The following is a 228,046-nucleotide window of genomic DNA, read 5'->3' on the forward strand; positions in this document are numbered from 1 at the left end:
ACGATGCGGATTCTCGTCGTCGGGATGTCCGGCCACGTCGGCACCTCCGCCGCGGCCGCACTCGGGGAACGTCACGACATCGTCGGGGTGAGCAGATCGACCGACCCCGCCGTCGACCTCCTCGATCCGGCGAGCATCACCGCCGCGTTCCGACGATTGGGCCGTTTCGACGCGGTCGTGTCCGCATTCGGCGCCGCACCCTTCGCGCCCGCACCACAGCTCACGGCCGACGATCTCACGGCCGCGTTCGAGGGCAAGGTGCTGAGCCAGTTGAACCTCGTCCACCTCGGTCTGGACGCGGTGACGGACGGGGGATCGTTCACGCTCACCACGGGCATCCTCGCGCGTGAGCCCGTGCCGGGCGGCGCCGCGGCCGCGATGGCGAACGGTGCCGTCGAATCGTACGTGCGGACCGCGGCGCGCGAGCTTCCCCGTGGCATCCGGATCAACGCCGTGAGCCCGTCGGTCCTCGCCTCCGCCCCGGAGTACTTCGACGCCTTCCGCGGGTTCGCCCCCGTGTCCGACGAGCGAGTGGGGCTCGCGTTCGTGCGATCGGTCGAGGGCATCGAGACCGGGCGGACGTACCCGGTCGACTAGACCGGGTGGTGCGATCACGCGTGGATCGTCGTCAGTGCCCGCTCGGGCGAACCGACACTCGTGGGGGAGACGGACGTCCCGCCCGGAACGGCCAGTGGACCTCCCGGGTGCGGGCGGAGGGACTCGAACCCTCACGCTCGTGAGCACAGGAACCTAAATCCTGCGTGTCTGCCAATTCCACCACGCCCGCGCGACGCTCAGTCTATTGGCGTGACGGCGGGCGGCGTCACACGCCGGTGACGCCGAACAGGGCACCGATCGTGTAGGTGACGGCGAGCGCGAGCACGCCACCGAACACGATGCGCACGATGGCCTTCCCCTTCGCGCTGCCGCCGAGCCACGCGCTCAGCCAGCCCGTGATGACGAGCGCGACGACGACGGCGGCGAACGTCGCCGCGATACGCCAGTCGAGCGGCGTGAGCAGGATCGCGAGCAGCGGGATGAGCCCGCCGACCGTGAACGAGAGCGCCGACGCCGCGGCCGCCTGCCAGGGGTTCACGAGATCGTGCTGATCGAGGTGCAGCTCGGCCGACAGATGGGCGCCGAGCGCATCGTGCGCCGTGAGCTCCTTCGCGACGAGCTCGGCGGTCTCGCGGCTGAGACCGCGCGACTGGTAGATGCCGGTCAGCTCCTCGAGCTCCTCCTCCGGCATGTCCCGCAGCTCGGCGCGCTCGAGTGCGATCATCGAGCGTTCGGAATCCCGCTGGGTCGACACCGACACGTACTCGCCGAGCGCCATCGAGATCGCGCCCGCCGCGAGCGAGGCGATGCCCGCGATGAGCACCGGGCTCGACTCCGACGTCGCCGCCGCGACCCCGACGACGAGGGCAGAGACCGAGACGATCCCGTCGTTCGAGCCCAGGACGCCCGCGCGCAACCAATTGAGTCGCGAGGAGTTGCCCTCCTGGTGCGGTTCGCCGGGATGGGGCGTCGGAGACGGAATCGTGGACATGGTCCGAGCAAAGCACTCCGGACGGGACGCGTCCAGTTAGGGGAGGCTCCCCGAACCGCGCGGCCGGCGCACGGTCCGCGCCGCCCGGTCCGTGCCGCCCCGGGACCGCGCTCGCGGCGGTGGGAAGCCGCGGACCGACTACGCTGGAACGATCATGATCAACCTCGACATCCAGGCCGACATCGCAGCGCTGCGCTCCACGTTCGCCGACATCAGCGACGTGCTCGACCCGGCCGCCCTCGCCGAGCGCGTCACCGACCTCGAGCAGCGCGCCTCGGCACCCGACCTCTGGGACGACCCCGAGCAGGCACAGAAGGTGACGAGCGCACTCAGCCACGCGCAGGCCGACCTCAAGCGCCTCGAAGCGGTCGAACAGCGGCTCGACGATCTCGAGGTGCTCGCGGAGCTCGCCGTCGAGGGCGACGACCAGGAGTCCGCCGACGAGGCGCGGGCGGAGCTCGCCGCGATCACGAAGGTCATCGGCGATCTCGAGGTCCAGACGCTCCTCGACGGCGAGTTCGACCCGCGTCCCGCCGTCATCACGATCCGCGCGGGCGCAGGCGGCGACGACGCGACCGACTTCGCCGAGATGCTGCTGCGCATGTACGTGCGATGGGCGGAGCAGCACGGCCACGCGCTCACCGTCATGGACACGAGCTACGCCGACCACGGCGTGAAGTCCGCCACGATCCAGATCGACGCGCCGTACGCGTTCGGCACGCTCTCGATCGAGGCGGGGACGCACCGCCTCGTGCGCATGAGCCCGTTCAACTCCGCGGGCAGCCGCGAGACGAGCTTCGCGGCGGTCGAGGTCGTGCCGCTCATCGAGCAGACCGAAGAGATCGAGATCCCCGAGAACGACATCCGCGTCGACGTGTTCCGCTCGTCGGGCCCCGGCGGGCAGTCCGTCAACACGACCGACTCCGCCGTCCGCATCACCCACCTCCCGACGGGAACGGTCGTGTCGATGCAGAACGAGAAGTCGCAGATCCAGAACCGCGCCGCCGCCCTCCGCGTGCTGCAGTCCCGACTGCTGCTGCTGAAGCGCGAGGAGGAGAACGCGAAGAAGAAGGAGCTGGCGGGCAACATCACCGCGAGCTGGGGCGACCAGATGCGCTCCTACGTGCTCGCGCCGTACAAGATGGTGAAGGACCTGCGCAGCGAGCACGAGTCCTCGAACCCGGACCGCGTCTTCGACGGCGACCTCGACCCCTTCATCAACGCCGGGATCCGCTGGCGCAAGAAGCAGACGACCGAATCCTGATCGGCCGCCAGGCGGGTTCGACCCGCTGGCGCGTCGCACCGTCGATTCGGGTCACCCGGTGCCTACCCTTGGAGCGCCATGATCAGATTCGACAGCGTCTCCAAGGTCTTCCCGGGTAGCGACCACCCGGCGGTCAGCGACCTCACGTTCGAGATCCTGCGCGGGGAGTTCGTCTTCCTCGTGGGCCCGTCGGGATCTGGCAAGTCCAGCGTCCTGCGTCTCATCCTCCTCGAGGACCTCCCGACCGACGGGCAGGTGCACGTCCTCGGACAGGACCTCCGCCGCATCTCCAGCCGAAAGGTGCCGTACTACCGGCGCGACATCGGCATGGTGTTCCAGGACTTCCGCCTCCTGCAGGGCAAGACCGTCGCCGAGAACGTCGCCTACGCACTCCAGGTGCTCGGGAAGTCGCGCGCCCTCATCGGCGAGGCCGTTCCCGACGTGCTCGAGACCGTCGGTCTCGACGGCATGGGCGACCGCTTCCCGCACGAGCTCTCCGGCGGTGAGCAGCAGCGCGTCGCGATCGCCCGCGCCGTCGTGAACAAGCCCGAGATTCTGCTCGCCGACGAACCGACGGGCAACCTCGACCCCGAGACGAGCCGCGGCATCATGAAGCTCCTCAAGCGCATCAACGCGAACGGCACGACCATCGTCATGGCGACGCACGACGTCTCCATTGTCGACGAGGAGAAGCGCCGCGTCATCCAACTCGACGACGGCCGGATCACGCGAGACGAGTCGGGCGGCGTGTACCGTCCGGCCGTGCTCGAACTCGAGGAGCCCGCGGAGGATCTCACGCTCGCCGAGCTCGACGAGGGGCCGAGCACGATCGCCGACGCCATGGCGCGGCGGGTCGGCGCACGCGACGCGGCCGGCGACCTCGAGAACGAGGTCGATGCGCCCACCGTCGAGGTCCCGAAGCAGCGGAAGGGGCGGAACAAGTGATGCGCCTCGTCCTCGGCGAGATGTGGCAGGGCCTGCGGCGCAACGCCAGCATGGTCGTCTCCGTCGTCCTCGTCACCTTCGTCTCGCTCACCTTCGTGGGCGCCGCGATCCTGCTCCAGATGCAGATCGGCGCCATGAAGTCGTACTGGTTCGATCGTGCCCAGGTCGAGGTGAACCTCTGCACGAGCGTCTCCGAGAGCGCGAACTGCGCGGGTGGCATCGCGACGCCCGAACAGAAGCTCGCGGTCGAGCAGGCGCTGCAGGGCGCGACGCTCGCGCCCTACGTCAAGGAAGTGACCTTCGAGAGCCAGGACCAGGCGTACGCGACCTTCCTCGAGCAGTTCAAGGGCGACCCCATCGTGGAGTTCGTGAAGCCCGAGTACCTGAACGAGAAGTTCTGGATCAACATGCCCGACCCCTCGCAGTCCGACGTGCTCATCGAGTCGCTCTCGGGCATGCCCGGCGTCGAGTCCGTGCGTGACCAACGGCAGTACCTCGAGGGCATCTTCAGCGCACTCAACGCCGCGAGCCTCACGGCGGTGGGCATCGCCGGGATCATGCTCGTCGCGGCCGCGTTGCTCGTCGCGACCACGATCCGGCTGTCGGCGTTCAGTCGTCGCCGAGAGCTCGGCATCATGCGACTCGTGGGCGCCTCGAACCGGTTCATCCAGGCACCCTTCGTGCTCGAGGGGGTGGTCGCGGCACTCATCGGCGGGGTCCTCGCCTCGCTCGCGCTCGTGGGCGTGGCGCAGTTCTTCGTGCAGGGATATCTCGCGCCACAGATGCCGTTCACCTCGCTCGTCGGGGTCGCGGACGCGCTCGTCGTCGCACCGATCCTGCTCGTGCTCGCTGCGCTCATCGCGGCGATCTCGGCGTCGATCGCGATCAGGCGGTACCTGCGCGTCTGACGCCGGCGTTCGCAGCGGTGTAGGCTGAACCGTTCTGCGATCGACGGAAGGAGACGTCATGCCGAAGGAACAGGGCCAGAAGGTCGTCGCGTCGAATCGCAAGGCGCGACACGACTACCTGATCGAGGACACCTACGAGGCGGGCATCGTGCTCTCCGGTACCGAGGTGAAGTCGCTCCGTCAGGGGCGCGCGTCGCTCGTCGACGGGTACGCCTACGTCGATCGCGGCGAGGCCTGGCTCGACAACGTGCACATCCCGGAGTACACGGAGGGGACGTGGAACAACCACGCGCCGCGCCGCAAGCGCAAGCTCCTGCTCCACCGGGACGAGATCCGCAAGCTCGCGCAGGTGACGAAGGAGGGCGGCTACACGCTCGTGCCGCTCTCGCTCTACTTCAACGACGGCCGCGCGAAGGTCGAACTCGCCGTCGCGAAGGGCAAGCGCGAGTACGACAAGCGTCATGCGCTCCGCGAGCGGCAGGACCGCCGCGAGGCGGATCGTGCGGTCGCGTCCCGCAAGTACCTGGGGGAGTGACCGCGCGTCGCCGTGCCGGACCGTGACGTTCGGTGGGGCACGCCGATACGACCACGGGGGCGGACCGAACGGTCCGCCCCCGTCGTCGTATCGCTCGGCTCAGCGCAGTGCCGAGACGGCGTCGGTGATCGTGGCCTCGTGGGCCGAGAGGAGCTTCTTGATGCTTCGCATCTGCCAGCCGGCGCCGGAGTCGCCCGCCGTGTCTGCGTCGACGGCCGTCCATGCGTCGCGCACGGCGGCGTCCGCCGCGTCCCACGAGCTGTACGCAGCCGACATCGCATCCGAGTAGGCGGGCATCATCTTGCCCGGCGCGGTCGGCAGCGGCTCGGATCGGGCCTGGTCGGCACCGCCCTGGAACGCCCCCGCCGTCGCCGTGAACGAACTCGCGTAGGCCTCGCACACCGACTGGAGATCGTCGAGGAAGCAGGAGTCCGTCGCGAGTGCCGAGACGTCGTTGAAGTAGGCCACGTAGGTGGTCTGGATCGCGTCGGCGTGCGCCGCGCGCGCGGCGTCGTTCGTCCAGTCGGGGCAGCCGATCGAGCTGTTGCAGACCGCGCTGAGCGATCCGAACGTCATGGTGCCACCGTTCGGGATCGTGAGCGACGCGAGGTAGACGTCCGCATAGTTGTTGCCGAGTTCGTTGTACTCGGAATTGAACAGCGGGTAGTTCTGGCAGAACTGCGTCAGTGCGGCGATCGCGGCCGCACCGTTGCTCGTGAGTTCCGCCGCCGCCTCGCGCTTGGGGGCGAGCGCATCGCTCGCGGACTTCGCCTCGTTGTACTTGGCCGACGCGTCGGCGCCGTCCTCGACGGCCAGCTCGGGGACGGGTGTCGCGAGCAGCGTGTCGAGCGTCGAGGACGCCTTCGTCACGTTCGCGCACTGGTCGGTGAAGGCGTTCATCGATGAGGCGTTCTGTGCGAAGAACTCGGCGTTCTCGCCGAGGGTGTCGGTGATGACGACACCGTCGAGCGTGTCGAGCGCGTCACTCGTCCAGACGCCCTCGTAGGCGGTCACCGCCGCGTTGAACTCGTCCGCGAGGCGGTCCCCCTTGGCCACGTTCGACAGGTGGATGCCGACGGGGATACCGATGGCGGCGAGCAGGACGATGACGAGTCCGATGCTGCCGCCGACCAGGAAGCCCTTCTTCTTGTACCAGGGCTTGTTGGCGTCCGCGTTGCTCGCGGTTCCGTACGGCTGGTGCGGCCCGCCGGGACCGCCCGGGCCGGCCGGCTGCTGTTGCCAGTTGTTGTCGTAGCCGGCCGCCGCGCCCGACGCGGCAGCTCCGGCCGTGGCGAACTGCGTCGTCGCCGGATCGGCCTGGCCGTAGCCGGACTGCGAGGCGTCCTGACCGTACGCCTGCTGACCGGGCGCTGCAGCCTGGCCGTAGCCGTCCTGCGCGAACCCGCCGCCCTGGCCGTAGCCATCCTGCTGGCCGTCGCCGCCCTGTTGGCCGTAGCCATCCTGCTGCCCGTAGCCGCCCTGCTGGCCGTAGTCGCCGTGCTGGCCGGACGGATCGCCGTAGGCCGAGGTCGCCCCGGTCTCGCCGGCTCCGTGCGCCGCGGCAGCACCGAAGCCGCCCGCAGCGTACGCGTCGGTCGGGGCGTCGTCACCGCTCCCGGACGGCGCACCGGTGCCGGTGTCGCCGGACGTCGGCGTGCCGAACGCGCTGCCGTCGTGCGAGCCGAACGCCTGGGTGGGCGCGTCGTTCGGTGTCGTCGAGTCGCCGGCACCGAACGACCCGTACGCGCGGGTCGCATCGTCGGCACCGGTGTCGCCGAACGATCCGTATCCCTTGCTCGAAGTGTCGGATCCCGTGTCGCCGAACGAGCCGTACGCGTCCGAACCGGGGGCCTGGGAGGTCGTTCCGTGGTCGTCCGCTCCGGGGGTCGACGCGCCGAAGCCGCCGTAGCCGTTCGACCCGTCGGACTGACCCGTCGACGAGGACCCCGTGGATGCGGAAGCGTCACCGTACGAGCCGGGAGCGCCCGTGCCGGCGTCCGCGCCGGAGGGTGACTGCCACGACGGGGTGTCGTTCTGCCAGGAGGGGGTGTCGGTGCCGGCGTCGGGGGCGCCGCTCTGCCAGGAGGGGGTGCCGGTGCCGGTGTCGGGGGCGCCGCTCTGCCAGGACGGGGTGTCGGCTGCGGCGTCCGTGGTCGGGGGTGACTGCCAGGACGGGGTGTCGTTCTGCCAGGACGGCGTCTCCTGTGAGGACGCGCCCGAGGCATCGGAGGCCGCGGCGCCCCACGACGACGAGGCGGCGCCCGAGTCGTTCGACGGTGCGCCCCATGACGGTGCCGCATCGCCGGAATCCGCCTGCGCGCCCCATGACGGTGTCGCATCGCCGGAGTCCGCCTGCGCGCCCCACGAGGGGAGATCGGCGTTCGACGAGCCGCTGCCCCATGAGGGCAGGTCGGGGGAGGACGAATCGGAACCGGTGCTCCGGCTCGGTGCGGCGTCCCCGACGACCGGCTGCTGCCGTGTCGGCGTGTCGCTCGCCGAACCCCAGCTCGGGGCGTCGGAACCGGCGTGACCGTCGGTCGGGGGCTCCCAGGTGGGGCTGTCCTGGGGTGGGGAGTCAGCTGCGCCGTCGGTCCGGCCGTCCTGTGGCGGACGCGACCACGGAGTATCGTCCTGCCCGAAGTCCTTGTCGCTCATGGTGTCAGCGTAGTGCGGACGGTCCTGAAAGGTCCTCCCCGTGACGAGGAACCTTGTCCGGCCTCCGTCAGCTTCCGGGACGATTTCGCATCGAACCCGGGGTTGGCATCGTTGCCGGAGGGCGTTCCGTGCGGTAGACTGGTCGATCGCCGTACCGGAATGGTGCGGCGGACAATTCCACAGCGTCATGTCGTGGAACGCAGGCGGCCCTCGGGCCGCACACGGGGATGATCGGTTTCGACATTGCTGTGCTTCTGCGTGAAGCGGGCCGAGGATGCGGGGTTATCTCGTTAACGCCCTCCGCAAAACACAGGTGCCAATGCTAAGCGCACCGACTTCGCTCTCGCTGCCTAAGCGAGCCCGATAGTCCGTCGGCCCGGGGTCGCTCTCGCCCCGGTCACCGGCGTCATTTCGAGAGCTTGCCGCGCCGCTGCGTCTCAGGGCGGCGCGGGACACGAACTGGGACTGGGCCCGTCGGCCAGAGCGCCTGACCTTATGACCGGGGCCGAGCAGAACGAAAGCCAGGCTGCGCCCGGAGAAGCCGCGGATTTGCAGCAGTGGACGGGGGTTCGATTCCCCCCATCTCCACGATGCCCACGACATGACGAAGGCCCCGCCTCCCCGGTGAATCACCGGGGAGGCGGGGCCTTTTCGCGTTCGCGTCGTCGACGGCAGGTGCGCCGTGCCCACGGCGTGGCCACCGACTCGGGGTGCCACGACGCCGAGCGGTACGGTCCCGCACGTCGTGCGGCCCACCGTCGACCCTCGCGTTCGTCGGCGGCGACGGCTCCTAGAGTTGAGCCATGACCACCCACGCGCTCGCCGACGAGGCGCGCTGCGCGTGCGGGAGCGGTGACGAGTACGGATCCTGTTGCGGTCCCCTCCACGCCGGACGGCGAGCGGCAGCCACGGCCGTGCAGTTGATGCGCTCGCGCTACACCGCCTTCGTCGTCGGCGACGTGGGCTACCTCCGGCGCACGTGGCACCCGCGCACGAGACCCGGTGCGCTCGAGCTCGGATCGGCGATCAGGTGGCTTCGACTCGACATCCTCGACACGGTGGCGGGCGGCCCGTTCGACAATCGCGGCGAGGTCGAGTTCCGTGCGATCCACCGTGACGGCGACGGACGGCACGTGCTCCACGAGCGCAGCCGGTTCGTCCGCGAGAACCGTCGATGGAGCTACGTCGACGGGGACATCCGAAGCTGAACGGCCTCGCCAGGGTCGGCGCCGCCCCGTGGTGACACCGACCCGACGCACGACCGCGGAGGCTCAGAACAGCCGTTCGCTCGCGATCTTCGCCCCAGCGACGAGCGACTCGAGTTTCGCGAACGCGATCGACGGGTGGAGCCGACCACCCAGGCCGCAATCCGTCGACGGGACGACGTTCTCGCGTCCCACGAGCGACGCGAACTGCTCGATGCGGTCCGCGACGAGCTCGGGGTGCTCCACGACGTTCGTCGAGTGCGACACGACACCGGGGACGATGCGCTTGCCCTCCGGAAGGGGGTGATCGCGCCACAGCTTCCACTCGTGCGCGTGCCGCACGTTCGCGGCCTCGAAGGAGTAGGCGCCGGCGTCGATCGTGAGCATGAGGTCGATGAGGTACCGGAACTCGAGATCCGTCGTGTGCGGGCCGTGCCACGAGCCCCAGCACAGATGGAACCGCACCTGCTCGGTGGGGATCCCGCGGAGGGCGTAGTTGAGGGCCTCCACGCGGAGGGTCGTGAACGCGAGGTAGTCCTCCACGGTCGGCTCCGGGTTCACCTGGTCCCAGCTCTCGGCGATCGAGGGGTCGTCGATCTGCACGGTGAGGCCCGCGCCGGTGATCGCGAGGTACTCCTCGCGCATCGCCTCGGCACACGCGTAGACGAGCTCCTCGTCGCTCGCGTAGTAGTCGTTCGAGACGCGCGCGGCCGAGCCCGGCGAGAGCGAGGCCAGGAACCCCTCGCCGCCACCGTGTGCGGCGAGCGCGGCCTGGAGGTTCGCGATGTCCGTCGCGGCGGCATCCTGACCCGTGTAGTGCAACGGGCCCGTGATCTTCGGCTGCGTCGTCGGCGTGCGATGGGCGAGGACGCCCGAACTCGGATCCTCGTACGCGTCGCGGAAGCGCTCGCGGTCGCGACGGTCGGAGAAGCTCGTGAGCACGACGTTCCCGGGTGAGGAGCGCTTCTGCTCGGTCGATGCCCAGCGGTCCTCCGTCGACGGCGTGAGGCCACCGAGGCGTGAGAACGAGTAGTTCCACCATGCGCCGTAGTCCACGGCCGAGGGCATGATGTGGCCGTACTCCCCGTCGTTCACGATGTCGACGCCGATGTCGCGCTGCGTACCGACGATGTCGTCGACGAAGCCCGGCAGGGCCGACTTCAACTCGTCCCATTCGATCTCACCGTCCTGGTAGCGGCGGTTCTGCTCGATGAGTTCGGGGGAGCGGGGCAGCGAGCCCACGTGAGTGGTCCGGAATCGGCCGGTTTCGTCGGTGGTCATGAAGGGTCCTTCGTGTCGGCGGCCGAACCAGTATCGCGCACCGGTGGCCGCTACGTCGCCGCCAGGTGCACGCCTGCGCCGCGCGCCGACATGCAGCGGGATCGAGGACACGCCGAGTAGGCTCGCGCGAGGGGAGGGGGCGCGGACATGGCGGGAGGAACGCGCGAGCCGGGCTCCGGCGTCCTCGAGCGCGCGGGGCGGATCCTGTCGGCGTTCTCGGACCGCGAACCGGCGCTCAGCGTGAGCGGCATCGCGTCACGGACCGGTCTCCCTCGGTCCACCGTGCATCGCATCGCGAGCGAGCTCGTCGCCGTCGGCTACCTCCGGCGGGGCACGGACGGGTACGAGATCGGCACGCGTCTCTTCGAGATCGGTGTCCTGGCGGCCCCCGTCCGCCGACTCGCGGAGGCCGCGGCGGCGGCGATGCGACACCTCAGCGACCTCGTCGGCGGCGCCACTGTTCGGCTCCACGTGCTGAGCGACGAGGACCCCGCCCGGGCCGCCGCGCTCCTCGTGCAACGGCTGCCCGGCAGCGGCGGGGCGAGTGATCGGCCGCGCGTCGGCGGGCGGTCCTCCCTCGTTGCGACGTCGGAGGGTCGGGCGCTGCTCATCGGGCAGGACGACGCGTGGCTGTACGCGTTCGCCCGACGGAGCGGAGCCGTGACCGGCGACGACGGGGCGCTCGATCCCGCCGAGCTGCGGCTGACCGTGGCGGGTGATCGCGAGCGCGGTCACTCGATCGCCGCGAATCCCGACACCCCGGATCGGCTGACGCTCGCGGTGCCGATTCGACGTGCGGCCGATCTTCCGCAGGCCGCGCTCGGCGTCGACGTGCTGAACCACGAGAGCGCGCGGCGTGCGTTGCCCGTGCTGCGAGCGACGGGCCAGACGATCCGTGAGGCCGTCACGGCGTCGTCGTGAGCCGCGGAGCCCTCAGCGGCGGGAGTCCTTCGCGCTGCCGGTCGTCGCGTAGCCGTCCACCGGCGTCAACGTGCAGAGGATCTCGCGATCGTTCAGGCTCTCCCACGACCGCTGGGTCGGTGAGATCCACGAGATCGTGAACATCGACTGCGCGTGCGTGGTTCCCACGTAGCTCGTGAACGAGTCGAGGCACGACGTGGTGGCGAACATGTCCACCTCGTCGTCACCGGGGTACGTGGACTCACCGGGCATCGAGTAGGAGGCGTACGCCTCGTATAGGTGCGGCGGGTCGCAGCTCACGTAGAGCAGCGCCGCGGACTCGTCGACGTTCAGGTCGAAGCAATCGCCGGGCTTGAGATTGAAGAAGTCCGTCGGCGTCCCCACTTCGGCGGGCGTCGGTGTCGGCGTCGTCGCGATCGGCTCCTCGGTGACGGTCGGCAGCGGATCGAGCGTCGGCTCGGAGGCCGCGAGGATCGTCGTGACGAGCGTGCAGCCGCTGAGCAGGGCCATCGACGCGAGCGCGGTGGTGCACACCATGACGACGCGACGGAACTTCGATGGGCGCACGAGGGCCTCCTGGGGGTGGAACGGGCGGGAGCTTCAGGCTCCGACGCGCTCATCGTATTGGGGTGCGACGCCGACGTCATCCCACCCCATGATGAGTCTTCGCAATGACGCTTCGCGTCGGACGCCGAGCACGGAACCCGCGCTCCCGTCCGGGTGTCACGACGCCTTCGCGGAACCGCCCTTCGGCTGACCGTCGAGCGGCATCGCGACACACACGATGCTGCGGTCCCCGGCCGCCCACGTCTCGGACGTCGGGCCGAGGAACAGGGAGGCGTAGCTCGCGCCGGAACCGACCGGGGTGCCCGAGAACGTGACGAACTGCGCATCGCACACGGCGCCCGCCCGGGTCGCGATCGCCTCGTCGCCCGGGAACTCGTCGCCGGTCACGTCCTCGGCCCAGAACGCCTCGTACAGGTGGGGCGGTGTGCAATCGGCGTAGACGAAGGCGGTCGTGAACGCCTCGTCCGCATCGAAGCAGTCACCGACCGCGACATCCGTCATCGGCTTCGTGGTCGGTTCGGAGGAGGTCCCGCACGCGGTCAGCAGCCCGACACCGGCGAGGAGTGCGAGCGCACAGCCGACGCGCCTGGTCGAAGTGCGCATGTTCGTCCTCCAGTCGTGGCCGTCTCGACCCGGCCTCCGACATCGTAGCCGTCGGCTCAGGCGCCGGAGTCGCGTGCGGAGCCGGTCGTCGGTTGGCCGTTGAGCGGGAACAGGATGCAGACGAGTTCGCGGTCGTCGAGCGCGTTCCACGTCGACTCCGACGGCCCGATGTACGAGAAGTCGAACGCCGATCGGTGGGAGTCACCGCCCGTGAACGACTCGAAGGCCGTCCGGCACTGCGTCTTCGCGATCGTCGTGAGCTCGTCGACACCCGGGTACTCGCCGTCGGCGAGCTCGTGCTCGGCGTAGGCCTCGTAGGTGTGGGGGGTGTCGCACGAGGAGTACTCGAGTGCCTGCCCGTCGGGAGCGGACGGGGGGACGTCGAAGCAGTCGCCGACCGAGATGGCCACGAGGTTCACGGGCTTCCCCGACTCGGGCGAGATCGGCGTCGAGGGGCGAGGTTCGCCGCCCGGCGCGCACCCGACGAGGACGAGCATCGACGCGGCGGCGACCGCGAGCGCGGCGAGTCCGGATCGAGCCGTTGCAGCCACGATGCTCCTCATCCGTCGGTCGTCACCCGTCCGGCTCAGGATACCGTCCACGCCCGGGGCGTTCGCGAACGACGCCACCGGCCGGGCCTCCCGGCCGCCCGGGGGACCGCCGATGGGTAGGCTTGGCGGGTTCCGGAGCGATCCCCGGCGAAGGCTCGAAAGGTGTCATGACGTCAACTCCAGCATCGATCGGCGGCTCGAAGGACACCCGGTGGCCGGCGTTCGCCGTGTGCACGGCGGTCGCGGTCCTGACGATCCTCGACCTCGCGAAGGTCAACGTCACCCTCGCCCCGATCTCGCACACGCTCGGCACCGGCGCGACCGAGACCCAGCTCATCGTGGCCGGATACGTGCTCGCGTTCGGTATCGCACTCGTTCCTGCCGGTCGGCTCGGCGACGTGTGGAACCGCAAGGCGCTGTTCGAGATCGGTCTCGCCGTCTTCACCGGCGCGAGCCTCCTGTGCGCGCTCGCCCCGGTCAAGGAGGTGCTCGTCGGTGCTCGGCTGCTGCAGGGGCTCGCGGCGGGCATCCTCATGCCGCAGGTGCTCGGCCTCGTGCAGCAGCTGTTCCAGGGAGCTGAGCGCGGGCGCGCGTTCGGCATCTTCGGTGCGTCCATCGGGCTCGGCACGGCGTTCGGGCCGACGGTGGGCGGGTTGCTCATCGGCACGCTCGGGGAGGAGCTCGGATGGCGCTGGACATTCGGCATGAACGTGCCGCTCGCGCTCATCCTGCTCGTGCTCGCGCTCCGGCTGCTCCCCGCCGCGCAGCCGCGTTCGGCGGGGACGCAGCTCGATCTCGTCGGCGTCGGGCTCCTCGCGTCGACGGTCCTGCTCGTCATGCTCCCCTTCGTGTTAACCACGGGGCGCTCCGACGACGTCCCCGCGAGGTGGTTCCTGCTCATCGGGGCGGCGATCACCGGGGCCGCGTTCGTCGCGTGGGAGCGGCGGTATGCCCGCGTCGGCAAGACGCCCGTCATCGATTTCGCCCTGTTCCGCACATCCTCGTACCGGTACGGCGTCCTCATCACGACGTGCTTCTTCATGGCCATGCCCGCCGTGTTCCTCGTCATCACGCTCTTCCTCATGCAGGGACAGGGCCATCCGGCGCTCGTCGCCGGCCTCGTGTCCGTGCCCTACGCCCTCGTCTCGGCCGTGTCGGCCGCCGTCCTCGGGCGCTACACGCACCGCTTCGCGCCGCAGCTCGTCGTCGCGGGCGTCGGCACGTACCTCGTGGGGATCGCGGGCGTCCTCGTGGTGGCGGGTTTCGCGGACCCCGAGCACGCGCCGCTCCTCGTCGCGGCGGTCTTCGCGATCTCGGGCGCGGGCGCGGGCGCCGTGATGGGCGCGAACCAGATGCGGACGCTCGTCGACGTCCCGCTCTCGGAGGCGGGGGTCGCCGGCTCGTTCCAGCAGGTCGGGCAGCGCCTCGGGAACGCCGTGGGCGTCGCGGTCACGACCTCGACGTTCTTCGCCGGGATCGCCGCTGCCGGGGGCGAGGGAGTCGCCGATCTCGAGTCCTACCGACACACGATGACGCTCTGCATGACGATTCTGCTCGGTGTCGTCGGCGTGACGCTGATCCTGGCGATCGTGGATCTCGTCGGTGCGCGACGCCGTGGCCGGACGTCCCCGGCGGAGCCGCCCGCGCGCTAGGCGTGGCCGCCCGGCAGGACGAGCAGCGCCTGCTCGATGCGGCCGAAGGGGCCACGCTCGTCGTGCATGGTCGACGAGGTGAGGCCCGTGCCGCTCGGACCGAAGGTCTGGAGCGTGTCGAGACCGAGCCACGCGCCGACCGGGTCGCGGAAGAGGTGCAGCTGCAGGTCCACGTTCGGGAACGTGACCGGACCGTCGGACGGCGTCGAACGCGGGGCGATGCCGTTCGCGACGTCCGCGAGGGCGAGGATGCGCGCGAGCTGCGAGGTCGGGGTGCCCTCGATGATCGGGAGCGTGCCGCGGAGCCAGACGCGCGCGGAACCCGGCACGCGCCCGGGGAGCGTACGCGCCTCGATGGATTGCACGTACCCGTCGGGCCACTCGTCGAACGCGAGCGGTTCGGCGTGCGCGGGGCCCGGCATGGGCGCGACGGGCGTTCCCGCGACCGAGCTCGTGTCGGCGACCGCGAGCCGCCACGCCCGCGCGACGATGCTCGTGCGTCCGCGAGTCCGGAGCGTCGTCTCGACGAGCTCGATGCGACGCCCCGGGCGGATCACGTGCGTCGCGAGCTCGACGTCGCCCATGTGGATCGTGCCCAGGATGTCGAGGGAGATCCGCGCGATCCGCTTCGCCGGATCCGTCCGTGCGTGTTCGACGAGCGCCTCGACGACGAGCCCCGTCGCCGCCGCCATGTGCTGCTCGTCCGGCGTCCACGCGCCGCGCGCGGACGGCGTGGATTCGTAGGTGCCCGGCCCCGTCCGTCGATAGCACGCCTCGTCCACGGCACGTCCTCCTCGTCGACCCACGCCGGTGTGTGTCGACATCCTCGCAGACGCCCCGTCGATGCGCACGGCATCGGGCCGGGCCGTCGCGCTCCTGCACCGGGGCCGTGCGGACGGTCGCGGCCGGGACCCGGGGCGACGTGCTTCAATGGCCTCGCCGTGGGCACGACGACGGTCCGCGACAGGCGCCGACGGCGCGGGACGGAGCGATGATGCGAATCGACGGGCGTTCGGCGATCGTGACGGGAGGCGCGTCCGGTCTCGGCCTCGCGACCGTCCGGCGACTCATGACGGACGGCGCATCGGTGGTGATCGTCGACCTGCCGGGGTCGCGCGGCGCCGAGGTCGCGACGGAACTCGGCGAGCGCGTCCGGTTCGCGCCCGGGGACGTCCGGAGCGAGACCGACGTCGCGCAGGCACTCGATGTCGCCGAATCGCTCGCCCCCCTCGCCGTCGCCGTCAACTGCGCGGGGGTCGCCGACGCCGCGCGCGTCGTGGGACGTGGTGGGCCGTTCCCGCTCGACACGTTCCGGCGCGTCGTCGACATCAACCTCGTCGGGACGTTCAACGTGCTCCGGCTCGCCGCCGCCCGCATGGCCGCGCACGACGACGCGGACGCGACCGAGCGGGGCGTCATCGTCGACACGGCGTCGGTCGCGGCGTTCGACGGTCAGATCGGCCAGGCCGCCTACGCGGCGTCGAAGGGAGGGGTCGCGGCCATGACCCTCCCGATCGCGCGGGACCTCGCGTCCGCGCGCATCCGCGTCGTGACGATCGCGCCGGGGCTCTTCCGGACGCCCATGTTCGAGGGGCTCGACCCGAAGGCCGTCGCCTCGCTCGAGTCGCAGACGCCCCACCCCGCGCGGCTCGGCCACCCCGAGGAGTACGCCGACCTCGTCGCGCACATCGTCGCGAACCCCATGCTCAACGGCGAGGTGATCCGGCTCGACGGCGCGATCAGGATGGCGCCGCGCTGAGCGGGATCGGCACGACGGGGCATCAGGCGCGCAGTGGCGGCCCCGGACGCTTCGCGACGATCGCGAGCACCTCGTCGTGCAGTTCACCGTTCGTCGCGAGCGCCGAACCGTGCCACGGTCCCTCCTCGCCCGCGAGGCTCGTGAACCGGCCACCGGCCTCGCGGACGACGGGCTCGAGCGCCGCCATGTCGTACGGCTTGAGGTCGTACTCGCCGGCGATGTCGATCGCCCCCTCCGCGACGAGCACGTACGACCAGAACTCGCCGACGGCGCGCGAGCGCGCGACGCGGCGGCTGAGGTCGATGAGGGGGTCGAGCCTGCCCGCCTCGTCCCAGCCCTTGAGACTGTTGTAACTGATCGTCGCGTCCTCGAGGCGCTGCACCCCCGAGACCTGGATGCGACGGTCCGTCGCGGTGTTCGAGTCGCTCAGATCGTCGTCGATGTACGCGCCGTGGCCCGTTGCGCCCCACCAGCGGCGGTTGAGGGCCGGTGCGCTCACGACGCCGACCTCGGGCACCCCGTCGATCACGAGCCCGATGAGCGTCGCCCAGATGGGCACGCCGCGCATGTAGTTCGCGGTGCCGTCGATCGGGTCGATGATCCACTGCCGACGGCTCGTACCCTGCGTGCCGTACTCCTCGCCGTAGATCGAATCGCTCGGCCGGGCGTCCGCGAGCCGCTCGCGGATCGCGCGCTCGACCGCCCGGTCGGCGTCGGTGACGTGCGTGCGGTCTTCCTTGAGGGAGACGTCGAAGTCGTGCGAACGGAACCGGGGCATCGAGATCGCATCGGCGATGTCGGCGAGCTCACGCGCGAGCCGCAGATCGGACGAGATGGGGTGCAGGATTTCGGTGGCCACGCCACGAGCCTAGACCGCGTCGCTGATCAGGGGTTCGCGGCGCGCTCGCCGGGCTCGTCGGCCGCGTCCATCGAGTCGAAGAGCCGGCGGAGCGATTCGAGCCGCGCGAGCGAGGGCCCGGTGAGGCGCCCGTCCGCCGCGGCCGCATCGAGTTCGCAATCGGGCGCACCGCGGCGGTGGGTGCAGCCGCGCGGACACTCCTCGGCGATCGCGTCGAGGTCGGGGAATCCGCGCAGGACGTGGTCGGCGTCGACGTGCCCGAGGCCGAACGACCGCACACCGGGGGTGTCGATGATCCAGCCCGTCCGTCCGTCGTCGTCGACGACGCGCAGCATGAGGCTCGACGAGGACGTGTGCCGACCGCGACCCGTCACCTCGTTGACGTGACCCGTCTGTCGCTCGGCGCTCGGGACGAGCGCGTTGACGAGCGTCGACTTCCCGACGCCGGAGTGCCCGACCATGACGGTCACGTGTCCGGCCAGCGCGCGCCGCAGTGCGGTCAGCGGCGGTGCATCGCTGCGGGACTCGAAGACGCGGACGCCGAGCGGTTCGACGAGCGCGCGCATCGCGTCCGCCGGCTCGAGGTCGGTCTTCGTCAGCACGATCATCGGCTCGATACCCGCGTCGTACGCGGCGACGAGGTACCGGTCGATGAGCCGCGGTCGTGGCTCGGGACGCGTCGTCGCGGCGACGACGAGCATGCGGTCGGCGTTGGCGACGATGCTCCGCTCCACCTGATCGCTGTCGTCGGCACTCCGCCGGAGCAGCGTCGAGCGATCCGCGACCCGGACGATCCGCGCGAGCGTCCCCGCGTCGCCGGACGTGTCGCCGACGAGCTCGACGCGGTCGCCCGTGATGATCGAACCTCGGGGCAGTTCACGGGCACGCGTCGCCGTGGCGATGCGCTCGTCGTCGCTGTCCTCGCCGACGAGGACCGTCGAACGCCCCCGGTCGATCGTCAGGACGAGTCCCGGCACGGCATCGGCGTGGTCGGGCCGGTGCTTGCTGCGGGGCCGGTTGGCGCGCGGGTTCGGGCGGACGCGGACATCCTCCTCGTCCCAGTCGCCGTAGTCGTCGTAGGCGTCGACACGTCGAGAAGTCACGCGAGGACCGTCACACGCCGAAGTCCGCGAGGCTGATCGTCCCGGGCTCGTCGGGCTCCTCGCCGCCGGGACGGAGCAGTTCCGCCCAGAGCTCGGGGAACTGGGGGAGCGTCTTGCCCGTCGAGCCGATGTCGTCGATCGTCACGCCGTCGACCGCGAGCCCGACGATCGCACCCGACGTGGCCATGCGGTGGTCCTCGTAGGCGGACCACTCGGCGCCGTGCAGCTCGCCGGGGACGATCTCGAGGCCGTCGTCGAACTCGGTGACCTCCGCCCCGACCTTCGTGAGTTCGGTCGCGAGTGCCGCCAGCCGGTCGGTCTCGTGGCCGCGCAGGTGCCCGATGCCCGTCAGCCGGCTCGGTGTCGAGCACAGGGCGCACAGCGCGGCGAGGTTCGGGGCGAGCTCGCCCGCCTCGCCGAGGTCGAGGTCGATACCGCGCACCTCGTGGCCCTCGACGATGCCGCGCTCGACCGAGCAGACGAGCGCACCGTCGTCGGTCCGTTCGAACGTCGCCCCGAAGCGTTCGAGGATCGGCACGAGCTGCGCACCGACCTGCGTCGTGCGCTCCGGCCAGTCCTCGATGGACACACTGCCGCCGGCGACGATCGCGGCGACGAGGAACGGCTCGGCGTTCGACAGATCGGGCTCGATCGTGATCTCGGCGCCCGCGATCGGCGACGCGGGCACGTGCCACGTCCGCTCGTCGACGCGCTCCGCCGCCACGCCGCGCCCCTGCAGGGCCTCGAGGGTCATGTCGATGTGCGGGACGCTCGGCAGGTGCTCGCCCGTGTGCCGCACCGTGAGCCCCCTGCGGAACCGCGGTGCGGAGAGCAGGAGACCCGAGACGAACTGGCTCGACGCCGACGCGTCGATGCGCACCTTGCCGCCCTGCACACGACCGGTCCCGTAGAGGGAGAACGGGAGCCGGCCGCGATGGTCGTCACGGACGTCGACGCCGAGCGCGGTGAGCGCCTCGACGGTCGTGCCCATCGGTCGCCGCCGGGCGGACTCGTCGCCGTCGAACGCGACGGGACCGAGCGCGAGCGCGGCGAGGGGCGGCACGAAGCGCATGACCGTCCCCGCGAGCCCGCAGTCGATCGAGACGCCGCCCGTGAGCGTCCCCGGGACGATCTCGAGATCGTCACCGAATCGGCCACCCTCGTCGAGGTGGTCGGACGTCGTCCCCAATTGCGTGAGCGCGGTCACCATGAGGTCGGTGTCGCGGGCGTGGAGCGGGCGCCGCAGGATCGACGCCTCGCGCGCGAGTGCCGAGAGCACGAGCTCCCTGTTCGTCCGGCTCTTCGAACCGGGAATGCGCAGGCGCGCCTCGACGGGCCCGTCGGCGCGAGGCGCGGGCCAGGGCCCGTCGTCGAGGACGAGCGGTTCGGAGGCCGCGTCCTCGCGATACACGTCGAAGCGCGGGCCGGAATAATCGAAGATCTCCATCGGTTCCCAAGACTAGCGGGAGACGGCTCGGCCGAGCCGGATGGGAGCGACGGATGCAGCGCACGAACGTGCTCGAACGGCGGCCGCTCGGTGTCGACGAACTACACTCGGTCGCGATGACCGACGAGAGCGACTTCGCGGACGAGTCGACCGCGAGCGACGCCGAACCGAGCGACGCCGAACTGACCGCCCTGTTCGAGGAACAGGCGCTACCCTTCCTCGACCCGCTCTACGCGGCCGCGATGCGGATGACCCGCAATCCCGCCGACGCGCAGGACCTCGTGCAGGAGACGTTCGTGAAGGCCTACGCGGCGTTCCGGAGCTTCACGCAGGGGACCAACCTGAAGGCGTGGCTGTACCGCATCCTCACGAACCTCTACATCAACCAGTACCGGAAGAAGAAGCGCGAGCCGTTCACGAACCCGCTCGAGGAGCTCGAGGACTGGCAGCTGGGCAGTGCGGAGTCGACGACGTCGCACTCGCGGTCCAACCGCTCGGCCGAGGCCGAGGCGCTCGAGCGCATGCCCGACTCGACCGTGAAGGAGGCGCTCCAGTCCCTGCCGGACGACTTCCGGATGGCGGTGCTCCTCGCCGATGTCGAGGGCTTCGCGTACAAGGAGATCGCCGAGATCATGCACACGCCCGTCGGCACGGTCATGAGTCGGCTCCACCGGGGCAGACGCCTGTTGCGCGAGAAGCTCGGCGACTACGCGCGGGAGCAGGGCATCCTGCCGCCCGAGGCGGTCGGCAGCGAGACGACGACGAAAACGACGAAACGGGAACGGGGGAGGACGTCATGAGCGGTTGCGGATGCGACGACGCCTTGCGCCTGCTGGAGGAGTACCTGCACAACGAACTCTGCTCGGCGGATGCGGCCGATATCCGCGAGCACGTCCGGACGTGCGCGACGTGCCGCGAGGAGTTGCTCGTGAACACGAACCTCATGAGTGCGCTCCGCCGCTCGTGTCGTGAGCGTGCGCCCGAGCAGGTCCGCACGCAGGTCATCGTCGCCCTCCGGGCGAGCTACCGCGCCCACGGCTGACGCTCGACGGGCCCGGTGGCGTCGACGCGCGACCGGCTCCGACGACGAGGGGGACCCACCGTCGGTGGGTTCCCCTTCCGCGTGTCCGCGGTGCGATGTCGCCTACGAGCCGAGGACGCGACCGATCAGATCGGCCTGCTGGCGGGTGTGCGCCTTCATGTTGCCGACCGACGGCGCCGAGGCCTCCGGACGCGATGCGACCGAGATCGTCCGGTTCTCGAGGTACGGTGCGAGGTGCGAGCGGATGAACGGCCAGGCGCCCTGGTTCTCCGGCTCGTCCTGCGCCCACACGATCTCGGCGTTCGGGTACTCCCGCAACACCGCGTTGATCTCCTCGACCGGGACGGGGTAGTACCGCTCGACGCGCACGAGGGCGATCGACGTGTCCTGCCGCTTCTCCAGCTCGGCCGCGAGCTCGTAGGACAGCTTGCCGCTCAGCAGCACGACGCGCTTGACCGCGGCGCGGTCGAGCGATCGGGCATCGTCGATGACCGGCTCGAACGTGCCGTTCGTGAACTCGTCGAGCGGCGAGACCGCGCTCCGGAGTCGCAGCATCGACTTGGGCGTGAACACGATGAGCGGCTTGCGCGGCCGCGCGTAGGCCTGCTCGCGGAGCAGGTGGAAGTAGCTCGCCGGCGTGGACGGCTGCGAGACGGTCATGTTGTTCTCCGCCGCGAGCGACAGGAACCGCTCGATACGCGCGGACGAGTGGTCCGGGCCCTGGCCCTCGTAGCCGTGGGGGAGCAGCAGCACGACGCTCGAACGCTGGTTCCACTTCTGCTCCGAGGAGGAGATGAACTCGTCGATGATGGTCTGCGCGCCGTTCGCGAAGTCGCCGAACTGCGCCTCCCACAGGACGAGCGAGTCGGGCCGCTCGACCGAGTAGCCGTACTCGAAGCCGAGCACCGCGTACTCGCTCAGGAACGAGTCGTAGATGGACAGGCGCGCCTGGTCGTCGCTCAGGTTCGACAGCGGGATCCAGAGCTGGCCGTTGGCGCGGTCGTGGAAGACCGCGTTGCGCTGCGTGAACGTGCCACGGCGCGAGTCCTGCCCCGTGAAGCGGACGGGCGTGCCCTCCATGAGGAGCGAGCCGAGGGCGAGCAGTTCGGCGTACGCCCAGTCGACGTTGCCGCTGCGGCTCATCTCGGCGCGCTTCTGCAGCACGGCCTTGAGCTTCGAGTGCACCGTGAAGCCCTCGGGCGGGTTCGCGTGCGCCTCGCCGATCGTCGAGAGCACGCTCTGCGGGACGGCCGACGGCCGCGGCGCGATCTGCTCGTCCGACTCGCGCGACCCGACGCCACCGAGCTCGGCCGCCGTGATCGGCGTCGACTCGGTCTGCGCCTGGTGCGTCTCCGCGAAGGCACGTTCGAGGCGGTCGTGGAAGTCGCGCTGCGCCTGGTCGAACTCCTCCTGCGTGATGTCGCCGCGACCGACGAGCGCCTCGGAGTAGAGCTTGCGCACCGAGCGCTTCGCCTCGATCAGGTTGTACATGATCGGCTGCGTCATCGACGGGTCGTCGCCCTCGTTGTGGCCGCGTCGGCGGTACGAGATGAGGTCGATGACGATGTCGCTGTGGAAGCGCTGGCGGTAGGCGAACGCGAGCTCCGCGACGTGGGCCACGGCCTCGGGGTCGTCGCCGTTCACGTGCAGGATCGGCGCCTGGATCGCCTTCGCGACGTCGGTCGAGTACATCGACGAGCGACCGTCGCGCGGCGTCGTCGTGAAGCCGACCTGGTTGTTGATGTTGACGTGGATCGTGCCGCCCGTCTTGTAGGCGCGCAGCTCCGACATCTGCATGACCTCGTACACGATGCCCTGGCCCGACATCGCCGCATCGCCGTGGATGAGGATCGGCAGGACCGCGTCGCGGCCGTCGTCGGTGCGGTCGAGCTTGCCGCGCACGATGCCCTCGAGCACGCCGTTCACGGCCTCGAGGTGCGAGGGGTTCGCCGCGAGGTAGACGGGGATCGTCGCGCCCGACGCGGCCGTGAACTCACCCTCGATACCGAGGTGGTACTTCACGTCGCCCGAGCCGCGCTTCGCGGATGCCGCGCCGACGCCCTCGAACTCGCGGAAGATCTGGCCGTAGGTCTTGCCCGCGATGTTCGTGAGCACGTTGAGGCGACCGCGGTGGGCCATGCCGATCGCGACCTCGTCGAGCTCCTCCTCGGCCGCGCCCTGGATGATCGTGTCGAGCAGCGAGATGACCGACTCCGAGCCCTCGAGCGAGAAGCGCTTCTGGCCGACGTACTTCGTCTGCAGGAACGTCTCGAACGCCTCGGCCTCGTTGAGCTTGTTGAGGATGCGCATCTGCTCCTCGTGCGTCGGCTTCTGGTACGGGTGCTCGAGCTGGTCCTGGAACCACTCGCGCTGCTCGGGATCCGGCAGGTGCATGTACTCGATACCGATCGTGCGGCAGTACGAGTCGCGCAGGATGCCGAGGATGTCGCGCAGCTTCATCATGCGCTTGTTGCCGCCGAAGCCGGCCGCGACGAACTCGCGCTCGAGGTCCCAGAACGTGAGGCCGTGGCTCTCGATCTCGAGGTCGGGGTGCGTGCGCTGCACGTATTCGAGCGGGTCGATGTCGGCCATCATGTGGCCGCGGACGCGGTACATGTTGATGAGCTGGTGGACGCGCGCCGTCTTGTTGAGGTGCGCGGCGAGGTCGACGTGGATGTCCTGCGACCACACGACGGGCTTGTAGGGGATCCGCAGTGCCGCGAAGATCTCCTCGTAGAAGTCGTGCCCGCCCGTGAGGTGCTCGGCGACGAGCTTCAGGAACTCGCCCGAACCGGCGCCCTGGATGACGCGGTGGTCGTACGTCGACGAGAGCGTGAGGCGCTTCGAGACGGCCATTTCGTTGACCGACTCCTGCGACATGCCCTGGAACGGCGCGGGGTAGTCGAGGGCGCCGGCGCCGATGATCGCGCCCTGGCCCTTGACGAGGCGCGGCACCGACATGAGCGTGCCGATGCCGCCTGGGTTCGTGAGCGAGATCGTCGCGCCCGCATAGTCCTCGGCGGTGAGCTTGTTCGAACGCCCGCGCTTGATGAGGTCCTCGTACGCCGCGAGGTACTCGCTGAAGTCGAGCTCCTCCGCCTGCTTGATGCTCGGGACGACGAGCAGCCGCGTGCCGTCGGGCTTCGGCACGTCGATCGCGATGCCGAGGTTGATGTGGGCGGGCTGCACGGCCGACGGCTTGCCGTCGACGATGTCGTAGTACACGTTCTGCGACGGGAACTTCGACAGCGCGCGCACGAGCGCCCACCCGATGAGGTGCGTGAACGAGACCTTGCCGCCGCGCGTGCGACGGAGGTGGTTGTTGATCACGATGCGGTTGTCGATCATGAGCTTCGCGGGGATCTCGCGGTAGCTCGTCGCCGTGGGGACCTCGAGCGAGAGGTCCATGTTCTTCGCGATCGCCTTCGCCGGGCCGCGCAGTGGAACGACTTCGTCCGCACGCGCCGGCGCCTTCGCCTTCGGAGCGGCGGGGGCGTCCGCCGGGATGGGCTTTGGCTTCGGGGCCTCGGCGGTCGTCTTCGACTGCACCGACTTGGCGGGCTGGGCCGGACCCTTCGCCGCGTCCGCGGCGGCCGTGCCCGCGGCCTTCGCCGCAGATGCCCCAGCAGGCGTCGTCGCCCCGCCGTTCGCGGGCTTCGTCGTGGCATCGCTCGTGGGCGTCGTCGCCCGCGTCGTGCCCGACTCGTTCGCCGCGAGCTGCTTGCCGTACTGCTCGAGGGTGGGCCACCAGGCCTCGTCGACCGAGGCGCGGTCCTGACTGAACTTCTCGTACATCTCCTCGACGAGCCAGTCGTTGGCTCCGAAGTCGGAGTGATTTCCGCTGTCTGCCGCCCCGGTCGTATTGTTCGACACTGCCGAATCGCCGCCTAACCTTCGTCTCCGCGCCTTCGCGCGATCGCGCCCGAAATGAGCCGTACTTCCGGGGCAATAGCCTAACGTCAAAACGCGACGCGACGGGCCACGACGGCGCGTGACAGGTGCCCCGTAGGCTGGGCGGCATGCAGTTCATCGAACGGCCCCCGGCGCACGAGCTCACCTACTCGGACGTCTTCCTCGTCCCCTCGCGCTCCGACGTCGGGTCGCGGCTCGCCGTGCGCCTCGACTCGGGCGACGGCACCGGAATGCGGGTGCCGATCGTCGCATCCAACATGAACGCCGTCACGGGCCCGCGCCTCGCCGCGTCACTCGCCCGTCGGGGCGGTCTCGCGGTCCTGCCGCAGGACCTCGATGCCGAGGCCGCGATCGATGCGGTGGGGTGGGTCAAGTCGCAGGACCCGCTGTGGGACACGCCGTTCGAGGCCACGGCGGCCACGACCGTCGACGAGCTCGGCGAGCTCGTGCCGCCCGTCGAGGGCTTCGGCGTCGTGGTGCGTGACGCCGAGGGCGAACCGCTCGGCGTCGTCGAACTGTCCGACCTCGCGCGGATTCCCGGGGACGCGGTGCTCGGTGACCTCGTGCGCCCCGGCGGCGCGGTCGTCGAGGTCACCGACGGCCTGGACGGCCGCGGCGCGTTCGACGCACTCCAGGAGCTCGGCACCGGCTTCGCCCGCGTCGAACGGGAGGGCGTCCTCGTCGGCACGATCAGCGAGCGCGGTGCGCTCCGCGCCACGATCGACCCGGCGAACGTCGACGCGAGCGGGCGCCTCGCGGTCGCGGCGGCGATCGGCGTCTCGGGCGACCCCGTCGAGCGGGCCCGCCGCCTCGTCGAGGCGGGGGCGGACGTGCTCGTGCTCGACACGGCGCACGGCCACCAATCGGCGATGCTCCGGGCGCTCGAGCGCGTCCGGGAGGCCGAGCTCGGTGTGCCGCTCGTGGCCGGCAACGTCGTCACGGCATCCGGTACGCGGGACCTCGTGGCCGCGGGTGCCACCGTCGCGAAGGTCGGCGTCGGTCCGGGCGCGATGTGCACGACGCGCATGATGACGGCCGTCGGCCGCCCGCAGTTCTCGGCCGTGCTCGAGACCGCCGAGACCGCGCAGGCACTCGGCGCACACGTGTGGGCGGACGGCGGTGTGCGCTACCCGCGCGACGTCGCGCTCGCGCTCGCCGCGGGTGCGTCGGCGGTCATGATCGGGTCCTGGTTCGCGGGTACCGTCGAGGCGCCCGGCGTCGTGCGACACGACGAGCAGGGGCGGCGGTACAAGGAGTCGTTCGGCATGGCCTCGACGAAGGCCGTACGCGGACGGTTCGGCAGACTCGACGCATACGAGCTCGCGCGCAAGGCCCTGTTCGCCGAGGGCATCTCCTCGTCGAGCATCCTCATCGACCCGCTGCGGCCGAGCGTCGAGGACCTGCTCGACATGATTACGTCGGGCGTGCGCTCGTCGTTCACCTATGCCGGCGCGGCCGATCTCCGGCAGTTCCGGGACCGCGCGAAGGTCGGCGTGCAGTCCGCCGCAGGTTACGAGGAGGGCAAGGCCCTCCCGGTCTCCTGGTGACCGGGACCGGGCTCCCGCGCGGGGCCGGGCTCCTATACTCGACGGCAATGGATGATGACCGTCGTCACGTCGGCAGGAATCGGGGTCACGCCCGATGAACGAATGGGTGCTGCTCGCCATCGGTGTCGCCCTCACGCTCGGGACGGGCGTGTTCGTCGCGAGCGAGTTCACGCTCGTCAACCTCGATCGCAACGAGCTGGAGTCCCGTCGCGACCGCGGTGAGAAGGGCCTCGGGCCCATCATCGCGGCACTCCGGCACACCTCGACGCAACTCTCGGGTGCGCAGCTCGGCATCACGCTCACGACGCTCCTCACGGGTTACACGATGGAGCCGGCCGTCACGAAGCTCCTCGGCGGACTCTTCCTGGCCCTCGGGGTGCCCGAGGACTGGGTCTCCGTCGTCGGCGCCGTCGTCGCGATGGTCTTCGCGACGCTCCTGTCGATGCTCGTCGGCGAGCTCATCCCCAAGAACCTCGCGCTCGCGCTGCCCGTCGAGGTCGCGAAGATCGTCGTGCCCGTCCAGCGCGCGTTCACGACCGTGTTCCGGCTCCCCGTGCGTGCACTCAACGGAAGCGCGAACGCCCTCATCCGCTCGATGGGCATCGAGCCGAAGGAGGAGCTCTCGGGCGCCCGCACGGCGGAGGAGCTCTCGAGCCTCGTCCGGCGCTCGGCCATCGCGGGCGTGCTCGAGGACGACCGGGCCGCGCTGCTCAGCCGCACGCTCCGGTTTTCCGCGCACACCGCCGACGACGTCATGACGCCACGGCCGCGCGTCGACGCGGTCGGCGTCGAGCGCCCTGTCCAGGACGTCATCGACCTCGCGCGCTCGACGGGTCACTCGAGGTTCCCCGTCATCGACGACGGCATCGACGACGTCGTGGGTCTCGTGCACGTCAAGAGCGCCGTCGCCGTCCCACTCGACCGACGCGGGGTCGTGCCCGTCGGCGCGATCAAGCAGGACGCGCTGCTCGTCCCCGAGACGATCGGGCTCGACGCGCTGCTCGGCGAACTGCGTGGCGGCGGGTTCCAGATGGCGGTCGTGCTCGACGAGTACGGCGGGACGGCCGGCGTCGCGACCCTCGAGGACCTCGTCGAGGAGATCGTCGGCGAGCTCGTCGACGAGCACGACCGGACGCAGGTCGAGCAGCCGAGCCGCACGGGCCGCATCGAGTTCGACGGCCTGCTGCGCCCGGACGAACTGCGCGAGCGCTACAACATCGCGATCGACGAGGACGGCCCCTACGAGACCGTCGGCGGGTACGTCATGGCGCGGCTCGCACGCATCCCGAAGGTCGGCGACCGCGTGCCGACCGAGACGGGGGAGCTCGAGGTCGTGCGGATGGACGGACTCCGCGTGGAACGCGTGCGCTTCTGGCCGGGTGAGGACTACGAGCCCCGCGAGGAGCTGTTCGCTCGACTCGACGGGTCGCGCAGGCAACATCCGGGTCGCGACGACCGGGACGGAGGACGACGTGGCTGACTCCTGGACGGGCCTCGCCTGGCTCGTGGTCCTGCTCGCGGGCAACGCGTTCTTCGTCGGCGCCGAGTTCGCGGTCATCTCCGCGCGACGCTCACAGATCGAACCGCGCGCCGACGCGGGCAGCGCGGCCGCGAAGACGACGCTCTACGCGATGGAGCACGCGACCCTCATGCTCGCGACGAGCCAGCTCGGCATCACCGTGTGCTCGCTGCTCATCCTCAACGTGTCCGAGCCCGCGCTGCACCATCTGCTCGAGATCCCGCTCGCGCTCACGGGGCTCTCCGTCGGCGCGATCTCGACGATCGCGTTCGTGATCGCGCTCGTCGTCGTGTCGTACCTGCACGTCGTGCTGGGGGAGATGGTGCCGAAGAACATCTCGTTCTCGGTCCCGGACCGGGCTGCGCTCCTGCTCGCGCCCCCGCTCGTGTTCTTCTCCCGCGTGTTCCGCCCGATCATCGCGTTCCTCAACGGCACGGCGAACCTCGCGGTCCGGGCGCTCGGTGTCGAACCGAAGGACGAGGCGACGAGCGCCTACACCTTCGACGAGGTCGCGGGGATCGTCGCGCAGTCGAAACGCGAGGGCGTGCTGCACGACGAGACGGGGGCGCTCACGAACGCGTTCGAGTTCACGGCCAAGACCGTGCGCGAGGTCGCCGTCCCGCGCGACCGCATCCGGACGCTGCCCGACGGCGCGACACCCGCCGACCTCCAGCAGGCGGTCGCGACGTGGGGCTACTCGCGATACCTCGTGAACGGGCCGAGCGGCGAACCCATCGGCTACGTCCACCTCAAGGACGTGCTCGATCTCGTCGGCGACGACTACGACCGCCCCATCCCGGCCGACCGGATCCGGCCCATCATGACGTTCTACGCGGGCACCGACCTCGAGGACGCGCTCACGGGCATGCGACGCGCGCGCGTGCACCTCGCCCGCGCCCTCGACATGGACGGCGAACCCGTCGGCGTCCTGTTCCTGGAGGACATCATCGAGGAACTCGTCGGCGAGATCCGTGACGCGACGCAGCGGCAGGCCCGCGCATGAGCCCCGCCACGTCGTTCGGGCTGTCCGAGGCGGCCGCGTGCGTGTTCGCGCCGCGCCCCGACGACCACAAGTACCGGCGCGGGCTCGTCGAGCTGCGCACGGGATCGCTCGCGTACCCGGGCGCGGCCGTGCTCGGCGCCGAGGCGGCCGCACGCGGCGGCGCGGGGTTCGTGCGCTACGCGGGTCCGCACGCCGTCGCCTCACGAGTCCTCGATCGCCGCCCCGAGACCGTCTGCGCGAGCGGCGGGCACGATGCCGACGTCGTCGTCGCGGGCTCCGGCGTCGAGGACCCGGGCGATCCGCGGCTCGTCGACGCCGTCCGCCGTGCCCGCGGGGGTTCGGCGACCGTGCTCGACGCGACGGCCCTGCAGGCCGTCCCGACCGAGGACCCGGCCGTGCCGGGCGCCGTCCTCACCCCGCACGCGGGCGAGCTCGCGCAACTCGCGACCCGGCTTGTGGGCCGCCGCATCCGCGTGCGCGACGTCGAGGGCGATCCGGAGGGGATCGCCGCCGAGGTCGCGCGAGCGACCGGCGCGGTCGTCGTGGCGAAGGGACACCGCACGATCGTCGCGTCCCCCGACACCCTCGCCGTGGTCGTCGCGCCGACCTCGTGGCTCGCCGTGGCCGGCACCGGCGACGTGCTCGCGGGACTCGTGGGGGCGCTCGGAGCGACGGCCGCGCATCGCGACCCCGTTCCGCCGCTCGCCGAACTGGCGGCGGCCGCGGCCTGGCTGCACGGGCGCGCCGGGGCACTCGCCGCCGCGCGCGTCCTCGACCCGGCCGCGCCGGCCGACGACGTGCTCGACGACGTGAGCCGTGCGCACCGGCCCGTCGGCGGGCCGGTGACGGCCCTCGACGTCGCGGACGCGCTCTCCGGCGTCATCGCGGCGGTGCTCGCGCGATGACGGGCCCGTCGAGGGCGAGCGCGCCGGGCATCCACGTCGCAGTGTGGACGCAGATCGTGCTGATCTGGCTCACTGCCCTCGGTGTCCACGTGCTCCACCGCGTCGTCAACCTGACCTCCGCGTCCAATCCGTACGGTGACGTCCTCGCCGTCTATCCCGACTGGATGGCGCGCATGGACGCGGGCACCGTCCCCGGGATCGACGAACCCTTCGTCTACCCGCTCCTCGCCCTCGTGCCCATGCGGGCGGCCGATCTCATCGCCCACGGCCTCGGCGGTCGCGAGCACTACGGGCTCGCGTGGCTCGTCGTCGTCGGCGTCGCGAACGCGATCGTCCTCACGGTCCTGACGCTCGTCCGCCCCAGCGGGCCGAGCGGCGGTGTCCGTCGCCTCGCCGCCTGGTGGTGGCTCGCGTTCACGCTCCTCCTCGGCCCGATCGCGCTCGGACGCATCGACGCGATCGTCGTCCCGTTCGTCGTCGTCGGACTCCTCGCGCTGCGACGCTCGCCCGGCGTGGCGGGTGCACTCCTCACGATCGGGGCGTGGATCAAGGTCTGGCCGGCGGCGGCGTTCCTCGCCGTCGTCGCGGTCGCGGATCGAGCGCGAGTGCGCGCGATCGTCGGCGCCGCGGTCGTGTGCGTCCTCGTCGTGGGTGGCGCGGTGCTTGCGGGCGGATGGCCCGCCGTGCTCTCGTTCGTCACGCAGCAGACGGGGCGCGGACTGCAGATCGAGTCGATCGTCGCCGCGCCCGTCATGCTCGCCGACGCGTTCGGCGTGGGCGGCTACCGGGTCGCGTACGACACCGACATCAAGACGTTCCAGATCACGGGGCCCCTCACGGCCGAGCTGTCGGCGCTCGGTTCGGCGCTCATGGCGGCCGTGGTCGTCCTGTTCGTCGTGCTCGGTGTCATGGCCCGGCGCTCCGGCGCGAGTGCCGCCCGGGTGCTCCCGCCGCTCGTGTTCGGCCTCGTCCTCGCGCTCATCGTGACGAACAAGGTCGGCTCGCCGCAGTTCGCGACGTGGATCGGCGCCGTCGTCGCGGTCCTCATCGTGTGGGACGCGAAACGTGCGTTCGTTCCCGCGGTCGGCGGCCTGTTCGTCGCAGGCCTCACACAGATCGTCTATCCGTGGGGCTACGACGGCGTCACGGGCGGATCCCCGTTCCTCGTGCTCGTCCTCGTGGCCCGCAACGTGCTGTACGTCGTGCTCCTCGTGTGGAGCGCCCGCGAACTGGGCCGCCTGCGTCAGCGCGCGAGGAGCGAGCGGATCGCGTCACCAACGTGATGGATCTCGAGCAGGAACCCGTCGTGACCGAACGGTGAGGAGATCACGAGCGCCTCGTCGCGCGTGAAACTGTTACGGATCCCCGCCGCGATGCGGTGCTGCGACGAGACGGGGAACAGCGAGTCCGAGTCGATCCCGACGACGAGCGTCTCCGCCTCGACGAGATCGAGTGCGCGCTCCACGCCACCCCGACCGAGCCCCACGTTATGGGAGTTCATCGCCTGCGTGAGCGTGATGTAGCTGTTCGCGTCGAAGCGCCGGGTGAACCGGTTGCCGTGGAAGTCGAGGTACGACTCGACGGCGTACCGTCCGCCGTCCTCACCCGGCGCGAGGCTCGACTGCCAGGAACGACCGAAGCGGTCGTCGAGCTCCGTCTGCGAGCGGTAGCCGAGCATCGCGAGGCGACGCGCGAGGGCGAGTCCGCGGTGCGGACCGAACCCGGCCGGCTCGTCGTAGTAGCGGCCACCGTGGAACCACGGATCGAGGCGGATCGCGTCGGCCTGCAGCGTGTTCTGCGCGATCGTCTGTGCGTCGAGGAGTGCGGGCGCGCTCAGGACGACGAGCTTCGCGACGCGCTGCGGGTGCATGATCGAGAACTCGAGCGCGTGCATGCCGCCCATCGAGCCGCCGATGACCGCCGCGAAGCGCTCGATGCCGAGGTGATCGGCGAGGAGGGCCTGGGCACGGACCTGATCGCGCACCGTCGTGTGCGGGAAGTCGGCGCCGTACTCCTCACCGCGGTCGTCGAGGCTCGCCGGCCCCGTCGAGCCCTGGCACCCGCCGAGCATGTTGGGGGCGACGATGAAGTAGCGGTCGGTGTCCAGCGGGAGCCCGGGGCCGATGAGTCCCGGCCACCAACCCACCGTCGAGTGGCCGGCACCCGCCGCGCCCTCGACGTGCGAGTCACCCGTGAGCGCGTGGAGGACGAGGACGGCGTTCGACGCGTCCGCGTTCAACTCACCCCAGCTCTCGTACGCGATGCGAAGGAGCGGCACCTGTCCGCCGTGCTCGAAGTCGAACGAACCCAGCCACGCGAAGCGGCGGTCCCCGACGGGCTCCCCGTCGCGCCACGCGCCCGTCACCGGCGGGCGCAACGACGCAGCACGCAGCTCGTCCGAGCGGATCGGGCCGAGGCGCGGTGAGTCGTCGTGATCTGACCAGTGCATGACCCCTCGAGCCTAGAGGACGCACGACACCACCCCGGACCGACGGCGCCGGTATGACGCCGAACGGGGCGTCACATGACGTGACGCCCCGTTCGAGCCCGATCCGCCGGCGTCAGGCGAAGACCTTCGCGAACGCCTGATCGAGGTCGCCGATGATGTCGTCGACGTGCTCGAGCCCGATCGACAGGCGAACGAGCCCCGGGGTGATCCCGCCGCTCAGGAGCTGTTCGGGCGTCAACTGCGAGTGCGTCGTCGATGCGGGGTGCGAGATGAGCGAACGCACGTCACCGATGTTCACGAGGTGGCTGAACAGCGCGACCGACTCGATGAGGCGCCGCCCCGCGTCGACGCCACCCTTGAGCTCGAACGACAGGATCGCGCCTGCCCCGAGCGGCGCGTAGTGGTTCGCGAGCTCGTGCCACGGGCTCGACGGGAGGCCGGCGTAGTTGACCGACGCGACGCGTTCGTTCGACTCGAGCCACTCGGCGACGCGCTTCGCGTTCTGGACGTGGCGCTCGACCCGCAGGCTGAGGGTCTCGACGCCCTGGAGGATCTGCCACGCGCTCGCGGGGGCGATCGAGGGGCCGATGTCACGCAGGAGCTGCACGCGGGCCTTGAGGTGGAACGCGTTCGCATCGCCGAGCGCGGTCGTGTAGCTGAGCCCGTCGTAGCTCGGGTCCGGCTCCGTGAGGCCCGGGAAGCGGTCGACGTGCTGCGACCACGGGAACGTGCCACCGTCGACGATGACGCCCCCGACGACGGCGCCGTGGCCGCCGAGGTACTTCGTGGCCGAGTGCACGACGATGTCAGCACCGTGCTCGATGGGACGGATGAGGTACGGCGTCGCGACCGTGTTGTCGACGACGAGGGGCACGCCGACGTCGTGCGCGACGGCGGCGACGGGCTCGATGTCGAGGATGTTGACGGCGGGGTTGCCGATCGTCTCGGCGAAGAACAGCTTCGTGTTGGGGCGCGCGGCGGCGCGCCACGCCTCGGGATCGTTCTGGTCCTCGATGAACGTCGTCTCGATGCCGAGCTTCGCGAGCGTGTACTTGAACAGGTTGTAGGTGCCGCCGTAGATCGACGTCGAGGAGACGATGTGATCGCCCGCGCCCGCGATGTTCAGGACGGCGAACGTCTCGGCTGACTGCCCCGAGGCGAGCGCGAGCGCACCGGAGCCTCCCTCGAGCGAGGCGAGCCGGGCCTCGAGCACCGCGGTCGTCGGGTTCGTGATGCGCGTGTAGATGTTGCCGGGCTGTGCGAGCGAGAACAGATCTGCCGCGTGCTGTGCACTGTCGAACACGAAGGAGGTCGTCTGGTAGATGGGCGTGACGACCGCGTTCGTGGTCGGGTCCGGGGCGGCCCCCGCGTGGATCTGGCGGGTTTCGAAGTGTTGCGTCATCGAGGGGTGCTCCTGCACGTCGCTGGGTGGTTGCGACGCAAGTATCCCGAGGTACCGTCCGGCGGGCAACCGGCGTCGTCGCGCACGGTCACGCGCGGCGGCGACGGGGTGGTGTGCGTGGCAGCATGGAGACATGAATGCGCAGACGACGGACGATGCGGTGACGGAGCGGACGACGCGGCGGGCGGTGGTCACGGGGGCGTCGAGCGGCATCGGCGAGGCGACCGCGCGCGAGCTGCGCCGTCGCGGCTGGGAGGTCGTCGCGACGGCGCGTCGCGCGGACCGGCTCGACGCGCTCGCCGCCGAGACGGGGGTCGAGCCGGTCGTCGCCGACCTGACGTCACCCGACGACGTCGCGCGGCTCACGGCGCGCGTCGCCGAGATCGGGCCCGTCCAGGCGCTCGTGAACGTGGCGGGCGGTGCGCTCGGCGTCGAGAGCGTCGAGCAGGGCTCCGAGGACGACTGGCGGCGCATGTTCGAGACGAACGTGCTCGCGACGAAGGACGTCATCGCGACGCTCCTGCCGCTCCTGCGTGAGGGGGCGAGCGCCGACGCGAACGGTTTCGTGCACGCCGACATCGTGACGGTCACATCGACGGCCGCCTCGGTTCGCTACGAGGGCGGCGCCGGCTACTCCGCCGCGAAGGCCGCCGAGGCCGCGCTCGTCGACGTGCTGCGCCTCGAACTCGCGGGCGAACCGATCCGCGTCACCGACATCGCGCCCGGCCTCGTCCACACGCCCGAGTTCTCGAAGGTGCGGCTGCGTGGCGATGCCGACGCGGCGGAGCGGATCTACGAGGACGTCGACCATCCCCTCGTCGCGGGCGACATCGCCCTCGTCATCGCGGGCACGCTCGAGCTGCCGGGCCACGTGAACCTCGACAAGATCGTCGTCCGCCCGATCGCGCAGGCGGCGCACTACAAGCTCGTCCGCGGCCCGCTCGAGGTCCGCGGACCGGGGGAGCGGTCGTGAGCCTGCTGCTCGCGGGCGGTGGCCTCGGACCGGGGACGCGCGAGGCGCTCGACCGCTTCGTGCGCTCCGCACGCGAACGCGCCGAGCGCGCACCGCAGCTCGTCGTCCTCGCCGACGGCGACCCGACCGCCGAGCTCGTCGGGGTGCTCGAGCGCGCGGGCGCGGGCCGCGTCGACGTGTACGCCGCGCCGGGCCCGGAGGTGCCCGAGGCCACCTCGGACGCGGCGCGCGAGGCCCTCCTGCGCGCCGACGGCGTGTTGCTCGTGGGCACGAGCGCCGTGCCCCTCCTCGGCCTCGTCCGCGAGGCCGTCGTCGACCTGCGCCGCCTCGTGAGCGAGGAGGTGCCGTTCGTGGGCATCGCGGCGGGAGCGGCCGTGGCGGGCCAGTCCGCCGTGCTCGGCGGCACCGTGCTGGACGGCGTCCGGCTCGCGCCGAGCGCTGCCGACGAGCCCGCCGAGGTGGCCGTCGTCGCCGGACTCGGCCTCGTCGACGTCACGATCGATACGGGCGGTGCGGCCGCGGGGCTCCTCGGCCGCGTGCTCGCGCTCGTCGAGTCCGGCACCGTCGACCGCGCGCTCGTGATCGACGAGGACACCGTGCTCGCCGTCGCCGACGGGTCGCTCGACGTGTTCGGAACGGGCAGCGTCTGGCAGGCACGCCTCGCGGACAACGGCGAGGTCGTCGTGTCGAGTGCCCACCACGGCATCGAGTCGTGAGCGCCGGACGGAGCCTTCGCGAACTCGCGGCCGACGGGTCGATCGACGAGGGCTGGGCACGCGCGCTCGAGCCCGTCCAGGGTGAGCTGAAGGCGCTCGGCGACATGCTCCGCGAGGAGGTCGCCTCGGGGCGCGGCTACCTGCCGGCGGGGAACCTCGTGTTGCGCGCGTTCGAGCGCCCGCTCGCGGACGTGCGCGTGCTCGTCGTGGGGCAGGACCCGTACCCGACCCCCGGCCACCCGATCGGCCTCTCGTTCGCGACCGCCCGCGACGTGCGCCCCATCCCGCGCAGTCTGCAGAACATCTACCGCGAACTGCACGACGACCTCGGCATCCCGCCCGCCGCGCACGGCGATCTGACGCGGTGGAGCGATCAGGGCGTGCTGCTCCTGAACCGCGTCCTCACGGTCGCCCCGGGCACGCCCGCCTCGCACCGTGGCCGGGGCTGGGAGCGGGTGACCGAGTGCGCGATCCGCGCGCTCGCGGACCGCGGCGGCCCGCTCGTCGCGATCCTGTGGGGACGGGACGCGCAGAACCTCGCGCCGATCCTGCCCGGCGTGCCGATCATCGCCACGCCGCACCCGAGCCCGCTGTCCGCCTCGCGCGGGTTCTTCGGCTCGCGGCCGTTCTCGCGCGTGAACGACGCGCTCGAGGCACAGGGCGCACCGCCCATCGACTGGCGCGTGGACGCCGGGACGGGCGCGGACGACGAGGAGGGACGGTCATGACCGAACTGCACGAACGTTCGGCGGTCGAACTGCGGCGATTGCTCGCCCGGGGCGAGCTGACGGCGAGCGAGCTCACGCGACACGGCCTCGACCGTCTCGAGCGCGCGAACGGGCGACTGCGCGCCTTCACGACCATCACGCGCGACCGGGCACTGGAACGCGCCGCGCGACTCGACGCGGAGCGGGCGGCGGGCGATCCGTCCGGGGGTGACGAACTCGCGGCGCCCCTGTGGGGGCTGCCGTTCGGCGACAAGGATCTCGTCGCGCGGGCGGGCGTGCCGACGAGCTACGGCTCGGTGCCGTTCGTCGATGTCGTCGCCGACCACGACGACCTCCTCGTGACGACGATGGACGCCGCGGGCGGCGTGTCGCTCGGCAAGACGAACTGCCCGGAGTTCGGGTTCCCCAGCTACACGGAGAACCGGATCGGGCCTCCCGCACGCAATCCGTGGGACGAACGGCTCGGGCCCGGCGGCTCCTCGGGCGGCGCGGCCGTCGCGGTCGCGGCGGGACTCCTGCCGTTCGCCCCGGGGTCCGACGGCGGCGGTTCGATCCGCATCCCCGCCGCCGCGTGCGGTCTCGTCGGGCTCAAGCCATCACGCGGTCGCGTGCCGGGCGGCTCCGGCGTCGGCGCGCTCGCGGGTCTTCCCGTGGCGGGGCCGATCGCGCGCTCGGTCGCCGACACGGCGCTCCTGCTGGACGGCATGATCGGACCGCGCGACGCGACGTGGCCCCACACGCTCCGGGCACCGGGAGCTGAGGCGAGCTACCTGGCGGCGCTCGAACGCACGGCGAGGACGGACACGCTGCGCATCGCCGTCTCGACGTGGTCACCCTGGGCGCCGTGGACCCCGATCGACGTCGACGACGCGAGCCTCGCGGCGCTCGACGACACGGCGCGACTGCTCGAACGCCTCGGGCACCGGGTGGAGCGTATCGGCGGCGTCGACGACATCGGTTACGCCGAGGCGTTCCGCGCCGTGTGGCAGGGCGGCGCGGCGGCGCTGCCCGTCGACGACGAGACGCTCGAACGGGTGGAGCCGCTCACGAGGTGGCTCGTCGGTGTCGGCCGCGCGCTCCCGGCGGGGGCGCTCGCGGGCGCACTGGGCGCGCTCGCGGCGTTCGAGTCACGCGTGGTCGAGGCGTACTCGGGGTTCGACGCCGTCCTCACGCCCGCGCTCGCGATGTCACCGCGGCCGCTCGGCTGGTACGACGAGGCCGACGGCGAACGCAACTTCGAGCAGCAGGTGCGCTACACGCCGTTCACCTCGTACGTGAACGTGAGCGGGCTGCCCGCGATCTCGATGCCCGTCGCGGCGGACCCGCTGCCCGTCGGGGTCCAGGCGATCGGCCGGCCGGGCGACGAGATCGGCCTGCTCCGCCTCGCCGCGATCCTCGAGCGCGAGCTGGAGTGGCAGAACCGCCGTGCACCGGGCTGGGCCTGACCCCGGATTCCGGGTGGTTTTCGGGGTTCCGGGTGCCCCGGAACCCCGAAAACCACCCGGAACGCCGTTGGAGGCGCGGACGGGGCGCGGGCTTGGGCCGGTCAGGTCGTTGTCGGGGGCGTCGGGGGAGTGGGGCGGCGGCGCTTGATGTAGCCGCCGTCCTCCAGACCGGCCTCGATCTCGAAGCGGTTGCGGAGCGGGTCGAGGCCCGCGGCCCAGTAGAGCACGGGGAAGAGGAAGCCGTAGCGTCGCCACTGGCGAACGTGGACGCGCTCGTGGCGGAACGTGCGCTCGCCCACGACGTCGCGCGTCAGATAGACGCGACCGACGCACGTGCCACCGCGTCGGAACGCCCATTTCGGCAGGCCGCGGCAGACGATGAGCCCGTCGTGGACCTCGACGCGCCCGGTCGAGAGGGGGAACCCGATGGCGAGGCCGACGAGGGTCGCGACGAACGCCCCGAGCCTCGAGAGCGGGGAGTCGAGGAACACCCGTTCCAGCAGTTGACGCACTGTCGTCTCCTCACGTGCGGACGCGACGATTCTAGTGTCGCCCGGACTCGGCGAGCTCACAGCGACCGGTCCTAACGTGACCGAGCCGGTCGGCGGAACGAGCCGCCCACGATCGGAAGACCGGTGGGATCGAGGTGTGCATGAGGTACGCGATCAACGGCTCCGCCCGCGGCGACGAACGACGGGCCACGCGAACCATCGACGGCTGAGGCCGTCACACCCGACGCGGCGGATATCGGCGAACGCCGTTCCCCGCCGCGCAACGACTGAGGATCGACGGCTCGGCGTCGCACGCAGGTGCGCGACGCCGAGCCGCTTCGATGTCGGCGGCCGATCGGCGATCGCCGCGAACGACGATGCCGATGCGATCAGCGGCCGTCGTCGATCGCCGGTCGCGACGCGCCACCCTGCTTGAGGGCCGCCAGGCGCGCCTCGACCTCGGTGAGCTGGCCCAGGTCCTCGAGCTGGTTGAACTGGGCGTCGATGCTCGAGGCGGCCAGTTCCTGCTGACCGCGCGCGAGCGCCTCCTGCCGGCGCACCTTGTCCTCGAAACGGCCGAGGTCGCTCGTCGGGTCGAGCACGTTGATCGACTGCAGGGCGTTGTTGACCTGCACCTGCGCATCGGCCGTCTTCGCACGGGCCGCGAGCTCGTTCCGCTTCGACGTGAGCTGCTGCAGCTTGAGCTTCATGTTGTCGAGGCCCGACTTGAGCTTCTCGACGATCTCCGTCTGGGAGGTGATCTGCGGCTCGGCGGCGCGCGCCTCGTTCTCCGCGTCGAGCTGGCGGGAGATCGCGACCTTCGCGAGGTTGTCGAACTTGTCGGCGTCGACCGTGTTCCCCGCCGAGCGGAACTCGTCGGCCTTCGCACTCGCCGCGAGCGCCTTGCCGCCCCACTCCTGGGCCGCACGGAGGTCCTCGCGGTGGTCGTCCTCCAGCATGCGGAGGTTGCCGATCGTCTGGGCGATGGCCGACTCGGCCTCGCGGATGTTGCTCGAGAAGTCGCGGATGAGCTGGTCGATCATCTTCTCGGGGTCTTCGGCCTGATCGATGAGCGCGTTGATGTTCGCTCGCAGCAGCTGGCTGATGCGACCGAAGATGGACTGCTTGTCGGACATTGATGCTCCTTCGTGGGGTTGGTCGGTGGGCATGTCGTGGACGGTCGGCGGTCGTGGTGGCGGGGCTCGTCGGCGACCGGGCTCGGCGGTGTGGGGGATCAGCGGCGGCGGCCGCCGCCCGAGGAGCGGAACCCGCCGGAGCTGCGTGAGCCGCCGGAGGACCGGAATCCGCTCGACGAGCGGAACCCGCCGCCGGAGGCGCGGAACCCACCGCTCGAGCGCGACCTGGAGCCGCCCGACGAACTGAAGCCGCCGCCGCGGCTCGATCCGCCGCTGCCGAGGATGCCACCGATGAGGCCGCCGATGAATGCGTCGGACGAGCCGTTGCTGCCGGCGCCCCAGGTGGAACCGCCACCGTTCCACGTGCTGCCGCCGTAGTAGTTGCGCTCGGCCTGGTCCGCCTCACGGCGCGCCTCGTCGGTCGCTGCGCTCGAGTAGCGGATCGCGGCACCGGTCGCTTCGAGGGCCGCGTCCGGATCGGTGGCCGCGAGCGTGCCGGCACGGGCGAGTTCGGTCTCGGCCTGCTGGAGTCGCGATCGTGCGTTCACCCCGACCACGCCGCGGTGGGAGGAGATGTAGTCGGCGCAGGCGCGGATCTGGGCACGGGCAGTCTGCGTGTCCCGTTCGAGGCGTCGTCGGACGCCGTCGATCCGGACGGCCTCCTCGGTCGTCGAGCGGACGGCCTCGTCGATCGTGCGATTCGCCTCGCGGAGCCGAGCGAGCGTCGCGAGCGGGTCCGGCGGTGCCTGCCCCTCGGCCTCGGCGGTGGCGACGACGTCCTGCGCGAGTCGCACGGCGTCGGCGTTCCGCTGTGCGAGTTCGGGGCGCAGCGGGCTCCCGCCGGACGCCTCGATGCGGGCGATGTCGGCGCGCAGCTCGGTGATCTCCGAGCGTATGCTCGTCGAGGCCGTGTTCAGGTCGTCTCGCATCGCTTCGATGCTGCCGAGCAGCGTGGCCGTCTGAGCGAGCGCCTCCTGCGCGTCGCCGATGTCGACGGCCGCGTGTCCCCGCTTGCCGGTTCGGAGCGCTTCCTGGGCGTGCTGTGCCTCGTCGACCGTGAGTTGCAGGAGCCCGCGCGCCTGTCTGACGGCATCATCGATCGTCGTCAGGGCGGTCGGTGCGTAGCGCTCCCGGAGGGCCGAGAGGGACGTCTCGGCGGCGTCGATCTGTGCGCTCAGTCGCTCGGCCTCTCCCGTCACCTGGCGCAGCAGTTCGGGTGCGTTGCGCTCCATGTCGCGCAGCTTCTCGAAGGTCTGGGCCTCGGCCGCGATGCGTTCGCCCGCGCTCTTCGTCAGACCGAGGATCTCGCGGTTCCACGCGAGTTTCTCCTCTTCGGTGTCCTCGACGTGGTCGAGCAGTTTGCCCTGGAACCCGAAGGCGGCCTGGACGCGAAGTTTCGCGTCCTCGAGCGCCGCGCGGTACTGCGTCACCGCGTCGGCCCCGAACTGTGCCTCGGCGAAGAGCACCTCCTGCTCGGAGGTCTTGATGAGGTCATCGGCCTGCACGAGGCTCGCGGCCGCCTGTGACGCGAGTTCCTCGAGGTTGCGCCGTCGCGCGGCGACGCCCGCGTTGCGCGCCGTCCGGGTACGCACGGCACGCACGACGAGCCACGTCCCGATTCCGAGGACGACGACGGCGACGATCACGAGCAGACCGATGACGGCCACCGGGGCGCCGGTGTCGGACGAGCTTCCGCCGTTCGTGCCGCTCGTCTGCTGGGTCGTGCCGCCGGATGCTCCGGTGAGCGCTCGCTCGAGCCCCGCGACCGCGGACTGCGCCGCACCGGCGACGTCACCGTCGTCGAGCCGGGGGATGTACTCGCGTTCGATCGCCGAGAACTGCTGGTCGCTCAGCCCGACCTCCTCGGTCGCATTGAGCCCGGTCTCGAGGTCGGACATGCCGACGTACATGATGATGTCGGACGAGGTGAGCGCGTTCCGTTCGGCGACCGCCGTCGCCCAGTCGAATCCGTCGCTCGGGCTCTCGAATCGGTCGACGACGACGATGTAGAGCGTGACGCCCGTCTCGCCCCGCAGCGCCTCGATCGATGTCTCGAGGTCGGTGCGCTCGCTCGACGAGATCGAGCCGGTCTCGTCGGTGACGACGCCGTCCACCGTCACGGGCGTCGCGGCATGGGCCGCGGGCACGACGGTGAAGCCGAGCAGGACGAGCACGCCGAACATCATCGTCAGCAAGGTCCTTCGCACCGGCACTCCTCGTCGTCGGGGTTCGCGCGGCCGACCGAACGGCCGCTCGTCCACGGTAGTCATGCCGGATGAACGGCGTCGACAGACCATCGGAGGAGATGTCGTTCACCGGATGGCGGTGGTGGCGAAACGCGCGATGTCTAAACTGTGCGATCGGACCGGAGCCACCGGTCCGCGCCGGACGGGTTCGACCGAGCCGTCCGCGAGTCGATGGCGGCGGGTGCCGTCGGAGAGGGGTTGCCGGATATGCGCAGCGAGGACATCACGAACGCCGCGTTCGGCGTGGATCGGTTCTCGAACGGGTACGACATGGCCGAGGTCGACGAGTTCCTGGCGGCCGTCGCGCTGGACGTCGACGCATTGGACGGGGCCCCGGACCGACGCGCCGCACGTCGTTGGATCGTGGAGACGGTGCGCGGGGCGCGGTTCGCACCGACGCGCTACCACGACGGGTACCTGCAGTCCGAGGTCGATGCGTTGCTCGATCGCATCGCGATCGCCTTCGACGACGACGAGCTCGAACAGCCGACGGTGACGGGGCGACTCACGGCGACCGAGGCGGCCGACATCCGCTTCGGGGAGGTCGTCCGTGCACCCGGGTACGACATGCGCGAGGTGGACACGTATCTCGTGCACGTCGTGGACGCGCTCACCGAACTCGAGTCGGGTGTCGTGGCCGACGTTCCCGACGTCCTGCGGGCGGAGGCCGTGCGGGAGGTGCGGTTCACCGGTACCTCGCACCGGCCCGGGTACGCCGCGGCCGAGGTCGACGCGTTCCTGAGCCGGCTCGCGGACGCATTCGTCCCGAGCGAGGGCTGATACCGACCCGTCCGCGCCCCGTGTCGACGGTGACACGCGAGCGCGGCCGGTGGTGGTCAACGGGTGGTCCGTCGGACTGCTAGCATGGCTCTCCGATGCCTCCGTAGCTCAGTGGATAGAGCGCCGGTTTCCGGTACCGTAGGTCGCAGGTTCGACTCCTGTCGGGGGCACCCAGTGTTCGAAGTTTGAACATGCGACACCGTGATCAGCGGTGTCGCATGTTTGGGCCAGGCCGGTGTAGGCGCCGGGGTTCTTCGCTCGGTTGCGTGCCTGGGTGTGGACGACCGGGTCGAGGAGCATGTTGAAGGGCTGCGCGTTGTGCGCGCGGACCTCGCCGTCTTCGTCGATGTAGACCTTGGTGAAGAACGCCTGGTTGCGCAGGCGTCTGGTGTGGTCGTCGCCTCGTTCGTAGACCGATGCGACGTCGCCGAGCAGACCCAGTGCGTCGTCCAAGTGCGCTTTGGCGTCGGCGTAGTCGCCGTGGTGTGCGGTGATGCGGTACCCGATCTGTTCCAGCTCGGCCCGAATGCGGTCCTGCTCGAGTTTGAGGACGTCGAGTGGGACGGCGTCGGCGAGGTGAGCGCGCAGCAGCTTGGTCTGCTCTGCTTCCAGCGTGCTTCGCCGCGTGGTTAGCTCAGTCAGCTCGGTCTCAGCGCGGGTTAGGAGCTGGTCGAAGTCCTGCGTGAGCATCGCATGCAGATCCTCGCGCGGGTCTGCTGCATGGATAGGTGACAGGTTGTAGTCACGCCGCCAGTGCGACGGTCGTGTTCATGATGGTCTCGAACTCGATGGGCGTCAAACGGCCCAGGCGGGCTTGACGGCGTCGGCGGTGGTAGGTCCGCTCGATCCAGGTCACTATCGCGATCCGCAGCTGTTCGCGTGTGGTCCAGGAGCGGCGGTCGAGGACGTTCCTTCTGCAGCAACGCGAAGAAGCTATCCATCGCGGCGTTGTCTCCGCTGGAGCCGACTTTGCCCATGGACCCGACCATGCGGTGGCGGGCCAGAGCGCGGAGCATCTTCCTGCTTCGGAATTGAGATCCCCTGTCCGAATGGACCACGCAGCCGGCGACGTCGCCGCGCACCTGGACGGCGTTCTCGAGCGCCTGAACGGCCAGCCGCGACTTCATCCGCGAGTCGATCGAGTATCCGACGATCCGGCCGGAGTAGACGTCCTTGATCGCGCAGAGGTAGAGCTTGCCCTCCACGGTCTTGTGCTCGGTGATGTCCGTCAGCCAGAGCTGGTTCGGCGCGTCCGCGGCGAACACATGCCGGGTCCGACCGTCCTCATCGACCACGGCGCAGAGGTCGTCGTGAACCGGCGGGCCGGGCCGGCGGCTCCTACCCCGCTTGGGCTTGCCGAACGCGCTGAACCACCCGTTCATGGAGGCGATCCGCCATGCGGTCCGATCCGACATCGCCTCGCCGGCGTCGCGTGCCTCGTCCGCGAGGAGCCGATGCCCGAACTCGGGGTCCTCGCGATGCGCGTCGAACAGCGCGTTCGCGCGATACGCCTCCACCACCTCGCTTTCAGTGATGGGGTCGGCCAGCCACCGGTAGTAGGGCTGGCGGGAGAGCTTGAGAACCCGACACGTCACCACGACGGGGATCCCGTCAGCGTCGAGCTCCGTCACGAGCGGGTAGAACCTTTTCCCGGCAGGTTCGCCTGCGACAGATACGCCGCCGCCCGCCGAAGAACCTCGTTCTCCTGCTCGAGCAACCGGTTCCGCTTCTTCAGCTCCCGGATCTCGACCGCCTCGGACCGCGACTGGCCGGGCTTCGCGCCCTCGTCGATGTCGGCGCGACGCAACCACTTCTGCAGCGTCATCGGGTGGACCCCGAAGTCTTTCGCGATCTGCTCGATCGTCACTCCGGGCTCGCGGTTGCGCGCGACGCGCACGACGTCGTCACGGAACTCGGTGGGATAGGGCTTTGGCACGATGCCATCCTTCCAGGCCATCCCCTCGGGCAAGCCAGATCAGATGTCACCTACCCATGCAGCAGTCCCCCTCGCGCCTTACGCGGCTCATCTTGATCCGGGATGTGGCTGTCACCGACACCAGGGGTGCTGAGCCGACCTCCGCCCACGATCACATTGCGCAGATGTTCTCAGGTCCGCTTCGCTGGTCATCTTCCAGTCACGAGACGGCATCATCATGCCCCCGGCTCTCCGCGAACACTTGCTCAAGGCGAGCGAACTCGTCCTGATCGTAGGCAGGCCCACTGTTTGTTGCGAACACGGTCGTGTCCCACAGCCGGTGGCCGTCAGGCCGCGGTGTGAGCAGGACACCAACCGACCATGGATAGTCGGGCCCAGCGGTGTTAGATGCCTGAAGGAATCCCTGCCGCCGAAGGAGCAGCCAAGTCTCGTACAGCTGCCGGTGATAACCGGTGAATTGGGAATACACACTGAACGCCAGGTGGAGTCGGGGGCTTGACCCCTGATCTTGGACACGCTGATTCCAACACGATGCTGGGGAAGCGAGAATCTGAGGGATGGCAAGGAAGAACTACACGGACGAGTTCCGGCAGCGTGCGGTGGATTTGTACGAGTCCACGCCGGGCGCGACGCTGAAAGCGATCGCGGCCGATTTGGGGATCTCCCGTGGTGCGTTGAAGGAATGGGTCGACAAGCTCGGATCCGGGACCGCTGCGGCCGGTTCGGTGTCGCCGCCGGTGTCGGTGCGGTCGGAGTCGCAGGCGGCGAGGATCATCCGGTTGGAAGCCGAGTTAGCGGTCTCGAGAGCGGAGCAGGTCAAGCTCGAGACGGAGCGGGACATCCTCCGTCAGGCGGCGAAGTATTTCGCTGCGGAGACGAACTGGTGAACCGCTTCCAGTTCGTCGAGGACCACAAGGACGCCTACGGCGTGAAGCGGTTGTGTGAGGTCATCGAGATCGCCCGGTCCTCGTTCTACGCGTGGCTGGCCGCAGCCCCGGGACGGGCCGCGCGAGCCGCGGACGACGCCCGGTTGGCGGCACGGATCCGGGTGCTGCAGGACCCCGCGCAGGGTGGGGACCGCGCCTACGGGGCACCGAGGATCACTGCCGACCTCAACGACGGCGTCCCCGCCGCCGGGCGGGTGAATCATAAGCGGGTCGCTCGGGTGATGCGGGAACACGCGCTCGCGGGGATCCGACTGCGCCGCCGGGTGAAGACCACGATCCCGGACCAGTCCGGACGGAAGTTCCCCGACCTGATCGGGCGGGACTTCAGCACCGGGGAGCCGAACCGCAGGTATGTCGGCGATATCACCTACCTCCCCATCGCGGACGGCAGCAACCTGTATCTGGCGACCTGCATCGACCTCGGGTCGCGCAAGCTCGCCGGCTGGCAGGTCGCCGACCACATGCGCACCGAACTCGTCGAAGGCGCTCTCCGCGGCGCGCACCGCGACCGCGGATCGCTGGCCGGCGCAGTGTTCCACAGCGACCACGGCTCGGTCTACGCGTCGAAAGCCTACGCAGCACTCTGCGAGCAGCTCAAGGTGACCCAGTCCATGGGCGCGGTGGGCACGAGCGCCGACAACTCGCTGGCCGAGAGCTTCAACGCCGCGCTCAAACGCGAGCTCCTCCAAGGCGCGTCGGCGTTCCCCGATCAAGCCACCGCCTACCGGGCCGTGTTCCGGTGGACGAACCGATACAACACGCGCCGACGCCACTCCGCGATCGGCCAGATCACCCCGAACAGCTACGAGAACACCTACGCGGCCGCGAGATCAGCTACCCTCACGGAAGCGGCATAACCGAAATGACACCGTGTCCACGATCCGGGGTCAAGGCCCTCGGCCGTGGTCAAGGAACACGACACGATGTTGCGCGCGCAGAGTATCGGCGGGAGCCAGAGCACAGTGGTCGATGCGCCGCAGCAGCGTCCGACCAAGTTCAGCTCGGTGGGTGGCGGCGACCTGGTCGATCAGCGCCAGCACCTCGACTCGAATCTGCTCGTCGCCGGTGAAGTCGGTGGCCGCGACGTCTTCCAGAATCCGATGGAACACGTCGTGCCCGACCTCGTCACTGGTATCGACTGGCTCGCGAGGCAACCTCGGCTCACTGATCTGCCAGAAGTCGCCGATGCCGACCATCCATGGTTCGATACGCTCCGGCTCCGCGCGGGCATCCCTATCCGCGAGGTCGAAGTATCGACTGGCTTCCGTGCCGAGTGGTACTCGATCATCGTTCGCAACCCGGTAGGCGTAGTCGACGATCGCGGAGACCGAGCGCAGCTGCCTCCAGAGGAACTCCCAGTCGCGGCGCAGCAGGATGAGCCCATGCTTGTCGGGCTCCCGGTCGGGAATGATGTCATGCGGCGGATCGGGATGATCCAAGATGACCACGGGAACCCAGTCAATGGAGTCGCCTGGCAGCCGCACAGTACGATCACGGAGGTTCGTCAGCGTGAGGTCTGGGTCGTTCAGCGTGGAGCGGATCGTGCCGTGGGCCTGCCGCAAGCCCTCAGCTGCCTTCTTTGTCAGCCAGCTCGCTTCGCGCTGAGCATTGTCGGTAGCGCCCTCCCGTGCCTTTACTTGGAGAGCGATCCCGCGCCCTCCGGTGATGAGGGTGCCATCGCCGATCTCTCGCAGGCCAGAACCTTTCTGCACGACCTTGGGACGGAACACGAAGTCCGGCAGCCCGAGGGCGGCGGCCGCCTCGAGCGATGCCCACTCGACTCCGATGCCGACTTCGACCGATGGTTCAGGTGGGGAGGCCTCGGGAATCTCGCGGCCGAAAACGACGTCCCCGTCCAAACGAAGCAGCGTGTACGTGCCGTCGTCTCCGCGATAGCTCGCCAGATTCAGGTCCGATTGTGCGAGACCTTCGCGGACCTCCGATTCCTGGCCAGGGTCGTCAAACTGCACCGGTAACCAGACGCTCGTGCTTCTGGCCGGCGCGATGTCGTCAAGGCGACCGAACTGCTGGATGAACGTCGGAGTGCTGACGGAACGTTCGAGGCCCTCAAGCAGGCGGCGGGCGATGGCAAGCAGTCCGCTGGTGCGTTTGTTCAAAGTGTCATCGAGGTCAATCGGCCAAGGTGGCGCGTTGAGCACGGCGTCGAGAGCGACGTTCGGACGTATCCGCGTATCGGCCACAGCGCCTGATGGTGTGACACGAAACCGGGCCAGGAGCTTGCCCTCTGACAACAGTCCGCTCGGCTCCACCGATACAGAGTCGATGCTCGCGCCGTCGGGTACCTGGAGTTCCGGGGAAGAGTTCGTAGCCCATGCGGATACGAGCTGCCCATCCGTCTCGACAACAGCGAGAGCTTCCGCGAGGTGGGCCATCACGCGGCCGATGTAGTCGCGATTCCCGTCGCCTCCCTGATACGGCTGCAGCTCGTGCAAGACACGAACCTGATCCGGACGAAGTCCAAGGAGGTGTCCTTGCGGCACAAGCGCGTCGAACTCCTGTCGGGTTTCACACAGAGGCATCCGGTGAAGGGCAGGATCAATGGGCACCAGCGAAGCGCAGACAGTCTCGGCTGCCGCCACGATCGCGGCATCCATCGCAGCCTTGACTGAGGTCAGGAAGATCCGCACCTGGGTCTGCAGCTCACGCATGATGTCGGCGCGCGAGTCTGCGACTGCCCACAGCTCACCGGACCCATCCGGGGCAGTACGCACCTTTACATCGAAGGGACCGCTATCGAGGAAGCCGTTCCATCCATCTGACAGCCTACGGCGCGCCTCAACCGCGGACCGCAGATGAACGCGCGCGGGCTCGAAGGATTCGAGCTGCGATGATTCGTCCTCAGCGGCCATACCTGAAGTCTGCCTGAACCCACTGACATGCCGACGCAGCACCGCGGTGATGAGAGCAAGGTAATCGGGCTCTGCGCATTCTGGGTGGGGTGAGGCGCTCGGGCGTGGCGTGACGGGGTGAGGTGGGTCGAGGCCCGGAGGATCGGTAGCGACCAAGCAACCTGTTCGTCCGGAGACCTCGACCCGTGCCTGATGCTACGCGCTGCGCCGCCGCGCGCCCATGTTCTGCTGTCTACTGTGATCGCTGCGACCTGCTCGTCGGACTCGACGGGCTCCGGGTGGCCGGGGTCGAGCGTCGCGGCGATGGCGTGCTCGTGATCGATGCCGAGTCGCCGCCGGGTCCGGTCGGCTGCCCTGAGTGCGGAGTGGTCGCGGAGTCGGCGGGACGGAAGGTGCTCGTTCTGACGGACGCCCCGATGGGCGGGACTCCGGTTCGGGTCCGGTGGCGCAAGCGCCGCTGGCGGTGTCGCCAGGACGGGTGCGGGGTGCGCTCATTCACGGAGCAGAACCCGGCCGTCGCGGCGGCCAACAAAGCGCTGACGGCTCGCGCGGTGGCGTGGGCGGTGGCGCAGATGCGCCGCGAGAACGCGTCAGTGCGCGGTGTCGCTCGGCAGCTGCGCGTCGCGTGGCGCACGGTCTGGACGCACGTGGAGGCCGAGTTGCAGCGCCGCGAGCAGGACCCTGGCCGGTTCGATGGCGTAGAAGTGCTCGGCGTGGACGAGCACCTGTGGCATCACGTGTCCACGAAGCCCGTCGCCGACGGCGGGCGCGGTCCGAAGGAGCTGACCGGGATGGTCGACCTGACCCGAGACGCCACGGGACGCGTGCGGGCGCGACTGCTGGACCTGGTGCCAGGTCGATCCTCGAAGGCGTACGCAGACTGGATCAAGGAGCGGGACGAACAGTTCCGTGCCGGGGTGAAGATCGCAGCTCTTGACCCGTTCGCCGGCTACAAGAAGGCCCTCGACGACGAACTCGACGACGCGACCGCGGTGCTGGACGCGTTCCACGTCGTCAAGCTCGGCACCGCCGCGGTTGATGACGTCCGTCGCCGCGTCCAGCAAGACACCCTCGGCCATCGCGGCTGCAAGGGAGATCCGCTCTACGGGATCCGCAACATCCTCCGCGCCGGACGGGAGCGCCTCACCGACAGGCAGCGGTCCCGGCTCGACGCGGCGTTCGCGACGAGGGAGGAGCACGTTGAAGTTGAAGTCGCCTGGCACGCCGCCCAGCAGCTCCGCGACGCCTACCGGCACCCCAACCTGGTCGAAGGGCACAAGATCGCCGAGAAGGTTCTCGAATCGTTCCCGTCCTGCCCGATCCCCGAAATCGCCCGCCTCGGCCGCACCCTCACCCAGTGGCGAGCCGCGTTCCTGGCCTACTGGGCGACAGGACGCTCATCCAACGGCGGCACCGAGGCCGTGAATGGGCTCATCGAACTCGCCCGCCGGATCGCCCGCGGCTTCACCAACTACGACAACTACCGGCTCCGCATGCTCCTGATCGCCGGCGGACTTGACCCCCTCACCCCCACCTAGAATGCGCAGAGCCGGTAATCGAACGAGGCAGCGGCACCCGCTTCCAGCGATAATACGGATATGACACAAGACCAACGCGACAAGATCAGTGCGGAGCTTGCGCGTCAGTGGTGGAAGACGCTGATGGCCAACACTGTAGCGCTCGTCGAAGACGCCGCTGTGCTCGCCGAACACCAGAGCCCAGGGCGCGCGCAGGCTCTCGTAGTTCTCGCGATGGAAGAACTGGCAAAGGCACGCTGGTTGTACGAAGTGGCAGAGTACGAGTGGACCGCGCCACTAGGCCTGTATGGGATGAAACCGCGTCCAGCGGGATCTATCATCGTGCCCGAGGGGCTCCGAACCACACGTCGACCTCATGCTCAGAAGATCCAAGTCGCCGAACAGTTCGCGTCCGGCCTCGCCGGATTCTGGGACTCTTCCCGGAGACACGAGTACTACAGCCTTCCCGACCTGGAGACGTTCGAGGCGACGGCGAGACAACGCAACCTCGACAAGCAGGCAGGGTTCTACGTCGATCGCTCTGGCACGTCGATCACGTCACCGCTACATGTTCCCTCAGGCGAAGTCGAAGCCGATATCCAACGCGCTGCCCAGGTCATTCAGATGCACCTGATCGAAGACCACACGCGTCAGCAAGATGCTCCCGACTCGTCGATGATCGACTCAGCAGAAGATCTGCACTGGGCGATCATGCCCTACGCCCAACCCGACGAGTTCGCAGCATTCGTCGCGCGAGCATCCGGTGACACCGCTACGTGACGCGATCGAAGATCGCAGATTCGTGACTCCGACGCGACTCAGTCATCATGCGGCACGACACCTCGTGGAACTAACGGGGCACGGAGCTTTGCGCCTCGATCGAGAAGAGCCCGACGTACCGTGGACCCGGCGACTCCGAGCGTGCTACCGACCTCGACCAGCGTCATTCCTCCCTCGTAAAGTGGCTCATCGCAATCGAGGGTGTAGTGGCGGGTAGCGCGTCGTTACCCGGGTAGGGGTCGAGGTCTTCCGACGATGGAGGTTCCTACGCCTTCCAGCCGAAAGACCTCGACGTGCTCCACGCTACCTTTGTCCCTGCTGACCTGTCCGCGTTCTGTGGTCTCGATGAACTCGGGCTTGTCGCGATGCGGCAGGTGATCGAGCCGGATCGGGCGGTCATCGAGTGCCGGGTGATCGAGCCAGACGACTGGTGCTCCCGCTGCGGGGCCGAGGGCATCCCGCGCGGGAGCGTGGTTCGGAGGCTTGCGCATGTGCCGTTCGGGATGCGTCCGACCACGCTCCTGGTGCGGGTGCGCCGCTACCGGTGCTCGGGCTGCGGTCGCCTCTGGCGGCAGGACCTGACGATGGCGGCCGAGCCCAGATCGAAGCTGTCGCGTGGCGCGCTGGCCTGGGCGCTGACCGCGCTCGTGGTCGACCACCTCACCGTCGCGCGGGTCGCGGATAATCTCGGCGTCGGCTGGCACACCGCGAACACCGCGGTCCTTGCCGAGGGCCGCCGTCGCCTCATCGATGACCCGACCCGGCTCGATGGCGTCACGGTGATCGGTGTCGATGAGCACGCTTGGCGACACACCCGGCTCGGTGATCGGTTCGTGACCGTGGTCATCGACCTGACGCCGGTGCGCGACGGGACGGGCCCATCGCGGCTGCTGGACATGGTCGAAGGTCGTTCGAAAGCCGTGTTCGCTGCCTGGCTGGCGCAGCAGTCGCCAGGCTTCCGCGCCGGGATCGAGGTGGTCGCGATGGACGGGTTCTCCGGGTTCAAGACCGCCGCAGCCGAAGAGCTCCCCGACGCCATCCCGGTGATGGACCCGTTCCACGTCGTCCGGCTCGCCGGCGACGCGCTCGACCGGACGAGGCAGCGTGTTCAGCAGGACACGCTCGGGCACCGTGGTCATGCCGGTGACCCGCTCTACGGCGTTCGGCGCACCCTCCACACCGGCGCAAGCTTCCTCACCGAGAAGCAGACCGCACGGCTCGACGCGGTGTTCGCCATCGAGGAGCACGTCGAAGTCGAAGCGAGCTGGGGCATCTACCAACGCATCGTCGCTGCCTACCGCGAACCCGATAAGACCAAGGGGAAGGAGATGATGCGGCAGGTGATCGATGCTGTCAGCAGCGGCGTCCCGGCCGCTCTCACAGAGATCCGCCGCCTCGGCCGGACATTGAAACAGCGCGCCACCGACGTGCTCGCGTTCTTCGCCCGACCCGGCACCAGCAACGGCCCGACCGAGGCGATCAACGGCCGCCTCGAACATCTCCGCGGCTCCGCCCTGGGCTTCCGGAACCTCACCAACTACATCGCCCGGAGCCTACTCGAGACCGGCGGCTTCAGACCGCTGCTACACCCTCGATTGCGATGAGCCCGTAAAGTTCTGTCGCTCGCTGCGCGGATGTCTCGTCCAGACCAGCTCGACGCAACCTCACGTCCGCACGCTTCAATGCCCGGCTAACCGTCATGCGGTGGACACCGAACTCGTCGGCGACCTCGCGCAAGGTTGCCCCCGCCTCGTACCGCTCGATCATCCGAACCACCGTCGCCTGTCGGGGCGATGTTCTGCGCATCCCAGCTGAGGCCACCACCGGCCCCCGATTGTCCGAGATGACCTTGATCGAAGCACCTTGACGCCACCGTAGGCGACCCGCAGACCAGCGAGAAACCAGTGTTTTCCCGGCCGGGGTGATGTTCTGCGACTGTCGCGTTAGGTGCACGCATCGAGCGGTGTCGAGGTCGTTGTCCGAGTGGTCGGGGCGAGGACCACGACACCGCTCTTCTCGTCGCGAAGGTGCGTCACGTGAGGTCGCGCACGTCCGTCTGGCCTCGTCGGCGACCGCGATCGCGACGGTCCACCGAGCCGGACCACGTCGGTGACGGGCTATGGTGACACCAGTGACACGGGGTGCCGAGCGGATCGGCTGAGAACACACCCGTCGAACCTGAACCAGTTCGTACTGGCGGAGGGATTGTCCGGATCGTTCGTGGCCGTCCCCGTCGCGGCGCTGCCGCGGTCGGGTGCGTGCGTGACGGTCGGTGGTGCTTCCGCCGCATCCGGAAGGCAGACGACCCATGACCGAATCCACCGCACACGCCACGGCGCTTCCCCTCGACGAGCAGATCGTGCTCGTCACGGGCGGTGCGCGCGGCCTCGGCCGCGCGATCTCCCAGGCGTTCCTCGACGCGGGCGCGTGCGTCTTGGTCGACTACCACGCGAGCCGCGACGAGGCGGAGGCGCTCGCGGCGGCCCACCCGGAACGCGCCGTCGCCGTCCGCGGCGACGTGCGGGACCGGGCCGAGGTCGAGGCGCTGTTCGCCGCGGGGGAATCCGCGTTCGGCGGTCCCGTGACGACGGTCATCAACAACGCGCTCGTCGACTTCTCGTTCGACGGGGACGGCCGCGCGAAGGCCGACGAGATCGCCTACGGTGCATTCGCCGCGCAGTTCGCCGGCTCCGTGGAGGGCGCCCTCAACACCGTGCAGTCGGCGCTGTCCGGCTTCGAGCGGGCGGGGTCCGGCCGGATCGTCAACATCGGCACGAATCTCTTCCAGAACCCCGTCGTGCCGTATCACGACTACACCGCTGCCAAGGCGGCGCTCCTGTCGCTCACGCGCACGTTCGCATCGGATCTCGGGCCGCGCGGCATCACGGTCAACATGGTCAGCGGCGGGCTGCTGCGGACGACCGACGCGAGCGCCGCGACCCCCGCGGCCGTGTTCGATGCGATCGCGGCGAGCACGCCGCTGCGCCGCGTCACGACGCCGACCGAGTTCGCCGATGCCGTCCTCTTCTTCGCGTCACCGTGGTCCCGCGCGGTGACGGGCCAGAACCTCGTCGTGGACGGTGGGCTCGTGGCCGACTGAGGACGCGGGGTGTCGATCGGCGGATGTGCGGACCGCGTCGCGGACGCCCACGGTTCAGTGGGCGTGCAGCCGACGGGCTCGAGAAGCTCGGAACTTGACCCGACGATGAGCCATGAATCCCGTCACGCCGCGACCGACACGGATGTCGAGGCCGTTGCGGAGATGCTCGCCGATGCGATGCGATGCGATGCGATGCGATGCGATGCGATGCGATGCGATGCGATGCGATGCGATGCGATGCGATGCGGACGCCGTCATCGGTGAGGCCGTGGGCGGCACCGCGGGCGAGGGCCGCGGACGGGTGTCGGCTCGGCACTCATCGAGTCGCGACCCGAACGGCTCGACGCGCCGGTCGGTCGGGCGGCGGCATACCTCGAGGCGTCGACCGAGCGGAGTGCCCGGCTCTACGCGCGCCACGGGTTCGAGCGCACCGGTGTGGTGCCCGGTTTCGACACGCCGGACCTGCCGATCGCCATGTGGCGCGACGGGACGAGCTCGCTCCGGACCCCGGCGACGTCCTGAGACCACCTGGCCGCACCGAGCGAGGATGTGCCCGTGCGGCGGCGGCCCGGGCGTGCGTATGCTGGCCGAAGTGACACGGGGTGCCGTCGCGAACGGCTGAGAACAGACCCGTCGAACCTGATCCAGTTCGTACTGGCGAAGGGAATGTCCGGGCATCGTCGTCGGACCCGTCGCGGCGGAGCCGCACGCGGCCGGACGAGACCTCGGGCGGACCTCGCCACTCGCCGAGAGGACCACGGCCCATGACGACGACCGACGCACGCCGCACGATCCGACTGGGCTTGTTCGCATTCGGCTGCGGGCACCATTCCGCGGCCTGGCGGGCGCCCGATTCGAGCGTGGAACGGCTCGGCGACATCGGCTACTGGACGGAGCTTGCCCGCACCGCCGAGCGGGGCGGCCTGGACGCGTTCTTCCTCGCCGACGGCCAGGCGCTCGGCGTCGGCGCGGTCTCGCGGGGGCCGCTCTGGCTCCTCGAACCGATCACGACCCTCGCGGCGATCGCGGCCGCGACCGAACGGATCGGACTCATCACGACGGTATCGAGCACGTTCTGGGATCCGTTCCACGCGGCCCGCCAGCTCGCCGGCCTCGACCACGTCTCACACGGTCGGGCCGGGATCAACGTCGTCACGTCGATGACCGACGACGAGGCGCGGAACCACGGCATGGAGCGGCTCCCACCGCATGCGGAGCGCTATGCGCGGGCGGCGGAGTTCGTGGAGGTGCTGCGCGGCCTGTGGCGGTCGTGGCCGCGCGACGCGATCCGCGCCGATCGTCACGGCTCGTATGTCGACGCGCACGCGCTGCGTCCGATCGACCATCACGGCGAGGCGTTCGACGTGGCCGGCCCGCTGAACGTCCCGAGCTCGCCGCAGGGACACCCCGTCGTGTTCCAGGCGGGGGCGTCGGAGCAGGGCCGAGACCTCGCCGCCCGCTCCGCGGAAGGGATCTACGCCGTCGCGTGGGACCTCGAACAGGCGCGGGAGTTCCGCGACGACGTCCGTCGCCGAGCGAGCGCGTTCGGCCGCGACCCCGACGGCATCGCCGTGATGCCGGGACTCGTGACGCACGTCGCGTCGACGGAGCGGGAGGCGCGCGAGCGGCGTCGTGCCCTCGACGAGCTGCTGCCCGTCGAGGACAGCCTCCGCCAACTGGCGTTCTTCGTCGGCCGGGACACGAGCGAGTGGGACCTCGACGCGCCCGTTCCCGAACTCGCACCGCTCTCGTCCTTCGAGGGGCCGAAGGGACGCTACGCGACCGTGCTCAGGATCGTGGCGACCCGGAACCCCACGGTCCGTGAACTCCTCGGCGTCCTCGCGGCCGGCGGGGGACACGCGACCTTCATCGGGACGCCCGAGCAGGTGGCGGACGAGATCGAACGCTGGGTCGACGCGGGTGGTGCGGACGGATTCAATCTCATGCCGCCGACCCTGCCCGGCGGCATCGAGGAGTTCGTCGAGCACGTCGTCCCGATCCTGCGCCGACGCGGTCGTCGCCCGCTCGCCGAGGACGCCGGGGCGACGACGCTGCGCGAACGGCTCGGGCTCCCCGCGCCGCGCTGACGGTCGGTCGGGCGCGGAACGCCCGCCGACGCGTCAGCGTGCCGGTCGTCTCGCACCGAGCGCGACGCCGCGCAGCCGGTCCTCGTTCGCGGCGAACAGGCGACGCATCGCGAGCACGCGTCGCCGTGCATCGGCGTCGCGCAGCACGTTCCGGAGGATGCGCAGCGTGCCGACGAGCCCCTCGTCGGCCAGGTTCCGCCGCATCTGCAGGAGCGCCATCGGCTCGCTGCCCGTCCACTCGACGACGAGCCCGGCGCCTTCCAGCAGCGCGCGCCACTCCGCGACCGTGAGCGGCCGGGCGTTGACCTTGATCGTGCGGGCGAGGTCCCGCTGGAGGGCGCTCGTGACGTCCGGATCGAGGTCGTCCGGATGCAGGCCGAGCTCGTGGATCGCGTAGCGACCGCCCGGCCGGAGCAGCCGAACGGCCTCCGAGACGATCGCGTGCTTGCCGCGCTCGGACTGCATCGTGAGCATCGCCTCGCCGATCACGAGATCCGCGCTTGCGGCCGGGAGCCCCGTCTCGGCCGCATCGGCCTCGACGACGCGCCCCGCGTCGCCGACGGCGCGCGCCGTCAGGCGCACCGCGTCCGGATCACGTTCCACACCCGTGTACGAGCCCGGATGCGCGGCGATGACGTCGATCGCGGTCCGGCCGAGCCCCGGCGCGAGCTCGACGACGTCCGCCCCCGCGATGTCGGCGTGCGCGAGCAGGCGGCGCGTGAGCCGGAGCCCGCCGGGGCGGAGGACCCGCTTCCCGAGCCGCGCGAGGAGCCAGTGTCCCGGCGTGTTCGCCGCCGCGCGTTCCTCGAACGGCACCCTCGTCTCGTCGGTCATCGCTCCGCTCCCGTTCGCGTCGTGTCGGCGATCGTCCCGCTCGCGGGCGCCTCGTGCCGGACCGTGAGGAGGAACACGCTGTCCTCGATCGCACGCACGGCGTGCCGCTCCGGCGGGATGCCGATGAGCGTGCCGGCCACGAGGTCCCACTCCCGTCCGTCGCCGACGAGCACGACCCGGCCGCGCAGCATCTGCAGCGTCGCCTCCGGCGGGCTCTCGTGCTCGCCGAGCGCCGTCCCGTCGAGCAGGGCGAGCACCGTCTGTCGCAGCAGCTCGCCCGCGTGAACCGATCGGGCGGCCCGTCGTGCAGGGGCCGAGCGTGCCGCGTCGAGCAGCTCGGTGCCGAGTGCAGCGAGGTCGACGGGGGACACATCGGGGCTCGTCATGCCCCGAATCTATGCGCGCGCGTCGGGTCGCGCCGTTGCCTGGGCAACGCGACGCCGATCAGCGCGCGTAGTGCGCGATGAGGCGAGCCCGGTCGCGCACGCCGTGCTTGCGCAGCACGCTCGTGACGACGTTCTTCACGCTGCCCGTCGAGAGGAACAGGCGCTGCGCGATCTCGCGGTTGGAGAGTCCCTCGAGCAGGGCGTCGAGCACCTCGCGCTCGCGCTCGGTGAGATCAGGGGCTGTCGTCGGCCCGCCCCGGGGTGAGGCGAGGACTCGAGCGACGAGGAGTTCGGCGGGGACCGAACCGAGCACCGTCCCGCCCCCGTGCACGCGCCGGACCGCGTCGCCGATGTCGCCCGGTGATGCGTCCTTCAGGAGGTATCCCTTCGCGCCCGCGCCGAGCGCCCGGAGCAGCAGCTCCTCGTCGTCGAACGTCGTGAGCACGATGCACGGCACTCGCGGATGGGGCTCACGCAGACGCTCGATGAGCTCCGGTCCGTCGAGTCCCGGCATGCGCGCGTCGACGAGTGCGACGTCGACGACCACGGATCGGAGCACGTCGAGGGCGCCGAGGCCGTCGGCCGCGTCGGCGACGACCCGCAGATCGTCGGTCGTCCCGAGCATGACGCGGAGGGCATCGCGGATGAGCGGCTGGTCGTCGACGACGAGGACGCGGATCATCCGGCACGCCCCGTCGCGTCGATGTCGTGGGACGGGACGTGCACGCGGAGGGTCGTGCCGGGCCGATCCGGGGAACCGGGCGTGAGGGTCATGGTGCCGCCGAGCGCGACGGCCCGCTCGCGCAGGGCCGAGAGACCGAATCCCTCGACGACCTCGTGCGCGGGCACGCCGTCGTCCACCACGAGCAACTCGGTCGCCGTTCCGTCGACCCGCACGGCGACGGACACCCGCTTCGCGCCCGCATGGCGCACCGCGTTCGCGACCCCCTCCTGCGCGGCCCGGTACAGGGTGAGCGCCGCCTCGGCCGCGAGCTCGTCTGCCGGTCCCTCGACGTCGAGGCGGACGTCGATGCCCCCGGAGGAGGAGGTGAGGGCTCGGAGCGCGCCGACGAGTCCGCGCTCGTCGAGCGACGTCGGCCGAAGGGCGCGCACCCACAGGCGCGTCTCGCTGAGCGCACGCTCGACGCTCGATCGAGCGCCCTCGATCTGCGTCCACGCGCCCTCCTCGTCGCCGCCGCGCAGCAACGACGCGTTACCGAGCGACATCGTCGCGACCGTGAGGTGGTGGCCGACCGAGTCGTGCATCTCGCGGCTCATCCGCGCGCGTTCCTCGGCGAGCGTGAGCTTGCGGATGCGTGCGGCGAGCGCGAGCGCCTCGTCGCGTTCCCCCTCCGCGCGCGCGGCCGTCGCCCCGAGCGCGACGGCGAGTCCGCCGCCCGCGGTCATGAGCAGGCCCGTGCCGAGCACGGTGCCCGGCTCCCCGTCGAACACGAGCCACTGCGTCACCGAAAGGAGGAGGACGACCCCACCGACCGCGAGGGTCGTGACACGGGGGCCGATCACGAACGACAGGTTCGCGAAACCGAGCAATGGGACGAACAGGTGCATACCGGCCGAGGCGGTCAGACCGAGCGCGAGCGCGACGAGCACGAACAGGATCGCGAGTGCCACGCCGACGACCGGTCGGCGCCGGTCCCAGCGCAGCACGAACCACAGCCCCACGACCGCGAGCAGATTCAGGGCGCCGAGCCACGGTGGCGGCAGCAGCGACCAGGCGGACTGCACGAGGAAGTCGATGACCGCCGGGGCCAGCGTGAGCGCGAAGGCGAGGTCGATGTACTGCGGGTGCGCGCGTCCGAGCGGTCGATGCGACATAGAGCGAATGTACGTCGGGGCGCTCGCGGCGGACCGAGGTCGTGACCTTGGTCATGCGGATGCGTGCCGTTCGGGACGCGCGGTGCGAGGCGGTGTCGACGGACGATCGAGGGACGGTGCTCGACCGGCGAAACGGAGGAACGACATGTCGGACCACGGGACATCTCACACGGATGCGGCGCGGGCGCACTCGGTGCCGCTCGCGGGCCCCGCCGGGCGGCCGCGGCCGGCTCCCGGCCACGACGCCGCCACGACGGACCTCGCGACACGACGGGTGCGCTTCTGGCGGCATCCCGTGACCGTCGCGGTCTCGAGCGTCCTCACGCTCGTCGTCATGATCCCCGCGGGCATGCTCGCGCAGTTCCTGCTCGCGCCGCTCGCGGGGGACGACCTCACCCCGGTCACGGCGTCGTTCCTCGCATTCGGCATCGCCGTGCCGATGTGCGCGACAGCGATCCTCGTCGTGTTCCTGCTCCGCCGGCTCGCCCGCCTGCCGTTCCGCACCATCGGGATCCTGCCCGTCTCCCGGCTGTGGCTCGTCGTGCCCGCGGCGCTCGCGGCGTTCGCGATCGTCGCCGCGTCGGCGCTCGTCGGCCAGGTCCTCGCGGGTGGGGCGTGGGGATTCACGGCGCCCGAGACCGTCGGCCCCGGCGAGCTCACGCTGCTCCTCGTGCTGAGCTGTGTGTACGCGCTGTGCAGCCAGGCGTTCCCCGAGGAGCTCGTCTTCCGCGGACACCTCATGAGTGCGCTGCGTGGCCGCATGCCGGCGTGGGGCGTCATCGTCCTCAGCTCGCTCCTGTTCGGAGTGCTGCACCTCGTCTCGCAGTCGAGCGCCGAGGGCGCCTGGGAGCGGTCGCTCTACGCGCTCGCGGCGGGGGCCTTCGGATTCGCGGCGGCCGCGTTCTTCCACGTCACGGGGTCGGTCTGGGGGAGCGTCGGGATCCACTGGGGTCTGCACATCGGCCTGCGGCTCGTGCCCTTCGAGGCGAACGACGACGGCACCGTGCTCCTGAGCCAGATCCTCGGCTTCGTCCTCGTCGGTGTCGCGGTGCTCCGCCTCGGACGGAGACGTGAACGGGGCGCCGTGCGTGCGACGTCCGGCGCACCCATTGAAAACTAACGGCGCTCATTTAGGATCGGACCGTCCGCCGATTCCCGGCCGCACCCCACCGATCCGATGGGTCGTGCCCTATGTTCGGGAGACGCGGAACCATCGCATCGATTCAAGGAGGATTCATGACGAGCTACGAGGTCGTCAACCCGGCCACCGGCGAGACGGGGGAGACCTTCCCCACCGCATCGGCCGCGGACGTCGAGCAGGCCGTCGCGGGCGCGTTCGCCGCGTACACGAACTGGTCGCGCGCCACGACCGTCGCCGAACGTGCCGCGCTCATCGGGGCGGTCGCGCAACTGCACCGCGACCGCATCGACGAGCTCTCCGAGATCATCGTCCGCGAGATGGGCAAGCCCATCGACCAGGCCCGCGGTGAGGTCGAGTTCTCGGCCGACATCTACCAGTACTACGCCGACAACGCCGAGACGTTCCTCGCCGACCAGAAGATCGACGCGCTCGGTGGCGGGTTCGCGATCATCCGCAAGGACCCGCTCGGGCCGCTGCTCGGCATCATGCCGTGGAACTTCCCCTACTACCAGGTGGCGCGCTTCGCGGGGCCGAACGTCATCCTCGGCAACCCCATCGTCCTCAAGCACGCGGAACAGTGCCCGGAGTCGGCGCTCGCGATCCAGCGCATCTTCGACGACGCGGGTGCGGCGGAGGGCGTGTACACGAACCTGTTCGCCTCGCACGAGCAGATCGCCGAGATCATCGCGGACCCGCGCGTGCGCGGCGTCTCGCTCACGGGCTCGGAGCGCGCGGGCGCCGCGGTCGCGGAGATCGCGGGTCGCAACCTCAAGAAGGTCGTGCTCGAGCTCGGCGGCTCCGACCCGTTCATCGTGCTGTCCACCTCCGACCTCGACGACACGGTCGAGAAGGCCGTCGCCGGCCGGCTCGAGAACAGCGGCCAGGCGTGCAACGGCTCGAAGCGGCTCATCGTGCTCGACGAGTACTACGACGCGTTCGTCGAGAAGTTCACGGCCGCGATGCAGGCGCTCACGGTCGCGACCGACCCGACGCAGGAGGGCGGCGACCTCGGCCCGCTCTCGAGCGAGAAGGCGGCGGTCACGCTCGAGAAGCAGCTCGCGAGCGCGGTCGAGGGTGGTGCGACGCTCGTCGGCGGTGAGCGCGACGGCGCGTTCATCACGCCCGGTGTGCTCACGGGCGTCTCGCCCGACAACCCCGTCTTCCGGCAGGAACTGTTCGGTCCCGTCGCGCAGGTGTACCGGGTCGCGTCGGTCGACGAGGCGATCGAGCTCGCGAACGACACGCCCTACGGGCTCGGCTCGGTCGTCATCTCCGAGGACCACGGTGCCGCGCTCGCGGTCGCGGAGCGGCTCGAGGCCGGCATGGTCTACGTCAACCAGGTCGGCGGCGACTCGGCGGAGCTCCCGTTCGGTGGCGTCAAGAACTCCGGCTCCGGTCGTGAGCTCGGCTCGCTCGGTATCGACGAGTTCGTGAACAAGAAGCTCATCCGCATCGCCGACGCGCCCCAGGAGGCGTGAGCGGCACCACACCGGTCGGCCGGCCGGTGCGGTGAGCGACGAGGACGGCCCCGATCCACTCGGATCGGGGCCGTCCTCGTCGTGTCCGCGCGCTCAGACGACGCTCGCTGCGCGCGTCCGTTCGACCTCGGCGGCGGCGTCCGCGACGGTGCCACCGGCCGCGGCCGGGCGGCCGCCGTAGGGGTCCTCGTCCGACCAGAGCGTCGTCGGGAACTCGCGACGGAGCACGGGGACGACCTCGCTCGCGAAGCGCGCCAGGATCTCCTGCTGCCGCTCGAGCGGCAGCGTGGTCGGCAGACTCACCGATTGCACGTCGTGCCCGAAGGCGGCGTGGAACGTCCCGATCTTGTCGATCACCTGCTGCGGTGAGCCGACGAGCGCCGGCCCGTCGGCGATCGCGTGATCGATGTCGCGGTACGGGGAGTTGTTGCCCGGGACGTTCGTCGCGGCGCGCAACTTCTCGTAGATCTGCCCGTACTCCGCCTTCGCCTCGGCCGTCGTGTCGGCGACGACGAGCGGCCCGGAACCCGCGCCGACGTAGGCGAAGCGCGGGTCGTGGCCCGCACGCTCGTACGTCTGCCGGTAGTGGTCGACGAGCACGGCGTAGTTCGGCAGGGGCTGGATCGCGTTCGCCGTGAAGAGCGGGTCTCCCCAGCGTCCCGCGAGACGCGCCGAGGTCAGTGTCGTCGCCGAGCCGTGCCACACGCGCGGGGCTCCGGCGTAGGGCCGCGGCAGGGTCGTCGTGCCGGTCTGGGCACGCGTGTACGGCGTCGCCGCCCAGTCCACGTCCTCCTCGCGCCACAGGCGACGCAGCAGTTCGTACTTGTCGGCGAGCAGCTCCCACTGCTCCTCGATGTCGAGCCCGAAGTGCGGGTACTGGCGGGTCTCGTTGCCCTTGCCGATCGTGATCTCGAGGCGGCCGCGCGAGAGCTGATCGAGCGTCGCGTAGTCCTCCGCGATGCGCACGGGGTCGTGCAGGGGGAGCACCGTGACGCCCGTCTGGAGTCGCACACGCGAGGTCACCGCGGCGATCGCACCGAGCAGCACGGTCGGCGACGACGACAGGAACGCACCCGCGTGGCGTTCGCCGATCGAGACGGCGTCGAGCCCGAGCGCCTCGGCGAGTCGCGCGTTGTCGACGGCCTGCGCGAACCGGTCGGCCGGGCTGACGAGCCGGCCCGACACGGGATTCGTGCGGTAGGGGATGATGTCGAGCAGCTGGACCCTCACGAGGCGGCCCGCAGCCGCTCGACGGGCGTCTTCTCGCCGGCCTCGATCGCGACCGGCAGCCGGTTCTCGGCGGGCGGCAGGGGACACGTCGCGTGATCGGTGTACGCGCACGGGAGGTTCACGGCGCGGTTGAAGTCGAGCACGACGCCGCCGTCGGCGTCCGGGGACGCGATCGACAGCGACCGGTTCGCGGCGTACGTCGTGACGCCGCTCGTCTCGTCGGTGAACAGCGCGAGGTAGCCGCCTCCGTGGCCGCCGAAGACCGTGAGTCGCAGCGGCTCGCCGCGCAGCTCGAACTCCACCACGCCCGGTGCATCGTACACGTGCTCGAGCCCGGGCGCGGCGGAACCGACCGTGACGGGTCGCGGCTCGTCGAACGGCACGAAGCGGCCGTGCGCCACCCAGCGGGGATTCGGGACGTAGGTCGGCGTGCCCGTGTAGTCGCGCAGGAGCGGTGTCCCCGGGTGCCGCGGCCGGACGATGTCGTGGCCACCGCGCTTCGCGAGCTCGACGACCGTGTCGCCCGAGCGCAGGAGCAGCCCGTCGCGCTCCGCGATGGGGCCGAACTCGTGGCGGCCGGAGAGCGTGACGCCGTCGAGTTCGAGCGGTTCGTCGTCCGCGTCGAGTTCGACGACGGGGCCGGCCTCGCTCGTGGACCACAGGCCGGGCACGCCCTCGACGCGCCGCGGTTCGGCATCGAGGAACTCGATCGTCGTGACGGCGAGGAAGCCGTGCGGGTCGGCGCGCCTGCGCTCGTGTTCGTCGTGCCACTCGCCCCAGGCGAGGGCGAAGGCCGCGCCGTCGGTGGGGGCGGTCGTCGTTTCGGTCATCGGGTCGGCTCCTCGATTCGTTCGGGTGTCGGGCGGCCGGGGGCGGGATCCGGCACGTCGGGATGGGGGAGGCCCAGCAGCTCGCGCAGCGTGGCGCGTTCCGGGTAGGCCTCGGGGTAGGCGCCGCGCTCCTGCAGGATCGGCACCACGCGGTCGGTGAACTCGTCGAGCCCGTCGGGTGAGCGGGTACCGACGAGCGTGAACCCGTCGCTCGCACCCGCCGCGACGTGCTCGATCATGCGCTCCGCGACGGTCTGCGGCGTCCCGACGAAGCGCGGCCGCGCCGAGACCGCGATGACGAGTTCGCGGATGCTGAGGTTCTCGTTCGCGGCGCGCTCGCGCCAGGCGGCGACGACGGGGGCGGGGTCCTTCACGTGTCGGACCCGGCCGCGCGTCACGTTCACGTTCTCGACGTCGGGCTCGATGTCCGGCAGCGGCCCGTCGGGGTCGTACGCGGACAGGTCCCGACCCCACACCTGCTCGAGGAAGGAGATCGCCGTCTGCGGCGACACCTGCCCGAGCGCGTCGAGGCGCGCCTGCTCGTCGGCCTCCTCCGCCGTGTCGCCGAGCGCGAACGTGACGGCGGGGAGGATACGGAGCGAATCACGCGAGCGGCTGCGTGCGGCGAGCCGCGCGGTGAGGTCCTCCGAGAACGCGATGCCCTCGTCGCGCTCCCCGTGGCGCGAGAAGATGACCTCGGCCCGTGAGGCGGCGAGGTCGCGGCCGTCGGCCGAGTCGCCCGCCTGCACGACGACGGGGAAGGCCTGCGGGCTGCGCGGCACCGATGAGCGACCGTGGATGTCGAACTGGGTTCCCGAGAACGCGAACTCGCCGCTCCCCGCGGCCGCGAACTCGCCCGTGGTGCGGTCGGCGACGGGCTGGTCCGCGGCCCACGACCCCCACACGACGCGCGCCGCGTCGATGAACTCGCCCGCGCGCACGTACCGGTCGGCGGGGTCGAGGAATCCGCCCCGTCGGAAGTTCGCGCCGTGGAACGCGTCGGGGGAGGTGACGACGTTCCAGCCGGCCCGACCGTCGGACAGGTGGTCGAGTGTCGCGAGCTGGCGTGCGAGCTCGTACGGCTCGTTGAACGTCGCAGAGAGCGTGCTGACGAGTCCGATGTGTTCGGTCACGCCCGCGAGCGCCGCGAGCACGGCGAGCGTCGCGGGTCGCCCGGCGACGTCGAGGTCGTGGATGCGGCCGCGGTGCTCGCGCAGACGCAGCCCCTCGGCGAGGAAGAGGTAGTCGAACACGCCGCGCTCGGCGGTGCGGGCGAAGTGCTCGAACGCCGCGAACTCGATCTGGCTGCCGTGGCGTGGGTCGGACCAGATGGTCGTGTTGTTGACGCCCGGGAAGTGGGCGGCGAGGTGGACGCGTGGCGTCGTGCGGTCGGTCATGCGGACACCCTGTTCGTTGCGTATCGATTGGCGGGACGTTCGAGGCCGAGTCGGTCGCGCAGCGTGCCCGGGCGCTCGTCGGAGCGGTCGCCGACGAGCGCGGGTCCGACGGTCTCGGCGATGGCCGCGAGGTCGCCGGGGAGGCGCGCGGGCCGGAACCGGACGCCGTCGAAGCCGAGCGCGGTCCATGACCGCACGAGGTCGACGAGCTCGTCCGGCGTCCCCGCGAACACGAGGGCGTCGGATGCGAGCGGCGTGCCGTCGAGTTCGTCGAGGCGTGCGAGCTCGGCCGCCGCTCGGCCCGGTCGCTCGTCGAGCAGGACCACGAGATCGGCGAGACGGCGCAGCGGTGCGAGTCCCCGCGCGGGGCGGTCGGCGCGTTCCGCGAGTTCGCCGAGCTCCGCGAGGATTCCGATCGCGTCGGCCTCGTCGTGCGGCGTCGTGTAGACGAGATCGGCGTGCTCGGCCGTGAACGCGAAGGGCACGCTCGCGTGGGCGAGCGCCGCGACGAGCGGCTGCGCCTGCGGTGAGCGCGGCACGATCGATGCGCCCTCGACGGCGAACGTGTCGCCCTCGAAGTTCGCGTTGTGGATGCGGTCGCGGTCGAGGAACCGGCCGGTCGGTGCGTCGCGGATGATCGCGTCGTCCTCCCAGCTGTCCCAGAGTCGTCGGGACACCTCGACGACGTCGCCGGCCTCGTCGAACAGGGCCGTCACGCGACGGGCCGTCTCGGGGTCGTCCGCCTCGTACGGGAGGGGGATCGCGACGTCCCGGCGGCCCGTGAGGGACCGCTCGGAGGCGCTCGGGGAGACGCGCACCTGCCAACCGGCACGTCCGAGGCTCGCGAAGTCGAGCGTCTGCAGTGCGGTCGCGACGTGGAACGGCTCGGTGTGCGTGACGGTGACGGTCGGCACGAGACCGATCCTGCTCGTGGAGGGTGCGACCGCCGAGGCGACGAGCAGCGCGTCGAGTCGCGCCGTGACGTGTCGCTGTGTTTCCGCGTCGTCACGGTGCGGTGCGCCGAACGAGTCCTCGAAGGTCACGAGGTCCGCCCCGGCCCGCTCGGCGTCGGCCACGAGCGAGCGCCAATACCGGATCGAGGTGAGCTCACGCGGCTCGGCGCCGTCCGCCCGCCATGCGGCGGGGTGCCAGCCGGCGCCGTCGAGGGCGACGGCCAGGATCGGGGGACGGTCTCGGCCGTCGGCCTCGTCGGGTTTCGTCATGCCGCAACGCTCCGCCCGGGGCCCGTCCGACCGCAAACGCGTCGCGTCACAATTGCGCCGCCGATGTCGCGGAGCTTCACACGGCGTCACACGGAATGCAGCCCGCCCGCGCGAGCGTTGTGTGGCCGCGACCCGGTGCCCGTGACGTCACATGACGAGCACGGCTATCGACTCGTCGAGCGCACTCGTTACCGTGACATGGTCGCCGGCCGGGCGACCGCGAAGGGAGCCGCATGTCGGATTGCGCGATCAGACTCGTCGATCGGGACCCCGCGAGGGGCGCCAGATGCGTCGCGGTCGTCGGCGGCGGTCCGCGCGGCGTCGGCTGGATCGAGCGATTCGCGGCGAGCTCGCCGGAACTCGGCACGGGGCCGGTCGTCATCCACCTCATCGATCCGTTCCCGGCAGGGGCCGGCCGCATCTGGCGCGATGACCAATCGGCGCTCCTCAAGATGAACTCCCTCGCGGCCGACGTGACGATGTTCACCGACGAGACATCGACGATCGACGGGCCGATCGCCCCGGGCCCGAGCCTCGCCGAGTGGGCCGCGGACGTCCGCGACGGGCGCATCACCGACGTCTACATCGACCCGGCGACCGAGCCCGCGCTCGCGGCCGAGCTCGCCGGGCTCGGCCCGGGATCGTTCGCGACGCGACGCCTGCAGGCGCAGTACCTCGACTGGTTCGCGCGTCGGGCCATCGCGAAGCTCCCCGCCGGCTCCCGCGTCCGCCACCACGTCGCGACCGCGACCTCGGTCACCGACCAGGACAACGGCACGCAGCGCATCGAGATGTCGACGGGCGAGGTGATCACGGTCGACCTCGTCGTCTACGCGCTCGGCCACTCGGGGCGCACACCGACCGAGCGTGAGCGCAGCCTCGAGTCCTTCGCGCGCGACACCGGCGCGAGCTACGTGCCGCCCAGCTACACCGCCGACGCCGACTTCGGCGAACTCCAGCCGGGCGAGCCCGTCATCGTGCGCGGCATGGGGCTCGCCGCGATCGACCTCATGGTGCTGCTGTACGAGGGCCGCGGTGGCCGCTTCGACGAGCAGGCGGACGGGACGCTGCGCTACACACCCTCCGGCCAGGAGCCCCACCTGTGGTTCGGCTCGCGTCGTGGTGTGCCGTACCACGCGAAGGTCACCGTGCCGATGCTCGCGGGGCCCGTCACGCCGCGCTACTTCTCGCGCGAGATCGCGAGCACGCTCGTCGCCGACCGCCCCCGCCTCGACTTCCGCGTGCACGTGCTCCCGCTCGTCCACAAGGAGCTCTTGCACGGCTACTACCACGAGCTGTTCGCGGCGCACCCCGAGCGCGTCCGCGGGACGTGGGCGTCGTTCGTCGAGCGGCTCGATGTCGTCGACGCGCGCAGCGTCGAGGCGGCCGAGCTCATCGCCGAGTTCGTCCCCGACGAGCGCGACCGCTTCGAGATCGACCGTGCCCACCACCCGCTCGCGGGGCGCACGTTCGACGACGTCGAATCCCTCCAGGACGCCCTGCGCGCGTACATCGCCGACGACCTCGATCGGCGCGAGCGCCCCAAGCACAGCGAGTCGGCCGCCCTGTTCACCTCGCTCCTGCACGCCTACTTCGCCGTCGCGGAGATCGCCGACGCGCCGAACTGGACCGCGCGATCGGTCGCGCAGGACCTGCGCGGATCGTGGGGCCTGTACTTCAGCAGCATCGCGTCGGGCCCGCCCGGACATCGGCTGCGCGAGCTGCACGCGCTCTCGGCGGCGGGCGTCCTCGGGTTCCTCGGCGGCGGTGTCGACGTGACGACCGACCGCGAGACGGGCGAGTTCGTCGCCCGCGGGGCGAATCTCGCGGCGCCCGTGCGCGCACGGGCGCTCGTCGACGCGTGGCTGCCGGATCTCGACGCCGAGCACAGCGACGATCCCGCACTCCGTGATCTCGTCGTCTCGGGCGCGGGGCGGCTGCACGTGCACGACGACGGCGCCGAACGCGCCGCGACGGGACGCATCGAGGTGCGCCCCGAGGACTCGCGCGTGGTCCGCGCCGACGGCTCGCCGCACGCGCGCCGCTTCGCGATCGGCCCGTCGACGTCCGCGCCGTTCGTCGGGGCGTTCTCGCGCCCCAGGACGAACGCGCTCTCGTTCCGAGAGAACGACGTCGTCGCACGCGCCGTCCTCGACGAGCTCGCCGTGCTGCGCGGACTCGCGGGCCCGAGCGCGCCCGATCCCGCGCGCGAGCCCGTGAGCGGGTTCGACGGCGTCGTCGTGCTCACGTGAGCGCGACGCGCCCGGGCCCGTCGTCGACATCGGATCGTGAAACAATGCCGCGGTGCAACGGCAAGTCGAATCCCAGCTCCACCTGACCCTCGCGAGCCCCGCCACGATCGTCTTCTCGGTCGCCGCGCACCACCTCTCGCCGATCACCTCCGAGGAGCTCACCGTCGTCGGCGACGGGGAGCCGCTCGAGCTCACCGAGATCGTGGACCGGGCGGAGTGCCGCCTGCACCGCCTCGAGACCTCCGCGAAGACGATCGACCTGAGCTACCGCGCGACGATCGACGGCTACGCCGAGCCGAACCGGCCCGAACCGATCGACCGGATCCTCTACACGCGGCCGTCCCGGTACTGCGAGTCCGATGCGCTCGGCCCGTCGGCCCAGGCGCTCTTCGGCGGCCTCACGGGCTTCGAACTGCTCGACGCCGTCGTCGACTGGACCGCCGGCCACCTCCGCTACGTGCCGGGCGCGAGCCTCCCGACCGACGGCGCGCGCGAGACCTACCTGAAGCGGCAGGGCGTCTGCCGCGACTTCGCGCACCTCGTCATCGCGATGCTGCGGGCGCGGGACATGCCGGCCAGGCTCGTGTCGGTCTACGCGCCCGGCCTGCGCCCGATGGACTTCCACGCCGTGGCCGAGGCGTACGTCGACGGCGCCTGGTTCGTCGTCGACGCGACCAGGCTCGCGCCGCGTGCGCTCATGCAGCGCATCGCCACGGGGCGTGACGCGTCGGACACCGCGTTCCTCAGCAACACGCTCTCCAATCTGCGGCTCAGGTCGATGTCGGTCGACGCGACGGCCTCGGAGACCGTGGAGGAGGACCCGACGGCGCACGTCCAGCTTCGCTGACGGCGCAGTCGGCGAGCGACGACGCTCGGTCCGCACGGCGATCCGCCCCCGCGCGGGCGCCTAGGATGGGGCGCTGTGACCGCTGACCTCTCCACCCCACTCGCCGCCGCCGTCCGTTCCGCCCTCGACGCGCGAGAGGGGGGCGCCGAGATCGACGTGACCGCGGCCGACCTCGTGCTCGACCGCCCGAGGAACCGGGAACACGGCGACTGGGCGTCGAACGTCGCGATGCGGCTCGCGAAGCGCGTGGGCACGAACCCGCGCGAGCTCGCGACCGACATCGCCGAGCGCCTCGCGCAGGACCCTGGCATCGCGCGCGCCGAGGTCGCGGGACCCGGCTTCATCAACATCACGCTCGACGTCGCGTCCGCCGGCGAACTCGCCCGCACGATCGTCGAGGCGGGTGACGCATACGGCCGCGGCGACGCCCTGCAGGGCCGTCGGATCAACCTCGAGTTCGTCTCCGCGAATCCCACGGGCCCGCTCCACATGGGCGGCGTGCGCTGGGCGGCCGTCGGCGACAGCCTCGCCCGCGTCCTGGAGGCCGCGGGGGCCGACGTCACGCGCGAGTACTACTTCAACGACCACGGCGCCCAGATCGACCGGTTCGCCCGCTCCCTGCTCGCCGCCTACCTCGGCGAGCCCACGCCGGAGGACGGCTACGGCGGTGCATACATCGGCGAGATCGCCGCCCAGGTCGCCGCGAACACGAGCGAGGACCTCGCGGCCCTCGATCGCGACGCGCAACAGGAGGTCTTCCGCCACGACGGCGTCGAGCTCATGTTCGGCGAGATCAAGGCGAAGCTCCACGAGTTCGGCGTCGACTTCGACGTGTTCTTCCACGAGGACACCGTGCACACCTCCGGTGCGGTCTCGCGCGCCATCGAGCGGCTCCGCGACGAGGGCCACGTCTTCGAGGCCGACGGCGCGACGTGGCTACGCACGACGACGTTCGGTGACGACAAGGACCGTGTCATCGTGCGCTCGGACGGCGAACCGACGTACATGTCGGGCGACATCGGCTACTACCTCGACAAGCGCGAGCGCGGCTTCGAGGAGAACCTCATCATGCTCGGCGCCGATCACCACGGCTACATCGGTCGCATGATGGCGATGGTCGCCGCGTTCGGGGACGAACCGAACGTGAACCTGCAACTGCTCATCGGGCAGATGGTCAACCTCGTGCGGGACGGCGAGCCCGTCCGCATGTCGAAGCGCGCCGGCAACATCGTCACCCTCGACGACCTCGTCGAGGCCGTGGGCGTCGATGCCGGGCGCTATGCGCTCGTCCGCTCGAGCGTGAACACGACCCTCGACATCGACCTCGACCTGCTCGCCTCGCGGACGAACGACAATCCCGTCTACTCGGTGCAGTACGCGCACGCGCGCACCCGCGCGGTCGACCGCAACGCCGCCACGGCGGGCGTCGACCGGTCGACCTTCGACCCATCGCTCCTCGACCACGAGACCGAGGCGGCCCTCCTCGGAGCGCTCCGCGAGTATCCTCGTGTCGTCGCGCAGGCGGCGGAACTGCGCGAACCGCACCGCGTCGCACGCTTCCTGGAGGAGCTCGCCGGCCTCTACAATCGCTGGTACGACGCCCGCCGTGTGATCCCTCGGGCCGATGAGGAGGTTGCCGACGTGCACCGTACCCGCCTCCAGCTCAACGACGCGGCCGGCCAGGTGCTGCGCAACGGCCTCGGCCTGCTCGGCGTGCACGCGCCCGAACGGATGTAGGGATGACCGCACGCGCTCCAGGGACCGGCGAGATCGTCGCCGCTCCGAATCCGGCGCCGGACGGCGCAGGCGACGAGAAGGTGACGGCGCGGGACGGGGCGAACGACCCCCGCCCGCCACGGCGCCGCTGGCACCCGCTCGTCAAGCTCGGCGTCGTGCTCGCGTGCATCATCGCGGGCCTCGTCCTCGTCGACGTCGGTGCGCGCCTGTTCGTCCAGTGGCGCATCTCCCAGAGCGTCGAGGAGTCGATGCCGGAGGGCACCTCGGGCGAGGTGCAGACGAGCGTCGGCGGGTTCTCCGCCCTGTGGCAGCTCGCGAACCGTCACTTCGATCACGTCCAATTGCATGCCCCGCAACTCGCGGTGGCGGGAATCACGATCGATGCGACGGTCGATGCCTACGGCGTCTCCGTCGCCGACGGTGTCGGCGTCGAACAGCTCACGGGGTCCGTCACCCTCTCGCAGGACTCCCTCAACGCCCTCGTCCCCGTGCCGGGTGCGACGGGCGGCATCGTGCTCGGCGACGGCGACATCTCGTACGCGACCGCGGTCGACTTCCTCGGCACGAGCTACACGATCGACGTCGCGGCGCAGGTGCACGTGGAGGGGGATCGCCTCATCGTCCAGGCGACGAAGCTCCAGCTCGTCGGCGGCCCCGTGAACTTCGATGCCACGAGCATCCTCCCGAACGCCTCGACGGTCACCGTGCCGATCTGCTCGGCGAGCTACCTGCCGCCGGGGATCCACCTGAGCGGGGTCGAGATCGCGCCGGGCACGTTGACCGTGCGTGTGACGGCTACCACCATCGCCCTCGACGAGCAGACCCTGAGTCAGCGCGGCACCTGCCGCTGAACCCGGCGCGTGAGACCGACGCCGACGCGCCGGAGCCCAGAATCATCCTCCGTGACGACTCCGAGGTCAGCCTGCGCGGGGGTTACAGGAACCGTCACGACGTGAGAATGTCGGTGTCACGAGAGCGGTCACGCAAACCGCTCTCTCCCCGTTCCCCCGTCGCGGTCGCGACCGTCACGAGTCGAAGGAAGCAAAGATGTCCTCTCAGCAATTCCCTCCGGGCAACGGCGGGCAGCCAGGCGGTTGGGGGCAGCAGCCCTCCAACGGGTACGGTTCGCCGCAGCCGGGTCAGGGAGGCTACGGGACCCAGCCGGGCCAGGGTGGCTACGGTTCGCCGCAGCCCGGCCAGGGTGGCTACGGTTCGCCGCAGCCCGGCCAGGGCGGTTACGGTTCGCCGCAGCCGAGTCAGGGCGGTTACGGTTCGCCGCAGCAGGGCCAGGGTGGCTACGGTTCACCGCAGCCGGGCGGCTCGTTCGGGCAGGGGGGCGGCTTCGGCCAGTCCGCGGGGCCCTACGGCCAGCAGACCTCCGTGGTCCCGGCCACGCCGCAGTACGGTGCACCCGGAGCGCAGTTCGGCGGCCCCCCGCAGCCCAGGAAGAACCGGACGCCGCTGTTCATCTCGCTCGGTGCCGTCGCGCTCGTGGTCCTCCTCGTCGGTGGGTTCTTCATCGCCGAACTCGTGACGCGATCGGGCGCCGTCTCGGCCCTCGAGGACAAGGCGGCCGCGGTCAGCATCAAGCAGCCGGACGGTGAGGCCGCCGCGTTCACCGTCGAGCCGCCCGGAGGGCTGTACCTGTTCCGCAGCGTGTACGACCAGCTCGTCTTCACGGGCGGGAACGACCCCGCGACGACGTTCACCGTGACCAACCAGCCGACGGATCTCTCGAAGCCCGCCGAACGGATCGACACCGTCACGACCGTGAGCGGTGAGGCGTTGATCGCGATGGCCGAGGTCAACGGCAACAGCATCGAAGACTTCGCCGACGACTACAAGGTCGTCATGAACGACGGAAGCATCACCATCACCTTCGCGTACCCGGACGTCCCGGGCGCCGAGGTCCAGATGGACTTCACGTTCTCGGCAGACGGCAGGAACCTCGTCACGGAGTTGACGAAGGCGACGGTCGTCCTGGGGTCGCAGACGCAGGACCTCGGGCTGCCGCGCGACCCCACGTCGACTCGGGAGATCTGCGGCAGCCTCTCGGGTGGCGATCCGCAACTCACCTCGATCGATGTGAAGAAGAGCGGCATCAGTGCCGCCTGGACGGTGAGCGGTGAGGCCGCGAGGCTCGACAACCTCAGCACGATCGGGGACTGTCTGGGGAGCTGATGTCGAGCGTCGCCCCGGTCCTCTCGACCGGGGCGACGCTCGTCAGCAGGAACGCGACCAGGTGTGGGATCGAACGGAGCACAGGCCCATGGACCAGCGAGACGGACGCGGTGGCGACGGCCGCCCGTGGTGGGGTGAGGTCACCGGTGGCCACGCCGACGCGACACCGACCGAGGCGTTCCCCACCGATCCGTTCGCGCCTCGTGGCGCGGGGGAGGGCTGGGGCGGGAACCCGGGCGCGACGGCCGATTGGGAGCGGGGGCCCGCGTCCGACGAGGACGCCATGACCGTGCCCCTCCACCTGCTCGAAACGGATGGCTCGGAGGACGACGAGGGTGCACGGCCGCCCCACGCCGCCGACGGGGCGCCTGCGGCGCCGACGGTCGCCTTCCCCGCACCGGGTGGGCAGCCGGCGCCGTTCGGGGCGGCACCGTTCGGGGCTGCACCGTTCGGAGCGAGCACCGGCACGGGGCAACCGTTCGGCTCGGCGCCCGACGCGTTCGGTCCGCCCTCGCCCCACGTCTCGCCGCACGACGGCTCGCACGCCGGCGGCGCGGATCGACCCGCGGGGACGGTGTGGGGAACGCCGGCGCCCCCGCAGGCTCGACCGGACGCGGGGACGGACCCGCAGCCGGGCGCGGGAGCGCCGCAGCCCGGTTACGGGCAGCCGTCCGCGTTCGGGCAGCCCGCCGGCTCCGGGCAGCCGTCGGGTTTCGGGCAGCCGTCCGCGTTCGGGCAGCCCGTGGGCTCCGGGCAGCCGTCGGGTTTCGGGCAGCCCGTGGGACCCGGGCAGCCGTCGGGCTCCGGGCAACAGTTCGGCCCCGGACCGTTCGCGGATCCTGGGCAGGCAGCGCCGACGGGTCGACCGCCCGTCGACGGTGGGTCCGCGACGTTCGGTGTCCCCGAGCGTGCGAGCGGACACGGCAGCCTCGTGCCCATCACACCGAGCGGCGCCCCTTCGCCCGGCTCCGACCCGCGCGGCTCCGACCCGCGCGGCTACGATCCGCACGGCTACGACCCGACCGGCTATCCGTCCGGTCCCGCGGCCGAGCGCGGGGCACTCGACGTCAGCCGGCCCCAACAGGTGCCCGTGTACGGACTTCGGACGGTCGGGGAGCACGGCGGACAACCACCGTTCCCCCCACACGGCGGCGCCGGGGCTCCCGCCGCGCGACGCGCCCGACCTGCACTGTGGATCTGGACCTCGGTCGCGGTCGTCGTCCTGCTCGTCGCCGGGGTCGTCGCCGCCGAGTTCATCACCCGCGCGCAGACGGCCGGCAGGATCGACGATCTCGCCGCATCGATCGCGCTCACGACGGACGCGGGGGACGCCGTCGAGGGACCGTTCTCGGCCGAGATCGTCGACGGCGGGAGCTCGCTCCTGCAGGCGATGGGCGGGACCATCGACCACGTGCACATCGAGGCGCCGGACCAGCGCGTCGATGGCGAGTCGCTCTCGACCACCTTCGATCTCCACGAGGTTCCCGTCGGCCTCGACGGCCCCGCGGGGCGTGTCGACGTCACGCTCGGCGCCGACCCCGAGGCGCTCCTGCAACTGCTCGAGTACGAGATCGACACGTCGCTCACCGACGGACTCGAACTCACCTCGACGGAACTCTCGGGCGACGCGCTGCACTTCGAGTACACGTCCGCATACGGCATCGTCGTCACCCACGACCTCGAGATCCACGCCGAGGACGGGAAGATCGTCCTCTCTCCGACGAACTACACGATGACCCTCTTCGGATACGACCTCGATCTCGGCGACGGCGACCCGGTCGAACTCGGGCTGTGTGCGGATTCCGGACTCGACGGCACGATGGAGGACATCACGACCGAGAGCGGGCGATTCGTGCTGACGTGGTCGGTGACGGGCGCCGCACCGACGCCCCAGGGACTCGCCGAGGCCTGGTCCTGCATCTGACGTCGGAGCCGGTGCGGGCCCGCCGGTACCATGGCGGGGTGCCAGAAACCGACGCCATCGCCGACAACCCGCTCGCCCCGGAATGGTTGACCACCCCGTCGGACCCGAACGATCTGCCGGACGGCGTCTGGCCGTCCTCCGCCCACCGCGACGCCGACGGGACGCTCGTCGTCGGCGGCGTTCGCGTCGACGAGCTCGCCGAGCGATTCGGGACCCCGCTCTACGTCGTCGACGAGGGGGAGTTCCGCGAACGGGCGAGCTCGGCCCTCTCGGCGTTCCGCGACGCGTTCGCGGCGATCGGCGGTGAGGCCCGCGTCTACTACGCGGGCAAGGCGCTCCTCACGATCGACGTCGCGCGCTGGGCGACGGAGGAGGGGCTCGCCGTCGACACGGCGTCGGAGGGGGAACTGACCGTCGCCCTCCGCGCCGGCGTGCCGGCCGAACGCATCGGGTTGCACGGGAACAACAAATCCGACCGGGCCCTCAATCTCGCGACGAGCGCGGGCATTGGAACCGTCGTGCTCGACTCGTTCCAGGAGGTGCCGCGGGTCGCGGCGGCCGCCACGTGCAACGGCGTCGTGCAGAACGTGCGGATCCGCGTCAACTCCGGCGTCCACGCCTCGACGCACGACTACCTCGCGACGGCACACGAGGACCAGAAGTTCGGCGTGCCGCTCGACCAGGTCGAGGCCATCGCGGCCGACGTCCGCGCCGAACCCTCGCTGCGCCTGCTCGGGCTGCACGCCCACATCGGCTCGCAGATCTTCGACGGCGACGGGTTCCACGAGTCCGCTCGTCGTCTCCTCGCCGTCCACGCCCGTCTCCTCGCCGACGGTGACCTGCCCGAGCTGAACCTCGGCGGGGGATTCGGGATCGCCTACACGGCCGCCGACGCGCCACGCCCCCTCGCCGAGATCGCCGATGGACTCGCACGATTCGTGGCCGCCGAGTGCGCGCGACTCGACATCCCCGTGCCGCTCGTCGGATTCGAACCGGGGCGGCGCATCGCGGGCCCGGCCGGGGTCACGCTCTACCGGACGGGCACCACGAAACCCGTCGAGGTGCCGACCGAGGACGGGGCGGCCACGAGGCTCTACGTCTCCGTCGACGGCGGCATGAGCGACAACGCGCGGCCCGCGCTGTACGGGGCCGACTACAGCGTCCGCATCGCGGACCGCTCGAGCGACGAGCCACCGGCACTCGTCCGGGTCGTGGGGATGCACTGCGAATCCGGTGACATCGTCGTTCTGGCAGACTATCTCCCCGGGGACGTCCAGCCGGGCGACCTCCTCGCGGTCCCCGCCACCGGGGCGTACTGCTGGGCGATGTCCAGCAACTACAACTCCGTTCCGCGGCCGGGCATCGTCGCCGTCCGTGACGGCCGCGCCCGCGTCATCGTGCGCGGAGAGACCATCGACGACCTCATGGCGCGCGACACCGGCGCCCCCGCCCCGACCAAGGAGCACCCGTGATCGAACACCGCACCCTGCGAGTCGCCCTGCTCGGAGCCGGATCGGTCGGCTCCCAGGTCGCCCGCCTTCTCCTGGAGCAGGCCGACGAACTCGCGTCGCGAGCGGGGGCCGGGCTCGAACTCATCGGCATCGCCGTCCGCGACGTCGACGCGAAGCGCGATGTCGACCTCCCGCACGAGCTGTACACGACCGACGCCGACCAGCTCATCCTGCAGGCCGACGTCGTCATCGAGCTCATGGGGGGCATCGAGCCCGCGCGCTCGCTCATCATGCTCGCCCTCGAGACCGGGGCCGACGTGGTCACGGCGAACAAGGCGCTCGTCGCGGCCCACGGGCCCGAACTGTTCTCGCTCGCCGAGCGTGTCGGTGCCCAGCTCCACTACGAGGCCGCCGTCGCGGGCGCGATCCCGATCATCCGTCCGCTGCGTGACAGCCTCGCCGGTGACCGCGTCGACCGCATCCTCGGCATCGTCAACGGCACGACGAACTTCATCCTCGACCGCATGGACACGCGCGGCGACACGCTCGAGGAGGCGCTGCGCATCGCGACCGACCTCGGCTACGCCGAGGCCGACCCCACCGCCGACATCGAGGGCCACGACGCACAGCAGAAGGCCGCGATCCTCGCCTCGATCGCTTTCCACACCGAGGTGCCCGTGGACCGCGTGCACCGCGAGGGGATCACGAAGGTCACGAGCGCGCAGATCGAGCAGGCCGCCCGAGCGGGCTACGTCGTGAAGCTCCTCGCGATCTGCGAGCGAACGCACGGCGCCGACGGGGAGGAGGGCGTCTCCGCCCGCGTGTACCCCGCGCTCGTCGCGCGCAGCCACCCGCTCGCCTCCGTGCACGGCGGCAACAACGCCGTGTTCGTGCAGGCCGCGGCGGCCGGGAGCCTCATGTTCTACGGTGCGGGCGCGGGCGGTGTCGAGACCGCGTCCGCCGTCCTCGGCGACGTCGTGTCCGTCGCGCGCCGCCGCGTCCAGGGCGGCCCCGGGCTGGGGGAGTCGATGCACGCCGGGCTCCCAGTGCTCGACATCGACGACATCACGACGCGCTACCACATCTCGCTCGCGGTCGCGGATCGCCCCGGCGTCCTCGCCGCCGTCGCGAGCCTGTTCTCCGAACTCGACGTCTCGGTCGAGACGCTCGAACAGTCGATCCCGCAGCGCGACCCGGCGGAGGAGCCGGATCCGGACGGATTCGGCGCGCACGCTACGCTGGTCATCGGAACGCACGCCGCGAGCGAGGGCTCCCTCGCCGCCGTCGTGCAGGCACTCGCCGAGAGCGAGTTCGTTCATCGCGTCACGGGCGTGCTCCGCGTCGAGGGTGCGATCTAGGCCGCTGGGCGTCTCGCGGCCGGTGCCGCGCACCAACCAACTGAGCAAGAGGCAGGTTTCCATGGCAGGGCAGTGGCAGGGCGTCATCCGCGAATACGCCGAGTTCCTCGACGTGACGGAGGCCACGCCCGTCGTCACGCTCGGCGAGGGCGGCACGCCGCTCATCCCGGCGCGCGCACTCGGTGCGCGCACGGGGGCCGAGGTGTGGGTGAAGTACGAGGGCATGAACCCGACGGGCTCGTTCAAGGACCGTGGCATGACGATGGCCGTCTCGAAGGCCGTCGAGCACGGCGCGAAGGTCGTCGTGTGCGCGTCGACTGGCAACACCTCGGCGTCCGCGGCGGCGTACGCGGCGAACGCGGGCATCGAGGCGGCGGTGCTCGTGCCCGAGGGCAAGATCGCCATGGGCAAGCTCTCGCAGGCGATCGCGCACAACGCGCGCCTCCTGCAGGTCCGCGGCAACTTCGACGACTGCCTCGAGATCACGCGTGAACTCGACCGCGACTACCCCGTCCACCTCGTCAACTCGGTCAACAACGACCGCATCGAGGGGCAGAAGACGGCGGCGTTCGAGATCATCGACGTCCTCGGCGACGCGCCCGACTTCCACTTCATCCCCGTCGGCAACGCGGGCAACTACACGGCCTACACGCGCGGCTACCGCGAGTTCGCCGAACTCGGGCGCGCGACGAAGCTCCCGCGCATGTTCGGCTTCCAGGCGACGGGCGCGGCACCCATCGTGCGCGGTGAGGTCGTCACCCAGCCCGAGACGATCGCGTCCGCGATCCGCATCGGCAATCCGGCGTCGTGGGGCCCCGCGCTCGAGGCGCGGGACGAGACGAACGGCTACTTCGGGGCGATCGACGACACGAAGGTCCTCGAGGCGCAGCGCATCCTCGCTGCCGAGGTCGGCGTGTTCGTGGAGCCGGCGAGCGCCATCTCCGTCGCCGGCCTGCTCGAGCGGGCCGAGGCGGGACAGGTGCCCGCCGGTGCCCGTGTCGTCCTCACGGTGACGGGACACGGCCTCAAGGATCCACAGTGGGCGCTCAAGACGGCCGACGGCGGCGACATCGAACCGACCGTCGTTCCCGCCGACGTGGCCACGGTCGCCCAGGCGCTCGGACTCGGCGCATGAGCGCCGTCACGACGGGACGCACGGTCGACGTGCGCGTCCCCGCGACGAGCGCGAACCTCGGTCCCGGCTTCGACACGCTCGGCCTCGCGCTCGCGCTGTACGACGAACTGACCGTGGAGGCGGCACCGGCCGGCGTCCTCGAGATCGAGGTCGAGGGGGTCGGCGCCGACGACGTGCCGCGCGACGCATCGCACCTCGTCGTGCGCGCCATCGCCCACGCCCTCGCGGACTTCGGGTACGACATGCCGGGCCTGCGGATCCACGCCCGAAACAGCATCCCGCACGGTCGCGGCCTCGGGTCCTCCGGCGCCGCGATCGTCTCGGGCATCATGGCCGCCGTCGGCCTCGTGGCCGATCAGCGCGAGATCGGGTCCGACGACATCCTCCGCCTCGCGACCGAGCTCGAGGGGCACCCCGACAACGTCGCCCCCTGCATCTTCGGTGGCCTCACGATCGCGTGGGTCTCGACCGACGGCAGCCCGCACTCCAAGCAATTGCTCGTGCACCGCGGCATCTCACCGATCGTGCTCATCCCGGTCGAGACGATGTCGACCCAGCTCGCGCGGAGCCTGCAGCCCGCCCAGGTCCCGCACGCCGACGCGATCTTCAACGTGTCGCGCTCCGCGCTGCTCATCGCGGCGCTCGTGCAGAGCCCCGAGGTGCTGCTCGAGGCGACCGAGGACCGGCTCCACCAGAACTATCGGGCGAGCGCGATGCCGAAGACCGCCGGGCTCATCGAGCGACTGCGTGCCGAGGGACTCCCGGCGGTCGTGTCGGGCGCCGGGCCGAGCATCCTCGTCCTGTGCGAGAACCCCGCTCAGCGTCTCGTCGCCGCGCGCATCGCCGAGCAGGACACGTCCACGACGTGGCGGGCCATCATGCCCGCCGTCGATGTGCTGGGTGCTACAGTGGTGGCGAGATCGGCCGAGACGGTTCTTCCGTCGGCGTAGCAGCCAGCCGGTCCCACCCATCCAGACGAGGCATTGGCCGCGCTCCGTGTCCAGAGCGCTCTCCTCAAGGGGAACGCGCAGTTCGACGGCACGCGTACATCGCGTGGCACTGCCGCTTCGCTGCGTCCGCAGAGCGGACAGATCAAGGACATGACCACATGACGAACACCACCGGCGCCGACGGCGCCACCACCGGCGTGCCGCTGACCGCGATGCGGGTGCCCGATCTGCAGGCGCTCGCGTCGCAGCTCGGTATCCGCGGCGCGGCGCGACTGCGCAAGCGCGAGCTCATCGCGGCGATCGAGGAGGCCCAGGGCGGCGCTGATGCGTCGGCCCCGACGGAGGACGCAGAGGTGCAGCCGGCGCCCGAGGCGTCCGCCGAGCAGGCGAGCCTCGTCGCCGAGGCCCCGGCCGACGAGGCCGCAGCCGACGAGGCCACCGCCGAGGCGCCCGCTGCCGAGCCCGCCACCGATGCGGCCGTGACGACGGAGACCGACGCGGCAGCGACGACCGATCCGATCGCGGACGCCGTCTTCGCCGACCACGCCGGGAACGAGAACGGCGGCTCCAAGCGCCGTCGACGCGACGAGCGCACGGGCAAGGGCAAGGGCGCCGCGAAGAACGCCGAGCCCGAGGCGCCCCTCTCGCTCGACGACCTCGTCCTGCCCCCGGCACGCGGCGAGGGCGAGGACGAGTCGTCCCAGGAGGACGGCCGTCGCCGTCGCCGCGTCACGACCGAATCGGGATCGCCCGAGGTCGAGCGCGACGACGAGAACGACGAGAACGAGGGCCGCCCGGGCGGCCGCAAGCGCAGCCGGGGTCGCGGCCGCCGTGGTCGCGGCGACAGCGCCGAGGGCACGAACGAGCAGGAGCAGGACGACTCGTCGGACGACGACGAGAACGTCGGCGAGGACGAGTCGCAGAACGAGGGGCAGGGCGGCCGCCGCTCGCGGTCCCGTTCGCGCGGCCGCGGTGGCGACAACCAGAACGGCAACACCGCTCACGACGACGACGACGAGCGTGGCCGCGGCCGTGGCCGCTACCGCGACCGCAAGCGCGGCCGCGGTGCGAGCGACGACGTCGACCCCGACTACTCGCCCGACGACGTCCTGCTGCCCGTCGCCGGCATCCTCGACGTGCTCGACAACTACGCGTTCGTGCGCACGAGCGGCTACCTCCCCGGCCCGAACGACGTCTACGTCTCGCTCGGCCAGGTGAAGAAGTACGGGCTGCGCAAGGGCGATGCGATCGTCGGCGCGATCCGCCAGCCCCGCGAGGGCGAGCAGCAGCACGGTCGCCAGAAGTTCAACGCGCTCGTGAAGTTCGACTCCATCAACGGCCAGTCGACCGACGAGGCCACCGCGCGGCCGTCGTTCGACGACCTCACCCCGCTGTACCCCGAGGAGCGTCTGCGCCTCGAGACGGCGGAGGGGCGCCTCACGCAGCGTGCCATCGACCTCTTCGCCCCGATCGGCAAGGGCACGCGCGGCCTCATCGTCGCGCCGCCCAAGTCGGGCAAGTCGGTCGTGCTCCAGCAGATCGCGAACGCGATCGCCGAGAACAGCCCCCAGACGCACCTCATGGTCGTGCTCGTCGACGAGCGTCCCGAGGAGATCACGGCCATGCGCCGCTCGATCCGCGGCGAGGTCGTCGCATCGGCGTTCGACCTGCCCTCCGAGGACCACACGACGATCGCGGAGCTCGCGATCGAGCGCGCGAAGCGGCTCGTCGAGCTCGGTCACGACGTCGTCGTGCTGCTCGACTCGATCACCGAGCTCGCGCGTGCCTACAACCTCACGGCACCCGCGTCCGGACGCATCCTGTCGGGCGGTGTGGACGCGTCGGCGCTGTACCCGCCGAAGCGCTTCTTCGGTGCCGCGCGCAATGTCGAGAACGGCGGCTCGCTCACGATCCTCGCGACCGCGATGGTCGAGACGGGCTCGCGCACCGACGAGGTCATCCTCGAGGAGTTCGCCGGCACCGGGAACATGGAGATCCGACTTTCGCGCGAGATCGCCGACAAGCGCATCTTCCCCGCGCTCGACATCCGCAACTCGGGCACCCTCAAGGAGGAGATGCTCCTCAGCCCGGCCGAGGTCGACGCCACGTGGCGCATTCGTCGTGACCTGACGGCGGGGGAGACGCAGGGGTCGCTCGAGTCGGTGCTCACGCGCCTCGCCGAGACGCCCACGAACGCCGAGTTCCTCGCGAGCGTGAGCCGTCAGCCGATCGAGAGCGCCGCGCCGCGGGCACGTCGATGAGCGTCGACGAGTTCGGCGACTCGCTGCGCACCCTGCGCGCCGAGCACGCCGAACTGCAGGAACAGCTCGCCGATCCCGAACTGCACGCGAACGCGGCGCGGGCGAAGCGCGTGAACCGTCGCTACGCGGAGCTCTCGCAGATCCTCGCGGCCGACGACCAGCGCGCCGCGCTCGGCGACGACCTCGAGGCGGCGCGTGAACTCGCGAAGGAGGACGAGTCCTTCGCGCAGGAGGTGCCGGCGCTCGAGACGCGGCTGCACGAGGCGCAGGAGAAGCTGCGCCGTCTGCTCATCCCGCGCGACCCGGACGACGGGCGCGACGTCATCATGGAGATCAAGGGCGGTGAGGGCGGCGAGGAGTCGGCGCTCTTCGCCGCCGATCTCCTGCGCATGTACACGCACTACGCCGAGCAGCGCGGCTGGAAGACCGAGATCCTCGCGTCGACCGAGTCGGACCTCGGCGGGTTCAAGGACGTGCAGGTCGCGATCAAGAGCCAGGCGAACGATCCCAGTGAGGGCGCCTGGGCGTCGCTCAAGTACGAGGGCGGGGTGCACCGCGTGCAGCGCGTGCCCGCGACCGAGTCGCAGGGACGCATCCACACGTCGACGACGGGCGTGCTCGTCTTCCCCGAGGTCGACGAGCCGGAGGAGATCGAGATCAATCAGAACGATCTCAAGATCGACGTGTACCGCTCGTCCGGCCCCGGCGGGCAGTCGGTCAACACGACCGACTCTGCGGTGCGCATCACGCACCTCCCGACGGGAATCGTCGTGTCGATGCAGAACGAGAAGTCGCAGATCCAGAACCGGGCTGCCGCGATGCGCGTGCTGCTCGCCCGCCTCCTCGCGCACCAGCAGGAGGAGCTCGACGCGCAGGCCTCGGACGCGCGCAAGAGCCAGATCCGCTCGATGGACCGCTCGGAGCGCATCCGCACGTACAATTTCCCGGAGAACCGCATCGCGGATCACCGCACGGGATACAAGTCGTACAACCTCGACCAGGTCATGAACGGCGCCCTGGGGCCCGTCATCGAGTCGGCGATCCGCGCCGACGAGGAGGCGCGCCTCGCCGCCCTGGGCTCCGCGACGGACTGATCACTCCGCGCACGCCCACGACGAATGCCGGGTGGTTTTCGGGGTTCCGGGTCACCCGGAACCCCGAAAACCACCCGGCATTCGTCGGTGGTGGGGTCGAGATCAGATCTCGTAGTAGCCGACCAGGGCCGCTTCGCTCGGTGTCTGCTTGCGCTGCTTCGCCGGGACACCCGTGAGGACCGAGCCCGCCGGGGCGTCGCGCGTGACGACCGCGTTCGCGCCGACGCGCGTGTGGTCACCGATGACGATCGGCCCGAGCAGCTTCGCGCCCGCCCCGATGAGCACGCCGTCACCGAGCGTCGGATGACGTTTGACCTTCTTCGTCGACGTCCCGCCGAGCGTGACCCCGTGGTAGATCACGACGTCGTCGCCGATCTCGGCCGTCTCGCCGATGACGACGCCCATGCCGTGGTCGATGAACAGGCGTCTGCCGATCGTCGCGCCGGGGTGGATCTCGACGCCCGTCAGGAACCGCGCGAACTGGGACACGGTGCGGGCGAGGAACTTCCCGCCCGGGGTGCGCCAGAGACGGTTCGCGACACGGTGCGCCCACACGGCGTGGAGCCCCGAGTAGTTGACGACGATCGAGAGCGTGCTGCGCGCGGCGGGGTCACCCGCGCGGACCGCGCGGACGTCTTCGCGGACACGCGCGAACGCGGCGTCGAACGGGAGCCGACGCCGCGTCGCGGGAGGAGGAACCGCCACGAGGTCAGTCGCGGAGGTCGTCGAACAGCACGGTCGACAGGTAGCGCTCGCCGGTGTCGGGAACGATCACGACGATGTTCTTGCCCTCGTTCTCGGGGCGCTTCGAGAGCTCGAGGGCGGCCCACACGTTGGCGCCCGTCGAGATACCGCCGAAGATGCCCTCGGTCGCGGTGAGTTCGCGCGAGACGCGGATCGAGTCCTCGAGCGTCGCGTCGAACACCTCGTCGATGACGTCGCGGTCGAGGATGTCCGGCAGGAAGTTCGCGCCGAGGCCCTGGATCTTGTGCGGGCCGGCCTTGCCCTGCGTGAGGAGCGGCGAGTCGGCGGGCTCGACGGCGACGATCTTCACCTCGGGCTTGCGCTCCTTGAGCACCTGGCCGACGCCCGTGATCGTCCCGCCCGTGCCGATGCCGGCGACGAAGACGTCGACCTGCCCGTCGGTGTCGTTCCAGACCTCTTCCGCCGTCGTCTCACGGTGGATCTGCACGTTCGCCTCGTTCTCGAACTGACGGGCGAGCACGGCACCGGGCGTCTGCTCGACGATCTCCGCCGCCTTCGCGACCGCTCCGCGCATCCCCTCGGCGCCGGGCGTGAGGACGAGCTCGGCGCCGAACGCCTTGAGCAGCTGACGGCGCTCGAGCGACATCGTCTCGGGCATCGCGAGGATGACGCGGTAGCCGCGGGCGGCACCGATGAGGGCGAGCGCGATGCCCGTGTTGCCGCTCGTGCCCTCGACGATCGTGCCACCGGGCTGCAGCTCGCCGGACTGCTCGGCGGCCCGGATGATGCCGAGGCCGAGGCGGTCCTTCACCGACGAGCCGGGTGCGAAGAACTCGAGCTTCGCGTACACGTTCGCGACGCCCGTGTTGATCCGGCCGAGCTTGACGAGCGGAGTGCGGCCGATGGCCTCGGTGATGTCGCTGTAGATGATTCCGGACACAGATGCTGCCTAACTCTCGGGGTGTGAGGACGTTGCGCGGGCACGGGAGACACGCGGTGCGTGCCCGCACCGGAAACGCTATCGAACGGCTCCTGCTCGGCCCGTCACAATTCGTCGTTCGCGGTGCCGCCGCCCGGTCGCCGCGCGGCGACGTCCGGTCGTCGCACGGGCGATGACGGAACCGACCACCCCGGCCGGTCGCGGCGACGTCGTGGACGGGGCACGGTGCCGACGCACCACGGGAACGGGCCGGTGCTGCCACACTGTGCGGATGACGAACGGCATGGCGGCGGTGCGCGCGCGGGCACGGACCGTGCTCGCGCGCAGCGGATTCCCCGACGTGAACACCGAGGCGGACGCGCTCATCGCGGGCGTGCTCGGCCGCTCCCGCGGCGACGTCGCGCTCGACGCGCTGCTCGACCGGTCGGTCCCCGCCGAGTCGGTCACCGCGATCGAGGCCGCACTCGCTCGTCGTGCCCGGCGGGAACCGCTGCAGCACCTCACCGGACGCGCGGCCTTCTGCGACATCGAACTGCACGTGGGACCGGGCGTCTTCGTCCCGCGGCCCGAGACCGAACGGCTCGTGGAACTCGCGGTCGAACGGATGCCGTCCCGGGCCCCCGCCGTCGTCGACCTGGGATCCGGCTCGGGGGCCATCGCGATCGCGGTCGCCCGCGCGCTCCCGGGGGCACGCGTCTGGGCCGTGGAGTCCTCGCCGCGGGCATGGCCGTGGCTCGTGCGGAACGTCCGCGAGTTCGGCGACGGGCGTGTCGTCCCGGTCTTCGGTCGTCTGGCCGAGGTGGAGCTCCCCGATGCCCCGCGTGCGCTCGACGCGGTCCTGAGCAATCCGCCCTACATCCCGCGCGCGGACGAACCCAGCGACCCCGAGGTCCGGCTCTTCGACCCGGCCGCGGCGCTGTACGGGGGAGCGGACGGCCTCGACGACGTCCGGCGCATCGTCGCCCACGCCGCGGCGTGCCTCACGCCCGGCGGGATCGTGCTGCTCGAACACGACGAGCGGCAGGGCGGGGCGATCCGATCGCTGCTCGCCGCGGCCGGGTTCGAGGCGGGGGAGACGAGCACCGACCTGACGGGCCGCGAACGCCTGACGGGGGCCGTCGCGCCCGGTGCGTGAGGCGCCGGACGGCCGGACGGTGTCGTCGGGCGTGGCGTCGCGGGCCTCCCGGCGCGACTATCATGGGCCGGGATATGGCACGGATCTACGATTGCTCGGCCCAGGACCAACAGGACCTCGGTACCCGCATGGCCACGTCGGCCCTCGGACGCGGCGAGCTCGTCGTCGTCCCCACCGACACGGTCTACGGCATCGCGGCCGATGCCTTCTCGCCCGATGCGGTGGCCGCGCTCCTCGCGGCGAAGGGCCGCACACGCCAGTCGCCGCCCCCCGTGCTCGTCGCCGACGAGTCGACCGTCCGGGCACTCGCCGCGATCGTCCCGGACGAGGTCGGGGAATTGCTCTCGCGCTTCGCCCCCGGCCCGCTCACCGTCATCCTGCCCGCACAGCCGTCGCTGCGATGGGATCTGGGTGACACGGCCGGCACGGTCGCACTCCGCATCCCCGATCAGCCCGTCGCCCTCGCGCTCCTGCGCCAGGCAGGACCTCTCGCGGTCTCGAGCGCGAACCGGCACGGCGAGCCGCCGGCCGAGACCGCGCAGGATGCCGTCGCGGCACTCGGTTCCGGGGTCGAGGTGGCGCTCGACGCCGGCCGCATCGGCGGCACGCCGTCGACGATCATCGACGCGACGGCGCTCGCGCGCGGCGCGGGCGGCTCTGTGCACATCGTCCGCCAGGGGGCGCTCTCGGCGGACGAGCTGCGAACGGTGCTCGGCGATCTGCTCGTCGAGCCCGTGACCGGCGGGTAAGTCGTGCGCTACTACGCCATCCTCATCGTGGTGACCGCGGTCGCCACGTGCCTGCTGTGCTGGGGCGTCTATCGGCTCGCCATGAGGCACCGGTGGTACCCGGCGGTGCGCGAGCGGGACGTGCACGCGACGCCCAAGCCGAGGCTCGGCGGCATCGCGATGTACATCGGGTTCCTGGGTTCGCTCGCACTCGGGTCCTACTTCCCCCACCTCGGGCTCGTGTACGCCGACCCCGGCAGGATCTGGGCGATCGTCGGTGCGGCGACGCTCATCGTCGGCATCGGCGTGCTCGACGACGTCGTCGATCTCGACTGGATGACGAAGCTCGCGGGGCAGATCGCCGCCGCGTTCCTCCTCGCGTGGCAGGGCGTCGCGATCACGTCGTTGCCGATCGGTGGCCTGACGGTCGGCTCGCAGTGGATGTCGCTCGTCATCACGGTGCTCGCGATGGTGCTCGTCATGAACGCGGTGAACTTCATCGACGGTCTCGACGGACTCGTCGCGGGCGTCGCGATCATCGCGAACGGCGTGTTCCTCGTGTACAGCTACCTGCTGAGCGAGTTCGCCGGACAGACGGGGCGGTTCACGCTCGCGGCCCTCCTCTCGGCCGTCGTCGTGGGCATCTGCCTCGGCTTCCTGCCCTGGAACTGGAACCCGTCGAAGATGTTCATGGGGGACGGGGGAGCGTTGCTCGTCGGGCTCCTCATGGCGACGAGCGCGATCTCCGTCACGGGCGACGTCGACCCGCGCACGATCCGCACGGCCCAGCTGCTGCCGGCGTTCGTCCCCCTCATCATCCCCTTCGCGGTGCTCGTCGTCCCGCTCCTCGATTTCTCGATGGCCGTCATCCGGCGGATGCTCGCGGGCAAGTCGCCGTTCACGGCAGACCGCAAGCACCTGCACCACCGTCTGCTCGACATGGGGCACTCCCAGCGGCAGGCCGTCCTGGTCTTCTACGCGTGGTCCGCGGTCGTGTCCATCGGTGCCCTGCTGCCGTTCGTCGTCGCACAGGCGTGGGTGCCGTTCGCGTTCGTGATCGTGGGTGGCATCGTCTGCACGGTCGTCACGCTCTCGCCGATCTCGCAGCGGAAGCTCGCCGAGAAGCGCGCGCAGCGCACCGTCTCGACGGTCGACGACACGCACGATCCGCTCGACCAGCTCGGGCAGGAACACGCCGACGCGCAGCGTCGGGTCGTGACGGCTCGAGCGGGCCACGGTACCGGGCTCACGGGATCCTCGCGCGCCGAGGCCGAACCCGTCACGGGGACGGCCGTCGGTGCCCACACCGGCGCCGACACGCGTGCCGAGACAGATACGCGAGCCGAGGCCGACACCGATGTCGACGAGCCCGCCGCCGAGCCGTGTCGCGACGAGCCGGCGTCGGCCGCCGATGGCCGGATCGAAGCGGCCGACGAGGTCACCGTCGCCGACGAAACGGACGACGTGCCCGGTCGACGGGACCCGAACGCCGCCGACGACGAGAACCACGACGGCGCGGCGGCCACACGGCGTGGCCGCGCCCGCACCCCCGAGACCGCCCACCGCGACGAACCCGAGGAATCCAGATGAGTACCGCCCAGACCCCGACCTCCGTCCCCGTCTTCCGCCGCGTGCTCACGTGGTCCGCCGTCGTCGCCGCGGGCGTCGCCGTGATCGGCGGTGCGGTCGGCTTCGTCGTGGCGGGCTTCGACGGCATGCTGTCGGCACTTGTCGGGGCCGGGATGACGCTCCTGTTCGCCGCGATCACGGTCGTCTCGCTCCTGCTCGCCGCGCACCTCGACAACATCTTCTTCATGGCCGTCGTGCTCGGCGCGTGGCTGCTGAAGTTCGTGCTGTTCCTCGGCATCATGCTCGCCGTCAAGGACGCCGCGTTCGTGCACCAGTGGACGCTGTGGGGCTCGCTCGTCGCCGCCGTCGTCGGAACGCTCGTGGTCGACGTCGTGTGCGTCGTCCGCGCCCGCATCCCGAACACGGGGGACGTCGACCTCACCCCTCGCGGGGAGCGCGAGGACTGAACCTTCGGGGGGAGTTCGCGCTCACGAACCTTGGGATTTCTTGATAAGCTTGTCCCCGGCCGGGGTTGGTCGACATTCTGTGTCGCGCCCCGCTTGCCCTGATTCACACCGCGAGGATCGCGTGCGATCGTCGTGCCCACGACAGGAGACGTCACTCTGTACGCTTCAGCCCTGAATCTTCCGGTTTTCATCGCTGCTGCTGAGGACGACGGAACGTTCCACCCGCCGTCGCTCGATCACGAGTTCAACCTCCCGGGCATCCTGTTCGACGGCACGCCGTTCGAGCTCAACCGCATCCTCCTGGTCCGCCTCCTCGCGATCGCCGTCATGGTCTTCCTCTTCTGGCTCGCGCTGCGCAAGCCGACGGTCGTCCCCGGCAAGGGCCAGTCCATCGCGGAGCTCGCGCTCGGTTTCGTGAAGGACCAGATCGCGGACGGCGTCCTCGGTGAGAAGCTCGGCCGCAAGTACCTGCCGCTGCTCGCGGCCATGTTCTTCGGCATCTTCGCGATGAACATCACGGGCATCATCCCGGGCCTCAACATCGCGGGCACGTCGCTCATCGGAATGCCGATCGTGCTCGCGGTCGTCGCGTACATCGCGTTCATCTACGCGGGCTTCAAGGAGGCCGGTGCGTGGACGTTCTTCCGCAACGCACTCTTCCCGCCCGGTGTGCCCGTGTACATGTACATCCTGCTCACGCCCATCGAGTTCGTGAACATCTTCGTCGTGCGGCCCGTCTCGCTCGCCCTTCGTCTGTTCCTCAACATGATGGTCGGCCACCTCCTGCTCGTGCTCTGCTACGGCGCGACCTGGTTCTTCGTCATCACCCTCGGTGGCGCGGACGCCCTCTTCGGCATCCCGACCCTGCTCGGTGGCTTCGTCATGACGCTCGTCGAGATGCTCGCCTCGATCCTGCAGGCCTTCGTCTTCACGCTCCTGACGGCCGTCTTCATCCAGCAGGCCGCCGCCAAGTCCCACTGACCCCTCGATCTCCCGCAGACGTCGACCGACGTCACCACCCATACGGAAGGAACCCCTGTGGACACCACCACGCTCGCCGAGATCTCCGGCAACATCGCCACCGTCGGTTACGGCCTCGCCGCGATCGGCCCCGGCATCGGCATCGGTATCGTCGCCGGCAAGACCGTCGAGGCCATGGCGCGCCAGCCCGAGATGGCCGGTCGCCTCCAGGTGACGATGTTCCTCGGTATCGCCTTCACCGAGCTGCTCGCCTTCATCGGCGTCGCCACCTACTTCATCTTCGCGTCGTAGGGCGGCGAGAGATGATCAGCATCGCAGCAGAGGAAGGGGCATCGGGCTTCAACGTCCTGTTCCCCGCCGTCTACGACATCGTCTGGTCGCTCGTCGTCTTCGTCGTCATCGGTCTCTTCTTCTGGAAGTTCGTGATCCCCCAGTTCCGCAAGGTGCTGGACCAGCGCGAAGAACAGATCGAGGGCGGGATCCGGAAGGCCGAGCAGGCCCAGAAGGAAGCCGCCTCGAACAAGGCCGAGCACGAGGAGCTCCTCAAGAGCGCTCGCGTCGAGGCCGCGGAGATCCGTGACCAGGCGCGTGCCGAGGCCGAGCAGATCCGCGCCGAGAAGAAGGCCGAGCTCCAGGCGGAGCTCGACCGTCAGACCGCCGCGGCGAAGGCCCAGATCGAAGCCGAGCGGCAGGCGGCCATCGTGTCGCTCCGCTCGGAGGTCGGATCGCTCGCGGTCGACCTCGCCTCGCGCGTCGTCGGTGAGAGCCTCACGAATGACCAGCGTTCCACGGCACTCGTCGACCGCTTCCTGGCCGACCTCGACTCCGCACCCGCGGCGGGGACGCAGAACTGATGGGCAGCGCGACCACGCAGGCGCTCACCACCGTGAAGCGCGAGATCGACCGCACGACGGGCGGCACGCTCGCGGCCGCGCGTCAGTTGTTCGACGCCGTCGACGCGATCAACGCGACGCCCGCGTTGCGGGGCGAGCTCTCGCACGCGGGCATCTCGGCCGAGCAGCGTCGGGCGCTCGTGCAGCGCCTGTTCGCCGACCGCGTCGCGCCCCAGGTCGCAACGATCCTCACGGCAGCGGCCGGTGAGCGCTGGTCGAACGAGCGAGAGTTCTCGGTCGGACTCCAAGAGATCGGCGTCCGCGCCGTCGCTCACTTCACCGCACCGAACGAGCGTCTCGGTCAGGAGCTGCAGGAGTTCCTGCAGGTCGTGACCGCGAACCCCGAACTCGAGCTCAGCCTCGGTTCGAGGCTCGGGTCGTCGGACGCGAAGGCCGCGCTCGTGCGTCGCCTGTTCGGGGGGCGCCTCTCGGACGCCGCGATCACGATCCTCGAGCACCTCGTCGCGCACCCGGGCGGACGTCGCGTGCGTCGACTGGTCGACTGGGCGACGGCGATCGTCGCCGACCAGGCGGACCGCCAGGTCGCGACCGTCCAGGTCGCGAAGCCGCTCGCGAGCGAGCAGCTGCGCAAGCTGCAGCTCGGCCTCCGCAAGCGCTTCGGCCGGCCCGTCGCGATCAACCAGGTCGTCGACCCCGCGATCATCGGTGGGCTGCGCGTGCAGCTCGGCGACGACGTGATCGACGACTCGATCCAGGCGAAGCTCAGCCACCTCCGTCGCCAATTCGCGTAGCCGCGCGATCAGATTCTCCGGGGTTCGGCCCCGCACACTTAGGGAAGAACATGTCAGAACTCACGATCAACCCGGATGAGATCCGCGACGCGCTCCGCGACTTCGCCGGCTCCTACCGTCCGCAGGGTGCGACCGAGAACGAGGTCGGCACGGTCATCGACGCGGCGGACGGCATCGCGCACGTCGAGGGGCTGCCCGGCGTCATGGCGAACGAGCTCATCACGTTCGCCGACGGCACGCAGGGTCTCGCGCAGAACCTCGGCGAGAACGAGATCGGTGTCGTCGTCCTCGGTGAATTCACCGGGATCGTCGAGGGCATGGAGGTGCGCCGCACGGGTGAGGTGCTCTCCGTCCCCGTCGGCGAGGGCTACCTCGGCCGCGTCGTGAACGCGCTCGGTGAGCCGATCGACGGCCTCGGCGACGTCGAGACCGAGTCGCGTCGTGCGCTCGAGCTGCAGGCGCCCGGCGTCATGCAGCGCAAGAGCGTCCACGAGCCGCTCGAGACCGGCATCAAGGCGATCGACGCGATGATCCCCGTCGGCCGCGGCCAGCGTCAGCTCATCATCGGTGACCGCCAGACCGGGAAGACGGCGATCGCGATCGACGCGATCATCAACCAGAAGGCGAACTGGGAGTCGGGAGACGCCACGAAGCAGGTGCGCTGCATCTACGTCGCCATCGGCCAGAAGGGCTCGACGATCGCCTCCGTCAAGGGTGCGCTCGAGGACGCCGGTGCCATGGAGTACACGACGATCGTCGCGTCGCCGGCCTCCGACCCCGCGGGCTTCAAGTACCTCGCCCCCTACACCGGTTCGGCCATCGGCCAGCACTGGATGTACCAGGGCAAGCACGTCCTCATCATCTTCGACGACCTCTCGAAGCAGGCCGAGGCGTACCGTGCCGTGTCGCTCCTGCTGCGCCGTCCCCCGGGACGCGAGGCGTACCCCGGTGACGTCTTCTACCTGCACTCGCGCCTCCTCGAGCGTTGCGCGAAGCTGAGCGACGAGCTCGGTGCCGGTTCGATGACGGGTCTTCCGATCATCGAGACGAAGGCGAACGACGTGTCGGCCTACATCCCGACGAACGTCATTTCGATCACCGACGGCCAGATCTTCCTGCAGTCCGACCTCTTCAACGCGAACCAGCGTCCCGCGGTCGACGTGGGTATCTCGGTCTCGCGAGTCGGTGGCGACGCGCAGCAGAAGCACATCAAGAAGGTGTCGGGAACGCTCAAGCTCGAGCTCGCCCAGTACCGCTCGCTGCAGGCGTTCGCGATGTTCGCCTCCGACCTCGACGCGGCCAGCCGCCGTCAGCTCGAGCGCGGTGCGCGTCTCACCGAGCTCCTCAAGCAGCCGCAGTACTCGCCGCACCCCATCGAGGAGCAGGTCGTCTCGATCTGGGCCGGCACGAACGGCAAGCTCGACGAGGTCGCGGTGGAGGACGTGCTGCGCTTCGAGTCGGAGCTCATGGACTACCTGAACCGCAACTCCGACGTGCTCGAGCGGCTGCGCACCTCGGGCAAGCTCGAGGACGACACGCTCGCCGACATGGAGAAGGCGGTCGACGCGTTCGCCAAGACCTTCCAGCCCGGTGAGGGGAAGCCGCTCGACGCGATCGGCTCCGAAGAGTTCGAGGCGGCCGACGAGGCCGACGTGAACCAGGAGAAGATCGTCCGGGGCAAGCGCTCCTAGCGCGAGCCAGGAGCGACAGGAGAACCATGGGAGCACAACTTCGGGTCTACCGGCAGAAGATCAAGTCTGCCCAGACGATGAAGAAGGTCACCCGTGCCATGGAGCTGATCGCGACCTCGCGAATCACGAAGGCCCGGGCACGGATGGCGGAGTCCAACCCGTACGCGAAGGCGGTCACGCAGGCCGTCTCGGCGGTCGCGACCCACACCGACGTCGATCACCTGCTCGTCACCGAGCGCACGCCCGTCCGTCGCGCCGCGGTCCTCGTTTTCACGAGCGACCGCGGCCTGAACGGCGCGTTCTCGTCGAGCGTCCTCAAGGAGACGGAGGAGCTCGCGAAGCTCCTCGTCTCGCAGGGCAAGGAGGTGGTCTACTACCTCGTCGGACGCAAGGCGCAGGGCTACTTCGCGTTCCGCAACCGCGAGAGCATCCGACAGTGGTCCGGTGAGACGGACGCGCCGACGTTCCCGACGGCACAGGAGATCGGCCAGGAGCTCGTGAACACGTTCGCGAAGCCCTACGAGGACGGTGGCGTGGAGGAGATCCACGTCGTCTACAACCGGTTCGTCAACCTGGTGAGCCAGGTGCCGTCGGTCGTGCGGCTGCTGCCGCTCGAGGTGGTCGAGGGCGTCGACGAGCCGGGCGAGGACGAGTCGATCTTCCCGCTCTACGACTTCGAGCCGGACGCCGAGACCGTGCTGAACGAGCTGCTGCCCGCGTACATCGAGGCGCGCCTGTTCAACGCGATGCTCCACTCGGCGGCCTCGGAGCTCGCCGCCCGTCAGCGGGCGATGAAGTCGGCCTCCGACAACGCAGACAAGCTCGTGAAGGACTACACCAGGCTCGCGAACAACGCTCGCCAGGCCGAGATCACGCAGCAGATTTCCGAGATCGTGGGCGGCGCTGACGCGCTCGCCACGGCATGACCGCGCGCCGCCGCAGAGAAGAAGGACAGAAATGACGACGAACACCCTGCCTGGACAGGGGGAGACGGCCACGCAGGCCGGTGTCGGCCGGATCGCCCGCGTCACGGGCCCCGTGGTCGACATCGAGTTCCCGCACGACGCGATCCCCGGCATCTACAACGCGCTCGAGACGACGGTCGCCATCGGCGACCAGGAGACGAAGCTCGTGCTCGAGGTCGCCCAGCACCTCGGCGACGACCTCGTCCGTGCCATCGCCCTCAAGCCCACGGACGGCCTCGTCCGTGGCCAGGAGGTCCGCGACACCGGTGCACCGATCTCGGTGCCCGTCGGGGACGTCACCAAGGGCAAGGTCTTCAACGTGACGGGCGATGTCCTGAACGACGAGATGATCGACGGCCCGTACGAGATCACGGAGCGCTGGCCGATCCACCGCGAGCCGCCGGCCTTCGACCAGCTCGAGTCGAAGACGCAGCTCTTCGAGACGGGCATCAAGGTCATCGACCTGCTCACGCCGTACGTGCAGGGTGGGAAGATCGGCCTGTTCGGTGGTGCGGGCGTCGGCAAGACCGTCCTCATCCAGGAGATGATCCAGCGCGTCGCGCAGGACCACGGTGGTGTGTCGGTGTTCGCCGGTGTCGGTGAGCGCACGCGTGAGGGGAACGACCTCATCCACGAGATGGAGGAGGCGGGCGTCTTCGACAAGACGGCCCTCGTCTTCGGCCAGATGGACGAGCCGCCGGGAACGCGTCTTCGCGTCGCCCTCTCGGCCCTCACCATGGCCGAGTACTTCCGTGACGTGCAGCAGCAGGACGTGCTCCTGTTCATCGACAACATCTTCCGCTTCACGCAGGCGGGCTCCGAGGTGTCGACGCTGCTCGGCCGCATGCCCTCCGCCGTGGGGTACCAGCCGAACCTCGCCGACGAGATGGGCCTCCTGCAGGAGCGCATCACCTCGACGCGTGGTCACTCGATCACGTCGCTGCAGGCCATCTACGTGCCCGCGGACGACTACACCGACCCGGCTCCCGCGACGACGTTCGCGCACCTCGACGCGACGACCGAGCTGTCGCGTGAGATCGCGTCGCGCGGTCTGTACCCCGCCGTGGACCCGCTCACGTCGACGAGCCGCATCCTCGACCCGCGCTACCTCGGCGCGGACCACTACCGCGTCGCGACCGCCGTGAAGCAGATCCTGCAGAAGAACAAGGAGCTGCAGGAGATCATCGCGATCCTCGGTGTCGACGAGCTCTCGGAGGAGGACAAGATCACGGTCGCGCGTGCGCGCCGGATCCAGCAGTTCCTCTCGCAGAACACCTACATGGCGAAGAAGTTCACGGGCGTCGAGGGCTCGACGGTGCCGCTCAAGGAGACGGTCGAGTCGTTCGACGCGATCGTCCGCGGCGAGTTCGACCACGTGCCCGAGCAGGCGTTCTTCAACGTCGGTGGCATCGGCGACGTCGAGGAGAAGTACGCACAGATCCAGAAGGAGCTGTCGTAGTCATGGCGGGACGCGCGAACCTCACCGTCAGTGTCGTGTCGGCCGTCGCCCAGGTCTGGGAGGGCGAGGCCAAGCAGGTCGTCGCCCGCACCAGCGAGGGCGAGATCGGCGTCCTGCCCGGCCACGAACCCGTTCTCGCCGTGCTCGGTGAGGGCGAGGTGCGTGTGACGACCGTCGACGGCGAGCTCGTGCGTGCACGGGCCGACGAGGGATTCCTGTCCGTCAACAACGACGTCGTCACGATCGTCGCGCGCGAGGCCGCGCTCTCGAGCGAGGCGTGACCGCCCGTCTGCTGCTGCTGTTGCCGCCGTCCGAAACCAAACGGGACGGCGGCAACGCTGCGTCCGGGCCGTCGCTCGTCGACGCACCGGCGGACGGGACGGCGCTCTCGTGGCCGCAACTCGACGGAGTCCGAGCTGGTGTCGTCGACGATCTGGTGGCGCTTTCGGCCGACCCCGCGGCCGCGGCCGCGGCGCTCAAGATCTCGGCGCGGCTCGCGGAGTCGGAGCTCGAACGCAACCGGTCGATCCGTTCCGCTCCGCGGCTCGCCGCGGTCGACCGGTACACGGGCGTGCTGTTCGACGCCCTCGACGCGGGGTCACTCGGGCGCGACGCGCGAGCGTGGCTCGAGGGGCACGTGGCCGTGCAGTCGGCGTGCTTCGGGCTCGTCGGGGTGGGGGAGGGCATCCCCGCCTACCGTCTCTCGGCGGGATCGAGGCTCCCCGGGGCCACGCTGCGGCAGCGCTGGGCGGCAGCCTGCCGGACGATCCTGGCGGATCATGACGGTCTCGTCGTCGACCTCCGGTCGAAGGGGTACGCAGCTCTCGGTCCGCTTCCCGCGTCGGCTGTCGTCCCCGATGTCGTCACTCGCGAACCGAACGGCACGACACGTGCCCTCGGGCACTTCAACAAGCACGGCAAGGGCGCGTTCGTCCGCGCGCTCGCCGAGCGTCTCGCGACGTCGGGTGACGAACCGACGACGGCGGCGGGGCTCGTGGCCGCCGCCGCGGCGGCGGGATTCGAGCTCGAGGTCGACGGGGCCGTGAGCCGTCTCGTCCTGCCCGCGCCGTGACGAGCCGACGCTGATCTGCGACTCACGCGTCAGGGCGCATCCTCCGCTCGGCGGACATCTCCCGGCGACGCTACCGATGGGCGAGTGCCGTCCCGTAGCATGAACTGGTCCGAGGCAGCCGAGACGTGATGACGCCCATCGGACCTCCCCACCTGAAAGAGGAAGAAAGTACCGTGCACCTCATGTACAACGACTATGGCACCAGTGGTGCGGCAGTGGGATTCTCGATCGTCGGGTTCCTGCTCTATCTCGTCTTCCTCGCCGCCATCTATGCGCTCTTCGCGTTCCCGCTCATGAAGATCTTCCAGAAGATGGGCATCGACGGCTGGAAGGCGTGGGTCCCGATCGTCAACACGTGGACCCTGCTCGAGGCGGGCGGCCAGCACGGCTGGTGGCAGTTCGTCCCGTTCGCGAACATCGTCTTCCTGGTCCTCGCTGTGCTGAAGATCCAGGAGGGCTTCGGCAAGGAGACCTGGTGGATCGTCATCTACCTGCTCTTCCCCATCATCTGGGTCTTCATCCTGGCGTTCGACGGCTCGCAGTGGCGCGGTGCGCCGGCGGGTGCGGTCACGGCTGGTTACGGTCAGCAGCCGCAGCCCTACGGGCAGCAGGCGTACGGCCAGCAGCAGGCCGCGCCGCAGGCCTACGGTCAGCAGCCGTACGGCCAGCAGGCCGCGCCGAAGCAGTACGGCCAGCAGCAGGCCGCACCGCAGCAGTACGGCCAGCAGCAGGCGGCACCGCAGCAGTACGGGCAGCGCCCCGCACAGCCGCAGCAGCCGCAGCAGTACGGCCAGCAGCAGTACGGGCAGCAGCCGCAGCAGGGCTACGGCCAGCAGCAGCCGCAGCAGGGCTACGGGCAGCAGCCCCAGCCGGGCTACGGGCAGCAGCCTCCGCAGGGGTACGGCCAGCGCTGATCGACCCCGGCCGCGTCGTCCACAGGCGACGCCGGCCGCGTCCTCCACAACCGAGGCGGCCACGACCCGAACGGGTCGTGGCCGCCTCGTAGATTCCGGGCATGTCGAACCATCGTCTGCTCGCTCCAGGTGACCTGCTCGTCGCGGTCGACACCGTCATCGGGGCGCCACCGTCGCGCAGCCTCGTGCTCCTGCCCGTCACCGGCGGACACGCGCCGGCCATCATCAGGATCGACCTTCCGCCGGACCACGCGCACCCGGACGCCACCGCGCTCCGGGCCTACGTCTCGAACGCCCTCGGCTACGTCCTGCGTGTGCCGGGTACGACGGCGGTCGTGGCCGCCGTCTACCGGGACCGGCCGAGCGGCGACGACGGCCGTCTCGTCCGCGCGCTCGCCCGTGCCGCTCATCGCGCCGGGACCCCGCTCCTCGCGGCGGTGTGGCGCTCGACCGACGCCTGGGGCGTCCACGATGTGGGGACGAGCATCGAGCGGTCGCACCGCGGCCACGACGGCCGTGCGGCACGGTCATCGGTGGGCCCGGTCGGGGAGCCGGGCGTCGCGGCCGAACCCGTCGTGTTCGCGGACGCGCGTCGCATCGATGCCCCCGAGGCGCGCCCGGCCGTCGAGCGACGCGCCTTCGAGCTCGCGTTCGCCGATGCCGAGCACATCGACGACCGGCGCGGCGTCGTGCGCGCCTGGGAACGGCTGCTCGCCGGTACCGCCCGGCCGTCGTCGGCGGACGGGGACGACCGGTGCGTCACGGCGACCGCTCGTGACCGCGTGACGATCCTGCAACAGCTCCGCAGCACCACCGGCCGCGAGCGACTGCTCGCCGCCGCAGCGTTCGGCCCCGACGGCCCGAACGACCTCGGCGGCGTCTGGGACGCCCTGTTCGTCGACGGGTCGCCCGTGCCGGGCGTCCCAGGGGCCGTCCCCGTTCCCGATCACCGTCGACTCCTCGCCGCACGCGACGCGCTCGAGACCCTCAGGGGGCTCGCGCCGGCTCGACGGGGCGATCTGACGGCCTGCCTCGGCTGGCTGGCCTGGGCGGGCGGCAACTCGTCGAAGGCCGCCGGCTACGCCGCTCTCGCGATCGACCACGACCCGCTCCACGATCTCGGCGCCCTCGTCCACTGGATGACGGGACGCGGCGTCGTGGCGCCGTGGTTCGGTCTCCCGATGTGAACGGCGACGATCACGACGAACCGCTCCGGCCGCCCGCGCCCGAGACGCCACCACCGCTCGTCCCGTTCCCGTGGGTGCAGGCGTGCGTTCCCGTCGTCGCGACGGTCGGCCTCGCGTTCGTCACCGGCCACACGGCCGTGCTCGGCTTCGCGGTACTCGGCCCGCTGTTCGCCGTCGGTGTGTTCGTCGACGGGCGAGTCCGGGCCCGGCGACACCGTCGTCGGGAGCATGAGCGGTATCGCGCGGAGTTCGCCGCGTTCGAACGCCTCGTGATGCACCGGTACGCACGCGCGATCGCGCGGACGCGCAACGTGCGGCGCGATGTGCGGGCGGTGCTCGCGGGCCGCGTCGAGCCCTCGGTCGTGCTCGACGACGCGCCCGGCGCACCACCGACCGTGGCACTGGGGAGGTGCACGCGGACGAGCGATGTGCGTCTCGGTGCCGCAGCGAGCGACGACCCGCCCGCACTCGCACGACTGCGGGGCCGTGTGGCCCGCGTGTCCGGCGTGCCGCTCACCGTCCGGACGCACGCCATCGCCGTCACAGGTCCCGACGAACTCGTGATCGCGTGCGCGCGCGCCCTCGTGGTGGACCTCATCGCCAACGGGGAGGGGGAGCGCAGCATCGGGTTCGACGGCGGCCCCGTGGCGGATCGGCTCGTGCGCGAACTCGTCGACGGTCGTGCCCTTCGCGGCGGCGTGCTCCGTGGTGCCGGCCCCCGCACGCGGCCGGCACCCACCGCGCCGCCCGCCGCCGCCGGACGGCCCTCCCTCCTGATCGTCCTCGCGAGACCCGGGCGCGTGCCGGGCACCGTGGGAGCGCTCCTCGAGGTCGTCGATCGGCATCGCGCACGTGTCCACCGTCACGGTGTCGCGACCGAGCGGGTCGCCCCGACGGGGCTCTCCCGACGTGCGCTCGACCGCTTTCTCGCGTCGCTCCCGGACGGCGCCGAACTTCCGCCCGACGAGCCCGTGCGGGATCTCGGTGCACTCCTCGCACTCCCGAGCGTCACGGGGGCGGGACCCACGACCCCCGTGGGCACGGTCGAGGGGGCACCGTTCGCGATCGACCTCGTGACCGACGGCCCCCACCTCGTCGTCGGTGGAACGACGGGCTCGGGGAAGAGCGAGCTGTTGCGCACGCTCGCGGTGGGGCTCGCGGCGCGGACGGCGCCGTCCGAACTCATGCTCCTCGCCGTGGACTTCAAGGGCGGTGCGACATTCGACGCGCTCGCCCCGCTCCCGCACTGTGCGGGGGTCGTCACCGACCTCGACGGCGACGAGGCGGATCGTCTGCTCGCCGCCCTCACGGGTGAGCTCCGCAGACGCGAGCGGGCGCTCCGTGCGGCCGGCGGCACGGACATCACCGACCTCGAGGGGCGGATGCCGCGACTCGTCGTCCTCGTGGACGAGTTCCAGGCGCTCGCGGACCGACACGCCGACGTCCACGAGGTGTTCGCCGATCTGGCCGCACGGGGGCGGAGCCTCGGCATCCACCTCGTGCTCGGGGCACAGCGTCCCGCCGGAGCCATGCGTCCCGCGCTCCTCGCCAACCTCGGCGGACGCGTCTGCTTTCGCGTGACCGACGCCGCCGACGCGGTCGCCCTGATCGGCGACGCCGCGCCCGCGGCGTTCCCGGCGGCCCGGCCGGGTCTCGCGCTCGTCCGCGTCGGCGGGGAATGCCACCGGATCGTCGTCGGCCGTTGCGCCGCCGGGACCCTCGAGGGCATCGTCGAGCGCACACGCGGCACGCTCCCCGGCGGCCCGCCACCGTGGCTCCCGCCGCTCCCGAAACGGCTGCCGCTCGATTCGATCCCCCACGCGGGCGGCACCGCCTACGGCCTCGTCGACGAGCCGTCCGCGCAGCGACAGTCGCCGCTCATGCTCGCCGAGGGACGTCGGGGCGGGACGCTCGTCGTCGGCGCACCGGGATGCGGGCGCACGGCCCTCGCCCGCGCGGTTGCACATGCCGCGACGCGATCGGGACGCACGGCGCTGACCGTCTCGCCGGCCGACGTCGAAGCAGCCTGGGACGTGTCGTGGCGGATCGGGGTGGGGGAGTGGCCCGGGCGGTCCGTCGTCCTGGTCGTCGACGATGCCGACCTCCTCGTCGAACGTCTCGGTGACCGGCACGGCGGGCCGCTCGTCGAGCGGTGGTGCCACATCGCGCGCGCACTCGATCACGTCACCCTCGTCGTGACCGCACAGCGACTCGTCGCGCCGCTGGCCCGGCTCGTGCCCCTGCTGCCCGGAACGGTTCGGATGTCGCTCCCGGGACGTCACGCGTTCGTGCTCTCGGGCGGTGAGCCGTCGGCGTTCCGCGCCGATCTGCCACCCGGGCGGGCGGTCGTGGGAGCCTCGCTCGCGCAGATCGCCTGGACCGAGCCCGCGGCGGACGCGCCGCGCGACGAACGCGAGCGGACCGGGATCGACGCGCGCACCGGAAACATGATCGTCATCACGCCGCGGGAACGGGCCTGGCGGGCGTGGGCGGCGGCGGCCGACCTCGCACCGTGCGCGGTGCCCGCGCCCGGGGCGCCACCCGTCCCGACCGGATGCGTGATCGGATCGGCGGGTGAGTGGCAGCGGTCGTTCGGTGCGCTCACGACCTTCGGAGGCACCCTCGTGCTCGACGGCGTCGATGCGGTGCGCGTGAGCGCGCTGCTCGGTGCGCCGATCGACGATCCACCGATCGCGGACCCGCGTCGCACGGTCCTCGTGCGCGCCCCCGACGGTGTGGTCCGACGGGCGGACGTCCCGTGGCACGCGGCGGAGGGCCCCGACGGGTCCTGACCTCCGGAGCGCCGTGGCCGCGGCCCCGCAGCGCGGCGCGCGGCGCCCGTGTCACCGCCGAGATGTCACGGACGCCGCGAGGTCACAGACGCAGTGGGACGTCGGCACCGACCCGCACGGCCCCCACGGGAACACCGGCACCGAGCACCTCGAGCCCGAGCCGCGCGACGATGCGTTGCACGTCGCTCACGCCGAGCGACCCGGCCGCGACGAGCAATTGCAACCCGACGAGTGTCAGCGCCCTCGACGAGCCGTCGAGGGCCTTCAGTGCGACCGTGGTCCCGTCCGGCGCGGACATGACGAGGACTCCCTCGGTCCCCGTCCTCGCGAGGGTGCCGAGCTCGTCGATCACCACCGTGTCCGGACGACCGTGACCGTCCACGACCCAACCGTGCGCGAGGGCGGCTGAGGCGACGCGCGCCGAGTGGCGGTACATCGCGAACGGCGAGGCGGGATTCGCCGTGCGCAGCCTGGCGATCCCGCGGGCGAGCGCGACGAGGGGGAGCGCGAGCACGGGCGCGCCGGCCGCATCGATCGCGGTCGCGAGCGGCCGGGCACTCGCGAGGCGTTCGACCGTCTCCCGGATGCTCTGCTGGAGCGGATGCTCGACGTCGAGCACGTCGGCGATCGACCAGCCCTGTGCGACGCACGCGGCGGCCATCGCGGCATGACTCCCCGATGCGGGGGTGTACACGGGCGAGGCCGGCTCGCCCGCGCGCACGAGGGCGTCGCGCGCCGCCTGATCCGAGGGCCATCCCGCCGGACACGCGAGCGCCCTGTCGTCGAGACCGGCACTCGCGAGCACATCGCGCACGAGCGCGACGTGCCCGGGCGTCCCGCCGTGGGTGGAGACCGAGATCGCGACCTGTTCGTCGGTCGCCTGCACACCGGCGGCGAGGCACGCGACGGCCCGGAACGGATTCAGCGGTGCGTGCACCAGGACGGGGGCCTCGACGTCGCCGAGTTCCGCTCGCAGCGTGCCGTCCGCGGTGACGACGACCGCGGAACCCGTGTGTCGTGACTCGACGAATCCCGAGCGCTCGACGATCGCGAGTTCCACGGCGTCACGCGCCGAGAAGGTCTCCACCACGATCAGGCGCCCGTGCTCGGACGTCCCGTCGCGGCACGCGCGCGCGTGACGAGCGAGCGGGCGCGGGCGGCGACGCGCTCCGCGGGCGACGTGGGTCCGGTCGGAACGGGGAGGGCGTCGTCGCGTGCAGGCATGGTGTCCGCAGTCTATCCGCGCCGCGCCGCGCGCCCAGCGCCCGGCGTCCGGCGGTCGCGGTGCTCGCCGCCGGACGTCCGCCGCGTCGCGGTCCGGTTCGGCCGTGCCGGTGCGGCGTGCCCGACGCCGCACCCGCGAGCCCACGACGGCGCCGGAACGCGAAACGACGGCCCCGGAACGCGAAACGACGGCCCCGGAACGCGGAACGACGGCCCCGGAACGCGAAACCGGGAACGCACACGTGTCCGGGACGCCGGTTGGAAGTACGCTTGACGCCCGTGATCAGCGTCCTCCTCTTCATCGTCGGCATCCTGCTCGCCCTCATCGGGCTGGCGGCGTCGATCGCGCTCCACGAGGTCGGTCACCTCGTGCCCGCGAAGCTCTTCAAAGTGCGGGTACCGCAGTACATGATCGGTTTCGGCCCGACGCTGTGGTCGAAGCGGATCGGTGAGACGGAGTACGGCCTCAAGGCGATCCCGCTCGGCGGCTACATCTCGATGATCGGCATGTTCCCGCCGAAGCACCGGGGCGAGGCGCCGCGCGACGGGGGGACCGGGTTCCTCAACACGATGATCGAGGAGGCGCGCTCGGCGTCGAACGAGAGCATCGAGCCGCACGAGGTCGATCGGACGTTCTACAACCTCCCCGTCTGGAAGCGGCTCGTCATCATGGCGGGCGGGCCCCTCATGAACCTCGTGCTCGCCGTGATCCTCTTCCTGATCGTGTTCAGCGGATTCGGCATCTTCCAGAGCACGACGACGGTCGACGCGCTCGCACAGTGCGTCGTCGCCCAGAACCAGCAGGACGAGGTGGACGCGTCGACGTGCTCGACCCCGTCCCCCGCGGTCGCCGCGGGCATGCAACCCGGCGACGAGATCGTCGCGATCGACGGCCGCACGGTGACGGGCTGGCCCGACGTCTCGGCGACGATCGCCGCGAGCGCGGGCGTGCCGCTGGAGATCACGGTCCTCAGGGGCGGCGCCGAGACGACGCTCACGGTCACGCCCGCCGTGAACACGGTCTACCAGCGCGACGAGTTCACGAACCAGATCCTCGAGGACGACGCCGGGAACCCGCTCACGAAGGAGGTCGGCTTCGTCGGCTTCTACGTCACACAGGAGCGACAGCAGATGCCGCCCGCCTACGCCCTCGAGTTCACGGGCCGCTACATCGGTCAGGTCGGCCAGATCATCATCTCGATGCCCGAACGCGTCGTGGACATGTGGAACGCGGGCTTCATGGGTGCCGAGCGCGACCCGAACGGCCCCATGAGCGTCGTCGGCGTCGGGCGCATCACGGGCGAGGTCGCCGCCGAGCAGAGCATTCCCGTGGGGGACCGCGCCGCGACGATCATCATGCTGCTCGCATCGCTCAACGTCGCGCTCGGGGTCATGAACCTCATCCCGCTGCCACCGCTCGACGGCGGCCACATCGCCGCCGCGATCGTCGACGGTCTCCGACGGATGTTCGCGAAGCTCTTCCGCCGCCCGCCGCCCGGGTACTTCGACACCGCGAAGCTCATTCCGGTGACGATGGTCGTGTCCGTTCTGCTCATGGCCATGACCGCGCTGTTCGTCTACGTCGATCTCGTCAATCCGGTCCGTTTCCTCGAGTGACCGGCGATGCGTCGGGCCGGCCCGCGCCGCGGGGCGGCCCGACGGTCGGCCCCCTCCACGGGGTGAGATCGGCGCGCCGCACCTCATCCCAGGGTCGTGGGCGCTGTCCCCGCGCGTGCGGATGAACGTCGTCGCACGCATCCCGTACAGTCGCAGGGTGCCCGGGCCTCGGCCCGGGGACGTCCGCACGAGCTCCCAGGGAGAGACCGACATGGCGCAACCGGCCGCACCGACACGCATCACGCCCGACGAGATGCACGAGGCGCGACGCATCGTCGGCGGCGTCACGACGGCGTTCGAGCGGAAGGTCGTCGGCCAGGCGGGATTGCGGGAGTCGCTGCTCGTCGGCCTGTTCGCGGGCGGACACATCCTGCTCGAGTCCGTGCCCGGCCTCGCGAAGACGACTGCCGCGCAGACGCTCGCGCATTCGGTCGACGGTTCGTTCCGCCGCATCCAGTGCACGCCGGACCTCCTCCCGAGCGACATCGTCGGCACGCAGGTGTACGACGCGACGAAGAACGAGTTCACGACCCAGCTCGGCCCCGTGCACGCGAACTTCGTCCTGCTCGACGAGATCAACCGCTCGAGCGCGAAGACGCAGTCGGCGATGCTCGAGGCGATGCAGGAGCAGCAGACCTCCATCGGCGGGGAGACGTTCGAGCTCCCGCGCCCGTTCCTCGTCATGGCGACACAGAACCCGATCGAGCAGGAGGGGACGTACACGCTCCCCGAGGCGCAGCTCGACCGCTTCATGCTGAAGGAGATCCTCGACTACCCGACGCCGGCCGAGGAGGCCGAGGTCCTGCGCAGGATCGATGCGGGGGTCTTCGACGACGACGTCGCGCCCGCCGCCACCCTCGACGACGTCCGACGCATGCAGGGGCTCGTGCGGCGCGTGTACGTCGACGACGCGATCGTCGAGTACGTCGTCGGGCTCACGTACGTGACCCGTCACGTGTCGGAGTACATCGCCCCCGAACTCGCGCGCCTGGTCGAGGTCGGTTCCTCGCCGCGCGCGTCGATCAACTTCGTCAAGGCGGCGCGGGCCGTCGCCCTCATCCACGGTCGGGACCACGTCGTCCCCGAGGACATCCGCCGCGTCGCGCACCGGATCCTCCGACACCGCATCATCCTCGGATTCGAGGCCGATGCCGAGCAGATCCGGGTCGAGTCGGTCATCGACGCCGTGTTCGCCGCCGTGCGAACGCCGTAGGGCTCGGTCATGACCGGATCGCTCATCACCCGCGTCAAGACCAAGATGTTCCTGCACACCCGGCGACGGGTGCTGCACCTCCTCGACGGCCAGTACGCCTCCCTCCTGCGGGGACGCAGCATGGACTTCGACGACCTGCGCGCGTACGTGCCGGGCGACGAGGTGAAGGACATCGACTGGAAGGCGACGGCCCGCACCGGCGGGGCACCGCTCGTGCGCCGCTACGTCGCGGAGCGCAGGCATCGCGTCCTGTTCGTGGTCGACCGCGGTCGGAACCTGCTCGCGCGGACCCCGGATGGGGAACGAAAGCTCGACCTCGCGATCATGACGGTCGGCGTGCTCGGATCCATCGCGCTCCGACACGGTGACGAGGTCGCGCTCGTCGCGGGCGACGAGGACGGCGTGACGCAGTTCCCGTTCCGTGGCTCGGAGCGTGCGCTCGAACAGATGCTCCGCACGGTCGCCGACACGCCGAGCCTCACGGGCCCGCAGAGCGACCTCGTCGCGCTCCTCGAACGCGTTCGGTCGACCGTCCGCGGCCGCCTCTTCCTCGTCGTCCTCGCCGACGAGGTCGAGTGGAACGACGAACTCGCCGTGCTCGTCCGACGGCTCGCCGCACAGCACGAACTCGTGTGGGTCGAACTGCCCGATGCCGACCCGCAGGCGATCGGCCCCGGCGGTGAGCGTGCGGTCGATGTCGCGGGGACGTGGCACATGCCGGGATTCCTCTCCGAGGACAGGACCCTGCGCGCGGCGTACGATTACGCGCGACGGAAGCGGGCCATGGCGATGGAGGACGAGTTCGATCGCAGCGCCGTCTCGCTCGCGCGTCCGACGAGCGAGGACACCGTCATCCCGGAGCTCCTTCGCATGATGAAGGCGAGATCGCATGTTCATCACTGACGCCTCGGTCCTCGCGTCCGCCGACACGGGGACGATCATGCCCGTCGTCCCGTACAGCGTGATCTGGCTCGTCCTCGGCATCCTCCTCGTCGGGGCCGTCCCGCTGTACTACCTGCTCGTGTACGCGCTCACGCGGCCCCGTCCGGAGCGGGAGCCCGAGCCGGTCGTGGAGGTGCCCGTGAGCGTTCCGCAACTGCAGCACGACTACCTCGTCCGGGTCGACGGGATCCGCCACCGGCACGCGGCCGGCGAGCTCACCCCGCGCCGCGCACACGCGGAGCTCTCGTCAGCCGTCCGCGACTTCGTCGCCCAGGCGACGGGTGTCGAGGCCGACAAGATGACCCTCACGGAGTTGCGTCGGACGCCCTACGTCGGCGCGAGTTACGCGGTGGCCGAGTTCTACCCGCTCGTCTTCGGGGTGGACGAGGCGCGGAGCGTGGACCACGGGGTCGACGCGGCGAAGCAGGTGATCTCGCTGTGGCGATAGCGTACTGGGGGATCTCGCTCGCGCTCGTGGCCGTCGCGCTCGTGGTCGGGGGACTCGCGTGGTTCCGGACGCGACGGCGACGGACGCACGACGCGACGATCCCCGTTGCGAACACGCGCCGTCTGACGGAGCTGCCCGCGTTCCGGCGGGTCGTGAACCGCGCCACCGTGCTCGCGTCGATCGCGGCCGTCGCACTCGTCGCGCTCCTCGTCGTGACCGCGGTCGCCGCCGGGCGGTGGGTGTACCAGCGCGTCGAGACGCCCGAGAAGTACAACCGCGACATCGTCCTGTGCCTCGACATCTCGGGCTCGATGGTCGACTACGACGTCGAGGTCATCGACCGCTACATCGAGATGCTGCCGGGCTTCTCCGGCGAGCGCATGTCGCTCGTGCTGTGGGACGCGACCGCCGCGCAGGTCTTCCCCCTCACCGACGACTACGCGTTCGTCGAGGAGCAATTGGCGGCGGTCCGCGACGGCATGACGTCCTACTCGGACAGCTACTCCTACGGCACCCGCAACGGCAACGGCGCATCGCTCGTGGGGGACGGTCTCGCCTCGTGCGCCCTCATGTTCGACGGCGAGGCCGAGGACGGACGCTCGCGGTCGATCATCCTGGCGACGGACAACGCCGTCAACGGGACGCCGCTCGTCACCGTGCCCGACGCGGCGGCGATCGCCGCGTCGAGGAACGTCCGGGTCTACGGCCTCGACGCGAACGCGTACGAGGACGCGTTCTCCGACGAGTACCGGACGTCGATCCTTCAGAACGGCGGTCAGTACTTCAAGCTCTCGGACCCCGAGGCCGTCCCGGGGATCGTCGACCAGATCACGAGCGACCAGACGTCCCTCATGCTCGGTGCCCCGCAGATCCTCATCACGGACCGCCCGGCGTCCTGGCTCATCGCGATGCTCGTCGCGTTCTCGGCCCTCCTCGTCCTGTTGTGGAGGTTGCGCCTGTGACCTGGAATCCGATCCTGCCCGTCTGGGCCGTCGTGATCATCGTGCTCGCGCTCGGTGCCCTGTGCGTCGTCACCCTCGTCCGCGCGCCGGATCGGGCACGCCGGCGCGATTGGGCCGTCCGGGCGTTCGTCGTGCTGCTGCTCGGCATCGCGTGCCTGCGACCCGGCATCGGCACCTCGAGTGCCGCGACCGCGACGAACGACGTCGACGTCTTCTTCGTCGTCGACACGACCGCGAGCATGAACGCGGAGGACTGGGACGGCGCGCCGCGCCTCGACGGTGTCCGCGGCGATGTCATGGCGCTCGCCGAGGCCCACGCGGGAGCGCGGTTCTCGTTGCTGACGTTCGACAGCGAGGCGCAGCTGCGGGTCCCGCTCACGACGGACGTGTCGGCGCTGCAATCGGCCGTGACGACGTTGCGGCCCGAGATCACGGGTTACTCGTCGGGCTCGAGCATCTCCGCCGCGAACGAGTTGCTCGAGGAGACGCTGGAACGTGCGGCCGATGCGAAGCCGGAGCGGGCCCGCGTCGTCTACTACCTGGGCGACGGGGAGCAGACCGCGCGCGAGGACCCGGAATCGTTCGCGTCCTCGGCGGAACTCCTCCAGGGCGGTGCGGTGCTCGGCTACGGCACGGACCAGGGCGGACCCATGCGTGAGACGCTCAGCGGATTCGCGACGACCGAGCCCACGTACATCGTCGATCGCTCCACGGGTTCCGACGCGATCTCGCGCATCGACGAACCGGCGCTCGAGACGATCGCGAGCCAGCTCGGGGTCGGCTACCAGCACCGGACGCCGGCGACGGCGGTGCAGGCAGCGGCCGTCGACCCGACCGTCCTGGAGACGGAGACGGGCAACGACGTCGAGCGCGCGTTCGACCTGTACTGGATCTTCGTGATCTTGATCTTCCTCCTGCTGCTCCGTGAGGTCTGGGTCCTCACGCGGGCGATCATCGAACTTTCCGAATCGAGGGGAGCGCGCGCATGACGAGCGGAACCACGGCGGACATCGCCGCCCCGACGGCGATCGAGGCGCCGCACGAGCGGGCCGATCCCGAGCGGCAGCGCGCCGAGCGGGAACGTGCCGCCCTGCGCCGACGACGACGGGCGATGGTGTGGGGGCTCCCGTTCTCGCTCGTCGCCCTGCTCGTCGCCGCGAAACTCATCTCGATGGTCCTCGTCGGCCAGGCGACGGTCGCGAAGTACGAGGACGCGGACTACGAGGGCGCCCTCAACTCGGCCCAGCAGCAGAAGATCCTCAACGTGATCGAGCAGTGGAAGGCGCCGTACTCGACGGGGACGACGTATCTGCAGCTCGGCCTGAACGACGAGGCCCGGGCCGAACTGGAGTCGGCACTGCCGCTCGCGGGCGGCATCGATCAGTGCCCCGTCCGATCGAACCTCGCGATCGCCATCGAGCGTCAGGGCGATGCGATGCTCGACGCGGGCGACAGCGAGGGGGCGCGCGACCACTGGACGCAGGCGCTCGCCGTGCTCGAGCAGCAACCCGCGGAATGCACGGAGTCGACGTCGAAGGCGGCGATGGACGAGTCGGAGCAGCGCATCCGGGCGAAACTCGACCCGCCGCCGCCGGACGCCGCGCAGGAGCCCGAGGAGACGCCGCCGCCCGAGCAGGAGGACGAGCTCGAGGACCAACTGGAGGAGAACCAGCAGGACCGTCAGGACCTGATCGACGAGAACAGCGGCTCGGGGGGCGGCGGCACCGACAAGCCCTGGTAGTCGTCCGTCGGCACCGTCGGCGGTGACTAGCATGGGTGCGTGATTGAACGTCTGAGCACCCTGTTCGTCCGCACGCTCCGCGAGGATCCGGGCGACGCGGAGGTCGCGAGCCACCGTCTGCTCGTCCGGGCCGGGTACATCCGGCGTCAGGCGCCGGGGATCTTCGCCTGGCTGCCGCTGGGGCTGCGCGTGAAGCGGCGGGTCGAGGCGATCGTGCGCGAGGAGATGACGCGCGTCGGTGCGCAGGAGGTCTCGTTCCCCGGTGTGCTGCCGGCCGAGATGTACGAGGCCTCGGGGCGGCTCGCCGACTACGGCGACACGATGTTCCGGCTCGCGGACCGCAAGGGGGCCGAACTCGTGCTCGCTCCGACGCACGAGGAGGCGTTCACGCTGCTCGTGAAGGACCTGTACTCGAGCTACAAGGACCTGCCGCTCACGATCTTCCAGATCCAGGACAAGTACCGCGACGAGGCACGTCCGCGTGCGGGGCTCCTGCGCGGCCGCGAGTTCACGATGAAGGACGCGTATTCGTTCGACATCGACGACGCGGGGCTCGACGAGAGCTACGGGGCACAGCGCGACGCGTACGAGCGCATCTTCCGCCGGCTCGGCCTCGAGTACGTCATCGTCGCGGCCGACGCCGGCGCGATGGGCGGCTCGAAGAGCGAGGAGTTCCTGCACCCGACCGAGGTCGGCGAGGACACGTTCGTCGTCGCGCCGTCGGGGTACGCGGCGAACGTCGAACGGTACGTCTCGACGCCCGGTGAGCCGATCGACGCGAGCGGGATCGGCGCCCCGGTCGTGTTCGACTCGCCGGACACGCCCACGATCGACACACTCGTGGCACACGCGAACGCGGTCGTGCCGCGGGCCGACGGCGCCGCGTGGACGGCCGCGCACACGCTCAAGAACCTCGTGCTCGCGCTCACCGACGGTGCGGGCGAGCGCGAGATCGTCGTCGTCGGCGTCCCCGGTGACCGTGCCGCGGACCTCAAGCGCGTCGAGGTCGCGTTCGGTGGCCGCGAGGCGGAGCCCGCGACCGACGAGGACTTCGAGAAGCTGAGCGGCCTCGTCCGCGGCTACATCGGTCCGTGGAGCGCGGACGGGCCCGTGCTCGGTGCCGACGGGTCCTCCGGCGTGCCGTACTACCTCGATGCCTCGATCGCCGAGGGGAGCGCGTGGATCACCGGCGCGAACGAGCACGAGAAGCACGTGCACTCGCTCGTCCTCGGCCGCGACTTCACGCCCGACGGGCGGGTCGAGGCTGCGGAGGTGCTCGACGGGGACCCGTCGCCCGACGGCTCCGGTCCCATCCGCACGGCCCGCGGCACCGAGATCGGACACGTGTTCCAACTCGGCCGCAAGTACGCGGAGGCACTCGGCCTCAAGGTGCTCGATCAGAACGGCAAGCTCGTGACCGTGACGATGGGCTCCTACGGCGTGGGCGTGACGCGGAACCTCGCGCTCGTCGCCGAGGCGTCGCACGACGAGCGCGGGCTCGTCTGGCCCGAGGCCGTCGCCCCGTTCGACGTCCAGGTCGTCGCGACGGGGAAGGGGGCCGAGCCGTTCGAACTCGGCGAGCGACTCGCGAACGAGTTCGACGCCGCGGGCTTCGAGGTGCTGTTCGACGACCGGGTGAAGGTGTCGCCCGGAGTGAAGTTCGGGGACGCCGAGCTCATCGGCGTGCCGTGGATCGTCATCGCGGGCAAGGAGTCCGCCGATGGTCGCGTCGAGGTGTGGGACCGTCGCACGGGGGAGCGCACGCCGCTCCCCGCCGACGAGGCCCTCGCGTTCGTCCGGGCCAATCGCCGCGGCTGAGGCCGCCCGCGGCCTCGCGCCGCGCGTCGGCTATGCTCGTCCTTTCCAGTTGAATACAGGAGCGTCATGAAGATCGATCTCGCAGTTCTCCGGTTGCTCGAACGGGAGCGCGAAATCCCGTTCGAGGAACTCGTCACCATCCTCGAGGAGGCGATCCAGACCGCCTACGAGAAGCAGACGAGCCAGGGCGCCGACGACGCGGCACCACAGGGCACCCGCGTGCACCTCGACCGCAAGACCGGTGAGGTCAACGTCTTCGTCCCGGAGCGCGACGACGACGGCGAGATCATCGGTGAGGCGCGCCTGCACCCCGACGAGTTCGGGCGGATCGCGGCGTTCGCCGCGAAGCAGGTCATCACGCAGCGCATGCGCGACATCGGCGACGACCGCGTGCTCGGCGAGTTCAAGGCGCGCGAGGGCGACATCGTCGCGGGCGTCGTGCAGCAGGGGCCGAACCCCAAGATGGTGCACGTCGACCTCGGCACGGTCGAGGCGATCCTCCCGCCCGAGGAACAGGTCGCGGGCGAGGACTACGCGCACGGCACCCGTCTGCGGGTCTTCGTCACGAAGGTCGAGCGCGGCAACCGTGGCCCGCAGATCACCGTCTCGCGGACCCACCCGTCGCTCGTGCGCAAGCTGTTCGCCCTCGAGGTCCCCGAGATCGCGACGGGCGTCGTCGAGATCGTCTCCCTCGCCCGCGAGGCCGGGCACCGGACGAAGATCGCGGTCCGCGCGACGCAGGACGGCGTCAACGCGAAGGGCGCGTGCATCGGCGAGCTCGGTGCACGCGTGCGCGCCGTCACGAACGAGCTCGGTGCCGAGAAGATCGACATCGTCGACTACTCGCCCGATCTCGCGACGTTCGTCGCGAACGCGCTGAGCCCCGCCAAGGTCTCGAGCGCGTTCGTCATCGACCGCGCGACGAAGGCCGTTCGCGCCCTCGTTCCCGACTTCCAGCTCTCCCTCGCGATCGGCAAGGAGGGCCAGAACGCCCGCCTCGCGGCGAAGCTCACGGGAGCCCGGATCGACATCCAACCCGACTCGATTCTCGAGGACGACGACGAAGCGGCCGACGAGGGGTAGTATGGACCCCGTACGAACGTGCATCGGCTGCCGTTCGCGCCAGGAACGAACCGGACTCGTCCGGGTCGTCGCCGTCTCCGGTCAGATCCGCTTCGACCGAGACGGCAGGCTTCCGGGCCGTGGCGCGTGGCTGCATCCAAGTGCGGCGTGCATCGGACGGGCCATCGAGCGCCGCGCTTTCGGGCGGGCGTTCCGACACGGCCGGGTCGATGTCGCCGAGGCACGTGAGTACGCACGCCAACTGGCCGACGCCCAGGCGCCGGCACGAACAGAGAAGGCTGAACGGACCATGGACAACTCATGAGTGGCTCACGATGAGGCACTTCCAGCAGTAGTGGTCTGCTCCTGATCCCGGGGCAGGCCCTGAGACAGGAGAATTGTGGCAAAACCACGCGTACACGAGATCGCCGCCGAGATGGGCGTCGATTCGAAGACCGCGCTCAAGACGCTCCAGGAGATGGGCGAGTTCGTCAAGAGTGCATCGTCGAGCGTCGAGCCGCCGGTCGCCCGGCGACTCCGCGAGGCGTTGAAGACCGGCGACGGCTCGGGTGCCGGTGCACCCAAGCCCGGCGCGGGTGCCCCCAGGCCGGGTGCACCGAAGCCCGGTGCCGGCGCGCCCAAGCCCGGTGCCCGGACGGTCCCGTCCGGGAACGCCGGCCCGAAGCCCGGTGCTCGCAGCGGCGCCCCCAAGCCGGGTGGCGCGCGCCCCACGACGCCGGAGCGCGAGGCGCCCGCCGCGAAGCCCGAGCCCGCGACGACGGCACCCGCCGAGGCGCGCCAGGCGGCTCCCACGCCCGGGCGGCAGGCAGCACCCACGACGGACGCCGTCACGCCCGGTGGCGCACCGAAGCCCGGTTCGGCGGCGCCGAAGCCCGGTGCGGCGACGCCGAGTGCGGCGAAGCCCGCCGACGCCGGTGACTCGTCGGCGATCCCGCGTCCCCGCGGGCCCCGGCCCGGGCCGCGTCCCGGCAACAACCCGTTCGCGTCGAGCCAGGGCATGGGGCGTCCGCGCCCCGGGAACAACCCGTTCGCCGCGAAGCAGGGCATGGGTCAGGGTGGCGGCGCAGGCGGCCCCCGTCCCGGTCCTCGTCCCGGCCCCGGTGGTGGCGCCGGTCGCGTCCAGCCGCCCCGGCCGGGCCAGCCCCGCGTGCTTCCCGGCGCGCGCCCCGCAGGTCAGGGTGGTCGCCCCGGCGCCCGCCCCGGCGGCGGTGCGGGTGGCGGCGGCGGTCGCCCGGGCACGGTCGGCGGATTCGCCGGTCGTCCCGCGACCGGCGGTGGCGGTCGTCCCGGTGGCGGTCGCGGTCGCGGTTCGACCGCGGGTGCGTTCGGTCGCGGCGGCTCGAAGTCGAAGGCGCGCAAGTCCAAGCGGACGAAGCGGGCAGAATTCGAGATGCGCGAGGCGCCGCTGATCGGTGGCGTCCGCGTTCCCCGGGGCAACGGCGAGACGACGGTGCGGCTGCGCCGCGGCGCGTCGATCGCCGACTTCGCCGAGAAGATCGATGCGAGCCCCGGCGATCTCGTGACCATCCTCTTCCACCTGGGCGAGATGGCGACGGCGACCGAATCGCTCGACGAGGCGACCTTCGAGGTCCTCGGCGCCGAGCTCGGGTACCGCATCGACATCGTGAGCCCGGAGGACGAGGACCGCGAGCTGCTCGAGTCCTTCTCGATCGACCTCGACCAGGAGGCCGAGGAGGAGGGCGACGACGTGCTCGTCGCACGTCCCCCCGTCGTCACCGTCATGGGTCACGTCGACCACGGTAAGACCCGCCTGCTCGACGCGATCCGCAACGCGAACGTCGTCGAGGGCGAGGCCGGTGGCATCACCCAGCACATCGGTGCCTACCAGGTGCACACGCAGCACGACGGCGTCGACCGCGCCATCACCTTCATCGACACCCCCGGTCACGAGGCCTTCACGGCCATGCGTGCCCGAGGTGCGAACGTGACGGACATCGCGATCCTCGTGGTCGCGGCGGACGACGGCATCATGCCGCAGACGATCGAGGCGCTGAACCACGCACAGGCCGCGAACGTGCCGATCGTGGTCGCGGTGAACAAGATCGACAAGCCCGACGCGAACCCCGCGAAGGTTCGCTCGCAGCTCACCGAGTACGGCCTCGTGGCCGAGGAGTTCGGCGGCGACACGATGTTCGTCGACGTCTCCGCCCGCGAGGGGCTCCACATCCAGGAGCTCATCGAGGCGGTCCTGCTCACGGCCGACGCGGGTCTCGACCTGCGTGCGAATCCGGACAAGGACGCGCGCGGTGTCGCGATCGAGGCGAAGCTCGACCGTGGCCGCGGTGCGGTCGCGACCGTCCTCATCCAGTCGGGAACGCTGCACGTCGGTGACGCGATCGTCGCGGGCACGGCCTACGGCCGTGTGCGTGCGATGGTCGACGAGAACGGCGTGACCGTGACCGAGGCGGGGCCGTCGCGTCCCGTCCAGGTGCAGGGTCTGTCGAGCGTGCCCGGCGCGGGCGACACGTTCCTCGTCACCGACGAGGACCGCACGGCCCGGCAGATCGCCGAGAAGCGCGAGGCGGTGGAGCGCAACGCGATGCTCGCGAAGAGCCGCAAGCGCATCAGCCTCGAGGACTTCACGCGTGCGCTCGAGGAGGGCAAGGTCGAGTCGCTCAACCTCATCATCAAGGGTGACGTGTCCGGTGCCGTCGAGGCGCTCGAGGACTCGCTGCTCAAGATCGAGGTCGACGATTCCGTCCAGCTGCGGATCATCCACCGCGGCGTCGGTGCGATCACCGAGTCGGACGTGAACCTCGCGACGGTCGACAACGCGATCATCATCGGGTTCAACGTGCGCCCCGACACGAAGGCGCGCGAGCGCGCCGCTCGCGAGGGGGTGGACATCCGGTTCTACTCGGTCATCTACAACGCGCTCGACGACATCGAGCAGTCGCTCACGGGCATGCTCAAGCCCGAGTTCGAAGAGGTGCAGTCGGGTGTCGCCGAGATCCTCGAGGTGTTCCGCTCCTCGAAGTTCGGCAACATCGCGGGCTGCATGGTCCGCTCCGGCACGATCACGCGCAACGCGAAGGCGCGCGTCATCCGCGACGGTGTCGTGCTCGCGGACGGGCTCGCCATCGAGTCGCTGCGTCGCTTCAAGGACGACGTCACCGAGGTGCGGACGGACTACGAGTGCGGTATCGGACTCGGTAAGTTCAACGACATCCAGGTGGGCGACGAGATCGAGACCACCGAGCTGGTCGAGAAGCCGCGCGGCTGATGCGCGCACGGAGGGGGCCGGCACCGTCCGGCCCCCTCCGCTCTCGTCGGGAGAAGGAGATCCAATGGTTGATCACGCACGGGCCGCCCGTATGGCGGACCGCATCAAGGAGATCGTCGCGACGACCCTCGACCGGGGCATCAAGGACCCGCGCCTCGGGTTCGTGACGGTCACGGACGTCCGCGTGACGGGCGATCTGCAGCAGGCGACGGTCTTCTACACCGTGTACGGCACGGAGGAGGAGCTGCGCGACACGGCGGCCGCCCTGAAGTCGGCGACCGGCATGCTGCGGTCGGAGGTCGGCAAGCAGTTGCGCGTGCGCCTCACGCCGACGCTCGAGTTCGTCCACGACGCACTGCCCGAGAACGTGAACCAGATCGAGCAGTTGCTCGCGCAGGCGAAGGAGCGCGACGAGGCCGCGCACGCGGCGTCCGCGGGCGCGAGCTTCGCGGGTGACGCCGACCCGTACGTCAAGCCGCGCGAGCTCGCGGCGGACGACGACCACGGCGTCGACGGGGCCGAGGGCACGTCCGAGCGGTAGCACGAGCGATACGAGGAGTCGGGGCGACCACGTGAACGTGGTCGCCCCGACTCGTCGTCGGTGCGCTCCGGCCTGAGCTGCGTCGCGTCAGCTCGGGAGCGACGCCGCCCCGTCGTCGACGACGACGAGCGCGTCGGCCTCGAGACTCGCGAGGGCGCGTGCGAACCGTTCGTCGTGTCCGCCCCGCACGACCGCGTCGTGGAGCGCGTCGAGGGGCACGGCGGTCGTGGTTGCGCGCAGCTCGTGGAGGATGCGACCGCGCATCTCGCGGTCGGAGCCCTCGTAGCGGGCCTGTTTGCGGCGTGGCACCCCCGCGGTCGGTCCCGCCGGGTAGCCCGCGCGCCGCCACGCACACCGCTCGGCGACGGGGCAGCGCTCGCACGCGGGTGTGCGCGCGGTACAGACGATCGCACCGAGTTCCATCGCCGCGGCGTTCCACCGGTTCGCGCGTCGGACCGCGGTCGCGTCGTCGGGTGGCGGCGCAGGGACGAGCGCCCGGTAGGCGGCGAGGTCGCGCGCCGCGTTCGGCGCCCAGGGTTCCTCCGAGCCCTCCTCGACCCGCGCGAGGACACGCCGGACGTTCGTGTCGACGACGGCCTCCGGCACGCCGAACGCGAAGGACGCGACGGCGGCGGCCGTGTAGGGGCCGATCCCCGGGAGCGCGAGGAGGTCCTCGCGCGTGGCGGGCACGCGGCCGTCGTGGTGTTCGACGATCTCGACGGCGCAGCGCCGGAGCCAGAGGGCCCGGCGGGGGTATCCGAGCCGGTCCCACGCCCGCAGCACGTCGGCGTCGCCGGCGCGCGCGAGGTCCGCGGGGCTCGGCCACCGCTCGACGAACGCCTCCCAGCGAGGGATCACTCGCGCCGCCTGCGTCTGCTGGAGCATGAACTCGCTCACGAGCACGGCCCACGGGGACGTGCCGGGCGCACGCCACGGGAGCGGGCGCGCGTTCGCGGCGAACCAGTCGATGGTCTCGTCGACGAGCTCGGTGCGGGTCACGGGGCGGTCGTCCTCACGCGGACACCGCCGCGACGACGGCTCCTGGGGCGAGGAACCGGCCGGATCGCTCGACCTCGTGGACGAGGCGAGTGAGGGTCCGTTCGACGGGAGCGTCGATGCCGTGGTGGGCCGCGAGCGTGGCGACGCGCCCGTTCAACTCGTCGATCTCGGTCCGTCGGCCCCGGCGGATCGCCTGCAGCGTGCTCGCCGGATTCGGGACCGGCCCGAACGCGTGACCGAGCCTGCGGGCCACGTCGACGGCGTCGTCGAACGGCCGGTGGCCGAGCGCGTGGACGTCGACCTGGCGGAGCGGGCCGAGGCCCGTGATGCGCACCCGCTGCCGCTCGGCGACGAGGACGGCCTCACGGAGGGAACGCGCGAGGACGCGCACCAGTCCGGGGTCGCGCGACACCGCCTGCACACTCGACCCCGTGATCGCGGGGAGCGCATTGACGTGGTTCACGAGGAGCTTCGCCCACTGTGCACCCGTGAAGCGATCGACCGCGCGCGCGGGAAGTGCCGAGGCGAGGATCGTCGCGACACGTCTCGATGCGGGGGAGGCCCAGCCGGACCCGGCGCCGACGAAGACGGGACCCCGGGCCGTCGCGACGGCGCGTCCGGCGGCCGTCCCCGTCGCGGCGAAGAGGACGAGCGCGCCGTGCACGTCCCTGCGCCCACCGAGCACGCGGGCGGCCGTGTCGACACCGCCGAGGCCGTTCTGCAGCGCGACGACCGACGTGGCGACGAGCGCATCGGCGTTCGCGGCGAGTGCTGCTGCCGCATCGTGCGCCTGCGTGGCGCACAGGGCGAGGTCGAGGCCAGGAGGCAGGCGTTCGTCCGCCGCGACGGCCACGGCGTGGCGGCCGAAGGCGCCGTCGAGGTGCAGACCGTCTGCGGCGATCGTCTCGGCCGTCGCGCGGCGCGCGGCGACGTGTACCTCGTGGCCGGCGGCCGCGAGGAGTGCGGCGACCGTCGTCCCGACGGCACCCGCGCCGATCACGCCGATCCGCATGCCCGCTCCCGTCGGCCGGCGGTCCGTCCGGCCGCAGACCAGTGTAGGTGCGCCCGACACGTGCGCCGCTCAATAGACTGGAGCGGACATGACGCGACGTGAATCCTCGGGCCCGCACGGCATCCTCCTGCTCGACAAACCGAACGGCCCGACGAGCCACGACCTCGTCGCGCGCACGCGTCGGGCGCTCGGCACCCGGAAGGTCGGCCACGCGGGCACGCTCGACCCGATGGCCACGGGGCTCCTCGTGCTCGGCGTCGGTGACGCGACGCGTCTGCTCACGTACTTCGTCGGGGCCGACAAGGAGTATCTCGCGACCGTGCGCCTGGGCGTCTCGACGAACACGGAGGACGCGGAGGGGGAGATCACCGCACGAGCCGAGCCCGGCGCGATCGCCCGGCTCGGGACGGACGAGATCGACGCGACGATCGCGTCGCTGACGGGACGCATCCGCCAGGTCCCGAGCGCCGTCTCGGCGATCAAGGTCGACGGTGTGCGGGCCTACAAGCGCGTCCGCGACGGTGAGCAGGTCGAGCTCGACGCACGCGAGGTGGACATCACCGAGTTCGTGCGGACGGGTTCGCCCCGTCGTGCGGACGGCGAGGAGTCGGCCGTCGACGTCGACGTGCGCGTCGCCTGTTCCTCCGGGACGTACGTGCGCGCGCTCGCCCGCGATCTCGGCGATGCGCTCGGCGTGGGGGCCCATCTCGTCGCCCTCCGGCGCACGCGCGTCGGCGCGTTCCGCGTCGACGAGGCGAGCGACGTCGAACGGACGGATCTCGTGGACGCGCTGCTGGCCCCCGCGGCGGCCGCGCTCCGCCGGTTCGAGCGACTCGATGCCGACGAACGGGACGCCGCGGACCTGCGCAACGGACGCGTGATCGCGCGCGGGAGCACGGGATCGGGCGACGAGCCGCTGCGCGCGGCGATCGACGCGACCGGCGCGCTCATCGGCATCGTCGGGCCGCGAGACGGCGGCTGGAAGTCGGTCATGAACCTGCCCACGGGCGGCGCCTCGTGATCGACTGGTTCACGTGGATCGCGGCCGGGCTCGCCGCGATCGTCGGCGTGGTCTGCCTCGTCCTCGGTCTCGTCGGGCGTCGCCCGAGCGACGTGAGCGTCGGCGCGATCGCGGTCGTCGAGCTGCTGCTCGTCGTCCAGGTCGTGCTCGCGATCGTCACGCCCGTGGCCGGCAACGCCCCCGTCGGTGACGGCATCGAGTTCTGGGCCTACCTCGTCACGGCGCTCATCATCCCGCCCGCCGCGGTGTTCTGGGGCCTCGTCGAGCCGTCGAAGTGGTCGACCGTCATCCTCGGCGCCGTGGGACTCACGGTCGCCGTCATGCTCGTGCGCATGCAGCAGATCTGGACGGGACAGCCACCGTTCCTCGGCGGGTGAGCGCGGCGCGGTCACGAGTGGTCCCCGCGCGGTGGGATACTGGATCGGTCATGGCACGAGGTAGCACCGAACCCGCGTCGAGCGGCGCGCAGCGCGACGGCTCGACGATCGGCGGCTACCGGGGCGCGAGCGGTGCGGGACGCGTCCTCGTGGTCGTCTACGCCGTCCTCGCGCTCGCCGCGACGGGCCGAAGTGCCGTGCAGCTGCTCAGCCACTTCGAGGTCGCGCCGCTCGCGTACTCGCTCTCCGCCGTCGCGGCGGTCGTCTACATCGTCGCGACGGTCGCGCTCGTGCGCCGCGGGCGACGGAGTCACCTCGTCGCGTGGACCGCGATCGTGTTCGAGTTCGTCGGTGTTCTCGTCGTGGGCGGGCTCTCGCTCGTCCACCACGAGCTGTTCCCGGCCGACACGGTATGGTCGAGGTTCGGCAGCGGCTACTTCTACATCCCGCTCGTGCTCCCGATCTTCGGGATCGCGTGGCTCGAATCGCAACGCGCACAGGCAAGGATCGCGGATGCACGTCATCACTGACCTCGATCGTGTCCCGGCGGACGTCGCGCCGAGCGCGATCACGATCGGGAAGTTCGACGGACTGCACATCGGGCACGTCCGTCTCGTCGAGCGGCTCCGCGCCGAGGCCCGCGAACGCGGCCTGAACCCGGTCGTCGTGACGTTCGATCGTCACCCCGCCTCGGTGTTCGCACCCGATCGGGTGCCGGATCCCGTCGTCTCGCCGCGTCAACGGCTCGAGTTGCTCCGGCGCGCCGGTATCACGGCGACGTGCGTCCTCGCCTTCGACGACGACTTCGCGGCGCTGAGCCCGCTCGCGTTCATCCGCGACGTGTGCGTGGGGGCGCTCGGCGCGAGGCTGTTCCTCGTCGGGCGCGACTTCACGTTCGGGGCACGCGGCGAGGGGAACGTCGACACGCTCCTCGCGCACGCCGACGAGCTCGGCTACGAGGTCGTCGTCGCCGACGACGAGACCGGGCCGGACGGCGAGCGCGCGTCGTCGACGCGCGTGCGCGAGCTGCTCGCCGCGGGCGACGTCACGGGCGTCGCGCGCGTCCTCGGTCGTCCCCACGTCGTGTCCGGCGAGGTCGTCCACGGCGCGAAGCGTGGGCGCGAACTCGGGTTCCCGACGGCGAACCTCGACCCCGACATCGAGGGGCTCGTTCCCGCCGACGGCGTGTACGCGGGGTGGTTCCACGACGGTGAGAGCGTGTATCCGACGGCGATCTCGGTGGGCAACAATCCGACGTTCGAGGGGGTCCCGCAGAAGCAGGTCGAGGCCTTCGTGATCGATGCCGAGCTCGATCTGTACGGCCATCGTGTCCAGCTCTCGTTCGTCGAACGCATCCGGGGCATGCAGCGCTTCGACGGGGTGGACGATCTCGTCGCGCGCATGAACGAGGACGTCGTCGACGCACGGCGCATTCTCGGGGTCCCGCCGTCCTCGGGGGCGTAGCCCTCGCGCCCACGGGCGAGACCCGGCCGAACACGGCGAGGACGCCGACCGGCGTCGACGCGATCGAACGCGTGCTCGGCGGCGGCCCGTCGCGCCTCAGTCCGACGTGACGGGCGGGAGCGGGAGACGTCCGAAGAGTGCGGCGATGAGGCGCCCCGCGGTCGCTTCGCGCCGGGGGCCCCGGCCGATGCACCAGCGTGCGTCGCTCGCGCACAGCGTCGAACTCGCGACCGCGCGCCGGGCGGCCGAGAACGGGATGCGCGTGCGGGCCACGGCGACGGCGCTCGTGGAGCGCGGGCTCAGCCGCAGCGGCACGCCGAGCGCCTCCGTGATGTCGAAGGCGTGGACGACGACCTCCGTCAGCTCGGTGATCCCCGTCCGGCCGATCCCCTGCATCTTCGTGTCGGCGATACGACGCAGATCGGCGACGAGCGCGGCGGTCGGGGCCTCGGCCTCCGTTCGCGCGAGATCGTCGATCGCCCGGTCGGGAGACACGTGGTGACCGAAGTACGCCTTCGACGCCGTCGACAGCATCTCCCCGCTCGGGGCGCCGACGCGCCACACGAGATGGCCGACGACATCGCGAACCGTCCACCCCTCGCACAGACTCGGGGCCGACCACTGCGCCTCGTCGAATCCCACCAGCACATCGGCGGTGCGGTCGAGCGACGTCGCGATGTGGGCGCTCCAGTCGCCTGCGACGCGTGGCGACGGCGTGAAGAACGGCCGGTCGGGGGCGATGGAATCGGACACCACATGAGTATCGCACCGACGGCCGTGGTCCGCTCGAACGACACTCGCCGCGAGTCCTCGGACGGATCGCGTACCATTCTGGAGACTGATTCCGCTCGTCGGTGTTTCGTGCTCCGGGTCCTCCGTCGTACACTGTGGCGAGGAGCACGCCGATCAATATCTGACCGATCAGCGCGTCACCGATCATCGCACTCCGTGCCGGAGCGTCCCAGGACGTCGCGGGGGAGTGCCGCACCACCATGCGACCGCGAGGCACGCGGGCCCGCATCGCCGGACCGGCCGGGAGGCCGGACGGCACGAACGCAGGCAATCTGAGGAGGGGCATGTCCCGTCACCCACGCGCACACGCCGGAGGCGCCACGACCTCGACGAGCCGTCAGCGACGACCCGTCGACAACACGGGCGTCATCCCGCAACTCGCGAAGGCGGCGCGGGAGGTGGAGGCGGCGGCGCAACGCGGTCGGGTCTCGCCGTCGAACCGCATCAAGTTCCAGGTGATCGCGCTGCTCATGCGCGAGGAACGGCAGAAGGCGAAGGAGGAGCCCTCGCTCACCGAGTCGGAGCGCGCCGAGGCACTCAAGCGGCTCGACGGACTCGCGTCGATCCTCGCGAAGACGGCCGCCCGCGACACGTCGCTCATCGCGCTCCTCCAGCCCGAGGCCCCCGTGAGCGAGCAGGCGCGGGCGCTGCGCAAGCAGATGCTCTTCGCGGGTGGGGTGGACGTCGTCGTCGACGAGGCGCCGTCCGGGCCCGTTCGCCTCGAGGTCGTCCCGCCGGAGATCGCGGAACGCCAGGTCGTGCCGGTGTCGGTCACGGCGCGCGTCCGCTCGAATCCGTTCCACGCGCCGCGTCTCGATCTCGCGACGCCGTCGAACGGACACTATTCGGCGCTCTCGAACTGGGAGCTGCTCGGCCCGATCCTGCGGGCCTTCGAGACCGGTGCGGGTGGTGGCTCGGCGAGCATGGAGCTCCCGCAGGCTCCCCGCTTCGACCGGCTCTCACCCACGGGGCGCGAACTCATGCCGCACCAGGTTCGCCTTCTCGAGAGCGTCCGCCAGGGGCACCGCTCGTACCTGCTCGCCGACGAACCCGGCCTCGGCAAGACCGCACAGTCCGTGCTCGCGGCCTCCATCGCCGATGCCTACCCGCTCCTGTGCGTCGTCCCGAACGTCGTCAAGACCAACTGGGCCCGCGAGGTGGAGCGCTGGACCCCGCGGCGTCGCGCGACGGTCATCTCGGGCGACGGCCGTGACATCGACGCCTTCGCCGACGTGTTCGTCGTGAACTACGAGATCCTCGACCGGCACCTCGGCTGGCTCCAGAAGATCGGCTTCAAGGGCATGGTCGTCGACGAGGCGCACTTCATCAAGAACCTCGCGTCGCAGCGCTCGCGCCTCGTCATGCAGCTCGCGAACCACATCCGTGGACGCGTGCCGGGTGAGGATCCGCTGCTCATGGCGCTCACGGGGACGCCGCTCATCAACGACGTCGACGACTTCAAGGCGATCTGGCAGTTCCTCGGCTGGCTCGACGGGGACCGCCCCGCACCGGCGCTCATGGAACGGCTCGAGGAGAACGGCCTCGTCCCGTCCGACGCGGGATTCCTCGCCGCTGCGCGCCGCTCCGTCATCGACATGGGCATCGTGCGGCGGCGCAAGATCGACGTCGCCGCGGACCTGCCCTCGAAGCGTGTCGTCGACATGCCCGTCGAGTTGGACGGGGACGTCGGACGCAGCGTGCGGGCCGCGGAGCGGGCACTCGTGGCCAGGCTCCTCGAGCGCTATGAGCGCATGATCAAGGCCGCCGGCCTCGAGCCCGGCACGATCGACGACGAGCGCGTGCGCATGATCGCGCGCCAGGAGGTCGAGGAGTCGAAGGCCGCCTCGAGCGGCGAGAGCATCTTCACGATGCTGCGCAAGATCGGTGGCGCGAAGGCCGAGCTCGCGGCCGAGTACGCGGGGCAGCTCGCGCGTTCGGCGGGGAAGGTCGTGTTCTTCGCGAAGCACATCGAGGTCATGGACCGTGCCGAGCAGACGTTCGCCGCGAACGACATCCGGACGGTCTCGATCCGCGGTGATCAGTCGGCGACGGCACGCCAGGCCGCGATCGACGCGTTCCAGAAGGACCCCGAGGTGCAGGTGATCGTCTGCTCGCTCCTCGCGGCGGGCGTCGGCATCAACCTGCAGGCGTCGAGCGACGTCGTGCTCGCGGAGCTGAGCTGGACGGCCGCGGAACAGACCCAGGCGATCGATCGCGTGCACCGCATCGGCCAGGAGGAGCCCGTGACGGCGTGGCGGATCGTCGCGTCGCAGACGATCGACGCGCGCATCGCGGAGCTCATCGACGCGAAGCAGGGCCTCGCCGCCCGCGCGCTCGACGGGAGCGACGAGGCCACAGGTTCGAGCGATTCGATCCAGGTCGACGCGCTCGCGAGCCTCCTCCTCGACGCGCTCCGCGGCGGCCGCTGAGGCCGCCGCCGGGCGGCGGCGTCACCCGCGCGCACGTTTCCGGATAGGCTTGCCGGGCGCGGAAGTCGAGCGGTACACGCACCAATGGAGGTAGATCGTCGAATGGCCGAGCAGCAGGAATTTCGCGTCGAGCGCGACTCGCTGGGGGAGAAGGAGATCCCCGCGGACGCGTACTGGGGGATCCACACGGCGCGAGCCGTGGAGAACTTCGCCATCAGCCGCCGTCCGATCAGCGTCTATCCGGACCTGATCCGCGCCTATGCGCAGGTGAAGCAGGCGGCAGCGCGCGCGAACCGTGAGATCGGGGTCCTCGATGCCGAGCGGGCCGAGCTCATCGACCGCGCGGCGCAGGACATCGTCGACGGGAAGCTGCTCGACCAGTTCATCGTCGGGGTCATCCAGGGCGGTGCGGGCACGAGCACGAACATGAACGTGAACGAGGTCATCGCGAACCGAGCGCTCGAACTCGCGGGGCGCCCGTTCGGCGACTACGAGTACATGTCGGTCAACGATCACGTCAACCGCTCCCAGTCGACGAACGACACCTATCCGAGTGCCGTCAAGCTCGGTCTCGTCCACTCCGTCGACCGGCTCGTGCAGGAGTACACACTGCTGCAGGACTCGTTCCGGCAGAAGGGGCGCGAGTTCAAGCACGTCCTCAAGATCGGCCGGACGCAGCTCCAGGATGCCGTGCCGATGACGCTCGGGCAGGAGTTCAACGGCTTCGCGACGACGGTCGGCGAGGACATCGAGCGACTGCGCGACATCAAGCCGCTCCTGCTCGAACTCAACCTCGGTGCGACCGCGATCGGGACCGGCATCACCGCCGATCCGGCGTACGCCCCCGCCGTCATCCGGCACCTTCGCGAGATCACCGGCTACGACTCGCTCGTCACCGCGACCGACCTCATCGAGGCGACGAGCGACACTGGCGTGTTCATGTCGCTCTCGGGCGCCATGAAGCGCACCGCCATGAAGCTCTCGAAGATCTGCAACGACCTGCGTCTGCTCTCCTCGGGGCCGCAGGCCGGGCTCGGCGAGATCAACCTGCCCGCCCGTCAGGCCGGCTCGTCGATCATGCCCGGCAAGGTGAACCCCGTCATCCCGGAGGCCGTCAACCAGGTCGCGTTCGTGATCGCCGGTGCCGATGTGACGGTCTCGATGGCGTCCGAGGCGGGTCAGCTGCAGCTCAACGCGTTCGAGCCCGTCATGCTGCACTCGCTCATGCAGAACTCGACCTGGCTGCGTCGCGCGGCGCGCACGTTGCGCGTCAACTGCATCGACGGGATCACCGCGAACGAGGCGAAACTTGCCGACCAGGTGTCGTCTTCCGTCGGCGTCGTGACGGCGCTCACGCCGTTCATCGGGTACACGGAGGCCGCGAAGCTCGCGAAGGAGGCGCTCCTGTCGAAGGCGTCGATCGCGGACCTCGTCGTCGAGCGGGGACTGCTCAACCGTGAGCGCGTCGACGCGATCCTGCAGCCCGCGATCCTGTCGGGTGACGTGACCGAGACGAGCGCGATCCCGGTGCTGTCGCCCGAGCTCATCCGCAGCATGCAGAGCGAACTCGACGCGGCCGACCTCGACGACCTGCGGTCCTGACGGGTCCGTCCAAACGAACGACGGGCGGGGCCGAAGCGATCGCTTCGGCCCCGCCCGTCGTTCGTGCGCGATTCAGCGCCGAGGGTCGTCCGGTTCGAGCATCTCGTCGGCGTCGTCGGCGAGATCATCGAGCGCCTCGTCGCGCAGGTCCCCGGCCCGGATGAGGCTCTCCGCGCTCGCCTCGCGACTGCGCTCGACCTCCTCCTCGACGCGCCGACGCATCTCCTCGAGCTGCTCCTCGCTCCGGCGACGGAGTTCCTCGAGCTGTTCCTCGCTGCGCTTGCGCAGATCCTCCGAGCGGCGCCGCAGGTCCTCGGCGGTGTCGGTGACCCTCGTCTGCAGATCGTCGGCCTGCACCGTGACGCGTTCGCTGAGGTTCTGCGTGCCCTCGCCCACGTAGCCGACGAACCGCCGCGCGGCACGCTGGATGCGCGGGGTCGCGGCGTCGAGACCACGCTGCGCCGCATCGACGCAGGCCTGCACCGGGGCGCTACGCCAGACCGCGCCCGCGGCGGACTTCACCTGCTCGTACCGACGCCGTCCCGCTCGAGAGCCGAGCACGTAGCCGGTTGCGGCGCCGAGGAGGAAGACGAAGCGTTTCATGGGACACAATCTATCGCGCCGGGCATGATCGAAACCCCGTTCGGACCACGAACCCGGTGTCGAAGCTCGTAGGCTTGGCCTGCGCTCCCGGCCGTGGTCCACGACGTCCGTCTCGGAGCGACGACGAGGGAGAGGACCGAGCAGCGAGTATGACGAGCCCCGCAGCCGATCGCGCCATCGCGCGTCCGCCGATCCGGAAGATGCCGCGAGTCTGGGGAGCGGTCGTCGGCGTCGCCGTCGTGTTCGCGCTCATCGTCGTCGCCTGGCTGCTCGTCAATCTGCAGGCGGCGGCGGTGTTCATGGCGATCCCGGCGCTCGTGCCGCTCGGTCTCGTGCTCACGGCCGTCTGGTGGCTCGATCGGTGGGAGCCCGAACCGCGCATCCTGCTCGCGCTCGCACTCCTCTACGGCGCCGGGGCCTCGGTCGTGGGGACGTACATCACGGGCAACTTCATGCTCGACGTCGCATCGCGGCACCTCAGCACGCAGGGACAGGTCGACTCGTTCTCGGTGCTCGTGCAGGGGCCCGTGACGGAGGAGCTCGTGAAGGGCATCGGCCTGCTGCTCATCGTGCTCATCGCGCGTCGCGAGTTCAACGGTCCCGTGGACGGGTTCATCTACGCGGCCATGATCGGCGCGGGATTCGCGTTCACGGAGAACATCATCTATTTCGCGAACTCGGGGGGCACGGGGCTCGAGTTCGTGTGGCTGCTCGTCGTGCGCGGCATCCTCTCACCGTTCGCGCACGTGCTCTTCACGGGCCTCACGGGCATGGCGTTGGGCTGGGCGACGCGTCGAGGCGGCGCGCTCCGGCTTACGGGAGCGTTCGTGGCGGGCCTCATCGGTGCCGTCATCGCGCACGCGTTCTGGAACGGTGGCAGCGTCATCGTGCTGCCGCTGCTCGGCGTCGACCCGAGTAATCCGTTCGGCTGGATCATCTTCTACGCGGTCGTCCAGGTGCCCGTGTTCCTCGCGACGGCCTGGCTCCTCCTGCGGCTGGTCGACGATGACCGGGCACGCACGGCGCACCGTCTCAGCGAGTACGAGCGCGCCGGCTGGTTCACGCCCGGCGAGGTCAAGATGCTCGTCGACTGGGACACGCGCGTGCGAGCGCTGCGATGGGCTCGTGGGCAGGGGCGCCAGGTGCATCACGCACTGTCGAGCTTCATCGTGGAGGCGACCCGGCTCGCCTATGCGCGCGAGCGCGCGAGCGTCAACAAGCGCGACCCCGATCGTCGTGTCGTCGAACGCGAGCACCTCGAACAGGTGCGGTACTGGCGCGAGCGATTGCGCACGTCGACCGCGCGCGGCGGCGCTGGCGTCCCGGCGCGCACGGCGGGACGCCCTGACGGCGCGGGCGGGCATGCCGCACACGGCACGACGGACGGTTCCGCGGGCCACCGATGACAGGGGAGCAGATGGCCTGGAACGACGGGCAGGACCAGGACGGACCACACGGTCGAGGTCGCTCCGCGGCCGGTGACACCGCGCCTTCCGGAGCGCCGGGCCACGGGCAACAGCAGCCCGCGCAGCCGCAGTACGGTCAGCAGCCGCAACACGCTCAGCAGGCCCAGTACGGTCAGCAGGCGCAGTACGGTCAGCAGGCGCAGTACGGTCAGCAGGCGCAGTACGGTCAGCAGGCGCAGTACGGTCAGCAGCCGCAGCACGGTCAGCAGCCGCAGCACGGTCAGCAGCCGCAGCACGGTCAGCAGCCGCAGCACGGTCAGCAGGCGCAGTACGGTCAGCAGCCGCAGTACGGTCAGCAGCCGCAGTACGGTCAGCAGCCGCAGTACGGTCAGCAGGCGCAGTACGGTCAGCAGCCGCAGTACGGTCAGCAGCCGCAGCACGGTCAGCAGCCGCAGCACGGTCAGCGGCCGCAGCACGGTCAGCAGGTCCAGCACGGTCAGCAGCCGCAGTACGGTCAGCAGGTCCAGCACGGTCGACTCTCCGACGTCGCCCAGCAGCCGCAGATCGATCATCCCGGGGTCGGCGGGCACCACGGGCACCCCGCTCAGGCGTACCCGCAGATGCAATCGCCCAACGGACCGGCCCGGTGGAGCGGCGCGCCGATACCCGCCCCGGCACCGGTCGCACCGGTCTTCTTCCGGCCGCTCCCGCGGCGGGCGAACACCCGCATGATCGTCGTCTCGATCGTCATCATGGCCGTCGCGTTCGTCCCGATCGCGCTCGTGTTCGTGCTCGCGGGGTATCAATCGGGCCCCGGGCCGCTCCTCGTCGCACTCGTCGCCGCGATCCTGCCGCTCGCGGTCGTGTGGTTCGTCGTGTGGTTCATCGATCGGTGGGAACCCGAGCCACCGCTCATGCTCTTCGGGGCGCTCGCGTGGGGCGGGGGGATCGCGTGCGGGGCCGTCCTGTTGTTCGGACTCCTGCGCCAGCTCGTCCTCCCCGGCATTCCGGAGTGGTGGGGGTCTGTGGCCGAGGCCCCGGTGTTCGAGGAGTTCTGGAAGGGGCTCGGCGTGCTCGTGCTGTGTCTCGTCGCACGGCGCCACGTGAACGGCCCCAACGACGGTCTCGTCCTGGGCGCACTCGCGGGGGCGGGGTTCGCGTTCACCGAGAACGTGCTCTATTTCTCGAGCTCGCTCGAGCAGGACGCGGGCGGCTTCATCGTCCAGTTCGTCGTGCGAGGCATCGCCCTCCCGCTCCTGCACCCACTGTGTACCTCGCTCACGGGCTACGCGATCGGTCTCGCCTCGCAGCGCGGTGGCGTCGGGCGCATCATCGGCTTCTTCTTCATCGGTCTCGCGCCGGCGATCTTCGTCCACTTCTTGTGGAACGTCGGGGTCACGATCATCGCGAGCGTCAATTCCACCGTCGGTGGCATCATCGGCGGCTATCTCGTCTACTTCCTCGTCGTGATGGTGCCGATCTTCGTGGTGTGGATCCTCGTTCTCGTCCGGCAGGCGCGGCGGGACCGGCGCATCCTCCGCGAGCGACTCGTCGACTACGCCGATGCCGGTTGGTTCTCGCCCCAGGAGGTCGGCATGCTCACGACGATGGCCGGCCGCTCGGCCGCGCGTTCGTGGGCTCGGCGACAGGGCCCGGACGTCGCGCGGGCGATGCGTGAGTTCATCGTCGACGCGAGTCGGCTCGCACACGTCAGGGACGCCATCGTCAAGCGCTCGGACCGGGGGAGCGCGCTCGCCGACGAGAGCGATCTGCTGCGCGAGATCGTCGCGTCACGCGTTCGGCTCACGCGGGCGCAGGCCCCTGCGGCGCCCATGCCCCACTGACCCCCGTGGCCCGCCGGATCGCGCGCCGAGACCTGCCGTTCCGCCGACGGCGGACGACCCGGGCCGGCCGGGACGGCGCGTCGCGGGGTGCACTGTCAGCCGGAACCGATTGGATGACGGCATGAGTGAAACCGAACGCACGAAGCCCGAGATCGAGTTCCCCGAGGGGCCCGCCCCCGCAGAGCTCGTCATCGAGGACATCATCATCGGTGACGGCCCCGAGGCGCTCGCGTCCTCGACCGTCAAGGTGCACTACCTCGGTGTCGAGTACGAGTCGGGCGAGGAGTTCGACTCGTCCTGGAGCCGGGGCGAGCCGATCGACTTCCCCCTCGCCGCGCTCGTGAAGGGCTGGCAGGAGGGCATTCCCGGCATGCGCGTGGGTGGCCGCCGCAAGCTGATCCTCACGCCGAGCCTCGCCTACGGCACGGCCGGTGGACACCCGCTCTCGGGCAAGACCCTCGTCTTCGTCATCGATCTGCTCGGCGTCCGCTGATCGTCACCCGACTCCTGCTCGAGGTGCTAGACTCGTGAAGTTGCCGTGAACCGGCCGCGGAGAAAGAGCGCTCGCACACTCGGTGACGAGCACCGCGCAACGAGCAGGAGGAGGTCCGAACATATGGCACTGAGCCCGGACGTCAAGAAGGCCATCATCGATGAGTACGCGACGCACCCCGGTGACACCGGTTCGCCCGAGGTCCAGGTCGCGATCCTGTCGACGCGCATCAAGGACCTGACGGAGCACCTCAAGTCGCACAAGCACGATCACCACTCGCGCCGCGGCCTGCTCCTGCTGGTCGGTCAGCGTCGTCGACTGCTCGGCTACCTCGCCGACGTCGACATCGAGCGGTACCGTTCGCTCATCGAGCGACTCGGTCTGCGCCGATAGCCTCACGACTCCCGACGGCCCCCGCCTCCTGGCGGGGGCCGTCGTCGTCCCTGCCGTGCCGCAGCGGTCGCGCCGGAACTTCTACGGTGCGTAGAATTGCCGTATGACGAGTGACGATCACACGAGCGACATCCCGGCCGACGAGCCGGAGCAACCGGGGTCCGCGGGCTTCACGGTGGACACGTCCGGTACGCCGGACAACACGCCGGAGGTCGACGAGCTCGCCGAGCTCCGCGGCGGCGACGCCTTCGGCGACGAGTGGCGCCACGACTACCCGTACGACAAGAAGCTCTCGCGCCGCGCGTACGAGAAGCAGAAGCGCCTGCTGCAGATCGAGCTGCTGAAGCTGCAGACCCACGTGAAGGAGACGGGCCAGAAGGTCGTCATCATCTTCGAGGGGCGCGACGCGGCGGGCAAGGGCGGCGCGATCAAGCGGTTCATGGAGCACCTGAACCCGCGTGGCGCGCGCACGGTCGCGCTCGAGAAGCCGACCGAGAAGGAACAGACGCAGTGGTACTTCCAGCGCTACGTCGAGCACCTGCCCGCGGCGGGGGAGATCGTCCTGTTCGACCGCTCCTGGTACAACCGCGCCGGGGTCGAGCGCGTCATGGGCTACTGCACGCCGACTGAGTACCTCGAGTTCACGCGGTCGGCGCCCGAGTTCGAGCGCATGCTCGTCCACTCCGGCATCACGATCGTCAAGTTCTGGTTCTCCGTCGGCCGCGAGGAGCAGTTCCGTCGCTTCGCCGCGCGTCGTGACGACCCGGTCCGGCAGTGGAAGCTGAGCCCCACCGACCTCGCCTCGCTCGACAAGTGGGACGAGTACACCGAGGCGAAGGAGGCGATGTTCTTCTACACCGACATCGCCGAGTCGCCGTGGACGGTCGTCCGCTCGAACGACAAGAAGCGGGCGCGGCTCGAGGCCATGCGTCACGTCCTCGCGCAGTTCGACTACCCCGCGAAGGACACCCACCTCGTCGGTGCGCCCGATCCGCTGCTCGTCGGATCGCCCCGCACCATCTACGACCAGGGTGAGCGCCCCACGGGCGAGTTCCCGGTCACGAGCGAGCTCGTCGGCGACCGCCCGTCGGCCTGAGTCACCCCGTCGGCATCGTCCGCCCGGTCGCGCACCGCGCGCCCGGGCGGACGCGTCATCCGACGTCATGTGATCCGGTCGCGCCGCCGCGCCGTCGCTACCGTGATGGCCATGACCGAACCGTCGCGGCTCACGCGCGCCCTCCACACCGGATTCCACGTCGATCCCGTGCACGGTGCCGTCGCGCCCCCGCTGTACCTCACCTCGACGTTCACGTTCGAGTCGCTGGGGGAGCCGCGGGAACACGACTACACGCGCTCCTCGAACCCCACGCGCGATCTGTTCGGCGAGGCCGTCTCGGAGCTCGAGGGCGGCGCCGGTGGCACGGTCGTCGCATCGGGCATGGCGGCGAGCTCACTCGTCGTGCTCTCGCTCGTCGGGCCGGACGACCTCGTGCTCGTCCCGCAGGAGGCCTACGGCGGCACGTGGCGGCTGTTCGACACGCTCGCCCGCGAGGGACGGTTGCGCGTCGAGTTCGTCGACGCCACCGACACTGAGCGCCTGACCGCGCGCATCGCGGCGGCGAAGCCGCGCCTCGTCTGGGTCGAGACCCCGTCGAACCCGCTGCTGCGCCTGACCGACATCGCTGCCGTGTCGACCGCCGCGCACGAGGCCGGTGCGCTCGTCGTGGCCGACAACACCTTCCTCACCCCGCTCGGTCAGCGGCCGCTCGAGCTCGGCGCCGACATCGTCGTGCACTCGGCGACGAAGTTCCTCAACGGACACAGCGACCTCGTGTCCGGTGTCGTCGTCGCTGGCACCCCCGAGCTGCACGCGCGCTTCCGGCACTGGGGCAACGTGCTCGGCGTCACGGGGAGCCCCTTCGACGCCTACCAGGCGCTGCGCGGCCTGCGCACGCTCGACGTGCGCTGGCGCCGACACCTCGAGAACACGGCCGCCGTCGTCGCCGCGATCGCGGACCACCCCGCGGTGAGCGCGATCCACTACCCGGGGCTGCCCGATCATCCGGAGCACGATCTCGCCGGCCGTCAGCAGGACGGCTACGGGGCGCTCGTCTCGTTCGAGCTCGCGGGCGGACGCGATGCGGTCGCGCGCTTCCTCGACGGTCTGCAGCTCTTCGGCCTCGCCGTCTCGCTCGGGGGTGTGGAGAGTCTCGTCGCACACCCCGAGACCATGACGCACGCGTCGATGAGCGCCGAGGCACGCGAGCGCGCCGGCATCGGCAGCGGGCTCGTGCGGCTCTCCATCGGCATCGACACGGCCGAGGACCTCGTCGCCGACCTGCTCGCGGGGCTCGACCGCGCTCGCTGAGCGCCCTCGCCCGACGGCGCCGGGGCGCCGCGTCCGGACCGGCGAGGCGCGTCGATCGGGGGCGCCGACCGCCCGACTGGTAGGATGACGCCCGAATCCATCTCATCGTGCGTGGGGTGGCAGGCTGCTGATCCTCGGTGGTGGTCCGCCGGAGTCGATTCCCCGGAGCGCCACCACTGACGATCAGCCTGGATCATCCGATTCCTGGTTTCCTGCCCTCCTGCGCGCCAGCATGCAAAGGAGGGACCCTTGGAAGGTCCTGAGATCAAGGCCGCCGAGGCCGTCCTCGACAACGGCTCGTTCGGCACCCGCACCATCCGCTTCGAAACCGGCCGCCTCGCCCAGCAGGCGCAGGGCTCGGCCGTCGCCTACCTCGACGAGGAGACGATGGTCCTGTCGGCCACGAGCGTCTCGAAGCACCCGAAGGACAACTTCGACTTCTTCCCCCTGACGATCGACGTCGAGGAGCGCTCGTACGCCGCGGGCAAGATCCCCGGCTCGTTCTTCCGCCGCGAGGGGCGTCCCTCGACGGACGCGATCCTCGTGTGCCGTCTCATCGACCGCCCCCTGCGCCCCTCGTTCGTCGAGGGCCTGCGCAACGAGGTGCAGGTCGTCGTGACCGTGCTCTCGATCGCGCCGGGTGAGTTCTACGACATGCTCGCGCTCAACGCGGCGTCGATGTCGTCGATGCTCTCGGGCATCCCCTTCTCCGGCCCCATCGCGGGTGTGCGCGTCGCGCTCATCGGTGAGCAGTGGGTCGCGTTCCCCACGAGCGAGCAGCTCGAGCAGGCCGTCTTTGATCTGACGGTCGCGGGCCGCGTCGTCACGAAGGCGGACGGCACCGAGGACGTCGCGATCATGATGGTCGAGGCCGAGGCCACCGAGCACTCGTGGGACCTCATCAAGAACGGTGCGACGAAGCCCAACGAGCAGGTCGTCGCGCAGGGGCTGGAGGCGGCGAAGCCGTTCCTCGCGCAGCTCGTGCGCGCCCAGGCCGAGGTCGCCGCGCAGGCGAACCGTGCCACGGTCGAGTACCCGCTGTTCCTGCCCTACTCGAGCGAGGCGTACGACGTCGTCGCCGAGCTGGCGTACGACCGCCTCGTGCCGATCTACCAGATCGCCGACAAGGTCGAGCGTCAGGACGCGGACGACGCGCTCAAGAGCGAGGTCAAGGAGGCCGTCGCGGCGAAGATCGAGGCCGGCGAGCTGCCGGCCGAGATCGCCTCGCAGGTCTCGGCGGCCTACAAGGCCGTCACGAAGGTCGTCGTGCGCGGTCGCATCCTCCGCGAGGGCAAGCGCATCGACGGTCGCGGCGTGACGGACATCCGTCAGCTCGACGCCGAGGTCGACGTGATCCCGCGCGTGCACGGCTCCGCGATCTTCCAGCGCGGCGAGACGCAGATCCTCGGCGTCACGACGCTCGGCATGCTCAAGATGGCGCAGCAGATCGACTCGCTCTCGCCCGTCACCTCGAAGCGGTACATGCACCACTACAACTTCCCGCCCTACTCGACCGGTGAGACCGGCCGGGTCGGCAGCCCGAAGCGTCGCGAGATCGGCCACGGCTTCCTGGCCGAGCGCGCGCTCGTGCCGGTGCTGCCGACGCGCGAGGAGTTCCCGTACGCGATCCGCCAGGTCTCGGAGGCGCTCGGCTCGAACGGGTCGACGTCGATGGGCTCCGTGTGCGCTTCGACGCTCTCGCTGCTCAATGCCGGTGTGCCGCTGCGTGCACCCGTCGCGGGCATCGCGATGGGCCTCGTGTCCGAGGACGTCGACGGCGAGACGCGCTACGCGACCCTCACCGACATCCTCGGTGCGGAGGACGCGCTCGGCGACATGGACTTCAAGGTCGCGGGTACCTCGGAGTTCGTGACCGCGCTGCAGCTCGACACGAAGCTCGACGGCATCCCCTCGAGCGTGCTCCACGGCGCGCTCCAGCAGGCGCACGACGCCCGCATCCAGATCCTCGACAGGGCGATCAACGCCGTGATCGACACGCCGGACGAGCTCGCCCCGACCGCGCCGCGCATCATCACGGTCAAGGTCCCGGTCGACAAGATCGGTGAGGTGATCGGGCCCAAGGGCAAGATCATCAACCAGATCCAGGACGACACGGGCGCGGACATCTCGATCGAGGACGACGGCACCGTGTTCATCGGTGCGACGGACGGCCCCTCGGCCGATGCCGCGAAGGCCGCGATCAACGCGATCGCGAACGTCACGAACCCCGAGGTGGGGGAGCAGTACCTGGGCACGGTCGTCAAGATCGCGACCTTCGGTGCGTTCGTCTCGCTCCTCCCGGGCAAGGACGGCCTCGTGCACATCTCCGAGGTGCGCAAGCTCGCCGGCGGCAAGCGCGTCGAGAACGTCGAGGACGTGCTCGGTGTCGGTCAGAAGATCCTCGTGGAGATCACGAAGGTCGACGACCGCGGCAAGCTCTCGCTCGCTCCCGTCCTCGAGGACGAGAAGCCCGAGGAGAACGCGGCCGACGCCGACGCCTGATCGTCGCCGGGCGGCAGCGTCCGCCCCGAACGCCGATGCGGCGGCCGGATCCACGGATCCGGTCGCCGCATCGGCGTTCCGCGGCTCAGTCGCCGGGGTGCTCGAAGACGCCCATGACGTGCCCGCGCGCGATGATCGACTCGCGCGCCATGAAGTGCACGCGCGCACCCGTGAGATCGTCCGGCACGTCGAGGGGTGCCGAGAGTGCCTGCACGGTGAAGAAGTAGCGGTGCGGGCCGTGGCCGGCGGGTGGCGCCGCGCCGAGGTACTCGGTGCCGAGCGCCTCGTTGCGGCCGGCGCTCGCGCCGTCGGGCAGCGCACCCTCCACGCCGGAGCCCGCGTTCTCGGGGAGTGCAGTGACGTCGGCGGGCACGTTCTTCACGATCCAGTGCCAGAAACCGCTCATGGTCGGCGCATCGGGATCGTAGGCGGAGACCAGATAGGCGGCAGCGCCCTCGACCGGATCCCACTCGAGTGCGGGCGAGCGCCCCTCGCCACCGTGCGACGGCGCGGCGTTCACGAGCGGCAGCGCGCCACCGTCGGGGAACGGGGCGCGGACCGCGATCTCCGGGACCGGTGCGAGCTGGGCGTACGGATCGTTGGCCATCTGGACTCCTCTCGATCGGGTGGCCGCCGGTGGGCGACCGTCGTGAGCATCGTAGGTCCGCCTGCCGGGCGGGCACTCAGCACCGAGGGGGTCGCCGCGCGCCGTCCGTCCCCCGGCACGGCATAGGGTGGACGGGTGCCGCACGCGATCGCCCTCCCACTGACCACGCCCGAGATCCGAGCCGAGCTGTCGGGTGGTGCCGAGTTCCGACGGACCGTGCTGCCGTCCGGTGTCCGCGTGCTCACGGAGCGTGTGCCCGGGGCCCTGAGCGCGAGCGTCGGGTTCTGGGTGCCGGTCGGATCCCGCGACGAGCAGCCCCACCAGTACGGCTCGACGCACTTCCTCGAGCACCTGCTGTTCAAGGGCACGCCCACGCGGACCGCGTACGACGTGGCCGTCGCGTTCGATCGCGTCGGCGGGGAGCACAACGCGGCGACGAGCCGCGAGCACACCGTCTACCACGCGAAGATCCGCGACGTCGACCTGCCGATGGCGATCGACGTGCTCGCCGACATGGTCACCTCGAGCCTCCTCGAACCGGGCGAGTTCGAGATGGAACGCGGCGTGATCCTCGAGGAACTCGCCATGGCGGACGACGATCCGGGCGACGTCGTCTGGGACCGTTTCTACGAGACGGCGCTCGGCGACCACCCGCTCGCCCGGCCGATCGGCGGCACACCGGACTCGATCCGGGCCACGACCCGGGACGCGGTCTGGGACTACTACCGGCACCGTTACCACCCGACGGAGCTCGTCATCACGATCGCGGGCGCGGTCGACCACGACGCCGCGGTCGCGCGCATCGAGGCGGGCCTGCGCGCCGGCGGGTGGGACCTCGAGACGCCCGGGGTGCCGCTCGCGCGGCGCTCGACCGTCGACGTGCACCCGCAGCCCGCGCGTCGGCTCGACGTCGTGGACCGTCCGCTCGAACAGGTGAACCTGCTCGTCGGTGGCCACGGCATCACGTCGACCGATCCGCGCCGGCACACGTTCGGCCTCATGCACCACGTCTTCGGTGGTGGCATGTCCTCGCGCCTGTTCCAGGAGGTGCGCGAGCGACGCGGACTCGCGTACTCCGTGCACTCGTTCGGCGGCTCGCACTCGGACGCCGGCGTGCAGGGCATGTACGCCGGCTGTGCGCCGACGAAGGCCGCCGAGGTCGTGCGCGTCATGCGGGCCGAGGCGGAGCGACTCGTCGCCGACGGCGTCACGGAGGAGGAGCTCGCCGACGCGAAGGGCGCGACCGCCGGTGCGAGTGCGCTCGCGCTCGAGAACAGCGATTCGCGCATGTCCAGGCTCGGGCGATCCGAGATCCACACGGGAGAGCTGCTCGACCTCGACGCGGCGCTCGAACGCGTCGAAGCGGTCACGCTCGACGACGTGCGCACGCTCGCGGGCGAGCTCTTCGACGGGCCGCTCGTCGCGGCTGCCGTGGGACCGCTGCCCGCCGATGCTCGGGCGGAGTTGGAGCGCTGAACGTGTCGCACTACGTCTACCTCGTCCGCCACGGTGAGCAGCAGGACGCCGAGCACGGCATCGTCGACGGTCACCTCTCCGATCGGGGACGCGCGCAGGCGCACCTCATCGGACGGCGGCTCGCGGAGGTGCCGTTCGACACGGCGCGCACCTCGCCGCTCGATCGGGCGCTCGAGACGGCCGACGTCATGGGCCAGTACCTGCAGGGGCCGCCCGTGACGGAGTCGACGCTCCTGTTCGACTGCATCCCCTCGGGGCGGACGCCGGACACCCCCGGTTGGTACGACGGCTATTTCGCGGGGATCCCGCAGGCGACGATCGACGCGGGCCAGGCGCAGATGGAGGACGCGACCGAGACGTTCCTCACCTCGACGCGCGAGGACACGCACACGCTGCTCGTCACCCACAACTTCGTGATCGGGTGGTTCGTCCGTCACGTGCTCGAGGCGCCCACGTGGCGCTGGCTCGGGCTCCAACAGCACAATTGCGGACTCACGATCCTGCGGGTGCGTACCGCGAAGCCGACCGAACTCCTCGTGCACAACGACGCTTCGCACCTCGAACCCGCGCTCCGCACCGGTGTCGGCTGGGACCTCCCCGTCTGACCTCGAGCCTCCGTGGGACGGGGCCGCGTGTCGGAGGGGGCACCTAGCATCGCGTCATGAATTTCGCGACGACGGACGACGGCGGCCTGATCGAGTACCACGTCCGGCCGGGGCCGGCCCCCGCACCACCGCTCGTGCTCGTCCAGGGGCGCGGCCTGGACCATCGCGCATGGGACGGCGTGACGTGGTCCTTCGCCGATCGCACGCTCGTCCTGCTCGACCATCGCGGGACGGGCGGGTCCGTGGCACGACTCCGTCCGGGGTGGTCCACCAGCGACTTCGCGGACGACGTCATCACCGTCCTCGACGACGCGGGCATCGAGCGGGTCCACGTGTACGGGCACTCGATGGGAGGACGCATCGCGCAGTGGCTCGGCGCGCGCCACATCGATCGCGTGGTCTCGCTCGTCGTCGGCGGCGCGAGCACGGGCGACGAGTCCGGCCCGCCACGACCCGAACGCGGAGCGGCGGCGCTCGCCGCGGGCGATCCCGGCGCGCTCGCCGCACTCTTCTTCCCCGACGCCTGGATCGCCGCGCACCCCGACGAGGCCGGGCGCATCGTGCCCGCACCGCACGATGCGCGGGTGATGTGTGTCCACGGCGACGCGTCGGATCGGCGGGACGGACCGGCACCGTCGGAGATCAGCGTGCCCACACTCGTCCTGCACGGCACCGACGACCCTCTCGCCGATCCTCGCAACGCCGCGATCCTCGCGGCGCGTGTTCCCGACGCGGAGTCGTTCCTCGTGCCGGGGGCGCGGCACGCGTACTGGGCGGGCCGTCCGGAGGTCCACGAGCGTGTCGCGCGCTTCCTCGCCGATCACGACCCGCGCTGACCGGGCACGGCCACGGGCGTCACGCCGACCGGTGCGCCAGGACCGAGTCCCGATGGCCGCACCGGCGCGGAGCGGCGCGACGCGAGCTCGCGGGGGCCTACCCTGGAGGCATGACGATCGCTGTCGCCGTCACCGGCGCAACCGGCCGCATGGGCCGACTCATCCTCGAACTCATCGACCGGGACGACGCGTTCACGCTGCACGCGGCGCTGTCGAGCGCGGACTCGCTCGACGCGATGCTCGGAGCCGATGTCCTCATCGACGTGACGCGCCTCGACGTGTCCGAGCGGGCAGTCGACGTGGCACTCGAGGGCGGCCTCGACGTCGTGATCGGCACGAGCGGCTGGGACGCGACGCGCATCGGCGCGCTCGCCGAGCGGGTGCCCGCCGACCGCGGTGTGCTCGTCGTGCCGAACTTCTCGCTCGGCTCGGTCCTCGCGACGCACCTCGCGACGACCGCCGCGCGGTTCTTCGACAGCGTCGAGATCCTCGAGGCGCACCACGAGCGCAAGGTCGACTCGCCCTCGGGCACCGCCGTGCGCACCGCGGAGCGCATCGCCGCCGCGCGTGACACGCCACTCGACCCCCCGGCCGCCGAGCAGCGAGCACGCGGCGAGGTCGTCGACGGCGTCCCCGTGCACAGCCTGCGTCTGCGGGGGGTCGTCGCCGAACAGCGCGTGCTCTTCGGCGGGACGGGCGAGCTGCTCGAGATCCGCCACGAGACCCTCGACCAGTCCGCCTACCTCGCAGGCATCCGCACGGCGCTCCTCGCCGCACCCGACTCGACGGGGGTGACCGTCGGGCTCGATGCGCTGCTCGGACTCGACGGGGCCGCCCGATGAAGCCCGGGCGCGGCGCCGCGATCAGCGTCGGGATCATCGTCGTCTGCCTCGCGCTCTACTTCGTGCTGACGCTGCAGTTCTCGTGGTTGCTCATCACGAAGGCGGACCCGATCGGTGTCGCGATCGGCGTCGTCCTCATCGTCTTCCCCGTCGCCGCGGCCGTGTTCGTGGGCCGTGAGGTGCTCTTCGGGTTCCAGGCCGCGCACCTCCTTCGCCGCATGGAGGCGGAGGACGCGCTGCCGGTCGACGACCTTCCCAAGCGCGCGAGCGGTGCGCCCGAGCGTGGGGCCGCCGACGAGGAGTTCCCGCGCTGGCGCGCGGAGGTCGAGGCCGAACCGGACGACTGGCGCACGTGGTACCGGCTCGGGCTCGCCTACGACGCCTCCGGTGACCGTCGCCGGGCACGGGGCGCCGTCCGACGGGCGATCGCCCTCGAACGGGACGAGGGTCGCGCGGCCTGATCCGACGAGCCGCCCGCCGCTCCCGCGGCACCGCATCACCGTGCGGTGGCCACGATGTCGAGGTCACCGCGCTGGCGGGGGATCGACGTCGATGCCCGCGAGCTTGTCGGGGTTGCGCACGAGGTAGAGTTGTTCGACGAGCCCGTCCAGCGCGAGTCGGAGGGTGACGGTCGTCGTCAGTCGATCGCCCTCCCAGACGAGGAGCCCCGCGCTCCCGTTCACGACGGCCGGGCGCACACGAACGCCCTCGTGCGACGAGATGCCGACGACGAAGCGGACGATCCGTTCGCGGCCGACGATCGGCCGACGTGCCGCGTGTGCCCTGTCACCACCGTCGGAGTAGAGCACCGAGCCGGCCGACAGGAGCGCCGCGACGTGCGCGACGTCGCCCGGGAGCAGGGTGTCGAGGAGCGCCTGCAGTGCCCGCGAGTCCCGGTACACGCGCGAATCGACGTCCCCGCGCTCGAGGTCGGCGACGGCACGGCCGGCACGTGAGACGAGCTGGCGGGCGACCGCGGGCGAGGTGTCGAGCACCGCGGCGATCGAGTCGTAGTCGAGGTCGAGCACGCGGCGCAGCACGAACGCGGTGGCCTGCTCGGGGCCCATCCGGCTGAGCGCGACGTCGAGCGCGTGCCCGAGTCCCGCACAGTGCACGTGCCGCCACTCCGGGGAGTCGTCGTCGACGATCGGATCGGGCAGCCAGGGGCCGATGTACGTCTCGCGGCGTCGCGTGCGCGCCCGGACGGCATTGAGGGCGAGCCGTGAGGCGATGACCGACAGGTAGGCCGCGGCCTCTTCGACACCGGCGTGGTCGACCTCCGCCCATCGCAACCACGCGTCCTGCACGACGTCCTCGGTATCGGTGCGTGAGCCCGTCACCCGGTAGGCGGCGGCGAGCCTGCGCGGGCGGTGCCGCTCGAACTCGTCGACGGCAGCGCGGAACGGAGTGGTCGGGCACGCGATCACGCACCCGCGGTCGTCCGGGCGAGGGCCCCTGTGCGCGACGTCGGCCACGACGGGAGGGGCGACGGTGCACCAGCGCGCATCCACCGCAGCGTGAACCGGCAGATCGCCTCCTTCCCGATGCCACCGAGCCGACCGCCGACCGCGAACGGCAGGAGCCGGTCGGTCCGCGACACGAACTGCACGCGTCCGTGGCCGTCGCCGAGGTCGAGGCACCGCGCCGCGTAGCCGGGGACCGCGTCGCGCGGTCGGCCCCGCGCGATGACGTCGGCGACCGCCGTGCCGAGGGGGATCGCGCTCGCGCAGGCGGGGCGCAGGTGTGCTGTCCCCGGGCCGTCCACGAGGATCGCGTCACCGGCGGCGTACACGCGCTCGACGCCGTGGACACGCAGCGAGCGGTCCACGACCACCCGGCCCCGGTCGTCGACGGGCAGGCCGGAGTCGTGAGCGAGGGCGGGTATCGCGAGCCCAGTCGCGTCGACCACGAGATCTCCCGCCGCCGCGACGGGCGGCACGTCGTCGTCGAGGAGGGCGACGCCGAGCGAGGTGAGGCGAGCGGCGAGTGCGCGCCCGTGGTGGTCGGCGGCGAGCCGAGCTGCACGCGCGAGGCGAACGCGACGACCGGAATCCGCGAGCGCGCAGGCGAGCTCGACGCCCGTCGCGCCGGGCCCGACGACCGTGACCACCGCGTCGGGCCGGTCGCGGAGCGCTCCGGCGAGACGTTCGGCGTGGGACTCGTCGTCGACGCAGTGCACCCCGCTCGACACGGTGCGCGCGCCTGATCCGACCGCGAGCACGAGCGCTCCGAACGGTCGCTCCGCCCCGGAGTCGAGGACGATCCGCCGATCCGCCGCATCGACGCGAGCGACGGTCGCCACGAGCAATTCGACGTCGGGACGCAGCAGCGCATCGAACGGCACGCGTGCGTGCGGGCGGTCGGCGCTCGCGACGCGGTGCAGTCGGATGCGCTCCACGAAGTGCGGCCGCGCCGTGACGAGCAGTGGCCGAGCGCCGTGTCGAGCGAGCCGGTTCGCGGCCGTGACGCCGGCGTAACCGCCCCCCACCACGATCGCGCGCTCGTCGTCCGCGTCGCTCCGGTCCGTCCGTCCGGTCATGATCCGCTCCGTTCCACGTCGCATCGTCGTCCGGTCGGACGCCGTCACGAGGGGGACACCGCGAATCGCCGTCGTGTGACCGTCGGCGTGTCGGACGGCGTGTCGCTCAGAGCGGGCCGCCCTCGTCGTCCTCCTCGACGCGCTGCGGGCTGCGGAGGGCGCGGCCGATCGCCTGCTCGACGGTCGTGTCGCGGAAGACGAATCCGTCCTCGAGCAGCGCCTGCGGGACGACGAGCTGATCGGACAGGAACAGTTCACGCCCGGCCTCTCGCAGCGTGAAGTCGATCACCTGGGACGGCGTCTTCAGGACGACCGGCCGATTGAGCTCCGAGCCGAGGTCGTCGAGCACCTCGTTCGCCGTCGCCGGGGTCGGTCCCGCGAGGTTCACGGGCCCGTGGAGGCCGCTCGTGAGGAGGTGTTGGATCGCGCGGACCTCGTCGATGAGGCTCACCCACGGCCAGTGCTGCTCGCCCGTGCCGAGCCGCGTGAGCAACCCGAGCGATGCGAGCGAGCGCAGCACGGCGAGGAACCCGCCCGGCCCGACGACGAGCCCCGTGCGCAGGTTCACGACACGCGTGCCCTCCGGGGCGCGCGCGGCCGCGGCCTCCCAGCGCTCCACGACGCGGGGCAGGAACCCGTCGTCCGCCCGGGGCGCGTCCTCCGTGAGTCGTTCGCCCGGCCGGTCACCGTAGGCGCCGCTCGCGGACGCGTTGAGCAGGACTGGCGGCGCGACGCGTGCCTGCTGCATGGCGGTCGTGAGCGTGAGCGTCGAGTTCACGCGCGAGCGCAGGATCTCCTTCTTCACGTTGTACGTCCACGGGAGCCTGCTCAGGCGTGCACCGGAGAGGTTGACGATCGCGTCGGCACCGTCGATGAGTGCGGGGTCGAGCTGTCGGGCGCCGGGGTTCCACTGGCGCTCGCGCTCGTGCGTCGGCTCGCGTCGCACGAGCTTCGTGACGAGGTGGCCCGCCGATTCGAGCTCGGGAACGAGCGACCGGCCGACCAGGCCCGAGGCACCGGACACGACGACGTGCAATGGGCGACCTGATTGCGGGGTCATGTTGCAGAGCCTAATCGTCGCTTGCTTGGAGGCCGGGTAGTGTGGCTCGTCGTGTCGATGAATGCGGAGGGGCGACGTGCCGGGCGCGGCGCCTGACGGCGAGCCCGTCCCCGACGACGGCGCGCTCCCGGCATCGGCCGGGATCGGCGCCGCGGCACGCGACCTCGGAGCATACGTCCACGTCCCGTTCTGTCGCGTGCGGTGCGGGTACTGCGACTTCAACACCTACACGGCCGAGGAGTTGCGAGGCGCCACACGGGGCGGCTATCCCGACGAGGTGCTGCGCGAGATCGCCCTCGCGGCGCGCGTTCTCGGGGACGTCGACGCGACGCGTCAGCTCTCCACCGTCTTCTTCGGCGGCGGGACACCGACGCTGCTCCCGCCCGGCGACCTCGCGCGGATGCTGCACGGCCTGCGCGACACGTTCGGGCTCGTCGACGGTGCCGAGGTGACGGTCGAGGCGAACCCGGATTCGATCGACGCAGCGGGACTCGAGGCACTCGCCGCGGCGGGTGTGACGCGCGTGAGCTTCGGGATGCAGTCCGCGGTGCCGCACGTCCTTCGGACCCTCGACCGGACGCACGACCCCGCACGCGTGCCGCAGGTCGTCGCGGCGGCGCGCGCGGCCGGGCTCGAGACGAGCGTCGACCTCATCTACGGCACACCCGGCGAGTCGCTCGACGACTGGCGGACGAGTCTCGACGCCGCGATCGCCCTCGAACCCGGCCACATCAGCGCCTATGCGCTCATCGTGGAGCGCGGAACCGCGCTCGCTCGTCGCATCCGGCGGGGTGAGATCGCCCCGGTCGACGACGATCTGCACGCCGAGATGTACGAGGTGCTGGATGCACGCACCGCCGAGGCCGGGTTCGAGTGGTACGAGGTGAGCAACTGGTCGCTCGGCGGCCGGAGCCCCTCCCGACACAACCTCTCCTACTGGCGCGATGCCGACTGGTGGGGCTTCGGTCCGGGCGCGCACTCGCACGCGGGTGGCGTTCGCTGGTGGAACGCGAAGCATCCCGCGGCCTATGCCCAGCGACTCGCCGCGGGCCGGACGCCCGCGGTCGGTCGTGAGGTGCTCGACGAGGCCACCAAGCGATTCGAGCGCATCATGCTCGGCGTCCGCTTGCGGGAGGGGCTCGACGTGTCGCTCCTCGACGACCGCGGCCCCGTCGCGGGCCTCATCGCGGACGGCCTCGTCGAGGCCCCCGCGGCGTTCGCCGGCCGACTCGTGCCGACGCTCCGCGGGCGGCTCATGGCCGACGCGATCGCGCGCAGACTCGTGTGAACCAGCTCGCGCGCCGCCCCGACGGGGCGACGCGCGAGGTGGATCGTCCACGGGCGTCCGCGGACGCTGGTGGTCAGGCGATGAAGCGGAACGTCCAGGGGTAGCGGTAGGGGCGACCCGTGCTGTTCACCTGGACGCCGCCCATGATCGCGAACACGATGTTCAGGATGGACAGTGCGAACCCGGCGAAGACGACCACGAAGGCGAGCGGCGGGATGATGAACGTCACGATGACGTTCAGGACGCCGATCGCCGCACCGGCGATGACGACCGTTATGCCCCAGTTCGTCGCCTCCTTGCCCTCGCTGTCGGCGAGGCCACCCCGGTCGCGCGTGACGAGCCACAGGATGAGCGGGCCGAGCACGCCCACGATGTTGAGCAGGTGCGCGAACATGCCGATCTGTCGTTGGCTCGCGTCGGCGGGCGCGGATGCGTACGGCGAGCCCTGCGGCTGGCCACCGTAGGGCGGCTGGCCACCGTAGGGCGGCTGGCCGGCGTAGGGCGGTTGGCCGCCGTACGGTGCGCCCTGCTGGGGTGGGGCGCCGTAAGGGGAGCCCTGCTGCGGCTGGCCACCGTAAGGGGAGCCCTGCTGCGGCTGTCCACCGTAAGGGGAGCCCTGCTGCGGCTGCCCGCCGTAAGGGGAGCCCTGCTGCGGCTGCCCGCCGTAAGGGGAGCCCTGCTGCGGCTGCCCGCCAGAGGGCGAGCCCTGCTGCGGCGGGGCGCCGAACGATGAATCCTGCTGGGTCGAGGCGGCAGGTGCGGCCTCGTTCTTCCGGATGTCCGGCGGCGCCCCGGTCGTCGGCGCTGCGCCGTGAGCGGACACCTGTGGGTCGGCGGGAGCGCCGGGCTGCGAGCCGTACGGGCCGCCGGCATCCTGCCCGTTCGTGCCGTTCGGCTGCGAATCGTTGTGGTTCAGTGGGTCGGACACGGGGATCCCCTCGTTCGATCCGGCATCCGCGGATGCCGTGGTGCTGTGCTCCACGACGGCCGTTTCCGAAGCCGTCGGCATCAGCATGCCACGAGTCGGAACACGGCACGCTCGCCGTGGCGCGATAGGATTGGCACTCTGGCGCATGGAGTGCCAGTCAGCGGTGAAGGCCGGAGGTGCAGCATGGTTTCCGAGCGGAGCCTCGAGGTGCTCCGGGTCATCGTGAGCGACTACATCACGAACCGCGAGCCGGTCGGGTCGAAGTCCATCTCCGAACGCCATGCCTTCGGCGTCTCCGCGGCGACGATCCGCAACGACATGGCGCAGCTCGAGGAGGCCGAGCTCATCGCGGCACCCCACACCTCCTCGGGCCGGGTGCCGACCGACAAGGGGTACCGGCTCTTCGTCGACCGTCTCGCCGACCTGCGCCCGCTCTCGAGCGCCCAGCGTCGGGCGATCGAGTCGTTCCTCGGCGGATCGAGCGACCTCGAGGAGACGCTGCGCCGTTCGGTCCGCTCGCTCGCGCAGCTCACGAACGGCCTCGCGATCGTCCAGTACCCGTCGCTCGCGCGGGCGAGCATCCACCACGTCGATTTCGTCCGCCTGAGCGAACGTCGCGTCCTCACGATCGTCATCACCGACTCGGGGCGGGTCGAACAGCGCATCGGCGAACTCGCCGAGCCGATCTCGGACGAACTGCTCTATACGCTCCGCGAGCGCTTCGCCGAGCGCCTCATCGGACGTCGCCTCGAGCAGGCCGTCGCCGAGCTGCGCGACGTCTCGGGCATCCTCCCCGAGGCCGATGCGGCCTTCGTCGCGCCGATCGTCGTGAACCTCCTCGAACAGGTGCTCGCCAACCGTCAGGACCGCGTCGTCACCGCCGGTGCCGCGAATCTCGCGCGCACCGAGCAGGACTTCCCCTCCACGATCCTTCCCGTCCTCGAGGCGATCGAGGAGCAGGTCGTGCTGCTGCGGCTCATGACCGAACTCGGTGACGACGGCGGCGTCGCCGTGTCCATCGGCCGCGAGAACGCGTACGAGGGGTTCGGGGAGACCTCGATCCTCAGCACCTCGTACTCGAGTGACGGAGCACACGCACGCCTCGGCGTGCTCGGCCCCACACGCATGGACTACCAGCACAACATGGTCGCGGTGCGAGCCGTCGCCCGCTACCTGTCCCGCATCCTGGGCGACGGTCACCGCGACTGATCGTCGCGCACGTCCCCACCGACCACCCGTCGAACACCATGAAGGAGTTGCCCACGTGGCAGACCACTACGAGACCCTCGGCGTGAGCCGTGACGCCTCGTCCGACGACATCAAGAAGGCATATCGCCGACTCGCCCGCGAACTGCACCCCGATGTGAACCCCTCGCCCGAGGCGGCGGAACAGTTCAAGGCCGTCACGTACGCCTACGACACCCTGAGCGACCCGCAGCGCAGGCGGCAGTACGACCAGGGCGGTGGCCAGGCCGGCGGGTTCGGCTTCGGCGACATCTTCGAGACCTTCTTCGGGCAGGCGTCCGGTGGCGGCCGCCGCGGCCCCCGCTCCCGCGCGGAACGCGGCCAGGACGCGCTCGTGCGCGTCGAGCTGGATCTCGACGAGGTCATCTTCGGCACGCACCGTGATGTCAAGGTCACGACCGCCGTCGTGTGCGAGGACTGCCACGGGTCGTGCTGCGCCCCCGGCACCTCTCCCGTCACGTGCACCGTCTGCGGCGGGACGGGCAGCGTCCAGCAGCAGGTCCGCTCGATCCTCGGTATGATCGTGACGCAGCAGGCGTGCACGAACTGCCGCGGCTACGGCACCGTGATCGAGCACCCGTGCCCGACCTGCTCGGGGCAGGGGCGCGTCCGCAGCGAGGTCACGATCCCCGTCGACATCCCCGCCGGGGTGGACTCGGGGCTTCGGATCCGCCTCCCCGGGCAGGGCGAGGCCGGGCCGGCGGGTGGGGCGAACGGTGACCTCTTCCTCGAGATCCGGGTGCGCCCCCACGAGGTCTTCTCCCGCGACGGCGACGATCTGCGGTGCGTCCTCGAGGTCTCGATGGTCGATGCGATCCTCGGGACGTCGACCACGCTGCAGGCACTCGACGGCGATGCGGAGCTCGAGGTGCCCTCGGGCGTCCAGTCGGGCGAGGTGCTCACGATCAAGGGCCGGGGCATCATGCGGCTGCAGTCGACCGTGCGCGGCGACCTCGACGTCGCCATCCAGGTCGTGACGCCGACGAAGGTCGACGGGCGCGCGAGGGAGCTGCTCGCGCAGTTCGCCGAGCGCACGAAGCCCGAGGGCCCGAGGCTCGTCCGCGAACGACAGGGACTCTTCTCGAAGATCCGCGACCGGTTCGGTCGCTGACGTGGCCTGGCTCTACGTCGCCGACGACCTCGATGCGGCGCTCGGGGTCGGGGACCGCGCATCCCTCACGGGGGAGGAGGCCCGCCATGCCGCGTCGGTCGCCCGCGTGCGCGTCGGCGAGCGGATCACGATCTCCGACGGTCGTGGTCTCGGCGTGAGCGGTCCTGTCGCGGCGGCCGACCGCGACCGGGTCACGATCACGGTCGAGACCATCGTGCGCGACGAGCCGGCGCGCCGGACGCTGCGTCTCGTGCAGGCGCTCGCGAAGGGTGGTCGGGACGAGCTCGCGATCCAGTCCGCGACGGAACTCGGTGTCGACGAGATCGTTCCGTGGCAGGCAGCGCGCAGCGTGTCGAGATGGGACGCCGCCAAGCGCGGGAAGGCACTCGCACGCTGGCGCGGCATCGTGCGCGAGGCCGCGAAACAGAGCATCAGGCTGACGATCCCGACGGTCCTCGAGCCCGTCGACACCGCGCACCTCGCCGACGACTGCGCCGACGAGCGTGCCGATGATCTCGTCCTCGTCCTCGTGCCGGGGGCGGATCGGGAGCTACCCGCCGTCCTGGCGGAGTCCACGGCCCGCGAGGCGCGACGCCTGACGCTCGTCGTCGGCCCCGAGGGCGGCATCGACGAGCGAGAGGTGTCGGCGCTCGTCGGGGCCGGTGCCGTCCCCGTGTCGCTCGGTTCGCGCGTGCTGCGCACGTCCACGGCGGGCGCCGCCGCGCTCGCCGTCGTCTGGGGCGTCCGTCGGCTCCTCGACGGGATCGACCCGGGTCCCGGCGCGTCCGGGACGGGTAGGATCGACGCATGACGAGCGACGCCCCCTCGATCTTCACCCGCATCATCGACCGCGAGATCCCGGCCGACATCGTCTTCGAGGACGACCGGATCATCGCGATCAGGGACATCAACCCGCAGGCCGAGGTGCATCTGCTCGTGGTGCCCAAGCGTCCCGACTTCCGCGACGTCACCGAGCTCGCCGCGGGTGACCCCGCGCTCCTGGCCGACATGGTCGGTGTCGCGAAGCAGCTCGCCGAGCGCTTCGCCGACGGGCAGTTCCGCCTCGTGTTCAACAACGGCCCCGAAGCCGGTCAGACCGTCTTCCACGTGCACGCGCACGTCCTGGCCGGTGACCTCTCGGAAGGACGACTTGCCTAGTGACGACCGCCCCGTCGGGGGTGACCGCCCCGTCGGGGGTGAGGAGACGCGCAGCGTCTCCGGCGAGTTCATCGAACGCACGGTCACGGTCGAGGGCGTCGCCATGGTGCGCCTGCTCGGCCCCGGTGACCGCCTGCTGAAGACCGTCGAGCGGGAGCATCCGCGCGTTCGCGTCCTCGCACGCGGGAACGAGCTGACCCTGTCCGGCGAGCGCGGCGACGTCGGGCGAGCCGAGGCGCTCATCCGCGAGCTCGTCGAGCTCGCGCGGGGCGGCGTCGATCTCGAACCGGGCGAGGTGTCGCGCTCGCAACAACTGCTCGATCGCGACGGGCCCGCTCCCTCGGACGTCCTCGGGCAGGCCATCGTGCAGGCCCGTGGCCGCATCATCCGCCCGAAGACGCTCGGCCAGAAGCGCTACGTCGACGAGATCGACGCGAACACGATCGTGTTCGGGATCGGCCCCGCGGGCACGGGCAAGACCTACCTGGCGATGGCGAAGGCCGTGCAGGCCCTCCAGCGCAAGGAGGTCGAGCGGATCATCCTGACGCGGCCCGCCGTCGAGGCGGGGGAGCGGCTCGGCTACCTGCCCGGCTCGCTCAACGACAAGATCGACCCCTACCTGCGACCCCTGTTCGACGCCCTCGGTGAGATGCTCGACCCCGAACTGGTCGTGAAGCTCATGGCGACGGGCGGCATCGAGGTCGCGCCGCTCGCCTACATGCGTGGACGCACCCTCAACAACAGCTTCGTCGTACTCGACGAGGCGCAGAACACGACGCCCGAGCAGATGAAGATGTTCCTCACGCGTCTCGGCTTCGGGTCGAAGATGGTCGTGACCGGCGACATCACGCAGGTCGACCTCCCGACGGGCGCCTCCGGGCTCAAGCTCGTGACGCGCGTCCTGCGGGGGATCGACGACATCGCCTTCTCGGAGCTCACGAGCGACGACGTCGTGCGCCACACGCTCGTCGGACGCATCGTGGACGCCTACACGGCCTACGACGCGACGACGCAGGCGCAGCAGCACGAACGACACGAGCGCCGTGGACCGCGCGGCGGAGGAGCCCGATGAGCATCGAGATCAACAACGAATCGGCCGCCGAGATCGACGAGGCGCGCGTCCTGCGCCTCTCGACCTTCGCACTCGACCAGCTGCACGTGCATCGGGACGCGGAGCTCGCGATCCAGTTCGTCGAGGTCGGCGTCATGGAGGAACTGCACGTCCAGTGGATGGACGAGCCCGGGCCGACCGACGTCCTGAGCTTCCCCATGGACGAACTGCGTCCGGGGACGGCCGACCGCCCGACCCCGCCCGGACTCCTCGGCGACATCGTGCTCTGTCCCGAGGTCGCGGCCGCCCAGGCCGCCGAGAACGGGCAGTCGACGATGGACGAGATCTGCATGCTCACGGTCCACGGCATCCTCCACCTGCTCGGGTTCGACCACGCGGAGCCCGAGGACGAGCGGCAGATGTTCGGACTCCAGCGCGAACTCCTCGCCGGCTTCGCGGCCGAGGACCGGAGGCGAGGGCACGCGTGACCCTCGTCGCACTCGTCGCCGCGGTCGTCGTCATGGTCGCCGTGAGCGGCCTGTTCGCCGCCGCCGAGACCGCGATCGGCTCGTCCTCACGGGCCGATCTGGAGGAGTACGCGGAGCGCGGCGGTCGAGCGTCCGGCGCGATCCGCCGCATCGCCCTCGACCCGCGGGGCCACACGAACGCCCTCACCTTCGCGCGCGTCCTGTTCGAGACGATGGCCGCCGTGCTCGTGACGCTCCTGCTGCTGCAGGTGTTCGAGGCCGAGTGGGCCGTGTTCCTCGTCGCGACCGCGTGCATGATGCTCGCGTCGTTCGTCCTCGCGGGCGCGAGCCCACGATCGGTCGGCCGAGCGCACCCGCTCGGCGTGCTCATGGCGACGGGGTGGCTCGCGCGCCTCGTGCGCATCGTGCTCGGGCCGCTCGCGGAGGTCCTCGTCCTCGTCGGCGACCGTGTGACGCCGGGTCGTCCGCGCAGGGCAGGGTCCGTCACGAGCGAGGAGGAATTGCTCAGCATGGTCGACGAGGCCGCCGAGCTCGACGTGCTCGAGGACGCCGACCGCGAACTCATCCATGCCGTCTTCGATTTCTCCGGCCGCATCGTGCGCGAGGTCATGATCGCGCGCACCGACATGATCACGGTCGACGAGGACGCGACGGCCGCGACGGCACTCGACCTGTTCCTGCGGGAGGGCCTCTCGCGCGCACCCGTCGTCGGTCTCGACAGCGACCACGTGCTCGGGGTCCTCTACCTGAAGGACCTCGTGCGTCACGGTGTCGGTGCCGACCTCGCGGCCGGGAGCGTCACGGCCGCCGAGGTCGCGCGGCCCGCCGTGTTCGTCCCCGAGTCGATGCCGACGGCGACGCTGCTGCGCGAGATGCAGACGCGTTCGAACCACTTCGCGATGGTCGTCGACGAGTACGGCGGCATCGCCGGTCTCGTCACCCTCGAGGACCTCATCGAGGAACTCGTCGGCGAGATCACCGACGAGTACGACCACGACGACCACGAGGTCGAGGATCTCGGCGGCGGAGTGTTCCGCGTGTCGTCACGCATGCCCATCGGTGAACTCGGCGAGCTGTTCGACCTCGAACTCGACGACGAGGACGTCGACTCCGTCGGCGGGCTGCTCGCGAAGACGCTCGGGAAGGTGCCCGACGGGGGCGACGTCGCCGTCGTGGACGGCGTCGAACTGCGGGCGGAGCGCGTCGGCCGTCGCCGACGGGTGACCACCGTCATCGCCCGCCGGGCGCCCGGCGGACACGAGGACGACGAGGCGGCCGCACCGGCCGGGAACAGGATCGAGGCCCCATGACCGACACCGCACCCGAGACGAGCGGCAGCTACCGCGCCGGGTTCCTCACGTTCGTCGGCCGACCGAACGTCGGCAAGTCGACGCTCACGAACGCCCTCGTCGGCGAGAAGATCGTCATCACGTCACCGAAGCCCCAGACGACCCGCCGGGCCGTGCGCGGCATCGTCCACCGGCCCGACGGCCAGCTCGTGATCGTCGACACCCCGGGACTGCACCGGCCCCGCACGCTCCTCGGGGAACGCCTCAACGACGTCGTGCAGCAGACGCTCTCCGACGTCGACGTCATCGCGTTCTGCGTCCCCGCCGACGAGAAGGTCGGCCCGGGGGACCGGTTCATCGTCGAACAGATCGGACAGTTCCCGCGCCCCCGCCGCATCGCACTCGTGACGAAGGCCGAGACCGTCGGCCGCGACGTCCTCGCCCAGCGTCTCCTCGAGGTCGACGAGCTCGCGGAGTGGGACGCCGTCATCCCCGTGTCCGCGATCGAGGGCATCCAGCTCGACACGCTCGTCCGTGAGCTGATCGCCCTCATGCCCGAGTCTGACCCGCTGTACCCGGCGGACATGATCACCGAGGAGTCGTTCGAACAGCGCGCCGCCGAGCTCGTGCGCGAAGCGGCCCTCGCCGACGCGCGAGAGGAGCTGCCGCACTCGATCGCCGTGACGATCGACGACGTCGTCCTCCGGGACGATGGTTCCACGCGCGAGGTCTATGCCAACATCGTCGTAGAGCGTGACAGTCAGAAAGGGATCATCATCGGCCGTGGCGGCGAGCGACTCCGGCGGATCCGGGAGACGGCTCAGCGTGAACTCGACCGGATCTCCGAGGGCCGGACCATCCTCTCGCTCCACGTCAAGGTAGCGAAGGAATGGCAGCGTGATCCCAAGCAGCTCGGACGTCTCGGCTTCTGAGCCGACGCGCCCCGCTGCCGATCGTCGCGAGGGACGCGTGCGGGCGTTCCTGCGCCGCCATACGCGTCGGATCACGTGGACGAACTGGCTGTTCGACAGCCTGCTGGCCGTCGTCATGCAGGGCATCATCGGCTTCCCGTTCGTGTTCCTGCAGTCGTCCACGGTGTGGTTCGATCCGCAACTGATCCTGCCCGGGGTGCTGTACACGCTCGCACTCGTGATCCGTCGCTGGGGGCCGGGACTCTCGCTCGCGGTGGTGTTCGTGACGGTCGCGTTCAAGCTCCTCGCGGGCATCGATCCGCACGGCCAGGATCTCGCGATCGCGGTCATCGTGTTCACGTGCGCGGCGTACGGGAGCAGACGCAGTCTCATCACCTCGGCCGTCTCGGCGGCGGTCATCCCCGCGGCCGTCATCCTGTCCCTGCTGTGGCACGAGCCGCGCGTGCTCGGCTGGAACCTCCTCGCGAGCCTCATCGACATCGAGCCGAGCGGTTTCGTCATCGCCGCGTCGATCGTCTGGTTCCTGCTCGCCGTCGCACTGTCCATGTGCTGGCTCGGGGGACTCCTTCGGCGGATGCAGCGAGACGCCCAGGTCGCGCGGACCAAGCGCGAGGTCGCCGAGGTCGAGAGCCTGCGGAGCCGTGAACAGCTCTTCGTCGAGCAGGAGCGCAACCGGATCGCTCGTGACATGCACGACGTCGTCGCGCACTCGCTCGCGGTCGTCGTCGCCCAGGCGGACGGCGGCCGGTACGCGATGCGAACGAATCCGGCCTCGGGTGAGGAGACGCTCACGAAGATCGCCGAGATCTCCCGGGACGCGCTCGTCGAGGTCCGCGGCCTGCTCGGCCAACTCCGCCACAGTCAGCCGTCGGGGCCACAGCCGGGCTTCGCCGACGCCCCCGTCGTCCTCGAACGCATGCGGCTCGCCGGCCTCCGTATCCTGGTGGAGAGTTCGGGCGCGCCACAGTCGCTCCGACAGAACGCCGACATCGCGCTCTATCGCCTCGTCCAGGAGTCCTTGACCAACTCCCTCCGACACGGCGACCCGAACCTCCCGACGATCATCCGCATCGCGTGGGGACCCGAGCTCCGCGTCGAGGTCGAGAACACGTGCAATCCCGTTCCGCCGCCCCCGCGAGCGGACTCCGGACACGGTCTCATCGGTATGCGGGAGCGGATCGTCATGAGCGGTGGGACGCTCGAAGCGGGACGGATCGGCGACCGGTTCCACATCGTCGCCGTCGTTCCGACCGTGCCGCAGGGCGATACGGCGCCGACACGGACCGTCGACATCGTCGGATCCCGCGACCCCGTCATCGCGGGTGGGAATCCCGCGGGGATCCCCGCCGCTGGGAGCCCCGCGGGAGCGGCCGCTGCGACGGCCACGGGTGTGCGTGGCGCGCCCGGTGTCGTGCCCGGTGGCACCGCCGCGACGGAGGGAGGCCCCGGGGCGCAGAACGACGAGCCGTGTCCCGACACCACCGGCCCCGTACCGGGACCGACCGAGCCCTGCCCGGATGGCGGGCCCATCGGACCGGACGAGCGGGAGCGACTCGACCGCTGGACCGGGCCGAGTGTCCGCGGCAGCACCGACGTCCCCCGACGCGGCGACGATTCGGCCGCACCGACCTCCGGCCCGACGGTACGCTGATGAACATGACGACTCTTCCGCAGGCAGAACAGATCCGCGTCGCCCTCGTCGACGACCAGCCACTGTTCCGAGGCGGTATCCGGATGCTCATCGAGAGCCAGCCGGACATGACGTTCGTGGGCGAGGCGAGCGACGGTGCCCAGGCGGTGCACCTCGCGATGCAGATCAAGCCCGACGTCATCCTCATGGACGTCCGGATGCCCGGGACCGACGGTCTCGAGGCGACCCGCGAGATCGTGGCCCGCGGCCTGCGCTCCCGCATCCTCGTCCTCACGACCTTCGACCTCGACGAGGCGGTCGCCAAGGCCGTCGCCGCGGGCGCCTCGGGGTTCGTGCTCAAGGACGCCGATCCGGAGTTCCTGCTCGCGGCGATCCGGACCGTCCACTCCGGCGCCGAGGTGTTCGCCGCCCAGGCGACCGCCGAGCTGATCCGGCGGTTCTCCCAGTCGCCCGGCCGCCTCGGTGGTGAGCCGCCCGAGTTCGCGACGCTCACCGAGCGCGAGCGCGAGATGTTCTTCCACGCGGCGAAAGGCATGTCGAACGGCGAGATCGCGGCGCAGGAGTTCCTGAGCGAGGCGACCGTGAAGACCCACATCTCGCGCGTGCTCACGAAGCTCGATCTTCGCGACCGCGTGCAGCTCGTGGTCTACGCCTACGAGCACGGCCTGCTCTGAATCGTCGCCGCGCCGACACCCGGTGGGGCTCATCCGCCAGGATGATGGGTTTTGGGAGCGTCGGACGACGAGATCCCAGGATGTCGCGACTACCGTCGAGCGCATGACGGATCCCGACGTGCGCACGCAGCATGCGCCGCTCGGTGAGGCGACTCGCCTCGACCGGGTCGCGCTGCGCGTGGAGGGACTCACGAGGAACACGGGGAGCACGGACGCCGTGCACGACGTCGGCTTCCGCGTCGACCGAGGCGAGCTGACCGCGGTCATGGGCGCGGCGGACGGTGCCGCGGCGGGCATCATGAACGTCGCGACGGGCCTCCAACCCGCCGAGTCCGGGCACGCCTACATCGCGGGCACCGACGTCTGCGCGCTGTCGGGCGTCGAACTCGCCCGGTTCCGGCGCGCGAACATCGGCTACCTCTTCCGGGGGATCGACCTCGCGGGAAGCCGCACGGTCGTCGGCAACATCCGTCTGCCCTTCGACCTCGACGAACGGCCGATCTCCCTGCAGGACGCCCGCTGGCTCGATCGGCTCGTCACGAGCCTCGGGCTCGCCTCCCACCTCGACTGCTACCCCCACGAACTTCCGCCCGCCCAGCAGCAGCGCGTCGCGATCGCACGAGCCCTCGCCCCCCGACCCGCCCTCGTGTACGGCAACGAGCCCGGCGGCGATCTCGACGAGCGCGACCGTCGCGCGATCACCGTCCTCCTGCGCACGATGGCCATGGAGTACGACCTCGCGGTCGCGCTCGTGACCGCCGACTCCGGTGTCGGGACGGCCGCCGACCGCGTCGTCCTCGTCCGGGACGGCACGGTCGCGGGGACCCCGCGGGCGATGACGGCGGAAGAACTCGAATCGGAGCTCGCGGTCGCCGCCTGATCGCGCGATCCGCTCGAATCGGGTCGCATGCGTCCGCGAACCGTGCGACACTGCCGCGACGACACGATCCGGCTCGCGTGTCGTCCGGGGTGCTTCCGAGGTTCGCTGGAGCATCATTACGGCTGGACCTCGGAAGGACGCCAATGGATCAGTTGCTGCACGCCCGGCTCGATGTACCCGTCGTGGTGGCCGTGCTCGTCGTCGTCGTCGTCGCCATCACCGTGCTGATCGTCTTCCGGCCGCTCCCCGGGACGGACCCTCGCGCGCATCGTCGGCGGCTGCTCCTCGTCGGCGTCGTCACCGCCGCGGCGGGCCTCCTCACCGCGTGCGTCGTCTGGATCCTCGTCGACGGCATCGATCTCCTGGGTGTCCCCGTCGAAGTCGGGGCGCGCGTGGGCATCGTCCTGGGTGTCGCGCTCGCGGTGACCGGTGCGATCGTCCTCTTCGGCCGCCGGCGCGGCGGCACGGAGCGCTGGCGCCGTGTGCTCGGGGGCACCCTCGTCGTCCTGGCGCTCGTCGCCGGGGCCGCCGCGGTCAACGTCGCGGTCGGGCAGGTCCGGACCGTCGCGCAGCTCTTCCCCGCACAGGTCGCCGATGCGGCCACGGGACTGCCCGCCCGAATCGCCTCGAGCGTCGATCCCGTCGCGGAGGCGGCGTGGACGCCACCCGCCGACATGCCGGCCGCTGGCTCGACCGTGCAACTCGAGATCCCCGGCACCGCGTCCGGGTTCACCGCGAGGCCCGCCTGGATCTACCTTCCGCCCGCCGCGCTCGTCGCCTCACCGCCCCCGCTCCCGGTCATGGTGATCCTCGCCGGACAGCCGGGCGATCCGAGTGACATCCTCCAGTCCGGCAGGTTCGAACAGATCCTCGACGACTTCGCGGCCGCGCACAACGGACTCGCGCCGATCGTCGTGAGCCCCGATCAGCTCGGCGCGTCGGACGCGAACCCGATGTGCGTCGACGGCCCGCTCGGGAACGCCGCGACCTACCTCGACACGGACGTGCCGGACTGGATCGACCAGCACCTGAACGTCGCCGAGAACCGGCTCGCGTGGGCGTTCGGCGGCTTCTCCGAGGGCGCCACCTGCACGTTCCAGATCGGCCTCGCGGACAGTGCTCGCTACGGGACCGACATCGCGATCTCCGCCGAACTCGTGCCCTCGCTCGGCGATCCGGCGACGACGATCGCGAAGGGGTTCGGCGGGGATGACGCGGCGTACGAGGCCGCGAAGCCGCTCAGCGTCGTCGCGGCGCACGCGCCCTACAAAGACACCGTGCTCATCCAGGGGGTGGGCCAACAGGACGCCGTCTACTCGGGCTACGCGGCAACGCTCGAGCAGGGGGCGAAGGCCGCAGGCATCGACGCGTCGACGATCGTGTCGTCCGGCACCTCGCACGACTTCAACACCGTCGCCGACGTCCTCCAACAGGCGCTGCCCACGTACGCCGAACGCAGCGGACTGGTGAGCGCATGATCCGCGACACACTCGCACGCCTGATGCGTGTCGTCCGGGCTCGTCCCGTCACGGTGACGTTCGCGGTGACGGTGCTCGTCGTGTCGATCGTGGCACTCGTCGCGCGAGCGGTCGGGGGGCCCGACCAGGGGGACGCCGGACCGATCGGTTCGGTGCTCGCGACGGGCCTCGGCCCCGTCGTCGATGACGGCCGCTGGTGGACGGTCCTGAGCTATCCGCTCCTGACGACCGGCCCACGGCACCTCGTCCTCGCACTCGCGGTGGTCGTGGTGCTCGGCGGGCTCGTCGAACCGCGGCTCGGGACGCGGCGCAGCATCATCGCCCTCGTCACGACGACGCTCGCCGGCGCCCTCGTGGGCCTCGCCCTCCAGGGCCTGTCGGCCGCGTTGACGCTCGGCTGGTTCCCCGACGCGGACCGCGTGCTCGTGCTCGATCCGATCGCGCCCGCCGTCGGTCTCGCACTCGCGGGCTCTGCGGCACTCGACCGCATCCACCGGCGACGCACGCGCGTGTTGGTGCTCGTCGCGCTCGTCATCGGCACCGTGTACCTCGGTCAGGTCGACGACTTCGTCCGCATCGGTGCGGGACTCGCCGGCCTCGCGCTCGGTTTCGTCCTCGTCCCGCGCGAGAACGATCGCTCGTGGCGGCGGTCCACGGAGCACGAGACGCGCGTCCTGCTCGCCTCGACGAGCGCCATGCTCGGGATCGGGCCGCTGCTCGCACTCATCGAACCGCACCGGCACAGTCTCGCGGGGCCGATCGTGCAGCTCGTCGTCGGGCGGTTCGCGGAACCGCGCGCGACGAACGCGTGCCGTGTGTGGGACGTGACGGCCTCCTGCGTGCAGCAACAGACGGTCGCGGCGAGTCTCTCGCCCGTGGAGGTGCTCGTCTCGGCGCTCCCGTGGCTCGTGTTCGTCGTCATCGCGTGGGGGATCTGGCGGGGACGGCGACTCGCGATCCATCTCGGCATCGCGGCGAACCTCCTGCTCGTCGGTCTCTTCGTCTTCTATTGGATCCTCACCCCCACGGCCGCCGTCGGTGACGGTGCGCGCGCGTCGCGGCTCGACGCGACGCAGTTCGTCGTCCAGGTGGTGGCGATCCTCGTGATCCACGTGCTCGCCGCAGTGGCCCTGTGGCGCTGGCGCGCGAGCTGTCCGCTCCCGCCGGTCCGTGCGCGGGCGATCCGCGCGCTCGTGGCGGTCGTGGCTGCCGCGCTCGTCCTCATGGCGCTGTACGTCGCGATCGTCCTCGCGGATCCGTCCGCCTGGACGCCCGCCCCGACCCTCGGCACGGCGTTGCTGGAGGCACCGGAACGATTGCTCCCACCGGCGCTCCTCGCGGCCAATCCGGTCGCGTTCGACCCGGTCTCGCCACTCGCGCTCGCCCTCACGTTCGGCATCGCACCCGTCTTCGATATCGTCGTGCTGCTCGCGTGCCGTTCCGCGCTCGCGACGACCCGGCCCCACGAGCGCGACCTCGCCCCCGATCGGGTGCGCGAACTCCTCCGCCGCGGGGGCGGCGGTCCGATCGCCCACATGGCGACCTGGCCCGGGATGCGCACCTGGCTCGACACCGAGACCGGCGCGGCCGTCACCTACCGTGTCGAGCAGCGCGTCGCGATCGTGCTCGGAACGCCCTTCGGTGCACCGGACGTCGACGACCACGACGTGCTCTCGCGCTTCGCGACCGAGTCCGACACCAACGGGCTCATCCCGTGCTTCTACTCCGTCCCCATGACACTCGCCGAACGCTTCGTGGAGACGGGCTGGAGCGCCGTCGAGGTCGCGGAGGAGAGTGTCATCCCGCTCGAGGACTGGGCGATGAAGGGCAAGAAGTGGCAGGACGTCCGGTCGTCGATCAACCGCGCGGACCGCGAGGGCGTCGACGTGCGCTGGGGGCGGTTCGACGAATTGACGGCGAGCGAGCTCGAACAGGTGCGTGAGATCTCGGCCGAATGGGCCGGAGACAAGGCGCTGCCCGAGATGGGATTCACGCTCGGCGGTCTCGCGCAGCTCGACGACGACGAGGTGCTCATCGCGCTCGCCGTCGACGGTGCGGGGGTCGTGCAGGCCGTCACGAGCTGGCTGCCCGTCTGGCGGGACGAGCGGATCGTCGGCCGGACGCTCGACGTCATGCGTCGGCGCCCCGACAGCATGAACGGCGTCATGGAGATGCTCATCGCCCGCGTCGCGCAACGGCTGCAGTCGGAGGGGGCCGAGTTCCTCTCCCTCTCGGCGGCGCCGCTCGCGTCGAGCGTGCAGCACGCGGCGAGCGACAGCGGCGACGCGAGCATCCTGCAGGGACTGCTCCACGAGCTCGGTGCGCGGCTCGAACCCGTGTACGGGTTCCGGTCGCTGCTCAACTTCAAGCGCAAGTTCCAGCCGGTCATGGTGCCGCTCGGACTCGTCTACCTCGAACCGACCCAACTGCCGGCGATCGGGCTCGCGTTGACCAAGGCGTATCTGCCCGGCGTCACGGTCGGCGCGCTCGTCGACGCGTTCCGGCAGGCGCGGAATGATCGGCCCGAGTCGTGACGGCCGTGGCGCGCGCGAGCGTGCGGCCCGGTGCTACGATGTCCGACATGCTGTTCGGCACCCTCCTTCTTCGCCGCCGCGACGAGGCCTAGTCACGAAGCCTCCCTCGTCGCGGAGTTCGTCGTGGGCTTTGAATCGGACGTCCGTCCGTGACACCACAGCCGCCGACGTCACCTGACCGGCGAGCGAACGCCAGGAGCACAGTCATGAAGAACACGCAGCAGCCCTCGTCCATGCCGGTCCACCGGTACCGCGCCTTCCACGAGCAGATCCACGTCGATCTGCCCGATCGCACGTGGCCCGACCGTCGCATCGAGGTCGCCCCCCGCTGGTGTGCGGTGGACCTGCGCGACGGCAACCAGGCCCTCATCGACCCGATGTCGCCCGAGCGCAAGCGGGTCATGTTCGATCTGCTCGTCGAGATGGGCTACAAGGAGATCGAGGTCGGGTTCCCGTCCGCGAGCCAGACCGACTTCGACTTCGTGCGCAGCCTCATCGAGGAGGACGCGATCCCGGACGACGTGACGATCCAGGTCCTCACACAGTGCCGCGAGCACCTGATCAGGCGCACCTACGGGTCGCTCGCGGGTGCGAAGCAGGCGATCGTCCACTTCTACAACTCGACGTCGACGCTGCAGCGGGCGGTCGTGTTCCGCACGGACCAGGCCGGCATCATCGACATCGCGACCGCCGGTGCGCGCCTGTGCAAGCAGCTCGAGTCGCTCATCCCGGACACGGACGTGTTCTACGAGTACTCGCCGGAGAGCTACACGGGCACGGAGCTCGAGTTCGCGGCCGAGATCTGCAACCGCGTGATCGAGATCATCGAGCCGACGCCCGAGCACAAGATGATCATCAACCTGCCCGCGACCGTCGAGATGGCGACGCCGAACGTGTACGCCGACTCGATCGAGTGGATGAACCGGCACCTCGACCGGCGTGACAGCGTGCTGCTGTCGCTGCACCCGCACAACGACCGCGGCACGGCCGTCGCGGCTGCGGAGCTCGGCTACCAGGCCGGCGCGGACCGCATCGAGGGCTGCCTGTTCGGCAACGGTGAGCGCACCGGCAACGTCGACCTCGTGACCCTCGGCGTGAACCTGTTCACGCAGGGCGTCGACCCGCAGATCGACTTCTCCGACATCGACCGCGTGCGCCGCACGGTCGAGTACTGCAACCAGCTGCCCGTGCCCGAGCGCAGCCCGTGGGGCGGCGACCTCGTCTACACGGCGTTCTCCGGCTCGCACCAGGACGCGATCAAGAAGGGCTTCGAGGCGATGGAGGCCGAGGCGCAGGAGCGCGGCGTCTCCGTCGACGAGCTCGTCTGGGCGGTGCCGTACCTGCCGGTCGACCCGCGCGATCTCGGCCGCTCCTACGAGGCCGTCATCCGCGTCAACTCCCAGTCGGGCAAGGGCGGTGTCGCGTACCTGCTGAAGGAGCACCACTCGCTCGACCTGCCGCGTCGCCTGCAGATCGAGTTCTCGGGGGTCGTGCAGCGCAGGACCGACGCCGAGGGCGGCGAGATGACGGCGGCCGAGATCTGGCGCATCTTCACGGACGAGTACCTGCCTGCCGCGGAGGAACAGCACAAGTGGGGACGCCTCGAGCTGTACTCGACGCGCACCCAGTCGGAACTCGACGGTGTCGTGCGTCTCGATGTGCGGATCCGCAACGGGGACGAGACGCACGAGGCGAGCGGTGAGGGCAACGGCCCGATCGACGCGTTCCTGCGCATGCTGGGCGAGCGCGGTATCCGCGTGGAGCTGCTCGACTACGTGGAGCACACGATGTCGGCGGGCGGCGATGCGCAGGCCGCGGCGTACATCGAGCTCGAGGTCGAGGGCGATCGACTGTGGGGTGTCGGCGTCGACGGCGACATCTCGACGGCCTCGCTCAAGGCGATCGTGTCGGCGGTGAACCGCTCGCTGCGCGCGGGAACGGCCCAGCTGCAGGAAGCGGCGCCCGTCTCGGCCTGAGCGCCGCGCGCGGACGCCGCACCGAATGCCCGGTCGCGTGCGTGCCGCGACCGCGTGCCCGGTCGCGTGCGTTCCTCGACCGCGCGCGTCAGCCCGGCCTCTCCGTCGCTGAATCCAGCCGGGTTGTTGCTACCGGGCCCGGGGCCCGGTAGCAACAACCCGGCTGGATTCGTGCCGCAACGGGTCATGGGTGGCGTGGGGCGGATGCGCCGCGGATGGCGTGCGCGCCGTGTCCGTGGGTGGTGTGAGCATCTGCGCATGCAGGCCACCCGATCCGAAACCCGCCGACGCGTCCACGTGCAGGGCGCGCAGTTCTTCCTCGCCCTCGGCGACGCCGACGTCGCGCCGTCGCGCGCCGATCCCGACCCCTGGCGGCACGGGCAGCTCGTCGCGGCCTCGCACGCCGCCGGGCTCGTCGCCGTCGCCACGGGGGTCGGCGACGGCCAGGTCGGCGTCCGCCTCCGTCTCCGCCCCGAACCACCTCCGCTCACGCCGCTCGGCGAGCTCGACGAGGCGGAGGAGGTCTCCGTCCGCACCGATGGCGGCGTGCTGCTCCTCGGGAGTGGTGCCACCATGCGTCGCATCGAGCATCCCGTCGAGACGAGGGACGGGTGGGTGCGCATTCGCTGCGTCGCTCGCGGTCGGCGGGTTCGGCGGCAGACCGAGGGGGATTCCGCCGAGCGCTATCTGATCGACCTCTGGCCCGAACTCGACATGCCCCGCCTCACCCATCGGGTTCGTCTGCGCAACCGCCGCGCGGGCAGCTGAACGGGCCGCCGCGCAGCATCCTCGGTGCGTGGTCGTGCCTCGGTGCGCGTTCGCGCATCCGCGGAGGACGTTCGAGCGTCCCGATTCGAGAGCCGGTCCTGGTTCGTGAGCCGGACCTAGCCGGCGGTCTCGCCGTCCTCGCGTCGTGCGTCGCCCATTCGACGGCGTCCCCGCGTCGCGCGTCGGTCCCTCGCGTCGCGTTCGCGCTCCTCCGACTCGATGCGCTCCCGGACGACCTCGATGGGCTTCGTCCGGGGCGTGTGCAGGCTCGACGCGTCGACGATGTCGGCGTCGCTGAAGCCGCCGCGGGGCCCGAGGCGTCGTCGCACACGCGACGGCACACGCAGGGACATCTGCTCGGGGAGTGAGAGCCCGAACCACACGGACGACATGCGGACCGCCGCCGTGACGCCCGCACACACCGACATGGCGCCCACGCCCTCGAGCCCGAACGCGTACGAGATCATGAACGCGCCCGAGCCCGCGAGCGCGGCGAAGGCATAGAACGAGCCCGCATACAGCACGCCGACGGGCATGCCGAGCAGCAGATCGCGGACGACCCCGCCGCCGGCCGCCGTGACGGTGCCGATGAACAGACAGGGCAACAGCGGGAGGCCGAACTCGACCGCCTTCGCCGTGCCGACGGCGCAGAAGAACCCGAGCGCCGCGGCGTCGAGGATCTGGATCGCCATGCCGGCCCGCGCAAGTGCCGGCTGCAGGAGCATGCCGACGATCGCGGCGACGAGCGCGGTGAGCAGGTACGTGTCGGTCGACATCGCCGCGGGGCGGATACCGATGAGCACGTCACGGATGACACCGCCGCCGAGCCCCACGGCGACACCGAGGATCGCGATACCGAGCCAGTCGAGGCGCTTGCTCCGGAACTCCCCGGCGACGAGCGTCCCGGCACCGGCGCCGACGGCGATCGCGCCGAGGTCGAGCCACTCCGGGATCGCGTTGAGCGAACCGTGCATGCACGCCATGGTGCCACAGCGGGGGGATACTGGAGGGGTGCCCGTGTATCGAGACGAGGGTGTCGTCCTCCGCACCCAGCGTCTGGGGGAGGCCGATCGCATCGTGACGCTCCTCACGAAGGAGCACGGTCGCGTGCGCGCGGTCGTGAAGGGCGTGCGGCGGACGTCGTCGAAGTTCGGCGCGCGGCTCGAACCGTTCATGGTCGCCGATCTGCAGTTGTTCGCCGGGCGCAACCTCGACACCGTCACGCAGGCCGTGACGCTCGCGTCGTACGGCGCCGAGATCGTCGGCGACTACGACGCCTACACCGCGGCGTCGGCGATCGTCGAGGCGGCGGAGCGCATCGCCGAGGCGGATGTGCAGCGCTCGCTGTACATCCTCTGCATCGGCGCGCTCCGGGCCGTGTCTCGTGGTGATCACGATCCCCGCCTCGTGCTCGACTCATATCTGCTGCGTTCGCTCGCGATCGCCGGGTGGGCGCCGAGCTTCGACGCGTGCGCGCGCTGTGGCGAACCAGGCCCGCACACGCGCGTCTCGATGGCGCTCGGCGGTGCCGTGTGTCGCTCGTGTGCGCCGTCGGGCACGATGACCGTCTCGCCCGAGGTGATGAACCACCTCGCCGCCCTGCTCGCGGGCGAGTGGGAGGTCGTCGATGCGGCGCCGGGTACCGTGCGCGATCGCGCGTCGGGTGTCGTCGCGGCCTACGCGCAGTACCATCTCGAACGCAGCCTGCGCTCGTTGCGGCTCATCGACCGCGAGCGGATCGAGGCGCGCAGTGGGACCCCGAAGGAGACGAGTGCATGAGTGACGGTGCCGACGGTTTCCGTCCGATCGACTGGACGGGGCTCACGCCGCCCGAACTGCCCGCGGCGGCGGTGCCGGATCACGTGGCGGTCGTGATGGACGGCAACGGTCGCTGGGCGAACCGGCGCGGCCTGCCGCGAACGGAGGGGCACCGGGCCGGTGAGGCGGCGCTCCTCGACGTCGTCGCGGGGGCCCTGCAGATCGGCGTCAAGCACCTGAGCGTCTACGCCTTCTCGACCGAGAACTGGCGCCGCTCGCCCGACGAGGTGCGCTTCCTCATGGGCTTCAACCGGGAGGTACTGCACCGGCAGCGCGATCAGCTCGACGCGTGGGGCGTGCGCATCCGCTGGGCGGGGCGCGAGCCGCGGCTCTGGAAGTCGGTCGTCGACGATCTGAAGATCGCCGAGCGACAGACGGCGCGGAACACGCGCATGACGCTCACGATGTGCGTCAACTACGGCGGCCGGGTCGAGATCGCCGACGCGGTCCGGGAGATCGCGGCGGAGGTCGCCGCGGGACGCCTCCGGGCCGATCGCGTGACCGAGAAGACGATCGCGCGGCACCTCTACCTCCCGGACCTCCCCGACGTCGACCTCTTCGTGCGCTCGTCGGGGGAGCAGCGCACGAGCAACTTCCTGCTGTGGCAGTCGGCGTACGCAGAGATGGTGTTCCTCGACCGTCTGTGGCCCGACTTCACCCGTGTCGACCTGTGGGACGCGATCACGCGCTACGCGAACCGGGACCGGCGCTTCGGCGGCGCCGTCGACGCGCCGACCGCCTAGACTTGGCCGTTGGTCCCCGGGAACCGCCTTTTCCCGGACACCCGCACGTCAGGAGTCACGCCACATGGCACAGTCCACGCTCGATCAGGTCATCGCCCTCGCGAAGCGACGGGGCTTCGTGTTCCAGGCCGGCGAGATCTACGGCGGATCGCGCTCGGCGTGGGACTACGGCCCGCTCGGTACCGAGCTGAAGGAGAACATCAAGCGCGAGTGGTGGCAGACGTTCGTCCGCGGCCGCGAGGACATGGTGGGCCTCGACTCGTCGATCATCCTGCCGAAGGCCGTGTGGGAGGCCTCGGGGCACGTCGCGACGTTCACCGATCCGCTCGTCGAGTGCCTGCACTGCCACAAGCGGCACCGTGAGGACCATCTCGTCGAGGCGTTCGAGGCGAAGAAGGGCCGTGCGCCCGAGAGCATGGCCGAGGTCGTGTGCCCGGACTGCGGCACGCGCGGCGAGTGGACGGAGCCGCAGCTGTTCTCGGGCCTCATGAAGACGTATCTCGGGCCCGTGGACAGCGAGGCCGGGCTGCACTTCATGCGCCCGGAGACCGCCCAGGGGATCTTCGTGAACTTCAAGAACGTCCTGCAGACGTCGCGGAAGAAGCCACCGTTCGGCATCGGGCAGATCGGGAAGGCGTTCCGCAACGAGATCACGCCCGGCAACTTCATCTTCCGCACGCGCGAGTTCGAGCAGATGGAGATCGAGTTCTTCACGCCGCCCGCCGATGCGGCGACGTGGTTCGACCGCTGGGTCGAGGACTGCTGGAACTGGTTCGTCGACCTCGGGATCGACCCCGCGAACATGCGTCGCTTCGATGTGCCCGAGGACGAACGCGCGCACTACTCGGCGGGCACGATCGACTTCGAGTACCGCTTCGGGTTCAGTGGTTCGGAGTGGGGCGAGCTCATGGGGGTCGCGAACCGCACCGACTTCGACCTGGCGTCGCACGCGAGGGCGTCGGGTGTCGACCTGAGCTACCTCGATCCGTCCACGAACGAGCGGTACACGCCCTACGTGATCGAGCCGAGCTTCGGGCTCACGCGCTCGATGATGGCGTTCCTCGTCGACGCGTACCGTGAGGACGAGGCGCCGAACACGAAGGGTGGCGTGGACACGCGCACGGTGCTCGCGCTCGATCCGCGCCTCGCACCCGTCAAGGCGGCCGTGCTGCCGCTCAGCCGTAACGAGCGGCTGTCGCCCGTCGCGCACGACCTCGCGTCCGAGCTGCGTCGACGCTGGAACATCGAGCTCGACGAGACCCAGGCGATCGGCAAGCGGTACCGGCGACAGGACGAGATCGGGACGCCGTTCTGCGTCACGGTCGACTTCGACACGCTCGACGACCAGGCCGTCACGGTGCGCGAGCGCGACACGATGGCGCAGGAGCGCGTCGCACTCGATCGCGTCGCGGACTACCTCGCGGAGCGTCTCGGCCGCTGATCGGCCGGCAGCCGGGACACGTGCCCCCGCACTCGACCGAGTGCGGGGGCACGTGTCGCCGGGGACCGTCGTGCACGTGTCGATCCGCCGCTGGGTGGAGGCCGTGGCGGTAGGGACGGTCACGCGGAGTGATGCGTGCGGTTGCGCGCGGAGAGGTACCCGGCGTGGCGGTGACCGCTGCCGAACACTGATCCGCGATTCGAAGGCTGCGGTGGCGTTCCACGAGGGAACTGGCCCGGCGGCCTGGGAGTGCCCGGCGGCCCCGGTGTGCCCGGCGGGCCAGGAGGCCCGGCGCCGCCACCCGACCGAGGTTCGGGAACGGCGCGCCGCCCCGGCCCGGTCCGCCACAGCGTTCCCGTTCGGGGTGCGTCCCCATCGACCTCAGCATCCTCGGCATCGGTGCGTCGCTGCTCATCCTGCTCTATGCAGCGGTCGCGCACGCATCGATCTCAGCTGCGATCCCGTGGATCTTCCCGGCAGCCGTGTCGCTCGTGAAGACGCTGCTGATCGATCCGATCGTCGTCGCGTTGATCGCCGCCGGGGTGGGCGTACTCGCGGCGGTGATCGGGCGCGGGGCGAGCGTTCGGATGCGTGTGCATCGTGCTCGGCCTCGCGGCGGCGGTCGTGCTCTGGCTGGGGCCGCTCTCGCTCTACCTGTCGTTCACGTCCGGGAAGACGTCCGCTCGGGGCGGCCGGTCAGGAGCGCCCTGTGCGACCGCTCGTCGTGTCGCTCGTCCCGCGGGCGAGCGTGATCTGCCGGGTGATGAGCACGACGACCGGGAACGCGACGCCCGCGATGGGCCACACGATCCAGGACCGGTCCCACGCGTCCCAGATGAAGCTCCAGCTGAGGAACACGAGGACGGCGACCGGCCAGTAGACGGCCGCGACGGTACCGCCGGGCCCGGACCAGGACTCGTCCTCCTGGGCCTGGTCGAGGTGGGTGCGCCAGGGGGTGGTGAGGGTCTCGTAGGCGCCGTGGCGCATCGTGCTGCTGACGATCGCGTACACGCCGATCGCGGTGCACACGAGCAGGGCGCTCGCCCCGAGCAGTACCCATCGCTCCGGCGCGAGGAGCGGCACGACGATGGGGAAGGCGACGCCGAGGATGATGAGGGCGACACCGGCGACGATGCCGATCGTCCGACGCTGTTCGGCGCGTTCGAGCGCGGGCCGGAGCTTGGGGAGGATCTCGGCCGGGACGCGCGCGTCGGCCGAGCCGATGCGTTCGAGTCCGCGTCGCATCGAGGCGCCGAAGATGATCGAGCCGACGCCCGAGGCGATGGCGACGAGCATGCCGACCATGCCGATCACGAACGGGACGGGGCCTCGGTCGACGAGCGCGACGAGGAGGGCGACGCCGAGGATGATGATCCCGACACCCGCGGCCACGAGTCGCGCGCCGCGGAGCGAGCGTTCGAGGATCGTGTCGATCTCCTGTTCCGTCAGTGCGAGCGGTGCGGTCTCCTCGCCACCGACGGCATCGCGGATGCCGAGGTCGTCGGCGAGTTCGTCGAGATTGCCGAACTCCGTGATGACCCGCCCGGTCGCCTCGGCGTCGCTCGAACCGTCGGCCCGCAGCTGCTGGTACTTGTCCTCGCTCATCTGCAGCAGTTCGGTGCGGGCGCGCTCGACCTCCGGTGTCTGCGGAAGATCGGTGAACAGGCCTGAGATGTAGGTGCGGATGACGTCGCTCATGATTCGGTCCCCTTCGATCGGGTGATGTTCGTGACGGTCGTGACGAAGGACCGCCACTCGGTCTGCCGTTCGGCCAAGAGGGCCCGTCCGGCGTCGGTGAGTTCGTAGTAGGTGCGTGGGCGGCCGGCGGATTCGAGGCCTGGGGAGGCGAGCAGGTCGCCGCGCTGCTCGAGTCGGCGGATCGCCGCGTAGAGGGTCGTCTCCTTGAGTGGGTAGGCCCCGTCGGAGCTCGCCTCGATCTGTTTCGCGATGGCGTAGCCGTACGACGGCCCCTCGGCCACGACACTCAGGATGACGAGTTCGAGTGAGGCCCGAACCAGATCACTGCTGATCATCGCGTCTCCCGTCTACTCCATGTGATAGAGTAATTACTCTATGAGCTGCAGTAGTGGACGTCAATGGGGGATCGCCCGTCGGCGCGGTTCGCCGGGAGCGCGCACCGATGCCGGGCGTCCTGACGCGGTCTTCCGCCGAACCTGGGATGATGGACGGGTCATGACCGTCTCCCTCACCACCCCACCGCCCTCCGCGACCGACCGGGCCGAGCCACTGCGCATCGGCCCGCACGTCCTCGACGTGCCCGTCGTCCTCGCGCCCATGGCGGGCATCACGAACGCCGCCTTCCGTCGTCTCTGCCGCGAGTACGGCGGTGGGCTCTACGTCTCGGAGATGATCACCTCGCGAGCGCTCGTCGAGCGCAACGCCGTGACGATGCGGCTCATCGAGCACCACGAGTCCGAGGACCTCCGCTCCATCCAGCTCTACGGCGTCGACCCGGTGACGGTGCGCGAGGCCGTCACGATGCTCGTCGCCGAGAACCGCGCCGACCACATCGACCTCAACTTCGGCTGCCCCGTGCCCAAGGTCACGCGCAAGGGTGGGGGAGCGGCGCTGCCCTGGAAGACGAACCTGTTCCGGCAGATCGTCGAGAACGCGGTCCGTGCGGCGGGCGACATCCCCCTCACGATCAAGATGCGCATGGGCATCGATCCCGAGCACCACACGTATCTCGAGGCGGGCCGCATCGCCGAGCAGGCGGGCGTCGCGGCGATGGCACTGCACGGTCGCACGGCCTCGCAGTTCTACTCGGGCGAGGCGAACTGGGACGCGATCGCGACGCTCAAGCAGACCGTCACCTCGGTGCCCGTGCTCGGAAACGGCGACATCTGGTCGGGCGAGGACGGCGTGCGCATGATGCGCGAGACGGGCTGTGACGGCGTCGTCGTCGGCCGCGGCTGCCTCGGCCGGCCGTGGCTGTTCGGCGACCTCGAGGCGGCCTTCCGGGGAGAGACGCATCGCTTCCGTCCCACCCTCGGCGAGGTCGGCGACGCGATCCGTCGCCACGCGGCGCTGCTCGCCGAGTTCTTCGAGGACGAGGGGCGCGCGTGCCGCGACATCCGCAAGCACGTCGCCTGGTACTTCAAGGGCTATCCCGTCGGCGGTGAGTTCCGCGCGGCCCTCGCGCTCGTCGACTCGCTCGCGCAGATCGACGAGCTGCTCGCGACCCTGGACGCCGATGCGCCGTACCCCGGTGCGGACGCCGAGGGGCAGCGCGGCCGTGCGGGCACCCCGAAGCGGCCCGCACTGCCCGACCGCTGGCTCGAGAGCCACGAGCTGAACGACGAGCAGCGCGCGAACATCTCGGCCGCCGAACTCGACACCTCGGGCGGATGATGCCCGGCCCCAAGCCACCGCCCCTGGACCGGAGCCCGTACGACGACTTCGACCGTGAGCGGTTCCTTCCCGAGCACCACGAGAACCGGCGCCGGTCGAGCTTCGCCCGCGACCGGGCCCGGCTCCTGCACTCGAGCGCGCTGCGCCGGCTCGCGGCGAAGACGCAGGTCCTCTCGCCGACGGCGGGACTCGACTTCGCGCGCAACCGGCTCACGCATTCGCTCGAGGTCGCGCAGGTCGGTCGCGAGATCGCCTCGACGCTCGAACTCGACCCCGACATCGTCGACACCGCGTGTCTCGCGCACGACCTCGGGCATCCGCCGTTCGGCCACAACGGTGAACGCGCACTCAACGAGTGGGCCCTCGAAATCGGCGGGTTCGAGGGCAACGCGCAGACGCTGCGGCTCGTGACCCGGCTCGAACCGAAGGTGTTCGACGCGGCGGGTCGGCCGTTCGGCCTCAACCTGACGCGGGCGAGCCTCGATGCCTCGACGAAGTACCCGTGGACGAGGCTCCACGGGGTCGAACGCGGGACGCGCAAGTTCGGCGTCTACGACGACGACCTGCCCGTGTTCGAGTGGTTGCGCGCCGAGGCGCCGGGCGATCGGACGTGCATCGAGGCGCAGGTCATGGACCTGTGCGACGACATCGCGTACTCGGTGCACGACCTCGAGGACGCGGTCGTGTCGGGCTACGTCGTGCTCCCCGAACTGGAGGCGCCGGCGAACCGCGAGGCGATCCTGTTCACGGCCGCCGACTGGGCGGGCGGCTCGGTGTCGCGCGGGGCGCTCGACGAGGCGTTCGAGCGACTGCTGTCGGCGCCGTTCTGGGTGCACGACTACGACGGATCCCGCATTGCACAGGCCGGGCTCAAGAACCTCACGTCGCAGCTCATCGGACGGTTCGCGCGCGCGGCCACCGAGGCGACGTGGGAGGCCTACCCGCTCGAATCGCTCATCCGCTATCGCGGTCAGGTCGTCGTGCCGGAGTGGGTGCGCGCCGAGATCGCGATGCTCAAGGGCATCGTCGCGGGGTTCGTGATGTCGCTCGACGCGCGGCGCCCCGTCTACGAGCGCCAGCGTGCGCTGCTCACGGAGCTCGCGGACGCCCTCTGGGCGGATGCGCCGGTGAGTCTCGACGCGGGCTTCGCGGCCGATTTCGTGGCGGCGGTCGACGATGCGGCGCGGCGCCGCGTCGTCGTCGACCAGGTCGCGTCCCTCACCGACCAGTCGGCCGTCGCCTGGCACGCCCGACTGACGCGAACCGACCCGATCACGGCGTGACCCGAGCGCGGGATTCCGGGCGGTTCTCGGGGTTCCGGGGCACCCGGAACCCCGAGAACCGACCGGAACTCGCCCGGCCCGCCGCGTGGGCCGAGCTGCCATCATTGGGGCATGGCTCAGACTGCATTCCGGGGCACCCCGGTCACGACCTCGGGTGAACTGCCCGCCGTCGGCGCGAAGGCGCCGGACTTCGACCTCGTCGGCATCGACCTCGCGCCCGTCCGCCTCGCGGACTTCGCGGGGCGACGCGTGGTCCTCAACGTGTTCCCCTCCGTCGGCACGGGCGTGTGCGCCGCGTCGGTGCGGCGCTTCAACGAGCTCGCCGCCGGGCTCGGCAACACGACCGTCGTGTGTGTGTCGAAGGACCTGCCGTTCGCGCAGTCGCGCTTCTGCGGCGCCGAGGGCATCGAGAACGTCGTGCTCGCCTCGGCGTTCCGCTCGGACTTCGGGGACGCCTACGGGCTCACGCAACTGGACGGCCCCCTCGCGGGCCTCCTCGCCCGCGCGGTCGTGATCGTCGACACCGACGGCGCCGTGCGCTACGCCCACATCTCGCCCGAGATCGGCGAGGAGCCCGACTACGACGCGGCGCTTGCGGCGTTGGCCTGAACCCTCCCGCCCCGCCCGATCGGACCGCCCGGCTCCTCACGCCGGGCGGTCCGATCGTTCGTTCCCCACAATGACCGGCGGGCGTGCTCGACGCGCGGGATCGTCCCAGCGGCCGCGCGGTCATGACGGCGGAGACCGGCGGCGCCACACCATGCCTCGCTGACAGCGGACACCGGTGGCGCGGGGCCGCCGCGGTCCGTCCCGACGATTAGGATCCCTGCATGGCCCTCATCCGCAAATCCGACATCGACGAGGTGCGGTCGCGGACGAACATCGCCGACGTCGTGGGCGACTACGTGACGCTCCGCTCGGGTGGCGTCGGCTCGATGAAGGGCCTGTGCCCGTTCCACGACGAGCGCACACCGTCGTTCAACGTGCGGCCCGCGCTCGGCCTGTTCCACTGCTTCGGGTGCGGCGAGTCGGGCGATGTCTACTCGTTCCTGCAGAAGATCGACCACGTCTCGTTCGCGGACGCCGTCGAGCGCCTCGCGGCCCGGATCGGCTACACGCTCACGTACGAGGACGGCGGGCAGGCGCCCGACCACTCGCGTCGGCTGCGGCTGCTGCAGGCCAACACGGCGGCGCACCACTTCTTCGTCGCCCAGCTCGGCGACGCCGACGCGGCACCGGGGCGCGAGTTCCTCGGCGGTCGCGGATTCGATCCCGAGGCGGCTGCGCACTTCGGCGTCGGTTACGCCCCGAAGAGCTGGGACGCGCTGAGTTCGCACCTGCGCGCCGCGGGCTTCACGAAGCAGGAGATGCAGGACGCAGGCCTCGTGTCGACGAACGATCGCGGGTCGAGTTACGACCGGTTCCGCGGCCGCGTCGTGTGGCCGATCCGCGACACGGCGGGCCAGACGCTCGGGTTCGGTGCCCGCAAGCTCTTCGACGACGACCAGGGCCCGAAGTACCTCAACACGCCCGAGACGCCCGTCTACCACAAGCAGCAGGTGCTCTACGGGCTGGACCTCGCGAAGCGCGAGATCGCGCGCGAGCGCAGCGTCGTCGTCGTCGAGGGCTACACGGACGTCATGGCCGCGCACCTCGCGGGCGTGACGACGGCCGTCGCGACGTGTGGCACGGCGTTCGGTGTCGACCACATCAAGGTGCTGCGTCGCATCCTCGACGACGAGTCGGGCAAGGGCCGGGTGGTCTTCACGTTCGATCCGGACGAGGCCGGGCAGAAGGCCGCGATGAAGGCGTTCGCCGAGGAGAAGCGCTTCGTCGCGCAGACGTATGTGGCGGTCGGGCGGGACGGACTCGACCCGTGCGATCTGCGCCTGCATCGCGGGGACGCCGCGGTGCGGGAACTCGTCGACGATGCCGTGCCCATGTACGAGTTCGTCATCAAGCGGCAGTTGCGCGACCACGACCTCGACACCGTCGAGGGGCGCGTGGCCGCCCTGCGTCAGTCGGCGCCCGTCGTCGCGGGGATCCGCGATCCGTCGGTGCGGCCCGGCTATGCGCGGCAGCTCGCGCGGTGGCTCGGGATGGACCTGCCGATGGTCGAGCGGGCCGTGCAACAGGCCGGCCGGGGTGGCGCACAGCGCGCCCCACAGCGCACGCCCGCGCACTCGATGCGCACGTCGTCGCCGGCCGGCGGGTGGCAGGGTGATCCGCCGCCGGACCCCGAGGAGGGCCTACCGCCCGATCCCGCCGAGGACGGGTTCGGGGGTGGCGGCGGCTTCGGCGGCGCGATGGCGAGCGTGCGTCTGAGCGATCTCGGGAACGACCCCGTCACGCGCCTCGAACGCGACACGCTCATGGCCGTGCTGCAGGTGCCGGGTGCTCTCGACGCGGCCGCGCTCGACCGTGTGCTCGCGACCGACTTCACGAACGCGACGCTCGCGACGGTCCGCGACGGCATCCTCGCGACGAGGACATCGCTCGGGCAGCCGCGGTGGCTCATCGAGCTCGCCGACGAGGTGCCCGCGCAGTTCCGCTCGCTCGTGAACGAACTCGCGATGGCGCCGCTGCCGGCCGGGCCGACCGAGGAGCAGCTCTCGGCCTACGCGCGTGCGATCAGTGCCTCGCTCGTCGAACGCGATCTGCTGCGCCGTAAGGCCGAGGCGCTCGGTGCGTTGCAGCGCACCGACCCGAAGGCGGAGCCCGAGCGGTTCGCGCACCTGCAGGCGCAGCTCGTGGAACTCGAGCAGTTGAAACGCAGGCTGCGGGACGACTGAGGCGTCACCTCGTGCCTCCGTCGTACCGATCACTCGTCCCGGAGGACCACGGTTCGACGCGACCAGCCGCCGTCGGCGGCGGCCCGGACCACGAAGTCCGCGACGCTGTCCCGTGTGGACACGGGCATGCCGGGCACGTTCGAGAGCGCGTCGAGGTCGGTGGCCGTGTAGGCGCGCAGTGGTCGGTTGCGCAGGGTTCCGGGGTAGACGAGGGTCCAGTCGAGCGAGCTCGCGCGCACGAGCACCTCTGCGGCCGCCTTGTCGGCGAACACGTTCCGCATCGCCGTGCGATACAGCAGGCGGGCGAACGGGGAGACGATGTCGGCAGACTCTCCGACACCGAGGGCCGAGACGATGATGGTGCGGGACGGGGTGCCGAGCTCGTGCGCCGCGACGAGCGCCTCGGCGCTCCGTCGGGCGAGCGTCGCTGCGCCGAGCGAGCGGACTCCGAGGGCGCTGATGACGGCATCGCACTCCCGTGCGTGCTCGGCGAGCTCGCGCGCGACGAGCGGATCGGCGACCACGCGGGTCGCCCGGGGATCGGTGACGGCGTCCGCCCGACGCACCATCGCCGTGACGTCGTGCCCCGCATCCAGTGCGCGTCGGACGATTCGGCTGCCCGTGGCGCCGTTGGCGCCGATGACGAGGACGTTCACGCGTCCGCTCCGTCCGTGCGGGCCGTCGCATCGGTATCGTGCCGTTTCGGGAGCACGTGGTCGAGTCCGCTCAGGCGCACCGATCGTTCCCAGAGCTCACGTGCCATGGCGGCATCGAGCGCCTGCCCGGCGGGCCGGGCCGTCCGGCGCCGGGCGAAGTATCCCCCCGAGGGGCACGCCGGTGACGGGCAGTTCTCGGCAAGCCACACGAGGGTCCGGGCGCCGGACTCCGGTGAGCCGAGAAGGCGTTTGGCGAGTGGATTCTGGTATATCCGACCGAGCGCGGACCCGGGCGCGGACGCGAAATTGCTGCCGATGATGCCCGGATGGAATGCGGCGGACGCGAGTCCGTGTGCTCGGTAGCGGCGATGGAGTTCGCGGGTGAACAGGATCTGTTCGAGTTTCGCGGTGCCGTAGGCCCTGCGGGCGTCGAACGGTCCGCGTGAGGATTCGAGGTCGTCGAGGTCGACATGACCGAAGAGGCGGTTCGCGACACTGGAGGTGTTGATCACGGTCGCCCGGTCCGCCACGAGTTGGTCGAGGAGCATTCCGGTCAACAGGAACGGTGCGAGGTAGTCGACCTGGAACGTCTTCTCATGCCCGTCGACCGTCACGTCGCGTCCGGGTCCGAACACGCCGCCGGCGTTGTTGACGAGGACGTCGATCCGCGGAAGATCGGTGCCGAGTCGCCCAGCGAGCTCGCGGACGGAGTCGAGCCGCGCGAAGTCGGTGAGGTATGACGGGCAGTCGAGTTCGCGGGCGACGGCAGCGGTCTTCTCGGGCGACCGGCCGACGATCACGACGTGGTGGCCGCGCGCGGCGAGATCCCTGGCTGCGGCTCGTCCGATCCCGTCACTGGATCCCGTGATGACGATCGTCTTCCCGGGGGTGTGCTCGTCATGGCTCATGGTGGTCCGTTCCCCTGTGCTGTCTTCGTTCTCTGCGCCGCCCCGCGGCGCAGAGCATCGCGGTGCGATCAGCTCGACTGAAACTGCATGTCCAGTATGACACTCAGTTCCAAACTTGCTATCGTGAGTTCATCATGTTGCGCTCGTCGAGGGGTCCACGGGAGATCGCGCGAATGGCCGTGCGCGCGCACGTCATCGATGTCGCGATCGGTCTGTTCGTCGACAACGGCTACGACGAGACGACGATCGACACGATCTGCGACGAGGCCGGGATCTCTCGTAGTACGTTCTTCCGCCTCTTCCCGGGGAAGGCCGCGTTGGTCGCGAGCAATGCGACACGATTCGGTGAGCGTGTGGCGGATGCGCTCGCGGAGCGGCCCGACGGCGAACCGATCTGGGATTCCCTCAGGCGTGCGCTCGATCCGCTGGTGGACGCCTACGCCACGCAACCGCGCGCGTTCGAACTCGCGCGACTCGCCGCGGATCTTCCCGTAGTGGGCGCCCGTGAGCACGACAAGCTCGGAGAGTGGATCGAACTGCTCCGTCTGGAGGTGGCGCGTCGGATCGGTGTGGACGTCCGTGACGATGCCGATCCGCGCGCCGACGCGATCATCGCGGCGATGGTCGGGGCGATTCACACGTCCATGACGTACTGGGCTCGCAGCGCGGGGGAGCGGTCGCTGAGTGCGTTGCTCGATGCCGCCATGTCGCCATTGGGCGGAGGTGCCCCCGGTCCGAACGTCGGGCACGTGCCTGCTTCGATCGCGGGGAGAGGGTCCGCGCCAGACCGTTCGCGAAGCCTTTAGGCTTGTTCGGCGACCGTGGCGCGTTCTGCGCGCGCCGGAGTGCGGTCGGAGAAGGGGCGTGGACACCGTGGAGCAGCCGACGATCGTCGCCGAGGACCTGTCGATCGCCTACATCGAGCGCGCGGCCGGGCGACCGCACGAGGCGCTCTCGGGCGCGACGTTCACGGTCGAACACGGCGGGATCCTCGGTGTCGTGGGCACGGCGGGTTCGGGCAAGACCGCGCTCGGACGCGTGCTCTCGGGCCGGGGCGACGAGGGGCGCGACTCGTGGCCGTTCATCTCGGGCGGCTCGCTGCACGCGGCCGGGCTCGATCTGCGGTATCCGTCCCGCGCGGACCGACGGCGCCTGACGCTCGATATCGGCTATCTCGCGCAGGAGTCCGGTGACGGCCTGCGCAACGACCTCACGGTGGGCGAGAACATCGCCGAGCCGATCCTCTCGCGCGACCGCAGCTTCGAGCGGCGTCGCCTCGGCCGCGCGGCGGCCATGCTCATCGACGCGGTCGACCTCGAGCTCGGCATGCTCAACAAGTTCCCGTTCGAGCTCTCACGGGGTCAGCGGCAGCGTGTCGCGCTCGCGCAGGCGCTCATCGTCGAGCCGAAGGTGCTCATCGTCGACGAGCCCGCGCAGGGCGTCGACATCATCGCGCGCCCCGCGCTGTTCACGCTGCTCGAGCGCATCAACGCGGCGCGACAGTGCACGATGGTCATCCTGAGCCACGACCTCGCGACGGTGCAGCGACTCACCGAGGACATCCTCGTGCTCGACCGGGGCTTCGTCATCGCCCGTGGCCGCATCGACGACGTCCTCGCGAAGCCGGATCACCCGTACCTCCTGCGCATGCGTGAGGCGCGGGACTTCGCGCGTGCGCCGCTCCCGGGGCTCGTCGAGCGCGACGCGCTGCTCGCCGTGGACCGCGTCGCGGACGGCCTGTTCGGCGACTTCGACGCCGCGACGGTGCAGGCGGAGGCGGCGGAGCTCGCGGAGGAGAAGCTCGTCGAGCAGCGTCCCGAGTTCGCGCGGTTCACGAAACAGGGGGAGGACTGACCATGACCGAGCAGCAGGATCGGCCGCCGCTGCGGCCGCGCCTCGCGAGTGCGCCCGTCGTGTTGCCGCCCGAGCGGCGGCCCGAGCCAGGTGGCATCTCGATCATCCCGGACACCGAACGCGAGGCGTTCGCGGACGCAGTGACGGGCGCCGGGGGCGAGGTCGTCCCACTCGGCGACCGGACGCGCGGCATCGTCTGCCTCGACAACGACGACGTGGACGGCCTGCTCGCCGCGCTCAAGGCGAACCCCGCGGTGTCGTGGGTGCAGTTGCCGTTCGCCGGGATCGACACCTTCGCGGCGTCGCTCGTGCCGTTCGCGGAGCGTGGCGTCGTGTTCACGTCGGCGAAGGGCGCGTACGCGCAGCCCGTGGCGGAGCACGCGCTCGCGCTCACCCTCGCCACGCTGCGGAGCCTGCCCGACCGGGCGCGGGCGACGAGCTGGGGGCCGAAGGCGGGCATCACGCTGTACGGCGCCGAGGTCGTCATCGTCGGCGCGGGCGGGATCGCGCTCGAGCTCATCGAGCTGCTCCGACCGTTCGGTTGCCGGACGACGATCGTGCGCCACAGCGCCGAGCCCGTCGCGTCGGCGGATCGGACGGTACAGGACGACCGGCTCGACGAGGTGCTCGCGACGGCCGATGTGGTCGTGCTCGCGGCGGCTGCGACGGCCGAGACCCGCGGGCTCATCGGTGCGGCGCAGTTCGCTGCGATGCCCGAGACCGCGGTGCTCGTGAACATCGGGCGTGGCCCGCTCGTCGACACGGATGCGCTCGTCGCGGCACTCGACGCGGGGGCAATCTACGGTGCCGGCATCGACGTGACGGATCCGCAGCCGCTCCCGGACGGCCACCCGCTGTACTCGCACGCGCGTTCGATCGTGACGCCGCACTCGGCCGATACGCCCGACATGGTGCGGCCGCTGCTCCGCGAACGCGTCGCGGAGAACGTCACGGCGTTCCTCGGTGGTGGCGGATTCGTGGGGCTCGCCGATCCGGCGCGCGGGTACTGACGCGCCCGGGGGACGAAGATTTCGCGGACCCCGCCCGGTGCTGCTAGCATCGTCGAGTTGCCAGCGCGCAGCACGATCCCCGATAGCTCAATTGGCAGAGCAGCCGGCTGTTAACCGGCAGGTTGTTGGTTCGAGTCCAACTCGGGGAGCGAATCACCCCCGGTCGTATCGCGGCCGGGGGTTTGTCGTGCCCGCCCGAGTCGGTTCCGATCGCGACGGCGGCGATCACACCAACGCGGCACCCCTCCGGCCGAGCGGGATCAGCGCCGGACGAGCGCGTAGGCCGTGCCGCACACGACCGCGGCGCCGAGGAGCGCCGCGATGGCGACGAGGAGTGCCCGCTCGCCGAACGCGCGCGTCGGATCGAGGTCGGGGACATCCGACACCGGGACCGCAGCGGGTGACGTCGACGCGGTGGGGCCGGCCGTTGCGGGTGGCGTCGCCGTCGCCGTCGAACTCGACGTCTCCGGCGGGATCGCCGTCGTCGGGAGGACGCACGAATCTGCCCGATCGGTGATCGCGTCGCGGTCGAACGCGGTGAGCTCGAGTTCGTACGTGACGAGCACGCTCGTGACCTGCGCGAGCTAGGTGCACGCGAACGCGGCGTTCGGCGGCATCCACTCGCCCGGGAGCATCTGCCCCTTCGCACCGTTGGATGCGCCGTCGACGGCCTGCAGATTCGCGGGATCGTTGGCGAACGCCTCCCGCGCCGCGTCGTCCCACGTGTTCGCGCCACCGGTCCATGCCGCGGCGAGGGGCACGATGTGATCGATCTGCACGGCACTGCTCGTTGCCTGGCCCCGCTGGAACGCTATGGTCGAGCCCGTGTACGGGTCGAGCAGCGTGCCGCGCTCGACGACGCAATCGCTCCCGTCGCGGAAGACGGGCCCTTCACAGATGAGCATGGGTAGGGGTCTTGCGCCACGGCCGGTGTCCGCCGGCGGCGAGCAGGGCGCGTAGGCGGTAGTTGCCGAAGTTCCGGAAGCCGCGGGCGACCCGGCGCATCGTCTCGATCACCCCGTTCACGGCCTCGGTGGGCCCGTTGGAGGCCCCGGCGGTGTCGAAGTAGGCCAGGATCGCGGCCTTCCACCGGCGCAGGGTCCGCCCGAGCCGGGCGATCTCCGGGATCGGGCAGGACGGGAAGGCGGCAAGGATCTCGGCGACCAGCCGGCGGCTGTCCCCATCCACGCTCCTAAAGAGCGTCGGCAGGGGTGGACAGCCCAGATTCCGCTAGAGGTAAGGCACCCAGCGCCAGAAATTTCTGGTGGACGGGGAACGCCTCGATGTCGACACCCACGGCCGGTTGAAAACCGATCCATACCCTGCCTTTGCGCGCTTCCCACGACCCTTATTGAACGGTGACGGGAATCACCAGGCCGGTCGGCTCCACATGACCAGGGAACCGTATTTCCGCTGGCCACGGGTCTATAATTGTGGGGAGAAGGGTCTCACACCGGAGCGACACTCGGAGGCAGAAATGTCCGGCCATCAGGTTGATTCCACCCACGAATCCAGAGCCATGAGTCGGGACACCGTCTCCATGCTCTGGAAGTTCGGACTGATGGTGCTGGTGGGAGCGGTGATCTTCTTCATCCCCGCGCCGGAGGGCGTGGACCCCCGCGGCATGCACATGCTCGGGATCTTCGTCGCGACCATCCTGGGGCTCATCCTGCAGCCCCTGCCCACCCCCTCGGTGGCGCTGATCGGTCTGGCCACCGCCATGATCACCGGCGCCATGGACGTCAAGAGCGGGGAGGCCCTGAGCGGGTTCTCCAATTCCGCGGTGCTGCTGATCGTCGCGGCATTCTTCATCGCGGACGGCTTTCTGCTCACCGGGCTGGGGCGCCGCGTGGCCCTGATGTTCCTCACGATCCTGGGCAAATCACCCCTGGGCATCGCCTACGGCATGGCCGTCACGGACCTCCTGCTCGCCCCGGCCACCCCGTCCAACACGGCCCGCGCGGGTGGTGTGATCTACCCGATCGTCCGCTCCGTCGCGGAGGTGCAGGGCTCCACCCCGGACACCGACGAGTCCCGCAGGAAGCTCGGCTCCTACCTCACGTTCACCGCCGCCCACGTCAACGTGATCACCAGCGCCATGTTCATCACCGCGATGGCCGGCAACCCGCTGGCCGTGGCCTCCGCCGAGAAGCTCGGCGTGCACATCTCCTGGGGCCAGTGGGCCCTGGCCGCGCTGATCCCCGGCCTCGTGAGCCTGGCGGTGGTCCCGTGGCTGCTCATGAAGGTCTACCCGCCCACGCTGAAGAGCACTCCGGAAGCACCCACCATGGCCCGCAGCGAGCTGCAGAAGATGGGGTCCATGACTCGCGGTGAGATCATCATGGCGGCCACGTTCGTGCTGCTCCTGCTGCTGTGGGTCTTCGGCACGGCCATCGGTGTCAACGCCACCACGGCGGCCTTCGTCGGCATCGCGGTGCTGCTGGTGACCAAGGTGCTCACCTGGAACGACATGGCCAAGAACGGCTCCGCCTGGAACACCCTGATCTTCTTCGCGGTCCTGGTGGGCATGGCGGAGAACCTGAACAACCTGGGCGTCATCACCTGGATCGGCTCGGTGGTTTCCGGCGCCGTCGGCGGCATGCCCTGGGCTGTTGCCTTTGCCATCCTGGCGCTCGTCTACTTCTACGCGCACTACTTGTTCGCCTCGAACACCGCGCAGATCGTCGCGATGTACGGCGTCTTCCTGGGTGCGGCCATCACCGCGGGTGCCCCGCCGATGTTCGCGGCCCTCGCCCTCGGCTACATCGGCAACCTGTTCGGCGCCATCAGCCACTACGCCTCGGGCCCGTCCGGGGTGGTCTACGGTTCCGGGTACGTCAAGGTCTCCGAGTGGTTCAAGGTCGCCTTCATCATGTCCGTGGCCATCATCATCATCTGGACCGTGGTGGGCAGCGGCTGGATGTGGATCCTCGGCGACCTCGCCATGTAGTCCGCCCGGCAAACCCTCCCCGCACGACGACGCTCGGTGCCCTCCCAGGGGCACCGAGCGTCGTCGTCTGTCGACGGGGGAGCGGGTCAGTCGTCCTTGTTGCGCAGCACCTGCCGCAGCTTCTCCTTGTTGAGACCGGCAATCGCGGTCAACGGGATCCCAGCGGGGCACACCTCCGCGCACTCGCCGTAGACCGAGCACGGACCGAACTCCTCCTCGGCCGCGCGCGTGATGCCTTTGGCCCGGCGGCCACGCTCCTTCTGGCTGGAGGGCAGCGTGGCCAGGTGCATCGTCTTGGACCCGGCGAACAGCTGCGCGGAACCGTTGGGGCACGCGGCAACGCACGCACCGCAGCCGATGCACGCTGCCAGGTCCAGCGCCCACTCCGCGGCCTCGTGCGAGACCGGGATGGCGTCCGCGTCCGGCGCCGTGCCCACGGAGGTGGAGACGAACCCACCGGCCTCGATCACCCGGTCCAGCGCGCTGCGGTTCACCGCGAGGTCCTTGACCACGGGGAACGCTCCGCTGCGGAACGGTTCGAGCTGCACGGTCGCGCCGTCCTCGAAGGACCGCAGGTGCTGCCGGCACGACGGCGTGTTCTTCTGGGGGCCGTGCGGAGTGCCGTCCACGGTCACGCCGCACGCCCCGCAGATGCCTTCGCGGCAGTCCGAGTCGAACGCGATCGGCTCCTCACCACGGGCAACGAGGTCGTCGTTGAGCTTGTCGAGCGCCTCCAGGAGGGAGAACTCGGGTCCGACCTCCTCCAGCAGGTACTCCTCGAAGTGCCCTTCCTCGGCGCCGGACTCCTGACGCCAGACTTTCAACGTGAGTTTCATGAGGATGGTCCTCTCATCGGTAGTCGCGGGTCTCGGGCGGGACGCTGGGGAACTCCAGGGGCTCCTGGTGCCTGATGTAGCGCGGCCCCGTTTCGCCGGTCTCGCCGGAATCAGCACGCTCCCACGCGGACGCGAACAGCCAGTGCTCGTCGTCGCGCTGGGCCTCGCCGCCCTCGGTCTGGTGCTCCTCGCGGAAGTGCGCGCCGGCGGACTCGTCCCGGTCCAGCGCGTCCAGGCACATGAGCTCGGCCATGTCCAGGTAGTCGGCCACGCGGCCGGCGCGCTCGAGCTCCTGGTTGAAGCCGTCCGGGCGCCCCTGCACCCGCAGGTCGCTCCAGAACTCCCTGCGCAGCTTCCGGATGCCTCGCAGACCCTCGGCCAGCCCCTCGGCGGTGCGCGTCACCCCGCACTTCTCGTACAGCAGGTCGCCCAGCCGGCGGTGGAAGCGCTCCGGGCCCTGCGTGCCGCCGATGTCGACCAGCGCCTGCACGCCCGCCTCGGCCTCGGCAACCGCGGCCCGCACGACGCCGTCGTCCGGTGAGAGCTTCGACCTGCCCAGCAGCGGCGCCAGGTAGTTGGGCACCGAGTAGGGGAGCGTGAACCACCCGTCCACGCACGCGGAGAGCAGCGAGTTGGCGCCCAGGCGGTTGGCGCCGTGGTAGCCCCAGCCGGCCTCGCCGCCCACGAACAGCCCGGGGATCGACGTCATCATGTCGTAGTCGCTCCACAGCCCGCCCATGGCGAAGTGCGCGCCGGGTGCAATGCGCATGGGCTCCTCGTACGGGTCCTCGCCGGTGGCGTCCGAGTACATCTCGAAAAGGTTGCCGTAACGCTCCGCGATCACCTTGCGGCCCAGACGCTCGATGGCGTCCCGGAAGTCGAGGTAGACGGAGTTCTTCAGCGGCCCGACGCCGCGCCCCGCGTCGATCTCGGTGCGCGCGGCCCGGCTGGCGACGTCGCGCGGTGTGAGGTTGCCGAAGGCCGGGTACCGGCGTTCGAGGTAGTAGTCGCGCTCGTCCTCGGGAATCTCGTTCGGGGGCCGGTGGTCCCCGGCCTTCACGGGAACCCAGATTCGGCCGTCGTTGCGCAGGGACTCGCTCATGAGAGTGGTCTTCGACTGCCACTCGCTGGAGACCGGCAGGGCCGTGGGGTGGAACTGGATGAAGCACGGGTTGGCGAACAGCGCGCCGCGCCGGTGGGCCCGGAATGCGGCGGTGACGTTCGAGTTCTTGGCCAGCGTGGAGCGGTAGTAGACGTTGCCGTAGCCGCCGGTGGCGAGCACCACGGCGTCCCCGGTGACCGCCGAGATCTTCCCGGTCACGAGGTCGCGCACCACGATGCCCTGGGCGCGGCCCTCCACGACGATGAGGTCCAGCATCTCGGTGCGAGTGTGCAGGTTCACCTGTCCCGTGGAGACCTGCCGCAGCAGCGCCTGGGCGGCGGCAACCTGCAGCTGCTGACCGGTCTGCCCGCGCGTGTAGTAGGTCCGGGAGACCTGCACGCCGCCGAACGAGCGGGTGGCCAGCCCGCCCCCGTACTCGCGGGCGAAGGGCGCGCCGATCGCGTTCATGTGGTCGATGACCCGGATGCTCTCCTCGGCCAGCCGCCAGGCATCGGCCTCGCGGCCGCGGAAGTCGCCGCCCTTGACGGTGTCCTTCACGAACCGGGCGATCGAGTCGTTGTCCACCGTGCGGGCGCGTGCGGCGTTGATGCCGCCCTGGGCGGCCACCGAGTGGGCGCGGCGCGGGGCGTCGTGGAAGGTGAACGACTCCACGTTGTAGCCGAGTTCGCCCAGGGCCGCCGCCGCACCTGCACCGGCGAGTCCGGTGCCCACGACGACCACGGTGAACTTCCGACGGTTGAGCGGGCCCACCATGCGGTAGTGCAGCCGCCGGTCCGCCCACGTCTGGGACGGGGGCACGTCCGAGCCCAGACCAGGGAGGTCCGAGCCCACGGTGCGCAGCTCGTCCAGCAGGGCGTGCGGCTGGGTGGTCGAGGATGCCGTCATCACTGAATCACTCCCAGGAGAACCAAGACGGGGATCGAGATGTTGCCCAGGCAGATGGCCATGGCGACCAGTCCCGCCACCCACGCGGCGAGCTGCCGCAGCCGCCTGCCGGTGGCGCCGAGGTCGTTGGCGGCGGTCCACGTCCCGTGGGCCACGTGCACGGTGAGCACCAGCATGGTGAGCATGTAGAAGAGTGCCACGACGGGCCGCTGGAAACTGGCGACCAGATTGGCGTACGCCGATCCGCTCTCGAACGCCCCGGATGCGGCCGGCTGGACACCCAGCGTGAGGTCCAGGATGTGGAAGATCACGAACAGCAGGATCACCAGGCCGGTCCCGAGCATCGAGCGCGCCATCAGGGCGTCGCCGCGGCGCAGCCCGGTGCGTTTGAACGGCCCGCGGGCTCGACGGGCGCGCGTCCACAGCAGGAGCCCGCAGCCCACGTGCAGCACCAGGCTGATCAGCAGCACGACGCGCAGCACCCACAGGACACCCGCGTAGGGCATGAGCGGCATCAGGATCTCGCGCAGCCAGTGTGCGTAGTGGTCGAACTCCTCCTGGCCGCGGAAGATGTGCAGATTGCCGTACATGTGCACGAACACAAATCCGACGAAAATGAGACCGGTGACGGCCATGGTGGTTTTCGCGGCGAAGTTCGACACCGGCAGCCGTGTGCGCGGCGGGGCTGACGTGCGTTGTTTTCGCTGAATGGTTGCCGTCATCGTTGCCCCTCGTCAGTGGGTGAACCGAGTGCTGAACTCCGGGAGTTCATCATCCTCAATTCTACGCCGGGAGGGGCATTGCAAGACGCGTTCCGGGGCGTTTCCGGTACTGCCGCCAGAAAGGGTTGCGGGCCCTTCACAGATGAGCATGGGTAGGGGTCTTGCGCCACGGCCGGTGTCCGCCGGCGGCGAGCAGGGCGCGTAGGCGGTAGTTGCCGAAGTTCCGGAAGCCGCGGGCGACCCGGCGCATCGTCTCGATCACCCCGTTCACGGCCTCGGTGGGCCCGTTGGAGGCCCCGGCGGTGTCGAAGTAGGCCAGGATCGCGGCCTTCCACCGGCGCAGGGTCCGCCCGAGCCGGGCGATCTCCGGGATCGGGCAGGACGGGAAGGCGGCAAGGATCTCGGCGACCAGCCGGCGGCCGGTCTCGGGGCGGGCGTGGTAGATCGCACGCAGCTTCTGATAGCAGTGCCAGGCCAGGGTCACCTCGTGGTGCGGGTCTCCGGCCTCGAGCTTGGTGTTGAGCCGGGTGATCTGTTTGGCGGTGAGGTGCTCGGCGCCGATCTGCAAGGTGCGGCGGATCCCGTAGAGCGGGTCCCCGGCCCGGCCCCGGTGGCCCAGGGTGTCCTGCTGCACCCGACGACGCACCTCGTCCACGACCTGCCCACCGAGTTTCACCACGTGGAAGGCGTCCAGGACGGTGATCGCCTCAGGGAGTTCGTCGCGGATGGCGTTGGCGTAGCCGTGGAACGGGTCCAGCGTCGCCGTGCGGATCCCGCTCGTGAACGCCGGACCCTGCTCGGTGAGCCAGTCGCCGTAGGCCGCCCCCGTGCGCCCCTCGACCAGGTCCAGCAGTCGCGCCCGGGGCCGGCCGTCCTCGCCGCGGGAGTGGTCCACGATCCCGGTGACCAGCCCGGTGCCGGGTGGACCCACGTGGCGCCACACGTGCTCGTCGACACCGAGGGCGTCCACCCCGGCCAGCCGATCCTCCGCGGCCAGCTGGCCTTCGATGACCGGGGCCACGGCGTGCCAGACGGTGTTCCAGGCGACTCCGAGCATGTCCGCCAGGGCGGAGACCGCGATGTCGTGGGAGCGCAGCTGCGTCACCGCCCAGGCGACCGCGCGGGTGGTGAGCTTGGCCCGCGGCGCGGCCAGCTCGTGGACCTCGCTGAACGTCACGACCTCGCAGGCGTCCTCCCGGCACCTGAAGATCCGCTTGCGCCACACCACCCGCACGGGCACCCCAGCGCAGGGCAGATCGTGGAGCACGACCTCCCGGCGGCCGTGGCCGGTGGCGAGCACCCCGCAGGACGGGCACCCCACCAGCGTCGGAGAAGTCTCCACCACCACGGTGAACGAGCGAGGTCCGCGTTCCACGGCCCTGACATGGACGTCGGGCAGGTCGAAGAGCGCGCACGCGGGCGCGCAGATAGCATGAGACACGTCGAGGCCTTCATGGATCGGGTTGCTTGGTCGCTACCCATCCTGGAGGCCTCGACCTCTACCCAGACCTCACAACACACCCCTCGAGACGCCCACGCGCACACCGCTACCCATGCTCATCTGTGAAGGGCCGGAAGACGACGTCGACGAGATCGCGCGCGAGGATGTCGTTGCGCGCGTCGCAACCGTTCCGGTCGGGATCGCGCCAGTGCGTGAAGCGGTCGCGACTGTAGCCGATGGCCGACGCATCGGTGTCGCCGAGCGCGCGGGCGGCGCGCGACACCGCCGGTCCGTCGACGTACCAGGCGCCACCGATCTCGACGAGGAACCCGCGCTCGACGAGCGGCGCGATGTCGCTGCGAACGACGTCGACGGGCGCGGGCGGTTGCGGCGTGTCAGCCTCGGCCGTGCGGACGCCGACGTGCGTCGGACCGAGCACGAGCAGGAGGACGAGCGCGAGGAGCACCGTCGCGGATGCGAGCGCTCGGCGGCGTAGCCGATGTGCCGGTCGGCTCGGGCACCCGGCCGATGGCGTCGCCCGTGGGGCGTTCGACGCCGACGCCGACGACCCGCGAGCACACATGCCACCAGCATGGCAGCAGGGAGTGTCTTCGGCACGCGGACGTGGCGGTGCGTGTTGCTCGCTCAGGGGGCTGCCGCGGGTGCCGGCCCCGTCGTGCCGCGCAGGATCAGATCCGGCTCGAGTGTGCGGTGCGTCGCGCGTGCGTGACCGTCCGAGGTCGCACCTGCACCTGCGCCTGTTCGTGCGTCGGCGTCGTTCATGCGGTCGAGGAGCAGGCGCCCGGCCTCGATTCCGACGGCGAAGCTGTTGTCGTCGATCGTCGTGAGATCGACGAGTCGCGTCCGTGCGAGTGGCGTGTTGTCGTAGCCCATGATCGAAAGGTCCTCGGGCACGCGACGTCGGAGCTGCCGGGCCGCACCGAGTGCGCCGAGGGCCATGAGGTCGTTCGCCGCGAAGATCGCCGTGGTCTCGGGGTGGGTCTCCAGCAGGGCGATCGCGCCGTCGAAACCGGCCTGCTCGTCCGTGGGACCGTCGTGCTCGATCGTCACGACGGTCGCACCGGATCGCTCGACTGCCTCGACGAAACTCGCGCGGCGCACGACGGCGGCGCCACCGGACGCCGTGAGGTGCCCGAGGCGGCGGTGTCCGAGGGAGAGTAGGTGCTCGGCGGCGAGGCGCGCGCCGACCGCATCGTCGTTGGTGACGGAGTCCGCGTCCGGGGGAGCGGCCCTGCGGGTGCCGGCGATGACGACGGGCGGCGCCGCGGGGTCGCTCAGGGCGGCGGGGACGTCCATGGCGACGACGACGCCCTCGACGCGCATCGAGAGGAACCCCTCGACCGGATTCTCGGTCGGCGGTGCGGTCGCCATGTCGGCGACCGTGACGCGGTAGCCGTGCTCCCCGAGGGTCGTCCGGAGGCCGCGAACGAGGTCGACGAACCAGAGGTTCGTGTAGTCGTCGATGAGGACGCCCACGAGGCGGGTACTGCGTGCGGCGAGATTCGCGGCGGCCCTGCTCGGTCGGTAGCCGAGGGCCGCGATCGCCTCCTCGACCGCGAGGCGTGACGCCTCGCTCACGCTCGGCGAGCGGTTGAGGACGAGCGACACGAGGGACTTCGAGACTCCGGCGCGTTCGGCGACGTCGTAGATGGTCGGTCGACCTGCCATCGCGAACCTCCCTCGTGCCCCGGACGCCGTCGTGGAATATGTATTGACAGGACAATAAACCTTACCTGTAGAGTGCGTTGGAGCGCTCCAAAAGGAATTCGATCCGGAGCGCACCGCACGTCGCGCCGAGGCGGCGCGACGACCCTCGAGTCCAGGAGAGGACCGCCCAGTGAGCACCACCGACATCGGCGTCGCCGTCATCGGCGCGGGTATGGCGGGCAAGGCCCATGCTGCCGCGTACCGCAACGCCCCGTCCATCTACGACAGCGTGCTGCCGCCCATCAGGCTCGTGTCGATCGCCGACGCCTACGAACCGCTCGCGGCGGCGGCCGCTGCGCGCTTCGGCTACACGCGCCACGACACGTCGTGGCACGCGATCGCGGCGGCCGACGACATCGACGTCGTGAGCGTCGTCGTCGCGAACCGCCTGCACCGAGAGATCGTCGAGGGGCTGCTCGCCGCGCGCAAGCACGTGCTCTGCGAGAAGCCGCTCTCGGACACGATCGACGACGCCCGGGCGATGACTCGGGCCGCCGAGCGCGCCTCGTCGATCGCGCGCATCGGGTTCACGTTCCACCGCGCGCCCGCGCTCGCGTTCATCCGCGACCTCATCGCCTCGGGTGAGCTCGGCGAGGTGCTCCACTTCAGCGCCCGCTACTGGACCGACTACGCGGCCGACCCGAACGTGGGAATCAGCTGGCGCTTCAAGGGGCCGCAGGGCTCCGGCGCGCTCGCCGACGTGGGCAGCCACGCGAGCTACATCGCCGAGTTCCTCGGGGGGCCGATCGCCGAGGTGAGCGGCGGGCGCTTCAGCACCGTCATCGACCGACGCCCGAAGCCGCTCGGCGCGGTGTCGGGGCACGGCGTGACGGCCGTGAGCGACGAGTTCGACGATGTCGAGAACGACGACTACGCGACGTTCTCGTTCGGCTACGCCGGTGGCGGCGCGGGCACGATCGAGGTGTCGCGTGTCGCGGCAGGGCACGCGAACGACCTGACGGTCGAGGTGTTCGGCTCGAAGGGGGCGGTGCGATTCGATCAGGCGCGGTCGGCCGAGATCCAACTCTTCCGCTCCGAGGGGCCGTCCGCGCAGCGCGGCTACCGGACGGTGCCGCTCGGTGCCGAGCACCCCTACGTCGCGGGCGGACTGCCGATCGACGCGAAGAGCGTCGGGTTCGGTCAGAACGAGGGCTTCCTGTTCCAGGCGCGCGCGTTCCTCGACGAGGTCGCCGGCATCCCGGCGGCCGACGCGCTCCCGCGCAATGCGACGTTCGAAGACGGCCTGCACAACATGCTGCTCCTCGATGCGGTCGCGCGATCCGCCGCGGCCGGTGGCGCGAGCGAGACGGTGGGTGCCTGATATGCGTCTCGGTGTCTACGGAGCGATCCTGCACGACCGTCCGCTGCCCGACGCACTGGAGGTGGTGCGCGGCCTCGGGCTGAGGGGAATCGAGCTCAACAGCGGCGGGTTCCTGCCCGCAACGCACATTCCCACGTTCGACGACGTCCTCGAGAGCGATGCGGCGCGCGACGAGTTCCTCGGCCTGTTCGAGGGGACGGGCGTCGAGATCGCGGGGCTGAACGCGAACGGCAATCCACTGCACCCGAACGTCGCGATCGGCGAGGCACACGCGGAGGACGTCCGTCGCTCGACCCGGCTCGCCTCGCGTCTGGGACAGAACCGCGTCGTGACGATGTCGGGCCTGCCCGGTGGTGAGCCGGGGGCGAGCCGCCCGAACTGGATCGTGAACGCATGGAACTCGGCGGCGCTCGACGTGCTCGACTACCAGTGGGATATCGCGGCGGCGTTCTGGCGCGAGATCGACCGGTTCGCGGCGGACCACGACGTGAAGGTTGCGCTCGAACTGCACCCCCAGAACCTCGTGTTCAACTCGGCGGACGTGCACAGGCTCATCGAGCTGACGGGCGCGACGAACGTCGGGATCGAGCTCGACGCCTCGCACCTGTTCTGGCAGCAGATGGACCCCGTCGCGGTCGTCCGTCATCTCGGGCCGCTCGTGTTCCATGCCGCGGCGAAGGACGTGCGCGTCAACCCCGAGACGGCGGCGCTCTACGGCGTGCTCGACAACAGCTTCCGGCGGCTCGGGCCGGACGAACCGAGGACGAACCTCGGTGGGGACGAGTGGGCGAACGAGTGGCCGAAACCGGCCGCGTGGGACTTCGTCGCGCTCGGCAAGGGTCACGACACCGCCTACTGGACGGAGTTCCTGCGTGCGCTGCGCGAGGTGGATCCGGAGATGTGGGTCAACATCGAGCACGAGGACGTCGAGCTCGGTCGGATCGAGGGGCTCGAGGTGGCGGCCCGGGTGCTGACCGACGCCGATCGCGCGCTCGCGGACGGGGACGCGGCGGGCGCATGACAGGGGAGGTGCGCATCGCCGTCATCGGCTCGGGCCGGATGGCGGCGGTGCACGCCCGCAACATCGGGCTGACCGACGGTGCGACGCTCGCCGCGGTCGCGGGGGGCTCCGGGGCGGCGGCACTCGCCGCCGGGCACAGGGTCCCGGTCCGCTCGCTCGACGAGGTCTTCGTCGATCCGGGCGTCGATGCCGTCGTGATCGCGTCGCCGAACCGGTTCCACGCGGAGCAGGTCGTCGCCGCCGCGCGTGGTGGGAAGGCGGTGCTCGTCGGGAAGCCCGTCGATCTCGATCTCGCGCGCGTGGACGAGTGCATCGAGGCGGTCGGAGCGGACGGTGTGGGGGAGTCGCGTGTCGTCGTGGCGTTCAATCGGCGGTTCGATGCGTCGTTCGCGGCCGTTCGGGAGCGGGTTCGCGACGGCGAGGTGGGTGCGGTCGAGCAGCTCGTGATCGTGAGCCGCGATCCTGCGCCGCCCCCGCTCGAGTACGTTCCGGGCTCGGGTGGGCACTTCCTCGACATGACGATCCACGATCTCGACATGGCGAGATTCCTCGTCGGTGAGATCGTGGACGTGCGGGCGGTCTCACAGGCCGTGGATCCCGCGCTCGCGACGCTCGGCGACGCCTCCGGTGCGGTCGTGACGCTCACGGCCGCATCGGGGGCGCTCGTCACGATCGTGAACGCGCGCCACAACGCGTCGGGCTACGACCAGCGGCTCGAGGTCTTCGGGGCCGCGGGGACGTTGCGTGTCGCGAACCCGTCGCGCACGCTCGTGCGGGCTTCGAACGGGGACCGCGTCGACGTGGCCGACCCGCTCATCGGTCACTACGGGGACCGGTACGCGCAGGCGTATCGGGCGGAGATCGCGCACCTCGTCGCGGTCGCCCGCAGGGAGTGTGTACCGCGCGCCACGTTGCGTGACGGCAGGGAGGCGCTGGTGCTCGCGCTCGCGGCCGATCGCGCTGCGGCCGGCGGCGGTGTCGGTGACTCTACCGCGGGGACGACTGCAGTCGCAGTCGCAGTCGATGATCGTGCCGCCGCCGGATCCGTCACCGACGACCTCGGGCCGTCATCGGCCGGGTGGTGCGTCGGTCCCGGAATGGACACGGGTGCGACCGGCCGGCGGTGGTGGGCACTCGGCCGGATCGGGCGTCGGGCGGGCCGATTCGCAGCGGCCTACGCCGATCGGGTGGGCGACTCGACGCGGTGCGATCGGAAGGACCGGTGATCGTGGTCGGTTCCGGTGACTCGGTGGTCGTGGTCGTGGCGGTCGACGTGATCGTGGGTCGTGGGTCGTGGGTCGTGGTCCTCGGGGTCCCGTTGATCTCGGCGACCGGTCGGTTGTACCCGTTCGTGCAGAGCACCGAGCGGGCGGGGTCTCTTGAGCGGGGGCGGACTGGAGCAGAGGCGGACTGGAGCAGAGGGGGACTGGAGTGACTGCCCGGGAGTGCTTCGAATCGATCAGAGCGTGGGCGCTCTCCGCGCGGTTGGTCTCAGAGCGGTGGTGGATCGTTCCCGTCGTCGGCTCCGGCTCCCGTAGCAGCACCGGCATCAGCTCCGGCCTGGTTCCGCCTTTGCCTGCGGGTGCCGAGTCGGCGCTGAACGCTCGGGCGAGCGTCCACTGATTTCGGGAAGGTGGATGTCTCGAGCGCGGGGTCGAACTCGAACTCGGCTTCGATGCTCGTGCGTGGACGTTCGGTGACCGGTCGAATGGTGGGCGCGATCGAGTGTTCGGAGGTGTCGAGCGCGCGAACCAGCCCCGCCGACGGTGCCGGTTGGTCGCTTCCGTCCGGTGGGTGGCCGCCGCCTGGTGGTTGGCCGTCTTGGTCTGGCGGGTGGTCGTGTTCGTCGTCGTGGTGGTATGCCCAGGAAGGTCGGAACCTCGGCCCGATGGGAACGGGCCGGTCGGAGTAGCGATCGCCGTTCGGTGAGAACCACACCAACCGTCCCGGCTCCCGCTGTTCCACTCGCCAGCGCGTGGCGTGTTTGAAGGTGTGGTGTCGGCGGCACAGGTGGGCCATGTTCCCCAGCGAGGACGAACCGCCGTCGGTGACCGCGATGGTGTGGTCGATATCGCACCGCCTGGCGGGGCGGGTGCAGCCAGGGAAGCGGCAGTGCCCGTCGCGCACGCGGAGGAACTCGCGCTGGGCCGTGGTCGGGAAGCGCGTGTCGCTCTCGCGAGCGACGCCCGTGATCGGGTCGGTCAGTACGCGCAGGAACGACGGCGCACGAGAGGCGAGTTCCCGCGCCTGCTCAACCGGAACCGGCACGACCCCGTCGAGCAGTGCCGGGTCATCACCGCCGTCGAGGAGTGAGAGCACCGGGACGGTGATCGCGACGCGCGCGTTGATGCCGCCGGCCGCGCCGTGCGGTGACCCGCACCCGTCCGCGGGGTCGCTGGTGAGGACGAGTTCGCACAGCAGGTCCGCGCGGATCTGATCGTGGGTGCGAGGTTCGTCCGGCCCGGTGAGGGCTTTGGCCTGTTCGGTGAGCCGGTCGAGCATTGCCGCGCCGAGGAGGGTGGGGATGTGTGCTTCGAGTCGGCTCATGCCGTCGTCCTCGTGCACGACCCGCACCCCGCGCTGTTCGCGAGCGATCTTGTGGCGCTCGTCGAGACTCTCCCGCATGAGTGTCTGCGCGGCTCGCCGTGCGCGAGCCCGCAGCCGGGCGGGCGTCTCCCGCGAGGCCCCGTGCACCACCGCTCGTTCGTACGCTTTGCGGGCGTCGTCGTCGGGGAGGCGTCGTCCTTCGGCGAGGATCACGCGAACGTGGGCGAGTGAGAGGTGCCCATCGCGGAGCATCCCTTCCGTGGCGGGGAACGCGTCGCGCAGCATGAGGCTCTCACCGAGCTCACGAGAAACGACCGGCTCGGACCTGCTGGTCGCGAGCGCGAGCTGGGCGGTGCGTTCACGCATCGCCGTCACCACCGCATCATCACTCCCGGGAAACTCCTCCCGAGCGTTGATGAGCGTGGTTTCGTGGATGAACGCGAGCAGCTCCGCGCGGCGAGCCTCGGCCTTCGCGATGAGCTTGTCCTCCGCACGGACCGCGTCAAGCGCCAAATCGAAGGCTTCGTCGTGGGCACCGATGCCGTCGAGGTGTTGCAGGTGCATCATGAACGCAACGTGCGGCGCGACCGTCGCCTGACCACGCGGCCGAGAGCGCGCGTCACCACCAGCCGACGGGCGCGCGTCACCACCGACCGTCGGACGCGAAGTCGAGTCCGGGGCCGGTGCGGCGGCGGTGCCGTCGGTCTCGTGATCGTTCATACCCACACCCCATCACCACCCTCGGACAATGCGGCCCGACACGGAAACGGAGCCGGGAACGGGAACAGGACTGGGGACGAGAACGGCAACACCGAGGGGCGACGGCCCACTCGACCACGAACGCGCGTGACGGCACGGGTCACCACCGGCCGCGGGACGCGAGGTGGCGTCCGGGGCCGGTGAGGCAGTGCCGTCGGGCTCGTGTTCGTTCATCCCCACACTCCATCACCACCCTCGGACAATGCGGCCCGGCTCGGTAGCGGAGCCGGTAACGAGACCAGGGGGCGAGAACGGCAGCACCGATGAGTGACGGCACACTCGACCACGAACGCGCGTGACGGCACGGGTCGCCACCGGCCGGGGGACGCGCGGTGGCGTCCGGGGCCGGGACGGCGGTGGTGCTGTCGGGCTCGTGTTCGTTCATACCCACACTCCATCACCACCCTCCGACAATGCGGCCCGACTCGGTAGCGAGACCAGGGCGGGGCGAGAACGGCAGCACCGATGAGCGAGGGCACACTCGACCACGAAAGCGACGGACGGCGCGCACCGGCAGCGCGAGGCGTGGCGGCGTGCGCGGCCGGGGCGACGGTGATGCCGTCGAGCTCGTGATCGTTCATCCCCGCAGCCCATCACCACCCACGGACAATCCGATCCGACCTCGGTACGGGGTCGCGGACGGAATCGGGATCGGTGTCGGGGACATCGTCGAACGGCATTTCAAGTCGAGCAGGAAGGTGCCGGATGGTGCGCTCGCCCGCCGGTCCCATGGCGCGGGGCGGCGTCTGGGGCCGCGGCCCCGGTGCAGTGCGGCTCGGGAGCCGCGCAGCACGAGCACTGTCCTACATGGGTGTCGCAATGCCCGGTTGCTCCAATGCGCGGTTGTTCCAATGCGCGGGTGCTGCGCTGCGTGTTCGTCGTCCTGCTCGGGCGTCGCGCTGTTCGGCCCCGCGGGGCTCGGGCGTCGCTCTCGGGTGTGGGCTTGGTCATGGTCATGGTCGGTTCGGCCCCGCGGGGCTCGGGCGTCGCGCTGTTCGGCCCCGCGGGGCTCGGGCGTCGCGCTGTTCGGCCCCGCGGGGCTCGGGCGTCGCGCTGCTCGGCCCCGCGGGGCTCGGGCGTCGCGCTGCTCGGCGCCGCGGGGCTCGGGGCCGCGCAGCTCGGTCCCGCGGGCTCGGGCGTCGCGCTGCTCGGCCCTGCGGGGCTCGGGCGTCGCGCTGTTCGGTCCCGTGGGGCTCGGGCGTCGCGCAGCTCGGCTGCCGCGCTGCACGGACCCCGCCACGACCGAGGTCGTCCGAACGACTCCAGCCATGCGCGCCACACCTGGGCCGGATCCGACCCACCCAGATCCGACCCACGCAGGTCCGACCCACCCCGGTCCGCGACCCCGGGTCCGCGACCCCGGGTCCGCGCCCCGGGCTCCGGCACCGACTCCGACCCCACGCGCCGGCCCGGCCCTCCGCCTTAGTTCGAGGCGGTCGCCGATCTGAAGCCCGTGCGCGTTCCGTCACCCGATCCGCCACCCCTACCACGTCCCGTCAGGATGACGATCACCGCGCCGATCGCCGCGACGATCGCGATCGCTCCCCAGATGCCCACGGCGGCCCACGCCGCCCCGCCGATCACGAGCAGCGGCACGAAGGTCACGGCCGCGACCTCGACGGGGACGACGGGTAGGTAGGCGATCGAGAAGTCCTCGAGCGTCCGCGAGGTCATCTTCGGATCGACGATGCGCAGCAGCGCGATGCCGGTCGCGACCGCACCGGTCGCCCACCCCCACGTGAACAGCTGTCGCTCGAACCAGCCGTCCTGCATGAGGCGGGGTGCCGCGAACAGTCCGAGGAAGAGGCACAGCGCGAGACCGACGAGGAACAGGATGAGCAGCGCGACCCACTGGTCCGCGACGATGCTCGGCACGATCGAGATCATGCCGCACACGACGAGCACGTCTGTCGCGGCGCCCGAGATCGAACGCAGCGAATCGGGATCGATGAACTTGCGCGTCCGCGTCGCCGCCATGAGGCCGCGCAGCACGAGACCCACGATGAATGCGATCGAGAACAGCGGGAACGCGATCCCCGGCACGAGCCCGCCGAGCACGAGGTTGATGCCGTAGGCGCCGGCTGCGACGGCCGCGACGATCGCCGCCTGGAACGCGAGCGACTCGATCGTGCCGCCCGAGAACGTGTGCGTCCCGATGACGGGCGGGCCTTGATCTGGTCGAGGACGCCCGTCCGCAGGTCCTCGGGCATGCTCGTCATCCCGGCGAACTCCTTCGCCTGCCCGCGCATCGCACCGATCTTCGCCTGGATGATGCCGCCCACGACACCGACGAGCATGCCGACGGTCGCCGCCGTGAACGCGATGGACTGCACTTCCGGTTGCCCGGCCTCCGCGAACACGGTGCCGATCGCGGCCGCCGAACCGAAGCCACCGGCCCAGCCAGCGAACAGCATGAGCCCGATGCTGTCCGGCGCACCGAGGAGCGGTCCGAGCAGCAGGAGCACGAGGACGAGCCCCACGACCACCTGGAGTGAGTACATGAGCACGCCGTACGCCGCGAAGCCGGCCACGTTGCGACCGATCTTGAGGATGTTGAAGTCGTCGGTGAGCGCGAGGCACGCGAACACGATGACGATGAGCAGCGAGCCGTACGTCCCCAATTGATCGGAGAACGGCAGCAGCCCGAGGCCGTTCGGGCCGAGGAGCAGGCCGAGCGCGCCCGCGATCACGGAGGCGGGGATCATCATCGTCTGGAGGGGCTTGATCGTGGCTCTCGCGAGCGTGCCGACGATGAGCAGCATGCCGATGAGGCCGGCGTCGACGAGGAGAGCTTGAGGGGTGTACTCCACGGGTGTTCTTTCTGGGTCGGGGGAACGACGTCCGCCGTGGACGTCGTCAGGAGTGGTGGATCAGGCGGCGAGCGCGTGCTCCGTCGCCCACGCGCGCAGCACCGCGCACAGCGGCTCGAGCAGCCCGAGCGGATCGCCCGCCGTGACGCGCACGGCGAGCGGGTAGCTGTGTTCGGCGCCCTCGAGTTCCCGGAACACGACACCGTGCCAGGGATCGACCGCGAGCGATTCGGGGACGAGCGCGACGCCGAGGCCCGCGCTCACGAGTCCGAGCATCGCCTGCTCGCTGCTGACCCGTGAGGCGATTCGGAGGGGCGCACCGGAACGCAGGAGCGTTCCGGCCGTGAGGTCGAACGCGAGCGGCGCACGCTCGCGGTCGAACAGCACGAGTGGTGTGTCGCGGAGATCGTCGGCGGTGACGATCTCGTGCGACGCGAGGGCGTCGCCGGTCGCGATCGCGACGCAGAGCCGCTCGCGGAACGCGACCGCGTGGCGGTCGCTGTCGGACGACAGGTCCCGCAGGAGCGCGACGTCGAGGTCGCCCTCGTCGACCGCGCGCACGAGATCGGCGTTGCCGCCGTCGACGACGTCGACCGTGTACGGGGCGAGCGGCGGGGAGCGCAGGAGCGCGGGCAGCGAACTCGTGAACGCCGAGCTCACGGACCCGATGCGGAGCATGCGCTCGCCCGCCCCGTCGGCGGCGGTCGCCGCGAGGTGCTGCAGCCCCTCGGCCCGGCGACGTATCTCGACGGCCTCGGGATACAGGGCCTCGGCCGCAGCGGTCGGTGTCACGTCACGGTGGCCGCGCTCGAACAGGACGACACCGAGCTGCGACTCGAGCGCCGCGACCGCCTGGCTCACGGGCGACTGGGCGAGGCCGAGGCGCTTCGCGGCCCGCGTGAAGCTGCGTTCGGTGTAGACCGCGACGAAGCAGCGCAGCTGCTTCAGGCTGATCTCGCTCATGCCCGGAACCGGGTCGGCGCGAACAGTGAGACGTCGAACTCGGGCGTGCGACCGAGTGCGGTGTCGGCGAGCACGTCGCCGAACACGGGGGTGAACTTGAAGCCGTGACCCGAGTAGCCGGTGCCCACGGTGACGTGCTCGCTCACGCGGCCGATGACGGGCGTCTTGTCGGCCGTGTAGATGTCGGCGTGCACGGAGTGCCGGGCGATCGACTCCGGCAGGCCGGGCAGGAGTTCGTGCACGTCGTGGGCGATGCGGTCGCGCTCGGCCAGGGGAAGACGGCGTCCGAGGTCCTCGGGAGCGGCGATGTCGCCGAGTTTCGCGTCGTAGCCCGCCTTCACGAGCGAGCCGTCGAGTGTCGGGACGCCGAAGATGTGCACGGGCCCACGGTCGCGGATGAACGCGGGGAACACCTCGGGCGAGAAGTCCGCGGGGCGCTCCGGTGCGAACCACGTGAGCGAGATGGGTTTGATCGTGAGGTGCGGGGCGAGTGCGGGCAGGAGCCGCGGCGTCCAGATGCCGGCGGTGACGATGGCCTGCTTGGCCGTGAGCGTCCCCGTGGCGGTGACGACCCGCACCCCGTCGGGCGCTTCCTCGAGCGCGAGCACGGGGGAGTGGCCGCGCAGTTCGGCGCCGGCGGCCCGCGCCCGACGCTGGATCTCGGTCACCGCGGACTCCGGACGCAGTGCGCCGCCGAGTTCGTCGAGCACGGCGATCTCGTCGGTGAGGCGCTGGTGCTGGGGGTAGCGCTCGGCGAGTTCCGGGGTCGAGAGCACGGCGTGCGGGATGTCCGCCTCGGCGAGCGAGCGGCGGACCTCCTCGATGCGTGGATCCGCCGGGCTCCCGATGGAGAGCACGCCCGTGTCGTGGAAGATCGGGGCCGGGCTCTCGTCGGCGAGCTCGAGCCACGCGCGGCGCGAGGCGAGCAGGAGCGGCACGTAGTGCGCGCCCTCGTGGTACGCGGCCCGGAACAGGCGGCTCTCACCCGCATAGGCACCGTCGTCGTGGACGAGCGACTCCGCTTCGAGCCCCAGCACGTCGACCCCGTTGCACGCGAGATTCCACGCGGCGTACGAGCCCGCGGCGCCGAGCCCGATGACGATGATGTCTGCATCCATGACGACGATCATGGAGCGTCACGGTCACAAGTGCAAGACGGAAAACCGATCAGACTCAAGATTTTGCAGACGGGAAACAGATCGTTTTGGCGACGGGCGGGTGGCGGATGGCGGATGGTAGTGGGCCGTTGGCCGGGTAACCGGTGCCCGGGCGACGAGCCGCGAGCCGCGCACAACGAGCAACGAGCAACGAGCCGCGAGCCGCGAGCCGCGAGCCGCGAGCCGCGAGCCGCGCACAACGAGCAACGAGCAACGAGCCGCGAGCCGCGAGCCGCGAGCCGCGCACAACGAGCAACGAGCAACGAGCCGCGAGCCGCGAGTCATTGCATCGAGCTACGTCACCCCGGCCCGCCGTGCGCCCGAGCACCGAGCACGTCCGGATCGGGACTGGGACGATGGACGCATGAGCTCACCGCAACCGTGGGGCCCGGCGGTGCCGGTCGCCGCGCAGCACCCCTCAGCCGTTCCACCTGCCGTCCGCGGCGGCAGCCTGCTCGTCGGCTGCGTGCTCGCCCTCGTCTGGTCGATCGTCTCGCTCGGATTCGGCGTGATCGGCGTCGGCTACCTCGTGCTCGGTGTGACCATGACGCACACCCTCGATGGCGTGTTCGGCCCGGAGCCCGGTGGTGTCTTCAACTGGGTGGTGCTCTGGCTGTGTCTCGTCGAGCCCCTCGCGGGCCTCGTCACGAGCATCTGCCTGATGGTCGGTGCGATCAGGGCGCGTCGGCAGCAGCGGACGGGCCGCGGCGCCGTCGGATTCGGCATCGCCGCGGTCACGGTCTTCGGCCTGGGCGTCCTCATCTCGCTCCCACTCGTCCCGATCCTGTTCGACGCGCTCGCGCTCTGACGGGCTCGGTCGACGGTCGGGTTGACCGGTCGCCCCTCACGGCGGGGCCGGACGAGAACGGGCGGTGACGACCGCATACGCGGCCGCCACCGCCCGGAACGACGAGCGGTACCCGTCAGCTCGTGGGTTCCGAGACCCCGAACGCCGCACGGACCTCGCCGTGGGGGAGCGCGAAGCTCTCGTGTCCGTCACGACCGGTCACGTCCCGCGCCGCGACGAGGGCGTTGAGCACGGCCTCTTCCGTCGCCTGCACGACCGCCTCGTAGAATGGGTCGATACCACCCCAACTGAGCACCTCGAGCGTCTCGACCGTGCCCGTCGTCGTCCCCATCCGTGAACCGAGCGACCCCTCGTTCGCGGTCGAGAACGCCAGGAAGATGTCGCCCGAGAAGTGGCTCCCCGTGGTGCCCGCCCGCGCGAGGCCGAGCGGTACGCGACGGGCGAGCGCCCGGCACTGGTCCGGCAGGAGCGGGGCGTCCGTCGAGACGATCACGATGACACTCCCCGCCCCGGGCACCGCCGATGCGGCCCGCTCGGTCTCCGCCGCGAACCATCCGCTCGTCTCCATCGGATTGGGGGCCGCGGATTCGGCACCGAGGCGATGGCCGGCGACGCGGAGTTCGCCGCGTGCGCCGAAGTTCGCCTGGAGCAGGACGCCGACGGTCCAGGCCGAGCCGCCGGAGCGCACGACGCGCGACGCGGTGCCCGTGCCGCCCTTGAACCCGTAGCAGTTCATGCCGGTCCCGCCGCCGACGTTCCCCTCGGCGATGGGCCCGCCGGTCACCGCGTCGAGGGCGGCGGCCGCGTGCTCGGGTGTGACGGTGTCGGCATTGATCGAGTTGAGGTAGCCGTCCCACGTCTCGCCGACGACGGGCAGCATCCACTGCGCCGCCGACGCCGGGTCGTGTTCCGCCATCCACCGGTCGATGCCGCGGTGGACGGCGCCGACGGCATGCGAGTTGGTGATGCCGATCGGCGTCTGGAACTGACCCGACTCCTCGATCCAGCTCCGCCCCGTCAGTTCGCCGTTGCCGTTGAGTACCGCGATGCCCGCCGCACACGGCGCGCCCGGCGCGTTGCGACTGCGGGGGAGGATCGCCGTCACGCCCGTCCGGACCGTGATCGGTTCGTCGGACACGATCGTCGAGTAGCCGACCTCGAGCCCGGGCACGTCGGTGATCGCGTTCCATGGTCCCGGTTCACCGTCGAACGGGACCCCGAGGTCGCGCGCCCGCGGCTGCGCCGGGCCGCCGGTGTCCGCGATCGCGGCGCGTGAGGTCACCGTGCCGCTCATGCGTCCTCCGAGCCCAGATCGCAGTCGAGCGCGAGCTCGGCGAAGCGATACGTGTTCTGCAGGTAGCGCTCGCGCTGCCAGTTTTCCGGATCGAGCAGATACAGGTCGTAGGCGTCCTCGAGCGCCACGAGGTTCTCGGCGATCGTCGTGACGTCCATGCGGGGCCGGAACACGCCCGACGCCGCGCCGACCTCGATGATCGTCGCGTACAGCCCGACCTGTCGCTCGAGCAGCAGCGTCATGCCGAGCCGGAACTTCGCCTGTTCCCGCACGACGGCCGATGCCTCGTAGAGGATCCGCAGGTCCGCGCTGATGTGCGCGGGGATCCCGGCCTCGATCGTGGCCCGGAGCCGGGCGACGGGATCGCGGTACCCCTCCGAGAGGCGGCGCCGACTGTCGATGAACTCGGCGATCGTTCCCTGGACCGCCGCTTCGACGAGCTGGTCGATGCTCTCGAAGTGGTAGAGCACGCTTCCCGCGCTGACGTCCGCCTGCTCGGCGATCGCACGGACGCTCACCGCAGCGAGTCCGCGTTCGCCGATGATCCGCGTCGTCGCCTCGAGGAGGTCGCGCTTGCGTTGCGCGCTCTTGGCTGCTGCCATCAGTCGTTCTCCAGTTCGTCGGTGTCGATCACGCTCACGGACTGCGTGAGGGCCGCGTAGCGGTTCGGCGCGCGCCGCTTCATCACGATAGCCACCACGATGCCGCCGACGAAGACGAGCGGGACGCACCCGAGCAGGACGTAGTTGATCGGGCCGGTGAGCCCGGAGACGAGATCGAAGTGCGTCGCGATGACCGTGAAGGCGGTGAGGAGTCCGACGGCGCCGAGGATCGGGGCGACGACGACCTGCCACACGTTGTGTCCGCGGCGGTCCTTCCAGAAGAAGCCGACGACCGAGACGGCGGCGACCCCCTGGGAGAACACGAGGCCGGCGACACCGATCGAGTAGCTGACGAGACCGATGCCGAGGACCGGGTCGGCGCCCGAGACCGCCCCGATGAGGATCAGCACGAGGCAGATCGCCGAGAGGGTGAGGCTCGCCACGAAGGGCGAGTGGAGGCTCGGGTGGGTGCGCGCGAGCGGCTTCGGCAGGAGTCCCTCGCGGCCGAGCGCGAAGAGGTAGCGCGAGCAGGCGTTGTGGAATGCGAGCGTGCAGGCGAAGAAGCTCGTGACGACGAGGATCTCCATGACCACGCCGGCCCAGGCGCCGAGCGCGTTGTTGCCCGCGATGAACGTCATCTGCTCGAGGTCGGCCGATTGCGCGAGCGCGATGATGCCGTCGACGCCGAACGCGGCCGTGAGGGTCCAGAACGTGAAGGCGTAGAAGATCGCGAGGAACGCGATGGCGATGTACGTCGCGCGGGGGACGGTGCGCCGTGGCCGCTTCGCCTCCTCCGCGTAGATGACGGTGCCCTCGAAGCCGAGGAAGGCGCCGAATCCGAACACGAACAGCGCGCTCGCGCCGGACGCGAACAGGACGTTGCGCGGGTCGAACGACGCGGCGGCCGTTACCGCGAGCGAGTCGCCGTTCTGCACGATGATCGCGATGCCGATGATGAGCAGGATCGCGACCTCGAGGGTGAGCAGCACGCCCAGCACGTAGGCGCCGACGTCGACGCGGCGGTAGCCGAGGAATCCGATGATCGCGACCGAGATGACCGACCAGACGGCCCAGTGCAGGTCGACGCCGTACAGGTGCGAGACGGTCAGGTTCGCGAAGAAACCGAGCATCGCGTAGAAGCAGAGGCACAGCGCGCCGTAGGCGGCGATCGTGATGAAGGCCACGCCGACACCGAACGGCTTACCGAGCCCCGCGGACGCGTACGCGTAGAACGCGCCCGTGTTGCGGACGTAGCGCGACATGGCGGTGAAGCCGATCGCGAAGAGGATGAGCACGATGCCGCTCGCGAGCATCGCTCCGGGGGCGCCGATGCCCCCGACGAGGAATGCGAGCGGGGCCGAGCTCACCGCGACGGTGAGGGGAGCTGCGGCCGAGACGACGAAGAAGACGATGTCGAAGGTACCGAGCTTGCCCTTGGCGAGCGACCCGGTGCGTTCCGGCTGGGGCGCCGGTGCCGTGAGTTGTTGATCGGTTCCCACGAGAAACTCCTGTGTTCACCGCATCGACAGGGCGCCGAGACGGTTGCGCCAAATTTCTGAACGACTGTATCAGTTATGCGGTGCAAGGCACCCAATCCTTTATCGCAACTTCGCATGCGAGTTGCACGGGTGTTCAGAAAATCTGCGGATGAACTCATCGTGGGGTGCGTCGCAGGGAAGCACGACCCGCATCGTCGTCGCGTGGTGGTGCGTCGTGGATCGCGACGGTCCCGCCCGACGGCGGACACGAAACGGCCCCGACGTCGATGGGACGTCGGGGCCGTCGTGGCGTCCCCGAATCGCGAACGGCGAATCGCGGACCGCCGGCCGGGCGTGAGCCGCGGTCAGTCGACCTTCGGATCGATACCCGCGGTCTCGCCCGCGGCGGCGGCGTTCGTGCTCGCCGTCGCGCGGCGCTTCGCGAGCGAACGACGGACGAACGGCCAGACGATCACGAGCGCCGCCGTCGCTACGAGACTCGCGACGACCTGCGAACGGCCCTGCTCGGAGAACAGCATGATGACGAACACGCCCGCGATCGCCGCGATGAGGAAGATGTTGAGCCACGGGTGCAGCCACATCCGCAGCTTGAGGCCGGCCATCTCCTCGGGCGTCATCTTCTGTCGAAGGCGCATCTGGGTCAGTGCGACGAAGACGTACACGAACAGGGCGACGAGGCCCGCGGAGTTCATGATGAAGTCGAAGACCGGCGACTCGGGGGCGGCGACCTTCACGATCGTCGCCACGACGCCACCGATCGTCGACGCGAGCAGCGCCCAGACCGGGATCCCGGTGCGCGACTTGCGGGCGACGAAGCGCGGCGCGAAGCCCTGTTCGCCGAGCGAGGAGAGCATGCGCGACGCCGAGTAGAGGCCGGAGTTGAGCACCGAGATGACGGCCGTGAAGATCACGAGCTGCATGACGATCGCGGCGCCGGGTAGGCCGAACTTCTCGAACACGAGCGTGAACGGTGCGTTCTGGACGTCGGTCGGCTGCGGGAGCTCGTTCCAGGGGATGATCGTCGCGATGATGAGCACGGCGCCGACGAAGAAGATGAGGATGCGCCAGATGACGGTGCTCGTCGCCTGTCGGATGCCCTTGGCCGGATCCTCGGACTCGGCGGCCGCCATGACCGCGATCTCGGTGCCGAAGTAGGAGAAGATGACGAGCGCGACGCCCGTGATGGCGGCACCGAAGCCGTGCGGGGCGAAGCCGTCGTGGATCCAGAGGTTCGGGATCGAGAACGTCGAGTTCGGCCACAGCCCGAACGCGAACAGAATGCCCGCGCCGAGGAAGACGACGATCGCGACGACCTTGATGCTCGCGAGCCAGAACTCGACCTCACCGAAGGTCCGGACCGAGATCAGGTTCGTCCCGACGAAGATCGCGAGCAGGACGAACGACCACGCCCACCCCGGCAGGAACGGGAACCAACCGCCGAGGGTCTCGCCCCCGAGGACGGCCTCGTAGGCGAGGACGCCGACCCAGAAGTACCAGTAGAGCCAGCCGACGAGGTACGCGGCCCAGTTGCCGAGCCCCACGCGGGCGTACTCCATGAACGAGCCGATCGCGGGCCGGGCCGCGGCCATCTCGCCGAGCATGCGCATGGCGAGGAAGACGAGCAGTCCGCCGATAAGGTACGAGAGGACGGCCGCGGGGCCGACGGAACGGATGACGTTGCCCGACCCGACGAAGAGGCTCGCGCCGATGATGCCCCCGAGCGTGATCATCGTGACGTGGCGGGAGGCGAGCTTGCGCGGTGCCTTCGGCTCGTCGTGGACGCGGAGTCCTGCGGAGGTCTCGGGGGAGACGGGCGAATCGAATCGATCGCTTCGACGGGGACGACGGGCCATGCTGCTGCCTTCCGGACGAGTGTGGAGCTCGCGGCCGGCTTCCGCGCTCCGGCGGTCGGTCGCACTGTCGATGATGTGGGTTCGCCACGACCGTGGTCGCGGCGGAGGTCACGCTAGCACGCGGTTCGTCCCGGCGCGGAACGATATCGACACCGGGGACGTCCGTCCACGGGCGTCATCTCGTGACGCGATCAGGTGCGCAACAGGCCCCGGAACGCGTCGATGCCGCGGAAGCCGCTCGCGCGGCGATCGACCGAGTGGGGAGGAGGGCGGCGGTGCCGACGGGTCGGGCTCAGAAGCCGAGGCCGCGCGCGGTCTCCCGAATCGAGTCCGCGCTCGCCCGGAGGCCCGTGAGCTCGGCGTCGGAGAGGGGGACGTCGAGACGGCGGCCCGCGCCCTCGACCCCGACGATCGTCGGCATCGACAGGCAGACGTCGGTGATGCCGTGCAGTTCGTCGATCCGCGTGGAGACGGGCAGGACGCGCCGCTCGTCGCGGAGCACGGCCTCGATGACTCGGCTCGCGGCGACGCCGATCGCGTAGTTCGTGGCGCCCTTTCCGCGAATGATCTCGTACGCCGCGTTGACGACCTCGTGCGCCATCGCGTCACGCTCCTCGGCGGTCGTGAGTTCGGTGACGGGCACCGCGCCGACGGTCGCCGTGCTCCAGAGCGGGAGTTCGCTGTCGCCGTGCTCGCCCACGATGTACGCGTGCACGTTCTGCACGGCGACGTCGCACCGGGTCGCGATCAGGCCGCGAAGCCGGGACGAGTCGAGGACGGTGCCCGAGCCGAAGAGCCGCTCGGCGGGCAGCCCCGTGAGCTGCTGGGCCGCGTACGTGATGACGTCGACCGGATTCGTGACCATGACGATGATCGCCTCGGGTGCGACCTCGACGAGGCCGGGCATGAGGCGGCGCAGCATGCCCGTCGTCGACGCCGCGAGATCGAGCCGGGACTGGCCGGGTTGCTGCTTGGCGCCGGCCGTGACGGCGATGAGGTCGGCGCCCGCGCAGACGGCGATGTCGTCGGAGCCCTCGACCGTGGCCGTCGGCATGAACTGGAGTCCTTGTCGCAGATCGAGTACCTCGGCGCGCACCTTGGCGGCGTCGATGTCGTACAGGGCCACCTCGCGCGCGAGTCCCTGGATGAGCGTGGCGTAGGCGAGCGTCGCGCCGACCGAGCCGGCACCGACGATCGCGACCTTCGAGGTACTCACGGGCTCGATCCTCGCAGCGGCCGCCGTCGCGGGCCTGAACGTCGGGTGAACTCCCCGTCCGGAGCTGAACGTCGGCCGGGTGCCGGGGCGCGTCAGACGAGGGGGAAGAGCGCCTCGAACGCCTCGTTGCCACGCACGGTTCGCGCGAGTTCCACGAGCGCTCGGCCGTGTGCGCGGAGGATCCGGGCCTCGTCGTCCTCGGGGGTCTTCTCGGGTGTGAACGAGGAGGCGGCGAAGTAGAGCCCGGGCGAGAGGAGCTGCGCCGCGAAGAAGCCGCTCAGGACGGCGCGGATCGGGTCGGACCCGAGGAAGTGGTGGTCGCTCGCGCCGGTCAGGATCGTCTGCACGGCCTTGCCCCGGAGCGGGCTGTGGGGTGCCGTGCCCGTCGACCGCTCGGTCTCGTCGAGCAGGCGCTTGAGCGGCCAGGCCGCCGTGGCGCGGTAGGTGGGGGAGGCGAGGACGACGCCGTCGGCACCCTCGATGCGGGCACGCTGTTCGTCGTCGAGCGTGCCGTCGGACGTCTCGATGATCGACGTCGTGGCACCCGCATCGGATGCGCCCGCGAGGAGCTCCTCGACGGCGGACCGGGTGCGGACGGAGGGGTACGGGTCGGCGACGACCGCGACGACGACGGGATCCTGGGCGCTCATGAGTACTCCGATCGGTGAGGACGACGCGGCCGATCCTATGCATGTGGCGTGCGAGCGGTGTCCACCGGTGTCTCCGAGCGACATGCACGGTCATCCGCGGCGATCCCGCGCAGCCTGGGAATAGTTTTAGGTGCAACTAGTTATGGTTGACGTGGCCGTCACCGACCCGGCCCTCGGACGGGTCCGGCCCGCGAACAGAAGGAGCACGAACACATGGCATTCTCGGCAGCGGATGTTCCCGGTTGGACCGCCGGCACCTGGGCGCTCGACCCCACTCACACCGACGTCACGTTCCAGGTCCGTCACCTCGCGATCAGCAAGGTGAAGGGCTCGTTCGAGGAGTTCACCGGCACGATCACGACGGGTGACACGATCGAGTCGAGCTCGGTCGAGGCCGAGATCCAGGTCGCGTCGGTCAACACGAACCAGGCGCAGCGCGACGAGCACCTGCGCACGAACGACTTCTTCCTCGCCTCCGAGTACCCGACGATCACGTTCCGCTCGACGGGCGTCCGCGTCGAGGAGGACGACATCCTCGTCGACGGCGAGCTCACGCTCCGCGGCGTCACGAAGCCCGTCACCCTCGACGTCGAGTTCGGCGGCGTGACGGTCGACGGCTACGGCAACACGAAGCTCGGCTTCGAGGCGCAGACGAAGATCAACCGCAAGGACTTCGGCGTCAGCTGGAACGCTCCGACCGAGGCCGGTGGCCTCACGCTCGGTGACGAGGTCAAGATCACGATCGACGGTCAGGCCGCACTCCAGAAGTGACCTGACGACGTGGGGACCGGGCCGATCGGCCCGGTCCCCACGTCGTTCCCGGCACCGACCGACTGCGTTCCGGCGCGGCGCGGTAGGTGACCGGCGCGGACGCCAGGTCCCGTCAGACGGGACCGTGGACGGGATCGCCGCCGACGAGCGTCGCGTACACGGGCATCGTCTCGAGGCGAGTGCGCTCGATGTCGTCGTCGAGCAGGACGAGGTCTGCGGGTTCCCCGAGCTCGATCGACGACCTCGCGCTGCAGGAGATCGCGGTCGCGACGTCGATCGCCTCGTCGACGCCGAACGGCGTGGCGTCGGGTGCCCCGCGACGGACGGCGGCGGCGATCGAGCGCCACGGGTCGAGCGGCGACACGGGGGCATCGGATCCGAAGACCACCCGCACGCCCGCGTCGAGGAGGCTGCGTAGCCGGTAGGCGTCCGTGTCACGACCCGGCCAGTACCGCTCGAGCAGGACGAGGTCGTCGACGAGGTGTGCCGGCTGCAGCGAGGCGATGAGTCCGGCGCGCGCGAGACGAGCCACATCCGCCTGCGTCACGAGTTGCGCGTGCTCCAGCCGCCCGTGCAGTCCGAGGCGGAGGACGACGTCGAGGACGGCCTCGACCGCGGCGTCGCCGATCGCGTGGATCGCCGGTGAGAACCCCGCGTCGCGACCGCGCACGAGCAGCGTCTCGAGCAGGGCCGGCGGTACCTCCAGGACGCCCCGGTCGGCCGTGCCCGGATACGGCGCGTGGCAATAGGCCGTGCGCGTGCCGAGCGAGCCGTCGGTGATGATCTTGAGCGGCCCGACCTCCACGTTCGGCCCGACGGCCCGGCCCGTGTGATCACCGCGAGCGATCGCCCGGTCGAGGGCGTGGGGGTACACGCCCGCCTCGACGTGGAGCGGTGGTGCGGCGCGGTGCGACCACGCGGCGACCGCGTCGTCGAACTCGAGATCGACGATGCCCACGACGCCCCTCGCCGCGGCGGCGTCGATCGCCTCCCGGACCCAACTGTCGCGCACCCGCTCGTCGGCTTCGGCCTCCACGCGGAGCTGTGCGCTGAAGTGGGCGGCCTCGCGCAGCATGCCGTCGGGGCCGAGGTCGATGCCGAGGCGTGTCGCGAGGGCCGAGCTGCACCAGCTCGAGTGCACGTCGAGCGAGACGGCCATGACCGGCACGTTCCCGGCCGCCGCATCCATGAGCGCGGCGGTGGGCGGCGCCTGCCAGAGCCCTTCGCGCAGGCCGGTCGCGACGAGGATCTCGCCGCGCGGCGCCACGTCGGCCGCACGGGCGATGAGCGCTGCGGCCTCGGCGGCCGATGATGCCGTGGCGAGATCCAGGCGTCGACGCGAGGCGGCCCAGAGCCCGAGGTGGACGTGCTCGTCCCACAGGCCCGGGACGACGACGCGGCCGTCGGCGTCGAGGTCGCCGTCGCCTCGTCCCCGTGTGGGTTCGATGTGCACGATGCGGCCCGCCGACACGACGAGATCGATCGTCGAGCCGTCGAGCCGTCGCGCTCGCGTGATCCGCACCCGGTTCGCCCCGAGCTTCGCCATCCGCTCCTCCTCGATCGGTCGCCCCGAGCGACACGCGTCATTTGTACTCCGATCCGACGCTCCCTCGCCCCGGGCAGGACTCGCGCCGACGCATCGCGCGTCGCGTGGTCGGGCTGCCGGGGCGATCTGCGCCCGGTTGATGTGCCGTTCAGGTCCGTGTGGTTCGGTGACCGAACGGTTCGGGTCCGTCCGACCGAGCCACGGAGTTCGATGGAGAACGACATGACGATGCAGGAAGCGCGGCCGTCCGGGCCGCGCGGAGTGAGCAGGGCGAATGCGCGTCGTGACGCGACGACGGGGGCCGTCGAACGGAACGTCGGTGCGCCCGTCCCGTGCGGTCGCTCGCTCGCGGTCGTGCGCCGTATCGAGTGGGCGTCGCCCGTACCGGGTCTGTGGGTCGCGTCGGTCGCGACGCGACTCGGCGCCGAGTACGCGGGCACGGTCGAGAAGACGACCGCGGGGTACGAGCTGCGCAACGGCCGTGGCGGGGTGATCGGGGTGTTCGTCGGCGCGGACGAGGCACGTCGCGCGCTCGTTCGACACATGGGCTGATCACCGACGAACCAGCCCACGCCCATAGGCTCGGGGCATGGATCCTGACGAGGGGCGGACGGTAGCGCGGGGTGTCGTCGCGAGCTGCGTCGGCGTCGTGGTCGACGCGGACGGCGTGACGATCCTCGAACCCACGAGCCTCACCGTCGCGCCGGGCGAGGTCGTGGCGCTCACGGGCCCGAACGGCGCGGGCAAGACGACGCTCCTGCGGGTGCTCGCAGGCACCCTGTCGCCGACGCGCGGCCTCGTTGCCGTGCACGGTCGGACACCGGCGGAACGCGACCCCGGCTTCCGCTCGCGCGTCGCCTCACTCGTCGGCCGGCCCGCGCTGTCCCACGACCTGACGCTCCGCGAACAGCTCGCGATCCTCGGACTCACGTGGGGTGTCGCCCCGCGCGAGACCGACTCCTTCGCCGAGGACGCGCTCGCCCGATTCGGGATCGGCCGGCTCGCCCGCCGCTTCCCGCACGAGCTCTCGAGCGGGCAGGCACAACTGCTCGCGCTCGCGATGACGTTCGCGCGGCCCGCCTCGCTCCTGCTCCTCGACGAGCCCGAACAGCGACTCGACGACGCGCGTTCCGAGCTGCTCGGTGACCGCATCGCCGAGCGGGCGTCCGACGGGTGCGCGATCGTGCTCGCGTGCCACCGTCGCTCGGTCGTCGAACGTGTCGCCGCTCGCGAACTGCGACTCGGCGGCGATGCGCGCGTCGTTCCACGTCCCGAGGGGGAACCGGGCGCCGCGGATGCGTGACGCCGGACGGCTTCGCTCGATCGCGACGGTCGTGCGGCGGCGTGAGCGCGCTCGCGGGGGCAGCGACGTCGCCGTGACGGCCTACGGCGCCGTGCTCGCCGCGCTCGTCGTCGGCGTTCCCGTCCTCCGAGCGGTCGTTCTCGCGCTCGCCGAGCAGCCCGTCGCGGCCTCGCTCGCGACGTCCGGCGCGGCAGGTATCGTCGGCATCGTCACGATCGTGGTCCTCGCGGGCGCGGCCGCGCTCGGCCCCGTTCGCGGACCCGCCGTGACGACGCCCACGATCGCCTGGATCGTCGCGAGCGGCCCGCTGCCGCGGCGGGCCGTCCTCGGACGCGCCGTCACGACCGCGGCCATCGCGCTCTCGGCTGCGCTCACCGTCGTCGTCGCGCTCGTCGCCACGGCACTCGTGCTCGCCGGTGTCTGGACACCGAGCGGTGCGGCGACCGTGCTCGTCGGCACGCTCCTCGTCGGCGTCGTGGCCGCGGTCACGTGGCTCATCGGACAGCGACTTCCACCACGCGGCGCGCAACTCGCTCCGTGCGCGATCGCCGCGCTCGGACTGCTCGGCCTCGCGTTCGAGCCCGTCCGGCGGCTCCTGCCGTGGGGAGCGCTGGAGACGCTGTGGCGCTCGGCCGGCGCGGCGGGTGAGCCCGCATGGCTCGACCCGACGATCGCGCTCGCCGTCGCCGCCGTGATCGGTGCCGTCGCGATCCCGTGGCTGCTCGACGGCCTCGCCGGGCCGGAACTCGTTCGGCAGGCGGCGCGGTGGGAGCGGGTCGGTACGGCCGTCGGCGCACTCGACGGAGCGGGCGCCGTCGGGGAACTCCGTGCGAGCCCGACCATCGGCCGCACCTGGCGGGCCGTTCTCCCGGTGCCGCGGCCGTTCGTGATCCCGCTCGCGGATGCGATCGGGGCCGCGCGGCGGCCGGTCGTCGCGCTCACCGGTGTGCTCGTCCTCGTCGCGTCCGGGCTGCTGCTCGCGCTCGCACCGGCCGGCCCGCCCGTCTGGATGCTCGTCGGGCTCGGCGCGCTGATCGGTCAGACGAGCCTCGCCACGGGCCTTCGGGATGCGGGCTCGACGCTGCTCGGGCCACCCGTGTTCGGCGGCCCACCGCTGCGGGCGCTCGCCGCACACGCCACCTGGCCGTTCGTCGCCGGCACGATCGTGATCGCGGCGACCGCCCTCGTCACGGGCGGCCCGTCGTGGCACCTCGTCGACGCGCTCGCCGTCGCCGCGTGCGCGACCGGTGCCATCGCGATGGAGAGCGTCAAGGGGCCGCTGCCGGTCGCGCTGCTCGCCCCCGTCCCGACCGCGTTCGGCGACGTGTCCGTGTTCGCGGTCGCCGCGTGGCAGCTCGACGGACCGATCCTCGTCCTCGCGAGCGGCGCGATCGGCGGCGCGCTCGCGACGTCCGACCCCCGGCTCGGGGCGTGCGCGATGCTCGCGGGCGCCCTCCTCACCGTCGCGGTCGTCGCCTGGCGGGTCCGTGTCCCGTGAGGACGCGGCGTCGTTCCGTGCTCGGGGTCACGCAACGCCGTCGAGCTCGTCCGCACCGGGCAGCCACGCCTTGCCGGGCCCGCCCCACGAGCGCTTGCGCATGATCTTGAACGCCTGCTTGTGATCGGGCCGGTCGAGCCGATCGACGTAGATGATGCCGTCGAGGTGGTCGTACTCGTGCTGCAGGATGCGGGCGAACCAGCCCTCCGCGAGCAGCTCGTACGGTGCACCGTCGAGATCCCGCGCCCGAAGGAGAGCCCGGGGTGACCGACGCAGTGCGAAACGCTCGCCGGGGAACGACAGGCAGCCCTCCGCCTCCTCGTCCTCGTCGAGTTCCTCGAGTGACTCCGGCTCCGCGGGGGCGATCCAGAGCTCGGGATCGATCGCCACACCACGACGCACCGTGCCGTCGTCCTCCGTGTAGCCGAACACGAACAGACGCTTCCCGACACCGACCTGGGGGCCCGCGAGTCCGACGCCCGGCGCGGCGTCCATCGTCTCGAACATGTCGGCCACGAGGGAGCGGATGTCGTCGGTCACCTCGCCGACCGGCGTCGCGACCTCGTGCAGAACGGGCTCACCGTAGATTCGGATGGGGAGTATCGACATGTGCCAAGGGTATCCACGCGTAAAATCCCGAACGTGCCCATCGACCTCCTGACCGCCGCCGACGCGGTATCCGGACTCACGTCCCGACAGTGGATCGGAATTCCACTCGCGCTGTGCGGGGCGGTCATGATGTCGCTCGGTGCGCTCTATCAGCACCGCGGCGTCACGAAGGTCGAGGCCGCCACGAGCGACGCGGCCACGGGCCTCAGCATCCAGCAGATCGCCCGACTGTTCCGGCGGCCGTCGTGGGTCATCGGCACGCTCATGCTCGGTTGCGCCGTGGTCCTGCAGTTGGGCAGCCTTGCGTTCTCGCCGATCATCGTCGTGCAGCCGCTCGGCGTCGTCTCGCTCGTGCTCACGACCTTCCTCACGATGCGGGCGACCGGCATCCCGTTCAGTCGCGTGAAATGGCTCGGCCTCGCGATGTGCGTCGCGGGGGTCGGAAGCTTCGTGACGGTCGCGGCGTTCAATGCGCGCGAACGGGTGATCACACAGGACGAGCTCCTGACCGTGTTCGGCGTCCTCGCCGTCATCGTGGTCGCGTACACGATCCTCTTCGCGATGCTCCGCCGGCGGTTCAAGGCGATCTTCTACATCGTCGGTGCGGGCGTCCTCTACGGCTTCGTGTCGACCCTCGCCAAGGTCACGATCAACCGTATCCAGAACGACAACTTCGAGTGGCTCACGCTCGTGTGCCTCGTCTCACTGCTCGCGGGGACCGTCGTGGGCGCGTACTTCGTGCAGACCGCATACGCGTCGGGGCCACCCGACATGGTCATCGCCGGGCTCACCGTCATCGACCCCATCGTCGCCGTCACGATCGGCGTCGTCGTGCTGCGCGAGGCCGACGGCGCCCCGTGGCCCGCCTTCGTCGCGTTCCTGCTGTGCGGCATCGTGGCGGTCATGGGCGTCTTCGTGCTCGAACGCGGGCAGACACCCGCCGAGATCGCCGCCTCGAAGCGAGCCGTGCTCGAGCCGGGCGACGCGTCGCCGCGGGGCCGCTAAACTGTCGCGGGTGCATCGCGCCCGCGACCCGGGCGCCCGAGGCTGGAGACCACACTGACTCACGAGGGCAACACCGACCCGGACCACAGAACCCCGTCCGACGACGACCCGACGCTCGAATCGTCGTCGCCGCTCCGGGTGCTCATCGCGGGTGACACGTTCCCGCCGGACGTGAACGGCGCGGCGAAGTTCACCGAGAACCTCGCGTCCGGCATGGCCGGTCGCGGGCACGACGTGCACGTCGTCGTCCCGGCATCGAGCCGCCGCCACGGCACGGGTTTCGAGGACTACGGCGGCCAACGCGTCACCGTCCATCGGCTCCCGTCGTACCGCTGGCCGCCGCACGACTGGCTGCGCTTCGTGCTGCCGTGGCGCGCACGCACGCACTGCACCCGCATCCTCGACCTCGTGAAGCCCGACGTCGTGCACTTCCAGTCGGCCGTCGTCATCGGGCGCGCCGTGGCCATCGAGGCGGAACGCCGCGGCATCCGCCTCATCGGCACGAATCACCTGATGATCGAGAACGTCATCGAGCACACGCTCCTCCCGAACGCGCTGCGGCCGCTGCTCGCGCGACTCTGGTGGGCGGACGCGCGCAAGACCCTGCTCCGCGCATCGGCGGTCACGACGCCGACGCGACGGGCCGCCGAGTTCCTCATGGAGGTCGGTGGCCTCGAGAACGTCCTCGCCATCTCGTGCGGGATCCGCGTCGGTGACTACACGGCCGGCTTCGGCGAGAAGCCAGAGCGTCGGGTGCTGTTCGTCGGTCGCGTGACCGGCGAGAAGCACATCGACGTGCTGCTGCAGGCGATGACGCGGCTCGGTGACATCGGCGCGCGTCTCGACGTCGCCGGCGGCGGCGATCTGCTCAAGCACCTCGAGCACCAGGCCCGCTCGCTCGGACTCGCCAATCGCGCCACGTTCCACGGCTACGTGAGCGACGAGGAGCTGCGCCGCCTCTACACCGAGTCGTCGGTGTTCGCGATGCCCTCCATCGCCGAACTGCAGTCGATCGCGACGATGGAGGCCATGGCGTCGGGGCTCCCCGTCGTCGCGGCCAACGCGATGGCCCTGCCGCACCTCGTGCACAACGGCGAGAACGGCTACCTGTTCGAGCCCGGCGACGCCGACGACCTCGCGAACCGTTTGCGCCAGGTGCTGACGATGCCGCTCTCCGAGCGGAACGAGCTCGGGCGAGAGAGCCTCCGGCTGGTGCAGATGCACGACATCGATCGCACACTCGAGCTCTTCGAGCGGCTCTATCGCGGTGAGCCCGCGAGCGCGGTCGCGCGGGACTCCGTGAACGAGCAGGACCGATCGCTCGACGGGGCACCGCGGACCGGCACGATCCAGTTGCCGCGCCGAGACGACGAATCCGGAACGGGAGCGCAGCGTGACCCCCATTCGTGAACGGCTCGAGCTCGTCGACGCCGCCAGACTCGTCGTCAAGGTCGGGTCGTCGTCGCTCACGGCATCCGACGGCACCCTCGACGAGGAGGCGCTCGATGCACTCGTCGACGCGCTCGCGGAGAAGCGCAGGACGGGGACCGAGATCGTCCTCGTCACGTCGGGCGCGGTCGCGGCCGGGCTCGGCCCCCTCAGGCTCGTCGGGCGGTCCCGCATCGTCGCCGACTCGCAGGCGGCCGCCTCGGTCGGTATGGGTCTCCTCATCGCCCGGTACACGGCCGCGTTCGGTCGTCACGAGCTCCCGGTGGGGCAGATCCTCCTCACCTCGGAGGACACCGTCCGCCGGGGGCGCTATCGCAACGCGGCTCGCACGTTCGAGCGACTCCTCGCGCACGGCGCCGTCCCGATCGTGAACGAGAACGACGCACTCGTGACCGCCGAGCTCCGATTCGGTGACAACGACCGGCTCGCGGCGCTCGTCGCGCAACTCGTGCGCGCGGATGCGCTGCTGCTGTTCACCGACGTCGACGCCCTCTACGACGGACCGCCGTCAAGACCGGGGACGAAGCCCATCAGCGTCGTCGACTCGATCGACGAACTGGAGGGGGTCGAGGTCTCCGGGCGCGGCAGCGCGTTCGGGACGGGCGGCATGGTCACGAAGCTGCAGTCGGCGGACATGGCGACCTCGTCGGGGATCCCGGTCGTGCTCACCTCGACCTCGAACGTGCGCGCCGCGCTCGCCGGCGAGGACGTCGGAACCTGGTTCCGACCGACGAGGAAGCGCGCGTCGAGACTGCAGGTGTGGCTCGAACACGCGGCCCAGGGACGCGGGCGCCTCGTGCTCGACGCGGGAGCGGTGCGAGCGATCGTCCGCGGGACGGCGTCCCTGCTGCCCGCGGGCATCGTGGGCGTCGAGGGTGACTTCGGCCCCGGCGAGCCGGTCGAACTCGTCGACGAGGAGGGGACGGTCGTGGCACGCGGCATCGTCGCGTTCGACTCGTCGGAGCTGCCCGACATGCTCGGTCGTTCGACCCGGGAACTCCGTGAGCGGCTCGGGGACCGGTTCGAGCGGGAGGTCGTGCACCGCGACGACCTGGCGCTCGTCGCGCCCGTCGGGCGGGAACAGGGATCCTGACGCGCCATCGATAGACTGCGCGCATGACGTTGAGCTGTGACGCGGTGACCCAGGGGCAGACCGATCTCGATCGCGAGGCGATCGTTCCGGAGCCGCCCGTGGGTGATGTGACGCAGGCCGTGCTCGAGGTCGCGCGGCGAGCGAAACTCGCCGCCCGCTCCCTCGCGAACGCGACGCGTGCCACGAAGGACGCGGCCCTCGTCGCGATGGCCGACGCGCTCGTCGCGTCGGCCGACGAGATCGTCGCGGCCAACGCGCTCGACCTCGAACGGGGTCGCGACGGGGGCATGGCCGCGGGACTCCTCGACCGGCTCGCGCTCGACCCGGCCCGCATCGCCTCCATTGCCGACGCGCTCCGCACGGTCGCCGGTCTCCCGGACCCCGTCGGTGAGGTCGTCCGCGGCTCGACGCTTCCCAACGGACTGCGACTGCGACAGATCCGGGTGCCGATGGGGGTCGTCGGCATGATCTACGAGGCGCGCCCGAACGTGACGGTCGACGCGACGGGGCTCGCCATCAAGAGCGGCAACGCCGTCGTGCTCCGCGGCGGCTCGGCCGCCCAGTCGGGCAACGAGGTCATTGTCCGCGTGCTCGGGCGGGCACTCGAATCCCTCGATCTGCCCGCCGATCTCGTGCAGTCGATCGACGCGTACGGTCGTCCCGGCGCCGTGGCGCTCATGCACGCGCGCGGACTCGTCGACGTGCTCGTGCCTCGCGGCGGTGCCGACCTCATCCGCACCGTGGTGCGTGAATCGACGGTTCCCGTCATCGAGACCGGGGTCGGCAACTGCCACGTCTACGTCGATGCGACGGCAGATCTCGAGGCGGCATTGCCGATCGTGCTCAATGCCAAGACGCAGCGCGTGGGGGTCTGCAATGCGGCCGAGACGCTGCTCGTGCACGAGGCCGTCGCCGACGCGTTCCTTCCGACGGCGCTCGCGGCGCTCGCGGCCGCCGAGGTGACCGTCCACGGGGACGAGCGCACGGTGGCGGCGGGCGACGGCGTGCTCGTCGCGACCGAGACCGACTGGGAGACGGAGTACCTCGCGCCCGAGATCGCCGTGCGCGTCGTCGCCGACCTCGACGAGGCGATCGACCACATCCGGACGTACTCGTCGGGGCACACGGAGGCGATCCTCACGCGCGATCTCCCGTCGTCCGAGCGCTTCGCGGCGGAGATCGATTCCGCGGCCATCATGATCAATGCCTCGACGCGTTTCACCGACGGTGGCGAGTTCGGACTCGGCGCCGAGCTCGGCATCTCGACGCAGAAGCTTCACGCCCGCGGCCCGATGGGACTCGGCGAACTCACGACGACGAAGTGGATCGTGAACGGCGACAATCACATTCGCCCCTGACCGTCGGAGCGCCCATGCACCTTCCACCGAGATTCTGGAGTTCGACCGAGACGGACGTGGCCGACGCGTCCGGTCGGCATCTGACCCTGCGGATCTGGGGCTGGTCCGACGAGTCGGAGACGGAGGCGCGTTCGGTCGCCGCCGACCGGCTCCGCCGCTTGATCGACCGTGGGGGACCGTCCCTCGGCCGGTCGAAGCGTGCGGAGTACTATCCGTTTTCGCCACTGCGGGAGGAACTGCTCGAGGTCCTGGGCGATCGCACCGATCCCGATGGATTCGTGACCCGCAACGCGTACGGCGCGACCGTGCTCACGACCGAAGTCGTGCTCATCGCCGACGTCGACGCGACCGAGGAGCCCGTGGACGGTGGTGGGTTCTTCCGCGCGCTCTTCGGTCGTCCGAAGCCCGCTACGGAGGTGTCGCCCGACGAACGTCGGATCCGCGCCTTCGCCGACACGCACTCGTCGCTCGGGGTGCACGCGTACCGCACGGCGGGCGGCTTCCGAGTGTTCGTGACGGGCACGGGATTCGTCGCGACGGACGACGGCTCGAGGCAGCTGCTCGAGGAACTCGGGTCCGACCCGCTCTATATGCGGCTGTGCGATGTCCAGGGCACGTTCCGCGCGCGCCTCTCACCCAAGCCGTGGCGGGTCGGGGCCGGGCGGGCCCAGGAGCGGTGGCCGCGCGAATCGCCCGATGCCGCGGCACGGCACGAGCGGTGGCTCGGTGACTACGAACGGCGATCGAAGGGCGCGAAGGTCTGTGCCCCGCTGTTCCGATCGGGGCCACCGCCGAGTCCGGTAGAGCAGCGCGTACTCGATTTTCACGAACAGCGAACCGTCGGCGCGGCGAACGCACGTCTCGCGTGACACCAATTGGCGCCGGGCGGGCCCGTCCGCTGACCGCAGCGGACGGGCCCGCCCGGGGCGCGGCGAAACGTCAGGCGCTCTCGGCCGAGGCGACCTCGATGTTGAACATCCAGTTGATGCCGAAGCGGTCGACGACCGCACCGTAGATGTCGCCCCAGACCTGCTTGTCGAGCGGCATGATGACCGTGCCGCCATCGGCGAGCGCGTCGAAGTAGCCGCGGAACAGCTCTTCCTCCGGTCCGACGAACGACAGCGAGATGTTGTTGCCGTAGACGACCGGGGGGCCGAAGTTCTCGACGGCGTCGGCGGCCATGAGGGTCGCGCCACCACCGGTCAGTTGCGAGTGCATGATTGCGTCGTATGCGGGGTGCCCCTCCGGGGCCGCGTTGAACTCACCGTAGGTCGAGAAGCCGACCTCGCCACCGAAGACCGATGCGTAGAAGGTCATCGCCTCGCGGGTGGTGCCGGGGAAGTTGAGATAGGGGAGCAGCTGGGCCATTGTGGTCCTCACGTTGGAGCGGAATGCGTCCGGACGTCCGTGCGGTCGCACGGACGGTGGCGCCGGGCGAAGCTGGTGCCTCGACCTCGGCGTCGCACCCAACGCTAGGGCGAGGGCCGGACACGGGCCAGCTCCGAGGGCCGACGTGCAGTGATCGTGGAGGAGCGCCGTGCGCCGGCAGGTCGCTCGCGCCTCTGCTTCGATGGGACGATGCTGGCCGAGGTGAACGTGGTCGACACGATGTCCGGCGCGGCCTGGTGGGGCCACGCACTCGGGTTCGGCACGCTCGCGGCGCTCGTGTGCGGAGCGTTTCTCCTCGCGATCGAGTTCCTCGCACCGTACGCGTTCATCGACGACTATCCCGACGACGTCAGGGAGGAGGCCCCGCAACCGACCCGGGCCGAGAAAGGGTCGGGGCTGATCGGGGGCATCGTGTTCGTGGTCGTCCTCTTCACGTGCGTCGCTGCGGTCGTCGTGGGCTGGGCCGCGCGCACCGACACGGCCGGGATTCTGGAGCTCTCGCTCATGGCGCTCGTCGTGAGCACCCTGTTCGCGATCTTCGACATCGTCGTGATCGACTGGCTCGTCATCTGCACCTGGCGGCCACGTCGGCTCGTCTATCCCGGCACGGAGGAGTGCGCCGGGTGGGGCGATTACCTGTTCCACGTCAGGGAACAGCTCCGACCGCGTGCGCTCGCCGTGCTCGTGCTCTCGAGCGCGGCCATCGGCGCGCTCGCATTGTGGCTCGTGTGACGCGTCGGCGGGTGGAAGGACGGTCGACGGCCGTGGCTCGGGGTGCTGCGAGGGGCGGGCAACCGACGGTGCGTCTTCGAGGACCGCTCGGCTAGAGTCACGGACCATGCAGGACGATGTCCGAAGCGCCGACGAGTCATCGGACGAGCACGAGGTCGCGGGCCCTTCACGCCCCGAATCCGGCCCCGTGACCGGAAGCGCGACGGTGGCGGCGACGTCCGCCGCACCCCCGGGCACCGACACGTCGACCGAGACACGGCGTTCGCCGTATCGCCCGGCGCCGAACGTGCGAGCGGACACGGCACAGCTGATCGACGGGGGACAGGGGCGAGCGTCCTCACGCCGAGTCCACCGACGTCGGCACCGGGGGAGCGGGCGATGACGCCGGCGGCCTGCGCCCCGCCTCCTGCGCCTGCGTCAGCGGTTCCACCTCCCGCGCCTGCGGCGGGGGTTCCGTGGCCGATGTCCGTTCCGGGCACCTACCCGGTCGCCCGGCCCGCGTCCGGCACGGTTCCGGGCGCCGCCCGCGCGTCGCGGGTGCTGGGGTTCGTCGTCGGATCGCTCGGAGTCGTGATCGCCGCCGTGATAACGCTCTCCGAGCTCGTCGTCGCCGAGGTCGGCTCCGATCGGTTGCTCGGGACCGGCTTCCTCCTCGCGATACTCGGGCTGGTCCCACTGGTCCTCGCGATCGTGCTCGGGCACATCGGCTTGAGCCGGAGCCGTGCGCTGGGCGCCTCGACGGCCGCGGCGCGGACGGGCCTCCTGCTCGGCTATCTGTCGCTCATCGCCCTACCGGCCGGGAGCATCGGCGCAGCATTCGTGTGCATCGCCGTCACGTCCACGAACTGACTTCGCACGGGTGGCTCCCTGGCCCGCACGAGACCGAGCGGTGCGTCGACCCGCGCAGCATCGGCGACGGACGACACACCCGAGCATCGCTCGGATCGAGGACCTACACTCCGTGAGCGTGAACGACGAAGCCCTGCGACCTCGTGAACCGTCCGATGAGCGCGACGCCGCCCGGACGGGCTCACTCGAGCCCACGACCTCATCGGATGCGGCGGCCACCCCGACCGCGGCTCCCTCGGGGCCGGTTCCGTCCGGCACGGAGCCCGGCGCAGCGCACCCGCCACCCGTTTCGGTGCCCGACGCAGATGCCGCAGCGGACGTATCGAGGCCGCTCGAGCAACCCCTCGCGCCCGAGTTCCAGGCTCCGGCACCCGCGTCAACGCCACTCGGGACGGCCACGGCGCACGGGGCGGTGCCCGGGATCGCGTATGCGTCGTTCGTGATCGGCATCGTGGTCGCATCGCTCGGTGTCGTGATCGCTCTGCTGATGATCCTGTCCGGGTTCGCTTCGGCGGCGACGGGAGCCCGGCTCCCGGCCCAACTCGGATTCGTGCTGGCGATCGTCGGACTCGTCCCCCTGATCCTCGTGATCGTGTTCGGGCACATCGGCATCCGTGCGAGCAACGAGGCGGGGGCATCGACGCGATTCGCGCGCACGGGACGCCGACTCGGATACCTGTCGCTCCTCGCACTGCCGGGAGGGATACTCATCGGCGCTTTCGGTGCGGGGATCGTCGCGGCAATCACCTGACCGTCGCTCGCTCGGCCCGCCCGCGAGCGAGGGGCCGTCCCGATCGCCCGAGTGATGGGGAGGTGCTACCGTGGTGTCGGGGCCGCACGGGTCGAGGCGGAACGCGTTCGACGCGCGGAACCCGTCCCACGACGAGTCCGAACGGTGAGGAACGATCCGCATGATGACGAAGCTCCGTCTCGCCACGGTGGTGCTGCTGCTCGGGGGTGCACTCGCCCTCACGGGCTGTGCGGATACTCCGGAGGTGCCCGTCGGGTCATCGCCGGCCCAGGACGGTCACGACGGGCACGGCGGGCACGGCGACATGGATCATCCGATGGACGGTGGCCCCGTTCCCGACGGCATGGTCGCGGCCACCGACCCCACCTATCCGGTGGGGACCGAGGTGATCCTGACGGCGGATCACATGGCGGGCATGAACGGCGCGACCGCAACCATCGTGGGCGCGTACGACACGTACACCTACGCCGTCGACTACACCGGCGCGGACGGCGAAGCCGTCGTCGATCACAAGTGGGTCGTGCAGGAGGAGATCGAGAACGCCGGCGACGAGCGCCTCCCCGACGGCAGCCAGGTCGTGCTGCTCGCCGACCACATGGACGGCATGGCGGGCGCAACCGCGACGATCGTCTCGTCCACCGACGAGACCGTGTACGTCGTCGACTACGAGGCGGACGGCATGACCATGACGAACCACAAGTGGGTCGTCGAGAGCGAGATCCGACCGGCTGGGTGACACAACCCCGGCCGCCCGGAAGCACGGCGAGGGTCTCGCGACGATCGTGGAGAGGCTCGGCGTGAGCCCCACGACCACGGAGGCGAAGACGCGCGCCCGGTGAGCGCGAGCCTGCGCGCTGACGACGGCAGGAGATCGAGCATCTGAGGCCGCGCCTTCATAGCGTGGATGATGAGTTCGTTTCCGCTGTCGAAGATCAGGACGACTGTTTCCAGCATTCGTTCACGGGTGTCGAAGCCGAGACGAAGTTGCCTGGCCGGAGTGTCGTCGTCGAGTTCCTCGATCCAGGTCGCCCATGTTGCGGCCTGGATCGCGTCTTCGGCATCGATCCCGTGCTTGAGTGCCGATGGGTGGACCCTCACGCCGAGGCCAGAGCCTCACGAATCACTTCTGAGCGCGACTTGCCCTCCAGCTCCGCGCGCGCATCCAGAGCGCTGATCTCTTCTGCTGTGAGGCGCAGTGCGATGACATGCGACGGCTCCGCACCACGTCCCGGCCGTCCACGGCCTCGCTTCTTCAACGCCGCCACGTCGTAGCCGGCTTCCGCTTCCGTTGCCCAGGCTTCGATCTGCTCCTCCGAGACCGGGGTCCCGTTGATCGTCTCGCGCTCGTTCATGTCATTAATGTTATACGAAAAGGAGGCGGCGAATCGGACTGAGCCCGTCTCGTCTCAGGACGTGCCGAGTAGTGGGCAATGTCTGCCCGCGCCGCGCATGTCGCTGATCCGTCGGCAGGGAGAGTCTCGGCGCCCATGCTCTGGAACAGAGGAGGGGACGGAGGTCGCCGCGAGTGAGTAGGAGTTCGAGGGCGCAGTGACGTCTGCCGGTGAGGATCGAGGGGACTGCTGCGCGTACCGCTGAACACGGCACGCTGTCGGCGACCCAAGCGCTCACCAACGGCCTTGAGATCAACGAGCACGAGAGACCGGTTCAGCCACTCGCCGCCCTCGCGCTGATGCCCGCGACTTCCGATATCAGCTGTTCTGGTACGTCCGAAACCGTGGGGCGGACGGGACTTGAACCCGTGACCGAGCGATTATGAGTCGCCTGCTCTGACCAGCTGAGCTACCGCCCCGAACCGCGTCGAGTCTAGCCGCCCGTGCGGCGGCGTGACGCGTGACGCGACGAGGATTCGGGGCCGCCGCACTCGGCTCGTCCGCGAGCGAGTCCCGGCGGCATCACGTCGCCCGGCGCGGGCGATGACTCCGTGCATAGGCGCCGGGGCTCGTGCCCATCAGTGCCCGGAACGCGACGATGAAGGCCGAGGCCGTGGCGTAGCCGACCGCGCTCGCGGTTTCGTCGACGCTCGCACCGTCCTGCAGGTGGCCGAGCGCCGCGCCGAGGCGAGCACGCGCACGCCAGGCGCTGAACGTGAGTGACGTCTCCTCTCGGAACGCTCGTGCGAGGGTTCGCGTGCTGACGCCGATCTCGTCGGCCCACTCGTGCAGGTCGCGGGCATCCGCTGGGTTGCCGAGAATCGAGCGCGCGACGATCTCCGCCCGTGGATCGTCCGGGACAGGCAGCGTGGACTCGCCGAGCGAGGACTCGTCGAGTAGATCCACGAGGACCGCCGCGCTGCGGGCGCGGCGCTCGTCGTCCAGCGCGGTGCCGTCGAGCCGGTGGATGATCGCGCCGAGTGTCGGCCCGACGGTGAGCGAGTGCGCGCACTCCCAGCGGGGGCCGGGTGGCGTGAGCGTGGGCACCAGATACAGCGTCCGGAACGAACCGGGCGGTGACATCGACATCGTGTGCGCCACACCTGCGGGCATCCAGAGCCCGCTGCCGGGCGCCACGAGCCAGGCGCCGAGTCGCGTCGTGACGAGGGCACTCCCGGAGGTGACCCACATGAGCTGATGCTCGTCGTGATGGTGTTCGGGCAGCATGACGGGGAGCGAGATCTCCTGGGCGAACGACGAGATCTCGGTCCATGTCCGTGTCTCGACACGGTCCTCGACGCTCGGGGGAACTGATGACGATGAATCGTCCTGAAGTGACATCCAGTGTCCGTTCCTCGTGATCGTGCGTCTGCTCCGAACGATAGTCGATTCGGTTAGGTAACACTAAGTTGGCCCTACACCGGAGCCCCCGACGTCGGAGCGGCGGGCCGGACCCGAGTCGAAAGCGAACGGATCACCATGCACGTCACTCGTCCCTGGCGCGCGACGCGCGGCCTCGTCGCCGTCCTCGCCGCCGCCGCGCTGTTCCCCACGGCTTGCACCGGTTCCGGCGACGCGGAACCGTCGGCGGGTGCCGACGACGGCACCGCGGTCACGACGAGCGGTGCATTCGGATCGAGCGAGATCACCGCGGTGCCGCAGCGAGTGTTCGCGCTCTCGCCCACCGATGCGGACATGCTCCTCAGCATCGGCGTCGAGCCGATCGCGATTCCGTACACGGCCCAGATCGACGCGGCGACCGGCGGCTCTGGCATGTACCCGTGGCAGAAGGCGATCTATCCGGCCGACACGCCTCGTGTCGAGGTCTCGACGGAGGAACTGAACGTCGAGGCCATCGCGGCGACCGAGCCGGATCTGATCGTCGGCACCACCTTCTTCGGGCTGACACAGGAGACGTACGACAAGCTCAGTTCGATCGCGCCCGTGGTGCACTTCGACACCGAGCCGAACGCCGATGCATGGCAGGACTCCGTTGCCAAGATCGGTGAGGCGACCGGACACGGTGCCGAGGCGTCGGAGGCGGTCGCCGACGCCGAAGCGAGCCTCGCGGGCGTCCGCGAAGCGCACCCCGAACTCGAGGGCGTCACGTACAACGCGATCATCTCGCCCACGCAGGACGGCTTCGCGCTCCTGTGCTCGACCGACGACAACCTGGCGCGCGTCATGACCGAGTTCGGCATGGTGCTGAGCGACTACGCGACGGGCATCGATTGCGCGCAGGGAAAGGCGATGCTCGGGTGGGAGAACCTGGCGAACATGGACGCCGATGTGCTCTGGGCGATCCCCGACACGACCGAGCAGATGTCGGAGCTCGACGCGCAGGCCCTGTGGGCGGGGCTGCCCGCGGTGCAGCGTGATGCGGTCGTGGTCGTGCCGAAGACCGAGGGCGTCCCGTTCGCACTCGCCTTCCCGTCACCGCTCAGCCTCGTGTGGGCGGCCGACCAGTTCGCTCCCCTCGTCTCGGCGGCGGTAGCGAAGAACTGAGCGTGGAGTGTGGGCCGGCGTGCCGTGTGGTTGCCTGCACCTGCGACAATCGGTCGAGCCGCGGCGGCCCGCCGCCCTCGCTCGATCCGGAGAGGTCTCGTGAGCCCGTCGCACCCCGTGGACCCGATGGAGCCGGAAGGCCTCGCAGGACGGCAGCGGCATCTGCTCCTGGAGCTCATCGGCTACGAGATCCGGATGCAGAACGCGATCGCGGCGTCCGGCCTGTCGAGCACGCAGGTCGTCGAGCTCGCGGTCCCGGTCCTCGCGATCGTCGAACGGGCGGCGGAGTACCGCTGGCGCCGGCCCGGGGTGCACGTGTGGGAGGAGGACGGGGCGACCATCGCTCGCTGCGGCACGTGTCTGCTCGAGAGTCCGCCGCTCGCGTCGAGGCAGGCGGCGGGGCCCTGGTTCGGCGAGCACCGGACGCTCCACGCGGACGCCGCGCCCGTGCTCGGGGCGCAGGGGGCGGACCCGGTGCCGAGTGCGGACCGTCCGCGTTCCGCGCCGTCGGATCGGATTCGCCATGTCCACGAGGGGGTGCAGGCGGACGATACGGGGGAGCGTCGAGCCCTGGACCGGCTGGAGGCCTCCGTCCGCACTGCGATCGACGAAGGAAACACCGGCCACGGGCTCGGACTGACGGCGAGCGAGATCGAAACCATGGCGTGGGCGATCATGGTCGAGATCGATCATGCGTTCGCGCTCCGATGGCGCCACGCCGAGGGGAGAGCGTGATCGGGGTGCGGCCGCGCCGTCGGCGGTGAGCGCCAGCACGCCGTCCCCTGGGAGTCGCTCGTGGCGATCGGCGGGAGGGGAGCGTGGTTCACTGTGGGGTGGAAGCACCAGATCCGTCCGAACCAGGAGGTCCCTCATGCTCGTAGCGTTCTCGGTCGCACCCAGCGGAACCGGTCGGAGCGACGGAAGCGTGCACGACGCCGTCGCCGCGGCTGTCAGGATCGTGCGCGACTCCGGGCTTCCGAACCGCACCGACGCGATGTTCACGACCATCGAGGGCACGTGGGACGAGGTCTTCGACGTCGTGAAGCGCGCCACGGAAGCGGTCGAGCCGTTCGGGTCGCGCGTCTCGCTCGTACTGAAGGCCGATATCCGTCCCGGCTTCCAGGGCGAACTCACCGGCAAGCTCGAACGCCTCGAGGCGGCGATCGACGCCGCGGACTGATCGGTGCGGCGGGGTGCACCGGCCGTGGACCGATGCGGGGCCGTGCCGGGCGTGTGAGATCGGCGCGATGACGCGGGCAACCGGTGGGATCGGTGCGAGCCCGGAGCGGTTGCGGCCATGAGCCGCCCCGTCTCATGGGACGCACTGCGCGTGTTCCTCGCGGTCCACCGGGCCGGATCCTTCTCGGCCGCCGCGGACGAGTTGGGTTCGGCCCAGTCGTCCGTCTCCGAACAGATCGCACGTCTCGAGCGGAACCTCGGCTATGTGCTCGTCGCACGGGATCGCACCGGTGTCCGGACCACGGACCGCGGGCTCGAACTCGCTGCGCGTGTCTCCGGCCCCGTCGATGCACTCGCGGCGGCGACCTCCCTCAATGCGGCTCTTCGGACATCTGGTGGGGGTCATGGTGTGAGGCCTCCGGCGGCGAGGAGCATGCGGAGTCGGTAGTTGTGACGGTTGCGGAACCCTCTGGCGAGGCGGCGGTGGAGCTCGATGATCCCGTTGACGGCCTCGGTGCCGCCGTTCGATGATCTCCCGGTCGTGAAGTAGGCCAGGAACGCTGCCCGCCAACGGCGGAGGGTGCGGCCGGGCCTCGCGATCTCCGGGATCGGGCAGGTGTGAAACGAGTCGACGACCTTCTGGGCGATCCGCCGCCCGGCGGCGAGGTCCTTCTGGTGGTAGGCGGAGCGGAGTTGCTGGGCGCACTGCCATGCGACGAACACCTCGTCGTGCGCGGGATCGGCCTTGATCGTCGTCGCGAGCCTGTTCCGCTGTTTCTCGGTGAGGTTCTCTGCCCTGGCGCGGAGGATCGTCTGGATTCCGTAGAGCGGGTCGCCGGTCCGTCCGCGATGTCCGAGGGTGTCTTGCTGGACGCGGCGGCGGACCTCGTCCACAGCGGCGGTGCCGAGCTTGACGACGTGGAACGCGTCGAGCACCGTGGTGGCGTCTTCGAGCTTGTCGTCGATCGCGGTCTTGTAGCCGGCGAACGGGTCCAACGCCGCGACCTGCACGTTCTTCCGGAACGCATCGCCGCGGTCTGCGAGCCAGGACGCGTAGGCCTTCCCCGACCGGCCGGGCACGAGATCGAGCAGTCTGGCCCGCGTCGTTCCGTGGTCGTCGCGGCTCAGGTCGACCATCCCGGTCAGCTCCTTCGGGCCGCGCTTGCGGGGATCGACGTGATGGGGAGGCTCGGAGCGTGTGCTCATCCACGCCGAGCGTGGTCACGTTCTCGAACCGGGACTCATCGGCCGCCGACTTGACGAGCTCGGGCTCAACCGCGCGCCACACCGTCTTCCACGACGTGCCGAGCTGACGGGCCAGACCGTGAACGGTCGCGTGCTCGCGGCGTAGCTGCCCGATCGCCCATGCCACGGCGCGCTGGGTGATCGACCCGCGTCGGGCAACCAGATCCGGGAGCTGCTCCACGAACGTCTTCCGCACGCAATCCTCCTCGCCACACCGCCAGACCCGTTGCCGCCACACGATCCGCACCCGTGTCGTCCCGGGCACGTCATGAAGCACGCGACGGCGCCGGCCGCGACTGGTCGCGATGACTCCACACGACAGGCACCCGATCGGAGCTGCCAGGCTCGAGACCGTCACGACCAGCAGCCCGTCACGGCGCTGGGCGTGCTCGACATAGACACCGGGAAGGCCGAGCAGAACGTCGCAGCGGGAACACGGATCGGCGGAGCGCGCGTCAGCGCACCCAGAAGTAGGGTGAAGCACATCGAGGTCCTCGGAGTCGATCAGACAGTTAGCGCTACTGATCCTCCGGGACCTCGACCCCTACCCGCCGACCATCACCCGGCGAGCCTCACCCCCACCAAATGTCCGAAGAGCCCCCAATGCCCGGGACGTAAATACTCGAC

At 70.7% G+C, this 228,046-nt stretch carries 203 protein-coding genes, 4 tRNA genes, 1 other RNA gene, 4 pseudogenes and 2 riboswitches; of the genes and pseudogenes, 139 read left to right on the forward strand and 73 right to left on the reverse strand.

All coding sequences use genetic code 11. The annotated features are described in order from the left end of the window. The first annotated feature begins 3 nt into the window (after positions 1 to 3). Positions 4 to 597 carry a short chain dehydrogenase gene (locus HNR16_RS04595; protein ID WP_158041280.1) on the forward strand — a complete coding sequence of 198 codons (594 nt, stop codon included), beginning with the start codon at positions 4 to 6 and terminating at the stop codon, positions 595 to 597. Positions 598 to 705: 108 nt separating this feature from the next. Here the strand turns inward: HNR16_RS04595 and HNR16_RS04600 are convergent. Beyond that, a tRNA-Leu gene (locus tag HNR16_RS04600) sits at positions 706 to 787 on the reverse strand. Between the two features lie 36 nt (positions 788 to 823). Next, positions 824 to 1,549, reverse strand: coding sequence for a VIT1/CCC1 transporter family protein (locus tag HNR16_RS04605; RefSeq protein ID WP_158041279.1), 726 nt, complete (start codon positions 1,547 to 1,549; stop codon positions 824 to 826). Positions 1,550 to 1,703: 154 nt separating this feature from the next. On the opposite strand from HNR16_RS04605, the gene prfB reads away from it, so the two are divergent. The 4 genes from prfB (at position 1,704) to smpB (ending at position 5,201) form a co-directional block, all read left to right on the forward strand. After that, entirely contained in the window at positions 1,704 to 2,813 is a 1,110-nt protein-coding gene (gene prfB / locus HNR16_RS04610) for a peptide chain release factor 2 (protein ID WP_158041277.1), read from the forward strand. A 78-nt stretch (positions 2,814 to 2,891) separates the two neighbouring features. Next, entirely contained in the window at positions 2,892 to 3,758 is an 867-nt protein-coding gene (gene ftsE / locus HNR16_RS04615) for a cell division ATP-binding protein FtsE (protein ID WP_158041275.1), read from the forward strand. Continuing rightward, the gene (ftsX, locus tag HNR16_RS04620) at positions 3,758 to 4,666 is read left to right on the forward strand and encodes a permease-like cell division protein FtsX (protein WP_158041273.1); all 909 of its coding nucleotides are present in this window, start codon (positions 3,758 to 3,760) and stop codon (positions 4,664 to 4,666) included. Before ftsE ends, ftsX begins: the two co-directional genes overlap by 1 nt. A gap of 58 nt (positions 4,667 to 4,724) precedes the next feature. Continuing rightward, positions 4,725 to 5,201: an SsrA-binding protein SmpB gene (gene smpB / locus HNR16_RS04625; protein ID WP_158041271.1), complete on the forward strand. Its 477-nt coding sequence runs from the start codon at positions 4,725 to 4,727 to the stop codon at positions 5,199 to 5,201. 99 nt (positions 5,202 to 5,300) lie between these two features. On the opposite strand, the gene HNR16_RS04630 is transcribed toward smpB, so the two are convergent. After that, positions 5,301 to 7,856: a hypothetical protein gene (locus HNR16_RS04630; RefSeq protein WP_158041270.1), complete on the reverse strand. Its 2,556-nt coding sequence runs from the start codon at positions 7,854 to 7,856 to the stop codon at positions 5,301 to 5,303. Between the two features lie 223 nt (positions 7,857 to 8,079). Here HNR16_RS04630 and ssrA point away from each other — a divergent pair. Both ssrA and HNR16_RS04640 read left to right on the forward strand, forming a co-directional pair. After that, positions 8,080 to 8,447: a transfer-messenger RNA gene (gene ssrA, locus HNR16_RS04635) on the forward strand. Between the two features lie 212 nt (positions 8,448 to 8,659). Further along, positions 8,660 to 9,064 (forward strand): YchJ family protein, encoded by a 405-nt coding sequence (locus HNR16_RS04640; RefSeq protein WP_158041268.1) that lies wholly within the window; start codon positions 8,660 to 8,662, stop codon positions 9,062 to 9,064. Between the two features lie 63 nt (positions 9,065 to 9,127). On the opposite strand, the gene HNR16_RS04645 is transcribed toward HNR16_RS04640, so the two are convergent. Beyond that, on the reverse strand, positions 9,128 to 10,342 hold the full coding sequence (locus HNR16_RS04645; RefSeq protein WP_158041267.1) for a cobalamin-independent methionine synthase II family protein: 1,215 nt from the start codon (positions 10,340 to 10,342) through the stop codon (positions 9,128 to 9,130). 147 nt (positions 10,343 to 10,489) lie between these two features. Between HNR16_RS04645 and HNR16_RS04650 the strand changes: the two genes are divergently transcribed. Further along, complete coding sequence (locus HNR16_RS04650; protein WP_158041265.1) at positions 10,490 to 11,263, forward strand: IclR family transcriptional regulator; 774 nt, start codon at positions 10,490 to 10,492, stop codon at positions 11,261 to 11,263. 12 nt (positions 11,264 to 11,275) lie between these two features. Here the strand turns inward: HNR16_RS04650 and HNR16_RS04655 are convergent, their stop codons facing one another. The 3 genes from HNR16_RS04655 to HNR16_RS04665 form a co-directional block, all read right to left on the reverse strand. Further along, on the reverse strand, positions 11,276 to 11,830 hold the full coding sequence (locus HNR16_RS04655; RefSeq protein ID WP_158041263.1) for a septum formation family protein: 555 nt from the start codon (positions 11,828 to 11,830) through the stop codon (positions 11,276 to 11,278). Positions 11,831 to 11,986: 156 nt separating this feature from the next. After that, the gene (locus HNR16_RS04660) at positions 11,987 to 12,433 is read right to left on the reverse strand and encodes a septum formation family protein (RefSeq protein WP_158041261.1); all 447 of its coding nucleotides are present in this window, start codon (positions 12,431 to 12,433) and stop codon (positions 11,987 to 11,989) included. Positions 12,434 to 12,489: 56 nt separating this feature from the next. After that, positions 12,490 to 12,984, reverse strand: a complete 495-nt coding sequence (locus tag HNR16_RS04665) for a septum formation family protein (RefSeq protein WP_179558099.1) — start codon at positions 12,982 to 12,984, stop codon at positions 12,490 to 12,492. A gap of 167 nt (positions 12,985 to 13,151) precedes the next feature. Here HNR16_RS04665 and HNR16_RS04670 point away from each other — a divergent pair, with 167 nt between their 5' ends. Further along, entirely contained in the window at positions 13,152 to 14,636 is a 1,485-nt protein-coding gene (locus tag HNR16_RS04670) for an MFS transporter (RefSeq protein ID WP_158041258.1), read from the forward strand. Here the strand turns inward: HNR16_RS04670 and HNR16_RS04675 are convergent. Next, complete coding sequence (locus tag HNR16_RS04675) at positions 14,633 to 15,418, reverse strand: thioesterase family protein (protein WP_225737913.1); 786 nt, start codon at positions 15,416 to 15,418, stop codon at positions 14,633 to 14,635. The genes HNR16_RS04670 and HNR16_RS04675 overlap by 4 nt on opposite strands. Positions 15,419 to 15,630: 212 nt before the next feature. Between HNR16_RS04675 and HNR16_RS04680 the strand changes: the two genes are divergently transcribed. Then, positions 15,631 to 16,395: an SDR family NAD(P)-dependent oxidoreductase gene (locus HNR16_RS04680; RefSeq protein ID WP_158041346.1), complete on the forward strand. Its 765-nt coding sequence runs from the start codon at positions 15,631 to 15,633 to the stop codon at positions 16,393 to 16,395. 22 nt (positions 16,396 to 16,417) lie between these two features. Here HNR16_RS04680 and HNR16_RS04685 read toward each other — a convergent pair whose 3' ends face one another. Genes HNR16_RS04685 through aroA form a run of 3 tightly spaced genes read right to left on the reverse strand, consistent with a single transcriptional unit; the run spans position 16,418 to position 19,804 of the window. Next, on the reverse strand, positions 16,418 to 17,254 hold the full coding sequence (locus tag HNR16_RS04685) for an inositol monophosphatase family protein (protein WP_158041254.1): 837 nt from the start codon (positions 17,252 to 17,254) through the stop codon (positions 16,418 to 16,420). Between the two features lie 26 nt (positions 17,255 to 17,280). Continuing rightward, the gene (gene rsgA / locus HNR16_RS04690) at positions 17,281 to 18,357 is read right to left on the reverse strand and encodes a ribosome small subunit-dependent GTPase A (RefSeq protein WP_158041253.1); all 1,077 of its coding nucleotides are present in this window, start codon (positions 18,355 to 18,357) and stop codon (positions 17,281 to 17,283) included. Between the two features lie 10 nt (positions 18,358 to 18,367). Next, entirely contained in the window at positions 18,368 to 19,804 is a 1,437-nt protein-coding gene (gene aroA / locus HNR16_RS04695) for a 3-phosphoshikimate 1-carboxyvinyltransferase (RefSeq protein ID WP_158041251.1), read from the reverse strand. Between the two features lie 116 nt (positions 19,805 to 19,920). On the opposite strand from aroA, the gene HNR16_RS04700 reads away from it, so the two are divergent. After that, on the forward strand, positions 19,921 to 20,604 hold the full coding sequence (locus HNR16_RS04700; protein ID WP_192498247.1) for a sigma-70 family RNA polymerase sigma factor: 684 nt from the start codon (positions 19,921 to 19,923) through the stop codon (positions 20,602 to 20,604). Beyond that, positions 20,601 to 20,846 (forward strand): zf-HC2 domain-containing protein, encoded by a 246-nt coding sequence (locus tag HNR16_RS04705; protein WP_158041247.1) that lies wholly within the window; start codon positions 20,601 to 20,603, stop codon positions 20,844 to 20,846. The genes HNR16_RS04700 and HNR16_RS04705 overlap by 4 nt, the downstream gene beginning before the upstream one ends. A 102-nt stretch (positions 20,847 to 20,948) precedes the next feature. On the opposite strand, the gene HNR16_RS04710 is transcribed toward HNR16_RS04705, so the two are convergent. Next, positions 20,949 to 24,719, reverse strand: coding sequence for a multifunctional oxoglutarate decarboxylase/oxoglutarate dehydrogenase thiamine pyrophosphate-binding subunit/dihydrolipoyllysine-residue succinyltransferase subunit (locus tag HNR16_RS04710; RefSeq protein WP_158041246.1), 3,771 nt, complete (start codon positions 24,717 to 24,719; stop codon positions 20,949 to 20,951). Positions 24,720 to 24,865: 146 nt separating this feature from the next. On the opposite strand from HNR16_RS04710, the gene guaB1 reads away from it, so the two are divergent. The 5 genes from guaB1 (at position 24,866) to HNR16_RS04735 (ending at position 31,015) form a co-directional block, all read left to right on the forward strand. Then, positions 24,866 to 26,305 (forward strand): GMP reductase, encoded by a 1,440-nt coding sequence (gene guaB1, locus HNR16_RS04715; protein WP_158041244.1) that lies wholly within the window; start codon positions 24,866 to 24,868, stop codon positions 26,303 to 26,305. Positions 26,306 to 26,399: 94 nt separating this feature from the next. After that, complete coding sequence (locus HNR16_RS04720) at positions 26,400 to 27,785, forward strand: hemolysin family protein (RefSeq protein ID WP_158041242.1); 1,386 nt, start codon at positions 26,400 to 26,402, stop codon at positions 27,783 to 27,785. Further along, positions 27,778 to 28,827: a hemolysin family protein gene (locus HNR16_RS04725; protein WP_158041241.1), complete on the forward strand. Its 1,050-nt coding sequence runs from the start codon at positions 27,778 to 27,780 to the stop codon at positions 28,825 to 28,827. Before HNR16_RS04720 ends, HNR16_RS04725 begins: the two co-directional genes overlap by 8 nt. Then, the gene (locus tag HNR16_RS04730; protein WP_158041239.1) at positions 28,824 to 29,732 is read left to right on the forward strand and encodes an ADP-dependent NAD(P)H-hydrate dehydratase; all 909 of its coding nucleotides are present in this window, start codon (positions 28,824 to 28,826) and stop codon (positions 29,730 to 29,732) included. Before HNR16_RS04725 ends, HNR16_RS04730 begins: the two co-directional genes overlap by 4 nt. After that, on the forward strand, positions 29,729 to 31,015 hold the full coding sequence (locus HNR16_RS04735; protein WP_158041237.1) for a glycosyltransferase 87 family protein: 1,287 nt from the start codon (positions 29,729 to 29,731) through the stop codon (positions 31,013 to 31,015). The genes HNR16_RS04730 and HNR16_RS04735 overlap by 4 nt, the downstream gene beginning before the upstream one ends. Here HNR16_RS04735 and metX read toward each other — a convergent pair. Next, positions 30,976 to 32,181, reverse strand: coding sequence for a homoserine O-acetyltransferase MetX (gene metX, locus HNR16_RS04740; RefSeq protein ID WP_158041235.1), 1,206 nt, complete (start codon positions 32,179 to 32,181; stop codon positions 30,976 to 30,978). The genes HNR16_RS04735 and metX overlap by 40 nt on opposite strands. A 112-nt stretch (positions 32,182 to 32,293) precedes the next feature. After that, on the reverse strand, positions 32,294 to 33,718 hold the full coding sequence (locus HNR16_RS04745; protein WP_158041233.1) for a bifunctional o-acetylhomoserine/o-acetylserine sulfhydrylase: 1,425 nt from the start codon (positions 33,716 to 33,718) through the stop codon (positions 32,294 to 32,296). On the opposite strand from HNR16_RS04745, the gene HNR16_RS04750 reads away from it, so the two are divergent. Genes HNR16_RS04750 through HNR16_RS04765 form a run of 4 tightly spaced genes read left to right on the forward strand, consistent with a single transcriptional unit; the run spans position 33,717 to position 37,445 of the window. After that, complete coding sequence (locus HNR16_RS04750) at positions 33,717 to 34,556, forward strand: SDR family oxidoreductase (RefSeq protein WP_179558100.1); 840 nt, start codon at positions 33,717 to 33,719, stop codon at positions 34,554 to 34,556. The genes HNR16_RS04745 and HNR16_RS04750 overlap by 2 nt on opposite strands. Continuing rightward, on the forward strand, positions 34,553 to 35,272 hold the full coding sequence (locus HNR16_RS04755) for a type 1 glutamine amidotransferase family protein (RefSeq protein ID WP_158041231.1): 720 nt from the start codon (positions 34,553 to 34,555) through the stop codon (positions 35,270 to 35,272). The genes HNR16_RS04750 and HNR16_RS04755 overlap by 4 nt, the downstream gene beginning before the upstream one ends. Then, positions 35,269 to 36,000, forward strand: coding sequence for a uracil-DNA glycosylase (locus tag HNR16_RS04760; RefSeq protein ID WP_158041229.1), 732 nt, complete (start codon positions 35,269 to 35,271; stop codon positions 35,998 to 36,000). Before HNR16_RS04755 ends, HNR16_RS04760 begins: the two co-directional genes overlap by 4 nt. After that, the gene (locus tag HNR16_RS04765) at positions 35,997 to 37,445 is read left to right on the forward strand and encodes an amidase (protein WP_158041227.1); all 1,449 of its coding nucleotides are present in this window, start codon (positions 35,997 to 35,999) and stop codon (positions 37,443 to 37,445) included. The genes HNR16_RS04760 and HNR16_RS04765 overlap by 4 nt, the downstream gene beginning before the upstream one ends. A 101-nt stretch (positions 37,446 to 37,546) precedes the next feature. Here HNR16_RS04765 and HNR16_RS04770 read toward each other — a convergent pair whose 3' ends face one another. From HNR16_RS04770 to HNR16_RS04780, 3 genes are all read right to left on the reverse strand, one after another. Then, complete coding sequence (locus HNR16_RS04770; protein WP_158041225.1) at positions 37,547 to 37,957, reverse strand: Fe-S oxidoreductase; 411 nt, start codon at positions 37,955 to 37,957, stop codon at positions 37,547 to 37,549. A 368-nt stretch (positions 37,958 to 38,325) separates the two neighbouring features. Next, on the reverse strand, positions 38,326 to 39,072 hold the full coding sequence (locus HNR16_RS04775; protein WP_158041223.1) for a PspA/IM30 family protein: 747 nt from the start codon (positions 39,070 to 39,072) through the stop codon (positions 38,326 to 38,328). Positions 39,073 to 39,170: 98 nt separating this feature from the next. Then, entirely contained in the window at positions 39,171 to 41,279 is a 2,109-nt protein-coding gene (locus tag HNR16_RS04780; RefSeq protein WP_179558101.1) for a TPM domain-containing protein, read from the reverse strand. Positions 41,280 to 41,525: 246 nt separating this feature from the next. Between HNR16_RS04780 and HNR16_RS04785 the strand changes: the two genes are divergently transcribed. The 3 genes from HNR16_RS04785 to HNR16_RS04795 all read left to right on the forward strand — a co-directional run bounded on the left by HNR16_RS04785 (position 41,526) and on the right by HNR16_RS04795 (position 42,731). Beyond that, positions 41,526 to 42,098 (forward strand): DivIVA domain-containing protein, encoded by a 573-nt coding sequence (locus tag HNR16_RS04785; protein WP_179558102.1) that lies wholly within the window; start codon positions 41,526 to 41,528, stop codon positions 42,096 to 42,098. 97 nt (positions 42,099 to 42,195) lie between these two features. Beyond that, a tRNA-Arg gene (locus HNR16_RS04790) sits at positions 42,196 to 42,268 on the forward strand. Between the two features lie 106 nt (positions 42,269 to 42,374). Next, the gene (locus HNR16_RS04795; RefSeq protein ID WP_179558103.1) at positions 42,375 to 42,731 is read left to right on the forward strand and encodes a hypothetical protein; all 357 of its coding nucleotides are present in this window, start codon (positions 42,375 to 42,377) and stop codon (positions 42,729 to 42,731) included. Positions 42,732 to 42,840: 109 nt separating this feature from the next. On the opposite strand, the pseudogene HNR16_RS04800 reads toward HNR16_RS04795, so the two are convergent. Then, positions 42,841 to 44,034 (reverse strand): annotated as a pseudogene (locus tag HNR16_RS04800) (IS3 family transposase). A gap of 557 nt (positions 44,035 to 44,591) precedes the next feature. Between HNR16_RS04800 and HNR16_RS04805 the strand changes: the two are divergent. Then, a protein-coding gene (locus HNR16_RS04805) for an IS3 family transposase (RefSeq protein ID WP_141920043.1) occupies positions 44,592 to 45,838 on the forward strand; the annotation gives its coding sequence in 2 pieces (ribosomal slippage) (positions 44,592 to 44,904 and positions 44,904 to 45,838; 1,248 coding nt in all). A gap of 30 nt (positions 45,839 to 45,868) precedes the next feature. Here the strand turns inward: HNR16_RS04805 and HNR16_RS04810 are convergent. Continuing rightward, the gene (locus HNR16_RS04810; protein ID WP_158042200.1) at positions 45,869 to 47,851 is read right to left on the reverse strand and encodes a hypothetical protein; all 1,983 of its coding nucleotides are present in this window, start codon (positions 47,849 to 47,851) and stop codon (positions 45,869 to 45,871) included. Between the two features lie 185 nt (positions 47,852 to 48,036). Here HNR16_RS04810 and HNR16_RS04815 point away from each other — a divergent pair, with 185 nt between their 5' ends. From HNR16_RS04815 to HNR16_RS04825, 3 genes are all read left to right on the forward strand, one after another. Further along, positions 48,037 to 49,389, forward strand: a complete 1,353-nt coding sequence (locus HNR16_RS04815; RefSeq protein ID WP_179558104.1) for an ISL3 family transposase — start codon at positions 48,037 to 48,039, stop codon at positions 49,387 to 49,389. A 60-nt stretch (positions 49,390 to 49,449) separates the two neighbouring features. Then, positions 49,450 to 50,148, forward strand: coding sequence for an AbiV family abortive infection protein (locus HNR16_RS04820; RefSeq protein ID WP_158042222.1), 699 nt, complete (start codon positions 49,450 to 49,452; stop codon positions 50,146 to 50,148). Positions 50,149 to 50,441: 293 nt separating this feature from the next. Next, the gene (locus tag HNR16_RS04825; RefSeq protein WP_179558105.1) at positions 50,442 to 51,752 is read left to right on the forward strand and encodes an ISL3 family transposase; all 1,311 of its coding nucleotides are present in this window, start codon (positions 50,442 to 50,444) and stop codon (positions 51,750 to 51,752) included. Here the strand turns inward: HNR16_RS04825 and HNR16_RS18985 are convergent. Beyond that, positions 51,721 to 51,954: a sigma factor-like helix-turn-helix DNA-binding protein gene (locus HNR16_RS18985; protein WP_158040511.1), complete on the reverse strand. Its 234-nt coding sequence runs from the start codon at positions 51,952 to 51,954 to the stop codon at positions 51,721 to 51,723. The two genes, HNR16_RS04825 and HNR16_RS18985, sit on opposite strands and share 32 nt — an antisense overlap. 321 nt (positions 51,955 to 52,275) lie before the next feature. Further along, a riboswitch (TPP riboswitch) is annotated at positions 52,276 to 52,371 on the forward strand. An 85-nt stretch (positions 52,372 to 52,456) separates the two neighbouring features. Between HNR16_RS18985 and HNR16_RS04835 the strand changes: the two genes are divergently transcribed. Together HNR16_RS04835 and HNR16_RS04840 are read left to right on the forward strand one after the other, a co-directional pair. Next, positions 52,457 to 53,248 carry a 3-oxoacyl-ACP reductase gene (locus HNR16_RS04835; protein WP_158040510.1) on the forward strand — a complete coding sequence of 264 codons (792 nt, stop codon included), beginning with the start codon at positions 52,457 to 52,459 and terminating at the stop codon, positions 53,246 to 53,248. Between the two features lie 588 nt (positions 53,249 to 53,836). Continuing rightward, positions 53,837 to 53,932: riboswitch (TPP riboswitch) on the forward strand. Between the two features lie 80 nt (positions 53,933 to 54,012). Continuing rightward, positions 54,013 to 55,335, forward strand: a complete 1,323-nt coding sequence (locus HNR16_RS04840) for an LLM class flavin-dependent oxidoreductase (RefSeq protein WP_158040509.1) — start codon at positions 54,013 to 54,015, stop codon at positions 55,333 to 55,335. A 33-nt stretch (positions 55,336 to 55,368) separates the two neighbouring features. On the opposite strand, the gene HNR16_RS04845 is transcribed toward HNR16_RS04840, so the two are convergent. Genes HNR16_RS04845 through HNR16_RS04860 form a run of 4 tightly spaced genes read right to left on the reverse strand, consistent with a single transcriptional unit; the run spans position 55,369 to position 58,391 of the window. Continuing rightward, on the reverse strand, positions 55,369 to 56,169 hold the full coding sequence (locus HNR16_RS04845) for a class I SAM-dependent methyltransferase (RefSeq protein WP_158040508.1): 801 nt from the start codon (positions 56,167 to 56,169) through the stop codon (positions 55,369 to 55,371). Next, entirely contained in the window at positions 56,166 to 56,555 is a 390-nt protein-coding gene (locus HNR16_RS04850) for a cupin domain-containing protein (protein WP_158040507.1), read from the reverse strand. Before HNR16_RS04850 ends, HNR16_RS04845 begins: the two co-directional genes overlap by 4 nt. 58 nt (positions 56,556 to 56,613) lie before the next feature. Then, positions 56,614 to 57,237, reverse strand: a complete 624-nt coding sequence (locus HNR16_RS04855; RefSeq protein ID WP_158040506.1) for a response regulator transcription factor — start codon at positions 57,235 to 57,237, stop codon at positions 56,614 to 56,616. Beyond that, positions 57,234 to 58,391, reverse strand: a complete 1,158-nt coding sequence (locus HNR16_RS04860; RefSeq protein ID WP_158040505.1) for a sensor histidine kinase — start codon at positions 58,389 to 58,391, stop codon at positions 57,234 to 57,236. The genes HNR16_RS04855 and HNR16_RS04860 overlap by 4 nt, the downstream gene beginning before the upstream one ends. A gap of 145 nt (positions 58,392 to 58,536) precedes the next feature. Here HNR16_RS04860 and HNR16_RS04865 point away from each other — a divergent pair, with 145 nt between their 5' ends. Next, the gene (locus HNR16_RS04865) at positions 58,537 to 59,511 is read left to right on the forward strand and encodes a CPBP family intramembrane glutamic endopeptidase (protein WP_179558107.1); all 975 of its coding nucleotides are present in this window, start codon (positions 58,537 to 58,539) and stop codon (positions 59,509 to 59,511) included. 116 nt (positions 59,512 to 59,627) lie between these two features. Further along, positions 59,628 to 61,010 (forward strand): NAD-dependent succinate-semialdehyde dehydrogenase, encoded by a 1,383-nt coding sequence (locus tag HNR16_RS04870; protein WP_158040504.1) that lies wholly within the window; start codon positions 59,628 to 59,630, stop codon positions 61,008 to 61,010. Positions 61,011 to 61,103: 93 nt separating this feature from the next. Here HNR16_RS04870 and HNR16_RS04875 read toward each other — a convergent pair whose 3' ends face one another. Genes HNR16_RS04875 through HNR16_RS04890 form a run of 4 tightly spaced genes read right to left on the reverse strand, consistent with a single transcriptional unit; the run spans position 61,104 to position 65,690 of the window. Further along, positions 61,104 to 62,240, reverse strand: coding sequence for an LLM class flavin-dependent oxidoreductase (locus HNR16_RS04875; protein ID WP_158040503.1), 1,137 nt, complete (start codon positions 62,238 to 62,240; stop codon positions 61,104 to 61,106). Continuing rightward, positions 62,237 to 63,070, reverse strand: a complete 834-nt coding sequence (locus HNR16_RS04880; protein WP_158040502.1) for a DUF1684 domain-containing protein — start codon at positions 63,068 to 63,070, stop codon at positions 62,237 to 62,239. Before HNR16_RS04880 ends, HNR16_RS04875 begins: the two co-directional genes overlap by 4 nt. Beyond that, the gene (locus HNR16_RS04885; protein ID WP_158040501.1) at positions 63,067 to 64,467 is read right to left on the reverse strand and encodes an NtaA/DmoA family FMN-dependent monooxygenase; all 1,401 of its coding nucleotides are present in this window, start codon (positions 64,465 to 64,467) and stop codon (positions 63,067 to 63,069) included. Before HNR16_RS04885 ends, HNR16_RS04880 begins: the two co-directional genes overlap by 4 nt. Next, positions 64,464 to 65,690: an LLM class flavin-dependent oxidoreductase gene (locus HNR16_RS04890; protein WP_158040500.1), complete on the reverse strand. Its 1,227-nt coding sequence runs from the start codon at positions 65,688 to 65,690 to the stop codon at positions 64,464 to 64,466. The genes HNR16_RS04885 and HNR16_RS04890 overlap by 4 nt, the downstream gene beginning before the upstream one ends. A gap of 233 nt (positions 65,691 to 65,923) precedes the next feature. Between HNR16_RS04890 and HNR16_RS04895 the strand changes: the two genes are divergently transcribed. The 12 genes from HNR16_RS04895 to prfA all read left to right on the forward strand — a co-directional run bounded on the left by HNR16_RS04895 (position 65,924) and on the right by prfA (position 82,880). Then, entirely contained in the window at positions 65,924 to 67,942 is a 2,019-nt protein-coding gene (locus HNR16_RS04895) for an FAD/NAD(P)-binding protein (protein ID WP_158040499.1), read from the forward strand. A 52-nt stretch (positions 67,943 to 67,994) separates the two neighbouring features. Beyond that, on the forward strand, positions 67,995 to 68,789 hold the full coding sequence (locus HNR16_RS04900) for a transglutaminase-like domain-containing protein (protein WP_158040498.1): 795 nt from the start codon (positions 67,995 to 67,997) through the stop codon (positions 68,787 to 68,789). 75 nt (positions 68,790 to 68,864) lie between these two features. Then, positions 68,865 to 70,526 (forward strand): arginine--tRNA ligase, encoded by a 1,662-nt coding sequence (argS, locus tag HNR16_RS04905; protein ID WP_158040497.1) that lies wholly within the window; start codon positions 68,865 to 68,867, stop codon positions 70,524 to 70,526. Between the two features lie 2 nt (positions 70,527 to 70,528). Next, positions 70,529 to 71,377, forward strand: a complete 849-nt coding sequence (locus HNR16_RS04910; RefSeq protein WP_158040496.1) for an LmeA family phospholipid-binding protein — start codon at positions 70,529 to 70,531, stop codon at positions 71,375 to 71,377. A gap of 196 nt (positions 71,378 to 71,573) precedes the next feature. Next, positions 71,574 to 72,707 carry a hypothetical protein gene (locus HNR16_RS04915; RefSeq protein WP_179558006.1) on the forward strand — a complete coding sequence of 378 codons (1,134 nt, stop codon included), beginning with the start codon at positions 71,574 to 71,576 and terminating at the stop codon, positions 72,705 to 72,707. Positions 72,708 to 72,795: 88 nt separating this feature from the next. Then, positions 72,796 to 74,631, forward strand: a complete 1,836-nt coding sequence (locus HNR16_RS04920; protein ID WP_158040495.1) for an LmeA family phospholipid-binding protein — start codon at positions 72,796 to 72,798, stop codon at positions 74,629 to 74,631. Positions 74,632 to 74,687: 56 nt separating this feature from the next. Further along, positions 74,688 to 76,103, forward strand: a complete 1,416-nt coding sequence (gene lysA / locus HNR16_RS04925; protein ID WP_158040529.1) for a diaminopimelate decarboxylase — start codon at positions 74,688 to 74,690, stop codon at positions 76,101 to 76,103. Then, positions 76,100 to 77,440: a homoserine dehydrogenase gene (locus HNR16_RS04930; protein WP_158040494.1), complete on the forward strand. Its 1,341-nt coding sequence runs from the start codon at positions 76,100 to 76,102 to the stop codon at positions 77,438 to 77,440. Before lysA ends, HNR16_RS04930 begins: the two co-directional genes overlap by 4 nt. 61 nt (positions 77,441 to 77,501) lie before the next feature. Beyond that, complete coding sequence (gene thrC / locus HNR16_RS04935; RefSeq protein WP_158040493.1) at positions 77,502 to 78,575, forward strand: threonine synthase; 1,074 nt, start codon at positions 77,502 to 77,504, stop codon at positions 78,573 to 78,575. Beyond that, positions 78,572 to 79,525, forward strand: a complete 954-nt coding sequence (thrB, locus tag HNR16_RS04940; protein WP_158040492.1) for a homoserine kinase — start codon at positions 78,572 to 78,574, stop codon at positions 79,523 to 79,525. The genes thrC and thrB overlap by 4 nt, the downstream gene beginning before the upstream one ends. Positions 79,526 to 79,683: 158 nt before the next feature. Next, on the forward strand, positions 79,684 to 81,786 hold the full coding sequence (rho, locus tag HNR16_RS04945) for a transcription termination factor Rho (RefSeq protein ID WP_158040491.1): 2,103 nt from the start codon (positions 79,684 to 79,686) through the stop codon (positions 81,784 to 81,786). Beyond that, positions 81,783 to 82,880 carry a peptide chain release factor 1 gene (gene prfA, locus HNR16_RS04950; protein ID WP_158040490.1) on the forward strand — a complete coding sequence of 366 codons (1,098 nt, stop codon included), beginning with the start codon at positions 81,783 to 81,785 and terminating at the stop codon, positions 82,878 to 82,880. The genes rho and prfA overlap by 4 nt, the downstream gene beginning before the upstream one ends. A 102-nt stretch (positions 82,881 to 82,982) precedes the next feature. Here prfA and epsC read toward each other — a convergent pair whose 3' ends face one another. Beyond that, the gene (gene epsC, locus HNR16_RS04955) at positions 82,983 to 83,585 is read right to left on the reverse strand and encodes a serine O-acetyltransferase EpsC (RefSeq protein ID WP_158040489.1); all 603 of its coding nucleotides are present in this window, start codon (positions 83,583 to 83,585) and stop codon (positions 82,983 to 82,985) included. A 4-nt stretch (positions 83,586 to 83,589) separates the two neighbouring features. After that, entirely contained in the window at positions 83,590 to 84,525 is a 936-nt protein-coding gene (gene cysK / locus HNR16_RS04960; protein WP_179558108.1) for a cysteine synthase A, read from the reverse strand. Between the two features lie 271 nt (positions 84,526 to 84,796). Between cysK and prmC the strand changes: the two genes are divergently transcribed. The 16 genes from prmC to HNR16_RS05040 all read left to right on the forward strand — a co-directional run bounded on the left by prmC (position 84,797) and on the right by HNR16_RS05040 (position 101,130). Next, a complete protein-coding gene (prmC, locus tag HNR16_RS04965) occupies positions 84,797 to 85,660 on the forward strand; it encodes a peptide chain release factor N(5)-glutamine methyltransferase (protein ID WP_158040488.1) in 864 nt (287 codons plus the stop codon). A 74-nt stretch (positions 85,661 to 85,734) separates the two neighbouring features. After that, on the forward strand, positions 85,735 to 86,409 hold the full coding sequence (locus HNR16_RS04970) for an L-threonylcarbamoyladenylate synthase (protein WP_158040487.1): 675 nt from the start codon (positions 85,735 to 85,737) through the stop codon (positions 86,407 to 86,409). A gap of 3 nt (positions 86,410 to 86,412) precedes the next feature. Continuing rightward, positions 86,413 to 87,978 carry an MraY family glycosyltransferase gene (locus HNR16_RS04975; protein ID WP_158040486.1) on the forward strand — a complete coding sequence of 522 codons (1,566 nt, stop codon included), beginning with the start codon at positions 86,413 to 86,415 and terminating at the stop codon, positions 87,976 to 87,978. Then, positions 87,975 to 88,424 carry a Cg1360 family ATP-synthase-associated protein gene (locus tag HNR16_RS04980; protein WP_158040485.1) on the forward strand — a complete coding sequence of 150 codons (450 nt, stop codon included), beginning with the start codon at positions 87,975 to 87,977 and terminating at the stop codon, positions 88,422 to 88,424. The genes HNR16_RS04975 and HNR16_RS04980 overlap by 4 nt, the downstream gene beginning before the upstream one ends. Positions 88,425 to 88,556: 132 nt before the next feature. Then, positions 88,557 to 89,405: a F0F1 ATP synthase subunit A gene (gene atpB / locus HNR16_RS04985; RefSeq protein WP_225737845.1), complete on the forward strand. Its 849-nt coding sequence runs from the start codon at positions 88,557 to 88,559 to the stop codon at positions 89,403 to 89,405. A gap of 57 nt (positions 89,406 to 89,462) precedes the next feature. Beyond that, positions 89,463 to 89,696, forward strand: a complete 234-nt coding sequence (atpE, locus tag HNR16_RS04990) for an ATP synthase F0 subunit C (RefSeq protein ID WP_158040484.1) — start codon at positions 89,463 to 89,465, stop codon at positions 89,694 to 89,696. 11 nt (positions 89,697 to 89,707) lie between these two features. Next, entirely contained in the window at positions 89,708 to 90,259 is a 552-nt protein-coding gene (locus tag HNR16_RS04995) for a F0F1 ATP synthase subunit B (protein ID WP_158040483.1), read from the forward strand. Then, on the forward strand, positions 90,259 to 91,050 hold the full coding sequence (locus HNR16_RS05000) for a F0F1 ATP synthase subunit delta (RefSeq protein ID WP_158040482.1): 792 nt from the start codon (positions 90,259 to 90,261) through the stop codon (positions 91,048 to 91,050). Before HNR16_RS04995 ends, HNR16_RS05000 begins: the two co-directional genes overlap by 1 nt. Before the next feature lie 50 nt (positions 91,051 to 91,100). Beyond that, positions 91,101 to 92,741 (forward strand): F0F1 ATP synthase subunit alpha, encoded by a 1,641-nt coding sequence (atpA, locus tag HNR16_RS05005; RefSeq protein WP_158040481.1) that lies wholly within the window; start codon positions 91,101 to 91,103, stop codon positions 92,739 to 92,741. A 26-nt stretch (positions 92,742 to 92,767) separates the two neighbouring features. Continuing rightward, positions 92,768 to 93,667: a F0F1 ATP synthase subunit gamma gene (locus HNR16_RS05010; protein ID WP_158040480.1), complete on the forward strand. Its 900-nt coding sequence runs from the start codon at positions 92,768 to 92,770 to the stop codon at positions 93,665 to 93,667. Positions 93,668 to 93,698: 31 nt separating this feature from the next. After that, complete coding sequence (gene atpD, locus HNR16_RS05015) at positions 93,699 to 95,165, forward strand: F0F1 ATP synthase subunit beta (RefSeq protein WP_158040479.1); 1,467 nt, start codon at positions 93,699 to 93,701, stop codon at positions 95,163 to 95,165. A 2-nt stretch (positions 95,166 to 95,167) separates the two neighbouring features. Beyond that, a complete protein-coding gene (locus tag HNR16_RS05020) occupies positions 95,168 to 95,446 on the forward strand; it encodes a F0F1 ATP synthase subunit epsilon (protein ID WP_158040478.1) in 279 nt (92 codons plus the stop codon). Further along, on the forward strand, positions 95,443 to 96,237 hold the full coding sequence (locus HNR16_RS05025; protein WP_225737844.1) for a YaaA family protein: 795 nt from the start codon (positions 95,443 to 95,445) through the stop codon (positions 96,235 to 96,237). Before HNR16_RS05020 ends, HNR16_RS05025 begins: the two co-directional genes overlap by 4 nt. 182 nt (positions 96,238 to 96,419) lie before the next feature. After that, positions 96,420 to 97,151: a DUF5684 domain-containing protein gene (locus HNR16_RS05030; RefSeq protein ID WP_179558109.1), complete on the forward strand. Its 732-nt coding sequence runs from the start codon at positions 96,420 to 96,422 to the stop codon at positions 97,149 to 97,151. Between the two features lie 101 nt (positions 97,152 to 97,252). After that, positions 97,253 to 98,338 (forward strand): DUF4192 family protein, encoded by a 1,086-nt coding sequence (locus HNR16_RS05035; protein ID WP_158040477.1) that lies wholly within the window; start codon positions 97,253 to 97,255, stop codon positions 98,336 to 98,338. Further along, positions 98,335 to 101,130 (forward strand): FtsK/SpoIIIE domain-containing protein, encoded by a 2,796-nt coding sequence (locus tag HNR16_RS05040; RefSeq protein ID WP_158040476.1) that lies wholly within the window; start codon positions 98,335 to 98,337, stop codon positions 101,128 to 101,130. The genes HNR16_RS05035 and HNR16_RS05040 overlap by 4 nt, the downstream gene beginning before the upstream one ends. Positions 101,131 to 101,212: 82 nt before the next feature. Here the strand turns inward: HNR16_RS05040 and HNR16_RS05045 are convergent, their stop codons facing one another. Beyond that, a complete protein-coding gene (locus HNR16_RS05045; RefSeq protein WP_338109148.1) occupies positions 101,213 to 102,217 on the reverse strand; it encodes an asparaginase in 1,005 nt (334 codons plus the stop codon). Between the two features lie 5 nt (positions 102,218 to 102,222). Then, positions 102,223 to 102,354 (reverse strand): hypothetical protein, encoded by a 132-nt coding sequence (locus HNR16_RS18590; protein WP_263971456.1) that lies wholly within the window; start codon positions 102,352 to 102,354, stop codon positions 102,223 to 102,225. Between the two features lie 279 nt (positions 102,355 to 102,633). On the opposite strand from HNR16_RS18590, the gene HNR16_RS05050 reads away from it, so the two are divergent. The 12 genes from HNR16_RS05050 (at position 102,634) to rbfA (ending at position 115,963) form a co-directional block, all read left to right on the forward strand. Continuing rightward, positions 102,634 to 103,971, forward strand: coding sequence for a M50 family metallopeptidase (locus HNR16_RS05050; RefSeq protein ID WP_179558110.1), 1,338 nt, complete (start codon positions 102,634 to 102,636; stop codon positions 103,969 to 103,971). Between the two features lie 211 nt (positions 103,972 to 104,182). Next, positions 104,183 to 105,184: an AAA family ATPase gene (locus tag HNR16_RS05055; RefSeq protein WP_158040473.1), complete on the forward strand. Its 1,002-nt coding sequence runs from the start codon at positions 104,183 to 104,185 to the stop codon at positions 105,182 to 105,184. 9 nt (positions 105,185 to 105,193) lie between these two features. Next, positions 105,194 to 106,087 carry a DUF58 domain-containing protein gene (locus HNR16_RS05060; RefSeq protein WP_158040472.1) on the forward strand — a complete coding sequence of 298 codons (894 nt, stop codon included), beginning with the start codon at positions 105,194 to 105,196 and terminating at the stop codon, positions 106,085 to 106,087. Beyond that, entirely contained in the window at positions 106,074 to 106,574 is a 501-nt protein-coding gene (locus HNR16_RS05065) for a hypothetical protein (RefSeq protein WP_158040471.1), read from the forward strand. The genes HNR16_RS05060 and HNR16_RS05065 overlap by 14 nt, the downstream gene beginning before the upstream one ends. Beyond that, positions 106,565 to 107,536, forward strand: a complete 972-nt coding sequence (locus HNR16_RS05070; RefSeq protein ID WP_158040470.1) for a VWA domain-containing protein — start codon at positions 106,565 to 106,567, stop codon at positions 107,534 to 107,536. Before HNR16_RS05065 ends, HNR16_RS05070 begins: the two co-directional genes overlap by 10 nt. Then, positions 107,533 to 108,525: a vWA domain-containing protein gene (locus HNR16_RS05075; protein WP_158040469.1), complete on the forward strand. Its 993-nt coding sequence runs from the start codon at positions 107,533 to 107,535 to the stop codon at positions 108,523 to 108,525. The genes HNR16_RS05070 and HNR16_RS05075 overlap by 4 nt, the downstream gene beginning before the upstream one ends. Continuing rightward, a complete protein-coding gene (locus HNR16_RS05080; protein WP_158040468.1) occupies positions 108,522 to 109,277 on the forward strand; it encodes a hypothetical protein in 756 nt (251 codons plus the stop codon). Before HNR16_RS05075 ends, HNR16_RS05080 begins: the two co-directional genes overlap by 4 nt. A 39-nt stretch (positions 109,278 to 109,316) precedes the next feature. Further along, positions 109,317 to 111,095, forward strand: a complete 1,779-nt coding sequence (locus HNR16_RS05085) for a proline--tRNA ligase (protein ID WP_158040467.1) — start codon at positions 109,317 to 109,319, stop codon at positions 111,093 to 111,095. Between the two features lie 66 nt (positions 111,096 to 111,161). Then, positions 111,162 to 112,178, forward strand: coding sequence for a transcription termination factor NusA (gene nusA, locus HNR16_RS05090; protein WP_158040466.1), 1,017 nt, complete (start codon positions 111,162 to 111,164; stop codon positions 112,176 to 112,178). A 1-nt stretch (position 112,179) separates the two neighbouring features. Beyond that, positions 112,180 to 112,482 (forward strand): YlxR family protein, encoded by a 303-nt coding sequence (locus HNR16_RS05095; protein WP_158040465.1) that lies wholly within the window; start codon positions 112,180 to 112,182, stop codon positions 112,480 to 112,482. A gap of 75 nt (positions 112,483 to 112,557) precedes the next feature. Continuing rightward, positions 112,558 to 115,422: a translation initiation factor IF-2 gene (gene infB / locus HNR16_RS05100; protein WP_158040464.1), complete on the forward strand. Its 2,865-nt coding sequence runs from the start codon at positions 112,558 to 112,560 to the stop codon at positions 115,420 to 115,422. 64 nt (positions 115,423 to 115,486) lie between these two features. Beyond that, entirely contained in the window at positions 115,487 to 115,963 is a 477-nt protein-coding gene (gene rbfA, locus HNR16_RS05105; RefSeq protein ID WP_158040463.1) for a 30S ribosome-binding factor RbfA, read from the forward strand. A gap of 87 nt (positions 115,964 to 116,050) precedes the next feature. On the opposite strand, the gene HNR16_RS05110 is transcribed toward rbfA, so the two are convergent. Together HNR16_RS05110 and HNR16_RS05115 are read right to left on the reverse strand one after the other, a co-directional pair. Beyond that, on the reverse strand, positions 116,051 to 116,962 hold the full coding sequence (locus HNR16_RS05110) for an HhH-GPD family protein (RefSeq protein WP_225737843.1): 912 nt from the start codon (positions 116,960 to 116,962) through the stop codon (positions 116,051 to 116,053). A 13-nt stretch (positions 116,963 to 116,975) separates the two neighbouring features. Next, entirely contained in the window at positions 116,976 to 117,974 is a 999-nt protein-coding gene (locus tag HNR16_RS05115; protein ID WP_158040462.1) for a ketopantoate reductase family protein, read from the reverse strand. Positions 117,975 to 118,062: 88 nt separating this feature from the next. Between HNR16_RS05115 and truB the strand changes: the two genes are divergently transcribed. From truB to HNR16_RS05135, 4 genes are read left to right on the forward strand one after another with little or no spacing between them, the layout of a single operon-like run. Next, positions 118,063 to 118,995, forward strand: coding sequence for a tRNA pseudouridine(55) synthase TruB (gene truB, locus HNR16_RS05120; RefSeq protein ID WP_158040461.1), 933 nt, complete (start codon positions 118,063 to 118,065; stop codon positions 118,993 to 118,995). Further along, on the forward strand, positions 118,992 to 119,372 hold the full coding sequence (locus HNR16_RS05125; RefSeq protein WP_158040460.1) for a hypothetical protein: 381 nt from the start codon (positions 118,992 to 118,994) through the stop codon (positions 119,370 to 119,372). Before truB ends, HNR16_RS05125 begins: the two co-directional genes overlap by 4 nt. A 50-nt stretch (positions 119,373 to 119,422) precedes the next feature. After that, positions 119,423 to 119,902: a hypothetical protein gene (locus HNR16_RS05130; protein WP_218868381.1), complete on the forward strand. Its 480-nt coding sequence runs from the start codon at positions 119,423 to 119,425 to the stop codon at positions 119,900 to 119,902. Then, complete coding sequence (locus tag HNR16_RS05135) at positions 119,886 to 120,836, forward strand: bifunctional riboflavin kinase/FAD synthetase (RefSeq protein WP_158040459.1); 951 nt, start codon at positions 119,886 to 119,888, stop codon at positions 120,834 to 120,836. The genes HNR16_RS05130 and HNR16_RS05135 overlap by 17 nt, the downstream gene beginning before the upstream one ends. A 96-nt stretch (positions 120,837 to 120,932) precedes the next feature. Here the strand turns inward: HNR16_RS05135 and HNR16_RS05140 are convergent, their stop codons facing one another. Beyond that, positions 120,933 to 121,589 (reverse strand): maleylpyruvate isomerase family mycothiol-dependent enzyme, encoded by a 657-nt coding sequence (locus HNR16_RS05140; RefSeq protein WP_225737842.1) that lies wholly within the window; start codon positions 121,587 to 121,589, stop codon positions 120,933 to 120,935. 323 nt (positions 121,590 to 121,912) lie between these two features. On the opposite strand from HNR16_RS05140, the gene HNR16_RS05145 reads away from it, so the two are divergent. Together HNR16_RS05145 and HNR16_RS05150 are read left to right on the forward strand one after the other, a co-directional pair. After that, positions 121,913 to 124,057, forward strand: coding sequence for a DEAD/DEAH box helicase (locus tag HNR16_RS05145; protein WP_158040457.1), 2,145 nt, complete (start codon positions 121,913 to 121,915; stop codon positions 124,055 to 124,057). A gap of 102 nt (positions 124,058 to 124,159) precedes the next feature. Further along, positions 124,160 to 125,659 (forward strand): aspartate ammonia-lyase, encoded by a 1,500-nt coding sequence (locus tag HNR16_RS05150; protein ID WP_158040456.1) that lies wholly within the window; start codon positions 124,160 to 124,162, stop codon positions 125,657 to 125,659. A 72-nt stretch (positions 125,660 to 125,731) separates the two neighbouring features. Here the strand turns inward: HNR16_RS05150 and HNR16_RS05155 are convergent, their stop codons facing one another. Beyond that, positions 125,732 to 126,262: a hypothetical protein gene (locus HNR16_RS05155; protein ID WP_158040455.1), complete on the reverse strand. Its 531-nt coding sequence runs from the start codon at positions 126,260 to 126,262 to the stop codon at positions 125,732 to 125,734. Between the two features lie 149 nt (positions 126,263 to 126,411). On the opposite strand from HNR16_RS05155, the gene HNR16_RS05160 reads away from it, so the two are divergent. From HNR16_RS05160 to HNR16_RS05190, 7 genes are all read left to right on the forward strand, one after another. Further along, on the forward strand, positions 126,412 to 127,668 hold the full coding sequence (locus HNR16_RS05160) for a PrsW family intramembrane metalloprotease (protein ID WP_158040454.1): 1,257 nt from the start codon (positions 126,412 to 126,414) through the stop codon (positions 127,666 to 127,668). Then, positions 127,665 to 129,512, forward strand: a complete 1,848-nt coding sequence (locus tag HNR16_RS05165) for a PrsW family intramembrane metalloprotease (RefSeq protein ID WP_158040453.1) — start codon at positions 127,665 to 127,667, stop codon at positions 129,510 to 129,512. The genes HNR16_RS05160 and HNR16_RS05165 overlap by 4 nt, the downstream gene beginning before the upstream one ends. Before the next feature lie 121 nt (positions 129,513 to 129,633). Further along, positions 129,634 to 130,005, forward strand: a complete 372-nt coding sequence (locus HNR16_RS05170; RefSeq protein ID WP_158040452.1) for an FKBP-type peptidyl-prolyl cis-trans isomerase — start codon at positions 129,634 to 129,636, stop codon at positions 130,003 to 130,005. 123 nt (positions 130,006 to 130,128) lie between these two features. Continuing rightward, the gene (rpsO, locus tag HNR16_RS05175; RefSeq protein WP_158040451.1) at positions 130,129 to 130,398 is read left to right on the forward strand and encodes a 30S ribosomal protein S15; all 270 of its coding nucleotides are present in this window, start codon (positions 130,129 to 130,131) and stop codon (positions 130,396 to 130,398) included. Positions 130,399 to 130,501: 103 nt separating this feature from the next. Further along, the gene (gene ppk2 / locus HNR16_RS05180; protein ID WP_158040450.1) at positions 130,502 to 131,494 is read left to right on the forward strand and encodes a polyphosphate kinase 2; all 993 of its coding nucleotides are present in this window, start codon (positions 130,502 to 130,504) and stop codon (positions 131,492 to 131,494) included. Positions 131,495 to 131,605: 111 nt separating this feature from the next. After that, positions 131,606 to 132,766, forward strand: a complete 1,161-nt coding sequence (gene metB / locus HNR16_RS05185) for a cystathionine gamma-synthase (RefSeq protein WP_158040449.1) — start codon at positions 131,606 to 131,608, stop codon at positions 132,764 to 132,766. A 249-nt stretch (positions 132,767 to 133,015) separates the two neighbouring features. Next, positions 133,016 to 135,268 carry a polyribonucleotide nucleotidyltransferase gene (locus HNR16_RS05190; protein WP_158040448.1) on the forward strand — a complete coding sequence of 751 codons (2,253 nt, stop codon included), beginning with the start codon at positions 133,016 to 133,018 and terminating at the stop codon, positions 135,266 to 135,268. A gap of 85 nt (positions 135,269 to 135,353) precedes the next feature. On the opposite strand, the gene HNR16_RS05195 is transcribed toward HNR16_RS05190, so the two are convergent. Then, entirely contained in the window at positions 135,354 to 135,875 is a 522-nt protein-coding gene (locus HNR16_RS05195) for a YbhB/YbcL family Raf kinase inhibitor-like protein (protein WP_158040447.1), read from the reverse strand. A 135-nt stretch (positions 135,876 to 136,010) separates the two neighbouring features. Here HNR16_RS05195 and HNR16_RS05200 point away from each other — a divergent pair, with 135 nt between their 5' ends. The 5 genes from HNR16_RS05200 to HNR16_RS05220 all read left to right on the forward strand — a co-directional run bounded on the left by HNR16_RS05200 (position 136,011) and on the right by HNR16_RS05220 (position 140,095). After that, positions 136,011 to 137,351 carry a M16 family metallopeptidase gene (locus tag HNR16_RS05200; protein ID WP_158040446.1) on the forward strand — a complete coding sequence of 447 codons (1,341 nt, stop codon included), beginning with the start codon at positions 136,011 to 136,013 and terminating at the stop codon, positions 137,349 to 137,351. 2 nt (positions 137,352 to 137,353) lie between these two features. Next, positions 137,354 to 137,956, forward strand: coding sequence for a histidine phosphatase family protein (locus tag HNR16_RS05205; protein ID WP_158040445.1), 603 nt, complete (start codon positions 137,354 to 137,356; stop codon positions 137,954 to 137,956). A 56-nt stretch (positions 137,957 to 138,012) separates the two neighbouring features. Beyond that, the gene (locus tag HNR16_RS05210) at positions 138,013 to 138,792 is read left to right on the forward strand and encodes an alpha/beta fold hydrolase (protein WP_158040444.1); all 780 of its coding nucleotides are present in this window, start codon (positions 138,013 to 138,015) and stop codon (positions 138,790 to 138,792) included. A gap of 110 nt (positions 138,793 to 138,902) precedes the next feature. After that, positions 138,903 to 139,634 (forward strand): 4-hydroxy-tetrahydrodipicolinate reductase, encoded by a 732-nt coding sequence (gene dapB, locus HNR16_RS05215; RefSeq protein WP_158040443.1) that lies wholly within the window; start codon positions 138,903 to 138,905, stop codon positions 139,632 to 139,634. Continuing rightward, entirely contained in the window at positions 139,631 to 140,095 is a 465-nt protein-coding gene (locus HNR16_RS05220; RefSeq protein ID WP_158040442.1) for a hypothetical protein, read from the forward strand. The genes dapB and HNR16_RS05220 overlap by 4 nt, the downstream gene beginning before the upstream one ends. A 63-nt stretch (positions 140,096 to 140,158) precedes the next feature. Here HNR16_RS05220 and HNR16_RS05225 read toward each other — a convergent pair whose 3' ends face one another. The 3 genes from HNR16_RS05225 to HNR16_RS05235 form a co-directional block, all read right to left on the reverse strand. Continuing rightward, positions 140,159 to 141,061 (reverse strand): sigma factor, encoded by a 903-nt coding sequence (locus HNR16_RS05225; protein WP_158040441.1) that lies wholly within the window; start codon positions 141,059 to 141,061, stop codon positions 140,159 to 140,161. Next, entirely contained in the window at positions 141,058 to 142,173 is a 1,116-nt protein-coding gene (locus HNR16_RS05230) for an FAD-dependent oxidoreductase (RefSeq protein ID WP_179558112.1), read from the reverse strand. The genes HNR16_RS05225 and HNR16_RS05230 overlap by 4 nt, the downstream gene beginning before the upstream one ends. Positions 142,174 to 142,279: 106 nt before the next feature. Next, positions 142,280 to 143,233, reverse strand: a complete 954-nt coding sequence (locus tag HNR16_RS05235; RefSeq protein WP_158040439.1) for a TIGR01777 family oxidoreductase — start codon at positions 143,231 to 143,233, stop codon at positions 142,280 to 142,282. A gap of 76 nt (positions 143,234 to 143,309) precedes the next feature. Here HNR16_RS05235 and hemW point away from each other — a divergent pair, with 76 nt between their 5' ends. Beyond that, positions 143,310 to 144,521, forward strand: coding sequence for a radical SAM family heme chaperone HemW (hemW, locus tag HNR16_RS05240; protein WP_158040523.1), 1,212 nt, complete (start codon positions 143,310 to 143,312; stop codon positions 144,519 to 144,521). 73 nt (positions 144,522 to 144,594) lie between these two features. On the opposite strand, the gene HNR16_RS18750 is transcribed toward hemW, so the two are convergent. Further along, complete coding sequence (locus HNR16_RS18750; protein ID WP_225737841.1) at positions 144,595 to 145,449, reverse strand: DUF4870 domain-containing protein; 855 nt, start codon at positions 145,447 to 145,449, stop codon at positions 144,595 to 144,597. 183 nt (positions 145,450 to 145,632) lie between these two features. Between HNR16_RS18750 and hrcA the strand changes: the two genes are divergently transcribed. The 15 genes from hrcA to HNR16_RS05320 all read left to right on the forward strand — a co-directional run bounded on the left by hrcA (position 145,633) and on the right by HNR16_RS05320 (position 162,684). After that, positions 145,633 to 146,658, forward strand: coding sequence for a heat-inducible transcriptional repressor HrcA (hrcA, locus tag HNR16_RS05250; RefSeq protein WP_158040438.1), 1,026 nt, complete (start codon positions 145,633 to 145,635; stop codon positions 146,656 to 146,658). Positions 146,659 to 146,713: 55 nt separating this feature from the next. Beyond that, positions 146,714 to 147,805, forward strand: a complete 1,092-nt coding sequence (gene dnaJ / locus HNR16_RS05255) for a molecular chaperone DnaJ (protein ID WP_158040437.1) — start codon at positions 146,714 to 146,716, stop codon at positions 147,803 to 147,805. A gap of 1 nt (position 147,806) precedes the next feature. Next, a complete protein-coding gene (locus tag HNR16_RS05260) occupies positions 147,807 to 148,616 on the forward strand; it encodes a 16S rRNA (uracil(1498)-N(3))-methyltransferase (RefSeq protein WP_158040436.1) in 810 nt (269 codons plus the stop codon). Continuing rightward, positions 148,613 to 148,963, forward strand: a complete 351-nt coding sequence (locus HNR16_RS05265) for a histidine triad nucleotide-binding protein (RefSeq protein WP_158040435.1) — start codon at positions 148,613 to 148,615, stop codon at positions 148,961 to 148,963. Before HNR16_RS05260 ends, HNR16_RS05265 begins: the two co-directional genes overlap by 4 nt. Next, entirely contained in the window at positions 148,956 to 150,035 is a 1,080-nt protein-coding gene (locus tag HNR16_RS05270) for a PhoH family protein (RefSeq protein WP_377700672.1), read from the forward strand. The genes HNR16_RS05265 and HNR16_RS05270 overlap by 8 nt, the downstream gene beginning before the upstream one ends. Then, positions 150,032 to 150,502 (forward strand): rRNA maturation RNase YbeY, encoded by a 471-nt coding sequence (gene ybeY / locus HNR16_RS05275; RefSeq protein WP_158040434.1) that lies wholly within the window; start codon positions 150,032 to 150,034, stop codon positions 150,500 to 150,502. Before HNR16_RS05270 ends, ybeY begins: the two co-directional genes overlap by 4 nt. Continuing rightward, complete coding sequence (locus tag HNR16_RS05280) at positions 150,499 to 151,812, forward strand: hemolysin family protein (protein ID WP_225737840.1); 1,314 nt, start codon at positions 150,499 to 150,501, stop codon at positions 151,810 to 151,812. Before ybeY ends, HNR16_RS05280 begins: the two co-directional genes overlap by 4 nt. Then, positions 151,809 to 152,723 carry a GTPase Era gene (era, locus tag HNR16_RS05285; RefSeq protein WP_158040433.1) on the forward strand — a complete coding sequence of 305 codons (915 nt, stop codon included), beginning with the start codon at positions 151,809 to 151,811 and terminating at the stop codon, positions 152,721 to 152,723. The genes HNR16_RS05280 and era overlap by 4 nt, the downstream gene beginning before the upstream one ends. Next, the gene (locus tag HNR16_RS18755; protein WP_158040432.1) at positions 152,689 to 154,374 is read left to right on the forward strand and encodes a sensor histidine kinase; all 1,686 of its coding nucleotides are present in this window, start codon (positions 152,689 to 152,691) and stop codon (positions 154,372 to 154,374) included. The genes era and HNR16_RS18755 overlap by 35 nt, the downstream gene beginning before the upstream one ends. Positions 154,375 to 154,379: 5 nt before the next feature. Then, positions 154,380 to 155,048 (forward strand): response regulator, encoded by a 669-nt coding sequence (locus HNR16_RS05295; RefSeq protein WP_158040431.1) that lies wholly within the window; start codon positions 154,380 to 154,382, stop codon positions 155,046 to 155,048. A gap of 103 nt (positions 155,049 to 155,151) precedes the next feature. Continuing rightward, the gene (locus tag HNR16_RS05300) at positions 155,152 to 155,928 is read left to right on the forward strand and encodes an ATP-binding cassette domain-containing protein (protein ID WP_158040430.1); all 777 of its coding nucleotides are present in this window, start codon (positions 155,152 to 155,154) and stop codon (positions 155,926 to 155,928) included. A gap of 143 nt (positions 155,929 to 156,071) precedes the next feature. Next, the gene (locus HNR16_RS05305; RefSeq protein WP_158040429.1) at positions 156,072 to 157,406 is read left to right on the forward strand and encodes an alpha/beta hydrolase; all 1,335 of its coding nucleotides are present in this window, start codon (positions 156,072 to 156,074) and stop codon (positions 157,404 to 157,406) included. Then, on the forward strand, positions 157,403 to 159,940 hold the full coding sequence (locus tag HNR16_RS05310; protein WP_158040428.1) for a bifunctional lysylphosphatidylglycerol flippase/synthetase MprF: 2,538 nt from the start codon (positions 157,403 to 157,405) through the stop codon (positions 159,938 to 159,940). Before HNR16_RS05305 ends, HNR16_RS05310 begins: the two co-directional genes overlap by 4 nt. A gap of 206 nt (positions 159,941 to 160,146) precedes the next feature. Then, positions 160,147 to 161,916 (forward strand): 2-isopropylmalate synthase, encoded by a 1,770-nt coding sequence (gene leuA, locus HNR16_RS05315; protein ID WP_158040427.1) that lies wholly within the window; start codon positions 160,147 to 160,149, stop codon positions 161,914 to 161,916. A 258-nt stretch (positions 161,917 to 162,174) separates the two neighbouring features. After that, entirely contained in the window at positions 162,175 to 162,684 is a 510-nt protein-coding gene (locus tag HNR16_RS05320; protein WP_158040426.1) for a hypothetical protein, read from the forward strand. Positions 162,685 to 162,800: 116 nt separating this feature from the next. On the opposite strand, the gene HNR16_RS05325 is transcribed toward HNR16_RS05320, so the two are convergent. Then, entirely contained in the window at positions 162,801 to 163,658 is an 858-nt protein-coding gene (locus tag HNR16_RS05325) for a trimeric intracellular cation channel family protein (RefSeq protein WP_179558113.1), read from the reverse strand. A 37-nt stretch (positions 163,659 to 163,695) separates the two neighbouring features. Between HNR16_RS05325 and recO the strand changes: the two genes are divergently transcribed. The 3 genes from recO (at position 163,696) to HNR16_RS05340 (ending at position 166,686) form a co-directional block, all read left to right on the forward strand. Next, positions 163,696 to 164,463 carry a DNA repair protein RecO gene (gene recO / locus HNR16_RS05330; protein WP_158040424.1) on the forward strand — a complete coding sequence of 256 codons (768 nt, stop codon included), beginning with the start codon at positions 163,696 to 163,698 and terminating at the stop codon, positions 164,461 to 164,463. Beyond that, the gene (locus HNR16_RS05335) at positions 164,460 to 165,245 is read left to right on the forward strand and encodes an isoprenyl transferase (RefSeq protein ID WP_158040423.1); all 786 of its coding nucleotides are present in this window, start codon (positions 164,460 to 164,462) and stop codon (positions 165,243 to 165,245) included. Before recO ends, HNR16_RS05335 begins: the two co-directional genes overlap by 4 nt. Positions 165,246 to 165,309: 64 nt before the next feature. After that, a complete protein-coding gene (locus tag HNR16_RS05340; protein WP_158040422.1) occupies positions 165,310 to 166,686 on the forward strand; it encodes a glycine--tRNA ligase in 1,377 nt (458 codons plus the stop codon). A 696-nt stretch (positions 166,687 to 167,382) separates the two neighbouring features. Here HNR16_RS05340 and HNR16_RS05345 read toward each other — a convergent pair. Next, positions 167,383 to 168,384, reverse strand: coding sequence for a permease prefix domain 1-containing protein (locus HNR16_RS05345; RefSeq protein WP_158040421.1), 1,002 nt, complete (start codon positions 168,382 to 168,384; stop codon positions 167,383 to 167,385). Continuing rightward, positions 168,381 to 168,719, reverse strand: a complete 339-nt coding sequence (locus HNR16_RS05350) for a PadR family transcriptional regulator (RefSeq protein ID WP_158040420.1) — start codon at positions 168,717 to 168,719, stop codon at positions 168,381 to 168,383. Before HNR16_RS05350 ends, HNR16_RS05345 begins: the two co-directional genes overlap by 4 nt. 160 nt (positions 168,720 to 168,879) lie before the next feature. Here HNR16_RS05350 and dusB point away from each other — a divergent pair, with 160 nt between their 5' ends. The 4 genes from dusB to dnaG all read left to right on the forward strand — a co-directional run bounded on the left by dusB (position 168,880) and on the right by dnaG (position 174,133). After that, entirely contained in the window at positions 168,880 to 170,058 is a 1,179-nt protein-coding gene (dusB, locus tag HNR16_RS05355) for a tRNA dihydrouridine synthase DusB (RefSeq protein ID WP_158040419.1), read from the forward strand. After that, entirely contained in the window at positions 170,055 to 171,341 is a 1,287-nt protein-coding gene (locus HNR16_RS05360; protein WP_244960546.1) for a deoxyguanosinetriphosphate triphosphohydrolase, read from the forward strand. The genes dusB and HNR16_RS05360 overlap by 4 nt, the downstream gene beginning before the upstream one ends. A 111-nt stretch (positions 171,342 to 171,452) precedes the next feature. After that, positions 171,453 to 171,950 (forward strand): thiol peroxidase, encoded by a 498-nt coding sequence (gene tpx, locus HNR16_RS05365; protein ID WP_179558114.1) that lies wholly within the window; start codon positions 171,453 to 171,455, stop codon positions 171,948 to 171,950. Between the two features lie 221 nt (positions 171,951 to 172,171). After that, the gene (dnaG, locus tag HNR16_RS05370) at positions 172,172 to 174,133 is read left to right on the forward strand and encodes a DNA primase (protein ID WP_158040417.1); all 1,962 of its coding nucleotides are present in this window, start codon (positions 172,172 to 172,174) and stop codon (positions 174,131 to 174,133) included. A 29-nt stretch (positions 174,134 to 174,162) separates the two neighbouring features. Here the strand turns inward: dnaG and HNR16_RS05375 are convergent, their stop codons facing one another. Further along, entirely contained in the window at positions 174,163 to 174,789 is a 627-nt protein-coding gene (locus HNR16_RS05375; RefSeq protein WP_179558115.1) for an NAD(P)-dependent oxidoreductase, read from the reverse strand. Next, entirely contained in the window at positions 174,786 to 175,697 is a 912-nt protein-coding gene (locus tag HNR16_RS05380) for an SDR family NAD(P)-dependent oxidoreductase (protein WP_158040415.1), read from the reverse strand. The genes HNR16_RS05375 and HNR16_RS05380 overlap by 4 nt, the downstream gene beginning before the upstream one ends. A 62-nt stretch (positions 175,698 to 175,759) precedes the next feature. On the opposite strand from HNR16_RS05380, the gene HNR16_RS05385 reads away from it, so the two are divergent. From HNR16_RS05385 to HNR16_RS05400, 4 genes are all read left to right on the forward strand, one after another. Next, positions 175,760 to 176,503 carry a TetR family transcriptional regulator gene (locus HNR16_RS05385; RefSeq protein WP_179558116.1) on the forward strand — a complete coding sequence of 248 codons (744 nt, stop codon included), beginning with the start codon at positions 175,760 to 175,762 and terminating at the stop codon, positions 176,501 to 176,503. 58 nt (positions 176,504 to 176,561) lie between these two features. Beyond that, entirely contained in the window at positions 176,562 to 177,551 is a 990-nt protein-coding gene (locus HNR16_RS05390) for an ATP-binding cassette domain-containing protein (protein ID WP_179558117.1), read from the forward strand. A 2-nt stretch (positions 177,552 to 177,553) separates the two neighbouring features. After that, the gene (locus HNR16_RS05395; protein WP_158040412.1) at positions 177,554 to 178,561 is read left to right on the forward strand and encodes a D-isomer specific 2-hydroxyacid dehydrogenase family protein; all 1,008 of its coding nucleotides are present in this window, start codon (positions 177,554 to 177,556) and stop codon (positions 178,559 to 178,561) included. A 76-nt stretch (positions 178,562 to 178,637) separates the two neighbouring features. Then, positions 178,638 to 178,710: transfer RNA gene (locus HNR16_RS05400), tRNA-Asn, on the forward strand. A 111-nt stretch (positions 178,711 to 178,821) separates the two neighbouring features. On the opposite strand, the gene HNR16_RS05405 is transcribed toward HNR16_RS05400, so the two are convergent. From HNR16_RS05405 to HNR16_RS05415, 3 genes and pseudogenes are all read right to left on the reverse strand, one after another. Further along, positions 178,822 to 179,127 (reverse strand): hypothetical protein, encoded by a 306-nt coding sequence (locus HNR16_RS05405; protein ID WP_158040411.1) that lies wholly within the window; start codon positions 179,125 to 179,127, stop codon positions 178,822 to 178,824. 18 nt (positions 179,128 to 179,145) lie between these two features. Beyond that, positions 179,146 to 179,466: an HNH endonuclease family protein gene (locus tag HNR16_RS05410; RefSeq protein ID WP_158040410.1), complete on the reverse strand. Its 321-nt coding sequence runs from the start codon at positions 179,464 to 179,466 to the stop codon at positions 179,146 to 179,148. Further along, a pseudogene (locus HNR16_RS05415) lies at positions 179,453 to 179,737 on the reverse strand (transposase); the annotation flags it as partial. The gene HNR16_RS05410 and the pseudogene HNR16_RS05415, both read right to left, overlap by 14 nt. A 343-nt stretch (positions 179,738 to 180,080) precedes the next feature. Between HNR16_RS05415 and HNR16_RS05420 the strand changes: the two are divergent. Beyond that, complete coding sequence (locus HNR16_RS05420) at positions 180,081 to 181,511, forward strand: anion permease (protein WP_091697760.1); 1,431 nt, start codon at positions 180,081 to 180,083, stop codon at positions 181,509 to 181,511. A gap of 86 nt (positions 181,512 to 181,597) precedes the next feature. Here HNR16_RS05420 and HNR16_RS05425 read toward each other — a convergent pair whose 3' ends face one another. The 6 genes from HNR16_RS05425 to HNR16_RS05450 all read right to left on the reverse strand — a co-directional run bounded on the left by HNR16_RS05425 (position 181,598) and on the right by HNR16_RS05450 (position 188,207). Beyond that, positions 181,598 to 182,347 carry a succinate dehydrogenase/fumarate reductase iron-sulfur subunit gene (locus HNR16_RS05425; RefSeq protein ID WP_091697762.1) on the reverse strand — a complete coding sequence of 250 codons (750 nt, stop codon included), beginning with the start codon at positions 182,345 to 182,347 and terminating at the stop codon, positions 181,598 to 181,600. Between the two features lie 13 nt (positions 182,348 to 182,360). Further along, positions 182,361 to 184,355, reverse strand: a complete 1,995-nt coding sequence (locus HNR16_RS05430; RefSeq protein ID WP_091697763.1) for a fumarate reductase/succinate dehydrogenase flavoprotein subunit — start codon at positions 184,353 to 184,355, stop codon at positions 182,361 to 182,363. After that, on the reverse strand, positions 184,355 to 185,077 hold the full coding sequence (locus HNR16_RS05435) for a succinate dehydrogenase cytochrome b subunit (protein ID WP_091697765.1): 723 nt from the start codon (positions 185,075 to 185,077) through the stop codon (positions 184,355 to 184,357). The genes HNR16_RS05430 and HNR16_RS05435 overlap by 1 nt, the downstream gene beginning before the upstream one ends. A gap of 136 nt (positions 185,078 to 185,213) precedes the next feature. Continuing rightward, positions 185,214 to 186,518 carry an ISL3 family transposase gene (locus HNR16_RS05440; protein WP_225737839.1) on the reverse strand — a complete coding sequence of 435 codons (1,305 nt, stop codon included), beginning with the start codon at positions 186,516 to 186,518 and terminating at the stop codon, positions 185,214 to 185,216. 106 nt (positions 186,519 to 186,624) lie between these two features. Continuing rightward, a complete protein-coding gene (locus HNR16_RS18760; RefSeq protein WP_218868385.1) occupies positions 186,625 to 186,984 on the reverse strand; it encodes a hypothetical protein in 360 nt (119 codons plus the stop codon). 179 nt (positions 186,985 to 187,163) lie between these two features. Further along, the gene (locus HNR16_RS05450; protein ID WP_158040409.1) at positions 187,164 to 188,207 is read right to left on the reverse strand and encodes a LacI family DNA-binding transcriptional regulator; all 1,044 of its coding nucleotides are present in this window, start codon (positions 188,205 to 188,207) and stop codon (positions 187,164 to 187,166) included. Between the two features lie 169 nt (positions 188,208 to 188,376). On the opposite strand from HNR16_RS05450, the gene HNR16_RS05455 reads away from it, so the two are divergent. Genes HNR16_RS05455 through HNR16_RS05465 form a run of 3 tightly spaced genes read left to right on the forward strand, consistent with a single transcriptional unit; the run spans position 188,377 to position 191,814 of the window. Continuing rightward, entirely contained in the window at positions 188,377 to 189,567 is a 1,191-nt protein-coding gene (locus HNR16_RS05455) for a Gfo/Idh/MocA family protein (RefSeq protein ID WP_225737838.1), read from the forward strand. Between the two features lies 1 nt (position 189,568). Next, a complete protein-coding gene (locus tag HNR16_RS05460) occupies positions 189,569 to 190,588 on the forward strand; it encodes a sugar phosphate isomerase/epimerase family protein (protein WP_158040518.1) in 1,020 nt (339 codons plus the stop codon). Further along, complete coding sequence (locus HNR16_RS05465; protein WP_158040408.1) at positions 190,585 to 191,814, forward strand: Gfo/Idh/MocA family protein; 1,230 nt, start codon at positions 190,585 to 190,587, stop codon at positions 191,812 to 191,814. Before HNR16_RS05460 ends, HNR16_RS05465 begins: the two co-directional genes overlap by 4 nt. Before the next feature lie 265 nt (positions 191,815 to 192,079). Here HNR16_RS05465 and HNR16_RS05470 read toward each other — a convergent pair whose 3' ends face one another. The 4 genes from HNR16_RS05470 to solA all read right to left on the reverse strand — a co-directional run bounded on the left by HNR16_RS05470 (position 192,080) and on the right by solA (position 198,785). Next, positions 192,080 to 193,855, reverse strand: a complete 1,776-nt coding sequence (locus HNR16_RS05470; protein WP_158040407.1) for an HNH endonuclease signature motif containing protein — start codon at positions 193,853 to 193,855, stop codon at positions 192,080 to 192,082. Between the two features lie 1,922 nt (positions 193,856 to 195,777). Next, positions 195,778 to 196,704 (reverse strand): sodium/glutamate symporter family protein, encoded by a 927-nt coding sequence (locus HNR16_RS05475; RefSeq protein WP_179558118.1) that lies wholly within the window; start codon positions 196,702 to 196,704, stop codon positions 195,778 to 195,780. A 60-nt stretch (positions 196,705 to 196,764) separates the two neighbouring features. Then, a complete protein-coding gene (locus HNR16_RS05480) occupies positions 196,765 to 197,667 on the reverse strand; it encodes a LysR family transcriptional regulator (protein WP_158040406.1) in 903 nt (300 codons plus the stop codon). Continuing rightward, complete coding sequence (gene solA, locus HNR16_RS05485) at positions 197,664 to 198,785, reverse strand: N-methyl-L-tryptophan oxidase (protein ID WP_179558119.1); 1,122 nt, start codon at positions 198,783 to 198,785, stop codon at positions 197,664 to 197,666. Before solA ends, HNR16_RS05480 begins: the two co-directional genes overlap by 4 nt. Positions 198,786 to 199,188: 403 nt before the next feature. Between solA and HNR16_RS05490 the strand changes: the two genes are divergently transcribed. After that, positions 199,189 to 199,632: a hypothetical protein gene (locus HNR16_RS05490; RefSeq protein WP_158040403.1), complete on the forward strand. Its 444-nt coding sequence runs from the start codon at positions 199,189 to 199,191 to the stop codon at positions 199,630 to 199,632. A 115-nt stretch (positions 199,633 to 199,747) separates the two neighbouring features. Here HNR16_RS05490 and HNR16_RS05495 read toward each other — a convergent pair whose 3' ends face one another. The 6 genes from HNR16_RS05495 to HNR16_RS05520 form a co-directional block, all read right to left on the reverse strand. Further along, a complete protein-coding gene (locus HNR16_RS05495; RefSeq protein ID WP_158040402.1) occupies positions 199,748 to 200,926 on the reverse strand; it encodes a DmpA family aminopeptidase in 1,179 nt (392 codons plus the stop codon). Further along, positions 200,923 to 201,528 (reverse strand): TetR/AcrR family transcriptional regulator, encoded by a 606-nt coding sequence (locus HNR16_RS05500; RefSeq protein ID WP_158040401.1) that lies wholly within the window; start codon positions 201,526 to 201,528, stop codon positions 200,923 to 200,925. The genes HNR16_RS05495 and HNR16_RS05500 overlap by 4 nt, the downstream gene beginning before the upstream one ends. Further along, a complete protein-coding gene (locus tag HNR16_RS05505; protein ID WP_158040400.1) occupies positions 201,528 to 203,027 on the reverse strand; it encodes an APC family permease in 1,500 nt (499 codons plus the stop codon). The genes HNR16_RS05500 and HNR16_RS05505 overlap by 1 nt, the downstream gene beginning before the upstream one ends. 344 nt (positions 203,028 to 203,371) lie before the next feature. Further along, a complete protein-coding gene (locus tag HNR16_RS05510; protein WP_158040399.1) occupies positions 203,372 to 204,880 on the reverse strand; it encodes an amino acid permease in 1,509 nt (502 codons plus the stop codon). A gap of 292 nt (positions 204,881 to 205,172) precedes the next feature. Then, positions 205,173 to 206,096 carry an L-lactate dehydrogenase gene (locus HNR16_RS05515; protein ID WP_225737837.1) on the reverse strand — a complete coding sequence of 308 codons (924 nt, stop codon included), beginning with the start codon at positions 206,094 to 206,096 and terminating at the stop codon, positions 205,173 to 205,175. A gap of 92 nt (positions 206,097 to 206,188) precedes the next feature. Then, positions 206,189 to 206,746, reverse strand: coding sequence for a flavodoxin family protein (locus tag HNR16_RS05520; RefSeq protein WP_179558120.1), 558 nt, complete (start codon positions 206,744 to 206,746; stop codon positions 206,189 to 206,191). A gap of 213 nt (positions 206,747 to 206,959) precedes the next feature. Here HNR16_RS05520 and HNR16_RS05525 point away from each other — a divergent pair, with 213 nt between their 5' ends. After that, positions 206,960 to 207,517 carry a YceI family protein gene (locus HNR16_RS05525; protein WP_158040397.1) on the forward strand — a complete coding sequence of 186 codons (558 nt, stop codon included), beginning with the start codon at positions 206,960 to 206,962 and terminating at the stop codon, positions 207,515 to 207,517. Positions 207,518 to 207,629: 112 nt separating this feature from the next. On the opposite strand, the gene HNR16_RS05530 is transcribed toward HNR16_RS05525, so the two are convergent. Next, complete coding sequence (locus HNR16_RS05530; RefSeq protein ID WP_158040396.1) at positions 207,630 to 209,063, reverse strand: amidohydrolase; 1,434 nt, start codon at positions 209,061 to 209,063, stop codon at positions 207,630 to 207,632. Positions 209,064 to 209,285: 222 nt separating this feature from the next. Here HNR16_RS05530 and HNR16_RS05535 point away from each other — a divergent pair, with 222 nt between their 5' ends. The 3 genes from HNR16_RS05535 to HNR16_RS05545 are packed head-to-tail and all read left to right on the forward strand — an operon-like array spanning position 209,286 to position 211,864. Further along, the gene (locus tag HNR16_RS05535; protein WP_158040395.1) at positions 209,286 to 209,615 is read left to right on the forward strand and encodes a hypothetical protein; all 330 of its coding nucleotides are present in this window, start codon (positions 209,286 to 209,288) and stop codon (positions 209,613 to 209,615) included. A gap of 37 nt (positions 209,616 to 209,652) precedes the next feature. Continuing rightward, positions 209,653 to 210,366 carry an ABC transporter ATP-binding protein gene (locus HNR16_RS05540; RefSeq protein ID WP_158040394.1) on the forward strand — a complete coding sequence of 238 codons (714 nt, stop codon included), beginning with the start codon at positions 209,653 to 209,655 and terminating at the stop codon, positions 210,364 to 210,366. Beyond that, positions 210,359 to 211,864 (forward strand): hypothetical protein, encoded by a 1,506-nt coding sequence (locus tag HNR16_RS05545; protein WP_158040393.1) that lies wholly within the window; start codon positions 210,359 to 210,361, stop codon positions 211,862 to 211,864. The genes HNR16_RS05540 and HNR16_RS05545 overlap by 8 nt, the downstream gene beginning before the upstream one ends. A gap of 27 nt (positions 211,865 to 211,891) precedes the next feature. Here the strand turns inward: HNR16_RS05545 and def are convergent, their stop codons facing one another. Further along, entirely contained in the window at positions 211,892 to 212,473 is a 582-nt protein-coding gene (gene def, locus HNR16_RS05550; RefSeq protein ID WP_158040392.1) for a peptide deformylase, read from the reverse strand. A gap of 33 nt (positions 212,474 to 212,506) precedes the next feature. Here def and HNR16_RS05555 point away from each other — a divergent pair, with 33 nt between their 5' ends. The 5 genes from HNR16_RS05555 to HNR16_RS05575 all read left to right on the forward strand — a co-directional run bounded on the left by HNR16_RS05555 (position 212,507) and on the right by HNR16_RS05575 (position 218,247). Continuing rightward, positions 212,507 to 213,478, forward strand: coding sequence for a DMT family transporter (locus HNR16_RS05555; RefSeq protein WP_179558121.1), 972 nt, complete (start codon positions 212,507 to 212,509; stop codon positions 213,476 to 213,478). 138 nt (positions 213,479 to 213,616) lie between these two features. Then, on the forward strand, positions 213,617 to 214,888 hold the full coding sequence (locus tag HNR16_RS05560; RefSeq protein WP_377700671.1) for a glycosyltransferase: 1,272 nt from the start codon (positions 213,617 to 213,619) through the stop codon (positions 214,886 to 214,888). After that, complete coding sequence (gene proB / locus HNR16_RS05565) at positions 214,872 to 216,020, forward strand: glutamate 5-kinase (RefSeq protein WP_225737836.1); 1,149 nt, start codon at positions 214,872 to 214,874, stop codon at positions 216,018 to 216,020. Before HNR16_RS05560 ends, proB begins: the two co-directional genes overlap by 17 nt. A 23-nt stretch (positions 216,021 to 216,043) precedes the next feature. Beyond that, entirely contained in the window at positions 216,044 to 217,378 is a 1,335-nt protein-coding gene (locus tag HNR16_RS05570; RefSeq protein WP_158040391.1) for a glutamate-5-semialdehyde dehydrogenase, read from the forward strand. A 14-nt stretch (positions 217,379 to 217,392) separates the two neighbouring features. Next, the gene (locus tag HNR16_RS05575; RefSeq protein WP_158040390.1) at positions 217,393 to 218,247 is read left to right on the forward strand and encodes a hypothetical protein; all 855 of its coding nucleotides are present in this window, start codon (positions 217,393 to 217,395) and stop codon (positions 218,245 to 218,247) included. A gap of 70 nt (positions 218,248 to 218,317) precedes the next feature. On the opposite strand, the gene HNR16_RS05580 is transcribed toward HNR16_RS05575, so the two are convergent. After that, on the reverse strand, positions 218,318 to 218,746 hold the full coding sequence (locus HNR16_RS05580) for a VOC family protein (RefSeq protein WP_158040389.1): 429 nt from the start codon (positions 218,744 to 218,746) through the stop codon (positions 218,318 to 218,320). Positions 218,747 to 218,956: 210 nt separating this feature from the next. On the opposite strand from HNR16_RS05580, the gene HNR16_RS05585 reads away from it, so the two are divergent. The 4 genes from HNR16_RS05585 to HNR16_RS05600 all read left to right on the forward strand — a co-directional run bounded on the left by HNR16_RS05585 (position 218,957) and on the right by HNR16_RS05600 (position 221,835). Continuing rightward, positions 218,957 to 219,499 (forward strand): hypothetical protein, encoded by a 543-nt coding sequence (locus HNR16_RS05585; RefSeq protein WP_158040388.1) that lies wholly within the window; start codon positions 218,957 to 218,959, stop codon positions 219,497 to 219,499. 462 nt (positions 219,500 to 219,961) lie between these two features. Further along, the gene (locus HNR16_RS05590) at positions 219,962 to 220,348 is read left to right on the forward strand and encodes a hypothetical protein (protein WP_158040387.1); all 387 of its coding nucleotides are present in this window, start codon (positions 219,962 to 219,964) and stop codon (positions 220,346 to 220,348) included. Between the two features lie 118 nt (positions 220,349 to 220,466). Further along, positions 220,467 to 221,099, forward strand: a complete 633-nt coding sequence (locus HNR16_RS05595; RefSeq protein ID WP_179558122.1) for an RAD23 family protein — start codon at positions 220,467 to 220,469, stop codon at positions 221,097 to 221,099. A gap of 160 nt (positions 221,100 to 221,259) precedes the next feature. Continuing rightward, positions 221,260 to 221,835, forward strand: coding sequence for a YdhK family protein (locus tag HNR16_RS05600; RefSeq protein ID WP_377700667.1), 576 nt, complete (start codon positions 221,260 to 221,262; stop codon positions 221,833 to 221,835). Between the two features lie 125 nt (positions 221,836 to 221,960). On the opposite strand, the pseudogene HNR16_RS18145 reads toward HNR16_RS05600, so the two are convergent. The 4 genes and pseudogenes from HNR16_RS18145 to HNR16_RS05615 form a co-directional block, all read right to left on the reverse strand. Next, a pseudogene (locus tag HNR16_RS18145) lies at positions 221,961 to 222,197 on the reverse strand (toxin); the annotation flags it as partial. Continuing rightward, complete coding sequence (locus tag HNR16_RS05605; protein ID WP_158040385.1) at positions 222,194 to 222,451, reverse strand: ribbon-helix-helix protein, CopG family; 258 nt, start codon at positions 222,449 to 222,451, stop codon at positions 222,194 to 222,196. The gene HNR16_RS05605 and the pseudogene HNR16_RS18145, both read right to left, overlap by 4 nt. Before the next feature lie 384 nt (positions 222,452 to 222,835). Next, a tRNA-Ile gene (locus tag HNR16_RS05610) sits at positions 222,836 to 222,909 on the reverse strand. 103 nt (positions 222,910 to 223,012) lie between these two features. Beyond that, complete coding sequence (locus HNR16_RS05615; RefSeq protein ID WP_158040384.1) at positions 223,013 to 223,831, reverse strand: AraC family transcriptional regulator; 819 nt, start codon at positions 223,829 to 223,831, stop codon at positions 223,013 to 223,015. Positions 223,832 to 223,969: 138 nt separating this feature from the next. Here HNR16_RS05615 and HNR16_RS05620 point away from each other — a divergent pair, with 138 nt between their 5' ends. The 4 genes from HNR16_RS05620 to HNR16_RS05635 all read left to right on the forward strand — a co-directional run bounded on the left by HNR16_RS05620 (position 223,970) and on the right by HNR16_RS05635 (position 226,622). Next, positions 223,970 to 224,995 carry an ABC transporter substrate-binding protein gene (locus HNR16_RS05620; RefSeq protein ID WP_158040383.1) on the forward strand — a complete coding sequence of 342 codons (1,026 nt, stop codon included), beginning with the start codon at positions 223,970 to 223,972 and terminating at the stop codon, positions 224,993 to 224,995. A gap of 126 nt (positions 224,996 to 225,121) precedes the next feature. Then, a complete protein-coding gene (locus tag HNR16_RS05625; RefSeq protein ID WP_158040382.1) occupies positions 225,122 to 225,730 on the forward strand; it encodes a hypothetical protein in 609 nt (202 codons plus the stop codon). 136 nt (positions 225,731 to 225,866) lie between these two features. Then, positions 225,867 to 226,175, forward strand: a complete 309-nt coding sequence (locus tag HNR16_RS05630) for a thiamine-binding protein (protein WP_158040381.1) — start codon at positions 225,867 to 225,869, stop codon at positions 226,173 to 226,175. A 117-nt stretch (positions 226,176 to 226,292) separates the two neighbouring features. Next, on the forward strand, positions 226,293 to 226,622 hold the full coding sequence (locus HNR16_RS05635) for a helix-turn-helix domain-containing protein (RefSeq protein ID WP_158040380.1): 330 nt from the start codon (positions 226,293 to 226,295) through the stop codon (positions 226,620 to 226,622). Here HNR16_RS05635 and HNR16_RS05640 read toward each other — a convergent pair. Then, positions 226,577 to 227,903, reverse strand: a pseudogene (locus tag HNR16_RS05640) (ISL3 family transposase). The gene HNR16_RS05635 and the pseudogene HNR16_RS05640 sit on opposite strands and share 46 nt — an antisense overlap. Positions 227,904 to 228,046 lie beyond the last annotated feature (143 nt).

It is taken from the genome of Pseudoclavibacter chungangensis, from assembly GCF_013410545.1.
In the GTDB taxonomy this organism is placed as follows: domain Bacteria; phylum Actinomycetota; class Actinomycetes; order Actinomycetales; family Microbacteriaceae; genus Pseudoclavibacter; species Pseudoclavibacter chungangensis.

Excerpts from the sequence above, each read along its gene's own strand:
- HNR16_RS05635 (WP_158040380.1), top strand. The coding sequence starts at position 226,293 with ATGAGCCGCCCCGTCTCATGGGACGCACTGCGCGTGTTCCTCGCGGTC.
- HNR16_RS05095 (WP_158040465.1), top strand. The coding sequence starts at position 112,180 with ATGGACCCCGTACGAACGTGCATCGGCTGCCGTTCGCGCCAGGAACGA.
- HNR16_RS04820 (WP_158042222.1), top strand. The coding sequence starts at position 49,450 with ATGACACAAGACCAACGCGACAAGATCAGTGCGGAGCTTGCGCGTCAG.
- HNR16_RS05080 (WP_158040468.1), top strand. The coding sequence starts at position 108,522 with ATGACGAGCGGAACCACGGCGGACATCGCCGCCCCGACGGCGATCGAG.
- HNR16_RS04895 (WP_158040499.1), top strand. The coding sequence starts at position 65,924 with ATGTCGGATTGCGCGATCAGACTCGTCGATCGGGACCCCGCGAGGGGC.
- HNR16_RS05160 (WP_158040454.1), top strand. The coding sequence starts at position 126,412 with ATGACGAGCCCCGCAGCCGATCGCGCCATCGCGCGTCCGCCGATCCGG.
- HNR16_RS04865 (WP_179558107.1), top strand. The coding sequence starts at position 58,537 with ATGTCGGACCACGGGACATCTCACACGGATGCGGCGCGGGCGCACTCG.
- HNR16_RS05340 (WP_158040422.1), top strand. The coding sequence starts at position 165,310 with ATGGCACAGTCCACGCTCGATCAGGTCATCGCCCTCGCGAAGCGACGG.
- smpB (WP_158041271.1), top strand. The coding sequence starts at position 4,725 with ATGCCGAAGGAACAGGGCCAGAAGGTCGTCGCGTCGAATCGCAAGGCG.
- HNR16_RS05310 (WP_158040428.1), top strand. The coding sequence starts at position 157,403 with ATGATCCGCGACACACTCGCACGCCTGATGCGTGTCGTCCGGGCTCGT.
- HNR16_RS04660 (WP_158041261.1), bottom strand. The coding sequence starts at position 12,433 with ATGCGCACTTCGACCAGGCGCGTCGGCTGTGCGCTCGCACTCCTCGCC.
- HNR16_RS04745 (WP_158041233.1), bottom strand. The coding sequence starts at position 33,718 with ATGTCTCCATGCTGCCACGCACACCACCCCGTCGCCGCCGCGCGTGAC.
- HNR16_RS04920 (WP_158040495.1), top strand. The coding sequence starts at position 72,796 with ATGGACCAGCGAGACGGACGCGGTGGCGACGGCCGCCCGTGGTGGGGT.
- HNR16_RS05115 (WP_158040462.1), bottom strand. The coding sequence starts at position 117,974 with ATGCGGATCGGCGTGATCGGCGCGGGTGCCGTCGGGACGACGGTCGCC.
- HNR16_RS05630 (WP_158040381.1), top strand. The coding sequence starts at position 225,867 with ATGCTCGTAGCGTTCTCGGTCGCACCCAGCGGAACCGGTCGGAGCGAC.
- HNR16_RS05195 (WP_158040447.1), bottom strand. The coding sequence starts at position 135,875 with ATGGCCAACGATCCGTACGCCCAGCTCGCACCGGTCCCGGAGATCGCG.
- rbfA (WP_158040463.1), top strand. The coding sequence starts at position 115,487 with ATGGTTGATCACGCACGGGCCGCCCGTATGGCGGACCGCATCAAGGAG.
- HNR16_RS05450 (WP_158040409.1), bottom strand. The coding sequence starts at position 188,207 with ATGGCAGGTCGACCGACCATCTACGACGTCGCCGAACGCGCCGGAGTC.
- HNR16_RS05010 (WP_158040480.1), top strand. The coding sequence starts at position 92,768 with ATGGGAGCACAACTTCGGGTCTACCGGCAGAAGATCAAGTCTGCCCAG.
- HNR16_RS05570 (WP_158040391.1), top strand. The coding sequence starts at position 216,044 with ATGACGTTGAGCTGTGACGCGGTGACCCAGGGGCAGACCGATCTCGAT.
- HNR16_RS05065 (WP_158040471.1), top strand. The coding sequence starts at position 106,074 with ATGTTCATCACTGACGCCTCGGTCCTCGCGTCCGCCGACACGGGGACG.
- HNR16_RS05535 (WP_158040395.1), top strand. The coding sequence starts at position 209,286 with ATGACGATGCAGGAAGCGCGGCCGTCCGGGCCGCGCGGAGTGAGCAGG.
- HNR16_RS05470 (WP_158040407.1), bottom strand. The coding sequence starts at position 193,855 with ATGAACGATCACGAGACCGACGGCACCGCCGCCGCACCGGCCCCGGAC.
- dusB (WP_158040419.1), top strand. The coding sequence starts at position 168,880 with ATGACCGTCTCCCTCACCACCCCACCGCCCTCCGCGACCGACCGGGCC.
- HNR16_RS04735 (WP_158041237.1), top strand. The coding sequence starts at position 29,729 with ATGACGGGCCCGTCGAGGGCGAGCGCGCCGGGCATCCACGTCGCAGTG.
- HNR16_RS05150 (WP_158040456.1), top strand. The coding sequence starts at position 124,160 with ATGGCCGAGCAGCAGGAATTTCGCGTCGAGCGCGACTCGCTGGGGGAG.
- HNR16_RS05510 (WP_158040399.1), bottom strand. The coding sequence starts at position 204,880 with ATGGCCCGTCGTCCCCGTCGAAGCGATCGATTCGATTCGCCCGTCTCC.
- HNR16_RS04640 (WP_158041268.1), top strand. The coding sequence starts at position 8,660 with ATGACCACCCACGCGCTCGCCGACGAGGCGCGCTGCGCGTGCGGGAGC.
- HNR16_RS05460 (WP_158040518.1), top strand. The coding sequence starts at position 189,569 with ATGCGTCTCGGTGTCTACGGAGCGATCCTGCACGACCGTCCGCTGCCC.
- HNR16_RS04845 (WP_158040508.1), bottom strand. The coding sequence starts at position 56,169 with ATGACCGACGAGACGAGGGTGCCGTTCGAGGAACGCGCGGCGGCGAAC.
- HNR16_RS04880 (WP_158040502.1), bottom strand. The coding sequence starts at position 63,070 with ATGACCGAAACGACGACCGCCCCCACCGACGGCGCGGCCTTCGCCCTC.
- HNR16_RS05380 (WP_158040415.1), bottom strand. The coding sequence starts at position 175,697 with ATGAGCCATGACGAGCACACCCCCGGGAAGACGATCGTCATCACGGGA.
- HNR16_RS18985 (WP_158040511.1), bottom strand. The coding sequence starts at position 51,954 with ATGCGCAGAACATCGCCCCGACAGGCGACGGTGGTTCGGATGATCGAG.
- thrC (WP_158040493.1), top strand. The coding sequence starts at position 77,502 with ATGGCAGGGCAGTGGCAGGGCGTCATCCGCGAATACGCCGAGTTCCTC.
- tpx (WP_179558114.1), top strand. The coding sequence starts at position 171,453 with ATGGCTCAGACTGCATTCCGGGGCACCCCGGTCACGACCTCGGGTGAA.
- HNR16_RS05430 (WP_091697763.1), bottom strand. The coding sequence starts at position 184,355 with ATGACGGCATCCTCGACCACCCAGCCGCACGCCCTGCTGGACGAGCTG.
- HNR16_RS04885 (WP_158040501.1), bottom strand. The coding sequence starts at position 64,467 with ATGACCGACCGCACGACGCCACGCGTCCACCTCGCCGCCCACTTCCCG.
- hrcA (WP_158040438.1), top strand. The coding sequence starts at position 145,633 with ATGGTTTCCGAGCGGAGCCTCGAGGTGCTCCGGGTCATCGTGAGCGAC.
- metX (WP_158041235.1), bottom strand. The coding sequence starts at position 32,181 with ATGCACTGGTCAGATCACGACGACTCACCGCGCCTCGGCCCGATCCGC.
- HNR16_RS04750 (WP_179558100.1), top strand. The coding sequence starts at position 33,717 with ATGAATGCGCAGACGACGGACGATGCGGTGACGGAGCGGACGACGCGG.
- HNR16_RS05170 (WP_158040452.1), top strand. The coding sequence starts at position 129,634 with ATGAGTGAAACCGAACGCACGAAGCCCGAGATCGAGTTCCCCGAGGGG.
- ftsE (WP_158041275.1), top strand. The coding sequence starts at position 2,892 with ATGATCAGATTCGACAGCGTCTCCAAGGTCTTCCCGGGTAGCGACCAC.
- HNR16_RS05605 (WP_158040385.1), bottom strand. The coding sequence starts at position 222,451 with ATGAACGAGCGCGAGACGATCAACGGGACCCCGGTCTCGGAGGAGCAG.
- HNR16_RS05335 (WP_158040423.1), top strand. The coding sequence starts at position 164,460 with ATGAGTGACGGTGCCGACGGTTTCCGTCCGATCGACTGGACGGGGCTC.
- HNR16_RS04630 (WP_158041270.1), bottom strand. The coding sequence starts at position 7,856 with ATGAGCGACAAGGACTTCGGGCAGGACGATACTCCGTGGTCGCGTCCG.
- HNR16_RS04995 (WP_158040483.1), top strand. The coding sequence starts at position 89,708 with ATGATCAGCATCGCAGCAGAGGAAGGGGCATCGGGCTTCAACGTCCTG.
- HNR16_RS04910 (WP_158040496.1), top strand. The coding sequence starts at position 70,529 with ATGACCGCACGCGCTCCAGGGACCGGCGAGATCGTCGCCGCTCCGAAT.
- HNR16_RS05345 (WP_158040421.1), bottom strand. The coding sequence starts at position 168,384 with ATGAGCGACGTCATCCGCACCTACATCTCAGGCCTGTTCACCGATCTT.
- HNR16_RS04810 (WP_158042200.1), bottom strand. The coding sequence starts at position 47,851 with ATGGCCGCTGAGGACGAATCATCGCAGCTCGAATCCTTCGAGCCCGCG.
- HNR16_RS04860 (WP_158040505.1), bottom strand. The coding sequence starts at position 58,391 with ATGTCGCATCGACCGCTCGGACGCGCGCACCCGCAGTACATCGACCTC.
- prfB (WP_158041277.1), top strand. The coding sequence starts at position 1,704 with ATGATCAACCTCGACATCCAGGCCGACATCGCAGCGCTGCGCTCCACG.
- HNR16_RS04970 (WP_158040487.1), top strand. The coding sequence starts at position 85,735 with ATGGCACGGATCTACGATTGCTCGGCCCAGGACCAACAGGACCTCGGT.
- HNR16_RS18590 (WP_263971456.1), bottom strand. The coding sequence starts at position 102,354 with ATGCCTGCACGCGACGACGCCCTCCCCGTTCCGACCGGACCCACGTCG.
- HNR16_RS04785 (WP_179558102.1), top strand. The coding sequence starts at position 41,526 with ATGCGCAGCGAGGACATCACGAACGCCGCGTTCGGCGTGGATCGGTTC.
- HNR16_RS05055 (WP_158040473.1), top strand. The coding sequence starts at position 104,183 with ATGGCGCAACCGGCCGCACCGACACGCATCACGCCCGACGAGATGCAC.
- HNR16_RS05060 (WP_158040472.1), top strand. The coding sequence starts at position 105,194 with ATGACCGGATCGCTCATCACCCGCGTCAAGACCAAGATGTTCCTGCAC.
- HNR16_RS05575 (WP_158040390.1), top strand. The coding sequence starts at position 217,393 with ATGCACCTTCCACCGAGATTCTGGAGTTCGACCGAGACGGACGTGGCC.
- HNR16_RS05350 (WP_158040420.1), bottom strand. The coding sequence starts at position 168,719 with ATGATCAGCAGTGATCTGGTTCGGGCCTCACTCGAACTCGTCATCCTG.
- ppk2 (WP_158040450.1), top strand. The coding sequence starts at position 130,502 with ATGACGAGTGACGATCACACGAGCGACATCCCGGCCGACGAGCCGGAG.
- HNR16_RS05360 (WP_244960546.1), top strand. The coding sequence starts at position 170,055 with ATGATGCCCGGCCCCAAGCCACCGCCCCTGGACCGGAGCCCGTACGAC.
- HNR16_RS05265 (WP_158040435.1), top strand. The coding sequence starts at position 148,613 with ATGACGAGCGACGCCCCCTCGATCTTCACCCGCATCATCGACCGCGAG.
- HNR16_RS05165 (WP_158040453.1), top strand. The coding sequence starts at position 127,665 with ATGACAGGGGAGCAGATGGCCTGGAACGACGGGCAGGACCAGGACGGA.
- leuA (WP_158040427.1), top strand. The coding sequence starts at position 160,147 with ATGAAGAACACGCAGCAGCCCTCGTCCATGCCGGTCCACCGGTACCGC.
- HNR16_RS05305 (WP_158040429.1), top strand. The coding sequence starts at position 156,072 with ATGGATCAGTTGCTGCACGCCCGGCTCGATGTACCCGTCGTGGTGGCC.
- HNR16_RS04730 (WP_158041239.1), top strand. The coding sequence starts at position 28,824 with ATGAGCCCCGCCACGTCGTTCGGGCTGTCCGAGGCGGCCGCGTGCGTG.
- HNR16_RS05235 (WP_158040439.1), bottom strand. The coding sequence starts at position 143,233 with ATGACCCCGCAATCAGGTCGCCCATTGCACGTCGTCGTGTCCGGTGCC.
- HNR16_RS05500 (WP_158040401.1), bottom strand. The coding sequence starts at position 201,528 with ATGGCAGCAGCCAAGAGCGCGCAACGCAAGCGCGACCTCCTCGAGGCG.
- HNR16_RS04765 (WP_158041227.1), top strand. The coding sequence starts at position 35,997 with ATGACCGAACTGCACGAACGTTCGGCGGTCGAACTGCGGCGATTGCTC.
- ftsX (WP_158041273.1), top strand. The coding sequence starts at position 3,758 with ATGCGCCTCGTCCTCGGCGAGATGTGGCAGGGCCTGCGGCGCAACGCC.
- HNR16_RS05545 (WP_158040393.1), top strand. The coding sequence starts at position 210,359 with ATGCGTGACGCCGGACGGCTTCGCTCGATCGCGACGGTCGTGCGGCGG.
- HNR16_RS05480 (WP_158040406.1), bottom strand. The coding sequence starts at position 197,667 with ATGAGCGAGATCAGCCTGAAGCAGCTGCGCTGCTTCGTCGCGGTCTAC.
- HNR16_RS05230 (WP_179558112.1), bottom strand. The coding sequence starts at position 142,173 with ATGACCGGACGGACGGACCGGAGCGACGCGGACGACGAGCGCGCGATC.
- HNR16_RS04915 (WP_179558006.1), top strand. The coding sequence starts at position 71,574 with ATGTCCTCTCAGCAATTCCCTCCGGGCAACGGCGGGCAGCCAGGCGGT.
- era (WP_158040433.1), top strand. The coding sequence starts at position 151,809 with ATGACCGACACCGCACCCGAGACGAGCGGCAGCTACCGCGCCGGGTTC.
- HNR16_RS05155 (WP_158040455.1), bottom strand. The coding sequence starts at position 126,262 with ATGAAACGCTTCGTCTTCCTCCTCGGCGCCGCAACCGGCTACGTGCTC.
- HNR16_RS05465 (WP_158040408.1), top strand. The coding sequence starts at position 190,585 with ATGACAGGGGAGGTGCGCATCGCCGTCATCGGCTCGGGCCGGATGGCG.
- HNR16_RS05590 (WP_158040387.1), top strand. The coding sequence starts at position 219,962 with ATGTCCGTTCCGGGCACCTACCCGGTCGCCCGGCCCGCGTCCGGCACG.
- HNR16_RS04680 (WP_158041346.1), top strand. The coding sequence starts at position 15,631 with ATGCGAATCGACGGGCGTTCGGCGATCGTGACGGGAGGCGCGTCCGGT.
- metB (WP_158040449.1), top strand. The coding sequence starts at position 131,606 with ATGACCGAACCGTCGCGGCTCACGCGCGCCCTCCACACCGGATTCCAC.
- HNR16_RS04670 (WP_158041258.1), top strand. The coding sequence starts at position 13,152 with ATGACGTCAACTCCAGCATCGATCGGCGGCTCGAAGGACACCCGGTGG.
- HNR16_RS04870 (WP_158040504.1), top strand. The coding sequence starts at position 59,628 with ATGACGAGCTACGAGGTCGTCAACCCGGCCACCGGCGAGACGGGGGAG.
- HNR16_RS05420 (WP_091697760.1), top strand. The coding sequence starts at position 180,081 with ATGAGTCGGGACACCGTCTCCATGCTCTGGAAGTTCGGACTGATGGTG.
- HNR16_RS04705 (WP_158041247.1), top strand. The coding sequence starts at position 20,601 with ATGAGCGGTTGCGGATGCGACGACGCCTTGCGCCTGCTGGAGGAGTAC.
- HNR16_RS04595 (WP_158041280.1), top strand. The coding sequence starts at position 4 with ATGCGGATTCTCGTCGTCGGGATGTCCGGCCACGTCGGCACCTCCGCC.
- HNR16_RS05540 (WP_158040394.1), top strand. The coding sequence starts at position 209,653 with ATGGATCCTGACGAGGGGCGGACGGTAGCGCGGGGTGTCGTCGCGAGC.
- solA (WP_179558119.1), bottom strand. The coding sequence starts at position 198,785 with ATGGATGCAGACATCATCGTCATCGGGCTCGGCGCCGCGGGCTCGTAC.
- dapB (WP_158040443.1), top strand. The coding sequence starts at position 138,903 with ATGACGATCGCTGTCGCCGTCACCGGCGCAACCGGCCGCATGGGCCGA.
- HNR16_RS04850 (WP_158040507.1), bottom strand. The coding sequence starts at position 56,555 with ATGACGAGCCCCGATGTGTCCCCCGTCGACCTCGCTGCACTCGGCACC.
- HNR16_RS05035 (WP_158040477.1), top strand. The coding sequence starts at position 97,253 with ATGTCGAACCATCGTCTGCTCGCTCCAGGTGACCTGCTCGTCGCGGTC.
- atpA (WP_158040481.1), top strand. The coding sequence starts at position 91,101 with ATGTCAGAACTCACGATCAACCCGGATGAGATCCGCGACGCGCTCCGC.
- HNR16_RS05425 (WP_091697762.1), bottom strand. The coding sequence starts at position 182,347 with ATGAAACTCACGTTGAAAGTCTGGCGTCAGGAGTCCGGCGCCGAGGAA.
- rho (WP_158040491.1), top strand. The coding sequence starts at position 79,684 with ATGACGAACACCACCGGCGCCGACGGCGCCACCACCGGCGTGCCGCTG.
- HNR16_RS05135 (WP_158040459.1), top strand. The coding sequence starts at position 119,886 with ATGCACGTCATCACTGACCTCGATCGTGTCCCGGCGGACGTCGCGCCG.
- HNR16_RS05520 (WP_179558120.1), bottom strand. The coding sequence starts at position 206,746 with ATGAGCGCCCAGGATCCCGTCGTCGTCGCGGTCGTCGCCGACCCGTAC.
- HNR16_RS05410 (WP_158040410.1), bottom strand. The coding sequence starts at position 179,466 with ATGCTCATCTGTGAAGGGCCCGTCTTCCGCGACGGGAGCGATTGCGTC.
- HNR16_RS05020 (WP_158040478.1), top strand. The coding sequence starts at position 95,168 with ATGGCGGGACGCGCGAACCTCACCGTCAGTGTCGTGTCGGCCGTCGCC.
- HNR16_RS04605 (WP_158041279.1), bottom strand. The coding sequence starts at position 1,549 with ATGTCCACGATTCCGTCTCCGACGCCCCATCCCGGCGAACCGCACCAG.
- HNR16_RS04840 (WP_158040509.1), top strand. The coding sequence starts at position 54,013 with ATGACGACGACCGACGCACGCCGCACGATCCGACTGGGCTTGTTCGCA.
- HNR16_RS05220 (WP_158040442.1), top strand. The coding sequence starts at position 139,631 with ATGAAGCCCGGGCGCGGCGCCGCGATCAGCGTCGGGATCATCGTCGTC.
- HNR16_RS05620 (WP_158040383.1), top strand. The coding sequence starts at position 223,970 with ATGCACGTCACTCGTCCCTGGCGCGCGACGCGCGGCCTCGTCGCCGTC.
- HNR16_RS05600 (WP_377700667.1), top strand. The coding sequence starts at position 221,260 with ATGATGACGAAGCTCCGTCTCGCCACGGTGGTGCTGCTGCTCGGGGGT.
- truB (WP_158040461.1), top strand. The coding sequence starts at position 118,063 with ATGACGCGACGTGAATCCTCGGGCCCGCACGGCATCCTCCTGCTCGAC.
- ybeY (WP_158040434.1), top strand. The coding sequence starts at position 150,032 with ATGAGCATCGAGATCAACAACGAATCGGCCGCCGAGATCGACGAGGCG.
- HNR16_RS05395 (WP_158040412.1), top strand. The coding sequence starts at position 177,554 with ATGACCGAGCAGCAGGATCGGCCGCCGCTGCGGCCGCGCCTCGCGAGT.
- HNR16_RS05325 (WP_179558113.1), bottom strand. The coding sequence starts at position 163,658 with ATGCACGGTTCGCTCAACGCGATCCCGGAGTGGCTCGACCTCGGCGCG.
- thrB (WP_158040492.1), top strand. The coding sequence starts at position 78,572 with ATGAGCGCCGTCACGACGGGACGCACGGTCGACGTGCGCGTCCCCGCG.
- nusA (WP_158040466.1), top strand. The coding sequence starts at position 111,162 with ATGAAGATCGATCTCGCAGTTCTCCGGTTGCTCGAACGGGAGCGCGAA.
- rpsO (WP_158040451.1), top strand. The coding sequence starts at position 130,129 with ATGGCACTGAGCCCGGACGTCAAGAAGGCCATCATCGATGAGTACGCG.
- HNR16_RS04835 (WP_158040510.1), top strand. The coding sequence starts at position 52,457 with ATGACCGAATCCACCGCACACGCCACGGCGCTTCCCCTCGACGAGCAG.
- dnaG (WP_158040417.1), top strand. The coding sequence starts at position 172,172 with ATGGCCCTCATCCGCAAATCCGACATCGACGAGGTGCGGTCGCGGACG.
- HNR16_RS05585 (WP_158040388.1), top strand. The coding sequence starts at position 218,957 with ATGCTGGCCGAGGTGAACGTGGTCGACACGATGTCCGGCGCGGCCTGG.
- HNR16_RS05530 (WP_158040396.1), bottom strand. The coding sequence starts at position 209,063 with ATGGCGAAGCTCGGGGCGAACCGGGTGCGGATCACGCGAGCGCGACGG.
- HNR16_RS04890 (WP_158040500.1), bottom strand. The coding sequence starts at position 65,690 with ATGACGAAACCCGACGAGGCCGACGGCCGAGACCGTCCCCCGATCCTG.
- HNR16_RS05625 (WP_158040382.1), top strand. The coding sequence starts at position 225,122 with ATGGAGCCGGAAGGCCTCGCAGGACGGCAGCGGCATCTGCTCCTGGAG.
- HNR16_RS05030 (WP_179558109.1), top strand. The coding sequence starts at position 96,420 with ATGTACAACGACTATGGCACCAGTGGTGCGGCAGTGGGATTCTCGATC.
- HNR16_RS05495 (WP_158040402.1), bottom strand. The coding sequence starts at position 200,926 with ATGAGCGGCACGGTGACCTCACGCGCCGCGATCGCGGACACCGGCGGC.
- prfA (WP_158040490.1), top strand. The coding sequence starts at position 81,783 with ATGAGCGTCGACGAGTTCGGCGACTCGCTGCGCACCCTGCGCGCCGAG.
- HNR16_RS05300 (WP_158040430.1), top strand. The coding sequence starts at position 155,152 with ATGACGGATCCCGACGTGCGCACGCAGCATGCGCCGCTCGGTGAGGCG.
- HNR16_RS04650 (WP_158041265.1), top strand. The coding sequence starts at position 10,490 with ATGGCGGGAGGAACGCGCGAGCCGGGCTCCGGCGTCCTCGAGCGCGCG.
- HNR16_RS05000 (WP_158040482.1), top strand. The coding sequence starts at position 90,259 with ATGGGCAGCGCGACCACGCAGGCGCTCACCACCGTGAAGCGCGAGATC.
- prmC (WP_158040488.1), top strand. The coding sequence starts at position 84,797 with ATGACGAACGGCATGGCGGCGGTGCGCGCGCGGGCACGGACCGTGCTC.
- HNR16_RS05320 (WP_158040426.1), top strand. The coding sequence starts at position 162,175 with ATGCAGGCCACCCGATCCGAAACCCGCCGACGCGTCCACGTGCAGGGC.
- HNR16_RS04645 (WP_158041267.1), bottom strand. The coding sequence starts at position 10,342 with ATGACCACCGACGAAACCGGCCGATTCCGGACCACTCACGTGGGCTCG.
- HNR16_RS04775 (WP_158041223.1), bottom strand. The coding sequence starts at position 39,072 with ATGTCCGACAAGCAGTCCATCTTCGGTCGCATCAGCCAGCTGCTGCGA.
- HNR16_RS05615 (WP_158040384.1), bottom strand. The coding sequence starts at position 223,831 with ATGTCACTTCAGGACGATTCATCGTCATCAGTTCCCCCGAGCGTCGAG.
- aroA (WP_158041251.1), bottom strand. The coding sequence starts at position 19,804 with ATGGAGATCTTCGATTATTCCGGCCCGCGCTTCGACGTGTATCGCGAG.
- HNR16_RS04720 (WP_158041242.1), top strand. The coding sequence starts at position 26,400 with ATGAACGAATGGGTGCTGCTCGCCATCGGTGTCGCCCTCACGCTCGGG.
- HNR16_RS05490 (WP_158040403.1), top strand. The coding sequence starts at position 199,189 with ATGAGCTCACCGCAACCGTGGGGCCCGGCGGTGCCGGTCGCCGCGCAG.
- HNR16_RS05210 (WP_158040444.1), top strand. The coding sequence starts at position 138,013 with ATGAATTTCGCGACGACGGACGACGGCGGCCTGATCGAGTACCACGTC.
- atpD (WP_158040479.1), top strand. The coding sequence starts at position 93,699 with ATGACGACGAACACCCTGCCTGGACAGGGGGAGACGGCCACGCAGGCC.
- HNR16_RS05580 (WP_158040389.1), bottom strand. The coding sequence starts at position 218,746 with ATGGCCCAGCTGCTCCCCTATCTCAACTTCCCCGGCACCACCCGCGAG.
- HNR16_RS05525 (WP_158040397.1), top strand. The coding sequence starts at position 206,960 with ATGGCATTCTCGGCAGCGGATGTTCCCGGTTGGACCGCCGGCACCTGG.
- HNR16_RS05295 (WP_158040431.1), top strand. The coding sequence starts at position 154,380 with ATGACGACTCTTCCGCAGGCAGAACAGATCCGCGTCGCCCTCGTCGAC.
- HNR16_RS04980 (WP_158040485.1), top strand. The coding sequence starts at position 87,975 with ATGAGTACCGCCCAGACCCCGACCTCCGTCCCCGTCTTCCGCCGCGTG.
- guaB1 (WP_158041244.1), top strand. The coding sequence starts at position 24,866 with ATGCAGTTCATCGAACGGCCCCCGGCGCACGAGCTCACCTACTCGGAC.
- HNR16_RS04700 (WP_192498247.1), top strand. The coding sequence starts at position 19,921 with ATGACCGACGAGAGCGACTTCGCGGACGAGTCGACCGCGAGCGACGCC.
- HNR16_RS05435 (WP_091697765.1), bottom strand. The coding sequence starts at position 185,077 with ATGACGGCAACCATTCAGCGAAAACAACGCACGTCAGCCCCGCCGCGC.
- HNR16_RS05145 (WP_158040457.1), top strand. The coding sequence starts at position 121,913 with ATGTCCCGTCACCCACGCGCACACGCCGGAGGCGCCACGACCTCGACG.
- def (WP_158040392.1), bottom strand. The coding sequence starts at position 212,473 with ATGTCGATACTCCCCATCCGAATCTACGGTGAGCCCGTTCTGCACGAG.
- HNR16_RS04855 (WP_158040506.1), bottom strand. The coding sequence starts at position 57,237 with ATGATCCGCGTCCTCGTCGTCGACGACCAGCCGCTCATCCGCGATGCC.
- HNR16_RS05130 (WP_218868381.1), top strand. The coding sequence starts at position 119,423 with ATGGCACGAGGTAGCACCGAACCCGCGTCGAGCGGCGCGCAGCGCGAC.